Raw genomic sequence first — 223,484 nt, forward strand, 5'->3', positions numbered from 1 at the left:
CGAAGCTCACCTCGACCAATCCTTCGCGGCCCGGCGAAGTTGTCGGGCACACCAGCAAGGCGGGTGTCGACCATGCCGAGCAGGCGATCCAGGCTGCCTGGACTGCCTTCGAGGGGTGGAAGCGCTGGACCCAGGAAGACCGCTCGCGGCTGTGCCTGAAGGCCGCGCAGATCATGCGTGGGCGCAAACAAGAGCTGGAAGCGTGGCTGGTCCAGGAGATCGGCAAGAACTATGTCGAGGCCAGCGCCGAAGTTGCCGAGATGATCGATTTCACCGAGTACTATGCCCGGCAGGCCCTGCGTTTTGTCGATGGTGTGGGCCACCTCAACGCCTATTCCGGGGAAGAAAACAAGAGCTTCTACATCCCGCTGGGCGTCGGCGTCACCATCGCACCGTGGAACTTCCCCATGGCGCTGATGACCGGGATGCTGATGGGCGCCATCGTGGTCGGTAATACCGTGGTCTGCAAGCCGGCCGAAGACACCATCGTGTCGCTGTCCAAGGTCTTCGAGATCTTCGAGGAAGCCGGCTTCCCGCCGGGCGTCATCAACTACCTGCCCGGCATCGGCAGCGAGATCGGCGCCTACCTGGTCGACCATCCCAAGACCCGCTTCATCAACTTCACCGGCAGCCTGAAGACCGGCATCGCGATCCACGAGTCGGCGGCCAGGCTGCGCGACGGGCAGAAGTGGATCAAGCGCGTGTTCCTGGAACTCGGCGGCAAGGATGCCATCCTGGTGGACGAGACCGCGGACCTGGACGCGGCCGCCCTGGGCGTGATCCAGAGCGCGTTCGGCTACTCCGGCCAGAAGTGCTCGGCATGCTCGCGCCTGATCGTGGTCGATTCGGTTTACGACGCGCTGGTGGAGAAGGTCGTTGCCCGTGCCAAGGAGCTGCGTGTGGGCGCTGCCGACACCAACCCGGACCTGGGGCCGGTGTGCAATGCGGCACAAGCCGACAAGGTTGCCGAGTACATCGAGATCGGCAAGGGGGAAGGCAAGTTGCTGACCGGCGGCAAGCGGCTGGAGGGGGACGGTTACTTCTTCGCGCCGACGATCTTCGGCGATGTCGCGCAGGATGCCCGCATCTTCCAGGAGGAAGTCTTCGGGCCGTTCGTGGCGGTGACCCGCGTGGCGAACTTCGAAGAGGGCTTGAAGGCGGTCAATAACACCGTCTACGGCCTGACCGGCGCGCTCTATTCGCGCGACCGGAGCCGGATCGAACAGGCTCGCCGCGAATTCCATGTCGGGAACCTGTACTTCAACCGCAAGTGCACCGGCGCGCTGGCGGGTGTGCAGCCGTTCGGCGGCTTCAATCTGAGCGGTACGGACACGAAGACGGGAGGTCCTGACTACTTGCTGCAGTTTCTGCAGATGAAGGCGGTGGCAGAGCGGTTCTGAAACCCCGCGACACGGCAGCGAAAGGTGCGTCCATGGGCGCACCTTTTTTGTTTGTGGCTGCAAGGATCGTCCGGGGTTCGCACCGATACCGCGCCATCCCCGCACAGTGGTTGTGCCGTGCGATCCATGATTGTGCGTATTAGGTGAATACCCCTAAGCGGAAACCCCTTGCCTATGCGGCTCTGCTGCAGATCGTTATGCAAAAAGCCGCAAATCGTGCTCTGCCTGGATGCAAGCGGCGGCGCGCGATAGCCAGCAGAATTTCGCTCAACCAAGGTCGTTGTCGAACCACGGCATTGGCACACCGGAACTGGCGATCTGCCGCGAAGCAGGCGCCTGGGCAGGATCCACGCAATGCGCACACCGTTGCCTGCGATCCGCAAGTGAACGTACCAAGTGAGGGACGAGATGAGCAAGAAGCTGCTGTCGGTTAGCGTTTGCGCGGCCGGACTGATGTTGGGGGTGAGCCATTCGGCCTGGGCCGATTTGCTGATTGGTGTTGCCGGGCCGATGACTGGCCCGTATGCGTCGGGTGGGGAGCAGATGCGCACCGGCGCCGAGCAGGCAATTGCAGATATCAATGCCAGGGGGGGCGTGCTGGGACAGAAGCTGAAGCTGGTGGTTGGCGACGACGTTTGCGACCCGAAACAGGCGGTGTCCGTTGCCAACACGCTGGTCAACAAGGGCGTGGTGTTCGTGGACGGTCACTATTGTTCGAGCTCGACCATTCCCGCATCGGAGGTCTACCACGATGCCGGCATTCCGATGGCGACCATCTCGACCAGCCCGAAGGTCACCGAGCGCGGCCTGGCCAACATCGTGCGCGTGACCGGCCGGGATGACCAGCAGGGCAATGTTGCCGCGTCCTATCTCGCCAGGAACTTCAACGGCAGGAAGATCGCGGTGGTCGATGACAAGAGTGCCTATGGCAAGGGCCTGGCGGACGAGGTGGCGAAGTCCCTCGCCGACCAGAAGGCCAAGGTATCGCTGCGCGAGTCGATCACCGCAGGCGAGAAGGACTACAACGTGCTGGTGAGCAAGCTGAAGGCTGCCGGCATCGAAGTGCTGGCCTATGGTGGGTACTACACCGAACTTGGCCTGATCCTGCGCCAGGCGGCGCAAGCCGGGCTCAAGCTCGCCGTCATGGGCGGCGACACGCTGACCAACACGGAACTGCTGTCTGCCGCGGGCCCCGCGGCGAACGGCGTGATGTTCACCTTTGGTCCGGATCCGCGCAAGAATGCCGAAGCCAAGGACGTGGTGGAGCGCTTCCGCAAGGCGAAGATCGAGCCCGATGGCTACACGCTGTATTCGTACGCGACGATCCAGGTATTCGCGCAGGCGGCCGAGCGGGCACGCAGCGTGAAGCCAGAGGCCGTCCAGAAGGCGCTGCGCAACGGCACCTACTCGACGGTGGTCGGGCCCATCAGCTTCGACAGCAAGGGTGACCTCACCAGGCCCGGCTACGTGGTCTACCGGTGGAGCGGGAACCAATACGGCTACGCAAACTGACGCAGTGGTGGCAGTGCCTCGCACGGCGCGGCACTGCCACTGAGCATGGGTATTGCAGCGCGCGGTTGTGCGCTGCACGGGTTGCGATAGCGGTTGTTGGAGCCTTTCATGTATCTCGCATTACAGCAGTTCATCAATGGTGCGACCCTGGGTGCCGTCTATGGTCTCATCGCCATCGGCTATACCATGGTGTACGGCATCATCGGCATGATCAACTTTGCGCACGGCGAAGTGTTCATGATCAGCGCCTTCATCGCCATTTCAGGATTCACCCTCATGACTGCGCTTGGCGTGACTTCGGTACCGCTCACGCTGGTCGTGGTGCTGTTCCTTACCATCCTGTTCACGTCCGCCTATGGCTGGGCGGTAGAGCGGGTAGCGTACCGCCCGCTGCGTGGCGCGTCACGCCTCGCGCCGCTGATCTCGGCGATCGGCGTTTCGATCTTCCTGCAGAACTTCGTCCAGCTAAGCCAGGGCGCACGCGTCAAGGCGCTGGCGCCGGTGATTACCGGCGGCATCGAAGTGGCGGGCAACGGCGAATCCGCGGTCTACCTGTCCTACGTGCAGATCCTGATCGTGGCGACGACGTTCCTGCTGATGGGCGGTTTCACATGGCTGATCACGCGCACCGCCTTTGGCCGGCAACAGCGGGCCTGTGAGCAGGACCGGACCATGACCGGCTTCCTCGGCATCAACGTCGCCCGCACGATCTCGCTGACGTTCATGCTGGGCGCGGGGTTGGCGGCCATCTCAGGGACCATGGTGACGCTGTACTACGGCGTTGTCGATTTCAGCATTGGCTTCCTGGTCGGTGTGAAGGCGTTTACCGCGGCGGTCCTCGGTGGCATCGGATCGCTCCCGGGGGCAATGCTGGGCGGGCTCCTGATCGGCCTGATCGAGTCGTTCTGGGGGAGCTATTTTTCGGCGGAGTACAAGGACGTTGCCACCTTTGCCATCCTGATCCTGGTGCTGGTGGTGCGGCCTTGCGGACTGCTCGGCCGGCCGGAGGTGGAGAAAGTCTGATGAGCACACTTCATGTTTTCGGATTCCGCGGCATGCGCGCGCGGCTGGGGGATGCGGTACGCGTGGCCCTGATCGGCATCGTGCTGGGTATCCCGCTGATCGGCATCACCACGGTGGACGCGGGTGGCAAGCTGCAACTCCAGACCCGCTGGGACGCGCTGGCCATTGCCGTGGGCGTGGTGTTCGCCGCGCGCGTGCTGCAAATGCTGGCCATCGACCGCCTGCGCTTGCGCAAGGCCATGAAGACGCCTGCATTGCCGCGCCTTCGCGAACCACCGGCGTTCACCAGGGCGCTTGGCTGGATCTCGCTCGGGATCGCCGTGGCGTTGCCGATCGTCTTCTCGGGCAACCGGTATCTGGTCGACATTGCGACCACGGTACTGATCTATGTGATGCTGGGCTGGGGGCTCAATGTCGTGGTGGGCCTCGCCGGCCTGCTCGATCTTGGCTACGTGGCGTTCTACGCCATTGGCGCCTACAGCTATGCGCTGCTGTCGATCGGCTTCGGGCTCTCGTTCTGGGCGTGCCTGCCGCTGGCCGGGCTGTTCGCCGCGATCTTCGGGATCCTGCTGGGCTACCCCACGCTGCGGCTGCGCGGCGACTACCTGGCGATCGTGACGCTGGGCTTCGGCGAGATCATCCGGCTGGTGCTGCTCAACTGGACCGATCTCACCGGGGGCCCCAACGGCATATCTTCCATTCCGAGGCCGACCTTCTTCGGCTTGCCGTTCAGCAGGTCGGCGGATACGCCGACCTTCTCCAGCGTGTTCGGGCTTGAGTATTCCAACGATCATCGTGTGATCTTCCTGTACTACCTGATCTTTGCGCTGGCCCTGCTGAGCAACGTGCTGGTCCTTCGCCTGCGCCGCCTGCCGGTGGGCCGGGCCTGGGAGGCGATGCGGGAAGACGAAATTGCCTGCAAGGCGCTGGGCATCAACGTCACCAATGTCAAGCTGTCGGCGTTCGCGCTGGGCGCGATGCTGGGCGGGTTCGCCGGCGTCTTCTTCGCCGCGCGCCAGGGCTTCATTTCGCCGGAAAGCTTCACCTTCAGCGAAAGCGCAACCGTGCTCGCCATCGTCGTCCTGGGTGGCATGGGCAGCCAGCTGGGCGTTGTGCTGGCCGCGCTGGTTCTGGTGCTCCTGCCGGAGCTTGGTCGCGACTTTGCCGAATATCGGATGCTGTTGTTCGGGGCGGCCATGGTCCTGATCATGGTCTGGCGGCCCGGCGGCCTGATGTCCGTCAGGGAGCCGACGCTGACGCTCAAGCAATACCTGCGCAAGCGGGCAGGCACGGACCGTGCCATTCCGGTAAGCGGTGCACCTGTCGTGGAGAACGGCCGATGAGAAGAACACTAGTCACTGTAGACAGACTGGAGATGCGCTTTGGTGGCATCAAGGCCATCGAAGGCTTGTCGCTGACGGTCGGGGAGGGCCAGATCACCTCGGTGATCGGCCCGAATGGCGCCGGCAAGACGACACTGTTCAATTGCCTGACCGGTTTCTACAAGCCCACTGCCGGCTCAATCCGGATGATGCATCCCCGGCACGGAGACCTGCACCTGGAATGCATGCCGAGCCACGACGTGACGCGCAAGGCGGGCGTGGTGCGCACTTTCCAGAACATCCGCCTGTTTCCGAAGATGACGGTGATGGAGAACCTGGTGGTGGCCCAGCACAACGCACTGCAGAAGGCGTCCCGCTTCAGCCTGGCGGGGCTGTTCAGGCTGCCGGGATACCGTCGCGCGCAGGAAGAAGCGATGGAGAAGGCCTACCGCAGCCTTCAGGCGCTGAAGCTGGAGGACTGCGCGGATACGGCCGCGGGCGGACTGCCCTATGGCCTGCAGCGCAAGGTGGAAATTGCGCGCGCCATGTGCGTCGACCCGGTGCTGCTTTGTCTCGATGAACCAGCGGCGGGCCTGAACCCGCGCGAGTCGGCGGAGCTCAATGCGCTGCTGACGCGCCTGGCGCGCGAGACTGGCCTGAGCATCCTGCTGATCGAGCACGATATGAGCGTGGTCATGAACGTGTCCGACCATATCCACGTGCTGTCCTTTGGCAAGAAGATTGCTGAAGGCTCGCCGGAGCAGGTTCAGAACGATCCCGATGTGGTGGCCGCGTATCTGGGTGAACCGGAAAGCGACGCGGAGATGCTGACCGAGACGGAGGCCGCGGCATGATTCTGCAGATTGAAGATGTACATGCCCACTACGGGCACGTCCACGCGCTGAGGGGCGTATCGCTCTCTGTCCGCGAGGGCGAGACGGTAACGCTGATCGGTGCCAACGGCGCGGGAAAATCCACGCTGATGACCAGTATCCTGGGCGCACCGCGGGTTTCCCGCGGCCGCATACTGTTCCAGGGCGCTTCGCTCCAGGGCCTCGGTGTGCATGAGATTTCCCGGCGCGGCATTGCGATCTCCCCGGAGGGGAGGCGCGTCTTCCCTCGCATGACCGTGACCGAGAACCTGCTGATGGGCGCGACGTTCGCCGATCCCGCGACTCGCGGTACCGATATGCAGCGCATGTTCGACATGTTCCCGATCCTGTCACAGCGCAGCCAGCAGCTCGCCGGTACCCTGTCGGGCGGCGAGCAACAGATGCTGGCGATCGCGCGCGCACTGATGAGCCATCCCCGGCTGCTGCTGATGGACGAGCCCTCACTGGGTCTTGCGCCGATCTATATCCGGAAGGTCTTCGAGATCATCGAGATGCTCAACCGGGACCATGGCATGACGATCCTGTTGGTCGAACAGAACGCCAACCAGGCACTGCGCGTGGCACACCGCGCCTATGTGCTTCAGCAGGGCAGCATCGTCATGAGCGGTACCGGGCGCGAACTGCTGCAGAGCCCGGAAGTCCGGGCGGCATACCTCGAAGGCGGAAAGTCCCACAACGATCCCGCTGTGGCGGCCGTTGCCTGATCCACCGATTCAACTCTCCTTTTTTCCACCATGAACCAGCGAACTGCCACGGTCGTCATCATCGGCGGCGCCATCATCGGAAGCTTTACCGCCTTCTTCCTGCGCAAGGAGGGCTTTGCGGGACCCATCAAGGTGATCGAGCGCGATCCCACTTATCAGTATTGTTCGACCGCACTGTCGGCTTCGTCCATCCGCACGCAGTTCGGTTGTCCCTTCAACATCGGCATGAGCCTCTTCGGCGCCGGCATGTTCCGCGACATCAGGCAGTGGTTTGGCGATGATGCGGACATTGGCTTCGACGAGCGCGGCTACCTGCTGCTCGGCACAAAGGAGGGCGCCGATGCCATGCAGGCGACGGCGCTATCGCAGATCGAAGCCGGCGCAACCATCGATATCATGACGCCCGCACAGGCAAAGGCTCGCTATCCGTGGCTCAATGTTGACGATATCGGCATCGCGACATATGGCGCCGCCAGCGAAGGTTGGTTCGATGCCTGGGCGCTGCTCCAGCTCGTGCGGCGCGAAGCAAAGAAGCTTGGCGTTGAGTATGTCACGGCGGAAGCCAACGGCATCGAATCGCGCAATGGCAGAGTCACAGGCGTCAGGCTTGCCGATGACAGTGTCATCCCTTGCGACTGGTGTGTGAATGCTGCCGGCCCTGCAGGCGGGAAAGTGGCGAGCTGGCTGGATATCGCCCTGCCGGTCGAGCCGCGCAAGCGTACCGTTTTCCATATCAAGGCACCGGTTCCAACCGAGGGGTTCCCCATGCTGTTCGACAACTCCGGCATATGGGTCCGTCCTGAGGGAGATGGTTTCATTGCCGGCATTGCTCCGGAAGCGCACAGGGATCCTCATGCTGAGGGCGACTTCGAACCGGATCACTACTTGTTCGAGGACATCGTGTGGCCGTACCTGGCGCACCGCGTCCCGGCGATGGAGAGCACGCGGTTACTGCGCGCCTGGGCAGGCCATTACGAGATGAATCTGCTGGACCACAATGGGGTGGTCGGCGCGCATGACGAGATCGGGAACTTCCTGCTGGCGACGGGCTTTTCCGGTCACGGGGTCATGCACGCGCCGGCCACGGGCCGGGCGGTGGCGGAGTGGATCGTCCACGGGCAGTATCGGACCATCGATGTGTCGCCGCTGGGATACCAACGCATTCGCAAGCAGGAGCCGCTGCTGGAGTCGGTGGTGTACTGAGTCGTGACTTGCTGAATCGGCCCTTGAGGTGGATGCCCTCAAGGGCCACTTTCTTTTGCGTCGTGGCTGGTGCGGTTTGCGATCGTGAAAACCATCGGGCCCGGCAACGCTGGAGCGTTTGCCGGGCCCGATGGAGCAGGTAAGGCTGGACGGCGCTAGGCCTTGCTTGCCCGGATCTCCAGCGTCACGCCGGCGCCTTTGTCCGCCGTGTCGAAGTAGGTGAAACCACTGCGGTTTGGCAAGCGCCCACGCAACATGATCGCCAGCCCCAGTGCGGTGGCCTCCGCTTCCGCCTGGTCGCAGTCCGGTACGGTGAAGCCGAGATGGAACACGCCTTCGCCACGCGTGTCCAGGAATTCCCGCTGTGGCGTACTTCCGGCCGGTGGCGCGCACAACTGAAGCTGGACGTTGCCGAGGTTCGCGTAGCGGTAGTGCAGCCTGACGAAGGCATCGGCATCGGGCACGTCGAGCTCGCCCCGGAATGCCTCGAGCGAGGGAAACGGGTGCCAGGGGCCCACGCCGATGGACTCGTAGCAGGCGACGGACTTCTCCATGTCGCGTACCACGACGCAGACATGATGCAGGGTCTGGAACAGATCGGTCTTCATCATGACGGTATTCAAGTCTCCGCTGGTCGTTCAGTTGCTCTCTTGCTGGGCGTACGCCTGCGCCGAGTCATCGAAGCTCTGGCCGGCGCGCGGATTCCATTGCACGCCGGAGCGCGCCACCACGCCGGGCTTCAGGCGCTGGGTTTCGTCGTAGTCGCTCCAGGGATGGAAGAACAGCGGCTCGGTGTCGTCGAGAGACTTCAGTCGGGCGGCGTAGGCTTCCAGGTAGGCGTCACGGTCTTCATCCGTGACCCGTGCCGGCATCCAGGCCGCGAAGGGCGGCAACACCGTGAATCCGGTGTAGCCGAGGATGCCGTTGTGGATGGGCCAAAGCACGTGATGCAGGTCGCCATCGATGCCATTCGGCTCGTACAGCGTCGAGGCCGTTCCCGTGGTGAGGCAGATCATGGCGCGTTTGCCCTTGAAGTGCCCTGACTCGTACTTGCGGCCGGTGGAATATGCGAAACCGCGGCTGAACACACGGTCGACCCAGCCCTTCAGCATGGCCGGCATCGAGAACCACCAGACCGGGAAATGAAACAGCACCAGTTCTGCCGCCTTGACCTTCTCCTGCTCGGCGTGCACGTCGGCGCTGTGGGTGCGGTGGGCATACGCATGTTCCTGCTCGCGCGACAGGTCCAGGTAGTCCGCGTCGGCGCGCGCTTGCGGGAAGTCCGCTTCGCCAAGCGTGGGCGACCAGCCCATCTGGTACAGGTCGCTGACGGTGACCTGGTGGCCCAGCTCCGTCAGCGTCTGCACGGCGGTGTTCTTCAGCGCGGCGCTGAACGAGTTCGGTTCGGGGTGTGCGAAAACAATCAGAACGTTCATATCGGTGTCGTCCAAGGAGTGCTCGATGCTGGCGGATTCTCCGCGCAAAGGCCATCCCTGTCTTGCACGCATCAGGGCCGGAACGTGCGGATTTTGGCATAGGCATCGAGGCCTGCATGGCGGCAGATAGATCAGATATCGGAATAGTTAATCATTCAATTAAATCACTTTCGCGACGTTCTTCCTTGTTCCATGATTCGCTCAGAGCGGCCGATGGCCGACGATGAACCTGGCGGCGCGAAGGCGCTGCCAACTGGAGCGAGAAGACGATGTCGGCAAACTGGCCACGCGAGATTTTCCAAGAGTTGAAGGCGGCGAACGTCCGCCAGGTCTGCTACGTCCCGGACGCCGGGCACAGCGAACTGATCCGGCTGTGCGAAGCCGATCCCGAGATCAGCACGGTGTCGCTGACCACGGAGGAAGAAGGCGTGGCCATGGTCGGCGGCGCCTGGCTGGGCGGCGAGCGCGCCGTGCTGCTGATGCAGTCCAGCGGCGTGGGCAACTGCATCAACATGCTGTCGCTGCAGCACGAATGCCGCATGCCGTTCTTCGCCATCGTGACGATGCGCGGCGAGTGGGGCGAGTTCAATCCCTGGCAGGTGGCGATGGGCAAGTCCACGCAGGAGGCCCTGGAGTCGGCCGGTACATACGTGTACCGCGCCGACGAAGCCGAGGAGGTGGCGAAGACGGTGGGCGCGACGGCCCGCTTTGCCTACCAGACCGGCCGGCTGGCGGCGGTGCTGATCGCCCAGCGTGTGATCGGTGCCAAGAACTTCAACAAGTGAGACTGAGATGAGTGAAGCGCAAAAGGCTGTTCTGAATCGCCGCACGACGATTGCCCGGATCTTGAAGCACCGGGGCGATGCCCTGGTGGTGACGAGCCTGGGCAATCCCACCTACGACGTGGCCTCGACCGGCGACTGCGCCGGCAACTTCTACCTGTGGGGCGCGATGGGTGGCTCGGTGATGGTGGGCCTGGGCATCGCGCGGGCGCAACCGAAGCGTCGCGTAGTGGTGGTTACCGGCGACGGCGAGATGATGATGGGGATCGGCTCGCTGGCCACGGCCGCGGTGGACAAGCCGCAGAACCTGGCGGTGATCGTGATCGACAACGAGCACTATGCGGAGACCGGGATGCAGCCGGCGCACGCCGGGCGCGGTGTCGACATCGCGGGTGTGGCCAGAGCGGTGGGCTTTGACAACGCGCGCACGGTGCGCACGGAGCAGGAACTGGCGGTGCTGGCCGAGGAACTGTTCAGCACCGAAGGCCTGCTGCTGGCCACGGTGAAGGTGACCACCGAGCCGGTGCCCACCGTGCTGCCCCCGCGCGACGGCCCGTTCCTGCGCAGCCGCTTCCGCGAAGCGCTGCTCGGCAGCGACGCCCACAAGTAAGCCCACTCGATCCCCCTTCCTGCAAGGGGAAAGCGACAGGACCGACATGAAAGCTTACAACCATTACATCGGTGGCGAGTGGGTGAAGCCCACTGGCAACGCCTACATCGACAGCAAGAACCCGTTCGACGGTCAGCCTTGGGTGCAGATCGCGCGGGGCACGGCGGAGGATGCGAACGCGGCCGTCGACGCCGCCCACGCTGCGTTCCGCAATCCCGCCTGGGCGGGCCTGACGCCGACGCAGCGAGGCAAGCTGCTGGCCCGGGTGGCCGACCTGATCGAGCGCGACGCGCAGCACCTGGCCGAACTCGAGACCCGCGACAACGGCAAGCTGTTCGCGGAGATGCACGCCCAGACCCGCTACATCCCGGAGTGGTTCCGCTACTTCGGCGGGCTCGCCGACAAGATCCAGGGCGCGGTGATCCCGCTGGACAAGAAGGGCTACTTCAACTTCACCCGGCGCGAGCCGCTGGGCGTCATTATCGCCATCACGCCGTGGAACTCGCCGCTGCTGTTGCTGACGTGGAAGCTCGCACCGCTGCTCGCCGCCGGCAATACGGTGGTGATCAAGCCTTCGGAGCACACCTCGGTGTCGACGCTGGAGTTGGCGAGGCTGTTCGACGAAGCGGGCTTTCCGCCGGGCGTGGTCAACGTGGTCACCGGCTTCGGGGCGGAAGTCGGCCAGCGCCTGGTGACCCATCCCAAGGTCAGCAAGATCGCGTTCACCGGTTCGGACGCGAACGGAAAGCTGATCTACCAGACCGCGGCGGCCAGCCTGAAGAAGGTATCGCTGGAACTTGGCGGCAAGAGCCCGAACATTGTGTTCGAGGACGCCGACTTCGACCAGGCCATCAACGGCGTGCTGTCCGGGATCTTCGCCGCCAGCGGACAGACCTGCATCGCCGGCTCGCGCCTGCTGGTGCAGCGCTCGATCTACAAGCGCTTCCTCGCGCGCCTGGTGGAGCGCGCGGCCACCGCCCGGCTCGGTAATCCGATGCAGCCGGATACCCAGGTCGGTCCGGTAACGACGGAAGTGCAACTGGCCAAAGTGCTTGACTACATCGAGATCGGCAAGGCCGAAGGCGCGGTGCCGCTGTGCGGCGGCAAGCGCGCAAGGGGCAGCGGCATCGACGACGGCTGGTTTGTCGAACCGACCATCTTTGCCGATGTCGACAACGGCATGCGGATCGCGCAGGAAGAGATCTTCGGCCCGGTACTGTCGGCGATTCCGTTCGACACGCAGGATGACGCCATCCGCATCGCGAACGACAGCATCTACGGCCTCGGTGCCGGCGTCTGGACCCAGAACATCCAGCGCGCGTTCGCGCTGTCGGAAGCGATCGAGTCCGGCATGGTCTGGGTCAATACCTATCGCGCGGTCAGCTTCATGTCGCCGTTCGGCGGCTACAAGCAGAGCGGTATCGGCCGGGAAAGCGGCATCGAGGCCATCGACGAATACCTGCAGACCAAGAGCGTATGGATTGCCGCCGGCGCGACGGTGGACAACCCGTTCATCATCCGCTGACGCAGGAAATGGCCGGGCGCGGTGCGTGGTGCTCCGCGTCCCGCTTCATCAGTAAGCTGCCGGGTCTTGCACAGAAAAATATCCCTCGACACCGGTCGAGGGAACCCAAAGTCGCCAGGAGACAGCAGGCGAATGTCCTAGCTGGTAGCGTCCCGAAGGATCGCGCCGATGCGCGGCGCTGCTTCCAGTTGCCAGACTTCCCTGAAGAAGGCATGAATCTCTTCGACGCTGGCGGAGGCAGAGAAGTCGGCCAGGCGCGCGAACTTGTCCTGGATCTCCTCCCTCGACAACGTGTTGCCCGGATCGCCCTTGGGCTCGTCGACACGCCCGGAGAAAGACTTGCCGTCTTCCGTGGTCACGCTGACCTTGCCGATCCAGCGGCGGGGGTAGGCACTATCCACTTCCTCATCGAGTTGCATGGAGACCTTGTCGCGGAACGCGACCACCGCGGCGTCCTGGAAGTGCGACTCGAAGTCACGGACGCTGGCACTGCCGCGTTCGGCAACCAGCCCGAGTACCGTGCCCATCGAGAACTTCGCCTGATGCACGGTGACCGGGTTCACCACGGGTCCCAGCACATCGATCGCGCCCTGGTGGACGTGGGTCACCACCTCGCGGATATTGGCCGGCTGAATCCGGTTGTCTGCCAGCACCCGCGCCAGCGCATCCGCAGCGGGGTGCGTGTGACGGCACGAGGCATGGTATTTGAAGGACGTCTCGGCCACGGTCCAGCGTGAGCCGAGGCCGTCGACCAGCTTCGCGTCATCGGCATCGGTGGACATGCCGGCAGCCATGCCGCGCGGCCCTTCCAGGATACGCTTTGCGCCCTGGAAGCCGTTCTTGGCAAGGAAGGCGGACATCATGCCGTCGGCGGCTGCCTTGGCCGTATGAAGTTGCTTGGAATCGGCGGCGTCGGCGAGGAATTCCCACAGGCCCGCTGCCTGCGTACCGGCCGAGCCGAAGGCGTCCAGCATCTGCGCCGGCGTCAGTCCCAGCAGGCGCCCGGCCGCCGCGGCGGCTGCCAGTGTGCCGGCGGTGCCGGTGGTATGGAATACGCGATAGTGCGAGCGCCCGAGGAACTCGCCGACGCGGATCCCGACTTCGTAGCCCACGATGGCGGCCGTGATGAAGTCCTTGCCGCTGGCGCCCGCTTCCTGTGCGACCGCAAGCACCGCGGGAAAGACCACGGCCGCCGGATGGAAGACCGAGCCGTTGTGCACGTCATCCTGCTCGGCGTAGTGGGAGCTGGCGCCATTGATGAAGGCGGCAAAGTAGGGCGTGGTGCGCTCGCGCGAGATCAGGACCTCGCAGGGACCCGATGCCGGCGCCATCCGTCGCGCAAAGGCGGCCAGCGCTTCGACCGGCCTGCCGCCTTTGCCTGCCAGCGCGGAGCCGACCCAGTCGGCGTACAGGTTCTTGGCGCGCTCGACGACTTCAGCCGGGATGTCTTCATACCGCAGCGTTGCTGCAAAACGCGCCAGCACGGCGCTATGTGTTTCACTCATCTGTCTTCCTCTTCCTCTTGCTCGATGTGGGGCGGATATGCCACCGGCTTCAGACCAGCACCACCTCGCCGTGGACGGTCTCCGCCGCGGCCAGTCTGGTGCAGATCGCAATTGCCTCGGCCGCTTCGCCGACCTGCTCCAGGCTGGGCGACGATGGGGCAATGCGCAGCGTGCGGTCATCCGGGTCGATCCCGCCAGGAAAGGGCGCGCCGGCATCGGTAAGGATCACGCCGGCGTTGCGGCAAAGATCGACAACCCGGCGTGCGGTGCCGGGTACAACATCCAGCGTGATGAAGTAGCCGCCGGCGGGCTCGGTCCACGACACCTGAGCGAGCCCGCCCAGGTGCTGCCTGAAGGTCTCGATCACGCGCGCGAAGCGCGGCGCGAGGATCGCGCGATGCCGGCGCATCAAGGCCTTCAGCCCTGCCTCGTCCCGGAGAAAGCGCACATGGCGGAGCTGGTTGAGCTTGTCCGGCCCGACGCTGCGGAACGCGGCATGCTTGAGATACCACGCGAGGTTCTGGCTCGAGCTGCCCAGCAGGGCGAGGCCCGCGCCGGCAAAGGTGATCTTGGAGGTCGAGGCAAAGACCAGCGCACGGTTGGCATGGCCATGCGTCACGCAGAGTTCCGCGAGGTTGGCAATCTCCGTTTCGTGGTCGCCCAAGTGGTGCAGCGCGTAGGCGTTGTCCCAGAAGATTCGGAAATCCGGCGCGGCCGTCGGCATCGCAGCCAGCGCCCGGACCACCGCGTCGGCGTACACCGTGCCGGTCGGGTTGCTGTACTTCGGCACGCACCAGATGCCGCGGATCGACCGGTCCTGCGTCACCAGCGTACGCACGACTTCCATATCGGGGCCGTCGTCGCGCAGCGGCACCGGGATCATCCGGATGCCAAAGGCCTCGCACAGCTTGAAATGCCGGTCATAGCCCGGCACGGGGCACAGGAAGGCGATGCCTCCCGCCACGTTCTGCCACGGGCCGTCACCGTCGGGCACGCCATTGCGGCACGCATACGCCAGGCAGTCATGCATCAGCGCCAGGCTGGAGTTGCCTTCCACCACGGTGTTCTCCGGCGGCACGCCCAGTACGCCGGCGAACAGCCGGCGCGCTTCCGGGATGCCCTGCTGCCCCATGTAGTTGCGGCAATCCGTACCCTCCTCGGTGCGGAAGTCGCCGGGGCCGGGCAGTGCCAGCAGTGCTTCTGACAGCGCAAGCTGTTCGGCGGATGGCACGCCCCGTGCCAGGTTGAGCTTCAGCTGTCTGTCGCGCAGTGCGCGGTATTCAAGCAGGCAGGTTTCAAGGCCAGGCACGCTGTTCGCCGCCTTCAACTCTTCATCAATCTTGCGTGGCCAGTTCGCTGGCATCGTCTTCTCGCTCCGGGCGGCAGCGCTTTCCCGCGGCCAGGTTCATCCTCGGCCATCGGCCGCTCTGAACCCATCATGGGCGCTCGAATGGCTTCGCGAAAGCGATTTATTTGGATGGATTTACATTCCCATGTGAGATGGTTTTCGTGCGCAGGGAGGCCACCCGCCAAGGCAGGCGGCATGCGGCTTTCCGGGGCGCGGGAACTAGCCTAGCGATGCAGGCGCGCGCATCCGGGAGAAGTCGCAGCACTCGCGCGCCAGCTCCGCCACCGCGAGGCCAAGGGCGGCCTGTTCGGGATAGATGGCGCAATAGCGAACGGCAGGGGCGGGCGGGTCGGTCTCTACGATCTGCAGGCGGCCCTGCGCGACTTCGTTGGTGAAGAACTCGCGTGGCAGGCAACTGACGCCGATGCCGGCTTCGATCAGGCCGGCCAGCGTGATGATGCTGCGGCTGCCGCCGAGCCGGGTCGGCTCGACGCCAACCTGCTCGAACAGCCGCGCGCACAGCGCGGTGATGATCGAGGTCCGGTCCTGTTCGATGACCGGCAAGCTCGCGAGCTGCTGCAGCGGAATCACTTCTCCGCGATTGAACGTTCCGGGCGGGCTGAACCAGGCGAATTCGACCAGCTCAAGATTGACCCTGGCTGCCGAGCGCGTGACAAAGGCTTCGGGCAGGATGGCCACGTCGAGCTGCCCATCGATGATCTTGTCGCGCAGCACCGCGGAGTGGTCGATATGCGGTTGCAGGGTCAGTTGTGGATAGACTGCCCTGACCTTGCGCACCAGCGCAGGAAACCACGACATGGCGACCAGCTCCGTGACCCCGACGTGCACGACGCGCGGGATATTGCGTGTCGATGCCTGGATCTCCTCGAGGTGCGCAACGCTTTCCAGCAGGTCGGCGCAGAGCAGCATCATCTCGTGGCCCCTGGGAGTGAGCGTGGCCTTGCGCCCGGCCTGTTCGAACAACGGCGAGGCGGACAGCCGCTCCACCTCCTGCAAGCGCTTGGTGGCGGCGGACTGGGTCACGTGCAGCTTGTCGGCGGCGCGTTGCACCGTGCCGAGCCTTGCTACCCAGTAGAACGCCTCGATCTGCTTAATCGTCAGCATCGCGCAAGGCTCCGTGCATGGCGGCATCCATGCTTTGCTCGTAAGGCCGCTCGAAGTCACAGGTCTGTTGAGCCAGCGCGGCGATGGTGCGATGGAAGGGCGTGGCCGAGTCGGCGCGCAGTAACGCCACATAGCGGATGGGCGGCAGGCCGGGGGTGGCGTGGACTTCCCGAAGCAAGCCCTTGTTCACCAGCCCGCGCGACACGACCACCGGCAGGTAGACCACGCCGAGCCCGGACACCGCAATACCGCCCAGCGCGGCAATGCTGTTGCTCAGCAACGTGTTCCTCGGTGTCAGGCCGTTCCTGGCAAACCAGTTTCGCATCAGCACGCCGGCGCCGGATTGGGGCCCCTGCATCAGCAGCGGATACTTGCCGAGCTCTGCCACTTTCATGCGGGTATGGGGCAGGCCGAGGGTCGGGCTGCAGAACCAGGCGTTCCTGACTTCCGCCAGCCGGGTGCGTAACAGTCCGGTCAGGTCGAATGCGTTCGGCACGACGATCAGGTCAAGCTGGCCGGTACGCAGGTGGTCATGCAGCGGGACACTGTGCTCGACCTCCAGTTCGACCACGACCTGGGGGAACTGCGAGCGGATCGCATCCACGAACGAGGGCAGCCAGGTGAGTGCGGTCAGCTCGGTAACGCCGAGCCGCAACTTGCGTACCAGTGCATCCTTGCGCACGAACTGGTCGAGCAGGACGTTGCGTTTCTTCAGCACGTCACGCGCACGGGCAAGGACCTCGGCCCCCTCCAGCGTCAGCCTGGCCGTGCGACCCGAACGGTCGAACAGCGGGTAGCCGAAACTGGTCTCAAACTCCTTGATATGCCGGGACACCGCCGACTGGGCGATGTCCAGCTTCTCGGCGGCGGCGTCGAACGACCCCATCTCGCTAATGGCGACGAATGCCTCCAACTGCTTGAATGTGCTCACCTGCCGCTCCGCGTCATGCTGATCGTCTCATCAGTTTATGGAATGGGACCGGAGCTGATTCTATCTCAAATAGTCGGCGCTTCAGGGCGCAAGCTGGCGGATGAACAGTTCGGCCAACAGCCGCGCTGACGTGCCAAGCGGCATGGCGCGCAGCCGGATGATGCCGGCCTGCATGGGCGGCGGCAACGGAGACAAGGACGTGAATGCCTGCATGCCGGTGCCGTACATCGGATCCGCAAGCAGCCGCGTCGGACAGAAGCCGATCGCGTCCGTGCGTCGCATCAGCTCCGTCATCAGCGTTGGCGACGTGCATCGCGTGATGTGGCGTGGCACGGGCAGGGCGCTGGCGCGCAACCACTCGAGCAGGGTTTCGCTCTGGCTGCCGGGCGAGAGGTTGAGGGTCCAGGGTGCATCCTGCAGGTCGTGCCAGCGAGTCGCGCCGGCGAGCGGGTGACCGGCTCTTCCTGCGGGGACGGCACTGACCTCCAGCAGCGGCTCGAACATGAGCTCATGCGGCAGGTCAGCCGGATTGGCGATCGCGATCGCAAAGTCGAGGCGGCCTTCGGTCAGTCCGGGAATCAGCTCGGCAAGGAAGCCCTCGCTCAATGACAGGCGTGCGTCGGGCTGCCGGGTGTTGAAGGCCTGCCAGACGCGCGGCAGCACATCCATTGCCAGCAGCGGCGTGACGGCGGCTGCAACGAGCGCGCCGGCACCGCCCTGCAAGGTGCGTATCTCATCCCGGGCCTTCTCCAGCGAAGCCAGGGCAAGCCGCGCATTGGTCAGCAGCACCCGTCCGGCAGCGGTGAACTCGACGCCCTTGTAGCTCCGTACCAGCAGTTCAGTCCCGACATCTTCCTCGAGTTCGCGCAACGCCTTGGTCAGCGCACTCTGGCTGAGATGCAGCTGGCGTGCGGCGGCGCGGATCGTGCCGCTTTCGGCAACCTGGATAAAGGCTCTGAGTTGATGCTGGCGCATGGGGCGGGGTGTCGTTTGGTCAGGGTATCTGGTGAACACCAGAGGTGTTCACCTCGGAAAATATATCGCTAATTGGCTTTCAGCCTGGCGCCATATGATGGTTCGTATCCCGAACCGTGTGGAATCCCCGACGATGCAAGACACAGCCCGCAGCATTCCCGACCTTGAAGGCATGACGGCCTGGCGCCGTGGCTTCCATAGCCATCCGGAACTCGGTTTCGAGGAATTCCAGACCAGTGCCTTCGTCGCCGGCAAGCTCGCCGAGTGGGGCTATGACGTCACAACCGGCATTGCCGGCACCGGCCTGGTGGGACGTCTGCGCTTTGGCGCAGGCGGCAGGCAGCTGGGGTTGCGTGCGGAAATGGACGCGCTGCCGATCCAGGAGGCAACGGGGCTGCCCTGGGCCAGCCGGATCCCCGGCAAGATGCATGGCTGTGGCCACGACGGCCATACGGCCATGCTGCTGGGCGCGGCACAGGCATTGGCGGCCTTGCACCAGCGCGGGGTGGGCTGGGCGGGCACCCTGAACCTCATCTTCCAGCCGGCCGAGGAGCTGGGAGGTGCCGGCGGCGCCCGGCGCATGATGAATGAGCAGCTCTTCGAGCGCTTTCCTTGCGACGCTGTCTTTGCCATGCATAACTATCCGGGCCGTCCGGTCGGGCACTTCTACGTACGGGAAGGCGCGTTCATGGCCTCGTCCGACCGCGCCGTCATTACCTTCCACGGTGTCGGCGGCCATGGCGCGATGCCGCATCTTGCCGTCGATCCGACGGTCGCCGCGTCGGCCACGGTGATGGCGCTGCAGAGTATCGTGGCTCGCAATGTGGATCCGCAGGCTGCGGCGGTGATCACCGTCGGGCGCCTGCAGGCTGGCACGGCCTACAACATCATCCCGGAATCCGCCGAACTGGAGCTGAGTATCCGCACGCTCCTGCCAGAGGTGCGCGACCTGCTTGAGCAGCGCATCCGCGAGGTTGTTGAAGGCCAGGCCCGGAGCTTCGGCCTGAACCACTCGATTACCTATGAGCGCGGTTATCCGGTGCTGGTCAACGCCGCCGCAGAAACACAGCTCGCCGCGCGCGTGGCCCGCAAGCTTTACGGGGCGGACCGCGTCAACGACGACGCCACGCCGCTTTGCGCCAGCGAGGACTTTGCCTACATGCTGGCCGAGCGCCCCGGCTGCTACCTGATGATCGGCAATGGCGACAACGGGCATGCCGGAGGCGTACCGACCGGCCCGTGCAGCGTGCACAACCCCTCGTTCGATTTCAACGACCGCTGCCTGGATACGGGCGCGGCATTCTGGGTGGCGCTGGCCACCGAGTTCTTCAACCCCACTGCCTGACTGACATGAACCTGATCCGCAAGCTCCTGGCCAGTTGCACACTTGCCGCAGCCGCCATCGCGCCCGCGATGGCGGGCGCGGCCGACGCGTATCCAGCCAAGCCCGTCATCCTGATGGTCCCGTATCCTGCGGGTGGCCTTTCCGATTCGATTGCGCGCAGCCTGAACACCCGTTTGTCCAAGGCCCTGGGTCAGCCGGTCCTGGTGGATAATCTCGGCGGCGTCAGCGGTGCGATTGCGGCGCAGAAGGTGCTGAATGCCCCGGCAGACGGGTACATGATCTTTCTCGGCTCACCGAACGAGGTCATCCTGTCGCCGCTGTCCAATGCAGCGGTCAAGCTGCGCACCGAGGATTTCCAGCTACTCACGCCGGTCACAGTCAACCAGCTCGTAATGATTGCGCGGCCCGACCTGCCGGTGCGCACCGTTGACGAACTCATCGCCCTCGCCAGGGCCAACCCTGCAAAGCCCCTGACCTACGGCAGCGTTGGTCCGGGTTCCATGTATCACCTGGTCACCGAAGACATGGCGAAAAAGACGCGTATCGGCGTGAGCCATATTCCGTACAAGGGCATGGCACCCCTGATGCAGGATCTGGCCGGCAAGAATGTCGACTTCGCCATCCTGCCCTATGCCACGAGCTTTCGCGGCCTCGCGGATCAAGGCCGGCTGAAGCTCGTCGGCTGGGCCGGGAACCGTCGCAGCAAAGTGGATCCGGCCATTCCCGCATTTGGCGAAGGCACGCTGCTCAAGGATTTCGACCAGGCTACCTGGAGCGGCATCATGGTCCGGCAAGGCACGCCTGCAGCGGTGGTCGCCCGCTTGCACCAGGCACTGGTCGAAACCCTGCAGGATCCCCAGGTGGTCCGTGGCCTGGAAGCCACTGGCGCGGAGGTCGCCAGGGTGAGCTCGGTGGAGGAGGCGCAGCGCTTCCTGCAAGCCGAGACCACCAAGTTCCGCACGATGGCCAAGCGCATTGACCTTCAGCCTCGGTAGTCGAACCAGCCCTGCGCGGGCGGCTTGAGCGACGAGCACGGCCTGAAGTTCGGGACGGATCGGTGTGGCAGGCTTGGCATCGATCTATAGCATGATGTTGCGGGTGTCGCCTCCCGGAAATGGTGGAATCAAGGTTTACCTCTCCGAAAGCATTGTGTGTCGTCGTGAATATATGTCATGATCTTGACGTATATGGTGGCCGGGCTTAAGATGCATTGGCACTGGGCGGCATGGGCGATCACGAGTCCGGGAGATCCCCCGCGAGATTGACGGTTCCAGTGCCATGCAGCGAATCCGGATTCACGACACCTTGGCCGACCTCGGAAGACAGGAGCTCACCGTGCACTTCACCAACATCGATTTGACGCTCCTGGACGGAGTGGCCACGATCACGCTGAACCGGCCCGACAAGCTGAACAGCCTCAATGAAGAAATCATGGTGGAACTCAGCCGCGCACTGGCGGCTGTCGAGGGAAATGCCGAAGTTCGGGTCCTGGTCCTGACCGGAGCCGGGCGCGCCTTCTGCGCAGGCCAGGACCTGGCCGATCCGGCCATGCAGGTGGTCGATGGCAAGCTGCCTGACATCGGCGCACTGGTGGAGCGGCACTTCAAGCCGATGGTGATGCGCCTGCAGAATCTCCAGGTGCCGACCATTGCGGCGGTGAATGGCCTCGCGGCCGGCGGCGGCGCATCGCTGGCACTGGCATGCGACCTGGTCGTGGCGGCGAAATCGGCCTATTTCCTGCAGGCGTTTTCCCGGATCGGGCTGACGCCGGATACCGGCAGCACCTGGTTCTTGGTGCACAAGGTGGGGATGCAGCGGGCGCTCGGTCTCGCTTACCTGGCTGACAAGCTGCCCGCCGAAAAAGCAGCGGAGTGGGGTTTGATCTGGCAGGTGTTCGACGACGCGCAATTCGAGGCGGAGGCAGATCGCCTCGCAGCCCAGGTGGCCGCCATGCCGACCAAGGCCCTGGTGCGAACGCGCCAGCTGATGCACGCTGCCCGCGGCCATACCCTGGAGCAGCAGCTTTCGATGGAAGCCACCTTCATTCGGGAAATGGGCTGGAGTGAGGACTACCAGGAAGGCGTAAAGGCCTTTGCTGAGAAACGCCCCGCCAAATTCACGGGCTGCTAGGCTGACCCGCTTTCCACTTCCTTGTCAGGCCGTCGCGTTGCCTTGCCTGCCGTGCTCAGTCATGCGCAGGCGTGACCGCCTGCTCGAGATCGTCGCCCGAAGCCTCTTCGTCAAGGCTCACACTCGCCATCCCTGCATTGAGCTGGTTCAGGAAGTGAACGAGTGACACCTTGTCATCGAAGCGGAAGCTCGTGAGCGCCTGGCGATAGAACTCATAAATCTTCGGCTGAAGGCCGTTCCAGAATTCCCGCCCTTTCGGCGTCAGCACGACCTTCTTTGCGCGCCTGTCGACTGTGTCCGCAACGCGCAGGACGTGGTCGTCGCGCTCCAGCCGCTTCAGGACGCCGTCCAGGCTCTGCCGACTCACGACCAGGTACTCCGCAAGATCGGAGAACGACATGCCGTCCGCCACTTGCGAGCGCGACAGCGCGCCCAGGACGGACCACTGGACCGTGGTGATGCCGAGCGTCTTGATCGTCTGCCTGTCCAGCGTATTGCCCGCCTGGAACAAGCGAAAGAACAGCCGGTTGTGGACTGACGAGACGGACTGGTCGTACGAGGGATCGAAGTTTGTCATGGATTGGCTCGAGGCCGGCGCGGGGTCCTGCGCTGCGCCGTAACGCCGTCTATTTTAAGGCGCCGCGAGGCGCGCACCTATTTTGATGCCGGCCCGGCGGTCTCGCCGGGGCCGGGCCAGTGCGCTTTGGCCTCGGCGGGCAGTACGTCCGGGCGCCAGGCTGCCAGGTCAAGGCGGGTGGCAGCACCGCCTGTACGTGCTTGTTAGGCAACAATGGTTCGCAAAGTATGACATGTAAGTGATATGAAGTGCGTCGCGGCAGTGCCTTGTACCTCAATATAGATCAGGATTTCCCCCAGATCGATCTTAAAAATACATCAAGATCTTGACGTATATTCCGGGCGTGCCTAGTATGTGTTCAACCCTCTCAAAACACATAGAGACACCCCATGCAGACGCTCGACAAGATCCTTACCCCGCTGGCCGTCGGCTCGACTGTGCTGGCCAACCGCATGGTCATGGGGGCGATGCATACGCGGCTTGAGACGCTGGATCGCCCCCATGAACGACTTGCAGCGTTCTACGCGGCCAGGGCTGCGGGCGAAATCGGCCTGATCCTCAGCGGCGGCTTCTCCCCGAACCCGGAAGGCGTGATGGAAGAAGGCGGGCCCATGTTCAACAGCCCGGAGCAGCTCGATGAGCACCGGGCGGTGACGCAGGCAGTGCATCAGGCCGGCGGCAAGATCATCCTGCAGATCCTTCACGCCGGCCGCTATGCCAAGGTGCCGACTTGTGTTGCCCCGTCGCCGGGCAAGGCGCGGATCAACACCTATCCGCCCCACGCGCTGAGCACCGAAGAGGTGTGGCGCACCATCGCAGACTTCGTCAACACCGCGGCCCTTGCCGTCGAGGCGGGTTACGACGGGGTGGAGATCATGGGATCGGAGGGCTACCTGATCAATGAATTCACCGCGGCCCTGACCAACCAGCGCAGCGACGAATTCGGCGGCAGCTTCGAAGGGCGTATCCGCTTTCCGCTCGAGGTGGTGCGCGCCGTCCGCGAACGCCTCGGGCAGGCCCCGATGCTGATCTATCGCATCTCCTCGATTGACCTGGTCGAAGGCGGAATGACCGGCGCGGAGATTGCGTCGTTCGCCAGGCAAGTCGAAGCAGCGGGCGCCGACATGATCAATACCGGCGTCGGCTGGCACGAATCGGCCGTGCCGACGATCGGGGCCACCGTGCCGCGTGCGGCATGGCGCGAGGCCATCCGCAATGTCAAGCAATCGGTCGGTATTCCGGTGATGGCTTCCAACCGTATCAATACGCCGGAGGTTGCCGAGGAACTGATCGCTTCCGGGGTGGCGGACCTGGTCTCCATGGCGCGCCCGCTGCTGGCGGATCCGGACTTCGCCAAAAAGGCGCGCCTCGGCATCAGCGATGAGATCAACACCTGCATCGCCTGCAACCAGGCCTGCCTTGACCGCATCTTCACCGAGCGCACCGCAACCTGCCTGGTCAACCCGCGCGCCGGTCGCGAGATCGAGTTCCCGATCGGGCTGGCGTTGAAGCGCAAGCGGATCGCGGTGGTCGGCGGCGGTCCCGCCGGGATGGCCTTTGCGATCAACGCCACGGAGCGTGGGCATGACGTCACGCTGTTCGAAGCCGACAAGCAACTGGGTGGCCAGCTGAACCTGGCCAAGTCGGTGCCGGGCAAGGCGGAATTCCACGAAATGCTGCGGTACTTCCGGGTCCGGCTGGAAAAGCTGGGCGTCACGCTGCGCCTGGGCCAGCCGGCTACCGCGGACGAGCTGAGCGGGGGCGCATTCGACGAGATCGTGCTGGCGACCGGCGTGAGGCCGCGCGTACCGGACTTCGCTGGTGTCGACCATCCGAAAGCCGTGTCCTATATCGATGTCCTTTCCGGCAAGGTCGAGGTCGGCCAGCGGGTCGCGATCATCGGGGCGGGGGGCATCGGCTTCGATGTCGCCGAGTTCCTGCTGGGAGATGCCGAGGAGTCGCTCGATGCGCAAGCGTTCTTCCGCGCCTGGGGCGTGGACGCATCGAACGCGAACTCCGGCGGACTCGCGCCCGCGGCGGACCATCCCGCACCGCGGCGCAGCGTCCACATGTTCCAGCGCAAGGCGGAGCCGCTCGGCAAGCGCCTCGGCAAGTCGACGGGCTGGATTCTCAAGGCGAAGCTGCGCAAGGCCAATATCGCGATGACCGCCGGTGCCACGTACGACGCCATCAACGATGAAGGGTTGCACTACACGGTCGATGGCAGGGCGCATGTGCTGCCGGTGGACCACGTGGTGCTGTGCGCGGGCCAGAGCTCCAATCGCGATCTCTACGACCAGCTCATGGCCCGGGGCGCAGCGCCAAGGCTGATCGGTGGCGCCGATGTCGCCAGCGAGCTGGATGCCCTGCGGGCCATCGACCAGGCCACCCGACTTGCCGTCACAGTTTGAGTAAAAGCAGCAGCCGGAGACACTAATGCTGACGAAATACGATCAAGGCCTGCATAAACGCCAGGCGAACTTCGTACCCCTGACACCGCTGCATTTCCTGCGCCGCGCGGCGGATGTCTTCCCCGACCGGGATGCGGTCATTTACCAGGATCGGCGCTATACATGGCGCCAGTACGCGGACCGGTGCTACCAGCTGGCCCGGGCGCTGATCACGGCCGGCGTGGAGCGGGGCGATACGGTCTCCGTCATTGCCCCGAACGTTCCCGAGATGCTGGAGGCCCACTTTGGCGTGCCGCTTTCGGGCGCCGTGCTGAACAGCATCAATATCCGCCTTGACGCGCCCGCCATCGCGTTCATCCTGCAGCATTCGGAAACGCGCATCCTGCTGGCCGATACCCAGTTCGCCGCGACCGTGCGCGAGGCGGTGGCGCAGACCGGCATGCCGATCCAGGTGATCGACATCCGCGATCCGGCCTCCGGTGCGGAGGACACTGTCGGCGCCCTCGACTACGAGGCCTTCCTGGCATCGGCTGCTGACGTCGAGTTGCGCTACCCGGAAGACGAATGGGATGCCATCGCGCTGAACTACACCTCCGGCACTACCGGCAGCCCCAAGGGCGTGGTCTACCACCATCGCGGTGCCTACCTGAACGCCCTGGGTCAATCGATCAACGCGGGCCTCGCCGGCGCCGACCCGGTCTACCTGTGGACGCTGCCGCTGTTCCACTGCAACGGATGGTGCTTTGCCTGGGCCATGGCGGCCATGGGCGGCACCCACATCTGCCTGCGCAAGGTGGTGGCAAAGGATATCTACGACGCCATCGCCACGCATGGCGTGACGCATCTGTGCTGCGCGCCGACCGTGCTCGATTTCCTGATCGACGGCAAGCCTGAAGGCTGGTCGAAGCCGTCGCGGCCAATCCGGATCGTCTGTGCCGGGGCCTCGCCGCCGACGGCGGTGCTGCGCAGGATCTCGGCCCTCGGCTTTGCGCTGCTGCACGTGTACGGCATGACGGAAATGCACGGCGTCAACACCCTTTGCCAGCCGCAGCGGGAATGGGAAGGCGAAGGCGAGGACGGCTACTTTTCCCACCTGTCGCGCCAGGGCGTACGCAGCGTGGTGATGGAAGAGATGACGGTGGTCGATGCCGCCTTCAACCCGATCCCGCGCGACGGCAAGGCCATTGGCGAAGTGATGTTCCGCGGCAACCTGGCCATGAAGGGATACCTGAAGAATCCCGAGGCTACCGAGGATGCGTTCGCCGACGGCTGGTACCACACCGGTGACCTGGCCGTGGTCCACAGCGACGGCTATATCGAAATCAAGGATCGCGCCAAGGACATCATCATTTCTGGCGGCGAGAACATTTCCTCCCTTGAGGTCGAGGAGGTTCTCTATACCCATCCGGCAGTGCAGAACGCGGCGGTCGTGGCCGTGCCCGATGCGAAGTGGGGCGAGGTGCCGTGCGCGATGCTGGAACTCAAGCCCGAATACGCCGGCACGCTCAACGCGGAAGACGTCATCCAGTACTGCCGCCAGCGGCTGCCCGGATTCAAGACGCCCCGGCACGTTGTATTCGAGCCGTTGCCGCGTACGGCAACGGGCAAGCTCCAGAAGTTTGCGCTGCGCAAGATGGCCGCGGAAATCTTGTCGAATCGAATTCAGTAGGAATGGAAACAGGAGATAACAGTATGCGAGGTCTGAACGAAAAGCTCGTCGTGATCACCGGCGCTGCCGGTGGCATCGGCAAGGCATTGTGCAAGCGCTTCTGCGACGAAGGCGCGCATGTGGTCGCGGTGGATGTCAATGCGGGCGCGCTGGAAAATCTGAGCGCCGAACTGAAGGAACACAGCAGGCAGCTCACGCAGCTGCAGCTCGACATTACCGATCATGCGGCCGTGACCGCGGCGATCGGCAAGGTCGCTGAGAAACACGGCGGCATCGATGCGCTGGTCAACAACGCGGGCTGGGACGTCGCCATGCAGTTCCTGGAGACCACCCCGGAATTCTGGCAGAAGGTGATCGGCATCAACCTGCTGGGGCCGCTGAACCTGCACCACGCTGTGCTGCCGTGGATGGTCAAGCGCAAGCAGGGGAAGATCGTCAATATCTCGTCGGATGCGGGCCGGGTCGGCTCGTCGGGCGAGTCGGTGTATTCGGCGTGCAAGGGCGGCGTCATCGCTTTCAGCAAGACCATCGCCCGCGAATGCGCGCGCAACAACATCAACGTCAACGTGGTGTGCCCTGGCCCGACCGATACGGCGCTGCTGCAGTCCTTCCTCGGCGAGGGCGAGTTCGGCCAGAAGATCTATGAAGGGCTGAAGCGCGCGATCCCGCTCAAGCGCCTGGGCCAGCCCGAGGACATTCCCGGCATCGTGGCATTCCTCGCCAGTGACGACGCCAACTTCATTACCGGCCAGGTTATCAGCGTCTCTGGCGGCCTGACCATGCACGGTTGAGAACCATGAACGAATATACCGACATCCTCTATGAAGTGCGCGAAGGTGTGGCGCGCATCACCATCAACCGTCCGCAGAAGTACAACGCCTTCCGTGGCCGCACCTGTGACGAGCTGATTCACGCGCTGAATGCGGCCTCGTGGGACAAGTCGGTCGGCGTGGTCGTGCTGACCGGTACCGGCGAGAAGGCATTCTGCACTGGCGGCGACCAGTCCGCGCACGACGGTGGCTACGACGGCCGCGGCGTGATCGGCCTGCCGGTCGAGGAGCTGCAGGGCATCATCCGGGAATGTCCCAAGCCCGTGATCGCGCGCGTCAATGGCTATGCCATCGGCGGCGGCAATGTGCTGGTGACCTGCTGCGACCTGGCGATCGCTTCCGAAACCGCGCAGTTCGGCCAGGTCGGCCCCAAGGTTGGCTCGGTCGATCCCGGCTTCGGTACGGCCTTGCTGGCTCGCGTCGTCGGCGAGAAGCGTGCCCGCGAGATCTGGTTCCTGTGCCGGCGCTACACCGCCGCCGAGGCGCTGGCCATGGGTTTGATCAACGCCGTGGTACCCGCCGACCAGCTCGACGCCGAGGTGGACAAGTGGTGCCAGGAAATCCTCGCCATGAGCCCGACCGCCCTGGCGATCGCCAAGCGCTCCTTCAATGCCGATACGGACTCGATCCGCGGTATTGGCGGGCTGGGCATGCAGGCCCTGGCGCTTTACTACGGCACGGCTGAGTCGCAGGAGGGCGTCCATGCCTTCCTGGAGAAGCGCAAGCCGCGTTTCCGTGACGTCTACCAGGGGAAGGTTGCCGGCGACAGTGGGGAGAACAAGTCATGACGATCGGCCTGCACTATATCGACGAAGTGGCGGTGCTGACACTCGACCGGCCGGCGGCGCTCAATGCGCTGAACTCCGGCATGATCCAGACACTGTCGAAGTGCATTGATGCCATCACCGATTCCGACGTCCGGGCGGTACTGGTGGTCGGCGGCGGCGACCGGGCATTCTGTGCCGGTGCCGACATCGGTGAGCTGTGCGGCAGGACGGCATCGCAACATGGTGACGGCGCTGCGCTGGGACAGGGCACGTTCTCCAGGCTGGCTGCCCTGCGGGTACCGACGGTTGCGGTGATCCGCGGCGCGGCGCTGGGCGGCGGCCTGGAGCTGGCCATGTCCTGCAGCCACCGGGTGGCAGTCGCCGGCGCCAGGCTGGGTTTGCCGGAGATCAAGCTCGGCCTGATCCCCGGCTATGGCGGGACCCAGCGCCTGCCGCGCCTGGTCGGAACCGACAAGGCGATGGAACTGATCCTCTCCGGTCGCCTTGTCTCTGCCGACGAGGCGCGGGAGATCGGCCTGGTCGACAAGCTGGTCGAGGATGGCGATGCCGTGAGCATTGGCCTGGCATTCCTCGCCTCGCTTGCGGAAGGGCGGCCCGCCGCGGTCCACCTCGCCCGCGAGGCGGTCCGGCGTGCGGCAACGCTGGACCTTGAGGCCGGCCTGCGGGCGGAAGCCGAACTCTTTGTCCTGGCCACACAGACAGGCGACGCCGGCGAAGGCATCAACGCCTTCCTGGAAAAGCGGGCCCCACGCTTCACCGGCCGCTGAAATGCAGTTGCCGGAGGGCGGCATCTACGCCCGCCCCCGGCGTCCCCCTGCGCATATCGGGTATTGCCCTGCCACAGGGCGCGAATCAGACGGCGCTCCTCAGCCGCACGCCTGATTCAGGGACACCCGAGCTCCTCCAATCCCGGACGCGTTTGCCCGACGAACTGAACCGGCCAGGCGTGTCCCCCCATACGCGAGACCCCAATGACATACGTAGCACCGCTCAAGGACCTCCTCTTCAACATCGAGCACCTGGCTGGCCTGGACGAACTCGCCCGGCTGGATGGCTTCGAGGACGCCGGCATCGAGACGGCAGCCGCCGTGCTGGAAGCGTGCGCCCGTTTCAACGAGGCGGTGATCGCGCCCCTCAACGCCAGCGGCGACCGCGAGCCTGCGACCCTGGTCGATGGGGGTGTGAAGACGAGCCCCGGCTTGCGGCAGGCCTTCCGCCAGTACGCGGAAGCCGGATGGCTGGGCGTCCAGCATCCTCCGCAATACGGCGGGCAAGGTTTGCCGAAGGTGATCGGGGCAGCGTGTTCGGAGATGGTGAACTCCGCCAACCTGAGCTTCGCGCTGTGCGCACTGCTCAGCGACGGCGCCATTGCCGCGCTGGCCGCAGCTGGCTCGGAGGCGATGCGCCAGACGTACCTGCACAAGCTGGTCTCGGGACAGTGGACGGGCACCATGAACCTGACCGAGCCGCAGGCGGGCAGTGACCTGTCGCTGGTGCGCACGCGCGCCGAGCGCCAGGAGAATGGGACCTACAAGCTGTTCGGCACCAAGATCTTCATCACCTACGGCGACCATGACCTGACCGAGAACATCGTGCACCTGATGCTTGCCCGGGTCGCAGGCGCGCCCGAGGGCATCAAGGGCATCAGCATGTTCATAGTGCCGAAGGTCCTGGTCCAGGCGGACGGGAGCCTGGGCGAACGCAATGACGTGCATGCCACCAGTCTCGAGCACAAGCTTGGCATCAAGGCGAGTCCGACGGCGGTGATGCAGTACGGGGACCATGGCGGCGCAACCGGCTACCTGATTGGCGAGGAGAACCGCGGCCTGGAGTACATGTTCCAGATGATGAACTCGGCACGCTTTGCCGTCGGCGTGCAGGGCGTCGCCATTGCCGAGCGCGCGTACCAGCAGGCCGTGGCGTATGCGAGCGAGCGCGTGCAGGGCCGTCCGGTGGATGGATCGGCCGCGGGCAGTGTCGCCATCATCCGGCACCCGGACGTCCGCCGGATGCTGATGGAAATGCGCGCCCGCATCGAGGGCTGCCGGGCGATGCTGCTGGTCGCGGCTGCCGCCGACGACCAGGCCTGCCGCCACCCTGACGCCGGGGTCAGGCAGGCCCAGCATGCGTTCTACGAGTTCCTGCTGCCGCTGATCAAGGGCTACTGCACGGAAATGGGCGTGCAGGTCACGTCGCTGAATATCCAGGTCCATGGTGGCATGGGCTTCATCGAGGAAACCGGCGCCGCGCAGTACTACCGCGACGCCCGCATCCTCCCGATCTATGAAGGCACCACCGCCATCCAGGCAAACGACCTGGTGGGTCGCAAGACGATCCGCGATGGCGGTGCGATGGCGCGGGCGATCGCCGCGCAGATCGAGCAGACCGAGGCGCAACTCGCGCAGCGGGATGGCGCGGCCGCGGCCTCGGTCAGGGCCGGCCTGGCACATGCGCGGGAGGCCTTCCTCGATGTCGTCGGGTATGTCGTGCGCGAGGGGGCACAAGCCCCCAATGCGGTCTATGCCGGAAGCGTTCCTTACCTGACCCTGGCGGGTGAACTGGTGGCTGGGTGGCTGTTGGCACGTGCGTTGCTTGTTGCCGACGAGTATGCGGCGCGTGGTGAAGCGAAGGCATTCATGGAGGCGAAGGTGGCCACCGCGCGTTTCTTCGCGGAGCACATCCTCGCGCAGGCCGGCGCACACCGCCATCGCATCCTGCATGGGGCCGACAGCGTGCTGGCTATCCCGCCGGAACTGTTCTGACAACCCACAGGCGAGGCGCTGCAATACAAGGAGTGGACGGTGGCAGGCGCAAGGCAATCGATACGGTCAACGCAGTCCGAGATGTGTATTGCAGAGATGCTCCACCACATCCGGGCCGCGGTGCGTGCCATCCAGTCGGAAGCCAGGCAGCAAAGGCCGGACGATGGCAACGCAGTGACGCGGCGGCTTAGCCGCCTGCTGGCGCTGGCTATCCAGCAGGAATCCCCACTCGATATCGCGGTGATCCTCGGCAGTGCCGCGGAGCTTCGGTATTTTCCGGATGACGTGGCGTTCGAGCGCTGCACGCGGACGGTCCAGTGCCTTGGAAGCAAGGCAATGCGCGCCGTGGTCTGGGCGGTACGCCATCGGTGTGCCCGCGCTGGCGGCGCCGAACACCGGCGCTTTGTCGTTGAGTCCTGAGCCGCTGTCGCGGCCTTCGAGAGCACCAGGACTGTAGTTTCCGAGGACATGTGCGTGGGCACGAATGTCCTCGTCAAGCCGGCGAAGACACAGAAATCCCCGATTTCTGCCGGTTTTCAGGGGTTCCAGGGCTGGCATCGTTGTTGCAGAGAAAGAAGAAGGCTGCCCTGTCCGCAGCGGCAGCCCACGACGATAACGTACGACTGGAGACATTCAATGAAGACTACGGTGCTGCGCACATGCGCGCTGGCTTGCCTGGCAACGCTCTGCCATCCGGCGCTGGCGGAGGAGCCCTTCCGGATCGGCGCCCTCGTAGATATGACGGGCGTGTACTCAGGTATTGGCGGGCCGGGCGGGGTCGCCGCGGTCAAGATGGCGGTCCAGGATTTCGGCGGCAAGGTTCTCGGCAGGCCCATCGAGGTCCTGAGCGCGGACTACCAGAACAAGGTCGATGTGTCCGCGACCCGGGCGCGGGAGTGGTATGACCGCAATAACGTCGAGATGATCATCGAGTCCACCGACTCGGCTTCGGCGCTGGCGCTGCAGAAGCTCGGCGCAAGCAAGAAGAAGATCACCATCTTCGCGGGTTCCGCCACGACCGAACTCACGGGCAAGCAGTGCTCGCCTTATGGTGTGCACTACGTCTACAACACCTATGCTTTGGCCAACGGCACGGCGCGGGCGATCGTCGAGGAAGGCAAGAAGGACTGGTTCTTCGTGACCGCTGACTATGCCTTCGGCCATTCGCTGGAAGCCAGTGCCGTCGCGGTGGTCGAGCAATCCGGCGGCAAGGTGAGCGGGAAGGTCCGACACCCGCTCTCGGCATCGGATTTTGCTTCGTTCCTGCTGCAGGCGCAGTCGTCCAAGGCGCAGGTCATCGCACTGGCCAATGCCGGGCGCGATACCCAGAACGCGGTGCGCCAGGCCGCGGAGTTCGGCCTGGGAACAGGAAAGCAGGTGGTTGCGCCCCTGCTGATTTTCGATAGCGACCTGAAGGGTATGGGCCTGAAGGCGTCGCAGGGCCTCCAGTTCACCACGGCCTTCTACTGGGACTACAACGACGAGACCCGGGCTTTCGGGAAGAAATTCTTTGCCCAGACCAAGTCGATGCCGACCATGGTCCAGGCCGGCATGTACTCCGCCGTTATCCACTACCTCAAGGCCGTGCAGACCGTCGGCAGCGCGGACCCCGACAAGGTCATGGCGAAGATGCGCGAGACGCCGGTCAACGACTTCTTTGCCAAGGGCGGCCGTATCCAGGCCAACGGGCAGATGGTCCACGACATGTACCTCGCCGAAGCCAAGGGACCGGCGGAGTCGAAGGGCGAGTGGGACCTGATGAAGATCCGCAAAGTGATTCCGAAGGACAAGGCGTTTGAACCGCTGGCACAGAGCGCCTGCCCGCTGAAGGGCTGACGCGCCGCGTCTGTCCCTGATCCCCGCTTGAAGGGAATCCCGGTGGCCAAGGCCACCGGAGGCCCTGTTTTGTCCTTCATCCGAGCGCTTCCACTTCCCATGTCAGATCTCATCCTGCAGACAACGCAACTGTCGAAGGCCTTCAGGGGCTTTACGGCGGTCAGCGATGTCAACCTGCAAGTACGCCGCGGGTCGATCCATGCATTGATCGGGCCCAACGGCGCGGGCAAGACCACTTGCTTCAACCTGCTCACCAAGTTCCTGGAGCCGACCACCGGCACCATCCTATTCAACGGCATCGACATCACCCGCGAGAAGCCCGCGCAGATCGCGCGCCGCGGCGTGATCCGTTCCTTCCAGATCTCGGCGGTGTTCCCGCACCTGACGGTGATGGAGAACGTGCGCATCGGCCTGCAGCGCCAGCTTGGCACCGCGTACCAGTTCTGGCGCAGCGAGCGCTCGCTGAACGTGCTCAACGACCGCGCCATGGAACTGCTCGAGCAGGTCGGGCTGACCGAGTTCGCGCAAACCGTCACGGTGAACCTGCCGTACGGCCGCAAGCGCGCGCTCGAGATCGCCACGACGCTGGCGATGGAGCCCGAGCTGATGCTGCTGGACGAACCCACGCAGGGCATGGGCCATGAGGACGTGGACCGCGTCACGCAGCTGATCAGGAAGGTCTCGGCGGGCCGCACCATCCTGATGGTGGAGCACAACATGAGCGTGGTGTCGTCGATCGCGGACAAGATCACGGTGCTGCAGCGCGGCGCGATCCTGGCCGAGGGCCCTTACGCTGAAGTGTCGAAGGACCCGCGCGTGATGGAGGCCTACATGGGTACCGTCGACGCGGAACTGCAAGGCGCGCACTGAGGGGCACGACATGACGACATCGAATACACCTGCCCTCGAAATCAAGGGCCTGGAGGCCTGGTACGGCGAATCGCACATCCTGCACGGCGTGGACCTGACGGTGAACCGCGGTGAAGTGGTCACGCTGCTGGGCCGCAACGGCGCCGGTCGCACCACCACGCTGCGCGCGATCATGGGCCTGACGGGTGCGCGCAAGGGCTCGATCAAGGTCAATGGCCATGAAACCATCAGCCTGCCCACGCACAAGATCGCGCACTACGGCATTGGCTATTGCCCCGAAGAGCGCGCCATCTTCTCCAGCCTCTCATGCGAAGAAAACCTGATGCTGCCGCCCGTGCTCAAGGGCGCCGACACCAGCAAGGGCATGAGCGAGGCGGATATCTACGAGATGTTCCCGAACCTGAAGGAGCGCCGCCAGAGCCAGGGCACGCGTCTTTCCGGCGGCGAGCAGCAGATGCTGGCGGTCGGGCGCATCCTGCGCACGGGTGCCAACCTGCTGCTGCTCGATGAAATCTCGGAAGGGTTGGCACCGGTGATCGTGCAGGCGCTCGCGCGCATGATCCTGATGCTCAAGCAGAAGGGGTACACGGTGGTGATGGTGGAGCAGAACTTCCGCTTCGCCGCGCCGCTGGCCGACCGCTTCTACGTGATGGAGCATGGCAGCATCGTCGAGCGCTTCGCGGCCAGTGAGCTGCAGGCCAAGATGCCGGTGCTGCACGAACTACTTGGAGTGTGAGGCTGACGATGCCCATTGAAATCTTCGGAATACCGCTGCCGGCATTGCTCTCGCAGGTCCTGCTCGGACTGGTCAACGGCGCGTTCTACGCCATGCTCAGTCTCGGCCTGGCCGTGATCTTCGGACTGCTGAACGTCATCAACTTCGCCCATGGCGCCTTGTTCATGCTGGGCGCGGTGCTGGCGTGGATGGGCACGACCTACCTGGGACTGTCCTACTGGGCGATGCTGGTGCTTGCCCCACTTGCCGTTGGCATCCTGGGCGTGGTGCTGGAGCGTCTGCTACTGCGGCGCATCTACAAGCTGGACCATATCTATGGCTTGCTACTGACGCTCGGTGTGACGCTGGTGGTGGAAGGTGTATTGCGCTCGGCCTACGGGGTCTCCGGCCTGCCGTACTCGACGCCGGAAGCGCTCTCCGGCGGGACAAACCTGGGCTTCATGATCCTGCCCAACTACCGCGCCTGGGTCGTCGGTGCATCGCTGTCGGTGTGCCTGGGTTCCTGGTTCCTGATCGAGAAGACCAGGCTCGGCTCCGTGCTCCGCGCGGGAACCGAGAACCCGAAGATCGTGGAGGCGTTCGGCGTCAATGTGCCGCTGCTGATTACGGCGATCTATGGCTTCGGGGTGGCGCTGGCCGGCCTCGCCGGTGTGCTCGCCGCGCCGGTCACGCAGGTTTCCCCGCTGATGGGGCAGAACCTGATCATCCTAGTGTTTGCCGTGGTGGTGATCGGCGGCATGGGTTCGATCCTTGGCGCGGTGCTGACCGGGCTCGGCCTGGGTGTCGTCGAGGGCCTGACCAGGGTGTTCTACCCGGAAGCCTCCTCGACCGTGGTGTTTCTCGTGATGGTCATCGTCTTGCTGTTTCGGCCTGCAGGACTGTTTGGTAAGGAAAAATGATGAGCGGATACTTCTCCACCTCCCGTCTTGCCATGCCGGCCGGATCCGCACCGGGCTCCGCCACGCGCGTGTCCAGATACCTTGGCATCCTGCTGCTGGCCATGCTGGTGCTGGCGCCCCAGGCGGGCGTCTACCCGGTGTTCGTGATGAAGATCCTTTGCTTCGCACTGTTCGCCGCGGCCTTCAACCTGCTGCTCGGCTTTACCGGCCTGTTGTCGTTCGGGCATGCCGCGTTCTTTGGCGGGGCTGGCTATGCAACCGGTTACGCGATGAAGACCTGGGGCGTTTCCGCGGAAGTCGGCCTGCTGGCGGGCGTCGCGACTGCCACGGTAGTTGGCTTGCTGATGGGCTCGCTCGCCATTCGCCGGCAAGGCATCTACTTCTCGATGATTACGCTCGCGCTGGCGCAGATGTTCTTCTTCGTGTGCCTGCAGACGCCGGCCACCGGCGGCGAGGACGGGATGCAGGGCATCCCGAGGGGCAGCCTCTTCGGCGTACTGCCGCTGTCCTCCGACATGACGTTCTACTACGTTGTCGTAGCGATCTTCGTGGCTGCCTTTGCGTTGATCGTGCGCGTCGTCCATTCGCCGTTCGGGCAACTGCTCAAGGCGATCAAGGAGAGCGAGGCGCGTGCGGTGTCGTTGGGCTTTGACGCCAACCGTTTCAAGCTGCTGGCCTTTGTTCTGTCGGCGGCGCTGGCTGGCCTGGCGGGGTCGATAAAGGCGTTGGTGCTTGGCTTTGAGACGCTGACGGATGTCCACTGGACTATGTCGGGGACGGTGATCCTGATGACGCTGGTGGGGGGCATGGGTACGCTGACTGGGCCGGTGATTGGCGCGCTGGTCATTGTCGTGCTGGAGAACAAGCTCGGCGATATCGGCGTCGGGCTGGCAAGCCTGACGGGGGTGGAATGGTTCGCGACGCTGGGCGAGTCGGTGACGCTGGTGACCGGGGTGATCTTTATCCTGTGCGTGCTTGCGTTCCGCCGCGGGATCATGGGGGAAGTGCAGGCGTGGATGCGTCGTGCGCCAAGACAGGGCTAGGATTGCGCGATCGGCTGGTCGTTGCTCGACGGCTCGCGCGGCTGGTGACATGTCGTCGTTGTTTGAACCGCTTGGTTCCGCCCTCCTGGGCGGGTCACTTTTGTCCGAGCGACAAAAGTAACCAAAAGCGCGTCGCCTGCGGCTGGCCTTCATCAAGGGGGCGGCGTTGGTGGTTCGGGGCGGTGGTGATTTCCGTTTCTATGTGGTCAGCCGTTCGAGCCTGCTACGCCAGGTGAGTGAGTGACAGTGCCTTGCGAAGGCCCACTTTTGAACGATCCCCATGCAGGGCGTAGGCCGCCTGCTGACTGGGGCATCGCGTCAACGCCTACGGCTGCGCTGCGCGCGGCGCATCAGCTGGGGCGAGGCGGCGGCGCCGGGAAGTGCGTCGCTGCGCTCGCACAGCGCCGACGCACGGGCGCGTGCTCAAGAACAATCGCTGGAGTAATAGGCACAGGACCGATGCTGCCGACGCCAAGGCCATCTGGACCGCGGCGCAGCTGCCCGGCATGCCTGTCGTTGCCCCCAAGAACGAGTCGCAGCAGTGCGTGCTCAGCCTGCACGCACTGCGCCAGTTGCGCGTGAAGATGCGCACCATGCTGGTCAACCAGTTGCGGGGCACGCTGTTTGAATTCGGCGTCCACTTCCCGCGCGGACTGCGCACCGGCCTGCATGAAATCGTCGAGCACATGGCCGACATCGAGCAGAGCGTGCCGCCCATGCTGTTCGAGTTCGTGCACGAACAATTGCAAAGCATCGAACGGCTCGATCAGGAGATTGCCCGCCTCGACCAGCGTATCAACGCCTGGGGCCGGCAGAACCAGGCTTGCCAGACCATCCTCGCTATCCCGGGCATCGGCATGCACACCGCCACGGCCAATGTTGCCACCATTGGCGATGTCCACACCTTCAAGTCCGGCCGGCAACTGGCGGCCTATCTTGGCTTGGTGCCCAAACAAACCGGCACCGGCGGCAAGGTCTGGCTGGGCGCATGACCGGGCTTATGACCGCGACTACGTCTCGGTCAGGCCTGCCTGATGGCAGGCCGGGCTGCAGAGGAGGAAGGCAGGACCCGCCCGCAGGTTGCGACGGTGAGATGAGCATCATGGCAAGACAGGTCGGACCGCGAGAGCGTAAGCCCAACGAGTCACAGGTGCCTCAAAGCACGACCAAAAGATAGGGACGCTGCCGGCGGATATCCATGAAGGCCCGCAGGCTCGCCTGCACCGCAAGGCCGGATATAAGTCTGCAACCAGTCCTGCTCGAGCCAGAATGGTCGTCATACCTTGCAAACCGGGGCGCGTTCATATAAGTGACCCGCCCAGGAGGGCGGAACCAAGCGGTTCAAACAACGACAACATGTCACCAGCAGCGACAGTTGAAAGGCCCGCGGTACATGACGCCGCTTGAGATCAATCGATTGTGAGAACGTACTTGCCAGCGACCTGCCCCGATGCCAGTTTGGTCAGCGCTTCCCCAGCACGGCCCAGCGGCAGCACGCCGGCAATCGGCGGCCGGATAGCCCCTTGCTCATACAGGCTGAAGAGCTTTTCCTGCACCGCCTGGACCTTCCCGGGTTGCCGCTCCCGATAGTCGCTCCACTGCAGCCCGCCTACGCTGATGTTCTTGACCAGCAGGTAGTTGGCCTTGATCTCCGGGATGCGGCCGGCGGCAAAGCCGATGACCACCGCACGACCGCACCATGCCATCGCGCGCAAGGCCGCATCGAACACGTCGCCGCCAAGCGTGTCGAGCAGAACATCCGCACCGTGCCCGCCCGTTGCGGCGCGCACCTGGTCGCGCAGGGCATCCCGCAGGTTCGGCGCCGCCAGGTCGATGACAGCGTCCGCGCCCATCGCCATGACGGCCTTCGCATGTTCGGCGCCGCTGACGCCGGTGAGCGCGGTACCACCAAGTCCCTTCACGATCTGCAGCGCCGCAGAGCCGACGCCACCGGCAGCGCCGGTCACCAGTACCGTTTCACCTTCCTGGTATCCCCCTCGTTCGACAAGAGCGAAGTATGCAGTCTGGTAGACGAGCCCCATCGCCGCGGCATCTTCGAACGACATGCTGTCCGGGATCCGGAAACAAGCGTTCTCGCTGGCACTGACGAGTTCCGCGTACGCACCGTATTCGAGTTGCGCCACCACGCGATCGCCGGGACGCAGCTTCCTGACATCGCTGCCGACCGCGCGCACGACTCCTGCTGCATCCTTGCCCGGTGCAAAAGGGCGCTCGGGCAGTATCTGGTACTTGCCGCGCACCACCAGCAGGTCGGGATAGTTGACCGCGGCGGCGCGGACTTCAATCAGGACACCATCGGCAGGGAGCACCGGATCCGGCAACTCGCCAATGGACAGATGCTCGGGTTCATTGAACTCCTGGATAACGATAGCTTTCATATTTATGGTTCTAGAAGATGGTTGTCGGCGCCGAGGGCGGGCGAGGCCTGCTCGGGGCTAACGTTGCGGAACGCCGCGTCCAACGGAACGGGCAACGCGGACAATGTGGTGCCGGCTGCGGTCCTCACTGTCCGGTCAAACAGATGCCGTGCAGCGAAATGCGGGTCCGCCGCCGCCTCCTCCAGGCTGACCATGCGGCTGGTGCAAACGTCCTGTCCCGCGAAGCGGTCCATCCAGTAGTCAGCTGTATGCTTTGCCACGGCGGCGGCGACAGCCTCGGTCGCCTCTGCCGGCGCGAGCCGATCGAGTGCCGCGGCGTCCAGTCCGATCAGCGTGGTGAAGTTGCCCCAGAACTTTTCTTCGATCGGTGCCGCGGCGAGGAAAGCGCCATCGGCGGTCCGGTAGACCTGATACCGCGGCGAGCCCCCAGTCACAAGGTCCGAGGCGGGGCGGGGCCACTGGCCCCGGGCACCGGCGCCGAGTCCCCAGTACTGGAACGCAAACAGGTTGTCGGCCATGGCGATGTCCAGATGGATGCCTTTGCCGGTCTGCTCGCGTTGGCGCAGGGCCAGCAGGATATTGATCATGGCCGGATACGCGCCGCCGGCAATGTCGGCGATCAGCGCCGGCGGCAGCCCCGGCTTGCCGTCAGCGCCGGCGGTCAGCGACAGCATGCCGGCAGCGGCGACGTAATTCAGGTCATGCGCGGCCTCGTTCGCCCTCGGGCCGTGCTGGCCAAAGCCCGTGATCGAGCAGTACACCAGCCGCGGATTGATCTTCGCGACATCCGCATAGCCAAGCCCCAGCCGGTCCATCACACCGGGCCGAAACTGCTCAAGCAGCACGTCGGCTTCCTGGATCAGCGGCACAAGGCTGTCGATCGCAGCCGGCGATTTCAGATCGATGGCGACGGACTTCTTGCCGCGATTGAGGAGCACGAAGTTGGTACTGTCCGCGTCCGCCTTGGGCTCGTACGATCGCATTTCGTCGCCGCGGCCGGGTCGCTCGAACTTGATGACCTCGGCCCCGGCCTCGGCCAGCAGCAGGGAACACAGCGGCCCGGGCAGCAGGGTGCTGAAGTCCAGCACCTTCACCCCAGTCAATGGTTGGGTCATGGCGTCCCTGCCTTGGCGCGTTCGGCGGCTACGCGGGCCCGGCGAGCGGGTGCATAGGGTTCCTGGCCCAGCGCCTCGTAGAGCGCCTGGGTAACAGCGTAGTGCTGCGCCAGCCCGGTGCGCTCGAGCAGCGAGATCGGGCCTTCCGGATAGCCGAGGCCCAGGCACAGGGTCTTGTCCAGGTCCGCGGCGCTGGCCAGTTTTTCGTCCAGACGCCGCAGTGCCGCGTTGAAGTAGGGCCTGATCAGCCGGTCGACGATGCGGCCGGGAAAGTCATTGCAGACCGCCACCACCAGGCCACTGGCCTGGAATGCCGCCTTGGCAGCCTCGATCGCCGCTGGATCCGTGCCCGGTTGCCGCACCAGTTCAACCAGCGGGCTGGGATCGGCATTGCCCAGCCGGAAGCGGGCGAAGCCAACGACATTCGACCCTTCCAGGCCGCGGCTTTCGCCGGTGTGGAAACCCAGACACTCGGTATCGAGCTCAATGGCCACGAAGGTGCGGGCCTCATGGCCGGTGCCGCAGGCATAGGCTGCGCCGGCGCTGGCGCCGAGGTAGACCAGGCCCTCGCCGTCCGCAGTGGATTGTTCCAGGAAGGCGTGCGGGGCAGGGAAGGAGCGGCTCTCGCCGGCTCGAACGATCTCGTATCGCATATCAGGCTCCGAACATCTTGGTATCGCCGTAGACGTGAAAACCTCTGCCGGTCTTCTTGCCAAGGCGGTTGGCGGCGATCATGCGCCGTACCAGCGGCGGGCAGGCGGCGCGCGGCTCATGGGTCAGGCCATGCATGGCCTCGCACAGCAGCTTCTGGGTATCCATGCCGACCAGGTCGAGCAACTCGAGCGGGCCCATCGGATAGCCGAGCGCGGTCTTGATCGCCAGGTCGATATCGGCGGGCTCGGCCACGCCTTGCTCAACCAGCCTGATGGCGTCGTTGTTGAACGGGATCAGGAAGTAGTTGAGGATGAAGCCCGGTGTGTCCTGCGTGGTCACAGGCTTCTGTCCCATGGCTTCGGCAAAGGTCCAGGCACGCCGGAAGGTTTCGTCGGATGTCGCCAGCCCCGGCGACATCTCGATCAGCTTCATCAGTTGCGCCGGCAGGCAGAAGTGCATGCCGACGAAGCGGTCCGGCCGGCCTGAGCCGCCGGCGATCTCGGTGATGGAGATCGTGGAGGTGTTCGACGCAAAGATGGTGCGCTCCGGGCAGACCTGGTCGAGCGCCTGGAACAACTGGTGCTTGACCGCGAGATCCTCGAACACGGCCTCGATGACGATGTCGCACGCCGCAAGGCTGGCCAAGTCGGTGGTGCCTTGCCACCGGTCCAGCGCGGCGGCGGCAGCGCCCGGCGGCAGCTTGCCGCGTTCCTCCGATTTCTTCAGGAATGCCTCGGTCTGGCCTCTGGCGCGGTCAAGCGCCTCTTGCCTGGCATCGAACACGATGGTCCGGAATCCGGCGCGGGCCGCCACGATGGCGATCCCGGCCCCCATGGTGCCGGCGCCGGCCACGCCGACGGTTTGGATAGTTGTCACCGTTGTCTCCTACTTCTTCAAGAAACTGCGTCCGATCAGCTGGCGGTGCACCTGGTTCGTGCCCTCCCAGATCTGCGTGATCTTGGCGTCGCGCATCAGCCGTTCGACGCGATAGTCGTTGCAGTAGCCGTAGCCACCCAGAAGCTGCACGGCATCCGTCGTGATCCGCATGGCGGCATCCGATGCGCGCTGCTTCAGCATCGAGGCCTCCACGCCGAAGTCTTTCTCGCCGGCGTCGACCATCTCGCCGACGCGCCATAGCCACGATTCGCACAGCGCCAGTTCCGAGGCGAGGTCGGCCAGCATGAACTGGATGCCCTGGAATTCCAGGATCCGCTTGCCCGATTGCCGGCGCTCGTTGATATACGCAACGGCATCCTCGAAGGCCGCGCGGGCGATGCCCAGCGCATGCGCAGCGACGCTGGGCCGCGAGCGGTTCAGCGAGCCGAACAGGATGCGCAGGCCATCCCCGGGATTGCCGATCAGGTTGGCGCGCGGCACGCGGCAGCCATCGAATGCCAGGCTGGCGGTGCTGGAGGCGCGTGTGCCCATCTTGTGCTCCGTGCCCAGCACGCGCAGCCCCTCGGTGCCTTTCTCCATGATCAGCACCGAAATGGCTGCCTTCGGATCGCTGATCTCCGACCACTTGCCGAACAGCAGGTACTGGTCGGCGACGTCGCCGTTGGTGATAAAGGTCTTGCCACCGTCGATGACGATGTCGTCGCCGTCAGGGGTAAAGCTGGTGCGCATGCCGGTCGCGTCGGAGCCGGCCGACGGCTCGGTGATCGCCAGTGAAGCGAGACCGCCCTCTGCAATCCGTGGCAGCAGACGGGCCTTCTGTTCCTCGCTGCCGTATTCGATCAGCGGCTTGATGGCATGGAAGTTTGTCGCCCAGACGATGCCGGTCGAGGCGCACGCTTTGGAGATCTCCCGCACGCAAGCGAGGTAGCAGAGATAGGAGAGTTGAGCGCCACCGTAGGCGTCGGGGATGAACATCGCGTTCAGCCCCAGCGCATTGATCGCCTGCACGTTCTCCCAAGGGAAGGCGCCAGTGCGGTCATACTCGGCCGCGCGCGGTGCGATCTGCGTTTCACAGAGATGCCTGACGCTGTCGAGGATCATCCGCTCTTCATCGGAGAGGGGCAGGCGGGCGTCCAGTCGTTCCAGAATGTTCATGCGTGCATCCTTGATCAAAGGGCCATGCCCTGGCCACCGTCGACATAGAGCGTCTCGCCGGTCAGGAAACGTCCGGGCAACTGGAACAGCATGGCGACAAGCCGGCCAATGTCGGCGGCTTGCCCCGGTCCGCCGGCCGGAATGCGTTTCTTCAGGAACGCTTGCAGCGCCTCCCCGTTCAGCTCCTCCCGGTTCAGGTCCGTCTCGATATACCCGGGCGCGATATTGAGGACGCGGATGCCGTTGCGGGCCCATTCCACGGCGAGGCAGCGCGAGATCGCACCCACGGCGGCCTTGGATGCGCAGTAGGCGGCGTTGCCCTTGACGCCCAGCTTGTCGTAGAACGATCCGATATTGACGATCAGCGACGAACCGCTCTCGCACAGGTAGGGGTAGGCGGCCTGGCTGGCGAGCAGCACCGAGGTGGCATTGGTCGTCATCACCCGCTCGAAGTCTGCAATCGGAAAGGTTGCGGACGCGCCTTGCAGATGGATGCCCGCGTTGTTGACCAGGCCCACCACCGGCTTGCCGAACATTGCCGGCACCGCGGCGAACGCAGCCTGGACCGAGTCCGGGTCAGTGATATCGCAGCGCCTGGCGCGCACCCTGCTTTGCGCTGCTTCGTCCAGCCCTTGCAGATCGGGAAGCTCGCCGGAGCGGGACAGGCATGCCACGTGCAAGCCGGCGCTGGCAAGCTCGATTGAGATGGATGCACCGATACCGCGGCTGCCGCCCGTCACGATGACCGTACCGTTGATCTCAGGCATCTTTGAACTCCGGCGTGCGTTTTTGGAGGAATGCGCGCATGCCTTCCGCCGCATCGGCGGTCTGGTAGGCAAGGGTGGACAGGTCGGCTTCGATGTCTAGGCCTTCGTCCAGCGTGGTTGCCATGCCGCGTGCGACGGCCTCGCGGGCAAACAGCGATGCGCACCGGCTGTAGCCGACGAAATCGGCCATGAAGGCTTTGCCGAGTTCCACCGGTTCGCCTTCCGGCACGACCCGGTTGACCAGGCCCCAACGCTCGGCCTCGATGGCATCCACCGTCCGACCCGACATCACCAGTTCGGTGGCGCGCGCCTCGCCCACCAGGCGCGGCAGCCGCTGGGTGCCGCCGTAGCCGGGAATCAGGCCAAGCTTGATCTCCGGCAGGCCCATGCGCGCCTTGACGGTGGCGATGCGGAAGGTACAGGCCATGGCCAGTTCGAGGCCGCCGCCGAAGGCGTAGCCGTGCAGCACCGCCACGGACGGGATCCGCAGCGCGGCCAGCTTGGCGAAGGTGCGCTGGCCCAGATGGGCGCCGAGCCGCTGCGCCATCAGGTCCCTGTCCATCAGCTCCTTGATGTCGGCGCCGGCACAGAAGGCCTTGGGGCCGGCGCCGGTGACGATCAGCGCGCGCGCATCGGATGCGGCCACCTGGTCAAGGGTGTATGACAGGGCCTCGATCATCGTGAACTGCAATGCGTTCAGTGCGTCGGGCCGGTTCAGGGTCAGGACCGCATACGGGCCGGAATACTTGATGTCAATTGCCATGTTTATGCTCCCGCGACGGCCCGTGCCCGATACCGGACCGCCGTCGGCTTCAGTTGTCCGCGCAGGGTCATCTCGACCAGTTCGCGTTTGAGGATCTTCCCGCTGGCAGTCAGCGGGAAGCTGTCGAGTCCGAGGAAGTACTCGGGCATGTCGTACTTGGACAAGCCGCAGCCCGCGAGGTGTTCCAGCATGTCGCTCGCCGGCAGCTCCTGCCCGGCGCGCACGATGACCGCCAGGCAGACCTTCTCGCCCAGTCGCTCGTCCTGCACCGGGTAGGCCGCGGCGCGTTCCACCTTGGGATGGCGCATGGCGAGTTCCTCGATCCGTGCCGGGTGGATGTTGTGTCCGCCCCGGATGATCAGGTCCTTCTTGCGCCCGACGATCACCACGCAGCCGTTCTCATCGACGATGCCGAGGTCCCCACTCATAAACCAGCCATGGATGTTGAACGAGGTCTCGGTAGCGACCTGGTTGCTGAAGTACCCGAGCATCAAAAGGCCGCCGCGCCCGCCGATCTCGCCGACTTCGCCGACTTCGGCTTCTTCGTCGATGTTGTCCTGCTTCCAGAGCTTCACCTCGTAGCCCCGGCACGCGCGACCGCAGGTGGACACGATGGTGTCCTGCGTGTCGGTCGGAACGGTGTAGTTGTGCGACCCGTTCTCGGTCATGCCATACACGTTCTGCGGCGTCACGCCCAGGCTGACGAACTTCTGCGCGACTTCGCGGGGAATGGCCGCACCGGCCATGTAGAAGGTGCGGACCTCGCCCAGCGACGTCATGTTGCGGTCGCGTAGCGCCTGCAGGATGTCCATCGCATGGGTGGGTACGCCCATCACGTAGGTCGCGCCCGTTTCAAGGATCCAGTCGAGCGCGTGCTTGCCGGCGCGCAGGTTGGTCATCACCATCTCCAGCCCGGCCACCAGCATCTGCTCCATGGCGACCGTCGCAATGTGGTGGCTCATGGGGCTGAGTGTCAGCAGCGTGGTATCGGCCGTGTGGCCCCAGTCTTCGACCAGCGCACGGCCATTCGCCAGCAGCGTGTTGTCGCTGTGCATGACGCCCTTGGGCAGGCCGGTTGTGCCCGATGTGAAGGCGAGATAGACGATCTTGTCCGGATTCAGGTCCGGGGTGGAAAGGGCAGAGGGGGGCTGCCTGTCCGGGAACGGCAGGGCGCCCTCCGGCAGTGCGGCATCGCCGGCAGCCGGATTGGGCAGCGCAAGCACGCAGGCCAGCGTCGGGATATCCGCCACCCTGGCGAAGATGGAGTTGCGATCGGCGTCGGCGCCATAGCCCGGCATCGCGAACAGCGCGCGGCACTGGATGCGGTTCAGCAGCGTGCAGATCTCGTCGACAGTGTAGTTCTGGTGCAGCGACGGGCAGCAGACGTAGCCATTGCGCGAGCACGCCAGGAAAATGATGGTCGCATGCACGACGTTGGGCAGCCAGATGCCGACGCGGTCGCCGGGCTTCAGGCCCTGGCGATGGAGCGCTTCGGCGACGCTGTCGACCCAGTCGACCACTTCCCGCCAGGTCAGCCTGACATCGGCATCGCGCAATGCGCAGGAGGTGGGACGCTCGCGCGCATGGCGCCGGGCCAGCGTGTACAGCGTCTCCTGCTGCCAGATGCCCGATAAATAGTAGTCCCTCGCATTCTGCGGGTTGTGAAGGGTCAGGATGTTCTGCATGATGGTCACCCGTACTTCAATGTCCGAACTTCGAGGGGTCGGGCTTGCGGCGCTCGGCGAAGGCGGCTGCCAGCTCGTCGTGCTCGTTCGATTCGAGGTAGCCGCGCAACAGCAGGTCGTGCGCCATCCGGGACAGGCCGCTCACGCCGCCGTGGCGCGCATTGAAGGCGCTCTTCAGCGAGGCCAGCGCAAACGCGCCGCGCTCGGCGACCTCCAGGGCATACTCCCGGGTCGCCGCGCGCAACTGGTCATCGGGGACGACACGGTTGATCAAGCCGATCTCGACCGCCTCCTGAGCGGTGATCTTCGGGTTGCGGTACCAGATGTCCTTGGCGCGCTTCTTTCCGACCAGGTCCTCCAGGTACCACGTGCCGTAGCCAGCGTCGAAGCTGCCGACCATCGGGCCCACCTGGCGGAAGATCGCGGACGCCTTCGCGATGGTCAGATCGCAGACGACCTGCAGCACATTGCCCCCGCCGACCGCAAAGCCATTGACCGACGCAATGACGGGCTTTTGCAATCGGTCGATGCTCTCGTACATCTCAAGCGTCGGCAGCACCCCGGCATAGAGCGTGGTGTCCTGCATGCCGTCCTTGCGGCCACCGGTGCAGAAGAACTTGTCGCCGGCACCGGTGATCACGATCACGCGCGTACGGGTTTCACGGCGGATCGCGTTGATGCAATCGCGAATCTCGTGGCACATGGTCTCCGTGAACATGTTGCCGTCATCCGGCCGGTTCAGCGTGATCGTGCCGATGGGGCCGTCTTCTTCGTAGAGGATTTCCGAGTAGCTCATTTTGTCTCCTGGTTAGACGATTTCTGAGTCGATGAGGCCTGCGATACACGTCGCGGACATGGCAAGACGTTCCGCGAGAATGCGTTCGGTGTCCTGCCCGAGGGCGGGGGGAGGGGTGCGGTAGACGGCGCTGGCGCCGTCGAAGCCGATGCCGAGGCCAACCTGCGGGACACGCCCCGCGGCACCCTGGCCGGCAAAGAACATGCCGGCGTCGCGCAACGGCGCGTCGTCGACCAGTTGGTCGATGCTGTTGATCGGGCCGGCCGGGATCCGGTGCCTGGCGAACAGCGCCAGCCAGTGTTCGCGCGGCTGGGTAGCCAGGAGCTCGGCAATGGCGGCGACGATCGTGTCTCGTGCCTGGCGACGCTTCGCATTGGTTTCAAAACCGGCCTGCTTGCCGTAGGCGGGGTGTTCAACCGCGTCCCAGAAGCGCTGCCAGATGGCGTCGTTGCCCAGGCCGAGCGTGATGGGGAAGTCGGCGGTCTCGAACACCTGGTAGATGGCAATGACCGAGTCGGTGCCGCCCGAGCGCATCGGCGGCTCACCGGACCCGAGGTACGGGACGATGCGCGGTGCCATGAAGCGCGTGGCGGTGGCAACCATCGATACATCGACCTGCTTGCCGGCACCGGTGCGTTGCCGCTCGAACAGTGCGGCGAGCGTGGCCATGGCAATATCCTGGCCCGCCAGCAGGTCGGCCGCGGGGGTGCCGACCTTCTGTGCGGGCCGGCCTGCCTCACCGGTCAGATGCATCACGCCGGAGTAGCCTTCGGCGATCAGGTCATAGCAGGGCAGGTCGGCACGCTCGCCCTGCAGGCCGAAGCCGGTCACGGACACATGGATCAGCGCCGGGTGAATCGCCTTGAGCGTGGCGTAGTCCAGCCCGAGCTTTTCCTGCACCCGCTGCGTCGTATTCAGGACGACGACATCGGCCTGGCGCACCAGTTGATGGGCGATGCCGCGACCCTCGGCCCGGGTCAGGTCGACCGTCATGCTCTGCTTGTTGCGGTTCATGCTCAGGAACCACAGCGACTCGCCATCCAGGAACGGCGGGCCCCAGCTGCGCGTATCGTCGCCGCCGGCGCGCTTTTCGATCTTGATGACTTCCGCGCCAAGATCGGCGAGCAGCAAGGTGCCATAGGGGCCAGCGACTGAGGTGGTGAAGTCCAGCACGCGTACGCCTTCGAGGCATCGCATTCCAGGACCCTGGGGCATCAGCGGGAGTGTATTCAGGGCGTCCATTTCGGGTCGGTTGAACAAGGTCGCACCGATAACCGCAAAGGGCGTGCCAGTGTCTTGGCATGCGCTTTGCAGTGATCCCTTGCGAGTTCCCGAGACCCAATTCCCGCTTGGCCTGGAAGCCGCCATGGGCCAGCATCGTTGCGGCAGACAGCCGTGGCAGGACTTAGAATTGGACTGTATTCGTGCTGTACTCGAGCGTAGTCGGAAAGGCACTTGTGTCGTCGGCGAAGACACTTGGCTTCCGGCAAGGCTCACCTTGTGGTGGAGACATGAAACGAGAATCGGAAGGCATCCTCGTCCTGGACAACGAGGGCAAGACGACATTTGCAAGCGGACTGGGCCGCGACACGCTGGTCTCCGGTTCGCTCAGCCGCATGTGGCAGAACCGTGCCCGCGTTCCCGTCAAGCGGCTTTCCGCCATGACGGAACTGGAACGCCCGCTGACGGTAGCGGCCATTCCTACGCGCGATGCCGTCTGCTTCCTGATCTTTGCCGTGCAGGAAGCCGACGAACTGACGGAATTCCTGGCCAGCGTGGATTCGGCCGAGGACATCCTCAGGCACTTTGTGACCGACCCCTACAAGGCCATGGTGGTGGTCGATACCGCGGGCAAGATCACCTACATGAGCCCCGTCCATGAGCGCTTCTTCCGGCTCAAGCATGGCGAGGCAATCGGCCGTCCGGTGACCGAGGTCATCGAGAACACCAAGCTCCAGGAGGTAGTGAAGACTGGCAAGGCGCAGGTCGCACAGCTGCAGGAGATGAATGGCGTCACGCGCGTCGTATCCCGCCTGCCGATCTTCGACAGCAACAAGCGGCTGGTGGCCGCCATCGGGCAGGTGATGTTCAAAGGGCCGGAGGCGATGCGGGAGCTGACCGGCGAGCTGGCGCGCGTCAAGCAGGAGCTGGACTTCTACAAGCGCGAGCTCTCAGGCATCCGCAATCGCAGTTACGGACTGGACCAGATTGTCGGCAGCAGCGATGCGGTACGCCGGCTCAAGGAGGACATCCTGCGGGTCGCGCCGCTCGACGTGCCGGTCCTGTTGGCCGGCGAGAGCGGCACGGGCAAGGAGATGGTCGCCCATGCCATCCATATGCTGAGCCCCCGCAGTGACAAACCGCTGATCCTCGTCAATGCGGCGGCGATGCCCCCGAATCTCGTGGAAAGCGAGTTGTTCGGCTATGAGCCCGGGGCGTTTACGGGGGCGGACCGGAAGGGGCGGAAGGGCAAGTTCGAGGCCGCAGATACCGGCACCATGTTTCTGGATGAAATCGGCGACATGCCGATCGACATGCAGGTGAAGCTGCTGCGCGTGCTGCAGGACGGGCAGTTCGAGCGCATCGGCGGCGAACGGGCCCGGCATTCCGATTTCCGGCTGATTTCAGCCAGCAATCGTGACTTCAAGTCCATGATCGCCAGCTCGACGTTCCGGCTGGACCTGTTCTACCGGATCAGTGCGGTCACCTTGCGCCTGCCCGCGCTGCGCGATCGCCTTGAGGACATCCCGGAACTTGCTGACACCTTCCTTGAGGCATTTGCGTCGCGCCACGGTGCCCCCAAGAAGGCCATTTCCGAGTCGGCCATCCGCTACCTGCAGTCTTGCGCCTGGCCGGGCAATATCCGGCAGTTGCAGCACGCGATCGAGCGTGCGGCGATCTTCTGCGATGGTCCTGCGTTGTCCATTGCCGACTTCGGCAGCCTCGAAGGTGCCGACCAGCCGCCGGGCAGGCGCCCGGCAGGCACCGAAAGCCTGGCCGGAAAGGGCAAGGCGGATATCCGCGAGGCCAAGGAACGGGTGGAGTGCGAGCTGATCCTCGAGGCCATGCGGCGCACGGGTGGCAACAAGAAGCGCGTGGCGGAAGAGCTCGGTATCTCCCGCTCTTATCTCTACAAGCGGTTGAGCATGATGGAGGAGGCTCGCGATGACGAGCCGGCCTCCCGCTGACAGTCCATCGCGCTATAGCATCGGAGACGTACGGTTCAGCACAGCCTTGAGGGCAAAGCTGGACCGTATGTGCTCGACGCCCTTGATGCGCGTCAGCGTCCGGGTCAGGAAGTTCTGATACGAGCCCATATCCGGTACCACCACGCGCAGGATGAAGTCCGCATCGCCGGTCATGGTGAAGCAGCTCATGACTTCCGGGGCGACAACAATTTCCTTCTCGAAGCGGGCGATCGCGGCCTCTGACTGGTTCTCCAGTGTGACGGATACGAACACATTGAGTTCCCCGATCAGCTTGCCTTCGTCCAGCCGCGCCACGTAGCCGCGGATATACCCCTGTTCCTCGAGCCTGTGGACGCGCTTGAGCGTAGGGGTCAGCGACAGCCCGATCCGTTCCGACAGTTCCCGCCAGCTCAGCCGCCCGTCGCGCGCCAGTTCCCGCAGGATCTGCAGGTCGGGTTTGTCGAGATTGTGGACATAGTTCATTTGCTCTGTGCGCTCATCTTGCGATAGTTCAAACGTACTACAAAACGACTCAAATGTAATTCACTTTGGTGCAGATCGCTCCGGGCCGAAACCTAAACTAACTCATCCATTTTCAAGATGAAATCCCCCCGGAGACACGCGTGGTTAATCAAGCGACGTTGCCCAGCGCATCGGGTTCGGCGGCAGCCGAGCAACGAACATTCCTGACCGGCATACAGGCACTTGTTCGCCTGCCGATGATACAGCGCGAGCTCGACCGTGCGCGCGGCCTCAGCACCGCCGGCCTGGTATCGGGCTACCGGGGGTCGCCGCTCGGCGCGTACGACCAGCAACTGTGGAAGGCATCGAAGCAACTCGCTGCCCATGATGTGGTGTTCCAGCCGGGCCTCAACGAAGACCTCGCCGCTACCGCCCTATGGGGTGCACAGATGCACCGCGCCTTCGGGGAAACGAAGGCCGACGGCGTCTTTGGCATCTGGTACGGGAAAGGCCCGGGCGTAGACCGCACGGGCGACGTCTTCCGCTGCGCCAACATGCTTGGCACGTCGAAACTGGGCGGCGTGCTCGCCGTTTCCGGCGACGACCACGCCGCGCAGTCGTCCACGTTTCCGCACCAGACCGACGGCATCTTTCATTCGGCATCGATTCCCGTGCTGCAGCCGGGCAATGTGCGCGAGGTCATCGAACTCGGCCTGGCCGGCATCGCGATGTCGCGCTTCTCCGGGCTATGGGTGTCGCTGAAGACGATCGCGGAGGTGGTTGAAACTGCTGCCACCGTCGACCTGGGTAGCTGGCCGGCCTTCGTCGAACCTGCCGACTTTGTCGCGCCCGCGCACGGACTTAACTGGGATCCGAGTGTGGCATGGCCGGGCCAGCGCGCGGAACTCGAGCGCCGCCTGATCGAAGAACGCCTTCCCGCCGCGCGCGCATGGGCACGGGCGAACCGGCTCGACCGGGTCGTGGTCGAGGCGCCCGCCAGGCGGCTTGGGATCATCACCGTCGGCAAGGCGCACCAGGACCTGATGCAGGCGTGCCGCGACCTTGGCCTGGCCGATGCCGACCTGCGCGCCATGGGTGTCTCCGTCTACAAGGTGGCGATGAGCTGGCCGCTGGAAACCGAGGGCGCGTGCGCGTTCGCGTCGGGGCATCGGGAAGTGCTCGTGGTGGAAGAGAAGCGCGCCAACGTCGAGGCCCAGCTCAAGCAGGCGCTGTTCCACCGGCCTGCATCGGAACGCCCCGTCGTCACCGGCAAGACCGACCAGGATGGCGCGGCGCTGCTGCCGGAAATTTCGGAGCTGAGTGCCCACCTGGTTGCCGGCGTACTGGTGCGCCGGGTGCTGGCCAACGGCATCGACGCACCCTGGATGCAGGATCGCCTTGCCGTCCTCGACGCCGCCGCGAAGAAGCCTTCCGCCGCCGTCATCCCCATCCGCCAGCCGTACTTCTGCTCGGGCTGCCCGCACAACACCTCGACGCGCACACCTGACGGCTCGATCAGCAGCGGCGGGATCGGCTGCCACGTGATGGCGATCTCCCAGCCGGAACTGAAGACCAGGGTGATGAGCCACATGGGTGGCGAGGGCGCGCAGTGGGTCGGCGCGGCTCCGTTCTCCCGGACGGCGCACGTGTTCCAGAACCTCGGCGACGGCACTTACCAGCACTCCGGCCTGCTTGCCATCCGTGCCGCCATCGCCGCGAAGACCAACATCACCTACAAGATCCTGTACAACGACGCGGTCGCGATGACCGGCGGGCAGCCGGCGGAGGGCGTGAACGATCCCGCCCGCATCACGCGGCAACTGCACGCGGAGGGCGTGGGACGGATTGCGCTGGTCACCGACGATCCCGCGCGCTGGCAGGGCAATAAGCCGCTGGCGCCAGGGGTGGAGGTCTTCCATCGCGACCAGCTCGATACGGTGCAGCGCCAGTTCAGGGAGATCGCCGGCGTCACGGCGATCGTCTATGAGCAGACCTGCGCGGCCGAGAAGCGGCGGCGCCGCAAGCGCAAGGAGATGCCGGATCCGGACCAGCGCCTGTTTATCAATCACCAGGTCTGCGAGGGTTGCGGCGATTGCTCGGTGCAGTCGAACTGCATCGCCATCGAGCCGCTCGAGACCGCGCTCGGGCGCAAGCGCACCATCAACCAGAGCGCCTGCAACAAGGACTTCTCCTGCGTCAAAGGCTTCTGCCCGAGCTTCGTCGAAGTGGAAGGTGTCGCGCTGCGCAAGCCGGACAAGCGACGGCTGGCCGCCATGGAGGCGGAGCTGGTTGCGCAACTCCCCGCACCGGCACTCCCCGCGCTGGACGAGCCGTTCAATATCTACATCACCGGCATCGGCGGCACCGGCGTCCTGACGATGGGCGCCTTGCTCGGTGCGGCGGCAAGCTGCGATGACCTGTCGGCTACGGTGCTCGACTTCACCGGCATGGCGCAGAAGAACGGTGCCGTTGTCAGCCAGGTGCGTATCGCCATGGCCGACTTCCAGATTCCGGCGTCGCGCATCGGCGAAGGGAAGGCCGACCTGTTGCTGGGCGCCGACCTGGTGGTGTCAGCGGCGGTCGACTCGCTGACCCGGCTGGCACCGGGCCGCACTGCCGCCGTCCTCAACCTTGCCGAAACGCCCACGCCGGATGTGATCCGCAACCGGGACGCCGCATTGCCGGTCAGGCCTGATGCATGACCGGGTCCGCAGCCGGTGCCACGGCGCATCGTTCCATGCCATGGATGCAGGCGCGCTGGCGCAGCGCATCTTCGGCGATACGTTGCCGACGCATACCATGATGCTCGGTTATGCGTGGCAGCAGGGGCTGGTCCCGTTGAGCCGCGAAGCGATCGAGCAAGCAATCGAGCGCAATGGCGCGGCCGTCGAGATGAACAAGTCGGCGTTCAACTGGGGACGTATCGCCGTAGCCAGGCCAGAGGCACTGGATGCCATTGGGCAGCAGCCGCTTGCATCGAACCCGGAAGTGGACTCGCTGGACGCGCTGATCGATCTGCATCGACGCCAGCTCATCGCATACCAGGGCAACGACTATGCAAAGAAGTATCTCGACCTGATTGCCCTGGTGAGGGCTGCCGAGACCCAGGCGAAGCCCGGTAGCGAGGCATTCACGACGGCCGTGGCCCGCAGCGCCTACAAGCTGATGGCCTACAAGGACGAGTATGAGGTGGCCCGCCTGTACACCGCGCCGGCATTCCGGGAATCGTTGCAACACCAGTTCTCGCAGGCGGACAAGGTATCGATCTGGCTGGCACCGCCGCTTCTTTCCCGTACCGATCCGAAGACCGGCCGGCCGCAGAAGCGCAAGTTCGGGCCGTGGATCTTCCCTGTGCTCAAGGCGGTTTCCTGTCTTCGCGGGCTGCGGGGAACGCCGCTGGATGTCTTCGGCTACACCACCGAGCGACGCGCGGAGCGACGCCTCATCGCGGAATATTTCCACGATATCCGCAAGGTTTGCTCGCGCCTCACGCCCCAGAACCTCCATCAGGCGGTCGAGTTTGCGGCAATGCCGATAGAGATTCGCGGCTTCGGTCCGGTGAAGGCGCAGGCCATGGAGGCCCATGCCGCGCGGCGTCCAGCGGTGCTGGCGGGGCTGATGGACCGGCCCGGCAGTGAAAGTGGCAAGCAACAACTCAGCAGCGTCAACGCTGCATGACTCAGGCGGCCAAGGAAACAAGGAAAACCACGAAATGAAAAGCAACGACATCCAATTCTCGCGCCGGGCGCAGGCACTGACGAGTTCCGTCATCCGCGAAGTCCTGAAGCTGACGGAGAAGCCGGAAATCATCTCCTTCGCCGGTGGCCTGCCGTCCGCGCAGACCTTCCCTGTGGCGGCGCTCCGGGCCGCCTGCGAGCGCCTGTTTGCCGACGCTCCGGCAGCGGCGTTGCAGTATGCGCCGACCGAGGGGTTGCAGCCGCTGCGCCAGTGGGTGGCAGAGAAGCACGGCGTGGATGTTGCCAATGTGCTGATCACCACGGGCTCGCAGCAGGCATTAGACCTGCTGGCGAAGGTCTTCATCGACCCGGGCAGCAAGGTGCTGGTGGAAGCGCCGACCTACCTTGGCGCCTTGCAGGCGTTCTCGCTTTCCGAGCCGGCCTACACCGAGGTGCCGACCGACGACCAGGGCCTGCAGCCAGAGGCGCTGAGCGAAGCGCTCGTGGCCGGCGCTAGGTTCCTGTACACGATCCCGAACTTCCAGAATCCAACGGGGCGACGGCTGCCGCTCGAGCGCCGCAAGGAACTGGTGGCGCGAGCGCAGGAGTTCGGTGTCCTGCTGGTCGAGGACAACCCCTATGGCGAGTTGCGCTACAGCGGTTCGCCGCTGCCGTCGCTGCATTCGCTGAACCCGGAAGGCGTGATCTACATGGGGTCGTTCTCCAAGGTCCTGGCGCCGGGCCTGCGCCTGGGCTACATGCTGGCGCCGCCGGCGATCCACGCAAAGCTGGTGCAGGCAAAGCAGGCTTCCGACCTGCACACGCCCAGCTTCACGCAGCGCGTGGCCTATGAAGTCCTGAAGACCGGCATGCTCGACAGCCATATCGCCTCGGTCTGCGATCTCTATGGCAAACACTGCGCGGCTATGCTCGATGCGCTGTCGCGACACATGCCCGAGGGGGTGCGGTGGAGCCGGCCGGAAGGGGGGATGTTTATCTGGGTCGAATTGCCGGCGGCCATCGACACCATGGCCTTGCTTGAGGATGCGGTAGCCAGGAACGTGGCCTTCGTTCCTGGCGCGCCGTTCTATGCCATCACGCCGCGCAACAACACCCTGCGGCTCGCCTTCGTCACGGTACCGCCGCAGAAGATCGAGGAGGGCATCGCCAGGCTCGGCGAGCTGGTTGCGAGCCATCTCCGGGCGCTGCAGCCGGCCGACCCGGTCGCGGAAGTCCAGTGAGGAGAAGCCATGCGTAAAGGCTACTGGATCGCCTTGGTCGACGTCACCGATGTCGAGGGTTACAAGGGGTATATCGCGGCCAATAAGGCCGTGTTCGAGAAATTCGGCGGGCGCTTTATCATCCGCAACGGCGAGAAGGAAGTCGTGGAGGGATCGCTTCGTTCGCGCGTGGTGGTGATCGAGTTCAGGGACTACCAGACGGCCCTGACATGCTATCGGTCGCCCGAATATCGAGCAGCGATGGCGCTGCGCGAGCCTTATTCGCAAGGAGACATCGTCGTGATCGAAGGATATGAGGGGCTGCCCGCATGAGCAAGACAAAGGCAATCAGGATCCGCGAGACCGGCGGACCGGAGGTCATGGAGTGGGTAGACGTTGACCTTGGCGAGCCACGCGCAGGCGAGGTCCAGGTCAGGCATCACGCCGTGGGGGTCAACTTCATCGACGTGTATTTCCGTACGGGCTTGTATCCGATGCCACTTCCCGGCGGCATCGGCATGGAGGCGTCGGGCGTGGTCACTGCCGTCGGCGACGGCGTGACCAGCTTCCGGGTTGGCGATCGGGTGGCCTATGCGGGCAGCGTGCCGGGCTCGTACGCGCTGGAACGCGGGGTTCCGGAGGGCGAGCTGATCCATATCCCGGACGGCGTGGGCTTCGAAGAGGCTGCCGCGGTGACGCTGCAGGGCCTGACGACGCAATACCTGCTGCGCAGGGCATATCGCGTGAAGGCCGGCGACACGATCCTGATCCATGCCGCCGCGGGAGGGGTGGGTTTGCTGGCCTGCCAGTGGGCCAGGGCGCTGGGCGCGCGGGTCATCGGCACGGTCAGCACCGATGAGAAGGCGGAACTGGCCCGCGCAAATGGATGCGACTTTCCCATCGTCTATTCCCGCGAAGACTTCGCCAGCCGAGTGCGTGAGATCACCGGCGGGGAAGGGGTGCCGGTGGTCTATGACTCCATCGGCAAGGACACCTATGTCGGATCGCTCGACTGCCTGGCCCCGCTCGGCACGTTCGTCAGCCTCGGGAACTCGTCCGGGCCGTTGCCGCCGATTGAGGCATTCGAGTTCACCAAACGAGGTTCGCTCTTCTTCACGCGGCCGCAGTTGTTCCACTATGCGGCCCGCCGAACCGATCTCGACGAGATGGCCGACGACCTGTTCTCCATGATGCAAAGCGGAACGGTGAAGGCGAACATCGGCAATCGCTACGCACTCGACGATGCCGCACAGGCTCACATCGCCCTCGAGGGCAGGAAGACTACCGGATCCAGCGTATTGATTCCGTAGACACAAGCACCAACCAAACGAAAACAGCCAGGAGCAATAGATGCCCAAGGGATATTGGATCGGTCAGGTAGAGATTACCGACCCGGAGAAGTTCGCGGCGTATAGCGAAGCCAATCAGATCGCCTATCGGAAGTATGGGGGCCGGTATCTGATCAGGGGTGGCAATGCCGACGTGGTCGAAGGCAGTTTCCGGTCGCGCCTGGTGGTGATCGAGTTCGAGAACTATGAAACCGCGCTCGCCTGCTACCGGTCACCGGAGTATCAGATCGCAGCCAGCCTGCGCAAGGCCGGATCGACCGGGGATGTCGTGGTGGTCGAAGGCTACGCTGGCGTGCAACCCGAGGACGTGAGCCTGTAAGCGTGAACGGTGGCGCACCTTGCGATGCGCCACCATGCTCAGATACGCGCGTCCGCGGCCGCCGGCGCCGGGATCGAACTGACCGCCGTATCGGCACGCTGCCCGGATGCAGACAACCGATGGTTGATGCAGGCCAGTGCCAGGGCGCCCACGATGCCCGCCGCACCGATCACCAGGAAGTTCTGTTCCAGCGGCAGCTTGAGCGAGACGATCAGCCCGATCAGCACCGGTGCCACGATGGCACCCAGGCGCCCGATACCCGAAGCCATGCCGACACCCGTGGAGCGGATCGACATGGGATAGAACTGTCCGCTGTAGGCATACGCCACGATCTGCGCGCCGGTGGTGCAAGCGCCGACAGCGCCGATAAGCAGGTAGAGCACGTCAGTCGAGGTCTTGAACGTCATCAGGTACAGGAAGAAGGCGCCAAGTGCGTACATGCTTACCAGCACCCACTTGATGTGGAAACGGTCGGCAAGCCAGCCGCCACCAATCGCACCGACCACTGCCCCCAGGTTCAGCGCAATGACAAAGCTCAGCGCGGAGCCAAGGCTGTACCCCGACATCGCCATCAGCTTGGTCAGCCACGTGCTGAGCGCGTAGACCATGAACAAGCCGGTAAAGAAGGCGATCCAGAACATGATCGTACTGACACCGCGGCCCTCCTGGAACAACCGCGCCACCGGTGCGCCGGCGGCGCGGTCCTGGCGCGGTACCTGGAAGGTGGCGCCAGAATCGAGCCTCAGTTGCGGATCGATGCGGCGCACGACTTCACGCAGGTCGCGCTCGTTCTGGCGCGACACCAGGAACGACAGCGACTCCGGCATCGTCTTCAGGATGAAGGGGATCAGGAGCACCGGCACACCCGCGGCAAAGAAGACGACCTGCCAGCCGAATCCGGCAATGAACTGCTTGCCGATCACGGCGGCCAGGATGCCGCCGATCGCATAGCCGGAGAACATCACGGTCGTCATGAAGCTGCGGATCCGGCGCGGCGAATACTCGGTCATCTGCGCAACGATGTTCGGCATGACGCCGCCGATCCCGAGGCCTGCGATAAAGCGCATCACGCTGAACGTGACCGGGTCGCTGGTGAGGCCCGCTGCCGCGGTGAACACGCTGAACAGGAACACGCACAGCGAAATGGTCCAGCGGCGTCCGATCTTGTCGGACAGGGCGCCCAGGAAGATGGCGCCGAACATCATGCCAAACAGCGCTGAACTTGCCATGAAGCCGGCCGTCGAGGCAGTGACGCCCATTTCCTTCATGATCGACGGCAGCGCGGCGCCCGCCACGGCAATGTCGTAGCCGTCAATGATGATCACCAGCAGGCACCAGGCCAGGACCCGCGCGTGGAATTTGTTGAAGCTGGCTTCGTCGGCCAGTTTATGTACATCTATGTGCTGCATATGGGTCTCCTCCATCAGTTACGCTCTCGGAATCGTTCGTGACTTCCCGGTGTGGCACCGTCCGGGCAACGACGCCCATGCCGATGGAGCGAAATATGGTGGATGGAGGGATATGCGTCAATATCATGATGCATAAATCTGGGCATACTACGGGTAATTCCCGTGTTTGTGCTTTGTAGACAAAACAACTACATCAATATGACGATATGAGTGGGGCCTCTAAGGGCTGGTTCTGTGACGTTGCCGGCACTGTCAAGCAGGACACCCGGCGCCTTGCAGTCGAAGCAAAGCCCCTACAATTGGCCCCCGAGATCCCTATCGCCGCGATTCGTTGCCAGCCATCTCCCTTTCCCCGTTCGACAGCCTGCTCGGCGACATCGCCGACTGCCGCGCGTGCACCTTGCCACACGAGCCGCGCCCAGTCGTGCGCGCCGCTGTCGGCGCACGCCTGCTGATCGTTGGCCAGGCGCCCGGGCGGCGCGTACACGAAACGGGGATTCCATGGAACGACCCCTCCGGCGATCAATTGCGCACCTGGCTGCAACTGACGCCTGAGCAGTTCTACGACGACAGTCGGGTGGCGATCGTGCCGATGGGGTTCTGTTATCCGGGCAAGGGCAGCCACGGCGACCTGCCGCCGCGGCGCGAATGCGCGCCCCTGTGGCATGCGCGGCTGCTTGAATTCATGCCCGATATCCGCCTGACGCTGCTGATCGGTCGCCACGCCCAGGCGTACTACCTGAAAGGCAGGAGCAAGCCGACGCTCGCGGACACCGTTGCGGCATATGCCGACTATCTGCCGCAGTGGATGCCGCTGCCGCACCCGAGCCCGCGCAACCGCTTCTGGCTGCGCCAGAACCCATGGTTCGAAGCGGACGTGGTGCCGGTGCTGCGACAGCAGGTGGCGATGGCGCTGGCGGATTGACTCGGGCAGCGCCATCAGCATCCGGATCCGGATTGTTCAATCCACTAAACAGTAAATCGAGTCAACGTCGATTGTTGCCGGCCTGACCCGCTCCTACACTCGAATCCTCAACATTCCACACGAGGAGCACGAGATGAGCGCAGCGCACAGCTATGACGATCAAGGCGATGTCACCCACTACATTGGCGGACAACGAACCACGGGCGAAGCCACTCGCCGCCAGGAAGTCTTCAACCCGGCCACGGGCGTGGTAGCGCGCCATGTGGTCCTCGGCACCCGCGGTGATGTCGAGTCCGCCGTCGCCGCCGCGGCCAAGGCGTTCCCCGCCTGGGCGCAAACGCCGCCGATTCGTCGCGCACGGATCATGCAACGCTTCCTGCAACTGATGAATGCGCGCCGCGATGAACTGGCCGCGATCATTACGGCCGAGCACGGCAAGGTGTTCTCGGATGCGCAGGGTGAGGTGGCACGAGGCATCGACGTGATCGAGTTTGCCTGTGGCATCCCGCAGTTGCTGAAGGGCGATTACACGGACCAGGTCAGCACGGGCATCGATAACTGGACGCTGCGCCAGCCGCTGGGCGTGGCGATTGGCATTACGCCGTTCAATTTCCCCTGCATGGTGCCGTGCTGGATGTTCCCTGTCGCGATTGCCGCGGGCAACACCTTTGTGCTGAAGCCGAGCGAACGCGATCCGAGCGCAAGCCTGCTGATGGCCGAGCTGCTCGCTGAAGCCGGGCTGCCCGCCGGCGTCTTCAATGTCGTGCAAGGCGACAAGGACGTGGTCGAGGCACTGATCGATCATCCGGAGGTGAAGGCGGTCAGCTTTGTCGGCTCCACGCCGATTGCGCAATCGATCAGCGAGCGCGCCAGCCGTGCCGGCAAGCGGGTGCAGGCGCTCGGCGGCGCCAAGAACCACCTGGTGGTGATGCCTGATGCCGATATCGACAAGGCGGTGGATGCGCTGATCGGTGCCGCGTACGGCTCCGCGGGCGAGCGTTGCATGGCGGTGTCGGTCGCGGTGCTGGTGGGCGATACCGCCGAGCGGCTGATTCCCGTGCTGACGGAGCGTGCCCGCAACCTTAAGATCGGCAACGGCGTGCGCCCGGAGGTGGAGATGGGCCCCGTTGTCACCCGTGCGGCGCTGGAGCGTATCGAAGGCTATATCGGCCTCGGCGTGGAAGAGGGCGCTTCGCTGCTGCTGGACGGCCGTGGCTTGCGTGTCGACGGGCACGAGGCGGGCTTCTTCACCGGGGCAACGCTGTTCGATCACGTCAAGCCGCATATGCGGATCTACCAGGAAGAGATCTTCGGTCCGGTGCTGGGTTGTGTCCGCGTCAAGGACTTTGCCGAAGCCGTGGCACTGATCAACGCGCACGAGTATGCCAACGGCGTGTCCTGCTACACCAGCGACGGCGGCATTGCCCGCGCCTTCTCGCGGCAGATCGAAGTCGGCATGGTCGGCATCAACGTGCCCATCCCCGTTCCCATGGCCTGGCATGGCTTCGGTGGCTGGAAGCGCAGCCTGTTCGGCGACATGCATGTCTACGGGGAAGAGGGCGTGCGCTTCTATACCCGCCAGAAGTCGGTCATGCAGCGCTGGCCGGACAGCATTGCCAAGGGCGCGGAGTTCGCGATGCCCACTGCCAATTAAGGGAGGCGATGCATCGCCAGCGGCATCACCGGCGGTGATGGATGGCATCACCAGATATCGTTGTACATGAGGTCTGGCGCGACATAACTTAGTGGGGACCCCCGCCCTCCGTGGGGGCAACCCCGGGGCACATGCGAACCCATGGCCCGCCACAAGACAGCACTCGACCGACATAGGCGAGGCGCATAAGGAGGAGACATGCCTGACACGATTGCTTATTCCAGCATTCGCACCCACGCAATCTTTGCAGAGCTGGTCACGCGCCGGAAGCGGCTGGTGGTCCTGCTATCGCTGCTGACCATCGTTCCCTACTACCTCTTCGTCATGGTTGCCGCCGTGCGCCCGGAGATGCTGGCCAGGCCGGTTTCCGCGCAGAGCAGCATCACCGTAGGCTGGCCAGTCGGCATCGCGATGATCGTCGGCGGCTGGCTCCTGACCGGCCTGTATGTGCGGCGCGCCAACGGTGAGTTCGATCGCCTCAACAAGCAACTGCTGGTGGAGACGACGAAATGAGGGCCAATGCGAAGTCAGCCGTGGCCGCCGCCACGTTGCCATGGGCGGCCGCTGCCGAGGCCGCGCCAGGCGCGCTGCAGGCCGTGCAGACGCAGCCGACCAACAGCGTTGCCATTGTGATGTTCCTGGTGTTCGTTGTCGCGACCCTGGGCATTACCTATTGGGCCGCGGAGAAAACCAGGTCCTTGAACGACTTCTACAACTGCGGCGATGGCATTACGGGATTCCAGAATGGCCTTGCCCTGGCCGGCGACTATATGTCGGCGGCCGCGCTGCTCGGTGTCACGAGCACGATCTTTGCCAAAGGCTACGACGGCTTTATCTACTCGATCAGCTTCTTTATCGCGTGGCCGTTGCTGCTGTTCCTGTTCGCGGAGAAGATTCGCAATCTCGGCAAGGTGACCGTCGCCGATATTGCCTCCTATCGGCTGGACCAGGAGAAGATCCGGACCTTCATGTCCTTCGGCTCGCTGACCATCGTCTGTTTCTACCTGGTCGTGCAGATGGTCGGCGCCGGGCAGCTGATCCAGCTCCTGTTCGGTCTCGACTACAACTACGCCGTGATCGGCGTCGGGCTGCTGATGATGATCTATGTCACCTTCGGCGGCATGGTGGCGACCACGTGGGTGCAGATCATCAAGGCGGTGCTGCTGCTGGCGGGCGGCACCTTGCTCGCCATCCTGGCGCTCTGGAAGTTCAATTTTTCGTTCGAGTCATTGCTGGCCGAGGCCGTGGCGAGCCACAAGGATGGCGTGAAGATCCTTGCGCCGGGCACGCTGGTATCGGACCCGCTCTCCATGCTGTCGCTGTCGGTGGGCCTGGTGTTCGGTACGGCGGGGCTGCCCCATATCCTGATGCGGTTCTTTACGGTGCCGGATGCCCAGGAGGCGAGGAAGTCGGTGTTTGTCGCAACCGGTTTCATCGGGTTCTTCTACCTGGTGGTGGCGGTGCTTGGCCTTTCGGCAATCGTGATCGTCGGGCGGGATCCCGCGTTCTACGAAGGTGGAATCCTGGGAGGAAAGCTGATCGGCGGCAGCAACATGCCAGTCATGCACCTGGCCAAGGCGCTCGGTGGCGACCTGCTGCTGGGCTTCCTCTCGGCGGTAGCCTTCGCGACCATCCTCGCGGTGGTTGCCGGCCTCACGATGGCGGGCACGTCGGCGGTTTCGCACGACCTGTACGCCAAGGTGATCAAGAAGAACCGGGCCAGCCCGGCGGCCGAGATGCGTGTCTCGCGCGTGGCCTCGGTATCGATCGGCATGGTCGCGGTTGCCCTCGGCATCCTGTTCAAGGACCAGAACATCGCGTTCCTGGTGGCGTTGGCCTTCGGCGTCGCGGCATCGGTCAATTTCCCGATCCTGGTGCTGTCGATCTATTGGAAGGGCCTGACGACACGCGGCGCGCTGATGGGCGGCATCGCAGGACTGGTCTGCGCGGTCGGGCTCGTGGTGCTCTCCCCCGCGGTCTGGGTCAAGATCCTGGGCTTGCGGCACGCGGTCTTTCCGTACGACTATCCGGCGCTGGTTTCGATGAACGTGGCACTGCTGGTCACCTGGCTGGGATCGGTCACTGACCGCAGCGCGCGGGCAGAGTGGGAACGCAGCGCCTACGAAGACCAGTTTGTCCGCGCGCACACCGGCATTGGCGCGTCCGGTGCGGTGAGTCACTAATCGGGAGTAGGAAATGCAGATGAGGGATACCGGGCTGCGGTTCTCGCCCATCACGATCGTATTGCATTGGCTGATCGCGGCGACGGTGGCGGTCATGGTCTGGCTCGGCTTGTCGGCGGGCCAGTTGGAGGCCGGAGCCGGCAAGGCCGAGCTGATCCGGATGCACAGCACGCTGGGGACACTGCTGTTCGCGGTGGCCAGCTACCGCTTATGGGCGCGGCTCACTTCCTGGCATCCGCTTCCGGTCGGCTCGCCCAATCCCATCGAGGTGATGATCAGCCGGTCGGTTGCCGTGGCGCTCGCGCTCGCGCCGGTGCTGTTGCCGCTGGATGGCTGGCTGGCGATGTCGGCCGCTGGCGATGTGGTGCGGCTGCCAGGCGGGATTGCGCTACCCGCCCTGATGGCGCCGAATGCCGACGTTGAGTATGTGGCGAAGCTGCTCCACAAGATCGGAGCCTATGCGTTCCTGGCAGGGCTGGCGCTGCATATCTTCGGTGCCATGAAGAATCACTTCGTTCTCAGGAACGACACGCTGAAACGTATGCTTGGCAAGCAAGTGGAGCTCTGACGATGACGCATGACAATGTATCGGCCCGCGGCATGGGCCTAGCACACGCGCTGTGCGGTATCGAGTATCCGGTGTTCCAGGCCGGCATGGCGGGAATATCCGGGCCCGCGTTGGCCGCTGCCGTATCGAATGCTGGCGGACTGGGGCATCTGGGCGGGCTCCGCCTGCCGCCCTTGGCGCTACGCAAGTGGATCCGGGAGACCAGGGCGCTGACGGACAAGCCGTTTGGCGTGAATATCGTCCCGTCCTTTGGCGGCCCGGAGGTATTCGAGGCGCAGTTCCGCGTCATCCTTGAAGAAAAGCCGCGAGTCGTCTCGCTCTTCTATGGCGATTTCGCGGAGATGATTCCCCGCGCAAAAGCGGCCGGCATTACGGTGATCGTGCAGGTCGGCTCGGTGGCGCTCGCCAGGCAGGCAATCGCCTGGGGCGCGGACATCCTGGTGGCCCAGGGGGCGGAAGGCGGTGGGCATCTCAACCAGGGAACCATTGGCGTGTTGTCGTTGGTGCCCGCCTTTGTCGAGATCGCCGAGGGGCGCCCGGTACTGGCCGCGGGCGGGATTGTCAACCGTGCCGATGTCAGGGCCGTGCTGGAGGTGGGGGCTGCGGGCGTATGGGTCGGGACTGCCTTCGTCGCGGCGACGGAGTCGCTCGCCCATGACCTCTACAAGCAAAAGATCGTCGAGGCCACCATCGACGATACCGAGTATCGCACCGGCTATTCGTTCGGGTGGCCGTTCGGCACGCCGCACCGGGTGATTCCGAACCGGAAGAAATGGAACCCGGTCAAGTACGTCGGCGGCGGCGCCCGGGTGATCGACAAGCCAGAGATGGCGGAGAAGTTGTCGCTGTATGCAGGGCAGGGCGTCGGGAAGATCCACAGCGTCGTTCCGGCCCGGGAGCGTGTTGCGGAGCTGGTTGCGGGATTCTCTTCGTGGCAGGCCGGGGAAGCTGCAGGTACGCTTCAGGCATTGCCCGTGGCTGCCTGAGCTGGCGGCACGCTCAACGGCTGACCCTGGCGATCGTCAGGGTCAGCGGCAAGACTACCGCGGGCTAGCCGTCTGTTCATGCGCGACGCTCACAATGGCGCGCAGCGCCGACGTCTCGAAGCCGTCTTTGCAGCGAATAAATACCGTGGCGACGTTGGCGAACGCATCGGGCAGGCGGTGGCAAGCAATCAGGTCGCGCGATTCGTGACGCTCGACCACCGCCTTCGGCAGGATCGTGATGCCCATGCCCGCGGCGGTGCAGGACAAGATGCCGTCCAGCGTGCCAAGCTCAAGGATCTGTCCCGGAATCAATCCGGTCTGATAGAGCCATTGCTCCAGTGTGGAACGATAAAAGCAGCCGGAGCGAAACACGAGCACGGTCTGCTGCGTCATCGCCTTGGTGAGTTCGGCCAGGGTGCGGTACTTGTTGCTGCTGACCAGGACCAGCTCCTCGTTGAGGATGGCCACCTGATGCAGCGCGGGATTCTGATGGAATCCGCCGACAAAGGCGCCGTCCAGGCGATGCGTCTCTACCGCCTTGATCAGTTCCGCCGTGGTGCCTGTGGTCAGCGACAGTTGCACGCGAGGATATTTCTCGCGGTAGGTGGCCAGCACCCGCGGAAGGCGGACGGCGGCGGTGGTTTCCATCGAACCGAGCCGCAAGGTGCCGGTCGGTGTGGTGTCGTCAAGCAATGCGTTGCGGCTTTCCTCGGTCAGCTGGAGGATCCGCTGGGCATAGCCAAGAAAGGTCTGTCCTGCGGAAGTGAGGGTGATACCGCCCTTGTGCCGGATGAAGAGCGGCTGCTGCAGTTCGGTCTCCAGCTCCTTGACCCGCATGGTGATGTTCGACTGCACGCAGTGCACGACTTCAGCGGCCGCGGTAAAGCTGCCGTATTCCGCGGCGGCACAGAACATCTTCAGTTGGCGCAACTCCATGTTCTTAATCCTTTAATCAGTGTGATCCACACCGGAGATTCGGATGGTTGAAGCTGTAGCAGATGTCGTCGTCGATGCCCTCTTTGCGGGCGGCATCGGGATTCTCGGGGAGGAGGGGCATCGCAGCGGCATCTTCAAGCGGCGGGTCGAAGGCGATGTGCAGGTCTTTACAGAGGGCATCGCCGGTGACGAACAAGCCGATCGGCGCGTCCATGGCGGGCCGGAAAAAGCGGTGCATCATTTTGCGGCGGAGAACTATGCAAGCCTGGCTTCATACTTTCCGCAGATTGCCGATGCATTGGTGCCAGGAAGCCTGGGCGAGAATATTTCGACGTCCGGCCTTACCGAACGCAACGTCCATATCGGCGATATTTATCGGGTTGGCGGTGTGACGCTGCAAGTGTCGCAACCGCGCAGCCCTTGCTGGAAAATCAATCATCGCTTCTCGACCGAGGGCATATCGCTCGTGGTTGCCCGGGAACGTATTACCGGCTGGTATTACCGCGTGATCAAGGTGGGAACGATCCGGCCAGGCGATCGGTTGGAACTGGTCGGTAGAACATCGGAGCGGTTCTCCATCGACGAGTTCTGGAACGTGCAGTCGGCGCATTCGCCGCGGATCGAGGACATGCTGGATCTGGCTGCGGTCGGCGGGCTCGCGCACGACTGGAAGGTGCGGTTGACGGAGCGGGTGCGCTGGATTCGCGAGCGCCGCCAGGCACAGTAAGGCGCGAGAGGCTGGGGGACATGTCCCCCAGGCATCTGTTTTCACGTCAGGCCAGTTCTTTCCCCAGCGTCGCCATCCGCTCAAGCGCCTCCTTCATTTCCGCCTTGAGCTGCGCAACCAGCTCCCCGGCCGGAACTGAGCGGGCCAACAGCGCTGCCTGGCCCGCCCACTGCGCCGCGTATTCCACGCTGCCCTGGGCCTTGGCGGTGGCGTGAAGCGCCTTGCCTGCATCGTAGGCGATCGGATAGTCGGGGGCCGGAGGCGCGCCGGCGGCAACGCCGAGTTCCGTGAGCCGGTTCTTGAAGCCCCTGGCCGCGCGGCCAGAGACGGCGCGAGTGAGCGTGGTCGGGCGCGGGGTGGGTGCGGTCAGGGCCGCGCGATAGGCTGCGTCGGCGGAGGACTCGGGGCAGGCGACGAATGCCGTGCCAAGCTGCGCGGCGTCCGCACCGAGCGCCAGCACCGCGGCAATGCCGGCGCCGTCCATGATGCCGCCCGAGGCAATCACGGGAAGCTGCGTGTTTCGCACGAGGACGCGCACCAGTGCCAGCGTCCCGAGGCCCTCGTCATATCCGCTCGTGTCGAAGACGCCGCGGTGCCCACCCGCTTCGATCCCCTGCGCGACGATGGCGTCGACGCCCGCGGCTTCGGCCTGGCGGGCCTCTTGCAGCGACGTGGCGCTGGCCAGCAGGACAATGCCGGCGGCGCGCAGCGCGTCGATCTTCTGCTGGGCGGGCAGGCCGAAGTGGAAACTCACCACCGCCGGCTTCTCTTCCAGCAGCATGCGGAACATCGCATCGTCGGCGACAAAGCTCTTGTAGATCTCCCGCAGGCTTGTGGGCGCGGTGCCGCCATGCTCGGCGAAGTGCGTGGCGAGGTAGTCCAGCCAGGCCTTCTCGCGCGCGATATCGGCCTTGGCCGGGGCATGGCAGAACAGGTTGACGTTGAACGGTTTGCCGGTCAGGGCGCGCGTCTCGCGAATCGCCTTGCGTGCGGTTTCCGCGTCCATCGCGCCCACGCCGAGCGAGCCCAGGCCGCCGGCCTCGGAGACGGCGGCCGCCATGGCCGGTGTGCTGACGCCGGCCATCGGCGCCTGGATGATGGGCGTGGAAATGCCGAGCAGCGAGAGCAGGCTGCGGGGCTTGTCGGAGGGCGTTGCGGTGTTCATGGCAGTGCTTCCTGTTTGAACGGTTTGAAGTACCAACGTTGTTCCTGAATCTGGCGGAAGGCGGCGATCACGCCACCTCAGAGCATCCGCGTTCCTGTACGCTGCATGGTCGGCCAGCTAGTCATGGCGCAACTCCCGCAGGAAGGCTTCATATGCTGACGTCGTGAAACCCGAGCGCCTGACCAGGAAGGTGTGGACTGGGCGCACCGGCACGGTCTGGAGTTCGGTCACATCCCGGTGCAGGGCCAGCAGCGAGCGCGGCAGGATCGCCACGGCCGATCCCGCCGACACGTAGGCCAGGATGGCGTGATAAGAGGGCATTTCCACGACGGAAAGCTGGCGGCGGATATCGTCGCCGGCTTGCTGCAGCCAGTCCTCGGCACATTGCCGGTAGGTGCAGCCGCGCGCGAAGGCCGCGAGAAACCGCAGGTTCACGTCTTGCGGCCGGCGCACCTTCGGGTGGCTGGCGGGCAGCACCAGGACCAGTTCCTCGGTCTGCAGGAAGATGCCGTGGAGTCCCTCGCCGAGTTCGGCGATATCGAGGTTGCGCGGCGCCGCCGAGCCTGGGTGGGCCACGACCGCGCAATCGAGCGCGTGGCTGAGCACGCCGTCGACCAGGGCCTGCGTCGTGCCCGTTGAAACTTTCAGTTCGACCTCCGGCCACGCCGCATGGAAACGCCCGAGCGGCTTTGGCAGCATCGTCGCCGCGGAGCTCTCCATCGACCCGACGCGCAGGACGCCGGTCGGTGCATTGGCGCGCATCGACTGGCGTGCCTCTTCCGCCAGGGCCAGCAGTTGCTCCGCATAGCCGAGCAGCCGGTGTCCCTCCGGCGTCAGGGTCATCTTCTTGCTGTCGCGTTCGAACAGGGTGACGCCAAGGCTCTCTTCGAGCTGCTTCACACGGGTCGTGACGTTCGACTGCACGCGTTCAAGCGCCCGGGCGGCCCGGGTAATGCTCTGTTCGCGTGCTACGGTCCGGAAGATCTCAAGTTCGGCTAGATCCACGCTAGGTACGACACTAAGTGTCGTTCTCGTTATGGGAATGATGTTAAGATAAGTATTATTTTTTGAGAACGAAAAGTCAAGGCTCCGCGGCGCCGCGCGCGGGAGCGCTGGCATCCGGCCGGCAGCGCCCCGCTAGGCGCTGACCGAAAAACCGTCCTTCATCGTCTGCTTCAGGTAGTCGACAAAACTGCGCACGGCCCGCGGCACAAACGGGCTGTAAGGCCGGATCGCAAAGATAAAATCGCCAAATGCGCCGGCGGCCCGCCATCCTGGCAAGACCCTGACCAGCTTGCCGCTCGCCAGGTCGGCCTGCGCAGTGAAGTCGGGGACCAGGGCGATGCCCAGGCCGTTCAGCGCGGCGTCCCGCAACGCCTCGCTGTTGTTCGCCGCGAAGCTGCCGTGAATGCCGACGCTCTGCCGGCTGGCGGCGCCACGGGTGGGCACGAAGCTCCAGCTCGGCTGCTCGCCGCGGCGGAAGTAGTGCAGGCAATTGTGCTCCGCCAGGTCGGCGGGTGACTGGGGATTGCCGGCCCTGCGCAGGTAGGCGCGCGACGCTACCAGCACGGCCTGCGTGCGGCACAGGGTCCAGGCAATATGCGTATCCGGCGCGGTCGAGGCGTGCCGCACGGCGAGGTCGAAGCCTTCCCGGGCCAGCGAAGCAAAACTGTCGGAGAGTTCGATCTCGATCCGCACCTGCGGGTGCGCATCGAGGAAGGCCGGCAGGCGCGGCACCAGCTGTTGCCGGCCCAGCGCCACCGGAGCCGTCACGCGCACCAGGCCGCGCGGGTGGCCGATGGCATCGGTCACATCGCTGAAGCCTTGCTCGATGGTTTCAAACGAGGCCCGCGTGGCGTCGACCAGCTTCTGGCCGGCCTCCGTCAGGCGCACGCTCCGGGTGGTGCGCTGCACCAGCGCAACGCCGGCGGCACGCTCGAGCTCCGAGATGCGCAGGCTCATGGCCCCTTTGCTGATGCCGAGCTGGACCGCGGCCGCGGTGAAACTGCCAGCCTCGCTCAGCTTGATCAGGCTGTGCAGCTGGGGCCAGAGGGTGTCGAGTTTTTCGTAGCGCATCGTTCATTGTTCAGTCGGGTGAACGATGGCGTCAAGCAGCACCGCTTAGTCTTGCGGGGCCTGTGCGTGGAACAGCCTGCAGCGCGTTCCACGCCAGGCTTGCTTACTGCCTTGCTACCGCCTCCGGCGGCGTCCCCCAGCCGCCACCAAGGCTGCGCACCAGCGACACGGTCGCGGCTGCCCGCAACCCGGCGACCTGGTTGGCCTCGCGTTGCGCCTGCAGCACCGTGCGGTCCGCGTCGATCACGGTCAGGTAGTCGACGGCACCTGCGTCATAGCGGCTGCGCGAGATGCGTTGCGCACGTTTCGCGCTGGCCAGTGCGCTGTCGAGCGCAGTGCCTTGCTGGCTCAGCCAGCGCACATCGGCCAGGCTGTCCTCGACCTCGCGGAAGGCCACCAGCACGCTCTGGCGGTAACGCGCGACGCTTTCCTCGTGCGCGGCGCGCGCGCCCGCCAGGTTGGCGCGGTTGCGGCCGCCGTCGAACAGGGTCTGGGCGATGGTGGAACCGACCAGCGGTCCGAGCAGCCAGGTGCGCGACGACCACTTGAACAGGTTCGAGAGATCCGCCGACTCGAAGCCGAACAGCCCGGTCAGCGTAATGCGCGGGAAGAACGCGGCCTTGGCCACGCCGATGGTGGCATTGGCCGCGGCCATCTGGCGCTCGGCCGCGGCGATGTCGGGACGGCGCTCGAGCAGTTCCGACGGCAGGCCCGCCGGAATCGCCACGGGCTCGGTATCGAGCGGGCGCGCGGCCAGCGCGAACTGCGCGGGGGCCACGCCCGTCAGCACGGCCAGCGCATGTTCCTGGTTGGCGCGGCGGCGCTCGATGCCGGCCAGGTCGGCGCGAGCGTTGCCGAGTTCGGCTTCAGCGCGGGCCGGGTCCAGGTCGGTGGTTTCGCCGGCGTCGTACCGCTTCTTCAGCAGCGACAGCGCATCCTCGCGCAGCCGGATGGTCGCCTTGAGCAGTTCGCGCTCGCTGTCGAGCGTGCGCAGCGCGAAGTACGCCTGCGCGGTGTCGGCCTGCAGCGCCAGCTGCACGGAGCGATACAGGTCCTCGGCAGCTTCGCCTTCGGCGCGTGCCGCGTTGACGCTGCTTGCCACGCGGCCGAACAGGTCAAGCTCATAGGCGGCAAATGCGCGCGCCTTGAGCACGGTCTGCGGGCGCACGGGCGTGCCATCGGGCAGGCCGCGCGATGCCGCCGACGGCTGCGAGCGCGTCGGATCGAGGCCAAGGCTCAGCTGCGGGTACAGGTCCGCTTCCGTCGCGCCGGTGAAGGCCCGCGCCTGCTTCAGCCGTGCCGCGGCGGCGGCCAGGTCCTGGTTGTAGGTGCCGGCGGCTTCGATCAGGCGGTCAAGATCGGCTTCGCCGAAAGCCTTCCACCATTCCCCGCGCTGCTGGCCTTCGGCCGGCGTGGCGGTCTTCCATTGCGCGCCTTCCGCGGCGGCGGCCTCGGCTTCCTTGAACGCCGGGGCCGTGGCGGTCTCGGGCACCTTGTAGGTCGGGGCCAGCGAGCAGCCGGCCAGCACCAGTACGGCGGCCAGGGTTGCCAGCTTCGGCAGGTATTGCTTCATTACGTTGTCCATGTTGTCCACCCTTACTCCGCAGACGCCACGGCTTGCCCGGCCAACGCTTCCTGGACGCGCGCCTGGCGGCGCTGGCCGCGCGTGGCCAGCAGCCGCAGCGCCACGTAGAACACCGGTGTCAGGAACAGCCCGAAGAAGGTCACGCCGAGCATGCCGGCGAACACGGCCACGCCCATTGCATGGCGCATCTCGGAGCCGGCACCGCTCGAGACCACCAGCGGCACCACACCCATGATGAAGGCGAACGAGGTCATCAGGATCGGGCGCAGGCGCAGGCGGCTGGCTTCGATCGCGGCCTGCACGATGGTGCGGCCGTGTTGCTCCAGTTCACGGGCGAACTCGACGATCAGGATCGCGTTCTTTGCCGACAACCCGACCAGCACGATGAAACCGATCTGCGTGAAGATATTGTTGTCGCCACGCGTGAGCCACACCCCGCTAATGGCAGCCAGCAAGCTCATCGGCACGATCAGGATTACCGCCAGCGGCAGCGTCAGGCTCTCGTACTGCGCGGCGAGCACCAGGAACACCAGCAACACGCACAGCGGGAAGATCCACACGCCCGCGTTGCCAGCCAGGATGTCCTGGTAGGTCAGCTCGGTCCATTCGAAGCCGATGCCCTTGGGCAGCGTCTCGGCGGCGATCCGCTCGGCGGCCGCCTGCGCCTGGCCCGACGAAAAGCCGGGCGCCGGACCGCCGTTGATGTCGGCCGCGGTGAAGGCGTTGTAGCGGATCACGCTGTCCGGGCCAAAGCTCTGCTTCACCCTGACCAGCGATGACAGCGGCACCATGTCGCCATTCGCGCTGCGGGTCTTCAGCTGCAGGATGTCCTCGGCGTGCTGGCGGAACTGGGCGTCCGCCTGCACCCGTACCTGGTAGGTCCGGCCGAACTTGTTGAAGTCGTTGACATAGGCCGAGCCCAGGTAGGTCTGCAGCGTGTCGAACACATCGGTCACGGGCACGCCAAGCTGCTTGGCCTTGGTCCGGTCGAGCTGCACGTCGAGCTGCGGCACGTTGATCTGGTAGTTGCTGAAGACACCGGCCAGCTCGGGCGTGGCACGCGCCTTGGCCAGGTATGCCTTGGTCGCATCGAAGAGCGCGTCATAGCCGAGTGCGGCGCGATCCTCGATGATCATCTTGAAGCCGCCGATGGTACCGAGGCCCTGCACGGGCGGCGGAGGAAACACGCCGATATACGCATCCTGGATCGACGCAAACTGCTTGTTCAGGCTGGCCGCGATCGCCTTGCCGGACAGTTCCTTGCTCTTGCGCTCGTCGAACGGCTTGAGCGAGACGAACAGGATGCCCGCGTTCGGGCTGTTGGTGAAGCCGTTGATCGACAGGCCCGGGAAAGCCACCGCCGATTCCACGCCCGGATGCTTGAGTGCGGTCTCCGACATGCGGCGGATCACGTCCTCGGTGCGGTCCAGCGTGGCGCCATCCGGCAGCCTGGCAAAGCTGACCAGGTACTGCTTGTCCTGCGCCGGCACGAAGCCCTTGGGCACCAGCTGGAACACGCCCCAGGTCAGCGCCAGCATCACCGCGTAGACGCCGAACACCGAACCCTTGCGACGGATCACCCCCTTCACGCCGCGGCCATAGCTTTCGGCACTGCGGCCGAAGAAGTGGTTGAAGCGCTTGAAGAAGCCGCCAAACACACGGTCCATCCAGCGCGACAGCCAGTCCTTGGGCGCGTCGTGGCTGCGTAGCAGCAGTGCCGCCAGCGCCGGCGACAGCGTCAGCGAGTTGAACGCCGAGATAATGGTCGAGATCGAGATCGTCAGCGCGAACTGCTTGTAGAACTGGCCGGTCAGGCCGGTCATGAAGGCCAGCGGCACGAACACGGCGATCAGCGTCAGCGCGATGGCGATGATGGGGCCGCTGACCTCGCGCATGGCCTTGTAGGTGGCTTCCTTCGGTGTCAGCCCCTCCTCGATATTGCGCTCGACGTTCTCGACCACCACGATCGCGTCATCGACCACGATCCCGATCGCCAGCACCAGCCCGAACAGCGACAGCGCATTGATCGAGAAGCCGAACGCATGCATCAGGCCAAAGGTGCCGACGATCGACACCGGCACCGCTAGCAGCGGAATGATCGACGCGCGCCAGGTCTGCAGAAACAGGATCACCACCAGCACCACCAGCGCGATGGCCTCGAACAGCGTATGCACCACCGCATCGATGCTGTGCTGGACGAACTGGGTGGGGTCGTACGCGATGCGGTAGTCGAGGCCCTCCGGGAAGTTCTGCTTCAGCTCCTCCATCGTCTTGCGCACGTCCGCCGAGATCTGCAGCGCGTTCGAGCCCGGTGACTGGAAGATCGGCAGGCCCACCGCGGACTGGTTGTCGAGCAGGGAGCGCAGCGCGTACTCCGACGCACCGAGCTCGATGCGCGCGATGTCCTTGAGGTAGGTCACCGCACCGTCCGCCGAGGTCTTGACGATGATGTCGCCGAACTCCTCCACGGTCTGCAGGCGGCCCTGCGCGTTCACCGACAGCTGCAGGTCGGTGCCGGGCAGCGACGGCGATTGCCCGATCACCCCGGCCGCTACCTGCACGTTCTGCTCGCGGATGGCCTTGACCACGTCCGAAGCGGCCAGGTGCCGCTCGGCGAGCTTTTCCGGGTTCAGCCACACCCGCATCGAGTAGTCGCCGGAGCCGAACAGCTTGACCAGGCCCACGCCCTGGATCCGGGCCAGGCGGTCCTTAACGTTGATCACCGCGTAGTTGCGCAGGTACGTCATGTCGTAGCGGTCGTTGGGCGAGACCAGGTGGACGACCATGGTCAGGTCCGGGGAGCTCTTGACCGTGGTGATGCCCAGGCGGCGCACGTCTTCAGGCAGGCGCGGCTCGGCCTGCGCGACGCGGTTCTGCACCAGCTGCTGGGCCTTGTCCGGATCGGTGCCAAGCTTGAAGGTCACCGTCAGCGTCAGGTTGCCGTCGCTGTTGGCCTGCGAGGACATGTAGAGCATGTCCTCGACGCCGTTGATCTGCTCTTCCAGCGGCGTGGCGACGGTTTCGGCGATCACCTTGGGGTTGGCGCCGGGGAACTGCGCGCGCACCACCACCGAGGGCGGGACCACTTCCGGGTACTCCGAGATCGGCAATTTGAACACCGAGATGGCGCCGATCAGGAAGATCAGCACCGACAGCACGCCCGCGAAGATCGGGCGATCGATAAAGAATTTCGAGAGATTCATCTTGGCCTCGGCGGAAGCGGTGCCCCTGGCGGTCCGCCGGAGCGAACGCCATCTGCTGAATAGTGGGGAAGATTGTCTGGGGGGCTGGCTGGGCTCAGCTCACGCTGGGCTTGTCGGCTTGCGGTTGCGCAGCCTGCCTGCGATCCGGCGCAACGCCGCGCGGTTCCAGCTCGCGGCGATAAGCCATCGCCACGCTCTTCGGCACCACCGTATCGCCTGGTCTTACACGCTGCAGGCCATTGACGACGATGGTCTCGCCCGACGCCAGGCCCTTGCGGATCACGCGCAGGCCTTCATGCGTCGGCCCCAGCTCCACTTCGCGATACGCGAGCTTGTTGGCCTTGTCGGCGACCAGCACGAACTTCTTGCCCTGGTCGGTACCGATCGCGCGATCGTTGACCAGCACGGCCGGACGGGGCGCGCCGCCACCGAGCCTGACCTTGCCGTACAGGCCCGGCAACAGGCGGCCGTCTTCGTTGTCGAAGACCGCGCGCACGCGGATCGTGCCGCTGCGCGGATCGAGGCGGTTGTCCACCGACTGGATCTTGCCCTGGTGCGGATGGCCGTCCTCGTCGGCCAGGCCCAGGTACACCGGCAGCCCGTCCTTGCCGCCGGCGGCGCCCGGCGCGGTGTAGCGCAGGTAGCTCTGCTCGTCGACTTCGAAGGCCGCATACACCGGCGAGACCGACACCAACGTGGTCAGCGGCGGCGCCGCGGCGCCCGCGGCCACCAGGTTGCCCACGGTGATCTCCGCACGCGATACCTTGCCCGCGACCGGCGCCACGATACGGGTGTAGCCCAGGTTCAGCCGTGCAGCTTCCAGCGCCGCTTGCGCGCCGCGCACGTCGGCCGAAGTCTCGCTGGCGGCGTTGATGCGTTCGTCGAATTCACGGCGCGAGATCGCGTTGTCGTCGAGCAGGCGCTGCGCGCGCACCTTCTCGCTCTGGGCATGCGAGGCCCGTACCTGTGCCGCCGCAAGGGCGGCTTCCGCGCGCGCCACTTCCGCCGCATACGGCCGCGGGTCGATCGTGAACAGGGGATCGCCCTTCTTCACGATCGCGCCGTCGCGGAAATGCACCGCTTCGATCGTGCCAGAGACGCGCGGCCGGATTTCCACACGCTCGACGGCTTCGAGCCGGCCGGAGAATTCATCCCATTCGGTGATGGTCTGCCCGACCGCGGCTGCCACTTCCACGGCGGGGGCGGGCGGTGGCGTGCTGGCCTGGGCTTGCGCGCCCTGGCCGGGGCGCAGCAGCGAGGTGGCGACGCCCACGCCGGTAATTGCCACGATGGCAACGGCGATCAGCGCACGTCGAGGTTTGGGATTCATCCTGCTGTACTCCATGTTGCGTTTGGCTGCGTCGGCGAGCGGTCCGGGCATTGGCTGGGAAGGGGGAAGGGACCGGCGCTTTGTTTCTCGTGGTTACAGGATATACGTATGAAAATCATAGTGTCAAGGTAAGCTTTTGGAATGAACCTGCTAAAACACGGAAATTTAAGCGGTCAGATTCACTTTGAAGGCAATCGCCAGTGATTATATTTTTGCTATGAATTTGATAGCGAATAGGCCGTACAAGGAGGAAATGGCGGCGAATCAGCCGCTTGCACGGCTTCAGAGGCAGGGAGCGGCACCCGCGAAGCGCGGCGCGCGCCGCACTTGTTCCCCCATGTATCAATTCATGTTCGCCTCGGCGGGTTTATCGGCCTGGCACCGCTTTCTATAGTTCGATCCACGGCACACGGCGGCACTGAGCGCCGCGAGCCAGTGAACCGAATCCCCGCAAACCGGAACATTGCGCCAACCAGGAGTCATCATGTCCGTCGAATCGAAACTGGCTGCACGTGGGCTGAAGCTGCCGCCGCCGCCGCAACCGCTGGGCAGCTATACGGCCGTCAGCCGTGCCGGCGACCTGTTGTTTATCTCGGGGCAGTTGCCGCTACAGGACGGCAAGGTGGTCTGGCGGGGGCAGGTCGGCAAGGACCTGACGGTCGAGCAGGGCAAGCAGGCGGCGCAGCTGGCGGCGCTCAACGTCCTGGCGCAGATCGATGCCCACCTGGGCGGGTTTGAGCGCCTCGACCACATCGTGCGGGTCGAGGGCCATATCAGCAGTGCGCCGGGCTCTTTCGACCAGCCCGCGGTGCTGGACGGGGCGTCGGACCTGTTTGCCGACGTGCTCGGCGACAAGGCCGGGCATGCGCGCGCCGCGTACGCGCCGGCGCAGCAGCCAGGCAATGCGGCGGTGATCCTGGTGGTGATCGCACAGGTCAGGGACTGAGCGCGGTCCTCCGGCCCATCAGCGGCACGCGCGCCTACTCGGCGAATTTCTCCACCAGGAAATCGACAAAGGCGCGCACGCGCCGCGAGACGTGGCGCGCGTGCGGATAGAGCAGGACAAAGGGCCGGGTATTGCCGCCGAACTGCTGCAGCACCTCCACCAGCGAGCCCTCGCGCAGGTCCTGTTCCACGACGAAGCGGTAGGTCTGGAACAGGCCGGCGCCGGCCCGTGCCAGTGTCGCGCCGCCGAGCGCGTCTTCCGACGTGGCATAGGAGCCGGTCGTCGCGATCTCGATTTCTTCGCCCTCCAGCCGGAAGGTCCACGGCAGCCGGCGGCCGCTGCTCGGGCGCTCGAACTGGATGCACTCGTGCGCATGCAGTGCTTCCAGCGTCTGCGGCGTGCCGTGCCGGCGCAGGTAGGCCGGCGTCGCCACCACCACCATCTCCGCGTCTTCCAGCTTGCGCGCAATCAGCGTCGAATCGTCCGGCGCGCGGCCGCGCACCGACAGGTCGTAGGTGTCATCGGCGAAGTCGACGTTGCGGTTGCTGATATGCACGTCGATCTCGACCTCGGGATAGCGCTCGCGGAACGCGGGCAGCACCGGCAGCACCCGGTAGTGCGCATAGGGCGTCGGCAGGCTGATGCGCAGGCGCCCGGCGGGCGTGGCGTGCTGGCCGCTGATCTGCCGTTCGGCGTCGACCAGCTGCGCCAGCGCGGTGCGGCTTTGCTCGTAATAGGACCTGCCTTCATCGGTCAGCCGGATCTGCCGCGTGGTGCGCACGAACAAGCGCACGCCCAGGCGTTCTTCCAGCCGCGAGACGCTGCGGCTGACGGCGGCCGGCGTCACGCCTGCCGCAACCGCTGCCGCCGTAAAACTGCTGAGTTCCGCCGCCAGGCAGAACAGTTCAATGCTGCCCAACTGCAGGTCGTCGAATTGGCGCTTCATGGTCTGTGACACCGTGTCATGACGGTTGCCGGCTGGCTGCGGTCCATCGCGGATGCACAAGGCCGGCACCTTGATTTGCTGACATTCTAGGACGTCTCTGCCTTTGCCGTGCGCGCCTGGCTTGCGCGCCATCGGCCGCCCGCTCGCGCCGAAGCTTGTTACACGGTGTATGGCCACATGTTCCACCCGCACGGTTTATCCGCGCCGGCCGGCCCCCTACATTGCTTCCAAGCGCTGCTTCGGCGCGAGAACCGATAGGCAACATGATCCAACTCATCAAACGTCTGCTCGTCAACGGCTTCGGCCAGGCGAGCGCTGCAAAGGAAATTGAAATGAAAGCGAAAGTCCTGGTGCTGTACTACTCGACGTACGGCCATACCGAACACCTTGCCAACGCCATCGGTGAGGGTGCCCGCAGTGCCGGCGCCGAAGTCAGCGTCAAGCGCGTCCCCGAACTGATGCCGCCGGAAGTCGCCCGCGACGCCGGCGCCAAGCTGGAGCAGGCCGCGCCGGTCGCGCGGCCGGAAGAACTGGCGGACTATGACGCCATCATCATCGGCACGCCGACGCGCTTCGGACGGGTATCGGCACAGGTGGCCAACTTCCTCGACCAGACCGGTGCGCTGTGGGCGGGCGGCAAGCTGGTCGGCAAGGTCGGCGGCGCCTTCGTCTCCACGGCGAGCCAGCACGGCGGCGCGGAAACGACGCTGTTTTCGATCCTGACCAGCCTGATGCACCACGGCATGATCACGGTGGGCCTGCCGTACTCGTTCAGCGGCCTGACGCGCATGGACGAGGTCACTGGTGGCGCGCCGTATGGCGCCACCACGCTGGCCGGTGCCGACGGTTCGCGGCAGCCGAGCGAGAACGAACTCGCCGGAGCGCGCTTCCAGGGCCGGCACATTGCCGAGATCGCCACCACGCTGCTGCGCGGGCGCAACCAGTAAGCGAATCCGGGAGCGGCCTGGCGCCGCTCCGTCATCGCAAACGGAGAACAAACCATGTCGGCATCCACGGCGCAGGAACCGGTTGGCAATGCGCACCAGCAGGTCCTGCAACAACTCCAGGTGTATCTCGATGCGATCTACGACGGCGACGCCGCCGCGCTCAGGTCCACCTTCCATCCGGATGCGCAACTGTTTGCCGAGGTCCGCGGCGAGATCGTGCACAAACCGGTGAACGCCTATCTGCAAGGCGTGGCGTCGCGCAGGAGCCCGGCTTCGCAGAACGAGCCCTACGGCATGTCGGTGCTCTCGGTCGAAGTGATCGGCAGGGTGGCGTCAGCCAAGGTGCGGGTGCGGGTGGGCGACTTCAACTACTACAACTTCCTGTCGCTGCTGAACACCGGCGGACAGTGGGTCATCGTCAACAAGCTCTATACGCACGTGGGGCATTGAGTGCCTCCCCGGCAGTCTCTCCCTGGCTACGTGCAATTGTCGCGATACACCTGCTGCAGTTGCTTGCGCGTCTTGTCGCGTTCGATCTTGGGAATGGTGCGGCCCTGCGCGTTCTGCGTGCCTGGGCCGGAATGGTACGAACGCCTTTTGGATGTGGCGTTGTACTGCTCCTTCAGTTCCTCGCACTTCACGCGTGCGGCCTCTTCGGGATCCTGGGTGACGGCCGCCGGGGCGCGATAGGGATTGGTCCCGCCCTGAACGGCATCCGATATGGCGCTCGCGGCACCCTCGGTCGATGCGCGCTGCGCCAGCGCAGCCGAGGTACAGCCCAGCACCAGCAGGCCGGTTGCCAGGCATCTCTTGGATATCGGCATCGTTCTCTCCCCGGGGACGGATAACGGGCGCGCCCACCCGACAACCATCATATGTGCCCATCACGGGATTGTCAGAAACTAATGGCTCCGCCTGTCGGCGCGCGAAGCCGGCGCAGGACGCATGGCACCATGAGGAAGGGTGTTGCAACGCAACATGGAAGGGCTTTACGGCGTGCTCGGCCCGGCGTCGCAAGCGCAAGCCGATTCATTTTTTCTTTATCCCGACGCATATTTATCGAAGCGCCACCTCCTATAGTCGATGCATAACCCCTTGCCCCGAAGGGCAGAACCCGAACCATGCAGCCCCAGAACCTGACCCCCGCCGCGCAGCGCGAAGTCAACAAGGCACCCGGATGGTTGCGCTGGCTCCCGGGACTGCTGGTGTTGAAGAACTATCAGCCGGCCTGGCTGCCGAAAGACCTCGCCGCCGGGCTGGTGCTCACGACCATGCTGGTGCCGGTCGGCATCGCCTACGCCGAAGCCTCCGGCGTGCCCGGTGTCTACGGGCTCTACGCCACCATGATCCCGCTGCTGGTGTATGCCATGCTTGGCCCGAGCCGGATCCTCGTGCTGGGCCCGGATTCGGCCCTGGCGGCGCCGATCCTGGCGGTGGTGTTGCAGGTCTCCGGTGGCGATCCGGGGCGCGCCATCATGGTGGCCAGCATGATGGCGATCGTGTCGGGCGTGGTCTGCATCGTGATGGGACTGATGCGCCTGGGCTTCATTACCGAACTGCTGTCCAAGCCGATCCGCTATGGCTATATGAACGGGATCGCGCTCACCGTGCTGGTCAGCCAGCTGCCGAAGCTGTTCGCCATCAAGCTGGAAGAAGGCGGTCCGCTGCGGGACATGCTCAACCTGGGCAGCGCGATCCTGGCCGGGCAAACCAACTGGTACAGCTTCGCGGTTGGCGCCGGCAGCCTGGTGCTGATCCTGTTCCTGAAGCGCTTCGAGCGCGTGCCCGGCATCCTGATTGCCGTGGTCCTGGCCACGCTGGCCGTCAGCCTGTTCAACCTGGACCAGGCCGGCGTGAAAGTGCTGGGCAAGACCCCGCAAGGCCTGCCGGGCTTTGTCGTGCCCTGGGTGAGCGGTGCGGACTTGGTGGCGATCCTGCTGGGCGGCATTGCCGTCGCGCTGATCTCGTTCGCGGATACCAGCGTGCTGTCGCGCACCTTTGCCGCCCGCACCAACACCCGCGTCGACCCGAACCAGGAAATGGTCGGCCTGGGCGCCGCCAACCTGGCCGCGGGATTCTTCCAGGGCTTTCCGATCAGCAGCAGCGCGTCCCGTACGCCGGTGGCCGAAGCCGCGGGCGCGAAGACCCAGCTCACCGGTGTCGTGGGCGCACTGGCCGTGGCGCTGCTGCTGATGTTCGCGCCCAACCTGCTGCAGTACCTGCCAAACAGCGCACTGGCCGCGGTGGTGATCGCGGCGGCCATAGGCCTGTTCGAGTTCGCGGACCTGAAGCGCATCTACCGCATCCAGCAGTGGGAGTTCTGGCTGTCGATGGTCTGCTTCGCCGCGGTCGCCGTGTTCGGGGCGATCCCGGGGATCATCCTGGCCGTGGTCCTTGCAGTGATCGAATTCCTGTGGGACGGCTGGCGGCCACACTATGCCGTGCTCGGCCGCGTCGAGGGCCTGCGGGGATACCACGACACCAAGCGCTACCCTGATGCCGAGCGCATCGACGGGCTGCTGCTGTTCCGCTGGGATGCGCCGCTGTTTTTCGCCAATGCCGAGCTGTTCCAGGAGCGCCTGATCGAAGCGATCGACGAATCGCCGACACCCGTGCGCAGGGTCGTGGTGGCAGCCGAGCCGGTGACCAGTGTCGACGTCACCTCGGCCGACATGCTGCGCGAACTGAGCCACACCCTGCGCGAGCGCGGCATCGCCCTGCATTTTGCCGAGATGAAGGACCCGGTGCGCGACAAGCTCAAGCGCTTCGAGCTGATGGAAGCGATTGGCGACAAGAACTTCCACCCCACGGTGGGCAGTGCGGTGGATGACTATCTCGGCGAACCAGCCTGAAGCCGCGCGGGGGCGCGGCCCAGGCTGGTTGCGCCGCGCGCCGGCTACTCCAGCCGGAACCCGGTCTGCTTGATGGCGAGCGCCCATCTCTTCTGCTCTGCCGCCATGAAGCTCGCAAACTGGTCCGGAGAGCTCTGGCCGGCCGGCTCATAGCCCTTGCTGAGCAGCTGCTGGCGCACGCCCGGCGCATTCAGGGCCTTGTCGATCTCCTTGCCCAGCAGCGCAACGATCTCCTTGGGCGTGCCGGCAGGCGCCACCAGGCCATACCATTCGCTGGCCTCGATGCCGGGGAAGCCGGCTTCCGCCATGGTCGGCACGTCGGGGAACAACGGCAGCCGCTGCTTGCTGGCCACGGCGATGCCCTTGAGCTGCCCGCCCTTGACGAACGGCATCACCGCCGGCACGCCATGGAACATCATCTGGATATGGCCGCCCACCATGTCGGTCAGCGCCTGCGGTCCGCCCTTGTACGGCGCGTGCACGATGTTGACATGGGCGGTTTCCTTGAACACCTCGCTGATCACGTTCTGCTGGGTGCCCGGGCCGACCGATGCATAGCTGAGCTTGCCGGGCTCCGCCTTGGCACGCGCCACCAGCTCCTTGACCGAGCCGCCCACGGACGGGTTGACCACCAGCATGTACGGCGAGCTTGCCATCAGTCCCAGCGGCGCGAAGTCCTTGCCCATGTCGAAGGGCAGGTTCTTGTGCAGGCTGGCATTGATCGCCATCGGCGCGCTGGCGACCAGCAGCGTGTAGCCATCCGGCGCCGCCTTGGCGCCCATGCCGGCGCCGATATTGCCGGTCGCCCCGGGCCGGTTGTCGACCACCACTTGCTGGCCGAGGCTGGCCGTCATCTTCTCGGCCACCGTGCGGGTGACCGCATCGACGCCGCCGCCCGCCGGCCAGGGCACGATGATGCGGATGGGCCGGTTGGGGTATCCGCCTTGTGCCAGCGCGCTGGTGGCGCAGGCAGCCAGTGCGATCGCGCCCAGGGTACGGCCAAAACGGTTCAGTACGGATTTCATCTCTTGTCTCCTCGCTGTCTTTGACGGGCCCCGGTGAAGGTGACGGGGCCTTCGTTGGTTCAGTCTCTGGTTTATGCCGCTTCAGTGGCTTTGATTTTTCCCGGCTGCGCGCCCCCTTGCTGCCATTGCCCCATCAGCCGCTCCCACCGCGTGCGCGTGGCCGCCAGGTTGCGCGCCTTGACATGGCCGTAGCCGCGGATCTCCTGCGGCAGTCGGGCAATCTCCAGCGCCAGGTCGAGGTTGTGCGCGGAAAGTGCCGGCAGCAAGGCTTCCACGCTGCGCCGGAATTCACCGATCAGGGCTCGCTCCTCCTTGCGCTCCAGGGTGTAGCCGAAAGGATCGAATGCCGTGCCGCGCAGGCCCTTGAGCCGGGCCAGTACGCCGAACGCGGTGCGCATCCACGGGCCATAGGTGCCCTTTACCGGTTCGCCGGCCTGGTTCTTCCTCGCAAACAGGGGAGGGGCCAGGTGGTGCACCAGCCGGACCTTGCCTTCGAACATCGATGCGATCTGCTGGCGGAATGCGGCGCCGGTATGCAGGCGAGCCACCTCATATTCGTCTTTATAGGCCATCAGCTTGAACAGCGAGCGGGCCACGGCTTCAGTCAGGCGGGTGCCGCCGATGACCGATTCCGCCGCCTTCACGCGGCCCACGAACGACTCGTATTGCGCCGCATAGGCCCGGTTCTGGTAGCCGGCCAGGAATTCGGCGTGCTTCTTCATGAGTTCCTCGACCGGCACCTTGCGCACGAACTGGATCACCTGCGAGCCGGCCGGCTGCGCGGGAATCTTCGACATATCGTGGGCGCACAGCCGGCCCCATTCGAAGGCCGCCTTGTTGCTGTCGACCTGCACGCCGTTGAGCTCGATGGCGCGCATCAGGGCCGCGTGCGACAGCGGTACCTTGCCTTTCTGCCACGCATAGCCGAGCAGCAGCAGGTTGGCGTAGATCGACTGGCCGAGCAGCTGCTTCGCCACCTCTTCGGCGTCGAAGCTGGCGAGCTGGCCCTTGCCGACGGACTGCACGATCCTGCCCACGGCCTCGCCGACCTGGGGATCCCAGTCCGGATTGCGGACAAAGGCGGCGGTCGGGGTGAGATGGCTGTTCAGCACCACATAGGTCCGCGCCGGCGACATCGCGGCCAGCGAGGTCTTGCTGGCCGCGACCACGGTATCGCAGGCGATCACCAGGTCGGCCATGGCCATGTCGACGCGGCTCGCGTGCAGGGCGTCCGGGCTGGCGGCGATCTGGATGTGGCTCCAGGTGGCGCCGCCCATCTGCGCCATGCCGGTCGCGTCCTGGGTGATCACGCCCTTGCCTTCGAGGTGGGCGGCCATGCCCAGCACGCCGCCGATGGTGACGATGCCGGTGCCGCCGATCCCCGCCACCACGATGCGCTGCGGCTTGCCGGCGTCCGGCAGCGTGGGCATCGGGATGACCGGAGGCGTGGCGCGGCCGCTCGCGGTGGTGGCGGGCTTCTTCAGTTGGCCGCCTTCGACCGTGACAAAGCTCGGGCAGAAGCCCTTGGTGCAGGAGAAGTCCTTGTTGCAGGTATCCTGGTTGACCTTGCGCTTGCGCCCGAAGTCGGTTTCCACCGGCTGCACGGCCAGGCAATTGCTTTGCACGGAGCAGTCGCCGCAGCCTTCGCACACCAGCTCGTTGATGACCACGCGCTTCGCCGGATCGACCATGGTGCCGCGCTTGCGCTCGCGGCGCTTCTTGGTGGCGCAGGCCTGGTCGTAGACGATCACGGTCACGCCGGGCACCTCGCGCAGCTCGCGCTGCACGGTATCGAGCTCATCGCGGTGGCGCACGGTGACGCCGGCGGCGAGGTTGTCGACACCCTTGTACTTGCCCGGCTCGTCCGTGACAACGACGATCTGCCGGGCGCCTTCGGCGGCCAGTTCGCGCGTCATCGCCGGTACGTCGAGCTGGCCGTCCACCGGCTGGCCGCCGGTCATGGCCACGGCGCTGTTGAACAGGATCTTGTAGGTCAGGTTCACGCCGGCATGGATCGACTGGCGCACCGCCAGCAGGCCGGAGTGGTTGTAGGTGCCGTCGCCCAGGTTGGCGAACATGTGAGTGCGCTTGCTGAACGGTGCCTGGCCCATCCAGTGCACGCCTTCGCCGCCCATCTGCGACCAGGAAGTGGTCGAGCGGTCCATCCACACCACCATGCCGTGGCAGCCGATGCCGGCCGTCGCGACCGAGCCTTCCGGCACGCGGGTGCTGGTGTTGTGCGGGCAGCCCGGGCAGAACCACGGCAGGCGGTCGGTGGCGCGCGCATCGCCCTGGCCGGTGGTGCGTTCCTTTGTTTCGATTTCCTGCAGGCGCAGGTCCATGCGCGCGGCCACGTCGGCCGGCACGCCCAGCGCCTTGAGCCGCTGCGCGATGGCCTTGGCCACCAGCGCCGGGGACAGGTCAGCCTTGGCGCGCAGCAGCCAGTCCTCGGCCGGCTTGCGGTGGCTCCATTCGCCGCCGGCGCCGTCGGTGTGGTGGAACTTGCCGAAGACGGCCGGGCGCGCAGCGGGCGGATAGTGGTACAGCTCGTCCTTGAGTTGCTGCTCGATCACGGGACGCTTCTCCTCGACCACCAGGATTTCACGCAGCCCACGCGCAAAGTCGCGCACGCTGTCAGGCTCCAGCGGCCATACCACGCTGACCTTGTGCAGCCGGATGCCGAGCGCGCGGCAGGTGGCGTCATCCAGCCCAAGGTCGAGCAGGGCCTGGCGCGTGTCGCTGTAGGCCTTGCCGCTGGCGATGATGCCGAGGCGGTCGCCGGATCCCTCGATCACGTTGCGGTTCAGGCGGTTGGCGCGCACATAGGCGAGCGCGGCCGGCCACTTGAACTCCATCATGCGCGCCTCGGCCGCGAGCGGATCGTCGGGCCAGCGGATATGCAGGCCGCCGTCGGGCAGGGCGAAGTCTTCCGGCAGCAGGATGCGCACGCGATCCGAGTCGGTGGTCACCGAGGCGCCCGATTCCACCACCTCCTGCACGGTCTTCATGCCGGCCCACAGCCCGCTGAAACGGCTCATGGCCAGGGCATGCACGCCCAGGTCGAGGATGTCCTGCACATTGGACGGAAAGAACACCGGCAGCCCGCACGCCATGAAGGTGTGGTCGCTCTGGTGGGCCAGCGTGCTGCTCTTGGAGACGTGGTCGTCGCCGGCGAGCGCGATCACGCCACCCAGCGGCGAGGTGCCGGCGAGGTTGGCATGCTTGAGCGCATCGCCGCTGCGGTCGACGCCGGGGCCCTTGCCATACCAGATGCCGAACACGCCGTCGTAGCGCTTGCTGGCGGCATCGAACTCCAGTTGCTGCGAGCCCCAGACCGCCGTGACGCCGAGTTCTTCGTTGACGCCGGGTTTGAAGACCACGTGGTTGTCGGCAAGATGCTTCTTTGCCTGCCACAACGCCTGGTCATAGGTGCCGAGGGGCGATCCGCGGTAGCCAGAAATAAAGGCGGCAGTGTTGTGGCCGGCCGCGGCGTCGCGCTTGCGCTGCAACAGCGGCAGGCGTACCAGCGCCTGCACGCCGCTCATGTAGGCACGGCCGGCATCCAGCGCGTACTTGTCGTCGATCGACACGGCTTGCATGGCCTGCCGGGCTGCGTCGGGGAGTATTGGAGCATTCATAAGGGCGGTTTCAGGCAAACAGGGTTGAGCGGGGGCTGCCGGCGTGCGTTGGCACCCGGATCTCTGGCAATACTGGTGACGGAAGCGGCGCTAGCCGGGGAGGGGGATGCCGAGGGTCCGGCCGAGCGTGCTCAGTTCCCGCACGACCGCGTCGGGCAGGACGATGCCTTGCTCGCGGCCTTCGCGTTCGAGCGCTTCGCCACGGTGTCCGGGCAGCCGGGCGTCGGCGCCGCCGGCGGCAAGATAATTGCCGGTCCACTGCGCCATGTAGTCGGCGAACAGGTCCTTGCCGGCAAAGGCGTCCGGCTTGACCACCCAGACAAAACCGCCCTGGCGGCCTACCGCGCCGGCGCCTGAGACGGTGTTGCGCGCGGGAGAAAGCGCGTCCGCGGTGGCGGCCATGGCGCCGGCCAGGCACTCCACCATCATGGCGATGCCGATGCCCTTGTGCCCGCCGGTGGGCAGCAGCGAGCCTTCCAGCGCGCGTTGCGCATCGGTGGTCGGGTGGCCGTCGGCGTCGAGCGCCCAGCCCGCGGGAATCGGCTTGCCTTCACGGGCGGCCAGCAGGATATGGCCGCGTGCGGCAACGCTGCAGGCCACATCGAAAACGATCGGCGCCGCGCCCGGCAACGGGCAGCCGAAGGCGATGGGGTTGTGCCCGATCGCGGCGCGGGCAAAGCCTTCCATGCCCAGCATGGGCGGCGTGCGCTGTCCGACCATGCAGAAGGCACCGGCCTCGGCAGCCAGCAGCGCCGGGATGCCCAGCGCGCCGAGATGGCCGCACGATTGCACGGCAACCAGCACGGACGCGCACGATTGCAGCGCCTCCAGCCCCAGTTGCACGGCGCGCGGGCCCGCGATCTGGCCCATGGCGCCGTCGGCGTCCAGCACGATCCCGCCCGGGAAGGCCTTGTGCGACATCTCGGGGCGCGGGTTGAAATCGCCCGCACGCAGGCGTTCGACGTAGGAGGGGACCCGCGTCAGGCCATGCGTCTTGTAGCCGCGCAGTTCGCTGCGCACCAGCGCGGCGGCGGCTTCCGTCGCGTGGTCGGGCGCCACGCCGCACGACTCGAAGACAGCGGCGGTCCAGCGCGCAAGGCTGTCGGTGTTCCAGCGGATACTCATGTGGACTTCTCCCGCACGATCATCAGGCGCTCCGCGAACGGGGCGGCATAGACCGACTGGTAGTAGAGCGGCTGGTCGCGCAGCGTGTAGCCACGCAACTCCATGATGAATGCCGGCGCCTCCGGGTCGAGCCCAAGTTCCTGCGCGGCCACGGCCGGGGCCGGGCCGAAGCGGATCCACTGGTCCACGCGCAGCGTCGGCAGCGACAGGCGCTGGCCGATCAGCTCGCGCAGGTTCTTCTCCAGGGCATCGCGGTCCAGCCCGCCGAGTTGCGCGAAATCTTCCTCGCGCAGCCAGAACTCGCTGTAGAGGTCGAAGTGGCCGCCGACGCTGATCACGCGCTCGATGCGCACGTAGCCGTCACCGGCGAGGAACTCCGACCACGGTCCCTTGCGCTTGATCCGCTTCACCGAGCGCGCGTGGACGTAGGACGGCAGTTCGTTGCCCTGTTCATCGCGGAAGCGCAGGTAACGGACATCCGCCGGCGCCACGCGCGTCCCGGAGACAAAGGTGCCCCGTCCCTGTTCGCGCGTGATCAGTCCAGAGTGCGTGAGCCGCGCCAATGCCTTCTGGATCGTGCCGACGCTGACCCCATGGAAGCTGGCGAGCTCGCCCTCGGAGGGCAGGCGATCGCCCTCGCGCAGTGCGCCGGATTCGATGGAGCGGATGATCGCGTCGGAGACGCTGCTAAGTTTGGTCATGGTTGTTCAGAGGCTCAGTGCGAATCGACTGACCGCGGTCTCCCGGATATCGAGCACCTCGCTGGTCAGCCGCGTGCCGGATGCGATGTCCATCGCATAGCCATACAGCTGCTCGCCGAGGTCGGCGATCTTGTCCCCGTTCTGCAGGACTCCGCTGACGTCGAAGTCAATGTTGTCGGCCATGGTGCGCAGGGTATTGACGTTGCCGCACACCTTGACGGTCGGTGCCACCATGCTGCCGATCGGATTGCCCACTCCCGTGCCGAAGAAGGTGAGCTGGCATCCGCCGGCAGCTAGCGCAGTCAGATTTTCCACTGCCGCGGCCGGCGCGTCCATGAAATGCAGCCCCTTCTTCTGCGGTGCCTCGCCATAGCGCAGCACGCCCACCAGCGGGCTGGTGCCGGCCTTGGCCATGGCACCCAGCGCCTTTTCCTCGACCGTGGTCAGGCCGCCGCGCTTGTTGTCCGGCGAAGGCTGGTCCTCGCGCATGTCGACACCGCGCGAGATCGCCAGGTTTTCCATGTTGCGCACCGCCGTGACAAAGGCCTCGCGCACCCGGCCATCGGCCGCGCGCTCGGCGAACAGGTGCTCGGCGCCGATGAACTCCGAGGTCTCGGAGATGATCACGGTGCCGCCCCCGGCGACCACCATGTCCGCCATGCGGCCGATCACCGGGTTGCAGCTCAGCCCGGAGGTGGTATCGGAACCGCCGCACTCGACGCCGATCACCAGCGACGACACCGGGCACGGCACGCGGCGCGCTTTCGACGCGGCCAGCGACAGCCGGGTGGCCTTGCGCGTACCTTCGGCAATGCACGCGACCGTGCCGTCGGGCTGCAGGTGCACGCATTCGACCGGCTTGCCGGTGGTGCGGATGCGGCGCGCGACCTCTTCCGTCGACGATTCTTCCAGGCCCACCAGCAGCACCGCGGCGATATTGGGATTGCGGCCCAGGCCCGCCAGCGACTCGAACGCGAAATCCAGGTCGGCGCCGAACTGTCCGCGCACGAACAGCGTCGTGACCGGGATGCAACCGCCCACGGTGCGGGCAATGGTGCGGGTGACCGGATTGCAGTTGTCCATCACGGACACCACCGCGACCCAGTTGCGCACGCCGACTGCGCCGTTCTCGCGCGGGTATCCGAGGAAGGTTGTTGTCATCTGCATTACCCCTTTTGCAGGTCGCCGCGGGCACGCGCCGACTCGATGTTGTGAACGTGCATGTGTTCGCCGGCGCGCACCGCGCGGCTGGCGCGGCCGATCACCTGGCCGTACTTCAGGATGGTTTCTCCCTCTACCGTGTCGGCGATGCAGATCTTGTGGCCGAACGGCACGTCTTGCAGCAGCACCAGCTTGCCTTGTCGCTCGCCTTCCAGCGCGCAGGCTTCGCCGGCCTGGCCGGCATCCAGCAGGGTGGCCACATTGTCGGCCGGGTTGAGTACGATGGCTCGGGGCATTGATCAACTCCTGTATATGTGTTGAGATCAAATGTAGGGAGTCGACCGGCATGTAGTCAAGGTTAAATAGGGGGACTCAGCGAAAACCACTACTCCTACAGTAAAAGTCCTATATAGAAGTTTGTTGACTTCGGCCCAGCCGCTGTCTATTGTCATGACAACGGCGATGTTGTCAGCGCCGGAGCCATCGACGCAGTGAACCTAGGAGAGGGCGGACATGAACGTCATGTCACACAAGGAGAAGATCGCGAAGCTGCAGGCCCTGCGCGCACGGCTGGATCCGCTGCAGGATTTCGGCCTGTGGTTCTGGGCAGGCATGACTGCCGGCACCCATGCCGTCAATGCAGCACTGCACCAGGCGGGCATCACGCTGGACGACGACCGCTTTCCAACGCAGCCCGGCGTCTACCTGGTGCCGCAGCCCGATGGCAGTCTTAAGCCGGCGTTCCGGCCCCTGGGCGACGTACTGCATGTCGGCCGCCCCAAAGTGGAGGGGCCGGTGCCTGCCGATATCGCCGAGATGATGGAAGCGATGGAGCACATCGAGCACTATCGCGATCCTTGCCTGCGCGAGGGGCTGGCGCCCACCGCCGAGATTGCCGAGGGTTGTGACGCCGCGCTGCGCCGCTGCCTGGACTTGCTGGAAGCGCGCCTGGAGGGAGCCCGCCATGGACATTGAGCAGCACATGGCGATGGCGCGCAGCATCGAGGCATCGCTGCAGAAGTGCGCCAGCGCCGACTACGAGATGACCATCGAAGGCGCGATGCTGGCGGGCACGCACTGGCTGAATGCCTTGCTGCACAAGCTGGGCGCGACGCCGCCGCAGGCGGATGTGTTCCACACCTACCTGCTGACGGTCAATGAATTCCGGCGGCTGGCGGTGGCGGCGGAGAAGCCGCTGCATGCCCTGGCCGCCATCGAGGACACGCGGGCGCCGTTCGTACGCGGCAACTACCCAGGTGGCGAAGCTGCCGCCGAACGGGCGCTGGAGCTGTTGTCGCTGATCCGCGCGACGGCGCTGGGCGGCGCGTAGTACAGGTATTCGCAGCAGACACAGCAAGAGATACGTCGAGAGACAGGAAAAGGAGACAGCAGTGAAGGCAGTCCGTGTAGTGCCGGGCCCCGAGGGCGGCAAGGTCGAAGTGCAGGATATCCCCGTGCCGGTGGCGGCAGCGGGGCAGGTAATGGTGAGGGTGCGCGCTGCGGGCCTTAACCGTGGCGAGATCAACCAGGCGAGGGAGCTGCGCTCGGGCAACACGATCACGACCGGCGTCGAGTTTGCCGGCGAGATCGCGGAAGTCGGCGAAGGCGTCAGCTGCTGGCGCAAGGGCGACCGCGTGATGGGCCATGGCCGCGGCTGCCAGGCGGAGTATGTGGTGGCCGACCCGATGGCGCTGATCCCGGTGCCGGACGGCCTGTCGTGGATCGATGCCGCGGCGTTCCCCAACGTCTTTATCACCGCGCATGACGCACTGGTCACCAACGGCCGGCTGGTGGCGGGCGAGTCGGTGCTGGTCAACGGCGCCTCGGGCGGCGTGGCGATGGCGGCGATCCAGATCGCCTCGCTGATGGGCGCCCGGCCCGTGATCGCGTCATCGCGCTCGGCGGCCAAGCTGGACAAGATCAGCCAGTTTGGCGTGGATGTCGGCATCGACGCCTCGCAGGACGACCAGGTCGAAGCGGTCTTGCAGGCCACCGACAACAAGGGCGTCGACATCATCATCGATACCGTCGGCGGCCCGGTGTTCGAGGCCAATATGAAAAGCCTGGCGGTCAAGGGCCGCCTGGTGAACATCGCGCGGCTGGGCTCGGCGACCGCCCAGATCGACCTGACGCAGCTCTGGCTCAAACGCCTGCAGCTGATCGGCGTGACCTTCCGCACCCGCACGGAACAGGAGCGGCTGGAATGCATCCAGGCCTGCGCGCGCGACCTGCTGCCCTTTTTGCGCGCGGGCCGCGTGCGCCTGCCGATCGATCGGACCTTTGCCATGACGGACATCGACGCCGCGCATGCGTACATGAAGCAAGACCAGCACGTCGGCAAGATCGTGTTGCTGGTCGACTGATTACACAGAGAAGCGACAGACAAGAGGAGACATGATGACGATCCAGATCAAGCCGCTGACCGGCTCCGTGGCTGCAGCCGTGACCGGTGTCGACCTGAACCAGCCGCTCGACGACGCCAGCTTCGAGATCCTGCACCGGGCGTTCCTGGAGCATGGCGTGCTGGTGTTCCGCGGCCAGCATCTGCAGCCGGCCGCGCAGGTCGCGTTCGCCCGGCGCTGGGGCAAGCCGGTGCAGGGCAACCCCCTGCTCAAGGGCCTGACCGAGTTCCCGGAACTGGCCCAGGTCACCAAGATTCCGAAGGAGACCGCCTCGACCGAGGCCTGGCATTCCGACTCGATCTATACCGAGGTGCCGCCCAAGATCTCGATCCTGTCGGCGGTCACCATCCCCATCGGCGGCGACACCATGTGGTGCAGCCAGTACGTCTCGTACGACCGCCTGTCGCCGGCGATGCAGCGCATGATCGAAGGGCTGCGGGCCCGCTTCTCGGGCGCGCGGCTGGCCAGGATGACCGGTTCGGACAAGGTGCCGACCGCGGTGCACCCGATCGTGCGCACGCACCCGGAGACCGGGCGCAAGGCGCTCTATGTCGGCCACCCCGACACCGCGCAGTGCATCGAAGGCATGACCGAAGCGGAGAGCCGCCCGCTGCTCGACTTCCTGTATGAGCACTCGGTGACGCCGGACAACGTCTACCGGCATATGTGGCAGGAGGGCGATGTGGTGATGTGGGACAACCGCTGCACCATGCACTACGCCGTGCACGACTATGGCAATGCCGACCGCGTGCTGAACCGGGTCACGCTGGAAGGGGAAGTGCCCCGCTGAGCTGTACCGCCAAAACCGGCGCCGCGCCTTGCCCGTTGATCCGGCATGCGGCGCCCGGCACACAGGTTGCCCGTCCACCCCCGACGCACGGAATGCACGGGAACAAAGGAGATTGAAATGCTGATAGGGATCCCGACTGAGACGCGGGCGGGGGAGGCGCGCGTTGCCGCAACGCCGGAGACCGTGAAGAAATACGTGGCACAGGGCCACCAGGTCGTATTGCAGGCTGGCGCGGGCGTTCGTGCCAGCCAGACAGACAACGCCTATGAGGCCGCTGGCGCGCGCATCGGCACCGCTGCCGAGGCGCTGGGCGCGCAACTGGTGCTGAAGGTGCGCGCGCCGGACGAAGCCGAGCTGGCGCAGATGAAGCCGGGCGCCGTGCTGGTCGGCATGCTCAATCCCTTCGATGCCGAGAACAACGCGCGCATGTCCGCCGCGAACATCACCGCCTTTGCGCTGGAAGCCGCACCCCGCACCACGCGCGCGCAGAGCATGGACGTGCTGTCGTCGCAGGCCAACATTGCCGGCTACAAGGCCGTGCTGGTGGCCGCGCATCACTACCAGCGCTTCATGCCGATGCTGATGACCGCCGCGGGCACCGTCAAGGCGGCGCGCGTGCTGATCCTCGGCGCCGGCGTGGCTGGCCTGCAGGCCATCGCCACCGCCAAGCGGCTGGGCGCGGTCATCGAAGCCTCCGACGTGCGCCCCGCAGTCAAGGAACAGATCGAATCGCTCGGCGGCAAGTTCCTCGACGTCCCATTCCTCACCGACGAAGAGCGCGAGATCGCGCAGGGCGTGGGCGGCTATGCGCGCCCGATGCCGCCGGACTGGATGAAGCGCCAGGCCGAACTGGTGCACCAGCGCGCGATCCAGGCCGACATCGTCATCACCACCGCACTGATCCCCGGCCGCAAGGCGCCGGTGCTGCTGCAGGAAGCGACCGTGCAACAGATGAAGCCGGGTTCGGTGGTGGTCGACCTGGCCGCCGCGCAAGGCGGCAACTGCCCGCTGACGGTGGCCGACGAAGTGGTCGAACGCCACGGCGTCGTGCTGATCGGGCACACCAACCTGGCCAGCATGGTCGCGGCGGACGCCTCGGCGTTGTACGCGCGCAATGTGCTGGACTTCCTCAAGCTGCTGATCGACAAGGACAGCAAGCTTGTGATCAACACCGACGACGACATCGTCGCGGCCTGCCTGATGACGCGGCGCGAAGAACTGGCGTTGGCCAGCTGAACGGGCAATCAAGGAGATATCGATGGAAATGGTTAGCCACACGGTGATCAACCTGATCATCTTTGTACTGGCGATCTACGTGGGCTACCACGTGGTCTGGACGGTCACCCCCGCGCTGCACACGCCGTTGATGGCGGTGACCAATGCGATCTCGGCCATCATCATCGTCGGTGCCATGCTGGCCGCCGGCCTGACCGAGGGCTATGTTGGCCGCGCAATGGGCACGCTGGCGGTGGCGCTGGCGGCCGTGAATGTGTTCGGCGGCTTCCTGGTCACGCAGCGCATGCTGGAGATGTTCAGGAAGAAGGCACCCAAGGCGCAGGCTGAAGCCAAGGGGCAGCCCGGCGGAAAACTGGCGGAGGTAGCGCAATGAATGGCCTGTCGATGAATATGGTGACGCTGTCCTACCTGGGCGCGTCTGTGTGCTTTATCCAGGCCCTCAAGGGGCTTTCACACCCGACCACGGCGCGGCGCGGCAATACCTTCGGCATGGCCGGGATGCTGGTGGCGGCGCTCACCACGGTGGCGCTGATCTTCAAGCTCAAGAGCGAGTTGTTGTCCGGCGGGGCGGACCCGTCCGCGCCGGGCACCGGCGTGGCGCTGATCCTGGCGGCGCTGGTCGTGGGCGGCGGCATCGGCGCCTATGTGGCGAAGAAAGTGCAGATGACCAAGATGCCCGAACTGGTCGCGGCGATGCACTCGCTGATCGGCCTGGCCGCGGTGTTTATTTCGGTGGCGGCAGTGGCGGAGCCCGCTGCCTTCGGCATCACGGCTGCCGGATCGCACGACATTCCGCTGGGCAACCGCATCGAGCTCTTCATCGGCTGCTTTGTCGGTGCCATCACCTTCTCGGGTTCAGTGATCGCCTTCGGCAAGCTGGCAGGGCGCTACAAGTTCCGCCTGTTCCAGGGCGCACCGGTGGTGTTTGCGGGCCAGCACTGGCTGAACCTGCTGCTGGCGGTGGCGATGGTGGGCTTCGGCATCGCGTTCTTCCTGACGCAGACATGGATGCCGTTCCTGATCATGCTGGCGCTCGCCTTCGTGCTGGGCGTGCTGATCATCATCCCGATCGGCGGCGCCGACATGCCGGTGGTGGTGTCGATGCTGAACTCGTACTCGGGCTGGGCGGCGGCGGGCATCGGCTTCTCGCTGAACAACCCGATGCTGATCATCGCGGGTTCGCTGGTGGGTTCCTCCGGTGCGATCCTGTCGTACATCATGTGCCGGGCGATGAACCGCTCGTTCTTCAACGTGATCCTGGGCGGCTTCGGCAGCGACGCCGCAGCCGCGAGCGGGCCGGCAGGGCAGGCCCAGCGCAACGTGAAATCGGGCTCGGCCGATGACGCCGCCTTCCTGATGGGCAATGCGGAGACGGTGATCATCGTGCCGGGCTACGGCCTGGCGGTCGCGCGCGCCCAACACGCGCTCAAGGAGCTGACCGAAGCGCTCACGGAAAAAGGCGTGATCGTGAAATACGCGATCCACCCGGTGGCGGGCCGCATGCCCGGCCATATGAACGTGCTGCTGGCCGAGGCCGAGGTGCCGTACGACCAGGTCTTCGAGATGGAAGACATCAACAGCGAGTTCGGCCAGGCCGACGTGGTGTTGGTGCTGGGCGCCAACGACGTGGTCAACCCGGCGGCCAAGAACGACCCCAAGTCGCCGATCGCCGGCATGCCGATCCTAGAGGCGTACAAGGCCAAGACCATCATCGTCAACAAGCGCTCCATGGCGGCCGGCTATGCCGGCCTGGACAACGAGCTGTTCTACATGGACAAGACCATGATGGTGTTCGGCGACGCCAAGAAGGTGGTCGAGGACATGCTCAAGGCCGCCTGAGCCCACTGCAGAGGAGACAAGCAATGAACCAGCAAGAACGCAACCTCGGCCTGTTTGCCGACCTGGAGGGCAAGGTGGCGCTGGTGACCGGCGCCTTTGGCGGCCTGGGCCTGCATTTTGCGCAGACGCTGGCGCGCGCCGGCTGCAAGGTGGCACTGGCGGGCCGGCGCGTGGCCGAAGGCGAGGCCGTGCTGGCGGACGTGCGCAGCCAGGGCGGGCAAGGCTGCGTCGTTGCGCTTGACGTGAGGGATCCGGCATCGGTCGGTGCGGCGTTCGAGGCGGCGCGCCAACAGCTCGGCCCGGTCCAGGTGGTCGTCAACAGCGCCGGCATCGCCACCACCGGGCCGGCCCTGGAGGTGGAGGAGGCTGCCTGGCAGGGCGTGATCGACACCAACCTGAACGGCGCCTGGCGCGTGGCGCAATGCGCGGCGCGGATGATGCGCGAAGCCGGCAGCGGCGGCAGCATCGTCAATATCGCGTCGATCCTCGGCCTGCGCGTGGCGCAGCAGGTCCCGGCCTACACCGCGGCGAAGGCGGGCCTGATCCACCTGACGCGCTCGCTGGCACTGGAATGGGCGCGCCACGGGATCCGCGTCAACGCGCTGGCGCCGGGCTATTTCGAGACCGACATCAACCGCAGCTTCTTCGACACCGACAGCGGCCGGGCCATGATCGGGCGCATTCCGCAGCGCCGGCTCGGCCAGCCCCGCCAGCTCGACGGCGCGCTGCTGCTGCTGGCCTCGGATGCTTCCGACTACATGACCGGTACGGTGCTGCCCGTGGACGGCGGCCACGCGGTCAGCTCGCTCTGAGCCCACCCGCAATCGAGGAGAGCGATCCGATGCAACAAGCCCTTGCAGTCCCCGCCGCCACTGGCGGTTCGGGTTTCGACAGCGCCGCCCTGGCAGCGCTGCTGCACGCAGAAGGCCTGATCGACCGGCCTGAACTGACCCTGGAGCGCCTTGCCGGCGGCCAGTCCAATCCGACCTACCGGCTGGCCTGCGGCGCGCAGCAGTACGTGCTGCGCACCAAGCCGCCGGGGCAGTTGCTGTCGTCCGCCCATGCCATCGACCGCGAGTACCGCGTGATGCACGCGCTGCGCGACAGCGACGTGCCGGTGCCCCGGGTCTGCCTCTACAGCGAAGACACCTCGATCCTTGGCACACCCTTCTACCTGATGGCGTTCCTGCAGGGCCGCGTGATCTATGACCAGGCCCTGCCGGGCCAGTCCCCGCGACAGCGCGCCGCGATCTACCGCGAGATGAACCGCGTAATCGGCGCCTTGCACCGGGTGGACTACCGCGCCGCAGGCCTGGCGGACTATGGCAGGAGCGGCGGCTATGTGGCGCGCCAGGTCGCCCGCTGGGCCGGCCAGTGCCGCGACACCGGCATGGACGACAACAAGGCGCTGGCGGCGCTGGCAGAGTGGCTGCCGCAGCACGTCCCCGACGCGGAGCAGACCAGCGTGGTGCATGGCGACTACCGCATGGACAACCTCGTCTTCCATCCCACTGAGCCCCGCGTCATCGGCGTGCTCGACTGGGAGCTGTCCACGCTCGGCCACCCGCTCGCGGACCTGGCCTACCACTGCATGAGCTGGCATATTCCGGCCGACCTGTGGCGCGGCATCGGCGGGCTCGACCTGCAGGCGCTGGGCATCCCCGATGAGGCGACCTACCTGCGCTGGTACGGCGAGACCAATGGCACGCACGCGCTCGAACACTGGGACTTCTATCTCGCCTACAACTTTTTCCGGCTGGCGGCGATCATGCACGGCATCGGGCAGCGTGCCAGGAGCGGCAACGCCGCCGCGGCGGATGCCGTGGAGACCGGCAGGAAGGCGGTGCCGCTCGCCGAGCTGGGGTGGCAATTCGCCATGCGCTACCGCGCGGCAGGGCGCTAGCGTCGACGTACGGTCCGGTGCCGGCCGGATCGAAGCCTCCGCGGGTGACGGAATCTGCCCTGGGTTCCTTATCGGGAATCAAAGTTTGCCTTCCGATCCGGCCTAGCTTAAAGATAGGAAGGGGAGATGGCCCGCGGATTCATGGCGGCATCGGAACCGGTTACCCCACGCTGTCTGGCATCCCGAGCCTTCAGGAGACGTCAATGAGTGTGCTGATGCTAACGAATATCGACACGGCGACCACCGACGAGGAAATCCAGGAATTCATCGGTCGCTACGGCTTCCCGGCCTTCGATGAAATCGAACGCCTGCCGGGAGACGGCACCCGCCCGGCGGTGTCGCTGCATTTCAATGCGGTCGAGGATGCCGCGCTGCGGCTCCTGCAGCCGCGCATCAACCACCTGTTCTGGAAGCAGCGCAAGGTGGACGCGATGGTGCTGAACGAACGCTTCGAATAGACCGCGGCCGCGGCCGCGGCTGGCGGGCATGTGGGTCCGGTGCTGCCGCGCTTGCCCGATTCCGGGCAGGCAGTGCCGGAGGAGCCGAGATGAACAGGCGATACAGGGTCTTGCGGGCGCTTGCATGCCTTGCCGCATGCTTGGCCGGCGCCATGGCGGCAGGGCCGGCCGTTGCCTACTTCGACCACTACCTTGGCGGCACCATCGTCGGCACGCTCACGCCGGAGCAGGTCACTGCGTTGACCGACGTCTTTCGCAGGACGCTGGAGCAGGGCGCCGACGGGACCCGGGTGGCGTTCAGGCTGCCGCCTGACACGCGCGAGCGGCAGGTTGAAGGTTCCTTCACGCCATTGCATTCCCGGCACGACCGCGGCGACCGGTGCCGGCAACTGCGCAGTGAATTCCGTCGGGCCGGCGAAACCGAAGCCTGGACCGGGTGGTACTGCAAGGAGAAGAGCGGGGAATGGAAGTCGCGCAAGCTGCGGCTGTAGACGGGCACGAACCCTTCGGGCCGGGCGCTACGCAGGAACCGGCCAAGGCGATCTGGGATAAGCATCATCGTTTCAGACGCCGTAGGAGTCCCATCTCTTCCGGCAGCGAGGATATCAGGAAACGCAATGCCGCTGCCCGCGCCCCAGGCGCTCCAGCCCTTCGGTATCGACCAGCGTGACGTGCTTGCCGCGCACCGCGATCAGGCCCTCCTGCTGCAGCCGCGAGAAGGTGCGGCTGACGGTTTCCAGCGTCAGGCCGAGATAGCTGCCGATATCTTCCCGCGTCATGCGCAGATGGAAATCGCTGCCGGCCTGGCCGCGCGCGTTCAGGCGTGCCCGCACATCCAGCAGGAAGCTGGCGACGCGCTGTTCCGCGCCATGGCTGCCGAGCAGCATCAGCCGCGTCGATTCGCGCACGATCTCTGCGCTCAGCAGGCGGTGGATCTCCTGCTGCAACGACTGGACCTCGCGGCAGAGCGCTTCGAGCTGGCTGAAGGCGATATAGCCCGCCACGCAGTCTTCCAGCGCCGTCGCATCGCAGTGATGACTTTGCGTGCTGATCCCGCCCAGGCCGAGGATGTCGCCCTGGAGGAAATAGCCATTGACGTGCTCATGGCCGTCCGCATCGGAGACCACGGTCTTGACGGTGCCCGAGCGCAGCTTGTAGATGCTCTCGAAGCGGTCGCCGGCGCGGAACAGGGCCTCGCCTTTGCGGACCAGGCGCCAGCAAGTCATGACGGATTGAAGCGTGCCCAGGTCGACCTCGGCCGGGGCGTCCTGGCTCCATCGGCGCAGGGCTGCCGTTGTGGGCCAGCAGGCGCTTTCTGTTGCTGCCGCTATCGCACTGTCGCTGGCCGCGTGCGCGCCGTCCCATGTCATGTCGGCGTATGGTGCTTCAATACCTCGTCTGGACTGATGGGCGTCTAGCATTGCATACCCCCTGTGGGTCGGATGCCGCCTCGGCGCTATCCCATCCCGGGTGGATGGAAGGCCGTGTACGGGTTGCCTCACGGTACGTATTCAATACCTAAATGAGGACAAAGAACAGCGAGCGTGGCGGACATGGATATCCGAAGTCACTCAAGGCCCTGCTCGCCAGACCCCCCATCCGAGGGGGGGCGCTACCCCAGAGGGCCGTGGCCTGAGCCGCCGGGGCCGATACCCGTCAACCTTGCCCCGGATCAATTTCCTGCGGACGGACTCGCCTAGATTGAATGAGGCCAGCCGGTGCGGCTTCGTGCACAGCCAGGGCGCCGCGCCGGGCCGGGACGTCGTCCCGGGCCAGCTTTCCATTCCAGAGGAGCACAGCATGAAGAAAACAGCATTGATGGGCATGGCCATCCTGGGCCTGGCGCTGCAGACCGCGGTGGCACAACCCGAAACCACGGTCGACGTCCAGCGCTCGCAGGGCCAGGCGACGGCGACCGGCACCGCGACCGTAAAGGCCACTGTGGTCGCCATCGACCGTGGCACCCGGACCGTGACGCTGAAAACGACAAAGGGCAAAACCACCCAGCTGATTGTGGGGGAAGAGGCGCGCAATTTCGATCAGCTTGCCGTCGGCGACGTCGTGACCGCGCAGTATCGGGAGGCCGTCTCGCTCAGCCTGACCAAGGCGTCGGGGCCGCTCACGGCGACGGAGCGGGCCACGGAAGAACGCGCGGCGCCCGGTGCCAAGCCTGGCGGGGTGGTCGGCAGGGAGGTCACGGTGACGGCCGACGTGGTGGCGGTGAACGCTGCCAGCAAGACCGTGACGCTCAAGGGCCCGAAGGGCAACCAGATCGATCTGCTGGTAGAGGATCCCGGACAACTGAAGTCGGTGAAGAAGGGCGATCGGGTACAGGTGGTGTACACCGAGGCCATGGCGATTTCGGTGGAGCCTGCCAAGAAGAAGTGAATGCTGGCAGCCCGGGGGCTCACGCGCCCGGGATTGCCAGCCGGGGACCGCGGCTAGTATCGCTCTTCCACATACCGATATTGATAGTCCGGCTCCCGGTATCCGCCCGCCTTCTGCCTGGCCGGCAGCTTGACTGGCTTGCGCTCGATCTCCTTGTACGGGACCTGTGCCAGCAGGTGCGTGATGATGTTCAGGCGCGCCCGGCGCTTGTCATTGGAATTGGCCACATGCCACGGGGCATAGTCGGTATCGGAGGCGGCAAACATGGCGTCGCGCGCGCGTGAATAGTCGTACCAGCGGCTGTACGAGCGCAAGTCCATGTCGGTGAGCTTCCATACCTTGCGGCCGTCCTGGATGCGTCCCTGCAGGCGGCGGGTCTGCTCTTCCGGGCTGACCTCGAGCCAGTACTTGATCAGGATGATGCCGGAATGCACGATGGCGCGTTCGACCAGGGGCACGGCCCGGAGAAACTCCTCGGCCTGCGTTTCGGTACAGAATCCCATCACGCGCTCGACGCCGGCGCGGTTGTACCAGCTCCGGTCGAAGATGACGATCTCTCCCGCGGCGGGCAGGTGCGGCAGGTAGCGCTGCACGTACATCTGGCTCTTTTCGCGATCGGTCGGCGCGGGCAGGGCGACCACGCGGAAGACGCGCGGACTGACGCGCTCCGTGATGGCCTTGATGGTGCCGCCCTTGCCGGCACCGTCGCGGCCTTCAAACACCACGCAGACCTTGGTGCCGCTTGCCTGCACCCATTGCTGCAGCTTGACAAGCTCGACATGCAGCGGGAAGAGTTCCTTCTGGTACGCCTTCTCTGACATGCGCTCGCGCGGCTGCTGGTCCGGCTCTTCCTCGCGGCTGCCAGCCGCGCCCGGCTCGCGCGGCTCGGTGTCGGTCCGGTCCTTGTCCTGGCGCTTCCCTTTTCCCTTGGCCATGATGCTCCTCCACCGCCGTCCCGTTGCCGCGGGGTCCGGTCAGATTTCCAGCTTCGTGATCTTGGTGCCTTCCAGCGACAGGTTGGCCATCAAGCCGGCGTTGGTGACGACAAAGCCCACGATGGGCGCGCGTACGGTGTTGGTGTCCAGGTCGCCGCCCGCGCCGATCTTGGCCACGGCAATCGAACCGTCGACGCCGGCGGTCCAGCCCTTGCTGGCCTGGAATTTCTGCAGCGCGTCCGGCGTCATGAACATCAGGATCACAGCCTTGGACTGGGCCCCGGCCTGCAGGCCGAACGAAGCCGACGTCGTCCTGTAGTAGGCGACCGACTGGCCGCCGACACGCAGCGCGCCTTCGCCGTATTCGCCGCCGACGACAAAGCCGGCGGCCAGGATGCGCGGGAACACCAGGATGCCTTGCGCCTTCTGCGCCAGCTCGTTGGCGCCGCGCGCGGAGGAAAAGAGCCGGCTCATCGCACCATCGACACCGGCATCGATCTCGCGGCGCTTGGCGGCGGCATCGGTGCTGCTGCCTGTGCCGGTGGTGGTGCAGCCGGTAGCCAGGGCGGCAATCGACGCGGAGGAAATCAGGAGAAAGTCACGGCGCTTCATGGCAGCCTCGCAGGTTATTTGAGGATCAGGGGCGTACTGCAGGTGCCGCGGAGGAAAGCGCGCAGCCGATTATTCCTGTGCTGGCTTCTGGCATGGTCGACGTCCCGCTTTCAATGCCCCGCCATGCAGCATCCGCCGTTGTGCGCGCGCACGCGGGTCGCTTTTACGATAGAAACCATGCGGGGTTGAATCCTGACGCCGATCAATTTTTTTATCGAAATCGCCGCCGCCGTGCTTGCAAGGCATTGATTTGAAATCTGTTGTATTCCCGGGATTGTCGTACTACCTTCGTAGCGCGTATGGAGCAAAATCCGCTCCGGATATTGGCTGGCATGGCACGCAGCAGGAAGACATCCTCCCGCTTGACGCGCTGGCACAGCCCGCCGTGGATGGCGACGTCACCGGCTGCGAGGAGGGAACATGGCCTTTCTGGTCAGGCGGCTGCTTCAGTGCGGCTGGGCATGGCTGTTTGTCACGCTGATGGCGGGAGCGGGCGGTGCCGCGGCACAAGACGTACAGAATCCGCCACCCACCTTCAAGCCGGAGGAGCTCGAGGCGCTGGTCGCGCCGATCGCGCTTTATCCCGATTCCGTGCTGTCGCAGGTGCTGATGGCCTCCACCTATCCGCTGGAGATCGTGCACGCGGCGCGCTGGGTCAAGGCCAATCCCAAGGTCAAGGGCGACGCCGCGGTCAAGGCCGTGGCCGACCAGCCGTGGGATGTCAGCGTGAAGTCGCTGGTGGCCTTCCCGCAGGTGCTCGAACCGATGAATGACAAGCTCGACTGGACGCAGAAGCTCGGCGACGCCTTCCTGGCCCAGGAGAAGGATGTTCTGGCGGCGGTGCAGCGGCTGCGCAACAAGGCGCAGCAATCGGGCAACCTCAAGACCACCGAACAGCAGAACGTCATCGTCGAGCCCGCGACCAGTGCGGCGCCGGGCGTGCAGACCGTGGTGCGCATCGAGCCAGCCGATCCGCAGGTCATCTACGTGCCGGCCTACAACCCCACCGTGGTCTACGGTTCCTGGGGCTATCCGTCCTATCCGCCGTACTACTGGCCGCCGTATCCCGCCTACTATCCGGGCGCCGCGCTGGCCACGGGCTTTGCCTGGGGCGTCGGGCTGGCCGCCGCCGGGGCGATCTTCGGCAACTGCAACTGGGGTGGCGGCGACGTGAATATCAATGTCAACCGGGCCACCAATATCGACCGCAACTTTGACCGTACCAAGGTACAGTCCGGCGGGCGCTGGCAGCACGACTCCAGCCACCGGCAGGGCGTGGCCTACCGCGACAATGCCACCCGCGAGAAATTCTCCCGCGACGTGCCGGGCGCGGACCGGCGCAATGAGTTCCGGGGCCGCGAGGGTGGCGCCGGCGTGTCCGACCGCGCGGCGCGTGACCGGGCAGGCGGGCAGGACCGGCCGGGTGCCGGGGATCGGGCCGGAGACCGGGCGGGTGACCGGGCGGGTGACCGCGCCGGAGACCGGGCCGGTGATCGGGGCGGCGAACGGGGCGGGGTCTCTGACCGGGCCGGAGTCTCCGATCGAGGCGGCGTATCTGACCGGGCCGGCGTGTCGGATCGCGCAGGGGCTGCCGATCGGTCACGGGGCGGCGGCGAACGGGCCTCCACCGTAGCCGACCGCGGCGGCGGCGGACGGGACAACGCATTCCAGGGCGTGGGCGGCGGCGCGTCACAGCGCGACTTCGATCGCGGACGCTCCAGCATGCAGTCGGCCGGAGGCCGCGCAGGCGGCGGCTACAGCGGCGGCGGCGGTGGACGTGGCGGCGGCGGATTCAGCGGTGGCGGCGGTCGTGGCGGCGGCGGCGGACGCGGTGGCAGGCGCTAGCGGACCAGGGAGCCTCGATCATGACGTCACCACTAAGCCTTGCCCGATACCTGCCTGGCCGCCTGGCCTGCGCGCTGGCGCTTGCGCTCGCGCTGACCGTTGCCGGCATGCACGCCGCGCACGCGCAGAAGCCCTTCAAAACCCCCGAGGCCGCCATGAACGCCTTTGGCGAGGCCGTCGCCACCAGCGACGACGATGCCATGAAGGTGCTGCTTGGCGCGAAGTTCCACGACCTGATCCCGCCAGTCGGCGCCGACATCCGGTACCGCTTTCTCGAGGCCTGGCGGATTTCGCATGCGGTCCAGCCAGAGGGCGACAGCCGCGCCCGCATCGCCGTAGGTAATGACGGCTGGACCCTGCCAGTCCCGCTGGTGAAGACAGCGAAGGGCTGGCAGTTCGATACGCGTGCCGGGGTCGACGAGATGCGCATACGCCGCATCGGCCGCAATGAACTCGCGGTGATCCAGACCATGCTCGCGGTCTACGACGCCCAGCGCGAATACGCCCGGACCGACCATGACGGCGACGGCTTGCTGGCCTACGCGGGCAAGCTTGCGAGTTCGCCGGGCAAGCAGGACGGGCTGTACTGGCCGACGTCGGACGGCGCACCGCACAGCCCGCTCGGGGCCGCCTTCCTGACGGCCGGCAAGCGCAATCCGGGGCAGGGCGGCTATTACGGCTATCACTACAAGCTGCTGACGGCCCAGGGCCCCAACGCACCCGGCGGCGCGTACAACTATGTCGTCAATGGCAAGCTGTTCGGCGGCTTTGCCGTGCTGGCCTGGCCGGTACGCTACGGCGACACCGGCGTGAAGAGCTTCATGGTCAGCCACGACGGCCAGGTCTATGAACGCGACCTGGGACCCGACAGCGCCGGCAAGGCCGCGGCGACCAAGACCTTCGATCCCGGGCCGGGCTGGACCAAGGTGACACCGTGACGCACGTGCTCCGGATCCTGGCGGGCGTTGCCATGCTCGGCGCGGTGCCGGTGCTGACGGCATGCTACCCCTACCCTTACTACCCGGCGGAAGTGGTCCCGACCACCTACCCGGGGCAGCAGCCCAGCCGCTACGACCGCGCCTTTGCCGCGGCTGCCGGCGCCATGCGCGACCAGGGCGTGTCGATCAGCACGGAGGATTCCTCGTCCGGCACGGTGGCCGGCACCCGCAACAACCGGATGGTGACGGCCAGCGTGCGCCGGCAGGCGGACGGCACGGTGCGGGTGCAGTTCGACGGCAGCGACCCGGCGGATCCCGGCCTGCTCGAGCGCATCTCGCGCAGCTACGACGCGCGCATGGGCCGCTGAGGCGCGTTGCTCGATCGCCAGGCGCGCCAGATCGGACGGGCATGACGCGCAAGAGGCTGCCGGCCCTCGGCATCGTTCCAATGACGGAACGCTGAAGCGCAATTCCGCTGACTACAGCGCGCGACGCCCCACACCTATCATCGCTCCATGGATCAGTGCCATCCGTCTCCCGGCCGCATGGTGCGGCCGGGGTCCGGTCCGGCATTTACGGAGATCGACATGAAGCGCATCCTGGGTGTCTACAGCGCACCCCGTTCGCACTGGGTCGGAGACGGCTTTCCGGTGCGCTCGATGTTCTCGTACATGAGCCACGGCAAGCAGCTCAGCCCGTTCCTGCTGCTGGACTATGCCGGGCCGGCGGACTTTACGCCGACGCAGCGCCCGCGCGGCGTGGGGCAGCATCCGCACCGCGGCTTCGAGACCGTGACTATCGTCTACAAGGGCGAGGTCGCGCATCGCGATTCGACCGGGCAGGGCGGGGTGATCGGCCCCGGCGACGTGCAGTGGATGACGGCAGGTGCCGGCATCCTGCATGAGGAATTCCATTCGCCGGCCTTCACGCAAAGCGGCGGGGCGCTGGAGATGGTGCAGCTGTGGGTCAACCTGCCGGCCAGCGACAAGATGACCGCGCCGGGCTACCAGTCCATCCTGGACCGCGATATCCCGGCGGTGCCGTTGCCCGGCGATGCGGGTTCCGTGCGCGTGATTGCCGGCGAGTACGGTGGCAAGGCCGGGCCGGCGCGCACTTTTACGCCGATGCATGTGTGGGACATGCGGCTCAACCAGGGCGGCACCGCCGCGCTGCAATTGCCGCAGGGCTGGCATACCGCGCTGGTGGTGCTGCGCGGCAAGGTCACGGTCAATGCCGAGGCCACGGTGCGCGACGCGGAAATGGTGGTGCTGGACGGCGCCGGCGAAGATGTGAGTATCGAGGCCGGCGCCGATGCGGTGGTGTTGCTGCTGAGCGGCCAGCCGATCGACGAACCGGTCGTCGGTCATGGACCGTTCGTGATGAATACCGAGGCGGAGATTGCACAGGCCTTCGAGGACTTCAGCAGCGGGCGCTTTGGCAGCATGGCCAGGTAGTGCCTCCGCGGCTGGCAAGCCATCGGTGTTCTGAGTCACCAGGGCGCTCTCCTCTCCCGCCCGCGGGAGAGGGAGCAAACCGGCGGCAATCGGAGGTTCAGAAGATCTGCCGGATCCCCACGATCGCGCCCACCATGTTCTTCTGCCCGGCCATCGTCGGGTACCGGAAGGCAAAGGCGGTTGCCGCGCTGTCGAAGCTCAGGCCGCCGTTGTGGGCGTAACCCAGCGACAGGTACACGTCGGTGCGCTTGCTGAAGTTGTAGTCGGCAATAAAGCTGACCTGCTGCATATTCGCCGGATTGGTTTCCGGAGCGGTGGCAGTGGCGCGCGTGCCCTTGACGTCGGCGTAGTAGTAGGCGAGCGACAGGCCCAGCGCCGGCGTGGCCTGGTAGTTGACGCCGGCCCACCAGTAGTCGTCGCGCAGCAGGGTGTTGCCGTTGGCGAACTCGCCCTTGTTGTAGCGATAGCCGAGGGTGAACTTGAACGGGCCGGTGTTGTACAGGGCGGCAGCGCCGAGCTTGGTCATGGTGCCGGGCTGGCCGGTCACCGCCGCGGGACGCCACACGTCCGCACCGATCGACGCGCCGAAGCCGCTGCCGTTCAGGTACATCAGCGAGCCGCCATAGGCGATGTTGTCGCTGAAATGCCCCGGCACCTCGCCGGCGCCGCCGTTGGCCAGCAGCACGGCGGCGTTCTGCACGGCCACGCCGGCACCGAACGAGAAGTGGGCCACGGCCTGCAGCGGCCCGAACTGGCCGGTGTACTTGACCATGTTGTCTTCGCGGTAGTTCAGGCCCATCCACCAGATGCCCGGCTCATAGGTGGCGGCAAAGCGCATCGGGGCGAAGTTGGCCATGCCGTCGAAGAACGAGGTGTATTGCCTGCCGAAGGTCAGCTTGCCGATCCCCTTGTTCTGCAGGCCGACATAGGACTGGCGATTGAACAGCGGCGCGCTCATCAGGTTGCCGCTGTCCCACTGGAAGCCGCTTTCCAGCACGAACAGGGCCTGGTTGCCGGCGCCGAGGTCTTCCACGCCGCGCAGGCCCCAGCGCGATGCGGACAGGCCGCCTACCTGCGGCATGCCAAAGCGGCTGCCCCCCTGGGTTGGCGTCGTGGCCGATGCCGCTACCCGGTTGACGTATTCGATCGATCCGTCGATGACCCCGTACAGCGTCACACTGGATTGTGCATGGGCGGTGCCTGCCGCTGCCCCAAGCACGGCCAGGGTGATAAGCGATTTCTTCATGCTAAGTCGTCTCCTGTCTGTATTTATGAATTCGGCACGCGAAGGTGCCACCATCTGGGCGCCGCGCGTGGTGTGTGCGTGGCGGCCGTGGCTGAGTGCCGGCGGCATGCAGTGGCCGGCGGCCCCGGGTGCTGTGACCGGGTCGAATTCATTAGACCTGTGTGCGTGATATCGGGCCCCCTCCTAAAAGGAGTGGATTGGGGGATGGGTGTTGCAGCGACGCACAATTGATGGCAGGTGGTGACTACCTATTGATTTGAATCAACAAAGGCGGCGCTGGTGTGTGGGGTTTTGGATGTTCTGCGGCTGCGGTTTGCGTCTGGTAGCTGCTCGACAGCCCTCGCCGCTGATGACATGTTGCAGCTGTTGAACCGCTTGGTTCCGCCCTCCTGGGCGGGTCACTTATATGAACGCGCCCCCGGTTTGCAAGGTAAGACGACCATCTGGCTCGAGCAGGACTGGTTGCAGACTTATATCCGGCCTTGCGGTGCAGGCGAGCCTGCGGGCCCTCATGGATATCCGCCGGGAGCGTCCCTATCTTTTGTTCGTGCTTTGAAGCACCTGTGACTCGTTGGGCTTACGCCCCCGCGGTCCAACCTGTCTTGCCATGATGCTCATCTAACCGTCGCAACCTGGTGGACGGGTCCTGCCTTCTTCCTCTGCCAGCCCGCCTGCCATCAGGCAGGCCTGACCGAGACGTAGTCGCGGTCATAAGCCCGGTCATGCGCCAGGAGGGCCCAGACCGTGCGTGCCATCTTGTTGGCCATGGCGACAGCCACGACGTTAGCGGGCCGGCGCTGCGCGAGCGTCAGCACCCAGCCGGGCTGGTTCTTTCGGCGCAGATGGCACAGCACGACCCGGGCGCCGTGGATGAGCAAGGTGCGCAGGTAGGGATCGCCGCGTTTGCTGATGCCGCCGAGCCAGACCTTGCCGCCGGTGCCGGTCTGCTTGGGCACCAGGCCAAGGTAGGCCGCCAGTTGCCGCCCGGACTTGAAGGTGTGGACATCGCCAATGGTGGCAACCATGGCCGTGGCGGTGTGCATGCCGATGCCTGGGATGGCGAGAATGGTCTGGCAAGCCCGGTTTTGCCGGCCCCAGGCGTTGATACGCTGGTCGAGGCGGGCAATCTCCTGATCGAGCCGCTCGATGCTTTGCAATTGTTCGTGCACGAACTCGAACAGCATGGGCGGCACGCTCTGCTCGATGTCGGCCATGTGCTCCACGATTTCATGCAGGCCGGTGCGCAGTCCGCGCGGGAAGTGGACGCCGAATTCGAACAGCGTGCCGCGCAACTGGTTGACCAGCATGGTGCGCATCTTCACGCGCAGCTGGCGCATGGCGTGCAGGCTGAGCATGCACTGCTGCGACTCGTTCTTGGGGGCAACGACAGGCATGCCGGGTAGCTGCGCCGCGGTCCAGATGGCCTTGGCGTCGGCAGCATCGGTCCTGTTGGTCTGCACAAACGGACGCACGTAGTTGGCGTGCAGCAGCACCGGCTCGTGGCCGAGGCTGCGCAGCTGGCGCGCCCACCAGTGAGCGCTGCCGCAGGCTTCGAGCGCGACTCGTCCGGGCTGCCGCTTGGCGAGGAACTCGATCAGGCTCTGCCGGCTGAAGCGACGATTGAAACACTTGCCGTCGGACTCGACCCAATAGAGTTGGAACACAGTCTTTGCAATGTCCAGGCCGTAGGTCGTAGTATTCATTTCGGGTCCCTCCATCCTGTGTGGATTGTGAGAACTTCCACTCTGGCACATTGATGCCGTTTCGCGATGGGGGCCCCCCCCTCCTGTGATGCATCCCCCATGGTTGCCGAGTGGCCGCGCCGTTGAGGACCGGGGCGCGTTCATTCCATCTTTTGTCCGAGCGACAAAACCAAAAGCGCGTCGCCTGGTACGGTTCACCCACATAGGTAACAGAGCAGTTCAGGCACATAGGTAACAGTTTTCTACCCTGCAAGGGCGACTGCCAACGGGAGACGCCCATGCCCTGGAGTGAGCTCAAACCTATGGACCAACGCCTCCTATTCATTGCCGAGCACCTGCGCCGCACGGACAGTGTCAGCGCGCTGTGCGAACGCTACGGCATCAGCCGCAAGACCGGCTACAAGTGGATCGAGCGATACGCCAACGAAGGCATCGACGGGCTGGCCGAACACAGCCGGAGCCGTCATATGCAGCAGCGGATCGCCTATCCGATCCGCCAGGCGATCCTGGAACTGCGCGGGCGAGGTGGCATGGAGCTCGGGCCGAAGAAGATCCAGCAGCACCTGGCAGAGCGGTTTGGCGAGGCAGAGGTGCCCTCGCGCACGACCATCTACAAGATCCTGAAGGCAGCGGGCAAGATCGATCCGCGGCGCAAGCGTCGGCGGGTGGCGCGGTATGGCACGCCGCTGCGCTCGGCGCGCGAGCCGAACGCGCTGTGGAGTGCGGACTTCAAGGGGCAGTTCCTGACCGCGGACCAGTGCTGGTGCTATCCGCTCACGATCATGGACCACGCCAGCCGTTATCTGCTGGGGTGCAAGGGCCTGGGTGGGCCGAAGCTCGGCGCCGACCAAGTCGGTGTTCGAGCGGCTGTTCCGCTGCTATGGGCTGCCGGACCGGCTGCGCGTAAGCGCCTCACGAAGACCGTTCTGGCGCACTGATTGAGGTCTTGGGTAATTTGGTGCCCACCAAATTATTGCGGACACCAAAGTGGACAAGACGTTGAGTGGGCGCCGTGCTGGCGGCGTGTACAAGCGGCCGAACTTCCCGGCCGAGTTCAAACGGCGGCTGGTCGAACAATCATTTGAGCCAGGCGCGTCGGTGGCGCTGGTCGCGCGCAGCAACGATATCAACGCGAACCTGCTGTTCAAGTGGCGGCGGCATTATCTGGACGGAGCTTACGGGTTGCCGACGTCGGCTGAGGGCGTAGCGACGAAACAGGAGACAACGGTGCCGGCACTGTTGCCGGTGAGCATCGTCGCCGAGGCGGCCGCGCATACGCCGGCGGCGCCGCTCAGTGCAGCACAGCCGTCCGAGAATGTCTGCGAGATTGAATTCGACCGTGCGCGCTTGCGGATTCGCGGCGAGGTGGCGCCGGATATGCTGCGCCTGCTGATTCGCGAGCTGTCCCGATGATTGGCTTGCCGGCGGGCACGCGCATCTGGATGGCAGCGGGAGCGACCGACATGCGCTGCGGCTTCCATGGCCTGGCCGCGAAGGTGCAGACCGCGCTGCAGGAAAACCCGCTGGGTGGCCACGTGTTTATCTTCCGGGGCCGCCGAGGGGACCTGGTCAAGATTCTCTGGGCCACCAGTGACGGACTTTGGCTGCTCGCCAAGCGGCTCGAGCGCGGCCGTTTCGTCTGGCCTCAGGCCGACAGCGGCAAGATCCACCTGACACACGCGCAACTGTCGATGCTGCTCGAGGGGATCGACTGGCGGCAACCGCGCCGCACGGCCGAGCCGCTGTCGATGTTGTAAACGCTGTTGTAAACGGCGCGGCACCTGCGTAAACTGCGCGGCATGCCGGATGCCAACGACCTTCCTGACGACATCGATGCCCTCAAAGCCATGTTGCTCGAGGCCCAGGCGTCGCTGTCGCGAATGCGGCAGGATCTGGTCGAGCGCGATCTGGAAATCGAACAACTCAAGGCGCAGATCGAGAAGCTCAAGCGCATGCAGTTCGGTCGCAGATCTGAGCAACTGGACCGGGAGATTGCACGCCTGGAGACCCGGCTGGAGGACCTGACTGGCAGCCGCGGTGCGGCAGAGGTTCGCGAAGCGCCGGCAAGCGGCGAGAGCAAGGCGCCCAGCCATCAGCGCGCTTCGCGCGAAGCCCTGCCGGACCACCTGCCGCACGAGGAACAGGTGCTTGAGCCCGAGGCGAGTTGCCCCGAGTGCGGCGGCCAGATGCAACCGCTGGGCGAGGACGTGTCCGAACAGCTTGGCCGTATCGCGGCGGCGTTCAAGGTCATTCGCACCGTCCGGCGCAAGAAGATCTGCGCCTGCTGCCGGCACATCGCGCAGCCGGCGGCACCGAGCTTGCCGATCGAGCGCGGCATTGCCCACCCGAGCTTGCTCGCCGACATCCTCGTGGCCAAATATGCCGACCATCAACCGCTGTACCGACAGTCGGCCATCGCCGCACGCGAGAACGTCACGCTGGACCCGGCCAGCATGGGCCGATGGGTCGGCATGTGCGAGGCATTGCTCGATCCGCTGGTGCAGGCCTTGCGCCGCTACGTGATAGCCGGTACCAAGCTGCACGCCGACGACACGCCGATTCCCGTGCTTGCGCCTGGCAACAAGAAGACGCGAACTGGCCGGCTGTGGGTCTATGTGCGCGACGATACCCGGGCAGGCTCGGCAGAACCGCCTGCGGTATGGTTCGCATATTCGCCCAACCGCAGGGGGGAGCATCCTCAGCGCCATCTGAGCGGATTTGGCGGCATTCTGCAGGCGGACGCATACGCCGGCTTCAACGAGTTGTTTGCAGACGGCTCGGTTCGCGAAGCGGCATGCCATGCGCAGTATCCCGAGTACGGTTTTATGCTGAGCATCGATCGGTCGACGCTTTGTACGTGGACTTCGGATGCTCCCGCGTCACCACATAAATCTTATCGCTCACAGCGAACTCAGAAACGCGAGAAGGTCGGGTTTCGGTTTCCATGATCTCGCACGAGCAGGCTCGATCCCAGCATGCCGCCAGAACGTTTCCAGGGCATCGCGCTTCATCTGAAGGTTTGTCTCGATGTAGCGTCCGGTTGTCGCAATGCTTGCATGACCAAGATAGTCGCGAATCACCGGCAAGGCGTTACCCGATTGCAGCAATCCGACAGCACAACTGTGCCTCAGTACATGTGGCGTGACCCGCTTATGAGCGAGCGCCGGCAGTTGCTGAGCCGCGGCTTGCACGTGCCGGCGCAGAATGTAGGCAATCCCGTCACGACTTAGCGCCTCTCCATGGCGATTGAGAAAAACATGAGGCTGTGTGTCCGGATGGTTGATCGTTCCTAGCCGGCGAAGCGCATCGGCAGTCTCACGCCACAACGGCAGGAGTCGATCCTTTCGACCTTTACCGTGGAGCCGGACCTGCCGTGGAGAGGCTAGTTGCAGGTCGTTCCAACAAAGACCAGCCGCTTCACTGACACGCGCGCCGGTATTGTAGAGAAACAGAAGTAATGCGTAGTCGCGATGCCCACGAATCGTCTTTGTGTTGGGCGTTGCGAGAATCGCACGGACCTCGTCAGCTTCCAGATAGGTCGCCGGCTGATGTCGTGCCTTCTTTGCCGGAATTGCGAGCGCTCCGGCATACTGTTGCGAGTGGACGATGTCTGTGCGCAGCAGGTGCTTGAAGAAGCTTCGAATAGCGGTACGTCGACAGTTGCGCGTTGCCACCGAGTTTGAACGGTCCGTCTCGAGATGAAGTAGGAAACGGGAAACCGTTGCAGCATTCATGTCACCAAGATCAATAGCCGAAACGCTGCACCCCTTGTTCGTCGCGACGAACTCAAAGAAAAGCTTCAAGGCGTCGCGATAGGCGCGCACCGTATGGATGCTAGCACCGCGCGCGCGTTGCAGGTAATCGGCAAAGAACGACTCAACCCGAATGAACAAGGCTGCGGACGGTGCATTCTTCATTCTGGAGTATGCGCATGGCGCAGATGATTCTCGAGCTGTCTGCTGGCGAGATCCAGCAGTTGTGGGGTCGCCTTCAGGTAGACCTCTGTACCGAGCACGTCCTGGTGACCCAGATAGGCCGATAGCCAGGGTAGCTTTGCGTGGACATCCATTCCGGCAGATGCCCATGCCGTGAGCCGATGCACCGCGAAGGCATGGCGGAATTCGTACGGTCTCGGTCCGATCCTGCCGGCAGGTGGTTTGATCGCCAATTGCCGAAGCAACCGCCGAATTGCCTCGGATGCGGACTTCACCGTAAGTGGTGTGCCATCCAGACGAATGAACAACGCTTGCGGATCCTGGGCGCGACAATTCCGAAGGAGTTGTCGACGTGCCTCCAGGTATTGATGCAGTTCCTTGGCCAGATCCGGTCGAAATGCCACGATGCGGGATCGCCCTTTACTGTGCGACACCAGGAACGTGTTGCGGCGGAGATCTACGTCCTCCATTTGCAGGTGGACCGCTTCTCCCAGTCGCAGGCCAGTGCAGTAAAGCACCAGCATCAATGCGCGAAACATTGGCCCCCAGATCCAGCGACCGCGATGGCTGCTCGCTGCATGCAGGAGCCGAAGCACTTCTGATCTTGCCCCCGAAGAGTGGAGTTCTTAGCCCCACCCCTTTCAAGGTGATTAGACGACACGTCCAGCCTTGATGACACGGGCGGTAGAAACATGCCGCCGTGCTACGCATCCGGCCACATAGCCTTTCTTCTTCGGCGCTTTCGGTCCCCGCGTATGTTTGCGCATCGCGCGGGGATCAACGTGCGTCGCCATCTTGATCAACTCGCGACCGAGCTGAGCTGGGGTGAGGAGGTCATAGGCCTGCCACACCTCGGGCGGCACCGCGATCATCATGCCGGCATAAGTTGCCCGGATTTCGCTGGCGAGGTAATACGGTGAGAGCTCGATGTCGCTGGTATCCAGCTCATGCCGGATTCTCACCGCAGTCGCAATCACGCTCAGTACGTTATACGCGAGCGCCGCCACGCCGAAGGCCAGCAGCGCCGCGCGCGGTTGGCTCAACGAACGAATCTCACTGTTGAGCACCGATTCCAGCCGCTGAAACAGATTCTCGATGCTCCAGCGTCGCCGGTATAGCCGGGCGACTGCCTCGGCCGTCAGATGGGCGGCCGGGACATTGGTCAGCAGGCGGATGACGGTGTCACCATCCTCGGTGGCGCCATCCAGATGCAGCTCGATGCGCCGCAGCACCAGCGGCGCGTTCGATTCATCTGGGATGCTGACCGCTTGCTCGTACACGATGCCGGTTTCGACCCGGCCCATTTCGCGTAACGGCTCCAGCTCGCTGGGGCTCGGATTGCGGCCGTGCTCCCGCACGATGAAGGCGCTGCCGCGACGCTGCCACCCGGCAAGAATCGCCCGGGTGCTGAAGTTGCGATCGGCGATCCACAGTTCGGCCGGCTGGGCCGATGCGAGCAGGGTTTCCATGATGGCCCGCTCCTGGGCATGCGCATCTTCACAGGGCACCAGATCGACGATCATCGCCGTGTCCGGGTCATAGACCACCAATGACTGCCCTGGCAAGGCCGCACCCCGAAACCCCCGCAATGGTTTCAGGCGCTTTTCGCTCGCCGGCAAATGGCTGCCATCCACGATGCGCAGGCGATAGCCATTCACCGATGGCGGCTGCTTGCGCAACATCGGTTGCACGACCGGCCCCAATCGCTGCGCACTGCCTTGCACCAGGGCACGAACCAGCCCCGGCTCGGTCCGGCTGAGCTTGTCGTACAGCGCGGTGATGGAAACCGGCAGCGCCGGACTGGCCTTGGCTGCCGCATGCACCGACGGGCGCAGCCCCACGGCGACCAGCGACATGATTTCCACCGTCGTCGAGAACAATAACTCCCGCGTGTACTGCGTTTCACGCTCTTGCTCGAACAACTCGTCGATCCAGGCCGGATCAAGGGCGCGTTGCAACCCCAGGCGCGCCATCACGCTGATCGGGCTGTGTTCGATAAAGCGTTCCACCACTGCGTCCAGTACCACGCCATTGACTCCGGTTTCTGTTCGAGAACACGGAGGGTGCCCCAATTTTCGTCACCTTGAAAGGGGTGGTTCTTAGCCCTATGTTCAAATACGAGCAAGGAGCTAAGAGATGTCAGGCAAGCAAACGCGAGCGAAATACACGCAGGAATACAAGTTGGAGGCGGTTCGCCAAGTGAGGGCTGGCCAATCGATTGCGGTCACGGCCAAGGTTCTCGGCATTCCCAAGGGTAGCCTTGGGGCTTGGATGCGTCAGAGTGAAAAGGGAGAACTGGCGGCAGGGACGACTGGCAAGCCGGTGACCGTCACGCCTGAGCAGATGGAGCTGGCTCGGCTGCGGGCGGAGAATGCGCGCCTGAGAATGGAGCGCGATATCGCAAAAAAAGCCGCGGCATACTTTGCGCAGGACGTGTTGCAAGGTATGCCTGGATTTACCAAGTGAGAAAGCACTGGCCAGTGAGTATCTCGTGCGAGGTGCTAGGCGTGAGCGCCAGCGGGTATTTCGCTTGGCGCCAACGGCAATCAACCAACCCCGGCTCCGGTGAACGCCAGAGTGACGAGGCCGTGCTGGCCCACCTGCGCGCCATCCATGCCGAGGTCAAGCAGGAATACGGTTGGCCGCGCATGCATAAGGAGCTGCTCGCGCGCGGTGTCAGGGTGGGCAAGGAGCGGGTGCGTCGCCTGATGCAGCGGCATGGCCTACGCGCGCGCACCAAGCGTAAGTTTGTTGTCACCACTGACAGCAAACACAACTTGCCGGTGGCCGCCGACCTGGTGCAGCGCAGGTTCACCCCTGAGGCCCCGAATCAGCTCTGGAGTGGAGACATCACCTATATCGCCACCGATGAGGGGTGGTTGTACCTGGCCGCCGTCATTGACTTGTTCAGCCGCCAGGTGGTGGGCTGGAGCATGGCGCCACACATGCAGACCAGCCTGGTCCAGGACGCCTTGCGGATGGCCTGGTTCCGGCGCCGCCCGGGTCAGGGGATGATCTTCCACAGTGACCGTGGCAGCCAGTATTGCAGCCACGAGTTCCAGCGCACCATGCGCGACTGGGGCATGCGCTCGTCCATGAGCCGAAAGGGGAATTGCTGGGATAACGCGCCGACCGAGAGCTTCTGGGGACGGCTCAAGACTGCAAGTTTGCACGGAAGAAAGTTCGCCACCCGGCGGGAGGCCATGGACGCGGTGCTCGACTGGATAGCCTTCTATAATCACCGGCGGCTGCATTCTACGCTGGGTTACCTCAGCCCCATGCAGTACGAGCAACGCTGGCACGCGGCACAGCGTAAAAAGGCCGCATAACTCGGGAGCTAAGAGCTACACCAAACAGGGGCAACATCAGCTCACAGTTGACCGCTGCAGCGTAAATCGTCTCGTGCTTGCCGTCAGGCCCCGTGTCTTGTTGGTCAAGCGCACGACGGATCCATGCGCTTCGCTGCAATCTCAGAAAACCCAGCGGGGCCGGTAGTTCGCTGAGCATCTGTGCTGGGAGAGCATGCCTCAATTCCAGTAGCGTCCAGTACGGGCTGGCTTCGCCGGGCATGCAGCCCCTTTGCGGTACACCCGGCGTTGGCAGTCGCAGGGAAGCTACCGCATGCAGTGCCGCGTCAACCGCGCGTACCCTGCGGCGCAACCAACGTACAGCGGCAGGCAAACTCACGTCGTCCCGTCGTAGAGCATCGGCAGCCGCCTCCATGCTGTGCATACGCGGCAAGCTTGCGACTGCAGCGTCGATCGAGGCAAGCAGCCCAGGCAGCCTTGCGGCGAGAAAGTCAGGCAGGAGACTGAAAGTTCGGTGTCCCTGAGGACAGTACCACCTAGCAATGCGCATCCCTGATGGTGCCGCGCGCCGATAGGTGCCATGGCGAGCAAACGAGCAACCGCCAGAGGGATGCAACGGACAACGGTCCAGACGTGCGATCAGCCATTCGCGATTCGCGACGTAGCTCTCGGCACTTGATTCCGTTCGCAGTGGGATCTGCATGTTCACCGCCCAGACGCCGTACACGCATAGCGTCCAGACAGATAATATGCCGAGTCGCTTGGCCCTTCAAACTCGTCCGTTGGCGCCCGAACGGCGCTCACCCCACATAAAACCGTACTCGGGATACTGCGCCGTATCTGGAGCTCCAGATACTGCGCATGCGCGACGCAAGTTCTACGACATTCACGTGCGCACGCCGTCCGAAACGACTGCCGAGGCACTGCGTTGTATCGGTGAGCTTTACGCCATCGAGGCCGGCATCCGCGGCAAACCGCCGGCTGAGCGGCTGCGGGTGCGCCAGGAGAAAGCCCGCCCTCTGCTTGAGCGCTACGGCGCCTGGCTCAGGGCGAAACTGCAGACGTTGTCGGCAAAATCCGAGACGGCCAAGGCGATCCAATACACGCTCAACCAGTGGGATGCGCTGACGTTGTACTGCGACGACGGGATCGCCGAGATTGACAACAACATCGCCGAGAACGCGCTGCGCTGTGTCGCCCTGGGCCGCAAGAACTTCTTGTTTGCCGGTTCCAACAGCGGCGGCGAACGGGCGGCGGCCATGTATTCGCTGGTCGCCTCGTGCAAGCTCAATGGCATCGACCCGCGCGCCTACCTGTGCCATGTGCTGACCGGCATTGCCGATCACCCGATCAACCGCGTTGAAGAATTGCTGCCCTGGCGTGCCCACGCACACCTGCGGAACCTGCCCACCGCGCCGCCAGGCGCCTGACCAACTGCTGCCGTCTGAATGACCCCGCTTCACGGCTCACGGCGTGGAAGCGCCCCCACTCGCCTGCACAAAACACTCCGTTACCCGGTAACGTGGCTGGGCGCCCGGCGAGCGAAGAAGTACGTGTCCCAATCAGGCGAGTCCGGATCGAGTCTGCGGACAATCGCGTCGTCAGCCCGCACGATCAACCGCTCCAGCATCTCTCGCTTCGTTACCGAGTAACGGCGCGCCAGGCGAGCAAGGGCAAAGTCCGCCTCCGTGGTCACCCACATGCTCAACCGACGCTCTCCGTTACCATCGTTGCCTGTCGTCACGCGCCTTGCTCGGTAGGCGGCTTGCCGCTGTGCCGTCGTTTGTGCCATCTCGCTTCTCCTTTGCGACCGTTACCCAGTAACGACCTCGCTGTGCGTTACTGGGTAACGGAACATCCTCAAAGCAGACAGCATCTCGTGATCTATGGGACAGGGGCAAGAACGGTCTTCGTGAGGCGCTTACGGCTGCGCACCGACAACGGCGTGCCGTTCGCGTCGACAGGCTGGGGGAGTCATATCAGCAGGGTGGAATCGCGACCGCGCCCCATGGAAACCAAAGCCGCCCCGCCGACCAGAAGCGCCCCCTTGATAGCCAGCCGCTCAGGCGACGCGCTTTTTGGTTACTTTGTCGCTCGGATAAAAGTGACCCGCCCAGGAGGGCGGAACCAAGCGGTTCAACAGCTGCAACATGTCACCAGCAGCGAGTGCCGTCGAGCAACTACCAGATACAAACCGCAGGCAAAAAGCGCGGGAGCCCTCACCTTCAGAGCCCCGGCGAGCGCTTCACCAGTGCCTACTGCACGTTACCAGCAACCGCAATCACCTGCCCGGTAATGTAGTTCGAATCCGGCGAGCAGAACAGATAAACACCGCCCGCAGCTTCTTCCGGCGTGCCCCCGCGGCCGAGCGGGTTACGCTGGGCATGCGACTTGACCATCTCCGGATTCAGCCCCACACGGATCTCGCGGCCTTCGATATTCACCGTAGCACCAGCCTTGGCATCGGCCGACGTCATGCGAGTGTGGATCAGCCCGAACGCCACCGCGTTCACATTGACGTTGAAACGACCCCACTCACGCGCCATCGCACGCGTCATGCCGATGACACCCGCCTTGGCCCCCGAGTAATTGATCTGCCCAGCATTGCCGTTCAGCCCCGAGGTCGACGAGATATTGACGATCTTGCGATACACCTCGCGGCCGGCTTCCTTGTCCGCCGCAGCCAGTGCCTTGATATGCGGGTAGGCGGCACGCAGGATGCGGAACGGCGCGGTCATGTGGCAGTCCAGGATTGCGTACCACTGCTCGTCGCTCATTTTCTGCACCACGTCGTCCCAGGTAAAGCCGGCGTTGTTGACGATGATGTCGATACCCTTGAACGTGTTCATCGCCGTGCCGATAAAGCGGTCGGCAAAGTCCGGCGCGGCCACGTTGCCGACGCAGGCCACGGCTTCCACGCCCATTGCCTTCAGCTCTTCCACGGTCTGCTGGGCGGGTTCGGCGTCCAGGTCATTGATGACCAGGCGTGCGCCTTCGCGCGCCAGGCGCATGGCGATCGCGTTGCCAATGCCGCGTCCCGAACCGGTGACCAGTGCCACCTTGCCGTCAAGTGCTCCCATGTCTTTACTCCTGAATGAGGTTGGGATTACAGGGCGACGACCGCGTCGCCCAGGATCTTGGTTTCGCCATACTGGTTGGCGGTCTGGATTTCCAGCTTGACGCACTTCTCGCCGTTGACTTCCAGCTTTTCGACGACGCGGCCGCTGCAGGTGATGCGATGGCCAAGGTGGGTGATGCCGACGAAGCGCACGCCGAACTGGCGCAGCTGGCGCTGGTCGACCCACTGCGTCAGCAGCCGGCCGAGATAGGCCATCGACAGCATGCCGTGCGCGAACACGTCGGGCATGCCGGCCTTGCGCGCATAGTCGGTGTCGATATGGATGGCGTTGTGATCGTTCGATGCACCGGCGAACAGCGCCAGCGTGGTGCGATTGATTGGTTCCAGCGCCAGCGGCGGCAGGGTGTCGCCGACCTTGACCTGGTCGAAGCTCAGTTTGCTCATGCGGATTCTCCGGTTCAGCCGTTGCGTTGGACCAGCACGCTGCGCAGGTCCGCCACGTGCTCGCCATCCTGGTTGGTCACGCGCGTTTCGCGCACCACGAACTCCAGCGCGCCGCCTTTCTTGTCGTAGATGTCGGCGATGGTGGTCTTGAAGTGCAGCGTGTCGCCGGCATAGGCCATGCGGTGGTAGGTGAAGGACTGCTCGCCGTGCAGGATGCGTTCCTGCCGGATGCCGAGTTCCTGGCGCCATGCGCTGGACGGTTGCGTCAGCTCCAGCGAGAAGAGGAAGGTCGGCGGCAGCGGCAGGCCGGGGTGGCCGGCGTCGTGCGCGGTGGCCTCGTCGATGTAGACCGGATCGGTCTGGCCGGTGGCCTTGGCGAAGAAGCGCAGCTGGCTGGCGGGCGCGGAGGTGCGGAAATCCGCGATCACCTTGCCGATATGTTTCTTGTCGATCATGAATGGACTCCTCTGATTGCGCGTGCTCAGGCGTGCTTCTGGTAAAGCGTGACGACGCAGGCGCCACCCAGGCCCAGGTTGTGCGTCAGCGCAAGCTTCGCGCCTTCTACCTGGCGCTTGTCGGCCTTGCCGCGCAGCTGCTGGACCATCTCGTAGCACTGCGCCAGGCCGGTCGCGCCCAGCGGGTGCCCCTTGGACAGCAGGCCGCCCGACGGGTTGACCACCCACTTGCCGCCATAGGTGTTGTCGCCGTCGTTGACCAGCTTCTCGGCGCCGCCTTCGGGGCACAGGCCCAGACCTTCGTAGGTCAGCAGCTCGTTCTGCGCGAAGCAGTCATGCAGCTCGAGCACGTCGATGTCCTGCGGGCCGATGCCAGCCTGCTCGTACACCTGCTGCGAGCCCTCGCGCGTCATGTCGAAGCCGACCACGCGGATCATGTCGCGGGCATCGTAGGTGGTGGGGCGGTCGGTGGTCAGTGACTGGCCGGCGATCAGCACGTCGGTCTTGAGGCCCTTCTTGCGGGCGAATTCCTCGGACACCACGATGGCGGCCGCGGCACCGCAGGTCGGCGGGCAGGCCATCAGGCGGGTCAGCACGCCTTCCCACAGCATCGGCGCCGCCAGCACATCCTCGGTGGTCATCACGTTGCGGAACACGGCCAGCGGATTGTTGGCGGCGTGGCGGCTGGCCTTGGCGCGGATCCTGGCGAAGGTCTCGAGTTTGGTGCCGTACTTGTCCATGTGGGCCTTGCCGGCGCCGGAGAACTGGCGGATGGCGTTGGGCAGGTCCTTGCGGTCGACCAGTTCGTCCACCAGGTTGATGGCGCGTTCCAGGGCCGGGGCGCGATCATCCCAGCGCGACTTCAGCGCGCCCGGCTGCATGAACTCGAAGCCGACGGCCAGCGCGCATTCGACGGCGCCGCTCTGCACCGCCTGGCGGGCCAGGAACAGCGCCGACGAGCCGGTCGCGCAGTTGTTGTTGACGTTGATGACCGGGATGCCGGTCATGCCGACCTGGTACAGCGCCTTCTGGCCGCAGGTTGAGTCGCCGTAGACGTAGCCGGCATAGGCCTGCTGCACGTCGTCGTAGCTGAGGCCGGCGTCTTCCAGCGCCTGGCGCACGGCGTTGGCGCCCATTACGTCATAGGTGTCGCTGGTACCCGGCTTCTTGAACGGGATCATGCCGGCACCGGCAACGAAAACCTTGCGAGTCATGTGAGTTCTCCTTTGATTCTGTGTGGGATGGGCGGCCGGGCCGCGCTTACAGCTTGCGCGAGATCAGGTCGCGCATGACCTCGCTGGTGCCGCCGTAGATGCGCGTGACGCGCGAATCGGCGAAGGCGCGGGCGACCGGGTACTCCAGCATGTAGCCGTAGCCGCCATGCAGCTGCACCATCTGGTCCAGTGCCTGGCCGAGCGCCTCGGTGGCATAGAGCTTGGCCACGGCAGCTTCTTCCAGCGTCAGGCGGCGGCGGATGTGCTCGCCCAGGTAGTGGTCGACCAGCAGGCGCACGGCGATGGCCTGTGCCTTGATGTCGGCCAGCTTGAACTTGGTGTTCTGGAAGTCCCAGACAGTCTGGTTGAACGCCTTGCGCTCCTTGACGTAGGCCAGCGTCTGCTCCAGGCAGACCTCCAGCTTGGCGGCGGCGCTGATGGCGATGGACAGGCGTTCCTGCGGCAGTTCGCCCATCAGGTAGGCAAAGCCCTTGCCTTCCTCGCCCAGGCGGTTGCTCACCGGCACGCGCACGTTGTCGAAGAACAGCTCGGCGGTGTCCTGCGCGTGCTGGCCGACCTTGTCCAGCTTGCGGCCGCGGCGGAAGCCTTCGCGCTCGGCTTCCACCACGATCAGGCTGACGCCGCGCGAGCCTGCGCTCGGGTCGGTCTTGCAGACCATGATGATCAGGTCGGCGTTCAGGCCATTGCTGATGAAGGTCTTGCTGCCGTTGATGACGTACTCGTCGCCCTCGCGCACGGCAGTGGTGCGGATCGCCTTGAGGTCGCTGCCGGTGCCGGGTTCGGTCATGCCGATGGCAAGGATGGCCTCGCCCGAGCAGACCTTGGGCAGCCAGCGCTGCTTCTGCTCTTCATTGCCCAGCCGGTTGAGGTACGGGGCGATGATGTCGGAGTGCACGCCAAAGCCCAGGCCGCTGACGCCGACGCGCGCCTGTTCTTCGTTGAAGATGGCCGAGTGGCCGAAATCGCCGCCGCCGCCGCCGTATTCGGTCGGCAGCGTCACGCAGAGGAGGCCCTCGCGGCCGGCCTTGAGCCAGGTCTCGCGGTCGACCTTGCCCGCCTTGTCCCACTCGGCCTGCTTCGGCAGGCATTCTTTCTCCAGGAAGCGGCGCACCGTGGTGCGGAACATCTCGTGATCGTCGCGGTAGATGGTACGGTTGATTTGCATGGAAAGCTCCGGGATAGATTTGATATGGGAGGCCGTGTTCAGGCAGCGCAGGCGATGTGCGGACCGGGTTCGGGCTGGAAAATCTCTTCGACGAGATGCGCCCGGCGCGCGCGCGTGGCGGCCTGGTTCACATAGCCCTTGTCGGCGATCTCGTTGGCGTCGATGGAAGGCGGCTCGGCCATCAGCAGCACGCGCCGGACATGCAGGCTGGCGCCGGCGTTGCCCTTGCCCCCGGCGGTCTGCAGCCGTGCGCGAATGGCACTGACCACCACCGGGTGACGAACCAGCGCTTCTGCGTCGAGCCCGGCCAGTTCCGGCGCGAGTGCGCGGCAGGCAGCCAGGTTGGGCCAGGCCAGCGCGGCCAGGTAGTCGTGGTCGTGGCCGCAGATCACGGCGTCGGTGATCAGCGACGCGCATTGCTCCACCAGGCCCAGGCGCACGGCGCCAACGCGCACCCAGGTGCCGTTGGTGAGCTTGAAGTCTTCCGCTACGCGGCCGGCAAACAGCAGTCCGCACGCGGGGTCGGCGGGATCGGCCAGGCGTACGGCGTCGCCGATGCAGAAGAATCCTTCCTCGTCAAACGCAGCAGCGGTCAGGTCCGGGCGCTTGATGTAGCCGCTGAACACGAACGGCCCGCGAATGCGGATTTCATAGCGGCCGTCGCCGCCGTCCAGCGGCACCAGCTTGACCTCGGCGCCCGGCATCGGCACGCCCACGTTGCCGGCTTCATCCGCGGGCCAGGTGCAGTACACGCCCATGCCGCTGGTCTCGGTGCTGGCCAGGCCGGAGCAGAACGCGATGCACTCGCCCACCGTGTCTTCGGCGGCGCGCTGGATACGATCCCATACGTCGCGCGGCAGGCTTGCGCCGCCATAGGAGAAATTGACCGTCTTGCCGAACAGGCCGCGGGCCAGTGCCGCGTCGCGCTCGGCTTCCGCGGCCAGCATGGCCCATGCCGAAGGCACGTTGGTGTAAATGGTCGGCGAGACTTCACGCAGGTTGCGCACCGTGCGCTCGATCTGTCCGGGCAGCGGCCGGCCGTCGTCGATATAGTGCGAGCTGCCCAATGCCACCGCTCGGCTGATGCTGAGCACGCCGCCCAGGCCGTGGTGCCACGGCAGCCAGCACAGGAAGGTCGGATTGCGGTCGATGAGGGCCTGGTAGATGTCGAAGAAGTACGTGGCGACCGCGGCGAGGTTGCTGAAGGACAGCGCTACGCCCTTGGGCACGCCCGTGGAGCCCGAGGTGAACAGCACGCGGCCGGTCTGTTCGGGTCGAATGGCGGCGTGCGCGGCTTGTACCGCGGCGCGGCGGGCGGGCGTCAGCTCAGTCGCCGCGAGCGCGCTCCAACCGATCTGGCCTGCGCGAGCGCCATTGACGGCAATGACCGGCACGCCAGCGGATTCGATGGTTGCAAGGGCGCGCTCGAACGGTGCCGCCGTCTGCACGAAGAGCGCTCCCGGCGGGACCAGTTCAACCACGCTCTTCAGGCGCTCGAAGTCGCGGCTGACCAGGGAGTAGGCAGGGGAAACCGGCGCAGTCGGAATGCCGACATATTCGGCGGCGAGCACGACCACGGCCTGCTCGATCGAGTTGCCGGACAGCAGCATCAGCGGGCGGGTCTGGTTCAGGCCCAATTCCAGCAGCGCAGCGCCGACGACCTGTACCTGCTGCCAGAGGCCGGCCCAGGTGACTGAGCGCCACTCGCCCCGCGCGTCGCGTTCGCAAAAGGCGGGAACGTTGCCACGGCGTTCTGCCCACATCGGCAGGAATTCCGCGAGACTTTTTTGCGCGAGCACGGAGGGTTGCCTGGCGTTGCGCATCAGCACCGTGCCGTCCGCGCGCCGTTCTACGACCGTGCCGCGCTCCGGAAATACGGTCGGGCGATAGGCTCGCGGCCGCTTGGCCGGTGCAGCCGATGTGTCAGCCGGGCTTTGCCTGGCCGTGGATGGGTTCATTGCGATGTCTCCTCAGTCCTGGGCACGTCGTGCGCGCCGCGCTCTGCTGACTGCACCGTCCGGCGTACCAGCAATGACGTACGCAGCGGTGCTTTGGTATGGCGCTAAGGTACTGGGGAGCGGGGGTGCGCGAACACCACCCATCTCAGGTGGCGTGGGCGGGGAAGCGCGAGGGGTTGGCTGGAAGGAGGGGGCGGGGAACGGGGGCGGCGGTCCGTGGCCCGCCGGCTGTGGGAATGCTCAGCGGCCTTCGCCGAGTTCCCGGTCACGCATGCGCGCGACGGCTTCGTCGCGGCTGGTGACGTCGAGCTTGCGGAAGATGTTGCGCAGGTGCCACTTCACCGTTTCCGGCGACAGGCCGAGCGTGCGTGCGATCTTCTTGTTGGGCAGGGCCTGGCCGAGCAGGCGGACCACATCGATCTCCCGGTCGCTGAGCTCTTCCAGTTCGCTGTCCGTGGTGCCGCGCATGTCGGCTGCACCGGCCGCGCTGGTTGCAACGGCAGGGGCGGCAGTCTGCAGGCGTTCAACATAGAAGGTCAGTACCGGATCGAGCGTTCCGGTGCTTGCCAGTGTGGCGATCAGGTCCAGCGCGTCCGGATACGCATCGACGATGCCGCGCAGCAGGCCGAGCCGGTGCCCGAGCCGCAGGGCGGCCAGCAGATGCGTGTTTGTCGCCTCCGGGTCGCCCTGGCGTGAAACGGCCACGGCCGCGAGGATGTGCAGCTGCGCTACCTGGCGCAGCCAGCTGCGCGCTTCGCAGTAGGCAATCAGCGGCCCGATGCGCTGCGAGGCGCCGTCCGGATCGTCATGGGCAAGGGTGACCAGGATGTGCGAGCGCTCCGCGGCAAGGTGGATCGCATCGAGCGAGCCCCGGGGCGCATCGCGGTGCCGGGCAGCAATTGCATCCAGCCGGGCGAGGACCGAAGCGGCGGATTCCATGTCGCCGCAATGCAGGTGCAGCCGGATCTGGTAGGCAAGGCTTTGCGCCAGCAGCCGGTCCAGCCGCAGGTGCGAGCCGTACTCCTCCAGCCGCTCCAGTTGTGCGAAGGCGTCCAGCCGGTGGCCGCTGAGCCAGTGCACGGCAGCCAGCACGGTGTGCACGCGCAGCACGGTGTCCGGGATCGAGACCCGCTCCAGCACGTCCACGCGATCCTCCAGCAGCCGGCGTGCGCCTTCGAGGTCGTTCTGTTCATACAGGACTTCGCCGAGCAGCGCCGCCGCGAAATACTCCGGCTCCGCCCGCGTTTCGCCGATCTGCTCGGTTTCGCGCAGGATATCGCGGGCAATGCGCTCGGCCTGGATGAGCTTGCCTTCCAGTGCAAAACTGAAGCCCACCATGCAACGGCCGTTGAGGCTGCCGCTCGGGGTGCCAAGCAGCGGCGCGCCTTCGAACAGCAGCGGCTGCGCCTCGGTCTGTACACGGCGGGCGCGGTCGTACTCGCCCAGGTGCATATACAGCCAGGAGAGCAGGTTGTTGCGCGAGCCGACAAAGAGCGATTCGGTGTTCTCCGGCATCTGCTCGAGCTGCGGCAGAAGGCGCTTTGCGCCCTCGGTGTCGTCGCGCAGCACCATCAGCGTGCATTGCAGCAGGCACAGCCGGTAGCGGGCGGACTCGTCGCCGGGCGGAATCTCGGCAGCCAGCCGTTTGGCGTTTTCCAGTGCGGCATCCAGGTCGCGTTCGTAGATCTGCATGCGCAGCGCCAGCAGCTGCAACTCGATGCGGCTCTGCACCTGCTCTGCGGGCAGCAGCCGGAGCAGCCCAAGGGCCTTGCGTACCTGGCCCCGGGCGAGCAGCGTGCCCGAGAAGCGCTCGACCAGATCGGCCGCCGTGCCGGTATCTCCGGCGAGTACCGCGTGCCGGACGGCCTCCTCCAGCATGCGATGGTCACGGAACCAGTGCCATGCCGCCTCGTGCACGGCCCGCTGCTGCGCCTCGCTGCGCGTGCGGAACCGCTCGGCCAGCGTTTCGCGCAGCAGCGGATGCAGGCGGTACCACGACTCCCGTTCCGGGCCATCGGCCGGGGCGATGAAGAGGTTCTCGCTTTCAAGCCGCGTGAGCAGCCCCATGACGTTGCTCTCGCTCTGCGCCGGTTCGCTCAGGGCCACGCACAGGGAGGCGCTGAAGCGTTCGCATGCCGCGGCACGCACCAGCAGTTCGGCTTCGTCCGGCGCCAGGCGGGACAGCACTTCGCGCTCGAAATACTCGGCGAATGCGCCAGCATTCTGCACATTGGCTCGCACGATGCCGCTGGCAAAGGAACTGCCGGTCGCGCTCTGCTTCTTGCGTCTCCAGTGGGTGGCGAACAGCTGCAGGCCGGCCACCCAGCCATCGGTGAGTTCGTGCAGCAGGCGCGCGTCGCGGGCGGAGATATCGCCCAGTTGCGCGTTCAGGAACTGCTGGGACTCGGCCAGCGTGAAGCGCAGGTCGCGCTGGTCCAGTTCGAGCAGCATGCCCTGGTCGCGCTGTCGGCCAAGCGAGAGCGGTACCGCACCCCGTGACACCAGCACCACGTGGAAATTGGCCGGGGCGTAGTCGATCAGCCACTGCAGCGTGTCGTAGATGCGGGGGTTGGTCAGGTGGTGCAGGTCATCGAGCGCCAGCACCAGTTCGCGCGGATAGGCGGCGATGCCACGAACCAGCGAAATGATGGTGCGCTCGACGCCTTCGTCATCGACGCCGCTGCCTGCCAGCAGCATGGCCTCGCGGGTCATGGCCGGGCTGACTTCCGACAGGCAGCCCAGCAGCCGGTCGAGCCAGCGCGACAGTTCGTTGTCGCCGGCCTCCGCGGTCAGCCAGGCCATGTCGAAGCCGAGCGCAAGCAGGTCCAGCCGCCAGGCCATCAGCGTTGCGGTCTTGCCGCAGCCGGCTGGCCCTTGCAGGACAAAGCAGCGCCGGCGGCGCGCCTCGGTCAGCTGCGCCAGCAGCCGCTCTCTTGCGACCACGCGTACCGCGCCGCGCGGCGGCCCCTGCCGGGCAGGCGCGGCCGGCGCCGTGCCGGCGCGGGCGGCCGCATCCGGATGGTCAGGCATCGGGCGGGAGCCGGAAGAAGACGGTATTTGCGGCATAGGAGGGTAACGCGCGCCAGGCTGGCTGGCGCTTTACTGAGGGGCGGAACGCATCTGTCGCGATTGTACTGGTATAGGACACAGGGGCGCTGCGTCGTACGAGGCACTCGCCGCCACGAGCCGCTTCGCGATGAATACCCCGGGGCGGGTGCGCGCCCACCCGTAACAGGGGGGAAGGCGGCAAATGGGGCAAACGTCTCGATGCTGTCGCTTATATTCGCCGTGCGTGCCGCCTGGCAGCACCCGCCTATGACGCGGGTGCCGTGACAAACGCTCCCGCCGGCGCCGCGGCCCGCGCGTCCCCTCACTACTAGCGCACTGCTGAACGCCGATGGAACGCCGTATCCCCCCTCTAGCAACCAGGCTCGTGCCACCGCGCACCGGCCCCAGGTCGGTCCCCCGCGAAGCACTGGTCCAACGCCTGCATCATGGCCGGCATGGCAAGCTGGTTCTGCTGACAGCCGCTGCCGGCTATGGCAAGACCACGGCGCTGGCGCAATGGCGCCAGCGGCTGGCAGCCGATGGCGCGCGCGTGGCGTGGCTCTCGCTTGGCCCGGACGATGACGTGCTGGAGGGATTTTGCGCGGCCCTGCTGGCATGCCTGCATCGCGCCGGCATTGTCCTGCGCCAGCCGGGACTCGCCCACCCTGACAGCGCCTGCGATACACCAGCGGTGGCAGCGGCCGTGATCAGTGCCCTGGCGGGCGTGCCGGGCGAGCTCTACCTGATGCTCGATGAATTCGACCATGTGCGTGAACCGGCCACCGTCGACTTCATGCAGGCGCTGCTTGCGGCCCGGCTGCCCGGCCTGCATGTCGTAGCGGCTTCCCGCCGCGAATGCAAGCTGGCGCTTGGCCGGCTGCGCGCCATGGGAGAGCTGGCCGAATTTTCCTGCACCGATCTCGCGTTCAGCCTGCCGGAGACGCGGGCTTTCCTGCGCCACCGGACTGAAGGACGGATTGCGCAAGGCGAGGGCAAGGGCCGGGCGGCCGACGCCGACCTGGCGGTCCGGCTGCACGATGCCACGGCTGGCTGGCCGACCGGCCTGGGGCTGGCGGCGGCCTTGCCAACGACCACGCCGGAGACGCCCGCCTCGGGAGCCGGATGGCCCGCCGCCTATTGCGCCGCGCTGCATGCCTACTGGAGCGAGGAGGTCACCGCCGGACTGCCGCCGGAACTGCTGACGTTCCTGCAACGGCTGTCAGTCCTGGATCGGTTCAACGCAGATCTTGCCGCCGCGGTGACCGGCAGCAACGACGCTGCCGGGCTGCTCGCCGACATTCGCGCCCGTGGGCTCTTTCTCCGGCGTGTCGCCACGCCGGGCACCGCGCCCGACGGCGTGCCCGATGACTGGTACCGGCTGCATCCGCTCTTTGCCGCACACCTGCGCCACCTGCTGGTGAGCGCAAACGGGGATTTGGAGGTCTTGCACTGGCGCGCCGCCGCTTGGCTGCGCGAGCAGAGCGGCCGCGACTACCTCTCCGATGCGATCGGGCATGCGCTGAAGAGCGGGGATTTCGAGGCAGTGCGCTCGCTGATGGAATCGCTGGCTTCCGATTTGCCGGGCATCAGCCAGCTGCGCAGCTTCATGCGCTGGGTCGATGCCATCGATGCAGACCGGCTCGCCATGCATCCGTCGCTGCTGGAGGCCGCGGCATGGAGTTGCACGGTCTCGGCCAGGCCGAAGAAGGCCGAGGACTGGATCCGGCGCTGGCAGAGCGCCAATGCCGACGTACAGGCGCAGGGCAGCGTTCCGGTCACCCTGATGCGCGCGATCATTGCGCTCCACGAGGACGACCCCGATCGGGCCATGGCGCTGCTGGCAACGCTGAGCGATGCGCCGCTGGGGCGCCCTGTGCTCGAAACGATTCGCTCCGGGCTGGCGTTGCGCTGCGGCACCATGCTCGGCGAACATCCGCGCGCGCTGCCACGCTATCGCGCGCTGGTGCCGACCGCGCGCCAGGGCAGCACCGAGTTCGAACTGATGGGCGCCGGCGCAGTCGCGATGGCCGCGTGGCTGGAGGGCGATGCACTGGAGGCGCTCCGCCTGGGCGCGGCGCCGCTTGCCGCTTCAGAGCAGCAGTTCGGCCGCTATGCAGTGGGTACCAGCCGTTGCGCCGTGCCCGTCGCCGCCGCCCTGTACGAGCTGGACCGGGCCGACGACGCGCGCGAGGTGCTCGCTGGCAGGCTCGACGCGCTGCGATTCTCCACCCCCGATGTGCTGATCGAGGCAGCGGTCTGCCACGCCCGCCTGCAGTGCCTGGCTGACGCTCCGCACGATGCGCTGGTCGGGCTGGTTGAAACGGAGGTGCTGTTCCACCGTCGTGGCCTGCCGCGCGGCGTGGCGCGCATGTTGGCCGAGCAACTCCGGCTGGCGCTGCTGGGCAAGGACCTGCGGCATGCCGAGCGCCTGCAACGCGCCCTTGACGAACTGGCCGCGCAGTATTCCGGCAACTCGCCACGCGACCAGCGTATTGCCGCCACGGCCGCCATGACGCGTGCCCGGCTGGCCCTGATACAGGCGGCGCCGGAACGCGCGCTGGCCGCGCTGGATGGCCTGCGTGCGTTGCCGGCGGCATCGGTGCGGGAAAGCCTGATGGTCACTGCGGATCTGCTGCAGGCGCATGCGCTGGATGACCTCGGCCGCACCAATGAAGCCACGACGTTCCTGACCTCGGCGGTGGCCGCCGGCCAGCGGCTGGGCCTGGTACGCACGCTTGCGGACGAAGGCGGGCGGGTGCAGGAACTGCTGGGCCGGCTGGCGCGCAGTACGAATGCGGACCCGTCCTGCTTTGCGCGGCCACGCAGCGGCAATGTCCCCGCGGCGGGGCGCGGGTCGCCGGCTCCGATGAGTCCGGCAAAGCCGCTGCCGCCGTCGGACACCGGCATGGGCAAGGCGCTGACCCGGCGCGAGCGGGAGATCCTCGCCTTGCTGGAGCAGTCGATGTCGAACAAGCACATCGCACTGGTGCTCAACCTGAGCGTGGATACCGTGAAATGGAATCTGCGCCAGATCTTCGGCAAGCTTGGCGTGTCGCGGCGCTATGAGGCCATCCTGGTCGCGCGCAGCGCCGCGCAGCGTATGGAAGTCGACACCGGCACCAGCTGACGGCGCGAGCCGTCCGCCGGCGCCGGTGCCCGCCATCATTCGGCGGTTGCGCCGCTGGCCTTGATCAGTCGGGCCATCACCGGCTCCGAGGTCTCGAAATCACGCTTGAATTCCACCCCGGTATTGCCAACCGGCTCCAGAGCCAGTGCCTCCATGCGCGCCTGCATGGCCGGCGACTGGATCGAGGCACGCGCTTCCGCTTCGATGCGGGAAAGGATCGCCGTGGGCGTTCCGGAACGCCCTACCAGGCCAACCCAGGCGGGCGGTCGCATTTCCTGTTCCTTCATGCCGGCTTCGGTCATGGTGGGCACATCGGGCAGCTCCTTGATGCGCTTTTCGCCCATCACCGCCAGCGCGCGCAGGCGGCCGCTCTTGATATGCGGCCCGAGCGTGGTGACTGAGCCGATCGCCCATGAAATGTTGCCGGCCAGCATGTCCTGCGCCATCGGCGCCTCGCCCTTGTAGGCAACGTGCACCATTTCCAGGCCCTTGGTCTGGTTCAGGTGCGCGCCGACCAGATGCGGAAAGCTGCCCACGCCGTAAGAGCCATAGCTGACCTTGCCCTTATTCCTGGCCGCCCATGCCATGAACTCCGATACGTTGCTGGCGGGCACTTCGCGGTTCACGGCGAGGACGATCTTGCCGACGCAGATCTCGGTGATGAACGCCATGTCGCGGCGCACGTTGTAGGGCACGCTGGCGTAAAGGTACGGCGTGTTGATGAGGGGCGACGAATGTGTCACCAGCAGCGTGTAGCCGTCAGCGGGAGCACGGGTGAGCGTCTGCACCGCAACCACGCCGGCGCCGCCGGGTTTGTTGTCGACGATGATGGGCTGGCCCAGGCGCTTGCCCATGTCTTCGGCCAGCGCGCGCGCAATGGTATCCGTAGCGCCGCCGGGCGGCCCGGGTACGACGAAGGTGATGGGGCGCGACGGATAGCTCTGTGCGCCAGCTACGGCGGCCCAGGCTAGCAGTGCCGTGGCAATCAGGGGCTTGCAACGCATTTCGTGTTTACCTCGCAGGTGTATGTCGTGAATCGAGAGCGTCGGATGGACATCTCATGACAAACCTTAGCGGAGGCACTGCCCGCCGAAACCAGCCATATCGGATGGGCGGGATTCCCCTATCGGGGGCAACCCGATGGCCGCCTGCAATGCTGCTATGACGCCAGGCTCACAGGCTGCATCGGCGGCTCCGCCACCCGCTGCGTCGAGAATACGCCCATCGTCTGCAGGACCATCCGGGTGCCCACCATCAGGCGGCAGGTGCCGTTGGTGATGCGCTTGCCGTGCTTGACGAAGGTCACGTGGGCTTCAAGCCAGTCGCCAGGCTGCACGGCCGAGAGATAGTCCACGCTCAGGTGGGCCGTTCGCGGCACCAGTCCGGGCAGGTCGCGGCGCATGACAATGCCGTAGGCGCTGTCGGCCAGTGCGGCCAGGAAGCCGCCGTGCGCAATGTCCTGATTGTTGAGATGCTGGTCGGTCACGCGCACGGCGACGACCGGCAGGGTCTCGTGCACGTAGAAGGGGCCGCAGAGCTGTAGAAAGCCGCGGTCCCGGATGAGTGGCCGGTATCCCGGCGGCACCGGGGTCGAAGCGTCAGGCGGCAGGTCCGGCAGGCGTTCGCCGGCGCAGGTTGGCGTTGAATGCATGGCAGTGTAGAAAAAATGGCTCCGGCTCGGAGGCCGGAGCGAAGCAACTTGTCAGGGCAGCCCGACAAGGTGGAGACCTGGTTGCTGTCGCCGCCGCGCGCAGAACACGGGCCGGCGACGCGCAGCAGATACGGTGTGGGCCAGGCGGCGCGCGCGGGCCTCAGGCTTCCGGCCGGAAGCCGAGGCCAAGGGCTTGCAGCCGCGCCACATCGGCGTCGTCGAAGCCCCAGTCGCGCAGCGCCGCGGCGCCATGCTGGCCGCGTTGCGGCGCCGGGCGGACCACTTCGGATGGCGTGCCGAGGAAGCGCGGAGCAGGCCCCGGCTGGACCACGCCGGCCACCTCGATGAAGCTGCCGCGCGCGCGGTGTTGCGGATGATCGGGCGCTTCGCTGAAGCCGAGCACCGGCGCCACGCAGGCGTCGCTGCCTTCGAACACGGCACACCATTCGTCGCGGGTCCTGGTCAGGAAGACCTCATTGAAGTGCTGGCGCAGCACCGGCCAGCCGCTACGGTCGTATTGCTCCGGCAGCTCCTTGCCGGCAAGGCCGAGCTTGTCGAGCAGTTCGGCGTAGAAGCGGCCTTCGACCGGGCCGATCGACATGTACTTGCCGTCGCGGGTGCGGTAGTTGTCGTACCAGGGCGCGCCGCCATCAAGAATGTTGGCCTGGCGCTCCTCGCGCCAGTTGCCGGAGGCCAGCAGGCCCCAGATCACGGCGCCGAGCTGGGCGGCGCCTTCGATCATGGCCGCATCCACCACCTGGCCCTTGCCGCCGCGATGCACGTTCAGCAGCGCAGCAACCACGCCCAGCGCCAGCAGCATGCCGCCGCCGCCGTAGTCGCCCACCAGGTTCAGGGGCGGCACCGGCGCCTCGCCGGCGCGGCCGATGCCGGACAGCACCCCGGAGAGCGCGACATAGTTCAGGTCATGTCCGGCGCGGTCCGCGAGCGGGCCGGTCTGGCCCCAGCCGGTCATGCGGCCGTAAACCAGCCTCGGATTGCTCGCCAGCGCGACATCGGGGCCAAGGCCCAGGCGTTCCATGGTGCCGGGGCGGAAGCCTTCGATCACCACGTCCGCACGCGCCATCAGCTCCAGCGCCGCGCGCTGGCCGTCCGGGTCCTTCAGGTCCAGCGTCACCGAGCGCCGGCCGCGGCCGGTCACGTCGATGCGTTTTCCGGTGGCGGACTTCGGCCCGAGATCGGTCGGCGCCAGGGGGCGGTCGATACGCAGCACGTCGGCGCCCATGTCGGCCAGCAGCATGGCGCCGAAAGGACCGGGCCCGATCGCTTCGAACTCCACCACGCGGATTCCGCTTAGTACTCCCATTCGTTGACTCCTTCGCGTGGCGCGGTCGTCGGCCCGCGCCTTGTTGGTGTTGCGCGCGTTGTGCGCGTGGCCGCTCCCCGGGGGCAGTGCCCGCGCGGCAGAAAGCCGGTTTCGGCACACCAGCCTCGGAGCCAGGGTGCCGGCGGAAAGCGATGGGCGGCTCCCACCGAGTGCCGCTCATCCCTGGCTGCAAGTAGACCAAATTCCGGTCAAGCCGGAACCCACCCTTATCAGGTAGTCCGCGGGAAAGCCTGTCCAATGCGCAAACACGCACTCCTATAATCGGCTCACAGCGCCCGGCCCGACACAGGCCAGGCAATCAGCCAGCAAGCGCGCCCCGTTGCGCGCCAATTTGCCCGCCTGGCCCATCGCCAAAGCAGTTCGGAGTACGAAGTGAGCAATCTGCAGCGCGCGAGCGCATCGCCAACTCGAGGAAACCCGCCTGCTCGTCTGTTGCCGGTCCTGAGCGAGCTCCGGCAGGAGGTCCGTGCGCTGAGCCGCCGCGCCCATCGCATGGCGCTGGCGCATGCATCGGACAGCAACGAGGCCTACTACAGCCATCTTTCGCGGCTGTTCGAGCGCTGGATCGAAGACGGCGCCGCGCGTGTACAGGTCATCTGCTTTGCCTCGGCGGCCGAGTTCGGCCTGCCGTTGCACCGGCACGCGGAACGCTGTCGCGCATCAGCCATGTGCGATGGCTCCGATGCGGTGCGCGCGCTTTACTGGGCCGCATTGCATCGCACCCGCAGCCGTGTCGGATCGACGGCGCAGATGATGGATATGGATGCCACGGTTGCGGCCACGCAGGCGCAGCCCGACAGTGCAGGCGGGCTGCGCAAGCCTGGCAACGATCCCGCGGCAGCGCCGCAGCCGCTTTGCCGGCGCTGCGAACGCCTGTGCCTGGATGCGCGTTGCGCAAACGGCCATGGCTTGCTCCGCCCGCTGGGCGACATGCACTGGCGCAGCCTGGCCAGCGGCGTGCAGTGCCAGACGCGCGAGCACCAGTGCGAGACGTGCAAGACCCACTGGACCCAGCATCGCAGCGCCGCCGACCCCTTTACCGGCTGGACGATCAGCCGCCGCACCGCGGAGCGGAAGGCGCAGACGGAAGCGGGCGCGCTCCTGGCCTGACGGATTGCCCCCGGCATTGCCCGGCCGGCAAAGGCTGGCAAAGGCGGCACTGCTTGCGTCTTCCTCTCCGGTTACTGGCGGGTGTTCGCGATCGCCTTCGGCCGGATCGCGTCAGCCGTGCCCTGGATGAACGCCTTGATCTTCTCGACATCCTCCGCGCTCAGCTTGCCGGTGAAGTCCGGCATGCCGCGTGCCATCGCGGGGCCCTTGAAGACGAAGTTCTGCAGGTGCTCGCCTCATTCCAGCTTGACGTTGCATTCCTTCACAACCTGGGCCCACACCGGTGCGTCCCGCGACATCATCGCCGCCAGTTCATCCGGCTTGCTCCCCACCGGCAGCATGCCGATTTCGGCCAAGCGCCTGCCGACATCCGCCCCGCGGACCTGCGCCGCAATCACCTCCGACAGCCGCTGTACCACCGGAGCCGGCGTGGCGGCGGGTACGAACATCGCCATGAATCCGTTGGGCTCGAAGCCGGCATAGCCCAGCTCGCTCAGCGTCGGCAGTTGCGGCAGGGGCTTGAAACGCTTCGTGCCGGTGAGCGCCAGGAAGCGGATGCGCGGGCTGTTCAGCTGTGCATTGGCGGTGGACTGGTCGACAAAGGCCGCATCGATCTGGCCGGCGAGCAGGTCCGCGAACATCGGTGCGGCGCCTTTGTACGGAACGTGGATCAGGTCTATCCCCGCGCGCTTCTTGAGGAGTTCGGCATGCAAGTGCGCCGACGTACCGTTGCCGTAGGACCCGATCGTCAGCTTGCCGGGGCTTGCTTTGGCCAGCTTGACGAACTCGGCCACCGAGGTGGCGGGCACGCGGGAGGAAACCGCCAGCAGATCCGAGCCGACCGCCAGCAGTGCCACCGGCGCGAAGTCCTTCCTGAAGTTGACCGGCATCGAGGGCATCAGCGCCGGCAGCTGGATCATCGACGTAAAGCCGAGATACAGCGTGTGGCCGTCACGGGGTGCCGCCAGCACCGATTGCGCGGCGATGATTCCCGATGCCCCTGGCTTGTTCTCCACCACGACCGGTTGCCCGAGCGGCTTGGCAATGCCCGCGGCGAGCGCGCGGGCGAGGAGGTCGGTGCCGCCGCCGGGCGGACCGGGCACGACGATGCGCAAGGGCTTGTCGGGAAAATCAGTCTTCGCCTGCGCGGCCGACGGTGCGGAGGCAAACAGCATGCTGCAGCCGGCAAGCGCCAGGCAGGCATGCTTCAGGCATGAGCGAGGGAAATTAAGCATGGAGGCCTCCTGATGCCGTTATGACTTGAGGTTGGGCAGCGGTGCACCTTGCAGTTCCTGCTCCTGCAACTCGCGCCAGGCAATCTTGCCGGTCGCCGAGCGCGGCAGGCGTTCAACGATCTCCACGATGCGAGGCGCCTTGTAGGTCGCCATGCTTGCCCGGCACCAGGCCAGGATGTCGTCCACCCCGACATCGCGCGCCTCAGGCCTCAGCACCACAACGGCCTTGACCGTTTCGCCCCGATGCGGATCGCGCGCCGCGATCACGCACGCCTCCAGGATGGCCGGATGGGTATGCAGCATGGCTTCCACCTCCGCCGGCCAGACCTTGTAGCCGGAGGCATTGACCATGCGCTTGAGACGGTCGCGCATCACGAAGTAGCCGTCCGCGTCCACGCTGGCCAGGTCGCCGGTGCGGAAGAAGCGCTTGTCGTCGATGACGATAAAGCTCTCTTCGTTGGCTTCCGGCTTGTTCCAGTAGCCCATCATCACCTGCGCGCCGTGAACCACGATCTCGCCGACTTCGCCCGCCGGCACTTCGGCCAGCGTGACGGGATCGATGATGCGCGCGTCCACGCCGTAGGTGCGCACGCCGAGGTGTCCGGAGCGAGGCTGTTCCAGCGGATTGGCGATGATGAACGAGGCGGTTTCGGTCAGCCCGTAGCCTTCCACGAACTGGAGCCCGTAGCGCTCTTTCATCAGCCTGGTGGTGTTTTCAGGCACTGCGGCGCCACCGCCCACCACGCAGGCCAGGCTGCTCAGGTCGAACGACTCGATGCCGGGTTGGGCGAAGAACTCCACCAGCATCGGCGGCGGGGCGGCCCAGAACGTCACCCGGTGGCGCGCAATCAGCTCGGCCGCGGTGCGGCGGTCCCAGCGCGGCAGCAGCACGATGGTGCCGCCCATGTAGACCGGGCAGTTGATGCCGTTCTGCAGGCCGAGCAGGTGGAACATCGGTGCGACCGCAAGGAAGGTCGACTCGGCATGCGAGCGCCGCCATAGCTGCGAACCGGCAACGGAGGCCATCACCGTGCGATGGGTATGCATGCACGCCTTGGGCGCGCCGGTGGTGCCAGACGTGTAGGGCAGCATGCAAAGGTCATCCGGGCGGCTGCGGTGAAGCGCAGGCGTGAATGCCTGGGCCACCGCGTGCAGCCAGTGAACGGCCCCGGTGGGCAACGGTACATCGTCGGACCGCTTGAGCGCCCAGTCGGGGATCGCGAGGCCCTCGTCGTCGCCGGACAGCGCATCTCCATAGTGATGCACGATGATGTGCCGCAACGGTGTGGAACCGACCAGCGGTGCCAGCTGGCCCACCAGTTCACCGGCGGAAAACGCGGCGACGGCGCCGCTGTCGGTGACGATGTGGCGCAACTCGTCCTCGAGCAGCATGGCGTTGGCCGGCACCACCACCGCATCCGCACGCAGGATGGCAAAGTAGGCGGCAATGAACTGCGGGCTGTTCTGGCTGAACAGCACCACGCGGTCGCCGGGCTGCACGCCGCAAGCCTGCTGCAGGTAGCCCGCCAGGCGCTCCACCTCATCCAGTAGCGCTGCATAGGTGATGGCGTTGCCGTAAAACTGGATCGCGACCTTTTCCGGGAACCGGCGCGCAGAGATCTCCAGGTTCTCGAAAAGGGTCGTCTGTGGCACATGGAAGCGGGCCGGCACGGTGCCCAGCACGACGGTCTTGTCCACCGCCAGCGGGCCGGTGGGATAGGTGATGACGTTGCCGTCCTGAGAGGCGCGCGTTGTCATGATTGTTTCCTCCGATGCGATCATTGGCGTGCTACGACGCCGTCGAGCGTGAAGGTCGGCACCGGCGGCCCGCCGTCGGTGGGCGAAAATCTCACCTGGACCTTCTGGCCGATGCGCACGGTATCGAGGTCGCAATCGACGATATGGGTCATCATCGACACGCCCTCGTCGAGCTTCACATAGGCAATGCAGAACGGATTCGGGCCGGCGCGGCGCGTCACGCTGAACGAATAGATGGTGCCGCGCCCGCTGGCCTCTTTCCACGTGGTGTTGCCCATGCAGAACGGGCAGAGCACGCGCGGATACCAGTGAGGCTTGCCGCACGACTCGCAGACCTTCACCAGCAGACGGCCCTCGCGGGCGGCTTGCCAGAATGTGGCGTTGTCCGGCTGCTCGTCCGGGGCCTTGTACAAGGTGGGGATGTGAGGGGTCGTCATGTCATTGCTCCCGTTCCAGGATCAGGGTGGCACTGCCGTGGCGCGAGCCGAGATAGCCGCCGGTGCCTTGCGCAAGGGCGAGGTCGCAGTTCTTGACCTGTACGGCGGGATGCGCTTCGCCGCGCAACTGGCGTACCGCCTCGATGACCTTGGTGATGCCGCCGCGGTTGGCCGGATGGTTGTTGCACAGGCCGCCGCCATCGGTATTGAACGGCAGCTTGCCGACGCCGGAGATCAGGTTGCCGTCCGCCACGAACCTGCCGCCTTCGCCCTTTTTGCAGAAGCCGAGGTCTTCAAGCTGCATCAGCACGGTGATGGTGAAGCTGTCGTAGATCGAGGCGTACTTGACGTCGGCCGGCGTGACGCCGGCTTCGGCGAAGGCCGCCGCCCCGGAGAACCTTGCGCCCGACCACGTCAGGTCAACCTCGCCGCCGAGCTGGCCCTTGATGTACTCGCCGGCGCCGAGGATCTTCACCTTCGGGCGCCTGAGCGTAGCCGCGATCTCGGGGCGCGCGACGATCAGCGCGCCGCCGCCGTCCGAGACCACGCAGCAGTCGAGCTTGTGCAGGGGATCGGAGATCATCGGCGAGTCCAGCACGTCCTGCACCGTCACCACATCGCGCAGCATGGCATTCGGATTGTGCTGGGCATGATGCGAGGCGGCCACCTTGATCCACGCCAGCTGCTCGGCGGTGGTGCCGTACTCGTGCATATGGCGCATGGCCGCCATCGCGTACAGGTTGACGGTCACGGGACTGAAGGGGCTTTCGAACGGCGCGTCGGGCAGGTTGGCGCCCCAGTTGCGCGCCTGCGTGCCGCTGGAGCCTTCGGAGCGCGGACGGCCCGCCAGCGTGATCAGGGCGACATTGCACTTGCCGGCCGCAATGGCCTGCGCCGCGTGCGAGACGTGGACGAGGTAGGCGGAGCCGCCGGTATCGGTGGAGTCGACATGGCGCACCTTGAGGCCGAGATAGTCGACCATGTTGACCGCACCGAGCCCGGGCGCGTCGCCGGCGCAGAAATAGCCATCCACGTGGGCCAGCGTGAGGCCGGCGTCGTCGAGCGCGCCTTTGGCGCATTCGGCGTGCAGTTGCGCCACGGTCTTGTCCGGTGCCTTGCGGGTCGGGTGCTCGTAGGCGCCGACGATATAGGCCTTGCCATTGATACTCATGTTTTATTTCCCAGGTACATCAAATGGAGCCATGGATGACGTGCAGAAGGGGGCGGCCAGCATCTGGGTGAGGTCGACCACGCGCAGGCCGGCGAGTGCGCCGCCGGATGGAAGGGAAGACTGCATGCTTGACTCCATGGACGGCGGGCTCAGGCGCAAGCGCCCGCCATGAATGCGTGGATGCCCGGATACATCGCGGCGGCGGGCATGGCCTCGATCTGGTCGACAAAAGCCCCGGCGCCTCGCGATGCCGGCTCCCCCGACTGGTATGTGCGTACATAATAATGGGCTGTACGGGGGTGGGCACAAGCCGAATCTGTCGACCCACCCATACAGGGTGGGCAGGAATTCTCGCAAACCAACGCGGCTGCCGCAGTTGACATACCGTTTCCTGCTGTTCACTATGTGCGGACATAAAACCCGACAGGGTGACCGTGGCGTTCCAGCTCAAGCGCAGCCGCGTGCAGATGTAAGGCGGCGCCGGCAGCGCTATCTGCCCGCTTTCTTCTCAGAGGCCCGGCGCGCCCATGCGGTCGCGTGGATCCGGGCCGGCGCCCTCGCCACCATGCGTCTGCGCCAGCAACGTGGCCAGTTCAGCCGCGGCGGGCTTCGGTGTCCAGGACTCGCGCGTGGCGCAGCAGACCGGCGTCGCCGGCAGCCGCAAGCCGTCCAGCTTGCGGAAGCGCTCGCGGAAATGAGGGGTGTCGGCAACGGTGCCATCCACCACGCCGACCGCGTCGGTGCTTTCCACGACCTTGCATGCCAGCGCGAAATTCTCGATCTTGTGGAACCAGCCAGCCTCGTCGACGCCGTAGGAGTCGGATAGCAGCGCGAGTGTCGAGCCTTGCCATATTTCCGACGGCAGGATGATCGGATAGCCTTGCAGCCGGGGTGCGGGCGCGCTGCCGGTCGTGAGTGCCGGATGGCCGATGCGCACGAACGCGCAGGGATGGATCGTCATGATGCGCTGGCACCGGAATTGCGCCTTGCCTTCGAACGCGCTCGCCAGGCCAACCGCGATATCCACGTCGCCATGCTCGAGCATGCGCAATCCCTGCTCGCTGGTGCCGCTGGTGACGTCGAGCCGGATCGACGGATGCTGGCTGAGCAGCGTGCCCAGCGGTTGCGCCAGCAGCCACTCGAGCCGTCCGGGGAACACGCCGACGCGCAGGATGCCGGCGTAGGGATCGGAAAGCCGCGACGGCCCCAGCAATTCGGCCGCATCGGTCAGCAGCCGCAGGGCCCGTTCGAGGAAGACGCGGCCCTCGTCGGTCGGGACCACACCGCGGGACGTGCGGTGGAAGATCGGGTAGCCGAGCTGGCGCTCGAGATCTGCAACGCTCTTGGTGACCGCTGATTGCGTCACGCCAACGGCTTCGGCCGCTTTCGAGAACGAGCCGAACCTGCCCACGGCAACCGCCTGCCTGAGTCGGGCATCCATTTCCGTTACCTGTGCGCGTTGGTCTGGCCAGCAGCGTAGAGAGGCGGTACCGGCGTGTCAAGGCGCACGCCGGCACCGCTGTGCCCCTTGACGCCGGGCCGTGGCCGGCGCTCAGTTCACCGCGCGCGACCTGCCTTGCCAGTGCGGTGCGCGCAAGTCGCGCTTGAGGATCTTGCCGGCGCCCGACAGCGGCAGCGCCTGCCGGAACTCGACCGTCTTCGGGCATTTGTACGCGGCAATATGAGGGCGGCAGTGCTCGCGGATCTCGTCCTCGCTGGCCTGCATGCCGGGCTTGAGCACCACCACGGCATGCACGGCCTCGCCCCATTTATCGTGCGGCACGCCGATCACCGCGCTCATGGCCACGGCAGGGTGGCGTCCGACCACGTTCTCCACTTCGGCCGAATAGACGTTCTCGCCGCCGCTGACGATCATGTCCTTGATCCGGTCGACGATGAAGATATAGCCCTGCTCGTTCATGTAGGCGCCGTCGCCGGTGTGGAGCCAGCCGTCCTGCAGGGTCCTGGCGGTGTCTTCGGGGCGGTTCCAGTAGCCCGGCGTGACGCCGGCGCTGCGCACCAGGATCTCGCCCACGGTGCCGCGCGGCACCTCGTTGCCGTCGGGGTCGACGATCTTCACCTCGATGCCGATCCCGGCGCAGCCGGCCGACAGGTGCAGCCCTTGCGCCCGTGCCGCCGCGCCGTGGTTCTTGGGCGGGTTGGTGGTGACGATCATCGATTCCGTCATGCCGTAGGAGTGGGCAAACTCCACGCCGGGCAGCTTTTCCATGGCCTGCTCGAGCACGGCCGCGCTGATCGCCGAGGCGCCGTAGCCCAGCCGCCGCACGCTGCCGAGGTCGCGCGCCGCGAACTCAGGGTGGCTGATCAGCATCTGGATCATGGTCGGCACCAGTGCCAGTTCGGTGATGCGCTCGCGCTCGATGGTCTCAAGCAGTTCGCGCGGCTCGAAGGCCGGCACGATCACGTGGACCTCGCCCGCGAGGAACTGGTTCAGCACGCGCGACATCGACGCGATATGGAAGAACGGGTTGATATGCAGGATCCGGCCGCCGCGCACCGGCGGGGTATCGGCCATGCGCTGCAGGCAGCCGCACCACAGCGTGCCGTGGGTCTGCATCACGCCCTTCGGGAAGCCAGTGGTGCCGCCGGTGTACATGATGATGGCAAGGTCGTCGCCACCGCGTTGCGCATCGGCGACTGGCGCGGATTCCGCGACCAGGCGCTCGAACGACAGCATGCCCGCGGGTGCCTCGCCGTCGCCGGCGTGGATCAGCACGGGCGCGCGTTTTGCCGCGGCGCGGATGCCTTCGGCCATCGGCAGGAACTGGTCGTCGACGACCAGGATGCCGGTGTCACAGTCATCCATCGAATAGACCACTTCCGGGACGCTCCAGCGCACATTGACCGGGTTGAGCACGCCGCCGCCCCACCACGCCGCCATCGCATATTCGAGGTAGCGGTCCGAGTTCAGTGCGAGGATGCCGACGCGGTCGCCCGGCTGCATGCCGAGTTGCTGCAGCGCGCCTGCCAGGCGCGCCACGCGGTCGCAGAACTCGCGGTAGGTGCGGTGCCGGCCGCGGAAGATGGTGACGACTTGGTCGGGCTGTTGCTGCAGGGAGCGGTGCAGGGCTCTGGTCAGGTACAACGTTGTCTCCGGTTCTTGTCGGTTGTGCAGGCAGGCGGATGGAGCGCCTGTGCGCAGGTATGGTCCCGCGTATTGCGTCTTTTGTATTCGGGAATGCCGAAGCCTGGGTTCGGCAGGGGCAGCACCGGTCAAGGGGCAGCGGTCCGGCACCGATGCTCGCACCTGCGCGGCCTGCCTGTCCAATTCAACTTTTTCCGTGTCATTCCTGGAATTCATGGCCGGTGACCGGTCCAGCCCCAATGCCTGCAGCGACCGCTACAATCCGCGATGGGACATTTCTGAACAAAAGGATCGATGCGCGTCGGTGACGCTGTACGGCCGCATCGACACCGATGTCGAGTACCAGAAGGGCCCGGGTGGTGCGGCCACGCAGCTGACCGACAACGCTTCGCGCTGGAGCAGGGCTTCTCCGTCGACAGCGGTGCGCCCACCAACCCGCAGTTCCGCAACGCCTTCGTCGGACTGGCCGGCGGCTTCGGCGCGATCGCGCTGGGGTGGCTGGACTCGGCCACGATCGTGGGTTCGCCGATCTATTCTCAGGTTACGCAGAACGTGGACTTCGGCATCCACGATGCCGGGGCGACCGCGATCGGCACCAAGGTGCTGAATTCGCGCAATCGGGTCTCGAACGCGGTCGGCTATATGACGCCGGAGTTCAGCGGCTTTTCGGCGCGGGCGCGCGTGAACCTCGCGGGGCCGGACCCGGCTACGCCCAACGTGAATTCACCGGTCAAGGCGGAAGACGATTTCCGCCAGTACGACGTCGGGCTGAACTACGCCGCGGGCAATTTCGCCGCGGGCCTGGGCTATTCGCGCGATGCCAAGACCGGCGGGCTGGTGGCCAACGACTTTCGCGACAAGGTGCAGGCAGCGGCCTCCTACAACTTCACCGTAGTCAATGTCTACGGCATCTACGGCCGCGACCGCTACGTCGCCACGGCTGCGAGCAGGACCGACGTGCCGTACTGGCTGGTCGGCTTCACCGTGCCGTACGGCCCGCACAGCCTGACCGTCAACTACATGGAACGCGCGGTGCAGCGCGACCCGCAGGGCCGGCTCAAGAAGGTGCAGGCCGGCTATGCCTACAGCCTGAGCAAGCGCACCATGCCCTACGTGTTCTTCGACCGCGAGGACCCGAACTCGAACAAGCCCGGTGACACCGTGACCACGGTCGGCATCGGCATCCAGCACAAGTTCTGATGATGGCGCTTCCCTATACGCTGACCGAACCGGCCGGCGCGGCGCCGGCGTATATCCGCGGCGAGCGGGCGCAGCAGCGATGAAGGCTGCGCTCAGACCACCTTGCCTGGGTTCATCAGCCCCAGCGGATCCAGCGCCCCCTTGATCGCGCGCATCATGCGCAGCTCGACCTCGCTCTTGTAGTGGCGGATCTCCTCGCGCTTGAGCTGGCCCAGGCCATGCTCGGCCGAGATCGAGCCGTTGTGCGAGCGCACGCTGTCGTGGACGATGCGGTTGACCTGCTCCTGGTTGGCCAGGAAGGCGTCATGGTCGACGCCTTCCGGCGGCGACACGTTGTAGTGCAGGTTGCCGTCGCCGAGGTGGCCGAAGGTGACCATGCGCGCGCCGGGGAAGGCGTTCTGCAGCAGCGCGTCGGTGGTCTCGATAAAGTCCGCCACGCGCGACACCGGCACGGCGATATCGTGCTTGATGTTCTTGCCGTCTTCCACCTGCGCCAGCGGGATATGCTCGCGCAGGTTCCAGAAATCGCGCGACTGCTGCACGGATTCAGCGACCACGGCGTCGGCGACCACGCCGGCCTCGAAGGCGGCCGTCATCAGCGTCTCGAAGGTGCCGCGCGCGTGAGCTTCGCTTTCGCTGTCGGACAGCTCCAGCAGCACCAGCTGTGGGTGGATGTCGGCGAACGGGTAGCGCAGTTGCGGGAAGTGCCGCGTCACTAGCGTCATGCTGAGCGCCGACATCAGCTCGAAGCCGGTCAGCATCGCGCCCGCGTGCGACTGCGCGATCGCCAGCAGCGCCAGCGCGGCGCGCGGGCTCTGCACTGCGGCCAGCGCGGTGACCGAGGCGCGCGGCAGCGGGAACAGCTTCATCACCGCCGCGGTAATGATGCCCAGCGTGCCTTCAGCGCCGATGAAGAGATCGCGCAGGTCGTAGCCGGTGTTGTCCTTGCGCAGCCCGCGCAGGCCGTGCCAGATCTCGCCCGACGGTGTCACCACTTCCAGCCCCAGGCACAGCTCGCGCGTATTGCCGTAACGCAGCACCGCCGTGCCGCCGGCGTTGGTCGACAGGTTGCCGCCGATGGTGCAGCTGCCTTCGGCCGCCAGGCTCAGCGGGAACAGCCGGCCATGCTCGCGCGCCACATCCTGCAGGTGCTGCAGCACCACGCCGGCCTCGACGGTGATGGTGTTGTTGAGCGGGTCGACCTGGCGGATGCGGTTCAGCCGCTGCAGCGAGATCACCACCGACTCCTGCCCGGCCGCCGGTGTGGCACCGCCGCACAGGCCGGTATTGCCGCCTTGCGGCACCACCGCGATCTTGTGCGCATGGCAGGCATGGACGGCTTCCGCAACTTCCTCGGTGGTGCCGGGGCGCAGCACCGCCAGCGCCTCGCCGGTATAGCGCTTGCGCCAGTCGGTCAGGTACGGCGCCTTGTCGGCGGCGTCGGTCAGCACGTGCTGGGAACCCAGCGCGGCGCGGCACAGGGCGAGGAAGGAGTCTTGGGTCGCGGTCATGGCTTCGGGTTCGGGTATCAGGGCTTGCGCGCGGCGGCCTTGGTGGCCGCGCGGGCGCGGCGCTTGTACGGCCGCAGGTACAGGATGGTGCTGACGAAGAACACCAGCGTCAGCGCTACCTCCACCCATGCCAGCGTGGAGGAGGGCGCGCGGTCGCTGGTGGCGCGCACGATGCCTTCGGTGAAGAACAGCAGGATCAGCATCGACGACCACTGCATGGTGTAGCGGTTGCGCGAGAGCACGCCGCGCAGCGGCAGCAGCAGCGGCAGGAACTTGATGATCAGCCACGAGCCGCCGGGGCGCAGCGGCGCGAGGAACCATTCCCAGGCGATGCACAGCAGCATCAGCGCAATCAGGCTGCCCACGCTGAGACGGTACAGCCAGGGGCTGTGCAGGGCCTGGTCGCTGTCGGTGGCCGGGCTGTCGGTGGCCGCAGTCATGCGCCGGCTCCGTCCAGGCGCAGCGCGACGCGCGCCAGGCGCCGGCCCATGGCGAGCGCCAGCGCCGATTCGTCTTCCGTCACCGGGCCGCGGTTGTCGGCATGGGCATGGTGGCTGGGGCCGTAGGGCGTGCCGCCCGAGGCGGTGGTCATCAGGCCCTTCTCGGAATAGGGCAGGCCCATGATCAGCATGCCGTGGTGCAGCAGCGGCAGCATCATCGACAGCAGCGTGGTCTCCTGGCCGCCGTGCAGGCTGCCGGTGGCCGTGAACACGCAGGCGGGCTTGCCCGTCAGTGCGCCCGACAGCCACTGCGCCACGGTGCCGTCGAGGAAGTACTTCATCGGCGCGGCCATGTTGCCAAAGCGGGTGGGGCTGCCCAGCGCCAGGCCGGCGCATTCCTCCAGGTCGCGCAGCTCGGCATAGGGGGGGCCGTCTGCCGGGATGTCGGGCGCGGTGGCCTCGCACACGGTGGAGACGGGCGGCACCGTGCGCAGCCGGGCCTGGGCGCCGGGGACGCTGTCGATGCCGGTGGCGATCAGTTCGGCAAGTTTGCGGGTGCTGCCGTGGCGGCTGTAGTACAGGACGAGGATGTCGGTCATGGAGCGGGATGGCCGGCGGTGGAGGCGTGGCGCCGGAAAGGCATCGGGATGGCGGTCGGATATGTGTCCGAGGTGCCGGAAACAATGCGCGTATTATAGATGCGCCCCCGCGTACGCTTGCCTGCCCGCCCGTCCAGCCGGGGTATATTCCCATTTGACCGATACATCCGACAAGGAGATTGCTGCCGCATGATTGGACCCCGCGTTGCCCGCCTGCGCAGGGAATGGAACCTGCAGAAGGTGCGCGCCCTGGCGCGCTATGCACTGCGCCGCGCCGGTGAAGACCGGCTGCCACAGGTGTCGGCGAGCCTGACGTTTACCACCGTGCTGGCCGTGGTGCCGGTGCTGACGGTGGCCTTTGCGCTGCTGGCCGCGTTCCCCGTTTTCCGCGATTTCCGCAACGCCATCGAGGCGTTCCTGTTCCAGAACCTGATCCCCGGCAACGTCAGCGAATCGATCCAGCGCTACATCGGCATGTTCGCCAAGAGCGCGCGCGGGCTGACCGCGATGGGCCTGGCCGGCCTGATGGTCACGTCGGTGCTGACCATGCTGACGGTGGAAGATGCGCTCAACGCGATCTGGCGTGTCAAGCAGCGCCGCCCGCTGGCGCAGCGGGTGCTGGTGTTCTGGGCGGTGCTGACCTTCGGACCGGTGCTGATCGGCGCGAGCCTGTCGATCAGCTCTTACCTGATCTCGATCTCGGCCGGCTATGTCGGCACCATGCCGCTCGGCGTCGGGCTGCTGGTCAGTGCTACGCCGGTGGTGCTGTCGGCGCTGGCCTTCGCCTTCCTGTACACGGCGGTGCCCAATGCCTACGTGGAGTGGCGCGACGCCATCGTGGCCGGCGTGGTGGCAGCGATCGCGTTCGAGTTCGCCAAGCGCGGCTTCGGCTACTTCATCACGCATATCCCGGCCTACACCGCGGTCTACGGCACCTTTGCGGCCCTGCCGATCTTCCTGCTGTGGATCTACCTGAGCTGGCTGGTGACGCTGCTGGGGGCCACCATCGCGGCCAACCTGCCGGTGATCCGGCAGGGCTACTGGCGGCGCCGCACCTTTGCCGGCAGCGAGTTCTTCGACGCGCTGGGCGTGCTGCTGCTGCTCTACCGCGCCCGCGACGAGGTGCCGCGCAGCATCGGCGAATTGGACCTGAGCCGCAAGCTGCGGGTCGAAGCCGACTACCTGGCGGGGCTGCTGGGCAAGCTCAAGGCCATGCACCTGGTCGGGCGGCTGCAGCAGGAGCGCGGGCAGGCCCACTGGGCACTGCTATGCGATCCCGCGCAGGTGACGCTGCGCATGCTGCACGACCGGCTGGTGATGAACCTGCCGCGGCTCCCGCGCACGGCGCTGGCGCAGCACCTGCGCGGGGCCGAGGGGCTCAAGTCGATCCTGGACAATCCGCAGCTCGACCAGTCGCTGGAGGCTGTGTTTGGCCAGCCACCGGCCGACGGGCCCGGGCGTGGAACGGAAGAGACCGGCGCCGCGCCGCAGCGGCGTACGCTGGAGGTGGTGCCGCCTGGGTGGCACGGGCAGGTCTGACGCCCGGCCGCCGGCGCGGCCCTTCAGAACGCGATCTTGCCGCGCCAGATATCGGCATACATCACCCAGTCGCCCATCAGGCTGTAGAGCGGATGGCGGAAGGTGGCCGGCCGGTTCTTCTCGAAGCCGAAGTGGCCGACCCAGGCAAAGGCGTAGCCCGCCACCGCCGCCCCCAGCAGCCACCAGGCATTGCCGGTGACCACCAGCGCCACCAGGCACAGCAGCGCCACCGTCGAGCCGACGAAATGCAGCCGCCGGCAGGTGCGGTTCTGGTGCTCGCCCAGGTAGTAGGGATAGAAGGCCGCGAAGTTCTCGAACTCGCGCGCGCGGGCGTGGGCCATGGCTGTCTCCGGCGGGTCTTGTTTTGTGCAGTGTAGACCTTCTGCCGGTGTGCGGGAGGATGGCTGCCGGCGGGGCCGGCCAGCCATCCGGGCTGCATCAGCCCGCGGCGACCACCTTGCGCGCGAAGGCCGCCAGCGCGTCCAGCACCTCGTCGGGCCGCTCGCCCATCATCGCGTGGCCGCACGGCACCGACACCAGGCCGGCCTTCGCCATCTTGCCAGCCAGCGCCTGCGCCGCCTTGGGCGAGGTCATCATGTCCTTGCTGCCGGTGATGAACAGCGCCGGGCAGGCCACCGCGGCCGCTGCCTCTTCGCCATGGGCGTAGGCATTACACGCCGAGAAATCGTTGTGGAACACATGCGCCTGCGGGTTGTTGCGCGCCACGCGCTCCATCAGCCGCTGGCTGCCGCCTTGCATCCACGCGCCCGGGCCGGGCGAGGAGGGCTTGTTGGCCAGGCTCGAATGCGACCAGGTGTTGACCATTGCAATGGCTTCGTCCTCGCGGTTGAGCGAGGCGTCGAGCAGTGCATCCGAAACCTTCATCGGGTAGGCGGTGGCCAGCAGGCCAATGCCGCGCACCGCCAGCGGATGGCGCGCCGCGCATTCCAGCGCGATCAGCGAGCCCATGCTGTGGCCGAACACGAAGGCCGGCGCCTTGACGCCGGCGGCGGCGACCAGCGCCATGACCCAGTCGGCCATGGCCTCGACCGTGGCCAGCGGCGCGCCCTTGCTGCGGTTATGCCCGGGCAGGTCCACCGCCAGCACCGAGAAGCCGTGGTTGGCGAACCAGCGCGTCTGCAGCGCCCACACGCTGTGGTCGTTCTGCGCGCCGTGCACGAACACGGCGCAGGGCAGGGCGGGATCGAACGGTTTGCCGCCGGTATAGGCGTAGGCCGGCTGGCCTGCAACGTTGAGTTCCATCAGGCTTGCCCCCCCTTGCCGCTCATTGCTTTCTCCGCCGCCTTCAGGCCGCGCTTGAGATCGTCGACCAGGTCGTCCGGGTCTTCCAGGCCGATCGACAGCCGGATCGTGCCCTCGGTGATGCCGGCGGACTGCAGTGCCGCCGCATCCATGCGGAAGTGCGTGGTCGAAGCCGGGTGGATCACCAGGGAGCGCGCGTCGCCCACGTTGGCCAGGTGCGAGAACAGCGACATGTTCTCGATAAAGCGCTGGCCGGCGACGCGGTTGCCCTTGAGGTTGAAGCTGAACACCGCGCCGCAGCCGCGCGGCAGCAGACGCTTGGCCAGTTCGTAGTCGGGGTGCGATTCCAGCTCGGGATAGGACACCGACTCCACCATCGGATGCGATGCCAGGAACTGCACCACCTTGCGGGTGTTGTCGACATGGCGGCTCATGCGCAGCGGCAGGGTCTCCACGCCCTGCAGCAGCTGCCACGCGGCCATCGGGTTCATGCAGGCGCCGAAGTCGCGCAGGCCCTCGCGGCGCGCGCGCAGCAGGAAGGGCGCCACCGTGCTTTCCTCGGTGAACACCATGTTGTGGAAGCCCTCATACGGCTCGGACAGCTCCGGAAAGCGGCCCGAGGCCTCGAAGTCGAAGGTGCCGCCTTCCACCAGCACGCCGCCGATGGTGGTGCCGTGGCCGCCCAGGAACTTGGTGGCCGAGTGGTAGAGCAGGCCCGCGCCGAGATCGAACGGGCGCAGCAGGTAGGGCGTGGTGAAGGTGGAATCGACCAGCAGCGGGATGCCGTTGTCCTGGCCGAGCTGCGCCAGCGTGGGGATATCCAGCACGTCCAGCCCCGGGTTGCCCAGCGTCTCGCCGAACAGCAGCCGGGTATTGGGGCGGATCGCGGCGCGCCAGGCGTCGATGTCGCGCGCCTTGACGAAGGTGGTCTCGATGCCGAAGCGGCGCAGCGTGTAGTGCAGCAGGTTGTGCGAGCCGCCGTACAGCGCCGACGACGCCACTACGTGCGAGCCGGCACCCATCAGCGTGGCCACCGCCAGGTGCAGCGCGGCCTGGCCGGAAGCGGTGGCGATCGCGCCGGCGCCGTTCTCCAGCGCGGCGATGCGCTCTTCGAGCACGGCCACGGTCGGGTTGGAGATGCGCGAGTAGACGTGGCCCGCGCGCTCCATATTGAACAGCGACGCCGCATGCTCGCTGTCGCGGAACACGAAGGAGGTGGTCAGGTGGATCGGGGTGGCGCGGGCCCCGGTGGCGGGGTCGGGCGCGGCGCCGGCGTGCAGGGCCAGCGTGTCGAATCGGGTTCCGGACATGATCGGTCGGCCTTGAGTTGTCTCCGGCCAGCATCGTAGCATCGTGCGCCCGCCCACGGTGGCGCGCCGCCCGCAAACCGGCCTCCTGCTTTACTTTGCCGGCTGGTTTGGGCTAGGATCGGCCAGACGGGGGACTCGCGGGCATCTCTGCCCGCACACCCATGGACAGATAACGAAGTGACCGGCATCGCCCCTCGTCGTCGGAGCGATGCCCTAAGCGAATAATTCAGTACCGGCAGCGGAGACCAACATGAAAGTCAGCGACATCCTCCAGATCAAGGGCAATACGCTCTTCACCGTGACGCCTGACACCTCCTTGCTGGTCGCCGTCCACACCATGGCCGAGCACGATATCGGCTCGCTGGTGGTGATGGAATATGGCGACCTGGTCGGCATGCTGACCTTCCGCGAGATCATCGAGACGCTGGCCAAGAACAATGGCAGCGTCGGCACCAGCAGCATCCGCAAGGTGATGGACGATGCGCCGGTGACCTGCACCATGGAGACGGACGTCAACGAGGTGCGCCGCATGATGCTGGCGCGTCACACCCGCTATATGCCGGTGCTCGACAACCGCACGCTGATGGGCGTGATCTCCTTTTACGACGTCGCCAAGGCCGTGGTCGAGGACCAGAGCTTCGAGAACAAGATGCTTAAGGCGTATATCCGCGACTGGCCGGAAGAGCGCGCCGAGTAATGCCACGGCGCCGTCCGGTGCGCCGGACGGTCCAGGCTGAAGCTTCCTTCGAAATTTCTTTCGACTGACGCCGCGCGGCCGCGCGGCGGTGGCATGATGGCGGCCGGACCCCGGCCCCGGCACACTGCCGGAATTTCCATTTCCGCCCCGGCCTCCGGACCGGACGGCCCCCATCCATGAGCCAACACAGCCAGTTCCGATTGCTCGGCGCGCGCCGCTTCGCCCCGTTCTTCTGGACCCAGTTCCTCGGGGCGATGAACGACAACGTCTTCAAGGTCGCCTTTACCTCGCTGGTGACCTACCACACGGCGCTGTTCGAGGGCGTGGACGCACGCAGCGCCGCGTTCCTGATCTCGGCCATCTTTATCGCGCCGTTCGTGCTGTTTTCCGCCACCAGCGGGCAGATCGCCGACAAGCTGGAAAAATCGCGCCTGATCCGGCTGGTCAAGTCGCTGGAAATCGCCATCATGGTGCTGGGCCTGGCCGGCTTTGCCTGGCACAGCGCGCCGCTGCTGTATGCGGGCACCTTCCTGATGGGGCTGCATTCCACGCTGTTCGGGCCGGTCAAGTTCGCCTACCTGCCGCAGCACCTGGACGAGCGCGAACTGGTCGGCGGCAACGGGCTGGTGGAGATGGGCACCTTTGTCGCGATCCTGCTGGGCACGCTGGTTGGCGGCGAGCTGGCCGGGCTGCAGCAGGGCGGCGCGATCGTGGGGCCGATGTACGTCGGCGCGGTATGCGTGGCGATCGCGGTGGCGGGGCGGGCGGTGTCGGGCCGGATCCCGGTCTCGCCGGCGCCGCAACCCGACCTGCGCATCAACTGGAACCCGTTCTCGGAGACCTGGCGCAACCTGATGCTGGCGCGCGGCAACCGCACCGTGTTCCTGAGCCTGCTGGGCATCTCGTGGCTGTGGTTCCTCGGCGCCACCTTCCTGACCTCGTTCTTCAGCTACGCCAAGGATGTGCTGGGCGGCGACCAGAACGTGGTGACGCTGCTGCTGGCGGTGTTCTCGCTGGGCATCGGCACCGGCTCGCTGCTGTGCGAGCGGCTGTCGGGGCGCCATGTCGAGGTCGGGCTGGTGCCGTTCGGCTCGATCGGCATGACGGTGTTCGCGGTGGACCTGTACTTTGCCAGCCAGGGGCAGGCGCCCGCCGCGCTCAGCGGCATCGGCGGCTTCCTGGCCGAGCCGAGCCACTGGCGCGTGCTGGCCGACCTGTTCCTGCTGGCCATGTTCGGCGGCTTCTACAGCGTGCCGCTGTATGCGCTGATCCAGAGTCGCAGCGCGCCCACGCACCGCGCGCGCATCATCGCGGCCAACAATATCCTGAACAGCTTCTTCATGATCGCGGCGTCGCTGCTGGGCGTGGCGATGGCGCTGGCCGGCTACAGCATTCCGCACCTGTTCCTGGTGGTGGGGCTGCTCAATGCGGTGGTGGCGGTCTATATCTACTCGCTGGTGCCGGAGTTCCTGCTGCGCTTTATCGCCTGGATCCTGGTCCATACCGTCTATCGCCTGCGCCGCATCAATGCCGAACGGATCCCCGCGGACGGGCCGGCCGTGCTGGTCTGCAACCATGTCAGCTTTGCCGACGCGGTGGTGCTGATGGCGTGCAGCCCACGGCCGGTGCGCTTCGTGATGGATTACCGCATTTTCAAGGTGCCTTTGCTGTCGTGGTTCTTCCGGCAGGCCAAGGCGATCCCGATCGCGCCCGCGCATGAAGACCCGGAGATGCTCAAGCGCGCCTATGACAGCGTGGCCGAAGCGCTGCAGGACGGCGACCTGGTCTGCATCTTCCCGGAAGGGAAGATCACCGCCACCGGCGAGATCAACCCGTTCAAGCAAGGCGTGCAGCAGATCATCCGTCGCACCCCGGTGCCGGTGGTGCCGATGGCGCTGCGCGGGCTCTGGGGCAGCTACTTCTCGCGCAAGGGCGCGCCGGCGATGTCGCGGCCGTTCCGGCGCGGCATCCTGAACCGGCTGGAGCTGGTGGTGGGCGAGCCGGTGTCGCCGGAGGCGGCCACGCCCGAAGGGCTGCAGCAGATGGTGCAGACGCTGCGCGGCGAATGGCGCTAGTTGATGGAATGCGGAATCTGAGCCCTCGATGATCACCCTCTATACCTTTGGCCCCGCCTTCGGGCTGCCCGACGCCAGCCCCTTCGTCACCAAGGCCGAGATGCTGCTCAAGCTCGCCGGCCTGCCGTACCAGGCCCGACGCGGCAGCCTGCGCCACGCGCCCAAGGGCAAGCTGCCCTATCTGGACGACATGGGCCGGATCGTGGCGGATTCCACGCTGATCCGCTGGCATATCGAGAAGACCTACCGCATCGACTTCGATGCCGGCCTGAGCCCGGCCGAGCGCGGCATCGCCTGGGCCGCCGAGAAATTGATGGAAGACCACCTGTACTGGGCGGTGGCGCGCGTGCGCTGGCTCGACCAGCACAATTTCGACAAGGGCCCGGCGCTGTTCTTCCGCAGCGTGCCGGCGCCGGTGCGCGGGCTGGCCGAGCGGCTGGTGCGCTACAAGGTGCGTAAGACGCTGTGGGGGCAGGGCCTGGGCCGGCACAGCGAGGAAGAACTGGTCGCGCTGGCCAGCAAGGGCGTGACCTCAATCGCCGACATCCTGGGCGACAAGCGCTACCTGATGGGCGACAAGCCGTGCGGGGCAGACGCCACGCTGTTCGCCTTCGCCGCCAGCCTGCTGTGCCCCGTATTCGACACCCCGATCCGCACCGCGGCCGAGGGGCATGCCAACCTGGTGGCCTATATGGACCGGATGCGGGCGGAGTTCTACCCCGACTTCGCGCCGGAAACCGCGGCGGCCTGAGCCCGCCGGGCCGCCCGAGGGTGGGCATTGGCCTTACAATGGAGGCCGTCCCCAATTCCTGTGCGGTTTCCATCATGTCCGGCAACACCCTTGGCCTGCTCTTCACTGTCACCACCTTCGGCGAATCGCATGGGCCCGCCATCGGCGCGGTGGTGGACGGCTGCCCACCGGGCATGGCGCTGACCGAGGCCGATATCCAGGGCGACCTGGACCGCCGCAAGCCCGGCACCTCGCGCCATGTCACGCAACGCCAGGAAGCCGACCAGGTCGAGATTCTGTCGGGCGTGTTCGAGGGCAAGACCACCGGCACCCCGATCTGCCTGCTGATCCGCAATACCGACCAGCGCAGCAAGGACTACGGCAATATCGTCGAGACCTTCCGCCCGGGCCACGCCGACTACACCTACTGGCAGAAGTACGGCATCCGCGACCACCGCGGCGGTGGCCGTTCGTCGGCGCGCCTGACCGCGCCGGTGGTGGCCGCGGCGGCGGTGGCCAAGAAGTGGCTGCGCGAAAAATACGGCACCGAGATCCGGGGCTACATGTCGCAGCTCGGCGAGATCGCGGTACCGTTCAAGGACTGGTCGCACGTGCCGGAGAACCCGTTCTTCGCGCCCAACGCTGACATCATCCCCGAGCTGGAAACCTATATGGACGCGCTGCGCCGCGACGGCGATTCGGTCGGTGCGCGCATCGAGGTGGTGGCCAGCAATGTGCCGGTCGGCCTGGGCGAGCCGCTGTTCGACAGGCTCGACGCCGACATCGCGCACGCGATGATGGGCATCAACGCGGTCAAGGGCGTGGAGATCGGCGCCGGCTTCGACAGCGTGGCCCAGCGCGGCAGCGTGCATGGCGACGAGCTGACCGCGGACGGTTTCCGCACCAACAATTCCGGCGGCGTGCTGGGGGGCATCTCGACTGGCCAGGACGTCACCGTGTCGCTGGCGATCAAGCCGACTTCCTCGATCCGCACCCCGCGCGAGTCGATCGACAAGGCCGGCAATGCCGCCACGGTCGAGACCTTCGGCCGCCACGATCCCTGCGTGGGCATCCGCGCCACGCCGATCGCCGAGGCCATGCTGGCGCTGGTGCTGATGGACCACGCGCTGCGCCACCGCGCCCAGTGCGGCGACGTAAAGGTCGATACGCCGCAGATTCCGGCGCAGGCCGGTCAGTCGCGCTGACTTGACGGCGCCATCCGCGGGCGGCGGCGCCTCCGGCGCCGGCCGCCCTGACTACGCCCGCTTCGGGCTCTTCTACCTTGGCTACTACGGCTACGTCGGCGTTATCTCGCCGTACGTGAGCCTGTATTTCGCCGGACGCGGCTTCGATCCGGTGCAGATCGGCGTGCTGATGGCGAGCTTCCAGGTCAGCCGCATCGTCGGGCCCTACCTGTGGGGCTGGCTGTCCGACGTGATGCACACGCGCGTGCGCATCCTGCGCGTCAGCGCGTTCACCTCATTGCTGGCCTTCCTGATGCTGCCCGGCGTCGGCAGCTACGGCGGCATGATGGCGATGATGCTGACGCTGAGCCTGCTGACCAGCGCGATGTCGCCGCTGGGCGATGCGCTGACCATTTCCACGCTGCGCCGCTACGGCGCCTTCGACCACAGCTACGGCCGCATCCGCATGTTCGGCTCGGCCGGCTTTATCGGTGCGGTGCTGGCGGGCGGGGCGCTGTTCGAAGCGGTGGGAATGCGCGCCTTCCCGTGGGTGGCAAGCGCCTTGCTGGCGATCCTGGCCGGCGTGGTGCTGACCATGCGCGATGCCACGGACGATGGGCCGCGCGTACCGGCGCCGCCCGCGTTGCCGCTGCTGCGCCGTCCCGACGTGGCGTGGTTCCTGGCGTCAGCCTTCCTGATGATGTTCGCGCACGCCGCGCTCTACGTGTTTTACTCGCTGTGGCTGGAGAAGCTCGGCTACAGCAAGTTCGCCATCGGCGTGATGTGGACCATCGGCGTGGTCGCCGAGATCGTGTTCTTCTACTACCAGGGCCTGCTGTTCGCGCGCTATGCGCTGCGCACCATCCTGGCGGGTACCTTCGTGCTGGCGGCGCTGCGTTTCGGGCTGACCGGCTACTTTGCGCAGTTCGCGTGGCTGATGGCGCTGGTGCAGGTGCTGCACGCCGCCACTTTCGCCGCGCACCACAGCGCCAGCCTGAAGCGGCTGCAGGCGTGGTTTTCCGGGCCGTTGCAGGGGCGCGGCCAGGCGCTGTACACGGGCATTTCCTACGGCGTCGGCGGCACGCTGGGCGGGCTGGCGATGGGCTGGACCTGGAACGCGCTGGCGCCGGAGCATACCTTCGGCCTTGCCGCTATCGCCGCGGCAGCCGGCGCGTTCTGCGCCGCGATGAGCTTTCGCGGCGAAGGCATAGGCACCGGCGCGGTTCAGGGCAGCGCCGCGCAGACCCGCTCGGCGATCGCCAGCGATGAGGTCAGCCCCGGCGACTCGATGCCGAACAGGTGAACCAGCCCCCGCACGCCATGCACCGCCGGGCCATCGATACGGAAGTCCGCCGCCACTTCATGCGGGCCGCTGATCTTGGGGCGGATCCCGGCGTAGCCCGGCTGCAGCGCGCCATCGGCCAGCCCCGGCCAGTAGCGGCGTACCTCGTCATAGAATCCATCCGCATCGGCCGGGTCCACGCTGTATTCGATCTCGTTGATCCAGCGCACGTTGGGGCCGAAGCGCGCCTGGCCGCCCATGTCGAGCGTCAGGTGCACGCCCAGCCCGGCCGCCTCGGGCACCGGGTAGATCAGCCGTGAGAAGGGCGCGCGGCCAGCCAGCGTGAAATAGCAGCCCTTGGCGTAGTACTGCGGCGGGATGTGCGCCTCCGGCATGCCGTGGAGGCGGCGCGCAAGTTCCGGCGCGGTCAGGCCGGCCGAGTTCACCACGGTCTGCGCCAGCAGCGTGGTGGCGCTGCCATCCTCGCTGCCGACCTCCAGTCGGATGCCTTCCGGCGTCACCGCACCGCCCAGCACTGGTGACTGCACCGCCAGCATCGCGCCGGCGTTCTCGGCATCGCCCAGCAGTGCGGTCATCAGGCCATGGCTGTCGATGATGCCGGTCGACGGCGACAGCAGCGCGGCGTGGCATTGCAGTTGCGGCTCCAGCGCCTGCGCTTCGGCCTGGCTGAGCAGGCGCAGGTCATCGACGCCATTGGCCGCAGCCTTGGCACGGATGCCTTCCAGCGTGGCGACCTGCGCTTCGCTGGTGGCGACGATCAGCTTGCCACAGCGCTGGTGCGCGACATGGTGCGTGGCGCAGTAGTCATACAGCATGGCCTTGCCGCGCACGCACAGCTGCGCCTTCAGCGAGCCCGCGGGGTAGTAGATGCCCGCGTGGATCACTTCGCTGTTGCGCGCGCTGGTGATGGTGCCGAAGGCGTTCTCGGCCTCCAGGATGATCACTTCGCGGCCCTGCAACGCGAGCGCGCGCGCCACCGCCAGTCCCACCACGCCGGCGCCGATGACGACGCAATCCACCTTTTCCATGCTCGTTCCTTTGAGTGTTGCTGTGTTCGGGGTTCAGCCCGGCAGGCCCAGGCGGGCGGCCGCGGCGGACAGGTGCTGTTGCGCGGCCTCGCGCGCCGCTGCCGCGTTGCCGGCGGCAATCGCTTCGGCCAGCGCGGCATGTTCGCTGTCGGCGGCGCGCGGGGCGCCGGTGCTGGCAACCAGTCGCGCGGTGTTTTCCCACGCGCGCTGGCGCGCGGCCAGCATCTGCTGGCTGACGAAATCGGTCAGGCCGGTGAAGCAGGGGTTGTGCGCGGCCTCGGCGACCGCATGGTGGAAGGCCATGTCGGCCGCGGCGGCGCTGGCCATGTCGCCCTGGCCGTCGGCCTGCGCCCGCATCGCCGCCAGCGCGGTGCGGATGGCATCGACATCGGCCTCGGTGCGCCGCTGCGCCGCCATTTCGGCACAGGCGGTTTCCACCACACGGCGCAGTTCGAACAGCTGCGCCAACGTCGGGCCGCCATCCGGTGCGCTGGCCACGCGCCAGGCCTGGCCGCCCGGCGTCTCGGACACATAGGCGCCCGAGCCCTTGCGCGTCACCAGCACGCCGTCGGCCTTCAACTGCGCGATGGCCTCGCGCACGATCGGCCGGCTGACGCCGAAGGTGTCGGCCAGCCTGGCTTCGGCAGGCAGGCGCGCGCCGGCGACATGACGGCCGGCGAGGATGTCGTCGTGCAGGGACTGGGCGATGCGGCTGGCCAGCGAGGCCGGGCGGGGCAGGTTTGTCATGGGGGTAATGTGTCAGGCTGTCAGACAGCTTTGTGCGATTCTGGTCCCGAACTTGCCGGACGTCAAGCCTCGCGTAAGGAGCGAATGCTACACATACGGTTCTCCACCATCGGTAAGCGCTTAATTTCCACGCGACCGCGCCGATAGTGACCGAATACAGGTGGCGGATACTGCCCGGCAGCTCCGCCGTGGGTTTGCCATTGCCACGGGGATGACCCACCGGGCCCCTCTGCAAACAGCCATGATCCAGCTCACTCCCAACGATCTTCCTGTCGGACACCCGCTGCCCTGGTCGCTGCTCGACGGCGACGGCAACCTGGTGCTCGGCAGCGGCAGCGTCATTCCCGACGCGCGCGACCTGGCGCTGGTGTTCCGGCACGGCGTGGTCTGCCGCGAGGACGACGGCGACGGCTCCGACGACTCCCTGCGTCCCACGACCGGGCCGCTCGGCCTGCAGGTCGGCACGCTGCTGCATATCAAGCATGAAGGCGAGACCGCGCGCGCGGCGGCCAGCCGCCTGATCGGCTTTATCGACCAAGGGCTGTTCGTGACCTGGCCCCAGCTCGGCGGCCGCGACCTGCCGCTGCAGGCGGGCGACAACGTGCTGCTGCGCGGCTTCTCCGGGCAGGCCATCCACAGCTTCACCTCGACCATTACAGCGGTCTGCCGCAGCCCGTTCCGCTACCTGGTGCTGTCGGCGCCGGCGCGGCAGCATGCGACGCCGGTGCGCAAGGCCGCACGCGTGCCCACACGCCTGGCGGCCTACCTGACCGAGCCGGAGGACGAGGACGCTGTCGAGTCGGGCACGGCGCGGCTGGCGCTGCTGTCCGACCTCAGCACCGGCGGCGCGCTGGTGCATACCACCGCGCCGTCGCCCGCGCCGGGCAGCCGCGTGCGGCTGCGCTTCCAGATGCGGACCGCGTCATTCGACAGCGAAGTGACCGTCGATGGCTGGGTGCGCGTGGCGCCGGAGGGGCCCGGCGAAGACGCCGATTTCCCGGCCTTTGGCGTAGCCTTCGACGTGCTCGCCGAACGCGAGATGACACTGCTGCAGTGCTATATCTACGAGCAGTTGCTGTCGAACACGCGCATGCCTTTGTAGCCGCGTCCCTGTAGCGGGCGTTTGGAGGAATTCCGCTAATGTTTTGATTGTCTTCACGCGGTGCGCCGTCTTTACTGCTTTCAACAAAAAAAGACCCACCACCGAGGAGACAAGATGAAGCACAGCGGACACCGCGGCCCCGGCCACGCGTGCGGGCGCAGCACGCCCGCGGCACGCAAGGAGAAGGCCGGCACGATCGCAGGGACCATGGCGGCGCTGGCTGCCGCGGCTGCGATGACCTGGTCGGCCCCGGCCACGGCCGAGAGCGCGGATTACGCCAGGACACGCTACCCGATCGTGCTGGTCCACGGCCTCACCGGCGCGGCCAAGATGGCCGGCGTGCTCGACTACTGGTACGGCATCCCTGAAGTACTGCGCGCCCACGGCGCACGCGTCTATGTGGCGACCGTACCGTCTTTCAACAGCGACGAAGAGCGCGCACTGGCGCTGCAGGCCTATGTGCGCGCGGTCAAGCTGGAGACCGGCGCCGACAAGGTCAACCTGATCGGCCACAGCCAGGGCGGCCCGACGTCGCGCACGCTGGCAGCGATGTCGCCGCAGGATATCGCTTCGGTGACCACCATCGGCAGCCCCCACCGGGGCAGCGAAGTCGCCGATACCGTGCTGGACCTGATCAGCGGTGTCAACAGCATCCCGATCGCGGGGCCGGTGCTGGTAGGCCTTATCCAGGGGGTGTTCGATGCGGTCGGCTGGTTCAACGGCATCAGCAACGGGCAGGCGCTGGACCAGAATGCGCTGGCTTCGCTGACGATCCTGACCACGAAAGGTGCAGCCGAGCAGAATGCGCGCCTGGATGCCACGCTGGTGCCGGGCACGAAGTCGGCACTCGGGCCGGACTGCAACACGTCCGGCGCTGTGTCCGAACAGCGGCAGGCGCGCGATGCCGCGGGCAACCTTGTTACCCATACACAGGCTGCATATTCGTGGACGGGGCAGGGCGGTCCGTTCAGCCTGCTGCGCTCCAACCTGCTGGATCCGACCACGGTGATGATGTCGACGCTGGCGGGGATCATGGATCTGAAGGGCGCCGGCCCCAATGACGGGCTGGTCTCGGTCTGCAGCAGCAAGTGGGGCCGGGTGCTGGCCACCGGCTATTACTGGAACCACCTCGACGAGGTGAACCAGATGGCCGGCCTGTACCAGGACGTCGACCCGCGCACGGTGATCCTCAGCCACGCCAACCGGCTGCGCAATGACCAGCTCTGAACGCGCGCCGTGGCTCTGGCTGGCGTTGCTGCCGGCGGGCGTCGCGGCGGCTGCGGTGCACTGGATGACGATGCCGTCCGGTCCGGTTGCCGTGCCACGGCGCACGGCAACCGTCGCTACTGCCAATCCGTCGGAAACGTCAGCTGACAGCGGGTCCGGGGGCGGTGTCTCTGCCTTGCCATCGCTGGCCGGCGTTGATGTGCCCGCCGGACCCGAAATCGATGCACGCGGCAATCTGCGGTTGACGCGTGCATTGCGCACGTACTTCGACTACTTCCTCAGCGCCCTCCATGATGCCGGCGGTGCCGGGGCGCTCGACCAACTGGTGTACGACGATATCCGCCGCCGGGTGCCGCAGCCGGCAGCGGGGCAGGCGTTGCAGCTCTGGCAGCGCTATGTGGCCTATCTTGCCGAGATACAACCACAGGCGGCGAACAAGCCGCTGGCGGATGCAGGCGAGGGCACGCTGAATGCCACGCAGGTCGGGCAACTGCGGGCGCTGCAGGCCATGCGCACCGCGGCACGGCAGCGGCTGCTGCCAGAGGTGGCGACGATCTGGTTTGGCGACGAGCAGGCCTACGACGAGGCCATGCTGGCAAGCTTGGAAATCTCGGCGCAGCCGGGGCTCGACGAGGCGGAGCGGCAACGGCGCCTGGCTGCGCTCGACGCTGCGCTGCCCGAACCGTTGCGCGCGACGCGCGAAGCCAGTGCCCGCCCGCAGGGGATCAGCGACATCATCGCCGGCATGCAGGCAGCGGGCCGGAGCGCGCAGGATATTGGCGCGGCCCTGGCGCAGGTCTACGGGCCGGAAGTTGCGCAGCGCTACCAGCAGCAGGCACAGGCCGAGCAGGCGTGGCAACAACGCTACGATGACTACGCGGCTCGCCGCGCGCAGATCGAATCGTTTCCGGGTTTGTCGGAGCAGGATCGCCGGCAGCAGCTGGAGGCGTTGCGGCGCCAGGCCTTCAGCAATCCCAGCGAGGCACTGCAGGCGGAGGTGATCGACAAGGCGATGGCCGCGCGCAGGCAAACGCGGTAACGACGCGCGATCCCCAAAAAAAAGGCACCGGAAACCCGGTGCCGTTCCACGCGGCTATCGCTGGCGCGCCGCGCTTACATCCCCACGTAGTTCGGCCCGCCACCACCTTCCGGCGTCACCCACACGATATTCTGCGTCGGATCCTTGATATCGCAGGTCTTGCAGTGCACGCAGTTCTGCGCATTGATCTGCAGCCGTTCCTTGCCCGAGGTTTCGTCCTGCACGAACTCATACACACCTGCCGGGCAGTAGCGCGACTCGGGGCCGGCGTACTTGTCCCAGTTGATGTTCACCGGCACGCTGGCGTCCTTCAGCGTCAGGTGGGCAGGCTGGTTTTCCTCGTGGTTGGTGTTGCTGATAAACACCGAGCTCAGGCGATCGAAGGTCAGCTTGCCGTCCGGCTTGGGGTAGGCGATCTTCTCGCACTCGGCTGCCGGCTTCAGGTAGACATGGTCCGGCTTCACGCGGTGGATGGTCCACGGCGGGTTGCGGATGCCGAGCTTCGGCAGCAGCCATTGCTCGATACCGGTCATCAGCGTGGCGGTGGTGCGGCCTTTCTTGAACCACTGCTTGAAGTTCTTGGCCTGCAGCAGTTCCTTGTGCAGCCAGCTCTGCTCGAACGCGGCCGGGTAGGCGGTCAGCTCGTCGTGCTGGCGGCCGCCCTGCAGTGCGTCATAGGCGGCCTCGGCGGCCAGCATGCCGGTCTTGATCGCGGCGTGGCTGCCCTTGATGCGCGAGGCGTTCAGGTAGCCGGCGTCGCAGCCGACCAGGGCACCGCCCGGGAACACGGTCTTGGGCAGCGACAGCAGGCCGCCGGCGGTGATCGCACGGGCGCCGTAGCTCAGGCGCTTGCCGCCTTCGAAGTACTGGCGGATTTCCGGATGCGTCTTGAAGCGCTGGAATTCCTCGAACGGCGACAGCCACGGGTTGGTGTAGTCCAGGCCGACCACAAAGCCGACCGCGACCTTGTTGTCTTCCATGTGGTACAGGAACGAGCCGCCGTAGGTGGCGGGGTCGAGCGGCCAGCCGGCGGTGTGCACCACCAGGCCGGGCTTGTGCTTGGCGGGATCGATTTCCCACAGTTCCTTCAGGCCGATGCCGTAGCTCTGCGGATCCTTGCCGGCGTCGAGCTTGAATTTCTCGATCAGCTGCTTGCCCAGGTGGCCGCGCGCGCCTTCGGCGAAGATCGTGTACTTGGCATGCAGCTCCATGCCGAGCTGGAAGTTCTCGGTGGGCTCGCCTTCCTTGTTGATGCCCATGTTGCCGGTGGCCACGCCCTTGACCGAACCGTCTTCGTTGAAGAGCACCTCGGCGGCCGGGAAGCCCGGGAAGATCTCCACGCCCAGCGCCTCGGCCTGCTGACCCAGCCAGCGCACGAAGTTGGACAGGCTGATGATGTAGTTGCCTTCGTTGTGGAAGCACTCCGGCAGCAGCGCCGGCGGCGTGCCCTTGGAACCGGTCTCGTTCAGGAACAGGAACTTGTCTTCGGTCACGGCCTGGTTCAGCGGTGCGCCCAGTTCCTTCCAGTTCGGGATCAGTTCGTTGAGGGCGCGCGGATCCATGATGGCGCCCGACAGGATGTGGGCGCCGGGCTCGGAGCCCTTTTCCAGCACGCACACGTTGACGTCGGCGCCTTTCTCCTGCGCGAGTTGCTTCAGGCGGATGGCCGTGGCCAGGCCGGCGGGGCCGCCGCCGACGATGACCACGTCGTATTCCATGGCTTCACGCGGTCCGAACTGCTCCAGGAGCTGTTGCTGATCCATTGTCTCTAACCCTCTATTTCTTCGCAGCTTGCTTGCAATTGTGGGAAATGCGGTGATCGTTCTGCACAGAACTCGTGCCGGCCGGCGCAGACTGCGCGGGGAGGGGGAGTTGGCAGCGTTTTGATGCCCGAAGGCGCCGGATTCGCTGGTTTTCCCTCTTTCCCTTTGCTGGCCAAGTTCTTAGAATCTCCGGCATTGTCCGGGACTCGCCACCCACAGGCAAGGATTTTTTTGGAACGGTCGTTCTTTTTTTTGGTATGCTGCCTTCTGCCCCTGGTTAGGCTGGAGGGGCTCCCGCACAAGAGGTCACTATGGGTTTGTCGATCAATCTGGAAGGCAAGGTAGCGCTGGTCACCGGCGCCTCGAGCGGGCTCGGCTCGCGTTTTGCCACCGTGCTGGCCGCCGCGGGCGCCAAGGTGGTGCTGGCGTCGCGCCGCACCGAGCGGCTCAAGGAACTGCGCGCGGCCATCGAGGCCGAGGGCGGCAGCGCCCACGTGGTACGCCTGGACGTCACCGACCCGGACAGCATCCGCGCCGCTGTTGCGCATGCGGAAACAGAAGCGGGCTCCATCGATATCCTGGTCAACAATTCGGGCGTGTCGACCACGCAGAAGCTGACCGACGTCACCGCCGACGACTTCGATTTCGTCTTCGATACCAATACCCGCGGCGCCTTCTTCGTCGCCCAGGAAGTGGCCAAGCGCATGATCGCGCGCGCCAAGGGCGCCGAGAAGAACGGCAGCCCGCTGCCGCAGGCGCGCATCGTCAATGTCGCGTCGGTGGCGGGGCTGAAGGTGCTTTCGCAGATCGGCGTGTATTGCATGAGCAAGGCGGCCGTGGTGCACATGACCAAGGCCATGGCGCTGGAATGGGCGCGCCATGGCATCAATACCAACGCGATCTGCCCGGGTTATATCGATACCGAGATCAACCACCACCACTGGGACTCGGACGCCGGACAGAAGCTGATCCAGATGCTGCCGCGCAAGCGGCTGGGCCGCCCGGAGGACCTGGACGGCCTGTTGCTGCTGCTGGCGTCCGACCAGTCGCAGTTCATCAACGGCGCCGTCATCACCGCCGACGACGGCATGGTCTGACGGCCTGACGGGCGTAATGCCTGTTGACGGGGCGTCACCACCCTCCTGCACCCTGGCTGCGCGCCACAAGCGCGCGGGGGTGCCCGGCTGCTTGCCCAGGGCATATCCGGTCCCCTTGGGCGTTCCTCGCCGTGCGGCCGCATCGTCGCCAACCAGCGTCACCGCTCAGAAAATTCGTGTGCGTAGCACGCCAGTCTTGGCATAATCCGCCATGTCTGCAGATTAAGTCTTTACATACAAGCAAAAAAACGCCGCAGCGGCCGCCAGGCCCGAGCGGCCCGGACCGGAGGCCGGGGAGATGGAGCAACAAGACGAGGCACGGCGCAACGCCGTGCCGCAACACGTCGTCGATTCCGCGGTGGTCCCGCAGGCTGTCGACGAAGCGCAGGATGCTGAATTCCGGGTTTCGCCCCACATCGAGGACTGGATTGGCGTGATCGTGATGGTGCTGCTGGTCGGCATCACCTTCGCCAACGTGGTGGTCCGCTATTTCACCGACGAGTCGTTTGCCTGGACCGAGGAGTTCTCGGTCTTCCTGATGATCGTGCTGGCCCTCGTTGCCGGCAGCGCCGCGGTCGCGCGCGACCGCAATATCCGCATCGAATTCTTCTTTGAGCGCGGCAGCGCGGCCCGGCAACGCCGTATGGCGATCCTGTCGGCGCTGGGCGTGGCCGTGATGTTTATCGCGCTGGCGGTGCTGGGTGCGCGCATCACCTGGGATGAATATACCTTCGGCGAAACTTCACCCGGCATCGGCGTGCCCAGCTGGTGGTATTCGATCTGGCTGCCGGTGCTGTCTGCCGGCATCGCGCTGCGCGCGCTGGGGCTGGTGGTGCGTAACGTGCGCGCGCTCAAGGCACTGCATGAAGGCAAGGCCACCACCATGGGGAAGGCGCAATGACGTTGGTCGCCATCACCCTGTTCGTGGTCTTTATCGGCCTGATGCTGCTGGGCGTGCCCATCGGCGTTTCACTGGGCCTGGGCGGCCTGGTCGCGATCGGCCTGTCCAATCTCGATACCCAGATGTTCGGCCTGCTGGCCGTGCCGCAGAATTTTTATGCGGGCCTGGCCAAGTACCCGCTGCTGGCGATCCCGATGTTCGTGCTGGTCGGGTCGATCTTCGACCGCTCCGGCGTGGCGCAGCGGCTGGTGACCTTTGCCATCGCCGTAGTCGGGCGCGGCCCGGGCATGCTGCCGCTGGTGGCGATCCTGGTGGCGATGTTCCTCGGCGGCATCTCCGGCTCCGGCCCGGCCAACGCGGCCGCGGTGGGCGGCGTGATGATCGCGGCGATGTCGCGCGCCGGTTATCCGGGCTCGTACAGCGCAGCGGTGGTTGGCGCAGCGGCTGCGACCGACATCCTGATCCCGCCGTCGGTGGCCCTCATCATCTACAGCGTGCTGGTGCCCGGTGCATCGGTGCCGGCCTTGTTCGCCGCGGGCATGATCCCCGGCATCCTGGCCGGCGTGGCGCTGATTGTTCCGGCCGTGTGGCTGGCGCGCAAGCACAAGATGGGCGCGATCGAGGCGGCGCTGCCGCGCCCGCCGTTCTGGAAGAGCCTGCGCGAGGCCGCGTGGGGGCTGGTGGCGCCGTTCCTGATTCTGGGCGGCATGCGCGCCGGCTGGTTCACTCCGACCGAAGCCGCCGTGGTGGCGGTGGTCTACGGCCTGTTCGTCGGCATGGTGGTGTACCGAAGCATCGGCATGCGCGACCTGTTCACCATCTTCCAGGAGGCGGCCGAGACCTCGGCGGTGATCCTGCTGGTGGTGGCGCTGGCCGGCATCTTTGCCTATGCACTGTCGACGCTGGGCGTGATCGACCCGCTGGCGCACGCCATCGCCAATTCCGGGCTGGGCGAGTACGGCGTGCTGGCGCTGATCGTGCTGCTGTTGATGACGGTCGGCATGTTCCTGGACGGCATCTCGATCTTCCTGATTTTCGTGCCGCTGCTGCTGCCCATTGTCAATGCCTTCCACTGGAACCCGGTATGGTTCGGCGTGGTGCTGACGCTGAAGGTGGCGCTGGGCCAGTTCACGCCGCCGCTGGCCGTGAACCTGATGGTGTCGTGCCGGATTGCCCGCGTGCGCATGGAAGAGACCGTGCCGTGGGTAATCTGGATGCTGCTGGCGATGTTTGTCGCCATGCTGATGGTGCTGGCCTATCCGCCTCTGGCAACCTGGCTGCCGGAATACCTCGGCTATTGATGTACCGCATTCACCAACAAGAATTGACGATTCCCGAGAGGAGATGAAATGAAACGTCGTGCCCTGATGCTCGCAACGGCCGCCGCCATTGCCGCTTCCGCCTTCGCCCCCGCCGGCGCGATGGCCCAGACCTACAAGTCCGAGTACAAGATGTCGCTGGTGCTCGGCCCGGCCTTCCCGTGGGGCAAGGGCGGCGAGATCTGGGCCGACCTGGTGAAACAGCGCACCAATGGCCGCATCAATATCAAGCTGTACCCGGGCACCTCGCTGGTGGCCGGCGACCAGACCCGCGAATTCTCGGCGATCCGCCAGGGCGTGATCGACATGGCCATCGGCTCGACCATCAACTGGTCGCCGCAGGTCCGCGAACTGAACCTGTTCTCGCTGCCGTTCCTGATGCCCGACTACAAGGCGCTGGACGCGCTGACGCAGGGCGAAGTCGGCAAGTCGATCTTCGCCACGCTGGAGAAGGCCGGCGTGGTGCCGCTGGCCTGGGGCGAGAACGGCTTCCGCGAAGTGTCGAACTCCAAGCGCGAGGTCCGCAAGCCGGAAGACCTCAAGGGCCTGAAGTTGCGCGTGGTGGGCTCGCCGCTGTATATCGAGACCTTCAACGCGCTGGGCGCCAATCCGACCCAGATGAGCTGGGCCGACGCGCAGCCGGCGATGGCCTCGGGCGCGGTGGACGGCCAGGAGAATCCACAGTCGGTGTTCGCCGCCGCCAAGCTGTACACCGTTGGCCAGAAGTTCGTCACGACCTGGGGCTACGTGGCTGACCCGCTGATCTTCGTGGTCAACAAGCAGATCTGGGAGAGCTGGACCCCGGCCGACCGCGAGATCGTCAAGCAGGCCGCCATCGATGCCGGCAAGCAGGAAATCGCGCTGGCCCGCAAGGGCCTGGCCGAGACAGGCGCGCCGGCATGGAAGGACATGGAGGCGCACGGCGTCAAGGTCACACACCTGACGCCGGCCGAGCACGACGCTTTCCGCAAGGCGACCGCGAAGGTCTACGACAAGTGGAAAAAGCAGATTGGCACCGAACTGGTGACCAAGGCTGAAGGCGCGATCGCCAAGCGCTGAGCCAAGGCGTAACGGAGCTGGCCTGCCGGCATCGGCCGGCCAGTCCGCACGGAGGCTGTGAATGAAACACGTCTACACGGTTGTGATGCCCATCCGCTGGGGCGACATGGATGCCATGGGCCATGTCAACAACACCGTCTATTTCCAGTACCTGGAGCAGGCGCGCATCGAGTGGTTTGCAACGCTCGGTCGTGGCGGAAAGGATCCGCAGGGGCAGGGCCCGGTCATCATCAATGCCCACATGACGTTCCTGCGCCAGCTGCGGTATCCGGGCGATATCGAGTGCCGTGTCTATGCCGGGCAGCTCGGTCGCACCAGCTTCGAGACTCGCATGGAGATCCGTCGCACCGACCTGCCAGACGTGATCTGGGCCGAGGGCGGCGCCAAGGTGGTGTGGTGTGATTACGCGCTGGAGAAGTCGGTGCCGGTGCCGCCGGAGATTCGCGAGATCATCGAGGGCTGACGCCCGCAGAGGGGTTCAGTGATGGACCAGCCGCTGCACCAGGTCGACCGACGTACTCGCCCCATACTTCTTCATCAACCGCGCCCGGTAGATATCCACCGTGCGCGGGCTGATCGCCAGCAGCTTGCCGATCTGCTTGCTGGTCTTCCCCTCCACCAGCTGCGCCGCGATCTCGCGTTCGCGCGCGGTCAGCTCGGCCGTGACCTGGCGCTTCTGCGACAGATCCTCGAAGGTCCAGATCCCCGCGCCCAGCGGTTGCGCACGATCCAGCGCGCGGCCGGTGACGTGGCACCAGAACAGCTCGCCGCCGGCGCGCTTCATGATGCGCTCGTCCGAGTACATGCCGCGCTTGTTCATGATCGGCACGATACGCGCGCCGGTGCGTTCGAATTCGTCGGCGGTGGGGTAGAGCACCTGGAACGACTGGCCCAGCAGCGCCTCGCGCGTGGTGCCGAAGATGCGGCAGACCTCCTCGTTGCAGTCTTCAATCACGCGCTCGCGTGACAGCACCAGGCCCACGGGGGCGAGCTGGAAGGCGGTCTGGTAGTCGATAGCGGGCATCTGCTTATGTATTTTTACGTAATGGCGTAGCCGGCGGCGCTTGCGTATGCTGTCGGTCGGACGACAGTCAGCGCCCGCCGCCGATTGTACCGTTACAATTTCCCTGCGTCGCCCGCCGCACACCCTGCGGCAGGAGGAACGACAGCGGATCCCCGAGGAACTACCGAGGAAGGAGCGAACATGAACAAGGTCTACGCCAGCGCCGCAGAAGCGCTTGCAGGCGTCGTCCGCGACGGCCAGACAATCGCCGTTGGCGGTTTCGGCCTGTGCGGCATCCCCGAGGCGCTGATTGCCGCGCTGCGCGACAGCGGCGTCAAGCAACTCACCTGCATCTCCAACAACGCCGGCGTCGACGGCTTCGGCCTTGGCCAGTTGCTGGCCACACGGCAGATCAAGAAGATGATCTCGTCCTACGTGGGCGAGAACAAGGAGTTCGAGCGCCAGTACCTGGCGGGCGAACTCGAGCTCGAATTCACCCCGCAGGGCACGCTGGCCGAGAAGCTGCGCGCCGGCGGCTCGGGCATTCCGGCCTTTTTCACCAAGACCGGTGTCGGCACCATCGTCGCCGAAGGCAAGGAAATCCGCGAATTCGATGGCGAGAAGTACGTGATGGAGCGTTCGCTGACGGCTGACGTGTCGCTGGTCAAGGCATACAAGGCCGACAAGGCCGGCAACCTGGTGTTCCGCCGCACCGCGCGCAACTTCAACCCGATGTGCGCCATGGCGGGCAAGGTCACCATCGCCGAGGTCGAGCATATCGTCGAGACCGGTGAGCTGGACCCGGACGAGATCCACCTGGCCGGCATCTTCGTGAAGCGCCTGGTGCTGAACACCAATCCCGAGAAACGCATCGAGCAGCGCACCGTGCGCGCGGCCAGCTAAGGAGACGCATCATGGCATGGACACGTGACGAAATGGCCGCGCGCGCCGCGACCGAACTGCAGGACGGTTTCTACGTCAACCTGGGCATTGGCCTGCCGACGCTGGTGGCCAACTGGGTGCCGCAAGGCATGGAAGTGTGGCTGCAGTCGGAAAATGGCCTGCTGGGCATCGGCCCGTTCCCGACCGAGGAAGAAGTCGACGCCGACATGATCAATGCCGGCAAGCAGACCGTGACGACGCTGCCGGGCTCGTCGATCTTCTCGTCGGCGGACTCCTTCGCGATGATTCGCGGCGGCCACATCGACCTGGCCATCCTGGGTGCGATGCAGGTCAGCGAGAAGGGCGACCTGGCCAACTGGATGATCCCGGGCAAGATGGTCAAGGGCATGGGCGGCGCGATGGACCTGGTGGCCGGCGTCGGCCGCGTGGTGGTGCTCATGGAGCACACCGCCAAGAAGAAGGACGGCACCGAGGACATCAAGATCCTGAAGCAGTGCAACCTGCCGCTGACCGGCGTGGGCGTGGTCAACCGCATCATCACCGACCTGGGTGTGATCGATGTCACCGACGAAGGCCTGAAGCTGGTGGAAACCGCCCCGGGCGTCAGCCGGGAGGAAATCCAAGCCAAGACGGGCGCGCCGCTACTCTGAGCGGCGACCGACTGTAGCTTGACCAGACCCCTGTGGCGCGATGCGTCGCAGGGGTTTTTTCTTTGGGGGTCGGATCTCGGCACCTGCCCGCCCGGACTATGCCGGACGGGTGGGGATGCTAGCTCTTCCGGCGAATACCCGGGCGCCGCCGCGCGCCCTATGCTGGCCGCTTTCCGGCAGGGCACTGCCCGGCCATGGATAAATCCTCACGGAAGGTGCGCGATGCCGGCTTCCCCGAACCGATCCCTGCCACTGGTGTACGCCTGCTCCGGCTGCTCCAGCGTGGCGCAACTGGCCAATGCCTGCGCGGTGCGGCTCGACCGCAGCGGGCGTGCGGAAATGTCTTGCATCAGCGGCGTGGGCGGCGGCGTGCCTGCGCTGACGCGCGTGGCGCAATCCGGCCGGCCGATCCTGGCGCTGGACGGCTGTCCGCTGGCGTGCGTACAGGCCTGCCTGGCGGGCGTGGGCGTGGCGCCGGACCAGCACCTGGTGCTGAACCGGCTGGGCGCGGTCAAGCGCCAGCACGGCGAATGCACCGAGGGCGAAACCGAGGCGGTGTGGCGGGAGGTGGAAGCGGCGCTGGCGAGCCTTGCCAGCGCGCATTGATGACCGGATGCACCGACGGCGCATCCGGCAAGGCAATCCGTCAGGCCGCCGGCTTGTTGTAGCTGGCAAACACCGAGGCCGCGCCGTCGGCCTTGACCAGCAGCACGTCGAACGGGTCCTTGCGCGGGCCCTGTTCCATGCCCGGCGAGCCGACCGGCATGCCCGGCACCGCCAGCCCGACCGCCTTGGGTTTGGCCGCAAGCAGCTTGCGGATATCCGCCGCCGGCACGTGTCCCTCGATCGCGTAGCCGCCGATATACCCGGTATGGCACGAGCCAAAACGCTCCGGCATGCCGAAGCGCTTGCGGTAGACGCCGGTATCCTCGACGTCATGCACGGTCACGGTGAAGCCATTGGCGCGCAGGTGCTTGACCCAGTCTTCGCAGCAGCCGCACAGCGGGCTCTTGTAGACGTCGATGGCCAGAGGCTTTGCCTGGGCGAATGCATCGGCCACAGGCCCCAGCACGCCCACAGCGAGCGTGCCGAGCGCCAGCGCACCGAGGGTGCCGAGGAAGCGTCGTCGTTGCATCCGCCGCTCCTTACTGCGCCACCCAGCCGCCGTCCATGTTCCAGATCGCACCGCGCACCTGGCGCGCCGCTTCGGACGACAGGAACACCGCCAGCGCGCCCAGTTCGTCGGGCGTGACAAACTGGCCCGAAGGCTGCTTCTCCAGCACCAGCTCGCGCTTGGCCTGCTCCACCGGGATGCCTTCCTTCTGCGCACGCGCTTCCACCTGCTTCTGCACCAGCGGGGTCAGCACCCAGCCCGGGCAGATCGCGTTGGCGGTCACGCCGGTCTGCGCGGTTTCCAGCGCGGTGACCTTGGTAAACCCGACGATGCCGTGCTTGGCCGCCACGTAGGCCGACTTGTTCGCCGAGGCCACCAGCCCGTGCGTGGAAGCGACGTTGATGATGCGGCCCCAGTTCTTCTGCTTCATGCCGGGCAGCACCAGGCGGGTGGTGTGGAAGGCCGAGGTCAGGTTGATGGCGATGATCGCGTCCCAGCGCTCGGGCGGGAAGTCCTCGATGCTGGCCACATGCTGGATGCCGGCGTTATTGACCAGGATGTCGGCGCCGCCGAAGTCGGACTCGGCGTAGCGCATCATGTCCTCGATCTCGGCCGCCTTGCTCATGTCCGCGGCGTGGTAGCCGACCCGGATGCCCTGGCCGGCCTGCGCGATCTCGTTCTTTGCGGCGTCCGCGTCACCAAAGCCGTTGACGATGATGTTGGCGCCCTGAGCCGCCAGCGCCTTCGCGATGCCGAGCCCGATGCCGCTGGTCGAACCAGTCACCAGTGCGGTCTTGCCGTTGAGCATGTAAGCCTCCGTCGAGAGAGAATGGGATGCCACGGTAGGGATGCCACAGTGAGGGCGGACCGCGCCGTGGCGGTGCGCGGCAGCGTGTGCGGTGGTGCAGACACTGTGCTGTGGCATTGTACCCGCTGCGGCGTACAATCCAGCTTTGCTCAACCTCCGGCGGCGCCGCTTTTTTTGCGGCCAGCGGTCGGGTTCGTCAGGGAGTCCAGATGTCTGCCAGTCCGCGCCTCGGTTTTGTCCAGTGCATCAGCCCGGCGGGCCTGCACCGCATGGCCTACCACGAGTGGGGCGACCCCGCCAACCCGCGCGTGCTGATGTGCGTACACGGGCTGACGCGCACCGGCCGCGACTTCGATACCGTCGCCAGCGCGCTGTGCGGCGACTACCGCGTGGTCTGCCCCGATGTGGCGGGCCGCGGGCGCTCGGAATGGCTGGCCAATCCCAACAGCTACGTGGTGCCACAGTACGTGTCCGACATGGTCACGCTGATTGCGCGGCTCAACGTGGAGCAGGTGGACTGGTTCGGCACCTCGATGGGCGGCCTGATCGGCATGGGGCTGGCCGGGCTGCCGAAGTCGCCGGTGCGCAAGCTGCTGCTCAACGACGTGGGCCCGAAGCTGGCGCCCTCGGCGGTGGAGCGGATCGGCGCCTACCTGGGCCTGCCGGTGCGCTTCAAGACCTTCGAGGAAGGGCTGGCGTACCTGCAGACCATCAGCGCCTCATTCGGCCGCCACACGCCCGATCAATGGCGCGAGCTGAACGCCGCCATCCTGAAGCCGGTGCAGGGTACTGAAGGCCTGGAATGGGGCTTGCATTACGATCCGCAGCTTGCCACGCCGTTCCGCCAGTCCACGCCGGAGCTTATTGCCCTGGGTGAAACTGCACTGTGGCGCAGCTTCGAGGCCATCGAAGGGCCGGTGCTGGTGGTGCGCGGCGCGCAGTCCGACCTGCTGCTGCGGGAGACCGTGGCCGAGATGGTGGCGCGCGGCAAGCATGTGAGTTCGGTGGAAGTGCCCGACGTGGGCCACGCCCCGACCTTTGTCGATCCGGCGCAGATTGCCATCGCCCGCCAGTTTTTTGTCGGGGGCGCGTGAGCGTATCGCGCAGCGGACCTGTTTTTTTTATCCCTCAACGCATTGTCGTGCATTGTCATGAGTAACCAAGAACTGAAGCGCGCCCACGTGGGCAAGCGATTGTCCGAATACGCGGTCTATAACGGCGTGGTCTACCTGGCCGGGCAGGTGCCCGAGGTCGATCCCAAGGCCGATATCCGCGGCCAGACGCGCGAGGTGCTCGGCCATATCGACCGCCTGCTGGCCGAGGCCGGCAGCGACAAGACCCGCATCCTGTCGTGCCAGATCTTCCTCACCAACGTCGACCTGATCGGCGAGATGAACGAGGTCTGGGACGCCTGGGTCCCGCAAGGCAACACGCCCCCGCGCGCCACGGTGGAAGCCCGCCTGGCCAATCCCGACTACCTGATCGAAGTGGTGGTGACCGCTGCGCTCAACTGATGCAGGCGTAGTGACATGGTGACGTCCACCGACCTGACCGCGCGGGTCGCGGGCATCCCGGATGCCGAGCTGGTCGAACGCGCGCTGGCTTATGTGCGTGAGCATGGCGCTGAGGTTGCGCTGCCCACCGGCGAGACCGTGCTGTCGCATGCGCAGGGCATGCTGCGCATCCTCGATGGCCTGCGCGTCGACGATGCCGCACGCGCCGCCGCCTGCCTGTTCGCGCTGGTGGCCTTCGTGCCCGACACCGAGGCCGATCTCGCGCCGCGCTTCGGCGATGAGGTTGCGCGGCTGGTTAATGGCGTGCGCCAGCTGCTGCGCATCGGCGCCATTGCCGGCAGCAGCCGCGCGGATGCCGAGCCGGCCACGCCGTCCAAGAACGAGGTGCAGGCACGCCACGAGCAAGTCGAGGCGCTGCGCAAGATGCTGCTGGCGTTCGCGCAGGACATCCGCGTGGTGCTGGTGCGCCTGGCTTCGCGGCTGCAGACGCTGCGCTGGCTCGCCGAGACCAAGCAGGCGCCGCAGCCGGGCGTGGCGCGCGAGACGCTCGACATCTACGCGCCGCTGGCCAACCGCCTCGGTATCTGGCAGATGAAGTGGGAGCTGGAGGACCTGGCGTTCCGCTTCGAGCAGCCCGATACCTACAAGCGCATCGCGAAGCTGCTGGACGAGAAGCGTATCGAGCGCGAGGGCTATATCGCCAGCGCCATCGCGCGGCTGCAGTCCGAGCTCGCCACCGCCGGCATCCGGGCCGAGGTGAGCGGGCGCCCCAAGCATATCTACAGCATCTGGAAGAAGATGCGCGGCAAGGAGCTGGATTTTGCCGACCTGTACGATGTGCGCGCCTTCCGCGTGATCGTCGACGATATCAAGGACTGCTACACGGTGCTGGGTATCGTCCACCATATCTGGCAGCCGATCCCGCGCGAGTTCGACGACTACATCTCGCGGCCTAAGGCCAACGGCTACAAGTCGCTGCACACGGTGGTGATCGGCGACGACGGCCGCGCCTTCGAGGTGCAGATCCGCACGCAGGAGATGCACCACTTTGCCGAATACGGCGTGGCGGCGCACTGGCGCTACAAGGAGGCGGGCAGCCGCGGCTATGCCGGACAGTTCTCCGCCAGCGAGCGCTATGACGAGAAGATCGCCTGGCTGCGCCAGCTGCTGGCCTGGAAGGACGACGCCGACCACAGCGTGGCGCACGACGAGTGGGAGCAGATCAAGCACGCCGCGATCGACGATCACATCTACGTGCTGACGCCGCAGGCGCGCGTGGTGGCGCTGCCGCAGGGCGCGACGCCGCTGGACTTTGCCTACTACCTGCACAGCGACCTGGGCCACCGTTGCCGTGGCGCGCGCGTGGACGGCACCATGGTGCCGCTGAACACGACGCTGAAGAACGGTCAGACCGTGGAGATCATCGCGGTCAAGCAAGGCGGGCCGTCGCGCGACTGGCTCAATGCCGAGCTCGGCTACCTGGCCAGCAGTCGCGCGCGTGCCAAGGTGCGGGCGTGGTTCAACGCGCTCGATTCGCAGGAGACCATCGCGCAGGGCCGCGCGCTGATCGACAAGACGCTGCAGCGCGAAGGCAAGACCGCGGTCAAGCTGGAAGACCTGGCGACGCGGCTGGGCTTCAAGACGCCGGACGATCTGTTCGCGGCGGTGGCCAAGGACGAGTTCAGCCTGCGCCACGTCGAGCACGCGCTGCGCCACCCGGAAGGGGAAGTGCAGGCGCCGCTGAGCGAGGAAGACGCGGTCACCAAGAAGAGCCGCGCGACCAGCGTGGCGCGCGGCGCCAAGAGCGGCGTGCTGGTGGTGGGCGTGGATTCGCTGATGACGCAGATGTCGCGCTGCTGCAAGCCGGCGCCGCCGGACGATATTGTGGGCTTTGTCACGCGCGGGCGCGGCGTGTCGATCCATCGGCGCAACTGCCATACCTTCCAGCAACTGTCGGCGCGTGCGCCGGAGCGGGTGATCCAGACCGAGTGGGGCAAGAAGAGCCACGCGGCGGTGTATCCGGTCGATATCCAGGTCGAGGCGATCGACCGGCAGGGGCTGCTGCGCGATATCTCGGAAGTGCTGTCGCGCGAGAAGATCAACGTCACCGGCGTGAAGACGCTCTCCAGCAAGGGCGTGGCGCGCATGCAGTTCACCGCCGAAGTGTCCGAGGCTACGCAACTGCAGCGCGCGCTGCAGTTGATCGAGGACGTGCAGGGGGTGTTGCAGGCGAAAAGAAAGTGATGCTATACTTGCGGCTTCGCTAGGCTCGTAGCTCAGCTGGTTAGAGCACCACCTTGACATGGTGGGGGTCGTTGGTTCGAGTCCAATCGAGCCTACCAACGAATTGCAGTAAAGCAGTAAGAAAAGAAGTGCGGCAAGTCCGATTCAACCCCATACGGAACGGAAGGGCATCATGGTTATGACACCGCGAACTACTACCGCTGGCAAGCGACAGTAGTCGAGGTGCGCCTTCGGCCCGGTTGGATCGGGTTTGACAAAGAGAAACGCGGCCTTGGCCGCGTTTTTTTTCGTCTGTCGCCTGCCAGCTCCCTGATAAGCTGCCGGCTTTCGCGTCAAGCGAGGCAAGGCCGCAAAGAACAATCGCCGGATCGTGCGCAAACAGATAAGCACGCGGGCCGGTGCCACAAGATGCAGTTTGATCCGCTCGGGCGAAGCGCAAGTCGCCGCCGGCGGAATCCTGGAGAGTCGAAATGATCGCAATCACGCTGCCGGATGGGTCCCGCCGCGAGTTTCCCGGCCCGGTGACGGTTGCCGAAGTGGCGCAGAGCATCGGCTCCGGCCTGGCCAAGGCCGCGCTGGCTGGCAAGGTGGATGGCACGCTGGTCGACGCGAGCTACCAGATCGACCGCGACGTTGAGCTGGCCATCGTCACGGACAAGGACGCCGACGGCGTCGATGTGATCCGCCACTCCACGGCGCACTTGCTGGCCTACGCCGTCAAGGAGCTGTATCCCGAAGCTCAGGTGACGATCGGGCCGGTGATCGAAAACGGCTTCTACTACGACTTCGCCTACAAGCGTCCCTTCACGCCCGAAGACCTGGCCGCCATCGAAAAGAAGATGACGGAGCTCGCCCGCAAGGACGAGAAGGTCGTGCGCGAAGTGTGGAACCGCGACGAAGCCGTGGCGCTGTTCGAGTCGATGGGCGAGAAGTACAAGGCCGAGATCATCGCCTCGATCCCGGCTGACCAGGAAATCGGCCTGTACCGCGAAGGCAATTTCGTCGACCTGTGCCGCGGTCCGCACGTGCCGTCCACGGGCAAGCTGAAGGTCTTCAAGCTGATGAAGGTGGCCGGCGCCTACTGGCGCGGCGACTCCAACAACGAGATGCTCCAGCGCATCTACGGCACGGCCTGGGCCAGGAAGGAAGACCAGGAAGCCTACCTGCACATGCTGGAAGAGGCCGAGAAGCGCGACCACCGCAAGCTGGGCAAGTCGCTCGACCTGTTCCACCTGCAGGAAGAGGCGCCCGGCATGGTGTTTTGGCACCCGAAGGGTTGGCAGGTGTGGCAGGCTGTCGAGCAGTACATGCGCGTCCGCCTGGGCGACGCCGGCTACCAGGAGGTGCGCACGCCGCAGGTGATGGACCGTTCGCTCTGGGAAAAGTCCGGCCACTGGCAGAACTACAAAGAGAACATGTTCGTCACGGAGTCGGAGAAGCACGACTACGCGATCAAGCCGATGAATTGTCCGGGCCACGTGCAGATTTTCAACCACGGCCTGCGTTCGTACCGCGACCTGCCGCTGCGCCTGGCCGAGTTCGGCGCCTGCCATCGCAACGAGCCCTCGGGCGCGCTGCACGGCCTGATGCGCGTGCGCGGCTTTGTGCAGGACGATGCGCATATCTTCTGCACGGAAGAGCAGATCGTGGCCGAGGCCAAGGCCTTCAACGAACTGGCGTTCGGAGTCTACGACGACTTCGGCTTCAAGGACGTGGCGGTCAAGCTGTCGCTGCGCCCCGCGCAGCGTGCCGGCTCGGACGAGGTCTGGGATCACGCCGAAGAGGGCCTGCGCCTGGCGTTGCGCGCCTGCGGCGTGGACTGGGAAGAGCTGCCGGGCGAGGGTGCTTTCTACGGCCCCAAGGTCGAGTACCACATCAAGGACGCGATCGGCCGCTCGTGGCAGTGCGGCACGCTGCAGCTTGACCTGGTGCTGCCTGAACGCCTTGGTGCCGAATACGTCTCTGAGGACAATTCGCGCAAGCGCCCGGTGATGCTGCATCGCGCGATTCTGGGTTCGTTCGAGCGCTTCCTGGGCATCCTGCTGGAAAACCATGCCGGTGCGCTGCCGGCGTGGCTTGCCCCGGAACAGGTTGTGGTCATGAATATCGCGGATTCGCAGGCGGAATATGCTGAAAACGTCGTGCAATCGCTGCAAAAACAAGGGTTTAGGGCCAAGGCGGATTTGCGTAACGAGAAAATTACGTATAAAATCCGCGAGCATTCGCTTCAGAAGGTTCCCTACCTGCTAGTGGTGGGCGACAAGGAGCGGGATGCCAGTCAAGTGGCCGTGCGTGCCCGTGGCAACGTGGATCTGGGTGTGATGCCCGTCTCCGCGTTTGTTGAGCGTCTGCAACACGACGTCGCCAGCAAAGCCTGATGGGTGGTGAGCACGGCTTGTTTTTTTGTCTTCTTGAGGTAACGCAACATCGCTACGGACAAAGGTCATCGCATCAACCGGGAAATCAGCGCGCCTGAGCTGCGCCTGGTAGGGGTTGATAACGAGCAGCTCGGCATCGTCAAGTTCATGGACGCGCTTCGGCTGGCTGAGGATAAGGACTTGGACCTGGTGGAGATCGCGCCGAACGCGGTTCCTCCCGTCGCCCGGATCATGGATTACGGGAAGTTCAAGTACGAGGAAGCCAAGCGTGCCCACGAGGCCAAGCTGAAGCAGAAAATCATCCAGGTCAAGGAAGTCAAGTTCCGCCCCGGTACGGATGATGGCGACTACAACGTCAAGCTGCGCAACCTGAAGCGCTTCCTGGAAGACGGCGACAAGACCAAGATCACGCTGCGGTTCCGTGGTCGCGAGATGGCGCACCAGGAAATCGGCGCACGCATGCTCGAACGCCTGAAGGCGGACCTGGAAGAAATCGGCCAGGTCGAGCAGATGCCGAAGATGGAAGGGCGCCAGATGGTGATGGTGCTCGCCCCCAAGAAGAAGAAGTAATTCCTGCGCGATGCAGCGGCCGGGATGCCAGGCATCCCGGCGTTGCTTCGTGCGGAAGTGGCGCGCGGCCTGCAAGGGTCGTCGTGCAACAACAAGTGGATGCGGGTCTTGCAAGCGTCGGCGTGAGCCGTCCACCTGCATGCATGTCATATGAGCTGGAGTTTTTCATGCCGAAGATGAAGACGAAGAAAAGCGCCTCCAAGCGCTTTACTGCCCGTCCGAACGGTTCGTTCAAGCGTGGCCAGGCCTTCAAGCGTCACATCCTGACCAAGAAGACCACCAAGAACAAGCGTCAACTGCGCGGTACTCAGGACGTCCATGAGACGAACCTGAAGTCGGTGCGCGCGATGATGCCTTACGCATAACCCCTGACGATAACGAAAGGAGAATTACATGCCTCGAGTAAAGCGTGGGGTCACTGCACGGGCCCGTCACAAGAAAGTCATCGACGCTGCCAAGGGTTACCGCGGCCGTCGCAATAATGTCTACCGCATCGCCAAGCAGGCGGTCATGCGTGCTGGCCAGTACGCGTACCGCGATCGCCGCAACAAGAAGCGCGTGTTCCGCGCTCTGTGGATTGCGCGTATCAATGCCGCGACGCGTGAGCATGGCATGACCTACAGCGTGTTCATGAACGGTCTGAAGAAGGCCTCGATTGAACTGGACCGCAAGGTGCTGTCGGACATGGCTATTCACGACAAGCCTGCCTTTGCCGCCATCGTCAACCAGGTGAAAGCCACCGTTGCCTGATGCCGGCTGCGGTAGCGCGTAAGCGCTGCCGGGCAAGCACCGACCGCAAGGTCGACCGCCGACCGCAAGGTCTGCTGAAACGGGGCTCCTCACCGAGCCCCGTTTTTATTTGCGGTTCCGGATACCGTTTTGCGCCAGGCGTCGAGACGGCATCCGAAAACGCATACCGCACGTAGTGCCAACCCACGTCGGGCCGGCCATTGTCTTTTGTCATTGGTCCGACCGACGCCAGAACACGCCACGACCGCCGCCATGTCTCAGGATCTGGATCAAATTGTCGCCGACGCCCAGGCCGCCTTCGCTGCTGCCAACGACAACGCCACGCTGGAAAACGAAAAGGCCCGCTTCCTGGGCAAGACCGGCGCGCTGACCGAGCTGCTCAAGGGCCTCGGCAAGCTCGACCCGGAAACCCGCAAGACGGAAGGCGCACGAATCAACCAGGTCAAGCAGCAGGTGGAAGCCGCGCTGCAGGCGCGCCGCCAGGCGCTGGCCGACGCGCTGATGAATGCGCGCCTGGCTGCCGAGGCCATCGACGTCACGCTGCCGGGCCGCGCGGCCAGCCGTGGCAGCCTGCATCCGGTGATGCGCACCTGGGAGCGCGTGGAGCAGATCTTCGGCTCGATCGGCTTCGATGTGGCCGACGGCCCCGAGATTGAAACCGACTGGATGAACTTCACCGCGCTGAACAACCCGGACAACCACCCGGCGCGTTCGATGCAGGACACCTTCTATATCGACGGCCGCGACAGCGAGGACAAGTTGCTGCTGCTGCGTACGCACACCAGCCCGATGCAGGTGCGCTACGCCAAGATGCACGTCGAAAAGTACGCCGGCAAGCCGATGCCGCCGATCAAGGTGATCTGCCCGGGCCGTACCTATCGCGTCGACAGCGACGCCACCCACTCGCCGATGTTCAACCAGGTCGAAGGCCTGTGGATCGGTGAAGACATCAGCTTTGCCGACCTGAAGGGCGTGTACGCCGACTTCCTGCGCAAGTTCTTCGAGCGCGACGATATCCAGGTGCGCTTCCGACCGTCGTACTTCCCGTTCACCGAGCCGTCGGCGGAGATCGACATGGCCTTCGAGGATGGGAAAAATGCGGGGAAATGGCTGGAGATTTCCGGTTCGGGCCAGGTGCATCCGAATGTGCTGCGCAACATGGGCCTCGATCCCGAGCGCTATATCGGTTTCGCGTTCGGCTCCGGCCTGGAGCGCCTGACCATGCTGCGCTATGGCATCAACGACCTGCGCCTGTTCTTCGAGGGCGACGTGCGCTTCCTGCGCCAGTTCGCCTGACGCGCCGCCGCCGTCCCCTCGTCAACGACTACACAGAATACTTACCGGATCAGAAGCGCCATGCAATTCTCGGAATCCTGGCTTCGCACCTTCGCCAACCCTGAAAAGATCTCCACCGACGCGCTGTCGCACACGCTGACCATGGCCGGCCTGGAAGTGGAAGAGGTGGGCTCGGTCGCGCCGCCGTTCGACAAAGTGGTGGTCGCGCGCGTGCTGTCGACCGAGCGCCATCCCAACGCCGACCGCCTCAATGTGTGCCAGGTCGATGCCGGCAGCGGCGAGACCCTGCAGATCGTCTGCGGCGCGCCCAACGTCAAGCCGGGCATCCTGGTGCCGTGCGCACTGGTGGGCGCGGTGCTGCCCCCGTCCGAGGACGGGGGCCAGCCGTTCGAGATCAAGGTCGGCAAGCTGCGCGGCGTGGACAGCTACGGCATGCTGTGCTCGGCACGCGAACTGAAGCTGTCGGAAGAACACGGCGGCCTGTTGGTGCTGCCGGAGGACGCGCCGGTCGGCCAGAACATCCGCGAATACCTCGACCTGGATGATCAGGTCTTTGTCATCAAGCTGACGCCGAACAAGGCCGACTGCCTGTCGATCCACGGCGTGGCGCGCGAAGTGTCGGCACTGACCGGCGCCGCGCTGAAACTGCCTGAAATGAAGCCGGTGGCGGTGACGATCCAAGACAAGCTGCCGGTCAAGGTGTCGGCGCCTGACCTGTGCGGCCGCTTCTCGGGCCGCGTGATCCGCGGCGTGAACGCGCGCGCCGCCACGCCGGCATGGATGGTGCAGCGGCTGGAGCGCTCGGGCCAGCGCAGCATCTCGGCGCTGGTGGACATCTCCAACTACGTGATGCTGGAGCTGGGCCGTCCGTCTCACGTGTTCGACCTGCACAAGATCCACGGCGGCCTGGACGTGCGCTGGGGCCGCAAGGGCGAGCAGATCAAGCTGCTCAACGGCAACACCATCGAGGTCGACGAGCAGGTCGGCGTGATTGCAGATGACAAGGAGATCGAGAGCCTGGCCGGCATCATGGGCGGCGACAGCACCGCCGTGACGCTGGACACCACCGACATCTACCTCGAGGCTGCATTCTGGTGGCCGTCGGCGATCCAGGGCCGCGCGCGCCGCTACAACTTCTCGACCGATGCCGCGCACCGCTTCGAGCGCGGCGTGGACTATGCCACCACGGTCGAGCATATCGAACGCATCACCGCGCTGATCCTCGAGATCTGCGGCGGCCAGGCCGGCCCGGTGGACGATCACGTGGTCAACCTGCCGGTGCGCAAGCCGGTAAGCCTGCGCGTCGCGCGCGCCGAGCGCGTGCTCGGCATCGAGCTGTCGCCGGCTGCCATCGCCGATGTGTTCCAGCGCCTGCAGCTGCCGTTCACGCGGTCGCAGGGCGCCGAGGGCGAGGTGTTCGAGGTCACGCCGCCGAGCTACCGCTTCGACATCGAGATCGAGGAAGACCTGATCGAGGAGGTCGCGCGCATCTATGGCTTCGAGCGTATTCCGGCGCGTCCGCCGGTGGCCGAGAGCGAGATGCGCCCGACCAACGAGGCCCGCTGCTCCACCCACGTGGTGCGCCACGCCGTGGCCGCGCGCGACTACCAGGAAGTCATCAACTTCGCCTTCGTCGAAGAGAAGTGGGAGCGCGACTTCGCCGCCAACGACAACCCGATCCGTCTGCTCAATCCTATCGCCAGCCAGCTGGCCGTGATGCGTTCGACGCTGATCGGCGGCCTGGTCGACAAGGTGCGTTACAACCTGAACCGCAAGGCCGCGCGCGTGCGCCTGTTCGAGGTGGGCCGCGTGTTCCATCGTGACCAGGAGGTGAAGGACGGTGGCCTGACGGTTGCCGGCTACCACCAGCCGATGATGGCCGCCGGCATCGCCTATGGCCCGGCGTTCGAGGAGCAATGGGGCATCCCCACGCGCAACGTCGATTTCTTCGACGTAAAGGGCGATGTCGAGGCGCTGTTCCATCCGCGCGTGCCGCGCTTCGAGCCGGTGTCGCACCCCGCGCTGCACCCGGGCCGCGCCGCGCGCGTGCTGCTCGACGGCAAACCGGTTGGCATGGTTGGCGAGCTGCATCCGCGCTGGCTGCAGGAGTACGAGCTGGCGCACGCGCCGGTGCTGTTCGAGCTGCAGCTCGACGCGCTGCGCGAAGCCGGCCTGCCGGTGTACACCGAAATCTCCAAGTTCCCGGCCGCGGTGCGCGACCTGGCCGTGGTGGTGAAGCAATCGGTACGTGTGCAGGACATGCTCGACACCATGCGCGCAGCACTGGAAAAGCAGGGCTACGGCCGCTACTGCCAGGGCCTCGTGCTGTTCGACGAGTTCCGTCCCAAGGGCGCTTCCACCGCCATCGGCGCGGACGAGAAAAGCCTTGCGTTCCGGGTGACCTTGCAAGATACTGGGTCGACCCTCCAGGACGAAACTGTCGACAGCGCAGTGCGCTGCATGGTCGACGCGCTGGCCGAGGCCTTCCAGGCCCGGCTGCGCGGCTGAACCGACAGCCACACGATAAACAGGGCGCCCGGGCCAGCCCCGGGCGGATCGCCAGACAGACACTTGAGCGATCGACATGAATGATCGAGACGCGAATTCCATGACCGCTGCAGCACTGGGTGAGATGAGCGACCGGCAGGCTTCCTCCCTTGACGACGCGACGCCGGACAACCGCGCGACCGAGGTTCCCACGCTGACCAAGGCCGAGCTCGCCGAGATGCTGTTCGACCAGGTCGGTCTGAACAAGCGCGAATCGAAGGACATGGTCGAAGCCTTCTTCGACGTCATCCGTGAAGCGCTGGAGCAGGGCGACAGCGTCAAGCTGTCCGGCTTCGGCAACTTCCAGCTGCGCGACAAGCCGCAGCGGCCCGGCCGCAACCCCAAGACCGGCGAAGTCATCCCCATCACCGCGCGCCGCGTGGTGACCTTCCACGCCAGCCAGAAGCTCAAGGGCCTGGTGGAAGAGCGCGCGGGCATCGCAGGCTGACCCGTCACCCAAACGGCGGATTGCTTCCACAGGCTGGCATCGGTATTCTTCTGGGCGCGCAGCTCCTGCGCGCCAACCTCATGGCCGGCATGGCCTGACGCTCGTCTACACACTTCATGTCGGACAAATCCAGCGAACGCATCGCGTTGCCGCCGATCCCGGCCAAGCGCTACTTCACTATCGGTGAGGTGAGCGAGCTTTGCGCCGTCAAGCCGCACGTGCTGCGCTATTGGGAGCAGGAGTTCACGCAGCTCAAGCCCGTCAAGCGCCGCGGCAACCGCCGCTACTATCAGCACCATGAAGTTCTGCTGATCCGCCGCATCCGCGAATTGCTGTATGAGCAGGGCTTCACCATCAACGGTGCGCGCAACCGGCTCGACGAAGGGCGCCATCACAGCGCCACTGCGGTAGTGCCGGAAGCAACGGAAGGCAGCGAAGAAAGCGCGGCGGCCCTGTCGGTCGACATCGCCGGTCTGCGCAATGAACTGGTCGAAGTGCAGCACCTGCTCGCGCAACTGCGCGAGATTGCGAAGCACGGATAATTTGACGTCAGGTGCTAGTCATACGGGAAATGCTTCTGATATAATCTTTTTCTTTCGGGGCGTAGCGCAGCCTGGTAGCGTACCTGCATGGGGTGCAGGTGGTCGGAGGTTCAAATCCTCTCGCCCCGACCAGTATTGAAACCCGCACAGTCATTGGCTGTGCGGGTTTTCTTTCGTCTGGGGCGACTTCAGTCAGACAAGGGGATATTAGAAGGATTCTAATATCGCACTCCTGAGTAGCAGGAAGGTTGGACATGAGCCGCCCCGATGAACTCACCTTTAGACGGAGTTGGCAATGGCACTCACGGTTGGTAAGGAATTGGGGCGCGGCGGTTTTGGCAGGGTCTTTGAGGTAACGAACACTGACACCAGTGAGCGCGCGGCGATGAAGGTACTTCAGCCGTCGAACGACGCTATTGACGTACTCGGGATGGAACAGCTGAGGGCGAGATTCGCTCGTGAGATCCGGTATCAGTCGGCAGTACAGCACCCCAATGTCGTTCGGATTGTGCAGGCGGATATGAACGCCAACCCGCCGTATTTCATCATGCCACTAGCTGATCACACGCTGGAGCATGAGCTTAAGGCTGATCCGACCTTGGGCGGCGCCCCTGGACGGGTGCTTTTCGATATCTTGGCTGGCCTCGAGGCGATTCACCAAGCTGGGTACGTCCACCGGGATCTGAAGCCGTCCAATGTGCTTCGATTCACAGGTACAGCCGGATACTCCTATGCGGTCTCCGACTTCGGCTTGATGTCGTCACCCAATGGTGCATCGACCACTCTGACTCCCTCTGACGCTGGTGGCGGTACTCAGTACTATGCCGCTCCGGAACTCGTCACCAATCTGAAGCGTGCGACACCCGCCGCCGACATCTATTCCTTCGGGGCAATTCTTCACGATATCTTTGTTCGTACGCCCAGGACACCGTACAGTACCCTTCAAGCACCTGGTGCCATTGGCGCAGTGATTGAGAAGTGTACCCGCAGGTCTCCGAGGGTACGGTATCCGTCCGTGGTAGAGTTGCGTGAAGACTTGTTCCATGCGCTGGATGGCTACGTTGCAAACTTTTCCTCCAATGAGGAGGGCGACGTGGTGGCTATGCTGGGTGCTTCGGCGATGCTTACGGAAGAGCAGTGGGATCGCGTTCTTCTTTTGTTGGAGACGTTCGAAGACGAGGGTAAATCGATATTTAATATCGTCAAAGCACTCAATGTAGCGCACTTCAATAATCTGGCGAGTGTGTCTAAAGATATGTTCGTCGCTGTTGCAACCGATTTTGCAGCGTTTGTGGTTCGTACTGGCTTTGATTTCGACTACTGTGACGTTTTGGCAAGTCAGCTTGAGGCGATTTTCGAACTCGGTCCGATTTCTCTGAAGGCGCTCGCGCTTGTTGCATTGCTAGAACTCGGCGCTAGCCATAACCGCTGGTTTGTGGAGCGAAAATTTATGCATCTAGCATCCGCCACATTGGACGAGCAGGTTGCGCGCCGTTTTCTGGTTGAGGCTGATGTACGAGGGGTCGATGTTCCGTCGCGCGTTCGGCACGTTGAATATTCGATTAACGCTAGTCGCGCGTCCCTCTCGCCGATTATTCAGGCGGCTATCGCGTAATCTGTGAAATTCTTAGACGCCAAATTCTCGATCAAGGGTCAGCACGATGTCAATCAGGACTCGTTGTTGACCCCAATCGCCGTCAGCGAGGCGATGGTTCTATTCGGTATTGCTGATGGCGTTGGGGGTTCTGATCGAGGTGAGGTTGCGTCATCAGCAGTGCTGGCAGCAGCCCGTGCGAAGTTTGAGGGCGATCCGTCTTGTTCTGTGGCTGCGCTCTTTGAGGCGGCCAAAGAGCAAGTTGATGAGCTATATGCCAACGAGCCGGGACTAGGAAGCCTGAGCACCACCTTAACCCTGTGTTCTTTGAATTTGGCTGATAAAACCGTTCGATGCGGGCATGTTGGAGATTGTCGCCTTTATCACCTTTCCGGCGAAGGATTGATTACACGCACGCGCGACCAAACTGAGGCTCAAAGGCTTGTGGACGAGGGGATACTGCGACCTCAGCAAGTGCGACGTTATGCAAGAAGGAATGTGCTGACTTCATCAATAAGCTCGAGTCGTGACTATGAACTCTACACAGTCGATTTTCCTGTTTCCGGTGGCGATCGACTGATTCTGTGCTCTGATGGACTTCATACCATCGTGAAAAAGCGTGAGTTGGTAGCAGAGTCATTATCGAGTGACAATTTAAAGAAGTTGGCATATAGCATCGAGAATCTCGCACTTCAGCGCGTTCCTAGCGATGACTGCACTGCGCTATTTGTTGAGGTTGCGGATTCCGAGTGATTTAACTACGCATTCGTAGCCGCATGCTGTCATGCGGCCGGCAGACGTAGGTGTACCGTGGCAGTCGGCACCTCCCGCTGCTTGATATAGCCTTCCGTTGTAGTTCTGTCCGAATGTGCGCCAGCGATCTGAAGTGCATCGATGTCGTAGCCAAGCTTCTTCGCATCGGTCAAAGATTTCGCCCGAATATCTTTTACAGTGTAGGGGGACTCGGCCAAGCCGGCCCGATCCTTTGCATCCCGCCAAGCATCCCGGCACGCTGCGTCCGTCTTCGGCTTCCCGCGCTTGTCCCGCACGACATAGTCCCCACCGATGGGTTCTAGTTTCTTCGCCCGGCGCAATACCTCATCGATTTCAGGGGTGATAGGCCAGTCCACTGCCTCCCCGCTACTCTCCTCTGTCTTTGTTGGCACGAAGTGGATCACGCCGGCCGTGTGGTCGACTTGCGTCCATTTCAGTAGGCGGATGTCCGTAGAACGCTGGCAGGTCAGGTAGCATAGGTCGACGAACACCTGCATCATTGGTCCCGTTGGAGTCTTCTTGCCATCGTAGGCTACTGCAAGCTTCTCGCGGATAGCCAGAAAGTGGGAGTGCGGTATGTAGACTTTGCGCGCCTTCGGCTTCTTGACCTCCACTTCACGGCAGGGGTTGACCGTGACATGGCGGCGCAGCACCGCCCATGAGAAAAACTTGGAAAGCCAACTCTTCATTGCACGCTGTGTCGGCAGTTTGCCCGTCCAGTTGCCTTCCAGGAAGTCGGCCACAGCCCCGGCATCCACCTGCTGGATGTCGAAAGCCTTGAAGGCCTTCCGGGCATCCTCGCCACGCCGCTTCCATTCGTCGCGAAACGAGTCAGCGTACTTGGTCGCTTCCTTCTCCATGTAAATGGCAACCAGGCGCGACATGCTGCCCTCGGCGGCGTCGAGGGCGATCTTTCGTTTCTCCTCGATCAGGCGCTCCAGCATGCGCGTCTCGCCATCGCCGACTCGGCACAGGCGGACCCAACGATTGGCATGTACCCAGTAAAAGCTGCCGCTCTTCTTGTAGACGCGGCTGGGCAGCCCGTCTGGCCTTGTCCGTCGACGTGCGTTCATGCGGCCTTCCGGAGGGGGACAAGGGTGGGGCGCTGGTTGGCTTCAGATGTCGTCAGCACGCCGGCGCGCTTCGCCTGCAGGCCTTCGAAGGCGTACCAGGTCATGATGATCCGGCCGTCCGCGCGCTGCACGGGCGTGATCCCGAAGTGACGCTGGAACCATGCCGCCTGAAGGCTGCGGCGCTTGAGGCCGGTCACGTCCTGCAGATCCTGCTCGCTCATGAGTCTGTTGTCCATTTGCCGCTCCCAGTGTTGCCGGGTTGTTGTGATGATGCTTTCTGGTTTTTGCTGCATTTACAGGTGATGCCTTGTAAATCGGAATCACAGGTCTTGGTCTTTGAACGGTTCCGGGCGGGTCTTCGCCGCGATGTAGAGCGGATGCTTCGGGCTGCCAGCGCACCATATCGACCTTGATGCCGAGCGCAGCCGGTAGATAGTCCAGGGCGTAATCGTAGGTCGCCTGATGCTCGTTGCCTGTGTCGGCAAAGACAAAGCGGCAGGCTTCCCGGCCGTGCTCCTCGAGCGCCAGGATGGCGGTTGCCGTGCTGTCCTTGCCGCCGGACATAGAGACGACGTGGACGATGCTCATGCCCAACTCCGGCCGGAGCAGTTGGCCACTGGCTCTATATCAAGCAGGAAGTGGTCGTGAATCATGCTGGAGGGCTTCCGTTTCTTGTTGGGTTTGTCAGAACCAAGCCGCTGCAGGGTCGCGGCGGATCAGCTTGCCGGCCTTCTCGGCATACTTCAGGCGATCGCGGGCATTGCGCTTGTCCAGGTATTCCGGCCGGGTTGCCTTGAGGAGGCGCCAGCGCTTGCGGGCCCGCTCGGCGCCCGTCATCGCGCGCTGGCGCTCTGCGTCCTTGCCTTGGCCGAGTGCCCACAGCCGCGGCGCCGGCCCGGTGCCGGTCTTGGGGCCATGGCCGCCAACATGCAGGCAGGCGGGGTAGTGGGCGGCGATCTCTTGGGCGATGTACCGGCGGCTGATGCCTGACTTCTCGGCCAACTGCTTGTCCGAGAGCATTTGGCCGCCCGAGAGCAGGCGCTGGATCGTCCGCCAGGTTATGGAGTTGTCTGGCGTCGGGCCACAGCCGCGCTTGCCCAGGTCGAGATCCAGCGCCTTGGCGACGATGGACTGGTGCGAGCGTCCGGGCAGCATGTGCATCCATTGCCGGATCGGCATGCCGTTCAACCACTCCCGCTTGAGGGTCACGAGTTCAGCGTCAGACCACCGCTTTTGCCCAGCGCGCGATTTCATATCAGCCTCGTTGCGAAGAAAAGAGCGGCGCGTCCCAGGGTGGTCAACGCACCGCAAGGGGGTCAGTCAGGACGGCGCAGGGCGGCATCGCGGCCTTTCGGCGCGCCGATCCACCACTTGGCAGGCTTCCCCGCCGGGCCGTACTCGAAAGGGGTGAAGATCTGGCCGAGTTGCCCCATATCCCTCATGAAGCCCCAGGGTTTGACGTCCCTGGCCGGCACAATGAAGAGCGTCCAAACCTCGGAAGGCGTGCAGACGTCGAACACATCGGTGCTCTCGTTTTCGGGGATCAGAACCACCCGGTGGAAGGTGTCGCCGGTCAGGAAGTTGAACCAGCGCACTGGGCGCAGGCCGCTGTACCGTCGGGTCGCCTCGTAATACCAGCCAAGCAGCACCAGCGACAGCGCCCAGCGCCAGGGGTGATCATGCAGCCCGCGATCGGGGTCAGACCCGACGAAGCGATGCAGGTAGATGCGGATCCCGAAGAAGGCGCAGACGAAGTAGCGCTCCAGGTAGGGGCGGCCGGCCTCGCAGATGATCTTGCAGGGGCGGGTGGCCGAGTAGGCGAGCAGGAGGCGGCGGATCATGCGGCCTCCTGCTCTGCCGGTGCCTTCGCCGCGTCGTACTGGCGGATCGCCCAAGCGATGGCGTAGCAGCACCAGGTGAAGTGAAAGGTGTAGTCGGTAAAGTCGTGCTCCCACAGGTCTTCGAAGGCGTACGTGCGGTGCCGGTGGTGATATCCGTGCCGGTGCTGACTGATCGGATTGGCCGACCAGGAGAAGTCCTGGGCGTGCTGGTAGGCCGCATGCTCGCCGTCATCGAGGTAGCACAGCACCTCGTCGTCGACGGCTTCCCACAGCTCGCGGCGCTGCTCCTTGTCGAGCACGTCGTGGTGCTCGCGGACCCAGCGCAGCCGGTACTCGTTGATGACCTGCCGGAACTTCTCGGGACTGAACTCGGTGGCACCCCCGCTGCGGCGGTTGTCGTCCACGGCCTGCAGTTTCTCGGACCAGTAGCCGCGGTTGATGTACAGCTTGCTCGGATCTTTCCTGTAGAGCCGGTCGGTGCGAAAGAACGAGAACATGTCCGTCAGGCGCGAGAACACGTAGCAGCCCATATCACCTGAGTAGACCAGATAGCCCGGGTAGGTGATCAAGTCGAAGTGCATGCTCGAGGAGTCGGGCCTGCGGAATCGGATGTGGCGGTACACGCCGTCTTCGTGGAGCACAGTCATCTGGTGCTCGGCGACGTCGCGCTCGAAGCGTTCTTGGGTGCAGGTCATGCGAAGTGCCTCCCGTGGAGTTCGTCGAGCTTGTCGACCTGGGCGCCGGTGAGCTGTGTCACCTGGCCGGCCTGAGCCTGTGCCGCCAGCTTGCGAACAAAGTCCTGCTCCCACTCGCTAAGGTCGCGGGTGCCAAGCAGGCCTGCCAGGCGCTTGATCATGGTGGTGGTGCTGACCAGCTTCATTGCGAGTCCCTCCCCCTCGGTGAGGCGCTTGATAAATCGGTAGTTGGCGTAGGCGCCAAGCGCAGCGATTGCGAAAGCAGACGCAGCCAAGCTGCTAGCAACGATCAGGGAGCTCATTTCGGCTCCTCTGGGTGACCGAGACAGCCGGTGATGGAGGCGGCGAACTGCTCGCGCACGATCACCAGGCGGGCCAGCGCATCTTGGGCGGCCGCCGAATAGAAGTTCTCGCACTGCAGGACACCATCGATAGCGGTGACGACCTCTTGCGCGGAGGGCAGGCCGGGCGGAACGGGCGCCTTACCTACGCGGCTTGCCGCTTCGGCAAGAGCCTTGTTGTTTGCTGCGGTCTGAGCGCGGTAGCCGGGCATGCTCATGACCGGACCTTGCGCTCGAGCGGCGTCAGGATGACAACCAGACAACGAAGCCCCGGATGCGCGAGGCGGTTGTGTACGTAGTAGTCGGAGGGGCTGGCACTCTGAAGGCTGAAGCCACTGCGCAGCATCCACTCGAGCGCAGCCACTCGCTGGCTTCCGGTCAACAAAATCGAGTCCCCATGCGCGTGGATGCAATCGGGTTCGATCTCCACGCCGGCGTAGTGCGCGGTGGCCAAAATCTCTCCCAGCGCATCTATGTCTGAGGCTTGATCGCCGATCTTTGCGCGGTCGGCTGCGGCCTTGGCGTCGAAGGCTTCGAGAATACGTTCGGAGAGCTTCATGCTGCTTTCACCTGGACGTTGCGCGCCCCGCACAGCAGGCCGCGGTTGATGGCGGCGTCAAGGGCATCCCACCAGCTGGCGAACGGGCCGGTATAGACGCACTGACGGTTGATGAAGATGCGAAACATCACGACTGCCTCCAAATAGCTGTGGAGGGCGTGTCAGGGTTCAGCCAGGCGTAGAGGCCAGACAGGCCGATGACGCCGAGGGAGATACCGAACCAGAAGAGGAGGGCGCGCAAGATCTTCACAGGACACTCCCAGCCCATTCGCGTTGCTGCTGCTGATGCTTCTTCAGCGCGGCTTTGTAGCTGGCCTTGGCTTCCTTCTTGGTCTTGCACCATTCGCCCTCGACATCACGCCGGTCCCGCCAGCCGTCGTAACAGGTCCGGTACATGCGGTACTGATAGCCCCACCGATCGCCGCCCGTCCATTCCTGCCAGATGCAGTCGTAACGGGTCCGGCTTTCGAATTTCGGCACGCGTCCGCCCATCAGGAACGCGGCAAACGAGTCGTAGCATTCGCTGACCTCGCGGTATTCCTCATAGCGCGTCGGCTTCTTCGGCTCGGGCAAGGACGTGATCGCCAGCACGCGGCCCGCTTCGGTCGTGTAGAAGACAATCGAGTCGCCCGGCAGGAACCCGGGACGATGCCCGCGGATCATCAGGCCGGCCGCCTCCAGTTGCACCAGGTCTTTCATGTCGTGGTGGCCAGCGCTGGCGACGAAGTGGTTGCGGTGCGGCTCGCGGTGACGCTCGCTGATGCCCAGCGTGTGTTGCAGCAGCCCGATCTGGGTCGCGGTCGGCGCGTTCATGCCACACCTCCAGCGCGCTTGATGACAGCCTCGCGCTCATGGGCGCGGGTAATGCCCTCGCCGTCGACGCCGTCGCGCGCATTGCGCTCGGCGAGCACTGCCTTCTGGCTGACGGACAGAATCCCGAGGGTGTTCCGGATGATCCGGTGGGCGGCCTGCAGCTCGCGCAGCAGCTCGGTGTTGCAGTTGGCCTGGATGGCCTGGCGGACGGCGGCTTGATCGGCGTTCATGCCACACCTCGCGCCATCAGGACGTCTTGCTGAACCTGACGGCTGACGGCCAGCAGGGAGGCCTCACGGGTTGCGCAGATCACGGGCTGCTCCGCGGCGTCCGCCAAGACGAACTTGACGTTGGCGCCGACCAGGACCTGCCCGATCGCGTCGAGCATGTCGGTCAGCAGGGAGCCGACGCGGGCCGCGTAGGCGGCGTCGGACTCGCCGGCGCGCCGGCGGGCGTTCCGCACGGTGAAGAGCTTGCTGAGGTGGCTGATGGCGTCGTCGCCTTCGCAGAAGGCTTCGACATTGCCGAGGGCGATCTGCGCGGCGATGTCTGCCCGGGCCTGTTGGTGGTTCATGGCCGGCCTCCTCAGTGCACGGAAATGTCCGTGCAGCCATCGATCTCGGCGCGCACGGCGAAGGTGATGGCGTCGGTCAGCTTGTCGAAGCGCGTGACGCAGCGGCAGCCGAGCAGCGTATAGACGACGGCGTAGGCGGGCAGGGTGGTGGCCATGGCCGGCTCCTTACTGAGCCACCGCCAGAGCGGCGGTCAGGGTGCGGGCGATTGAGGCCATGGTCGGCAGAACGGCGCAAACCACGGCGCCGACCACCAGGATGGTGGTGATGCAGGTGAAGAGAAGGGTGCTGGTTCGCATTGCTGACTCCCGTGGCAGGTAGCACTTTGTTCGTGCCGTGAGTCAACAATAGCAAACTGCTATTAGTCGTGCAATAGCAAAATGCGATCTGAAATGTGCGAAAGCGCACGAGCCATGGAAGTGCGTGGCTGTTCACTGCTGAAACATACTTTTGTCTGATATGGCGGAGAGGGAATGCGCGCTAATCTGCCTGGACAACAAGAAACAGGAGAAAGCCCATGCAAGCCATTCTTCGCTTCATGACCAGCTACGGTGCTGCCGTCATCTGTGCAATCTCCGGCTTGGTGCTGGTCTGCATCACCACTGCGGTTGGAGTGGTGGCCCTGACCTACGGCGAGGACCTGTCGGCCGACTGCGTCGGAATTGTGGCCTTTGTAGTGGCCGCCTTTCTGCTGTACATGACGGATCGCAACGTCCGCGCCGAGATTCTCGATATCCGTCGCCAGGCATAATGGAAATGACAGGCGACTATGCCTGTGCCGGGCAGAGCTGCTCGCCCGGCCCCGTAGCGCCTTGCGACTCTAGTGCAAACAAAAAGCCCGCCAATCGGCGGGCTTATGGATTCGGGCGCGACCTCGTCTGCTAGAAGCCGATCTTCTTCAATAAAGTGGCGTCGTACGCGGCGGACTTCGTATACCCCACTTGGGGGGGTAGTGCGGAAGTACAACATGGCAATTCGCCGCGTTAGGGTCTGCCCTTAGAGGCGTTCGATCGCTTGCTGTTCCGCCAGGGTTCGGAGCAGCCCTGACGCGCCGGCGGCTTCCAACGGGTTTGTCTTGAATGCGCCGGTCATGGCGAACTCGTACCCGCGGTGTATTGTTCTCGCCGCAAACATGAAGCCACAGAGTTCCCCCGCTGTGGCTTTGCGCAGCAATTCCTGGGCGACCTCGACAGCCTCCCTATCCACCACCAGATTTGTGACGTTTGCCTGCACGATTGACCCCACCTTCGAGCGTGCTCTTCAGCCTTTGTCTTTGTTCTGAGACATTCTCGGCATAAGTGCGTGAGGCAACGGTATCACGTTCCATGGCGTTTTCGGCGAGTGCTGAATTAACCTTTTCTGAATCCAGATCTGCGAGAGCCTTAATTTGGGCGATTGCTACTCGCCTGGTGCCCTCCGACAGCGACTTGAGCAGCTCAATGGCTTCCTGAAGCTCTCCCAATGAGTCGCCTTGCTCGTGGTCGATGCTCCCGTGGGGGAGGCCCAGAGCGTCCTCAATACGGCGAGCCGTGCGACTGCCCATTCCACGCCCGTCAGCCTGATTCTTGATCTGGCTGAGATAGGCGGGCGCAACACCCACTCGCTCAGCGAATGAGGTGATGGTTTGGTCGCCGATCAAGCGTAGGAGGTTGAGACGTCGGATCTCGCTGATATCCATACGGGGCATTACATAGCAATTTGCTACGTACGGGAACACGCAAAATGCTTTTGACTTGCCACTAGCATTTTGCTATCGTAAATCCATCGGTGACCACAGTTCAGTGAGCGCGGGATGGATGCAAAGACTTTCCTGAAGCAGTTTGGCTCGGAGGAGGCCGCCCGCGTGAGCGAAGTGGCGGGGACCAACTACGCCTATTTCAGCCAGATAGCCCATGGGCACCGCCGCCCATCGGTAAAGCTCGCCCAACGACTTGTGCTGGCCTCGGAAGGAAAGCTCGACTTCGTATCGCTCCTGCAGTCCAAGGACCACAAAACAACCGCGGCTGAATCCGCCGCAGCACCTGCGTAAAGACTGAAGCGACCACCGACACGAGTGGTCGCGGGCGGGACTGCCAAGAATGGTAGCGCGCCTGGGTTTGACAAGAGCCTGCGAAATCGATCAGCGGGCAACGGGTTTGGTCCACCAACGGGGATTTCGGGATGACAGACCGGGACGACGGCATGGCGCGCAGCGGACGTAGCAACCTCTTCGGAAAGATGGCGGCCGAGATTCCCAAGGTGAAGGTGCCTTGGGAAACCCGCGAGGCTTTGGAGGCCAGGGCTTGCGAAGTGGGCATGTCGCTCTCCGAGTTCGTTCGCGAGTTGCTGATGATCAGCGCTCACGGCGAGGAAGTTATGAAGAGCATATACGCCGAGCGCATCGGCGTCGTGGCGAGAAAGGGGTGAGAACGGGGTGTGAATGGGGTGTCAAGTCACCCCGATACACACCCCGGCATTTCACGCCAGGCAAAGGGACGGAGAGACAGTGATTCACGAACTTACACCCCGGGAACACGTGCGCGACGCCGGAGCCGAGGCTTTCCGGCGCGGCAGGCACGCGGACGATAACCCGCATGTCCCCGGCACTGACGCGCACCTTGAATGGCTCTCCGGCTACAAGGGCGAGCAATACGGCCAGGCCAGCGCGCCGGTCTCACGCAAGAGCCGCCGCGGCTGAGGTTGCAGACATGGCCCGCATTCGCACCATCAAGCCGGATTTCTGGACCGACGAGAAGATCGTGGAGTTGCCTTTCGAGGCGCGCCTTTTCTTCATCGGCACCTGGAACTTTGCCGACGACAACGGCAACCTGCAGCGCTCAGCCCGCAAGCTGAAGATGCAGATCTTCCCGGCTGATTCGATCGATTGCGAGCCTGTCATTGGGCGGCTGCTGTCCCTTGGCCTGCTCAGTGAGTACTCAGTGAATGGGGACACCTTTCTCCACATCGAGGGCTTCGAGCGACATCAAGTCATCAACCGGAAGTCCAAATCCGCCATTCCGGTTCCTGCTCAACTCACTGAAAACAAGGCGTCTGAGGCTGGCGATTCACTGAATGCTGGTGACGCTAGCCACCCCGACTCCGTGAATGGTGGGGGTACAGGCGCGGACGATTCAGGGAGGTCTCACGGAGGACTCACGGAGGACTCAGTGAGTGATCACGGAGCGATCACGGAGGGCTCACTGACGGAAGGGAAGGGAAGGGAAGGGAATAGGAAGGGAAAGGATAGTGGTAGTTCAATCGTCAGTGGTTCGCGCGCGACGGGGGGTGTGACGATTCCCAACCCGCCGACGAGCGAAGGCCATTGGGCATCGCACTTCCGCGAACGTCACGGCGTCGAGATCGACGTCTGCAGCATCCACGACCGCAAGAAGGCCTGGCCGATCTTTGCCGGCTGGGTCAATGCCGGCCTGACGCTGGATCGCGTCGACGCCGCCGTAACCCAGGCGCGCAAGGAATCCAAGGAACCGATCGCATTCCTGCCGGCGTACGTCGACCGCGTGCTCGCGTCGCAGGCACCCAGCAGCACCACAGGCGACGCCAGAGCGCAGGAGCGCGCCGACGTCCACGCCACCCTCACCGGGAGGAGATCGAGCCATGAACGCACCCCAGAGACCTTCGATGTTGACGCCCGCGTCGTCGGCTGACTGGCCGGCCGGCGCCATCCCTGAGTCCTGGGTGGACAGCCTGTTCGCGCGCATGTCGGGCATGTACGGCTCCAAGTTCGCTGACCTGTGGCGTGGCACGGATCTCCCGTCGGTCCGCCGTCTCTGGGGGAAGGAACTGGCGTCCCTGTCGCGCGATGAGCTGCGCCGCGGCAGCGACGCGCTCCTCGGTCGCCCATTTCCGCCCACGCTGCCCGAGTTCGTGTCGCTCTGCCGGCCCGGCATCAACGTCGACGCCGCCCTCTACGAGGCTGCCCAGCAGTTGCGCTTGCGCGCCGAGGGCAAGGACGAGTGGACCAACCCGGCGATCTACTGGGCAGCCATGAAGGTCGGCGAGTTCGACATGCTGAATCTATCGCATGGCGCCTTGCTTAAGCGGTTCGGCGCCGCGCTGGACACCGTGCTACGACAGGACCAGATCCCTGACGTGCCGGAGCGGCTGGTCGCCTTGCCGGCGCCAGGTCGCGGCCGCGCCAGTCCGGAGCGGGTCGAGGCGGCGATGCGCGAGGTGCGAGCAACGGCCAAGGAGCCCGGGAACAAGCGCTGGGCCGAACGGATTGTGGCGCGCGTCAAGGCCGGCGAGAAGATCGCCCTTGGCGTGCTGAGGATGGCCCAGACAGCGCTTGGCCTGCGGTCTGGCTCTTGATTTGCAGAGGAGGGAGTGGAGATGAAAGTCATTCGCAACCTGATCGCACGCGTGCTGCGCCAGTCGGTCATGCCCGCAACACCTGCCGCCGTGGCCAGGCCGGCGCCTTCGCGCATGGCGCGCGCCTGGGCGGTTGCCTCGGTACCGCGCCGTGCCCGGCCGGCCGCCGCTGCGCCGGTGGCAGACGAGGGCGTATCACCCATGCATGCCGCGATGCTCCTGTCCCTGCTCAGCAGCGAGGGCGATGCGGCGGACGCCGGCTCGTTCGGTTCGTGCTGGGATGTCCCGGCCAGCGTCGAGTGAGGCAGCCATGACCATGACCGTGAGAGAGCAGGTATGCGCGGCATTGCTCAGGGGCGAGAGCGTCAGCGCGACGGAATTTGCGAAGGCAGCCGGCTGCACCGGTGGGGCGGTGGCTGACGTCCTTGGCCGGCTGCAGGCGCTGTCGCTCGTCAAGGCCAAGACGATCAAGCGAGGCAAGTTCTACCTGAAGATCTGGACGGCGACCGACCTGCCAGCCCTGGCCGCATACCGGCCGCTCAGGCCAGGCCAGCACGTCCGCACGGGCACCGACATCACGCCGCTGATGGAGGCCTGGGGCATGCCACTCAAGGCGCCCAAGCTCCAGCTGCCGGTCTACAAGCACGTCTGCTACGACGAACCGGAGGAAGCAACAGCATGAAAACCACGAGGCAGTACCTGATCGAGGCCCTGCGGCGCGGTGAAGCCGTGGTTGCCTCGCAAATTGCTAATGCGGCGGGGGTGTCCAGGCAGGCCGTGCACCTGGAGCTGGCCAAGCTCGAGCGGGCGGGCGCCGTGGTGCGTCGACGCGGTGTGCGGGGCGAGTGGACGCTTGCAAGCCTGGAAGCACTGCCGCCCGTCGCCGAGCGCACGGTGGTCGAGAAGCCGCCGCGGGAGACCGGTGGTGCAGCGGCCGAGCTGCTCGCCTTCTTCGGCATCCGCCTGGCGCACATCCAGCTGCCGGCACGCCGCCATCTCCGCTCCGATCGGGTGCCGGCATGAGGGTGCTCTCGTTCCTTGGCGCCATGGCGGCCATGTTCGCCCCCTCGCCGCTCGCAGCCGCCCGCACGCCGCAACCCCAGACCCGCAAGCCGGGCCGACTCACCCAGGCAGACCGTGACGCCATTGCCGCCGCTGAGGCAAAGCGTGAGCGGAAGGCCAAGAAGCTGCGGAGGTCAGCATGAAAACTCGTTGCAAAGTGGGAGATCTCGCCTTCATCGTGCGCGACGCCTTCCCCGAGAACGTTGGCCGGGTGGTGCGTGTCATTGCGCCGCCCCTCTGGCTCGACGACGGCCCAGCCTGGCATTGCAAGGTCGAAGGCGCGCCGCTTCGCGTGCAGGAGCTGGACCGGCCGTGGGAATTCTCCTTCGACACCAAGGGCGACTGCTACGACGCCGACCTGCGCCCGATCAGCGGCGTGCCGGTGCATGACGAGCAGCTGGACGAGGTGACGGCATGAACTGCAAACCTGGCGATCTGGCGATTGTCGTGCGGGCTGAGGGTGCGCCTGCTGCGGTGGGGAAGGTCGTTGAGGTGCTCCGCTCTGCGCCGAACGTTAATGGTCTTCCGGCGTGGGTTGTCCAGTTTCAAGGAGTTGGCATCGTTCGCAACAAGAAGTCCGGCGCTCTGACGCTTGGCGTTGATGCGGATTGCCCCGACGCATGGCTGCGCCCAATCAGTGGCGTCCCTCTCCACGACGAAGAGCGAGACGAGGTGACCGTATGAGCTCCACCGCCGCCATCGAGCTGTTGAAGGACAACGCGGTCAAGGTCAATGACGTTGCGCTGATCAATGCCGCGTGCAAGGTCGAGGACCGAACTTGCCTGGCGCTGTCTTGCGTGGAAGCAGCCGAGGACCTGGTCACGATTGGCGAAATGAAGCCCGCGACGGCCCTCCGCGCTCAGAACTTGCTGAAGGCTGCCGCATGCCTGCTTCGCATGAACATTGGTGGCGAAGACACGGCTTTTGCTACCGGTAACGATTTCCACAAACCATGACATGGGTGACGGCATGACCGAGCAGAACAAGCAAGACGAGGCCGTGGCGCGCACGCCTGCCGCAACCTGGCGATCCAACGGGGAACCGGACCCGCACGGCGACTACTACGACCGAGAGCGCGCGGCGCTGGCGCTGGGCAACCTGACCGACGACGAGTTGGCGAACGGCGCGTTCCTGAACTACGACACCCGGCCTGACTTCGCGGCTGTCGCGGCCGGCAAGGCATTCATGCCGATCGTATGGATGACGGCCGTGAAAGACCGCATCCGCTGGCTGTCGCGCGCGCTGGTCAAGGCCCAAGCCGCCAGCGCCGCCCTGGCGCAGGAACCGCAAGGCGAGGCGGTGCCTATCGGGTACATCAACCCTGAGGATCTCGCGAAGCCCATAACTGCGGTGGCGTTGCGCAGGGCGCGGAATAGCATGTGCGGCATATCCATGCCGGTCTACGCTGCCCCGCCGCAAGCCGCTCCCGTGGCGCAGGGGCTGATCGTGCCGCTATGGATGATCCACATCGAAGGGCCCGACGATGTTGTCGCAGCACCGACGAAGAAGGAAGCCGAGCGCATCGCTGCCGCAGTCAACGAATTCCACTCCACCTACGCTGCAAAGCGGCGCGCCGAAATCGCCGCTGCTGGCGGGAACCCAGATCACTTCCCGACAACGAGGGCGGTCGTCCTGCCGTTTGACGGCACCGTCGAGGACCACGCCGCTTCGCTCGCTGCGGACTGGGACGGCTATGTCGAATACGTAGAAGCCCGCGCCATCCTCGCCCAAGGCGCCCCGAGGGCCGACGAAAAATGCCGGACGTGCGGGCACGCTTCGCACCCGGGGACATCGTGCGTGAACGTTGCCCCGAGCTCCAGCGTGCAACAGGCGGAGCCGGTGGCGTCCGATAGGGCAATGCTGGAAGCGGTGTCCAAGGATTTGGAAATCAGCAGTTGGGAATGCCCGCGCTGCGGCCACGGGGAAGACTGCAGGACGATGGATGCAGCCATGATGCTGCGCGACTATCTCGCCGCCCCTGCGCCTGCCGCGCTGACGGATCGCAGGTGCCAGCAATGCAATGCGCCGCGTAAAGGCGATGAATGCCACAAGTGCGGAGCGCCGACCGTCGAGCCGTGCGCGGGCTGGGAAGAGCCGGCACTGCCGCCAATCGATCGCATCCGCGAGCTGGCCCGAGAAGTCGGCTACGCGATCGGCGTGCACGGGACGCTGGAGCGCGACCTTGATCTGATCGCCGCGCCGTGGTCGGAAGAGGCGGCCACGCTGAGCTATCGGGAAGTCATGCAGCACATTGCCGATGGCTTGGGCGCGCGACTGGTCGAGGTGGAAGGCAAGCCGCTGGGCCGCCGCGCCTGCACGATTCAGATGGATGGCTGGTACAAGCCCATCGACCTGTCGGTCTGCCCAATGATCGCCGCATCGCCTGCCGACCAGGTGGGGAAGCCCGATGCGTTCGCCGTATTCCGCACCGGATTCAAGACCTCCCGTGTCTGCGGCCCGGATTCTCTGTACGAGATCAACATCAAATATCGCAGCATTGAAGACCTGCATGCGGCAGAGGACGAACTGCGCGCCGCCATGAGCGCCAGCAAGGAGGGTGCATGAGCGGATTGGGGATCTTTTTCGCCGTCAAGCCTGAAGGCGGCGATATGTCGGAAACCATCGCCACGATGGACAAGATCACGCGGGACTGGGAGATGCGTGCGGCTCGCGGCGAATGTGAGTGGATCTGCGCCGACTGCTGCATGGGTTTCCCGCAGGGCATGCCGGACGAATGCTGTTACGGTCATAAAAGCTGCACAGACATCATCAAGCGAGACAAGGCTGATGCCGCCATGAGCGCCACGCCACCTGAAGGGGGCGCATGACCGGCCCATCGATCCACCTTCGGGTTTGCGACTGCCTGAACGATTGCGGCGATGACGATGGCATCCGGCGGCTCGAAGCGCGAAAGTGCGAGGCGGCCATTGCTGGTGAGGCCGCCAGCCGTGCCAAGGCCTGGCAAGCCTTCGAGACTTGGTTTCGCACGCCTACCTGGCCGACCGATGTCGCGCCGTGCCAGTGGATGGACGAAACGAGCGCCCGGTGTGGATGGTTTGCTGCGCGCCGGCGGGGTGCGGCATGACGACAATGATTGCTTTCACCATCCTCGGCGAATGTGCCAGCAAGGCCAACAGCCGCAAGATCGTCACGATCCGGCACCGGCCAGCCAGCATCAAGTCGGAGAAGGCTCGGAAGTTCGAGCGCGATGCTCTGCGCCAAATTCCGCCAGCCGCGCGCCAGATGCTGGAGGGACCCGTGCGGGTGACTCTGCACCTGTTCTACGCCAGCGAGCGGCCCGACCTGGACGAATCCGTGCTGCTGGACGTGATGCAGGCCCGGTACTCGGGGAAGGGCGACAAGCGGGTGCTGGTCCAGCGCGGCGTCTACGTCAATGACCGGCAAGTCCGGGAGAAGCATGTATTCCATTCCATCGACCGCGCCAATCCGCGCGCCGAGATCGTCGTGGAGCCGCTGCACGCGCAGCAGAGCGGCTTGTTCGTCGGGGAGGCTGCATGAGCAAAAAGGCGCCGACCAAGGCGGAACTTGCCTACATGGGCCGGATTAAGAAGATGGCGTGCATCTGCTGCACGCTGCTGGACCGGCGGCAAGAATCCGCCACTGACGCGCACCACATCCGCACGGGTCAGGGTGGCGCGCAGCGGGCCGGAAATCACCTGGTCATTCCCCTTTGCCACTTGGATTGCCACCAGGGCAAGAACGGGGTGCATGGAGACAAGACATACCTGCGGATCCTGAAGATGACGGAGCTGGATCTGCTCGACGCGACGCTGGCGCAGCTCAACGGAGGCTGATGCTGGCTGGCATTGACGGTTTTGCAACGGGGAACAAAGTGAAAGCACCGGGGAATCTTTCGCTCTGCCACGCCGCTTCTGGGGGCGCGTGCACGCGCGCCACAACCTGTGTCTCCTCCCACGATGTGGGCTTTGCCTGTCCGAGGCGACTCGGCAGGCTTTTTCTTTTCGAGGTGATGACGATGTACGTATGGATTCTGGTTTCTGTGGTCATCGGCATCATGGTCTGTGTCTGGCTCGACGTGCGGCCTATGCCGCGGGTGGGCTGACGATGGCCGACAAGCTCAGCATGAGTGGCAATGCAGCCGCTGTGATACGTGACATCGACCGGCTAATGAATCGCGACCTGCCGTTCGCCAGCGTCGTCGCCCTCACGCAGACTGGACGCAAGATCCGCGACGCTGAGCGTACCGAGATCCAGCGTGCCTTTGACAGGCCCACCCGATACACCATCAACAGCGTGTACCTGACGCCCGCCACGCCGGCCAAGCCTGAGGCGGTAGTGGGCCTCAAAGCGGATACCAGCAAGGGCACGCCTGCTGTGAAGTACCTAGCGCCCGAGGTCTCAGGCGGAGGGCGGGGCTGGAAGCGCTTCGAGAAGGCGCTGCAGCGCATTGGCGCCATGCTGCCCGACGAGTACGCGATCCCAGCGGCCGGCGCGAAGCTGGACGCCTACGGCAACATGAGCCGCGCCCAGATCATCCAGATCCTGAGCTACCTCCGTGCCTTCGGCGAGCAGGGGTATCGCGCCAACGCCACAGGCAAGAGCCGCGCGCGGCGTGAGCGAGTCGGCCGCAGTGCGAATGGCTTCAAGACCATCAACGGCGTGGCCTACTTCGTGGCCCGGCGTGGGCATCGTATCGGCGCGCGCAGCTGGATGCACGGGCGCATGCAGACCCTGCCGTCTGGTGTCTATGCCAAGCGTGGCATTCACGGCAGCGACATCGTGCCGGTGCTCGTGTTCGTGCGTGCGCCAGCCTATCAGCCTCGCTTCCGCTTCTTTGAGGTGGCCGACAAGATCGCCCGCACCGAGTTCGAGGGCGAGCTGACGCGTGCCCTGGCCAAGTACTCGAGGGCCTTTCGATGACTGCTATCGGTCCGGCCTCGGCCAGCGCCAGCGCCTTGGGCGTCGCCGCCCGGCGCCTGTCCGGCTGCTGCACAGGTCTGGTGCACACCGTAAAAAGTGACGAAAGGTACTCCCGAGAGGCGCCCTGTAAGGGTAATTCGAGCCTCGCGCGCTCTCTAGTCACGACGCGGCTCTAGGGGGGTTATGTGATAAATCTCGACGCGAAGATGAGGCAAGCAGAGTTCGCTGGCCTGGTCGGCATCAGCCAGCCAGCGGTCAGTAGCCTCGTTGCGCGCGGGATCCTGATAGCTGGCATGACCGGTCGACAGATGCTGCTCGCCTATTGCAGCCACCTCCGCGAGACTGCCGCCGGTCGCGCTTCGGAAGAGGAGGGTCTGGACCTGGTCGCCGAGCGTGCGCGCCTTGCGAAAGAGCAGGCTGACCGCATTGCCTTGCAGAACGAGGTCACTCGGCGCGAGCTGGCGCCGGTTCATCTGATCGAACAGGTTCTGTCGCAGGCTGGCGCGCGCGTGTCCGGGATCCTTGAGGCAATACCGGGCATGCTCAAGCGCCGGCTGCCGAGTCTGTCCGCCGACGATGTTGAGTTGATCACCCGGGAGGTGGCGAAGGCGCGCAATATTGCCGCCGCCGTGACGCTGGATGACCTGGGCATCGAAGCGCCCGACGAAGAGGAGCCTGCCTGATGCTGGCGCCTCAATATCGCCCCATCATTGCGCACCACCTCGGCCGGGGCCTGGCAGGGTTCGGCACGCCAGAGCCGATGACGCTCGAGGAATGGGCGGCCGCGCACTTCTACCTGTCGGCCGAATCCTCCTATGTCGAGCAGGCCTGGAGTGCGTGGCCCTTCCAACGTGCGATCCTCGCCTGCATCAGCAATGACGCCATTCGGGAAGTTGACCTGCAGAAGTCGGCGCGCGTGGGGTACACGAAGATGATCCTCGCCGCGGTGGGCTACTTCGCCCATCACCGGCGCCGGAACCAAGCGCTCTGGCAGCCGGCCGACGACGACCGCGACGAGTTCGTCAAGACCGAGCTGGAGCCGATGCTGCGCGATGTGGCGGTGATGCGGGAAATCTTCCCGGCCTTCCTCGCTAGGCACAAAGACAACACGCTGCAGGCCAAGAAGTTTCTCGGCTCCATGCTCCACCTGCGCGGTGGTAAGGCGGCAAAGAACTACCGCCGGATCTCGGTGGACGTGGCGTATCTCGACGAGCTCGACGCATTCGACAGCGATGTCGAGAAAGAGGGGGACCCCGTCACGCTGGCAGCCAAGCGTACCGAGGGCGCTACCTTCCCGAAGCTGGTGTGCGGCTCTACCCCCAAGCTAAAGGGACTGTCGCTGATAGAGCGCCGGGTGGAGCTTGCCGAGAAACGGTTCCGTTACCACATCGCCTGCCCGGAATGCGACACCTTCCACCCGATCACCTGGGGCGGGAAGGAAGAAGCGCACGGTTTCAAGTGGACGAACGATGACCCGGAGACTGTGCGCCACCTGTGCCCGCACTGCGGCGCGCTGATCCAGCAGGCCGACTATTTGCGCGTGTGGGAACAGGGCCGGTACCAGTCGGATGACGGCACCACCATCAGCCACGATGGTGTGTTTCGCAATGCGAAGGGCAAGGTGGTGCGACCACCGCGCCACGTCGCCTTTGTCGGGGTGTGGACCGCCTATAGCCCAGCTGTGGCCTGGGCCGATATCGTGCGCGAGTTCCTGGCGGCGAACGAGAAGGCCCAGACAGGCGACATGTCGAAGCTCAAGGCTTTCGTCAACACCACCCGCGGCGAGGCCTGGGAGCAGGAGGTCGAGCGCACCGACGTCGACGAGATCAAGCAGCGTGCCGAACCCTATGCACTACGGTGGGTGCCGCTCGGAGGTCTGCTGTTGCTGGCGGGGGTGGATACTCAGGACAACCGGCTGGAGGTGGTGGTCTGGGCCTATGGCCGTGGCTGCGAAAAATGGGTGGTCGACCACCAGGTGTTCTTCGGGAACCCGGCGCAAGACAAGGTGTGGGATGACCTGACCGAATACCTGTTTGACACCCCATTCACCCACGAGTCTGGCGCCACCCTGTATATAGAAGGCGCTGCCATCGACTCCCGCGGTCACAATACGCATGCGGTCTATGCCTACGCAGCCAAATATGCCCGCCGCAAGGTGTTTGCCGTTGCCGGTCGTCCTGGCCGGGAGAAGCACATCAAGGACGGCGTAGCCAAAGTGGATATCGACTGGCGCGGCCGCGTGAAGCGCAACGGCGTGCAGCTCTGGCACGTGGGCACGAACCACGCTAAGGATCTGATCTACAACCGCCTCCACATTCCCCGGCCGGGCCCGGGCTACATGCACTTCTCGCATGAGCTGTCAGACGAATTTTTCCGCCAGATGGCCGGCGAACAGCGCACCACGAAAATGACGGCCAGGGGCGAAGAGTCCAAATGGTCGGCCACCCGGAAGCGGGTCGAGGCCTGGGATTGCACGGTCTATGCCGTCTGGTTGGAGACTCACCTCGACCTGGCTCGCAAGGCGGCGAAGTACTGGGATCAGTTGGAGCAACGCCTAAGGTCCCAGCCCGCCGGCTCGTCGGCGCGAGCTGCGACGCCTTCGGTAGCGGCCGCGCCGGCAGCACCTCGACCACCCGCCAGAAGAACTTCCATTGCCTCGGACGACTGGAGCAGCCGCCTATGAGCGACACCCCGAAGAACGACAACACCTCGCAGTCCGACACCGCCATCGATCTGACCGGCGCGCTGACCACCATCGTGCTCAAGGAAATCACGCCCATCGAAAGGCTCGCCAAGCCATTCGTCGAGGCGCTGGAGCGCGGTCTGCGCCAGCTTCTGGGCGGACAGGAGGTCTATATCCCGGCGCCAGACCGGCGGGAACGGGATGAGGCCATCCGCGCCGCCTTCAATGGCCGGAATCGCGATGAGGTTTGCCGGCAATTCGGGATCAGCAAAACCACCTTCTACGAGGTGATCAACCGGACCTAGTCCCACACGAGTGCAGATATTCCGCTTTTTCCCCTAAAAACCGGACTCACTTTCCCATAGATTGGACGCCATGACGACCGCCACTGACATGCTCGCGAAGTACTTGGCCGCCGAGCAGGCCATTCTCGAAGGCAAGGAAGCCCGCTTGGGCGACCGTGTGCTGCGCATGGAGGACCTATCCGAAATTCGGAAGGGGCGGCAGGAATGGGAGGCTCGCGTGGCCAACGAGCAGGCGCAGGCCGCCGGCGTGCCAGGTTCCGGCGGCATCCGTTTTCTCAATGCCAGACTGGACCGCTGACCATGAACCTGATCGACCAGATTGTTGCGTTCTTCGATCCAACGGCCGGGCGCCGCCGCCTATTTGACCGCGCGGCTCTCCAAGCGGTCTACGAAGCGGCGCAGCCCAGTCGGCTGAGGAAGTTTCATCGCAATCAGGCATCGCCGGACCAACTGGTCCGGCAAGGTGCGATCTGGCTGCGCGCGCAGGCACGTCACCTCGAGCGGAACCACGATATTTCGCGTGGAATGCTGCGCACGCTGGTGAATAACGTTGTCGGTCCGGGCGGAATCGGGGTCGAGCCGCAGCCGCGACGGCCCGATGGCACGATCCACGAGAAGTATGCCGCTGACTTGCGCGCAGCTTGGCGAGACTGGCAGAAGCTGCCGGAAGTCACGCAGGAGCACCACTGGGCCAAGGTCCAGCGGTTGGTTGCCAAGACCTGGTTTCGAGATGGCGAGGCATTCTCTCAGTTGCTGCGCGGCACCGTGCCGTTCCTCCAGCACGGCAGCAAGGTACCGTTCTCGCTTGAGCTCTTCGAGCCCGATATGGTTCCAATGGACTATGAGGACCCGGCCGCCAATATCCGGCAGGGCATCCAGCGCAATGCCTGGGGCCGCCGTACTGGTTACTACGTCTACAAGAGCTTCCCGGGAGACAACGCCTTCCTCGCGCGCGGCTCGGACGTCAAGCGAATCCCCGCAGAGAACATGCTGCAAGTGGCGGCCATTGACCGCATTGGCCAGCTCCGCGGCGTTTCCGAGTTCGCTAGCGTGATCACCAGAATTGAGGACATCAAGGACTATGAGGAGAGCGAGCGGGTGGCTGCCAAGCTTGCCGCTCGGCTGACCGCCTATATCAAGAAGCTTTCGCCGGATGGGTTCAACCCGGACAGCATCCAGCGGGATGAGCAGGGCAACCCTATTCCGCGCGAAATCGCTTTCGATCCCGGGACCATCATCGACGGCCTGCAGGTGGGCGAGGAAATCGGCTTGGTCGACACCAAGCGGCCGAATCCAAATGTCCTCACCTTCCGGCAGGGCCAGCTTCGCGCGGCATCAGCCGGCATCGGCGCCAGCTACTCGAGCATTAGCCGGGACTATGACGGCACCTATTCGTCTCAGCGGCAGGAGCTGGTGGAGCAGTGGGTCAACTATGCTGTGCTGACCGACGAGTTCACTGGCATGTTCGTTCAGCCAGTATGGGAGGCTTTCGTCGCGATCGCCGACCTGTCCGGAGTTGTGCCGCGGCCGAAGGATGTGGCGCCAGATCTGGCTGACGATGCAATGTTCGTCGGCCAGGCCATGCCATGGATCGACCCAATGAAGGAAGCGCTCGCCTGGCAGCTGCTGGTGCAATGCGGCTTCGCATCCGAGGTCGAGGTCATGCGCAAGCGCGGCGTCAATCCGTACGACGTACTGGAAAACATCACGAAGTTCAGGAAGGAAGCTGCCGACAAGGGGCTGGTGCTGGCCTCAGATTTCGCCAACACGAAGGAAGGTTCGGCGGCCTTGGCCGATGCTCCGCCAGAGCCCGCTCAACCAGGTCGCACGCGTTCCCGCGCCGGCGTGTCGGCTTCCTGACGCGCTGCTTCATGTCGTCGGTGAAAATATTCCGGTTTTACCCCTAAAAACCGGAATCTCTTTTTGCCACACTTGCTGCATACCAATGCACAGGTCACGGCAATGAGCAAGTCTTCCCAGAAGTGGTACAGCATTCGCGCCCGGGCAGTGTCGGCAGCCGCCGCGGCGGCCGTCGCGGCCGGCGGCACTGCTGCCACCTCCGCCGAGATCTTCATCTACGGCGATATCGGGGAATCCTGGTGGGGTGAGTCCGTGACGGCTGCCGGCTTCGTCAAGGAAGTGGCGGCCCTTGATGTTGATGAGCTCGTTGTCCGCATCAACAGCTTCGGCGGGTCAGTCACCGATGGGATCGCCATCTACAACGCCATCAAGCGCCACCGGGCTGCGGTGACCGTCAGCATCGACGGCACTGCCATGAGCATCGCCAGCCTGATTGCCATGGCCGGCGATACCGTCGAGATGGCCGAGAACTCGGTCCTGATGATCCACGCTCCATGGGTTTATGCCGGTGGCAATGCGGTGGAACTGCGCGAAGTGGCCGATTACCTCGACACCTGGGCGCAGGCGATGTCGAACAGCTACGCCGCCAAGACCGGTCGACCGGTGGAGGAGATGCTGGCGCTGTTGACCGATGGCGTCGACCACTACTACACGGCCGAGCAGGCGCTGGCCGAGAAGTTCATCGATTCGGTCACCACGGCGATGCCGATTGCCGCGTCCCACGACCTTTCTCGCTACCGCGCCATCCCGGCGGCGGCAGCCGCTTTCAACTTGAAGGAGAAGCACATGCCTCATCCGAACCCGGCGGCCGCTGCATCGGCCGATCCCGCGGCCCAGGCCGCTCAGGCTGCTCAGGCCGAAGCCGTTGCGCGCGGCGTGCAAGCCGAGGCCCAGCGCCGCACCGATATCCGCGCGGCCTTTGCCAGCTTCGGCGCCCGCGAAGGCGTCGCCGATCTGATGGCTGCCTGCGAGGCCGACACCCAATGCAGCGTGCAGGGCGCGCGGGAAAAGCTGCTGGCCCACCTCGGCAAGGAAGGCACGCCGGTCGCCGGCAACATCGTCACTGTCGAGGATGAGCAGGACAAGTTCCGGGCGGCCGCGACCGAGGCAATCCTGGCCCGAGCCGCCGCCCGGGATGACAAGGGGGCGCCGGTGCGCGTCAACGCAGCCAATCCGCTACGTGGCTACAAACTTCTCGATCTGGCGCGCGCATGCCTCGTCCGGGCTGGCATCAAGGTCGACGGTATGGACCAGATGAAGATCGTTGCGGCTGCCTTCACGCAGTCGACCAGCGACTTCCCGGTCCTGCTGGAAAACACCATGCACAAGACGCTCCAGCAGGCCTACGCGCTCGCTCCGGATACCTGGAGCCGCTTCTGCTCGATCGGCAGCGTGTCGGACTTCCGCGCACATCCGCGCTACCGTGTCGGCAGCCTCGGCAACCTTGACGTACTGAACGAACTCGGCGAGTTCAAGAACAAGACCATCCCGGATGGCGAGAAGGCCTCCATCACGGCCGGCACCCGCGGGAACATCATCAACCTGAGCCGCCAGATGATCATCAATGATGATCTGGGCGCATTCATCGGTCTTGCCAGCATGCTTGGCCGCGCCGCGAAGCGCACCATCGAGGCGGCCGTGTATGCCCGTCTGGCTGAAAACTCCGGCGCTGGCCCGACTCTGGAAGACGGTCTGGCACTGTTCCATGCCAACCACGGAAACATCGCTGGCACCGCGGCGGCGCCGGCAGTGGCCTCCTTCGAGGCCGGCCGCGTGCAGATGGCGCAGCAGAAGGATGTCGGCGGCAACGACTATCTCGACCTGCGCCCCGCGATCTGGCTGGGCCCGATTGGCATCGGCGGTACCGCGCGCGTGACCAACGACGCGCAGTACGACCCGGACACCGCCAACAAGCTGCAGAAGCCGAACCTGGTGCGCGGCCTGGTGCGCGACATCGTCGATACCCCGCGCCTGGCTGGCACGGCCTGGTACTTCTTCGCCGATCCGGCGGAAGCTCCGGCGATGGAGGTTGCCTTCCTGGACGGCGCGCAGGATCCGTATCTGGAGCTGCAGAACGGCTTCGACGTGGACGGCGCCCGCTACAAGGTCCGCATCGATTTCGGCGTGGCGGGTATCGACTACCGCGGCGCGCACAAGAACGCTGGCGCGTAACCGGCCGATTCCACCCACTGACTTCGAAAGGATCGGATCATGAAGAACTTCATTCAGTACGGCGAGTCCCTGGCGCTGGCCCCCGCCGCCGATGTGGCGGCCGGTACCGGATACCTATTCGGTGCTGGCCTGTTCGGTGTCGCAGTCAACGACGCCAAGAACGGTGTGGCGAACGAGTTCCGCACCGAGGGTGTGGTCGAGATTGCCAAGACCTCGGCCTTGGCCATCAGCGTGGGTGACCGCGTGTTCTGGGATGCGACCAACAAGGTGGTCAACAAGACCACCACCGCGCAGCAATGTGTGGGTGTGGCGGTCGAAGCTGCGGCGAACCCGAGCGCGACCGTCAAGATCAAGCTCGGCGCCTACCTGCCGGTGGCAACCTGACGAGCTGATAAGAAATGGTCGCGCCGCATTCCTTCGACCAGCGCGTCTCCCGGGCGGTGCTTCGCCGCCTGGCGAATGCGCGCCTGCGCTCAGGCGACGACGTCTTCGACGCCGTGGTCGAGCGCTTGCCGCGCACTGCAGGGGAGTACGGCGACCGCACCGAGATTGGCACCCGCATCACCGTGCTGCGCTCGGACATCGCGACTCTGGCGCGTGGCGCGACCATCGTCTATGACAGTGCCAGCTATACCCCCGAGGAACTCGGTGCACTCGCTGGGGTGACGTACACCGTCGACGAGCGCGACGAGGATGACACTTTTGTTGCCGCTTACTGGGTGACCAAGGCATGAGCAAGGCGCTTGAAATCCTCCAGGCCATCAAAGAGCGGCTCGCGACGATTCGTGTGGCAGGCGGCTATCAGACGGACATCGGCGCGCGGGTCTATCTCGGCCGGGAGTTCGGCAACGATGAGCAGGATCCAGTTCCGCTGGCCTCGTTGCATGACGGCTCGGGTGAGAACAAGAGCGATATGCGGCCGCATGCCGGAACCAATACCTGGGCGCGCTCATTCGTGATCGAGGCCTTTGATGTGTGCGACCCGGATAACCCGCTCGTGAAAGCCCATGCGCTCATCGCCGACATCAAGCGTGCCGTGTTCAAGGATGGCGGGCTGGATGGACTGGTCATGAACCTGCGCATCGTAGGGGATCGCGCGATGCCGCGTGGCGCCGGCTCTAAGACTGTGTGCGCTCAGGTGCTGGGCGCTGTTGAATATCTGGAAAAACCCACGGCCCCGTAACGGCCACAACTGGAGAGCATGATGGACTATTTTTCGGGGCAGGGAAAACTGTTCTTCGGCCAGCGCGACACCGCAGGCAATCCGAAGGCAATGCGCTGGGTTGGCGACGCCGCTGACGTCTCGTTCTCGGCCGAGCCCGATGTGCTGGAGGCCAAGGAGAACTACTCCGGCAACCGCCAGACCGTCGTGCGTATCACGCGCGAACTCAAGATGAGCTTCAAGGCCTCGCTGCGGCAGATCAGCACCGAGAACATCCAGCTGCTCACGCAAGGCGATGCGGTGGCTCAGACCTCCGGATCGGTCACCAACGAGATCATCTCGCCGACCACTGGCACCCTCGCGGTCGGCAATGTCTTCATCCTGGCTGCTCAGGATCTGTCGGCCGTCACCATCAAGGACAGCTCCGGAACGCCGAAGACCCTCGTGGCCGGCACGAACTACGATCTGGACGCGAAATCTGGTCAGATCGAGATTCTGGACGCGACGACCGGCGGCCCGTACACGCTGCCTCTGAAGGCCGACTACACGAAGGCCGCTCTGAGTCGCGTGAAGATGTACACGGCCGCTAACGTCGAATACTGGGTGCGCTTCGTTGGGCTCAACACCGCAGTGTCTGGCTTTCCGAAGGTGGTGCTCGATATCTACCGCACCCGCCTGGATCCGGCCAAGGACTTCTCGATGATCAGCGACGACCTCAACACGTTTGAGCTGGCCGGGTCGTGCTTGAGCGACCAAACCAAGACCGCGGCCAGCGACTACGGCCAGTTCGGGCGCCTGGTCCAGCTGACGTAATCCATGAGCACCCCCGCACCCGTTGCCGAACTGACGCAACTCGCCGGCGGCCCCTCGATCGAGAGGGGCTTCGGCGAGCGCCAGGTTCGGATTACCCCCCTCAAGGTGAAGGAATTCGGCCCCATGCTCTCCGCTCTGGAGCCCGTCTTCGCCGAGATCGGCGTGCTGCCGGATGCAATGGTGGCTGGCGACATCGTGCACCTGTTCACGCGGCATGCGGAGGCTTTGCTGACTGTCATCTGCATTGGTGCGCGCGTGGAGCGGGACTGGCTGGACGAGCAGGAGCTGGACGTGCCGGTCAATCTGTTCGCGGACGTGCTCAGTGTGAACCGAGATTTTTTCGAGCAACGTCTGAAGCCAGTAGCCAGCCAGCTTCAGGCGATGTTCCCGGGTGGTTCGACATCGCCCAACAGCTCGTCGGGGCCGGCCACAGTCTGAGCGAAGTGCTGGGCTACACCATGGCCCAGCTGAGGGGCTTCTCGGATGCAATAGCCCGGCAAGGGCAGGAGCGTAGTCGGGAGCAACTCCTGATCGCACGTGGCGGCCAGGCCGACGAGAAGGGCTGGAAACAACTCTGGAAGGCATTCAGCGTACCACTTAGACGCCCATGACCGAACGTGAAATCAGCTACCGGATCAATCTCGCGAACGAGCGGGCTCTTGCCGCTCTGCGCGACTTTGCTTCGGCACTGAAGAAGACCGACGAGTCGGGCAAGAATCTCTCCGGCGTTCAGTCTGGCCTGCAGGGCGTGCAGACGACCGCCCGCACAACGGCTGGAGAACTGGCGAAGGTCGGCGACGAGGTTCGATCAATCGGTCAGAGCGTGGCAGGCCTGAAGAGCATCGGCACTGTTGCTGCCGGAATCTTCATCATCGGTCAGGCGTTGCAGGCCGTGAAAGCCGCTTTGACTGGCCTGCCAGAAGCGGGCATCAAGTTCTCTGCCAGCATGGAGACGGCCGAGCTCGGCATGGCCGGCATCCTCTCCTCGATGATCACGATCGACGGCAAGGCTGTCAGCCTGAACCAGGCTCTGGGCATCTCGCGCAAGATCATCGCCGACCTGAACAACGACGCACTGGCCACCGCCGCCAACAGCGAGGAACTCGTTCGCGCTTTCCAAGCGATCCTTGGCCCGGCGCTGGCCGCCAAGCTGACGCTCGAGCAGGTGCGGCAGTTGACCGTGACCGGTGTCAACGCGGTCAAGTCCCTCGGCTTGAACTCGAACCAGGTGATTCAGGAACTGCGGGATCTGGTGCAGGGTGGCATCACGCCGTCGGGCTCGACCCTGGCCACGGCGCTGGGCATCAAGGACGAGGACATCAAGCGCGCCAAGGCTTCGAGCGAAGGCCTGTTCAAGTTCCTGATGGACCGGCTGCAGGGCTTCGAGGCCGCGTCCGCGCGCTTCGGTGACACTTTCGATGGCCGGCTCTCCAGCCTGAAGGAGGGGGCGACGCGGGCGGCGGCCGAGGGCTTCAAGCCGTTGTTCGAAGCCATCAAGGAAGGGCTGGGCGAAGCTGCTGACGCCTTCGTGACGATCGAGCGTGAGGGTGACAAGGTCAAGTCGATCCAGCTCAATCCGCAGACCGTGCAGACGATGCGTGGCTTTGCGGAGGGTCTTGTCGACCTCGGGCAGGGCCTGCGCCGGGTGGCTGGCTTCCTGCTCGAGCATCGCGAAGCCGTGGTTGCGCTCGGGCAGGCGTACGCGGCGCTCAAGGTATTCCAGGTGGTGCGCGGGGTGCTGGAGGGCGTTGCCGGCGCCATCACCGCCGCGACCAGTGCGACCCTCGGCGGTGATGCCGCGACTCGCGCGGCTACCGCCGCCACGCTGGCGGATCTGCGGGCGAAGGTGGCGCATGCTGACGCCATTCGGATCCACACCGGCTTGTTGCTTGCCGAGGCCGAGGCCACGGTGGTGGCGGCCGCCGGCATCCAGCGGCTGGCGCTGGCTGAGACGGTACTGGTGCCTGCTCAGCAGCGTGCCGCGGCAGCAGCGTCGGCGCACGCAGCGGCCCAGGCAGCCCTTGCGACTGCCATGGGGCCGGCCGGTGCCGCCGGCGTGCTTTCGCGCGTCGCCGGCCTGCTGGGCGGTCCCATCGGGATCGTCGCGTTGCTGATCACCGGCGTGGCCGCTTGGGCGTCGTTCGGTAGCGCGGCGAAGGACTCGCTCAATGGCATCGACGTGTCCGTGCAGACCACCCGCGACAAGATTGCCCGCATGAAACGGGAACTGAAGTTCGGCGCAGGTGACATCGGCGAGAACAAGGCTGGGCAGGATGCGCTGCGCAACAGGATCGCGTTGCTCGAAGGCGCGGCGCAGCAGCCGGGGCCGAGCGGCATGCGTCCGTTCATCCTAAGCAACGGCGAAAAGCTCTCCCGTGGCTCGCGCGATCGCGAGCTGAACCAGGCACGGCAGCAGTTGGCGGCCCTCGAGGAGCTTGGGCAGCTGCAACAGCAGGCTGTCGACAAGCAGGCCAAGGAGCAAGAGGCTGCCGTCGGCAAGATCGGCCTGAAGAACAGCGGCGCGCTGCAGGACTTCACGGACCTGGTCAAGAAGCACCGCAGCACGTCCCAGAAGGCGGCCGATGACATCAAGGAGATCAACTCCGCTTTCGCCAAGGCTGTGTCGGAGACGCCTGAGCTCCAGAAGGACAACCCGAAGTTCGATCCGAAGCGCCTGGCCGAGGTCACCAAGGCACGCAACGACGCCATTTCCGAGGCGCGCCGGCAGGGTGCTGGCGGCTCGGGGCTCGGCACACAGAATGCCGCGGCCAAGGCCGATTTTGAACAGCTGAAGGCAACGCTCGATCAGGAGCTGACGCTCAAGAAGGACGCACTGGCGTTTGACCAGGCGGAGAACGAGCGCGCCTACAAAGACAGCCTGGTAGGTGTCCAAGCCTACTATAACCAGCGCCTGAAGATCGTCACCGACGGCATTGATGCCGAAGAGTCTCGCAACCGGAAGCTGATCGAGAAGCTGCAGGCCGAGCAGGGGAGCTTGGGCGGCCAGAACCCAAAGAACCCGAACGAGCGGGTGCAGATTGCTACCCAGAACAAGAAGCTGGAGACCGAAATCCAGCAGCTGAACACCCGCAACCTCAAGCTGGAGCAAGATCGCACCCAGGCAATTAGCGAATCCAATACCGAGCGGGATCGGGCTAAGCGCCTGCTGGAGACGCAGGCCACGGGCATTCAGACCGAGGTTGATGCCGCGACCGGCACCCTCACTCGCGAGCAGATCGAGAAGAACGTGCGGGCCCGCAACCGGGACCTGCTCGAGATGTCAAATGCCAACCCAGAACTGCTGTCGCCGGCCGTGGTCGAGCAAAAGATTCGCCTTGAGGTCGACCAGGCTGACTTCCAGCGCATCAAGGGGCAGATTGATGAGATCTTGGGTCGGCTGCAACGGTCTAGCCAACTGCTGCAGGGCCAGGGTTTCGAGGGGGATTCATTGGAGAGGGCGTTCCGCCCGATCAGAGACCAGGCGTTGCCGGATCTTGAGCGGCTACAGAAAGAACTCGATACGCTCGCTGCATCGTCGCCATCGATACAGATTAAGTCCAATGCGGAGCAGGTCAAGGCGGAGATAGAAGGGCTGAAGAAGGCATCCACCGATGTCCAGCAGGTAGCGAAGACTTCATTCGTTACTGGCTTCGGTACGATGTTCCAGGACGTGGTTACTGGCGCAAAGAGCGCGTCGCAGGCTGTAAATGAATTCGCAAAAAGCGTTGTCAATTCTTTGTTGAATGCAATCGGGAAGAAGCTTGGCGAGAAGCTGTTCGATTCGCTGTTCGGGAACATGGGTGGCACCATAGACACGGTGCTTTCCTTTGTCGGAATTGGAGGGGGAGGTGCTGTGAAAAAAGCCGAAGGCGGCTACATCCGCGGCCCAGGCACCACCACCAGCGACAGTATCCCGGCTCTGCTTTCCGATCAGGAGTACGTCGTGCGGGCGTCGGCCGTGCGCGATGTCGGTGTGGGCTTTCTCAATTGGGTGAACCGCGGCGGCGCGGCGGTGCGCTCGGCTGCCTCGCAGTTCCGAGGCTCCGTTCACCCGGCGTCCTTCGCTCGATCGAGCGCAGTGGCGCGCTTCGCAGGCGGCGGCCTGGTTTCCGCGCCGCCGGCATCCGGCGCGCCACACCTTCAGCCAGCACCCACCAGCTTCCAACTGCAGATCCCGGACAGCGCGCTTCATTGGACGCTTCAGGACTGGTTGGGAGGCGAACTCGCTCGGATGGCGGCGACACGATGAGCTTGCGCATGCTATCCAACCCTCTGCGCGCAGACGCGACCGCCATCGTGGTGTTCGAAGGGCCGCCCAACGTGGCTGTCACCTGGACTGTTGCCAGCGGGGCTGGTGTCGTGACGCCGTTTGCCCCCCAGACGGATGCTAGCGGGCGAGCGTGGGCGAAGTATGACCCGGCTGGGATCGCTGGGGCGGCCGTGATCGAGGTGCAGCATGGCACTTGAGCTTCTCGCCGGCCCCTTCGATATCAAGGACGCGAGCGGAGCGATCCTTACTGGCCTGCCCACTTATGGCAACTCGTTCTATGACGACGATGTCGGCTTTTACGCTGGCGCCCTGCATGTCGTGCAGCTGGATGGGCGGGCATATCGACGCGCATCTCAGGAGAATTCCAGCAACTTCACTTTGGATCTGCAGAACCCGGGCGAGTATCTGATCCATGAGTCGCTGACGGAGAGCCGCCTCTACAAATTCAACAAGCGCTGCGGAACCATTGGGGAGATCGTCGTCGACAGCGCGGTCACGAATTATGTTGCCGGAACTCAGGTGCGGACACCAGACCGGTATCTGAACGTGTCCGGCACGAACGTGCGATACAAGCCGCTGACGCTCGTCGGTGGCTGGACCTACGAGGCCAGCCTGACCGGAGATGTTTCCGGTCCAATGACCGTTTCGCGCACTCGCGATGCCAACGTCCTCGCCATAGCGTTCGGCAATGGAACTGTCCTCTTCTACGACTGGGTCCAGAAGCAGCAGGTTTCCGGTGCCGCCTACGTTGGCGCAAACGCCGGCGTCTGGTACAGCCCGCGGCACGACATCTACGTGGCGCTTGCCAGTGACAAGCTGAAGGTCTTCGCCAGCACGCCGCGCCCTGCCACGCTTTCGAACCCGGTTGCGGTCACGCCGCTGGTCAAGGGACGGGCAAGCGTGCTCAAGGCGAGAGCGCTTGGATCGAACAGCGAGCCTTGTCCGGGTGAGCTGGTCGACTGGTCGCTGACGGGGCCTGGGAGCCTGGCCATTGACCAAAGCATGACCGACGGCGACGGGTGGGCGTGGAACACGTATGTGGCGCCGATGGCTGCTGGCGGCTCGCCGGTTATCGGCGCGGAGCTGAGGTTCTAATGTTCCGCCAGATATTCCAGTCCAGCCCAGTCCAGTATCGGCTGCCAGCCGAGTGGGACGGCATCCCGAACGGCGGAGGGCTGCAGGCGCTGTACAACGGCTATCTGGTGACGCCGCCGCGAATCTATGCCGAGGAGATCAACAGGGTCGATGGTCTGTTCGTTGCGCAGGAGAAGACCCCGACGGCCGACGCGGTGATCTACGTTGTCGGCTGGACCAATCGTATCTACTGGCCAGGATGGGAGCGGCTCTGGTGGAAGTTCAATGCCGTCACCGGGGAATTCATGGGGCGCGGCCCGACGCCGACGACGTACTACGACTTTGACGTCTTCCAGGCGCGCGATGGATCGCTGTGGCAAATTTCAGTCCTCGGCTCATTCTTCGAGGTTGATCCCATCAATTTCGCCGAGATTGCCGGCACCCGGCGCGAGCCTAGCGAATTCGGCGCCATATTCGTCAGTATTCCGATGATTGACCGGCCGCAAAACCTCGCCGTGCTCGTCACAAACAATGAGTCCGGGTTGAGGCAGATCGGGGTCTACAACCTGACCACCGGTGCGCTCATCCGGCGAATCAGTGTTTCGGGTTCCCCTGTAGACATCCTGCCGGAAGATGAGCGGCGCTGCTATGTGTTCACCTCAGAAGGGCTGCTGAACCTGGTGGACTACACCACGGGGGAGGTGCTGCACACTTTGCGCTCACCCGCGCCCACGTCCGGGGATGTCAATTTTGCGTGGGATCGCGTCTATCGGCGCCTGCTGGCGTTCCAGACCGTCCCGAACGCAGCAGATGGGGCTTGCCTGTCGACGATCCGAGGATGGTACCCGGTTCCGCTGGCGGTGCACCTGACCGCGCCAATACCGCTCCAGGCACCGCGCAAAGGGCGCGATGTGCCCGTGCTTGTGCGCACGGTCGGCGATGTGGGGGAGCCAGTGGCTGGGGTATCCGTTCAGGTTGCCGCCACCGGCGATGGCTCGATCGCGCAGTATCCGGCTGGCTCAGATGTGCACGGGGACGTCATCGCGAAGGTCCGCTGCAGCGCTCCCGGCACTGTCAATGCGACTGCAACTGCAACTGTGGAGGACGGGCTTTGACCACCTTGACCAGCTCGGCCACCTTCTCTGTGGGGGACGCGTCGACAGCGACGGAGCAACTGGCAATTGTCATTCTGCCGGCCGTTGCAGCGGCCTCCGGGAAGGGCAGGTTGATCCATCCGACGCTGGGGACATACGACTATGCGCGGGCGCCGGATCAGTGGACCAACATGGACGCCGACGCGATCATTGCGCCGACATGGGCCAGCACTCGTACGCTTGGCGGCGCGGCGAACACGCTCTGGCAGGGCAAGCTGCGCGACGTCGAGGTGCTGGAGCGCTGGAACGCCGATGGCGGCCTCTCGATGACGGTAGACCAGCTGCGCATGCTGGTCTCGCACTGGACGAATCCACCGGATCCCGCGGTCGCCCGTGTCAAGTGGTACCCGAGCTATGTGAACGGCAACGGTTACGAGGTGGCCATGGTCTCGCTGGCTTCCGGCGGCGGGGAGGGGATCACGCTGAACCATGTCATCTTCAATGAGGCGGGCTACGTGAATTTCGACGTCGAGCTCCGCCTCCGAATCTTGGGGAAGCTGTAATGGACGCGCGCTGGTACCCAGTCGACAAGGATGCGCTCCGCACGGTGGCGCTGATCCTGCACCCATCGGCGTCCATTCGTGACGTTCGGGTCGGTGTCGCCACTGATGCGTTCGACCTGTCGGACTACGTGTCTGAAACGCTGCGGCAGTCTCCACGCGAGCTGTCCGCTTCGCTCGCCTGGCACACGGAACTCTACGGTGCGACCCAGCCGAAGGCCGGCCAGGTGATCGAGGTGCAGCTGAACGGCCAGATCCTATGGCTGGGCATCATCGAATCGGTGAACGACTATCGTTTGGAGCGAGGAACCCGCCGCCTGACATTGACCGCCCGCAGCCCGGACGCGACGCCGGCTTGGCGCAGCGTTCGCCGGGTGACCGACTTCTTCCCGGTGGCGACGCCCCTGACAGAGATTGCGCGCCAAATTGGGCGCGCGCTCGGGTTGAACGATGACGAGATCAGCCTGCCGCAGTCTCCGGTGACGACGATGCACAGCAACACGCAGTTGGCCGACCTCACCGCCTGGGACATGCTCGAGCAGATCCTGCTTCCGCTGGGGCTTGCTCCGCGGTTCGATGGCCTTGGCCGGCTGGCGACCCAGTCCCGTGAGCTCGGCCGGGCGGCGGACATCGTCCTCGACGAAACCCGCATCATCTCGGTCAATGGTGGCCGGTCGGTGCCGGCGCTCTCCAGCGTCCGGCTGAAATGGCTGGATCCGCAGTTGACCAAGGTGGCTCAACAGGATGCCAAGCTGGCTGACGCGACTATCACGGCGGGCTTCTTTCAGTTGCACCAGCGCAAGAGCATCACCTTCTCCGACGACGCGACGCAGCGCGCGGAAAACACGCGTCTGGTCATCAAGCAGTCCGCCAACGGCGGCCTGTTGCCCGTCTGTGACGAGGAGTACAAGCAGCTCACCACGACGAGCGGCGAAATCTTGCTGACTACGGTGGCTTGGGCGCCAACGCTGGTGGGCTTGATCCTCGCCATGAAGGTCTATAGCGCCCTCCCGGACATCGCGCCGCCTTTTGGCGGGCCGACGGCGCCGGTCGGCAAGGTTGTCCACGGCGCGGCCGAGTTGGTGGTGCTGCTGATCATGGCGTCCATCGGTACCGGTATCTACGAGGTCTGGGGTACCCCATATGACTTCGTGCATGGCCGGAACACCACGGAGGCGAAGAACGGGGCCGCCTCGATCTGGACAGAGAACATCGAGGACATCGAGAACGACCTGATTGTGAACGAGGCCCACGCGCAGGCAGTCGCTGTCCGCGAGCTGGCTTTCCGGGCGCGCAGTGCCACGTCGTGGGGCGCTTCGATTGTCGATGACCCACGAATCGAGCCCGGCGACATCCTGCAGCTTCCTGACGGTACCCGTTTCTTCGTGACCGACTACACCCGCAACCTGGCGCGTAACGCGCCAGCGGTGCTCGATCTACAGGGGTTTGTCGCATGAGCATTCTGACCAATCTCGTTTCGGCGCAGATTCGAGACGCCAAGGCCGAGCTGGACGGCAAGATCCTGACCCGGCCGATGCTGCTGGTGACCGACGGCCTGAACACCATCTACGCGGTCGACGTCGATATCGGCGAGAAGGATCCGCTGCGCAACGTTCCGATCGCACGCGGCAATGACGAGCTGCTTTATGCCGACACCGGCAACGCCTGCCGGTTGCGTCGTACGGCCACTGGCCAGTATGAGGTGTTCGGCTTCTCAAAGGAGCTGCCCGGCACCTACACGCTTGTCACGGTGAACCTGGAGGACCTTTCGGTCGGATCCATTACCGATCTCACGATCGAAGGGCGGCCGCTGACCTATGGTGAGCTGGCCGCATACGGCGGATATGGCGCAGTGCCCTATGGCTCCTCGGCGATCTTCCGGGGCGGCGTTCTTCAGGAGATTCGCTAAGTGAGCATCGAACTCGCATCCCTATCCACCGGCGATACCGCCTATATCGCCAAGCACAACAGCAACTACAGCATCATCAAGGGCGCCATCGATGCGCTCCAGGCTGCTACTCAAGGCGGAGCTTCAAGTGCAGCGACTGCGGTCACTGCATTCGAGGGAATGTTTGGCACCGTGGCCTTAATTGGCTATGGGAGCTATGCGACATCGACAAGTGGGTCAAACCTCACGCTGCAACCCGGCTACACCTGGCGCAACTCCTTCTCGAAGGTCTTGCAGATGGTGAGTGCCGCAACGCTGAGCTTCTCTGGCAAATCAGCGGCAACTTATTACATCGAGGTAGATGCCGGCGGTCAGCCGAACGTGGTGACCACCTCGGTGGAGCCGATCTACTCGGTTGCATGGACCGGATCGGCCTTCGGCACAATCACGCGGCTGGCTGCCGTATTTCCGACCGCTCTCGACTTCCATACTGCACTGAACTCGACCGCGATGGGCGCGACCTATCAGTCCCTCGATGCGCTCCTCGAGGCGATCGCGGCCGCGGCGCTCGCCGGCGCGAAGCCGTATGTGCCTGAGATCAAGAGCGTTACCTACGCCGGGACGATCACCGCCGACTTCTCGGATGCTGACGTCATCCGCATCACGCTGGGCGGGAATCCTACGATCACGCTCGCTGGTGCCGCCGACGGGCAAAAGTGTGTGCTCGAACTCAAGCAGGACGCGACCGGCGGGCGCACCGTGACGTGGAGCGCGAACGTGCGCTACGGCACGGACCTACCGTCCATCACGCTCTCCACGGCCGGCGGCGCGCTCGACCGGATCGGCTTGATCTACAACACTGCCGCGGCGAAGTATGACGTCGTGGCAATTTCTCGCGGCTTCTGATATGGCGCTCACTACCTTTGGCAACCAGACATCGGGCGGCACTGGCGTCCAGATGCCTCCCGGCAACAACAAGGCCGTCTGCCGGTTTCAAGACAGCAACGCAACCTCAGTGGCCTGGCTGGGCATCCTCGAGAGTGGGGCGGCCAACGTGCCCTACCAGTCGGGGGTGTAAGGCATGGGCGCCAAGATCAACTTCGGCCAGCAGGTTACAGGGGGCTTGCTGGCCCAGCTCCCCCCGGCCAATAACAAGGCCGTCTGCCGCTACCAGAACACCACCGGCCAGACCGTGATGGTCGACAAGGTCTGGGTCAACTGGGGCTCGGCCATGGCCAGCAACCACTTCAAGGCGGTGATCTACAGCGATGTCGGAGCCGTCCCCAGTGCGCTGTTGCGCAGCTCGCCGGAGAGCACCGGGCACACCACCGGATGGCATCTGTTCACGATCTCGCCGGCTTTGGAGGTGGCAGCCGGGGCGTATGTGTGGGCCGGTGTCATTGCCGATGCCACCGACCTGACCGGACTGTGCTTCGCTGCCGGGGCGATCTATTACAACTCGGACACCTACTCCGATGGCCCCAGTGCCACCTTTGGCACCCCGACTATTGCCTCCGGCTACACCTACCCCATCGTGCTGGAAGGCGATGACGGACAGCTGCGCTTTGGGCGTTCCTCGGTGGATGCGGGTTCGGGCACCTACCAGACCGACCGGGAGCACGGGGAGAAGTTCGTGCTGGGGGGGGCGGACACGGTCTTGGTGGAATCGATTTCGACCTATATCAAGACCACCTCGGCCACCGTGAAGTGCAAGGCGGCCATCTTTGCCGACAATGCTGGTACACCGGGAACTAAGGTCGCCCAGACGGTCGAGATCACTGGCACCACCGCCAACTCATGGGTAACGCTGGCCTTCTCCAGTCCGGTGTCCGTGGCTCCTGGCACTTACTGGCTTTGCTTCATTGCCAGTGAGAACCTGTCCACGCCGACTGTCCCGTTCAACACCAACCTGATGGCGGATGGTCTGGAGACAGAAGCTTCAGCTTGGACCAGCCCATCTACGCTCCGGGATGTCATTGGGGGGCAAGGCATTGACATTTATGCCACCTATACAGCGGTCGCGCCTGGGGAAACGCCGATCGCCGGTAGTGCGCCTGCAAGCTTGTCCGGTATCGCAAATCTGGCGCTAGGTACTCAGCTCACTGGCGAGGCTCCAGCTTCGATTGAAGGCATTGCAGACCTCGATGCCGGTACACCTTTAGCAGCAGTCGGGCGTATCGATGCCACGCCGCGCGCCCGTTTGGCAGGGGCAGGAGTCACCCCGGGCGTCGGCAACTTTTTCCTGCTTTTCTGAGGATTGACACATGAGCCTTTCCAACTATACCGAAGCCGCAATTCTCAACCACTTGCTGCGCGCCACCAGCTGGACCAAGCCGATCGCGCTCTATGTCGCGCTCTTCACAGGGGATCCAGGCGAAGCGGGGAGCATGGCGCAGGAGGTGACCGGCGGCAGCTACGCCCGCGTTGCCCGCGGCCCGGGGGATGCCTCGTGGGCGCTGCCAGTCAGCGGGGACAAGACTTTTACCAATGCCGCAGCGGTCACGTTCCCAGCGCCGACAGCGGCATGGGGCACCGTCACGCACTTCGGTATCTGTGACGCCTCGACCGGCGGCAACGTGCTTGCCTCTGGCGCACTCGACACCGCGACCGTTATCGGCAGCGGTGCACCGGCTCCGAGCTTTGCTGCGGGCGACCTTCGCATCGTCTTTTCGGGGCACCTCTCCGACGCGCTCATTTCGGCGATCGGCACGCACATGCTGCGCACGGGCAGCTGGACGGCGCCCTCGGCAATCTACGCGGGGTTGCTCACCAGTGTGGCCGGGGCCGGCGCAGGTGCGGAGATCTCGGCTGGTGACTATGCCCGCAAGGCAGTTGGCCCCAGCACGGGAGCCTGGGCGGCGCCTCACGCGGACAACGGCTGCAGCAACGCGGCCCAACTCCTTTGGCCGAGCCCTGCTGTCAACTGGATCGATGCCGAGAAGGTCGTGCTCTTCGACGCTTTGACTGCAGGCAATGCTCTGCTGACGATCCCGCTCGCTGCGAACCGCTTGCTCCCGGCCGGTGCGCTGCCACCGAACTTCCCGCCGGGAGCGCTGCAGGTCGTCGCCACCTAATTTCAGTGACGTACCGCCTATTGGCGGCTTTAGACGGGGATCAACACCATGAACG

The 223,484-nt window shown here is 65.3% G+C and carries 223 protein-coding genes, 2 tRNA genes and 6 pseudogenes (2 of these 231 only partly in view); 141 read left to right on the forward strand and 90 right to left on the reverse strand.

The window, feature by feature from the left end:
* The 7 genes from pruA to AC10V3_RS05915 form a co-directional block, all read left to right on the forward strand.
* Positions 1-1,400, forward strand: partial view of an L-glutamate gamma-semialdehyde dehydrogenase gene (pruA, locus tag AC10V3_RS05885; protein WP_490923265.1) — the 3' portion only. 151 nt of this gene lie to the left of the window's left edge; 1,400 of the gene's 1,551 nt are visible here — the last part of the coding sequence; its start codon lies beyond the left edge, outside the window; its stop codon occupies positions 1,398-1,400.
* 408 nt (positions 1,401-1,808) lie between these two features.
* Positions 1,809-2,912: a branched-chain amino acid ABC transporter substrate-binding protein gene (locus AC10V3_RS05890; protein WP_490923266.1), complete on the forward strand. Its 1,104-nt coding sequence runs from the start codon at positions 1,809-1,811 to the stop codon at positions 2,910-2,912.
* Positions 2,913-3,008: 96 nt separating this feature from the next.
* The gene (locus AC10V3_RS05895) at positions 3,009-3,935 is read left to right on the forward strand and encodes a branched-chain amino acid ABC transporter permease (RefSeq protein ID WP_490923267.1); all 927 of its coding nucleotides are present in this window, start codon (positions 3,009-3,011) and stop codon (positions 3,933-3,935) included.
* Positions 3,935-5,278, forward strand: coding sequence for a high-affinity branched-chain amino acid ABC transporter permease LivM (gene livM, locus AC10V3_RS05900; protein WP_490923269.1), 1,344 nt, complete (start codon positions 3,935-3,937; stop codon positions 5,276-5,278). Before AC10V3_RS05895 ends, livM begins: the two co-directional genes overlap by 1 nt.
* Positions 5,275-6,111: an ABC transporter ATP-binding protein gene (locus AC10V3_RS05905; protein ID WP_490923270.1), complete on the forward strand. Its 837-nt coding sequence runs from the start codon at positions 5,275-5,277 to the stop codon at positions 6,109-6,111. Before livM ends, AC10V3_RS05905 begins: the two co-directional genes overlap by 4 nt.
* Entirely contained in the window at positions 6,111-6,854 is a 744-nt protein-coding gene (locus AC10V3_RS05910; protein WP_349609637.1) for an ABC transporter ATP-binding protein, read from the forward strand. Before AC10V3_RS05905 ends, AC10V3_RS05910 begins: the two co-directional genes overlap by 1 nt.
* Positions 6,855-6,884: 30 nt before the next feature.
* Positions 6,885-8,057 (forward strand): NAD(P)/FAD-dependent oxidoreductase, encoded by a 1,173-nt coding sequence (locus AC10V3_RS05915; RefSeq protein ID WP_022534256.1) that lies wholly within the window; start codon positions 6,885-6,887, stop codon positions 8,055-8,057.
* 155 nt (positions 8,058-8,212) lie between these two features.
* On the opposite strand, the gene AC10V3_RS05920 is transcribed toward AC10V3_RS05915, so the two are convergent.
* Positions 8,213-8,668 (reverse strand): VOC family protein, encoded by a 456-nt coding sequence (locus AC10V3_RS05920; RefSeq protein ID WP_041680983.1) that lies wholly within the window; start codon positions 8,666-8,668, stop codon positions 8,213-8,215.
* A gap of 27 nt (positions 8,669-8,695) precedes the next feature.
* On the reverse strand, positions 8,696-9,493 hold the full coding sequence (locus tag AC10V3_RS05925) for an NAD(P)H-dependent oxidoreductase (RefSeq protein WP_349609376.1): 798 nt from the start codon (positions 9,491-9,493) through the stop codon (positions 8,696-8,698).
* Positions 9,494-9,762: 269 nt separating this feature from the next.
* Between AC10V3_RS05925 and AC10V3_RS05930 the strand changes: the two genes are divergently transcribed.
* Genes AC10V3_RS05930 through AC10V3_RS05940 form a run of 3 tightly spaced genes read left to right on the forward strand, consistent with a single transcriptional unit; the run spans position 9,763 to position 12,410 of the window.
* On the forward strand, positions 9,763-10,278 hold the full coding sequence (locus AC10V3_RS05930; protein ID WP_022534259.1) for a thiamine pyrophosphate-binding protein: 516 nt from the start codon (positions 9,763-9,765) through the stop codon (positions 10,276-10,278).
* A 7-nt stretch (positions 10,279-10,285) separates the two neighbouring features.
* Positions 10,286-10,885 (forward strand): thiamine pyrophosphate-dependent enzyme, encoded by a 600-nt coding sequence (locus AC10V3_RS05935; RefSeq protein ID WP_022534260.1) that lies wholly within the window; start codon positions 10,286-10,288, stop codon positions 10,883-10,885.
* A gap of 46 nt (positions 10,886-10,931) precedes the next feature.
* Complete coding sequence (locus tag AC10V3_RS05940; protein ID WP_022534261.1) at positions 10,932-12,410, forward strand: aldehyde dehydrogenase; 1,479 nt, start codon at positions 10,932-10,934, stop codon at positions 12,408-12,410.
* A 137-nt stretch (positions 12,411-12,547) separates the two neighbouring features.
* Here AC10V3_RS05940 and AC10V3_RS05945 read toward each other — a convergent pair whose 3' ends face one another.
* From AC10V3_RS05945 to AC10V3_RS05965, 5 genes are all read right to left on the reverse strand, one after another.
* Positions 12,548-13,915 carry an MmgE/PrpD family protein gene (locus AC10V3_RS05945; protein ID WP_022534262.1) on the reverse strand — a complete coding sequence of 456 codons (1,368 nt, stop codon included), beginning with the start codon at positions 13,913-13,915 and terminating at the stop codon, positions 12,548-12,550.
* Positions 13,916-13,964: 49 nt separating this feature from the next.
* Complete coding sequence (locus tag AC10V3_RS05950; RefSeq protein ID WP_349609373.1) at positions 13,965-15,224, reverse strand: aspartate aminotransferase type Ic; 1,260 nt, start codon at positions 15,222-15,224, stop codon at positions 13,965-13,967.
* Between the two features lie 258 nt (positions 15,225-15,482).
* Complete coding sequence (locus AC10V3_RS05955; RefSeq protein WP_022534264.1) at positions 15,483-16,388, reverse strand: LysR family transcriptional regulator; 906 nt, start codon at positions 16,386-16,388, stop codon at positions 15,483-15,485.
* Positions 16,375-17,319: a LysR family transcriptional regulator gene (locus AC10V3_RS05960; protein ID WP_022534265.1), complete on the reverse strand. Its 945-nt coding sequence runs from the start codon at positions 17,317-17,319 to the stop codon at positions 16,375-16,377. The genes AC10V3_RS05955 and AC10V3_RS05960 overlap by 14 nt, the downstream gene beginning before the upstream one ends.
* Positions 17,320-17,400: 81 nt before the next feature.
* Complete coding sequence (locus AC10V3_RS05965; protein WP_022534266.1) at positions 17,401-18,294, reverse strand: LysR substrate-binding domain-containing protein; 894 nt, start codon at positions 18,292-18,294, stop codon at positions 17,401-17,403.
* A 133-nt stretch (positions 18,295-18,427) separates the two neighbouring features.
* On the opposite strand from AC10V3_RS05965, the gene AC10V3_RS05970 reads away from it, so the two are divergent.
* From AC10V3_RS05970 to AC10V3_RS05980, 3 genes are all read left to right on the forward strand, one after another.
* Positions 18,428-19,639, forward strand: coding sequence for a M20 aminoacylase family protein (locus AC10V3_RS05970; RefSeq protein ID WP_022534267.1), 1,212 nt, complete (start codon positions 18,428-18,430; stop codon positions 19,637-19,639).
* A 5-nt stretch (positions 19,640-19,644) separates the two neighbouring features.
* Entirely contained in the window at positions 19,645-20,634 is a 990-nt protein-coding gene (locus AC10V3_RS05975) for a tripartite tricarboxylate transporter substrate binding protein (RefSeq protein WP_022534268.1), read from the forward strand.
* Between the two features lie 340 nt (positions 20,635-20,974).
* Complete coding sequence (locus AC10V3_RS05980; protein ID WP_041680984.1) at positions 20,975-21,769, forward strand: enoyl-CoA hydratase-related protein; 795 nt, start codon at positions 20,975-20,977, stop codon at positions 21,767-21,769.
* A 55-nt stretch (positions 21,770-21,824) separates the two neighbouring features.
* Here AC10V3_RS05980 and AC10V3_RS05985 read toward each other — a convergent pair whose 3' ends face one another.
* Positions 21,825-22,346 (reverse strand): MarR family winged helix-turn-helix transcriptional regulator, encoded by a 522-nt coding sequence (locus tag AC10V3_RS05985; protein WP_022534270.1) that lies wholly within the window; start codon positions 22,344-22,346, stop codon positions 21,825-21,827.
* Between the two features lie 389 nt (positions 22,347-22,735).
* On the opposite strand from AC10V3_RS05985, the gene AC10V3_RS05990 reads away from it, so the two are divergent.
* The 13 genes and pseudogenes from AC10V3_RS05990 to AC10V3_RS06050 all read left to right on the forward strand — a co-directional run.
* Positions 22,736-24,757 carry an oxidoreductase gene (locus AC10V3_RS05990; protein ID WP_022534271.1) on the forward strand — a complete coding sequence of 674 codons (2,022 nt, stop codon included), beginning with the start codon at positions 22,736-22,738 and terminating at the stop codon, positions 24,755-24,757.
* Positions 24,758-24,782: 25 nt separating this feature from the next.
* Positions 24,783-26,426: an AMP-binding protein gene (locus tag AC10V3_RS05995; RefSeq protein ID WP_349609366.1), complete on the forward strand. Its 1,644-nt coding sequence runs from the start codon at positions 24,783-24,785 to the stop codon at positions 26,424-26,426.
* 23 nt (positions 26,427-26,449) lie between these two features.
* Complete coding sequence (locus AC10V3_RS06000) at positions 26,450-27,217, forward strand: glucose 1-dehydrogenase (RefSeq protein WP_041680985.1); 768 nt, start codon at positions 26,450-26,452, stop codon at positions 27,215-27,217.
* Positions 27,218-27,222: 5 nt separating this feature from the next.
* Entirely contained in the window at positions 27,223-28,044 is an 822-nt protein-coding gene (badI, locus tag AC10V3_RS06005) for a 2-ketocyclohexanecarboxyl-CoA hydrolase (RefSeq protein WP_490923274.1), read from the forward strand.
* Complete coding sequence (locus tag AC10V3_RS06010; protein WP_490923275.1) at positions 28,041-28,811, forward strand: enoyl-CoA hydratase/isomerase family protein; 771 nt, start codon at positions 28,041-28,043, stop codon at positions 28,809-28,811. Before badI ends, AC10V3_RS06010 begins: the two co-directional genes overlap by 4 nt.
* 204 nt (positions 28,812-29,015) lie before the next feature.
* Positions 29,016-30,806, forward strand: a complete 1,791-nt coding sequence (locus tag AC10V3_RS06015) for an acyl-CoA dehydrogenase (RefSeq protein WP_490923276.1) — start codon at positions 29,016-29,018, stop codon at positions 30,804-30,806.
* A gap of 81 nt (positions 30,807-30,887) precedes the next feature.
* Positions 30,888-31,226 carry a hypothetical protein gene (locus AC10V3_RS06020; protein WP_051369689.1) on the forward strand — a complete coding sequence of 113 codons (339 nt, stop codon included), beginning with the start codon at positions 30,888-30,890 and terminating at the stop codon, positions 31,224-31,226.
* A gap of 216 nt (positions 31,227-31,442) precedes the next feature.
* On the forward strand, positions 31,443-32,642 hold the full coding sequence (locus AC10V3_RS06025; protein ID WP_022534278.1) for an ABC transporter substrate-binding protein: 1,200 nt from the start codon (positions 31,443-31,445) through the stop codon (positions 32,640-32,642).
* 99 nt (positions 32,643-32,741) lie between these two features.
* A complete protein-coding gene (locus AC10V3_RS06030) occupies positions 32,742-33,512 on the forward strand; it encodes an ABC transporter ATP-binding protein (protein WP_349609356.1) in 771 nt (256 codons plus the stop codon).
* Between the two features lie 10 nt (positions 33,513-33,522).
* The gene (locus AC10V3_RS06035; protein ID WP_022534280.1) at positions 33,523-34,248 is read left to right on the forward strand and encodes an ABC transporter ATP-binding protein; all 726 of its coding nucleotides are present in this window, start codon (positions 33,523-33,525) and stop codon (positions 34,246-34,248) included.
* A gap of 14 nt (positions 34,249-34,262) precedes the next feature.
* A complete protein-coding gene (locus AC10V3_RS06040; protein WP_041681304.1) occupies positions 34,263-35,147 on the forward strand; it encodes a branched-chain amino acid ABC transporter permease in 885 nt (294 codons plus the stop codon).
* Positions 35,148-35,179: 32 nt separating this feature from the next.
* Positions 35,180-36,190 carry a branched-chain amino acid ABC transporter permease gene (locus tag AC10V3_RS06045; RefSeq protein WP_490923663.1) on the forward strand — a complete coding sequence of 337 codons (1,011 nt, stop codon included), beginning with the start codon at positions 35,180-35,182 and terminating at the stop codon, positions 36,188-36,190.
* Positions 36,191-36,570: 380 nt separating this feature from the next.
* A pseudogene (locus AC10V3_RS06050) lies at positions 36,571-37,176 on the forward strand (IS110 family RNA-guided transposase); the annotation flags it as partial.
* A 423-nt stretch (positions 37,177-37,599) separates the two neighbouring features.
* On the opposite strand, the gene AC10V3_RS06055 reads toward AC10V3_RS06050, so the two are convergent.
* The 10 genes from AC10V3_RS06055 to AC10V3_RS06100 are packed head-to-tail and all read right to left on the reverse strand — an operon-like array spanning position 37,600 to position 47,618.
* Positions 37,600-38,589, reverse strand: a complete 990-nt coding sequence (locus AC10V3_RS06055; protein WP_022534284.1) for an NADPH:quinone oxidoreductase family protein — start codon at positions 38,587-38,589, stop codon at positions 37,600-37,602.
* 2 nt (positions 38,590-38,591) lie between these two features.
* A complete protein-coding gene (locus AC10V3_RS06060; protein WP_022534285.1) occupies positions 38,592-39,704 on the reverse strand; it encodes a CaiB/BaiF CoA transferase family protein in 1,113 nt (370 codons plus the stop codon).
* Entirely contained in the window at positions 39,701-40,357 is a 657-nt protein-coding gene (locus AC10V3_RS06065; RefSeq protein ID WP_022534286.1) for a 3-hydroxyacyl-CoA dehydrogenase family protein, read from the reverse strand. Before AC10V3_RS06065 ends, AC10V3_RS06060 begins: the two co-directional genes overlap by 4 nt.
* 1 nt (position 40,358) lies before the next feature.
* Positions 40,359-41,234 carry a 3-hydroxyacyl-CoA dehydrogenase family protein gene (locus AC10V3_RS06070; RefSeq protein ID WP_022534287.1) on the reverse strand — a complete coding sequence of 292 codons (876 nt, stop codon included), beginning with the start codon at positions 41,232-41,234 and terminating at the stop codon, positions 40,359-40,361.
* Positions 41,235-41,243: 9 nt separating this feature from the next.
* Positions 41,244-42,410, reverse strand: a complete 1,167-nt coding sequence (locus AC10V3_RS06075; protein ID WP_022534288.1) for an acyl-CoA dehydrogenase family protein — start codon at positions 42,408-42,410, stop codon at positions 41,244-41,246.
* A gap of 14 nt (positions 42,411-42,424) precedes the next feature.
* On the reverse strand, positions 42,425-43,177 hold the full coding sequence (locus AC10V3_RS06080) for an SDR family NAD(P)-dependent oxidoreductase (protein WP_022534289.1): 753 nt from the start codon (positions 43,175-43,177) through the stop codon (positions 42,425-42,427).
* Positions 43,170-43,940, reverse strand: coding sequence for an enoyl-CoA hydratase/isomerase family protein (locus AC10V3_RS06085; RefSeq protein WP_022534290.1), 771 nt, complete (start codon positions 43,938-43,940; stop codon positions 43,170-43,172). The genes AC10V3_RS06080 and AC10V3_RS06085 overlap by 8 nt, the downstream gene beginning before the upstream one ends.
* Positions 43,941-43,942: 2 nt before the next feature.
* Entirely contained in the window at positions 43,943-45,625 is a 1,683-nt protein-coding gene (locus AC10V3_RS06090) for a class I adenylate-forming enzyme family protein (RefSeq protein ID WP_041681306.1), read from the reverse strand.
* 16 nt (positions 45,626-45,641) lie between these two features.
* Entirely contained in the window at positions 45,642-46,421 is a 780-nt protein-coding gene (locus AC10V3_RS06095) for an enoyl-CoA hydratase-related protein (RefSeq protein WP_022534292.1), read from the reverse strand.
* 12 nt (positions 46,422-46,433) lie between these two features.
* Positions 46,434-47,618, reverse strand: coding sequence for a CaiB/BaiF CoA transferase family protein (locus AC10V3_RS06100; protein WP_454751772.1), 1,185 nt, complete (start codon positions 47,616-47,618; stop codon positions 46,434-46,436).
* Positions 47,619-47,932: 314 nt separating this feature from the next.
* Here AC10V3_RS06100 and AC10V3_RS06105 point away from each other — a divergent pair, with 314 nt between their 5' ends.
* A complete protein-coding gene (locus AC10V3_RS06105; protein WP_022534294.1) occupies positions 47,933-49,609 on the forward strand; it encodes a sigma-54 interaction domain-containing protein in 1,677 nt (558 codons plus the stop codon).
* Between the two features lie 12 nt (positions 49,610-49,621).
* Here the strand turns inward: AC10V3_RS06105 and AC10V3_RS06110 are convergent, their stop codons facing one another.
* Complete coding sequence (locus AC10V3_RS06110; RefSeq protein ID WP_022534295.1) at positions 49,622-50,092, reverse strand: Lrp/AsnC family transcriptional regulator; 471 nt, start codon at positions 50,090-50,092, stop codon at positions 49,622-49,624.
* Positions 50,093-50,232: 140 nt separating this feature from the next.
* On the opposite strand from AC10V3_RS06110, the gene AC10V3_RS06115 reads away from it, so the two are divergent.
* The 6 genes from AC10V3_RS06115 to AC10V3_RS06140 all read left to right on the forward strand — a co-directional run bounded on the left by AC10V3_RS06115 (position 50,233) and on the right by AC10V3_RS06140 (position 56,636).
* On the forward strand, positions 50,233-52,773 hold the full coding sequence (locus tag AC10V3_RS06115) for an indolepyruvate ferredoxin oxidoreductase family protein (protein ID WP_490923280.1): 2,541 nt from the start codon (positions 50,233-50,235) through the stop codon (positions 52,771-52,773).
* Between the two features lie 136 nt (positions 52,774-52,909).
* Entirely contained in the window at positions 52,910-53,749 is an 840-nt protein-coding gene (locus AC10V3_RS06120) for a DUF6537 domain-containing protein (protein ID WP_490923281.1), read from the forward strand.
* A gap of 34 nt (positions 53,750-53,783) precedes the next feature.
* On the forward strand, positions 53,784-54,989 hold the full coding sequence (locus tag AC10V3_RS06125) for an aminotransferase-like domain-containing protein (protein WP_022534297.1): 1,206 nt from the start codon (positions 53,784-53,786) through the stop codon (positions 54,987-54,989).
* Positions 54,990-54,998: 9 nt separating this feature from the next.
* Positions 54,999-55,301, forward strand: a complete 303-nt coding sequence (locus AC10V3_RS06130) for a DUF1330 domain-containing protein (protein WP_022534298.1) — start codon at positions 54,999-55,001, stop codon at positions 55,299-55,301.
* Positions 55,298-56,278: a quinone oxidoreductase family protein gene (locus AC10V3_RS06135; protein WP_490923283.1), complete on the forward strand. Its 981-nt coding sequence runs from the start codon at positions 55,298-55,300 to the stop codon at positions 56,276-56,278. The genes AC10V3_RS06130 and AC10V3_RS06135 overlap by 4 nt, the downstream gene beginning before the upstream one ends.
* Before the next feature lie 40 nt (positions 56,279-56,318).
* Positions 56,319-56,636, forward strand: coding sequence for a DUF1330 domain-containing protein (locus AC10V3_RS06140; protein WP_022534300.1), 318 nt, complete (start codon positions 56,319-56,321; stop codon positions 56,634-56,636).
* A 38-nt stretch (positions 56,637-56,674) separates the two neighbouring features.
* On the opposite strand, the gene AC10V3_RS06145 is transcribed toward AC10V3_RS06140, so the two are convergent.
* Complete coding sequence (locus AC10V3_RS06145) at positions 56,675-58,045, reverse strand: MFS transporter (protein ID WP_041680987.1); 1,371 nt, start codon at positions 58,043-58,045, stop codon at positions 56,675-56,677.
* Between the two features lie 331 nt (positions 58,046-58,376).
* Here AC10V3_RS06145 and AC10V3_RS06150 point away from each other — a divergent pair, with 331 nt between their 5' ends.
* The 6 genes from AC10V3_RS06150 (at position 58,377) to AC10V3_RS06175 (ending at position 64,361) form a co-directional block, all read left to right on the forward strand.
* Complete coding sequence (locus AC10V3_RS06150) at positions 58,377-58,970, forward strand: uracil-DNA glycosylase family protein (RefSeq protein WP_022534302.1); 594 nt, start codon at positions 58,377-58,379, stop codon at positions 58,968-58,970.
* A 133-nt stretch (positions 58,971-59,103) separates the two neighbouring features.
* Entirely contained in the window at positions 59,104-60,624 is a 1,521-nt protein-coding gene (locus AC10V3_RS06155) for a CoA-acylating methylmalonate-semialdehyde dehydrogenase (protein WP_022534303.1), read from the forward strand.
* Between the two features lie 198 nt (positions 60,625-60,822).
* Complete coding sequence (locus AC10V3_RS06160; protein WP_022534304.1) at positions 60,823-61,137, forward strand: DUF485 domain-containing protein; 315 nt, start codon at positions 60,823-60,825, stop codon at positions 61,135-61,137.
* Positions 61,134-62,807 carry a cation/acetate symporter ActP gene (gene actP / locus AC10V3_RS06165; RefSeq protein WP_490923285.1) on the forward strand — a complete coding sequence of 558 codons (1,674 nt, stop codon included), beginning with the start codon at positions 61,134-61,136 and terminating at the stop codon, positions 62,805-62,807. The genes AC10V3_RS06160 and actP overlap by 4 nt, the downstream gene beginning before the upstream one ends.
* Before the next feature lie 19 nt (positions 62,808-62,826).
* Positions 62,827-63,375: a cytochrome b gene (locus tag AC10V3_RS06170; protein ID WP_349609340.1), complete on the forward strand. Its 549-nt coding sequence runs from the start codon at positions 62,827-62,829 to the stop codon at positions 63,373-63,375.
* A gap of 2 nt (positions 63,376-63,377) precedes the next feature.
* Positions 63,378-64,361, forward strand: a complete 984-nt coding sequence (locus AC10V3_RS06175; RefSeq protein ID WP_022534307.1) for an NAD(P)H-dependent flavin oxidoreductase — start codon at positions 63,378-63,380, stop codon at positions 64,359-64,361.
* Positions 64,362-64,415: 54 nt separating this feature from the next.
* Here AC10V3_RS06175 and AC10V3_RS06180 read toward each other — a convergent pair whose 3' ends face one another.
* A complete protein-coding gene (locus AC10V3_RS06180; RefSeq protein WP_022534308.1) occupies positions 64,416-65,297 on the reverse strand; it encodes a LysR family transcriptional regulator in 882 nt (293 codons plus the stop codon).
* 43 nt (positions 65,298-65,340) lie between these two features.
* Here AC10V3_RS06180 and AC10V3_RS06185 point away from each other — a divergent pair, with 43 nt between their 5' ends.
* Entirely contained in the window at positions 65,341-66,024 is a 684-nt protein-coding gene (locus AC10V3_RS06185; protein ID WP_022534309.1) for an MOSC domain-containing protein, read from the forward strand.
* 46 nt (positions 66,025-66,070) lie between these two features.
* On the opposite strand, the gene AC10V3_RS06190 is transcribed toward AC10V3_RS06185, so the two are convergent.
* The 6 genes from AC10V3_RS06190 to AC10V3_RS06215 form a co-directional block, all read right to left on the reverse strand.
* Positions 66,071-67,189, reverse strand: a complete 1,119-nt coding sequence (locus AC10V3_RS06190) for an NAD(P)H-dependent flavin oxidoreductase (RefSeq protein ID WP_022534310.1) — start codon at positions 67,187-67,189, stop codon at positions 66,071-66,073.
* Between the two features lie 117 nt (positions 67,190-67,306).
* Positions 67,307-68,194, reverse strand: a complete 888-nt coding sequence (locus AC10V3_RS06195; protein WP_022534311.1) for a LysR substrate-binding domain-containing protein — start codon at positions 68,192-68,194, stop codon at positions 67,307-67,309.
* A 132-nt stretch (positions 68,195-68,326) separates the two neighbouring features.
* Positions 68,327-69,265, reverse strand: coding sequence for a LysR family transcriptional regulator (locus tag AC10V3_RS06200; RefSeq protein ID WP_022534312.1), 939 nt, complete (start codon positions 69,263-69,265; stop codon positions 68,327-68,329).
* Between the two features lie 103 nt (positions 69,266-69,368).
* On the reverse strand, positions 69,369-70,838 hold the full coding sequence (locus tag AC10V3_RS06205) for an efflux transporter outer membrane subunit (protein ID WP_490923289.1): 1,470 nt from the start codon (positions 70,836-70,838) through the stop codon (positions 69,369-69,371).
* Between the two features lie 23 nt (positions 70,839-70,861).
* Positions 70,862-74,053: an efflux RND transporter permease subunit gene (locus AC10V3_RS06210; RefSeq protein WP_022534314.1), complete on the reverse strand. Its 3,192-nt coding sequence runs from the start codon at positions 74,051-74,053 to the stop codon at positions 70,862-70,864.
* Between the two features lie 94 nt (positions 74,054-74,147).
* Positions 74,148-75,383, reverse strand: coding sequence for an efflux RND transporter periplasmic adaptor subunit (locus tag AC10V3_RS06215; RefSeq protein WP_022534315.1), 1,236 nt, complete (start codon positions 75,381-75,383; stop codon positions 74,148-74,150).
* 484 nt (positions 75,384-75,867) lie between these two features.
* On the opposite strand from AC10V3_RS06215, the gene AC10V3_RS06220 reads away from it, so the two are divergent.
* Positions 75,868-76,329: a RidA family protein gene (locus AC10V3_RS06220; protein ID WP_022534316.1), complete on the forward strand. Its 462-nt coding sequence runs from the start codon at positions 75,868-75,870 to the stop codon at positions 76,327-76,329.
* A gap of 34 nt (positions 76,330-76,363) precedes the next feature.
* On the opposite strand, the gene AC10V3_RS06225 is transcribed toward AC10V3_RS06220, so the two are convergent.
* Complete coding sequence (locus AC10V3_RS06225) at positions 76,364-77,275, reverse strand: LysR family transcriptional regulator (protein WP_041681310.1); 912 nt, start codon at positions 77,273-77,275, stop codon at positions 76,364-76,366.
* A 332-nt stretch (positions 77,276-77,607) separates the two neighbouring features.
* On the opposite strand from AC10V3_RS06225, the gene wrbA (AC10V3_RS06230) reads away from it, so the two are divergent.
* Together wrbA (AC10V3_RS06230) and AC10V3_RS06235 are read left to right on the forward strand one after the other, a co-directional pair.
* Entirely contained in the window at positions 77,608-78,222 is a 615-nt protein-coding gene (gene wrbA, locus AC10V3_RS06230) for an NAD(P)H:quinone oxidoreductase (RefSeq protein ID WP_022534318.1), read from the forward strand.
* A 54-nt stretch (positions 78,223-78,276) separates the two neighbouring features.
* On the forward strand, positions 78,277-78,672 hold the full coding sequence (locus AC10V3_RS06235) for a nuclear transport factor 2 family protein (protein ID WP_022534319.1): 396 nt from the start codon (positions 78,277-78,279) through the stop codon (positions 78,670-78,672).
* Positions 78,673-78,698: 26 nt separating this feature from the next.
* On the opposite strand, the gene AC10V3_RS06240 is transcribed toward AC10V3_RS06235, so the two are convergent.
* A complete protein-coding gene (locus tag AC10V3_RS06240; RefSeq protein WP_022534320.1) occupies positions 78,699-79,046 on the reverse strand; it encodes a hypothetical protein in 348 nt (115 codons plus the stop codon).
* Positions 79,047-79,343: 297 nt separating this feature from the next.
* On the opposite strand from AC10V3_RS06240, the gene AC10V3_RS06245 reads away from it, so the two are divergent.
* Positions 79,344-81,074, forward strand: coding sequence for a SulP family inorganic anion transporter (locus AC10V3_RS06245; RefSeq protein ID WP_022534321.1), 1,731 nt, complete (start codon positions 79,344-79,346; stop codon positions 81,072-81,074).
* Between the two features lie 44 nt (positions 81,075-81,118).
* Here the strand turns inward: AC10V3_RS06245 and AC10V3_RS06250 are convergent, their stop codons facing one another.
* The 6 genes from AC10V3_RS06250 to AC10V3_RS06275 all read right to left on the reverse strand — a co-directional run bounded on the left by AC10V3_RS06250 (position 81,119) and on the right by AC10V3_RS06275 (position 89,020).
* Positions 81,119-82,099 carry a tripartite tricarboxylate transporter substrate binding protein gene (locus AC10V3_RS06250; RefSeq protein ID WP_022534322.1) on the reverse strand — a complete coding sequence of 327 codons (981 nt, stop codon included), beginning with the start codon at positions 82,097-82,099 and terminating at the stop codon, positions 81,119-81,121.
* Between the two features lie 71 nt (positions 82,100-82,170).
* Positions 82,171-85,737 carry an indolepyruvate ferredoxin oxidoreductase family protein gene (locus AC10V3_RS06255; protein WP_022534323.1) on the reverse strand — a complete coding sequence of 1,189 codons (3,567 nt, stop codon included), beginning with the start codon at positions 85,735-85,737 and terminating at the stop codon, positions 82,171-82,173.
* A gap of 90 nt (positions 85,738-85,827) precedes the next feature.
* The gene (locus AC10V3_RS06260; RefSeq protein WP_022534324.1) at positions 85,828-86,862 is read right to left on the reverse strand and encodes an Ldh family oxidoreductase; all 1,035 of its coding nucleotides are present in this window, start codon (positions 86,860-86,862) and stop codon (positions 85,828-85,830) included.
* Positions 86,859-87,563: a GntR family transcriptional regulator gene (locus tag AC10V3_RS06265; RefSeq protein ID WP_022534325.1), complete on the reverse strand. Its 705-nt coding sequence runs from the start codon at positions 87,561-87,563 to the stop codon at positions 86,859-86,861. Before AC10V3_RS06265 ends, AC10V3_RS06260 begins: the two co-directional genes overlap by 4 nt.
* Before the next feature lie 6 nt (positions 87,564-87,569).
* Complete coding sequence (locus tag AC10V3_RS06270; protein ID WP_349609326.1) at positions 87,570-88,724, reverse strand: UxaA family hydrolase; 1,155 nt, start codon at positions 88,722-88,724, stop codon at positions 87,570-87,572.
* Positions 88,725-88,729: 5 nt separating this feature from the next.
* Positions 88,730-89,020 carry a UxaA family hydrolase gene (locus AC10V3_RS06275; protein WP_022534327.1) on the reverse strand — a complete coding sequence of 97 codons (291 nt, stop codon included), beginning with the start codon at positions 89,018-89,020 and terminating at the stop codon, positions 88,730-88,732.
* Positions 89,021-89,237: 217 nt separating this feature from the next.
* On the opposite strand from AC10V3_RS06275, the gene AC10V3_RS06280 reads away from it, so the two are divergent.
* The 11 genes from AC10V3_RS06280 (at position 89,238) to AC10V3_RS06330 (ending at position 97,843) form a co-directional block, all read left to right on the forward strand.
* Positions 89,238-89,699, forward strand: a complete 462-nt coding sequence (locus AC10V3_RS06280; protein WP_022534328.1) for a hypothetical protein — start codon at positions 89,238-89,240, stop codon at positions 89,697-89,699.
* A complete protein-coding gene (locus AC10V3_RS06285; protein ID WP_349609324.1) occupies positions 89,689-90,054 on the forward strand; it encodes a hypothetical protein in 366 nt (121 codons plus the stop codon). Before AC10V3_RS06280 ends, AC10V3_RS06285 begins: the two co-directional genes overlap by 11 nt.
* Positions 90,055-90,115: 61 nt before the next feature.
* Positions 90,116-91,087: a zinc-binding dehydrogenase gene (locus tag AC10V3_RS06290; RefSeq protein ID WP_490923293.1), complete on the forward strand. Its 972-nt coding sequence runs from the start codon at positions 90,116-90,118 to the stop codon at positions 91,085-91,087.
* A gap of 34 nt (positions 91,088-91,121) precedes the next feature.
* Positions 91,122-91,916 carry a TauD/TfdA dioxygenase family protein gene (locus tag AC10V3_RS06295; RefSeq protein WP_041681312.1) on the forward strand — a complete coding sequence of 265 codons (795 nt, stop codon included), beginning with the start codon at positions 91,122-91,124 and terminating at the stop codon, positions 91,914-91,916.
* A gap of 117 nt (positions 91,917-92,033) precedes the next feature.
* Complete coding sequence (locus AC10V3_RS06300) at positions 92,034-93,152, forward strand: Re/Si-specific NAD(P)(+) transhydrogenase subunit alpha (protein ID WP_349609320.1); 1,119 nt, start codon at positions 92,034-92,036, stop codon at positions 93,150-93,152.
* Between the two features lie 22 nt (positions 93,153-93,174).
* Complete coding sequence (locus AC10V3_RS06305; protein ID WP_022534333.1) at positions 93,175-93,525, forward strand: NAD(P) transhydrogenase subunit alpha part 2; 351 nt, start codon at positions 93,175-93,177, stop codon at positions 93,523-93,525.
* Entirely contained in the window at positions 93,522-94,991 is a 1,470-nt protein-coding gene (locus tag AC10V3_RS06310) for an NAD(P)(+) transhydrogenase (Re/Si-specific) subunit beta (protein WP_022534334.1), read from the forward strand. The genes AC10V3_RS06305 and AC10V3_RS06310 overlap by 4 nt, the downstream gene beginning before the upstream one ends.
* 23 nt (positions 94,992-95,014) lie before the next feature.
* A complete protein-coding gene (locus AC10V3_RS06315; RefSeq protein WP_022534335.1) occupies positions 95,015-95,803 on the forward strand; it encodes an SDR family NAD(P)-dependent oxidoreductase in 789 nt (262 codons plus the stop codon).
* A 29-nt stretch (positions 95,804-95,832) separates the two neighbouring features.
* Positions 95,833-96,894, forward strand: a complete 1,062-nt coding sequence (locus tag AC10V3_RS06320; RefSeq protein ID WP_022534336.1) for a phosphotransferase family protein — start codon at positions 95,833-95,835, stop codon at positions 96,892-96,894.
* Between the two features lie 203 nt (positions 96,895-97,097).
* Positions 97,098-97,352 carry a hypothetical protein gene (locus AC10V3_RS06325; protein WP_022534337.1) on the forward strand — a complete coding sequence of 85 codons (255 nt, stop codon included), beginning with the start codon at positions 97,098-97,100 and terminating at the stop codon, positions 97,350-97,352.
* Between the two features lie 152 nt (positions 97,353-97,504).
* Positions 97,505-97,843, forward strand: a complete 339-nt coding sequence (locus tag AC10V3_RS06330; RefSeq protein ID WP_349609314.1) for a hypothetical protein — start codon at positions 97,505-97,507, stop codon at positions 97,841-97,843.
* Between the two features lie 114 nt (positions 97,844-97,957).
* Here the strand turns inward: AC10V3_RS06330 and AC10V3_RS06335 are convergent, their stop codons facing one another.
* Positions 97,958-98,722 carry a helix-turn-helix domain-containing protein gene (locus AC10V3_RS06335; RefSeq protein WP_374063650.1) on the reverse strand — a complete coding sequence of 255 codons (765 nt, stop codon included), beginning with the start codon at positions 98,720-98,722 and terminating at the stop codon, positions 97,958-97,960.
* 430 nt (positions 98,723-99,152) lie between these two features.
* On the opposite strand from AC10V3_RS06335, the gene AC10V3_RS06340 reads away from it, so the two are divergent.
* Positions 99,153-99,740: a hypothetical protein gene (locus AC10V3_RS06340; protein WP_022534340.1), complete on the forward strand. Its 588-nt coding sequence runs from the start codon at positions 99,153-99,155 to the stop codon at positions 99,738-99,740.
* A gap of 53 nt (positions 99,741-99,793) precedes the next feature.
* Here the strand turns inward: AC10V3_RS06340 and ppk2 are convergent, their stop codons facing one another.
* Positions 99,794-100,675, reverse strand: a complete 882-nt coding sequence (gene ppk2, locus AC10V3_RS06345; protein ID WP_022534341.1) for a polyphosphate kinase 2 — start codon at positions 100,673-100,675, stop codon at positions 99,794-99,796.
* 39 nt (positions 100,676-100,714) lie between these two features.
* The gene (locus tag AC10V3_RS06350; protein ID WP_022534342.1) at positions 100,715-101,287 is read right to left on the reverse strand and encodes a BPSL1445 family SYLF domain-containing lipoprotein; all 573 of its coding nucleotides are present in this window, start codon (positions 101,285-101,287) and stop codon (positions 100,715-100,717) included.
* A 420-nt stretch (positions 101,288-101,707) separates the two neighbouring features.
* Between AC10V3_RS06350 and AC10V3_RS06355 the strand changes: the two genes are divergently transcribed.
* The 4 genes from AC10V3_RS06355 to AC10V3_RS06370 all read left to right on the forward strand — a co-directional run bounded on the left by AC10V3_RS06355 (position 101,708) and on the right by AC10V3_RS06370 (position 105,524).
* Entirely contained in the window at positions 101,708-103,132 is a 1,425-nt protein-coding gene (locus AC10V3_RS06355; RefSeq protein WP_490923296.1) for a DUF3300 domain-containing protein, read from the forward strand.
* Between the two features lie 20 nt (positions 103,133-103,152).
* Complete coding sequence (locus tag AC10V3_RS06360) at positions 103,153-104,070, forward strand: DUF2950 domain-containing protein (RefSeq protein WP_022534344.1); 918 nt, start codon at positions 103,153-103,155, stop codon at positions 104,068-104,070.
* 32 nt (positions 104,071-104,102) lie between these two features.
* Positions 104,103-104,438, forward strand: coding sequence for a hypothetical protein (locus AC10V3_RS06365; protein WP_374063669.1), 336 nt, complete (start codon positions 104,103-104,105; stop codon positions 104,436-104,438).
* A 219-nt stretch (positions 104,439-104,657) separates the two neighbouring features.
* Positions 104,658-105,524, forward strand: coding sequence for a pirin family protein (locus AC10V3_RS06370; RefSeq protein ID WP_022534346.1), 867 nt, complete (start codon positions 104,658-104,660; stop codon positions 105,522-105,524).
* A 97-nt stretch (positions 105,525-105,621) separates the two neighbouring features.
* On the opposite strand, the gene AC10V3_RS06375 is transcribed toward AC10V3_RS06370, so the two are convergent.
* Together AC10V3_RS06375 and AC10V3_RS06380 are read right to left on the reverse strand one after the other, a co-directional pair.
* Positions 105,622-106,770, reverse strand: a complete 1,149-nt coding sequence (locus AC10V3_RS06375; RefSeq protein ID WP_022534347.1) for a porin — start codon at positions 106,768-106,770, stop codon at positions 105,622-105,624.
* A 677-nt stretch (positions 106,771-107,447) separates the two neighbouring features.
* Positions 107,448-108,473 carry an IS110 family RNA-guided transposase gene (locus tag AC10V3_RS06380; protein WP_490923299.1) on the reverse strand — a complete coding sequence of 342 codons (1,026 nt, stop codon included), beginning with the start codon at positions 108,471-108,473 and terminating at the stop codon, positions 107,448-107,450.
* Positions 108,474-108,775: 302 nt separating this feature from the next.
* Here AC10V3_RS06380 and AC10V3_RS06385 point away from each other — a divergent pair, with 302 nt between their 5' ends.
* From AC10V3_RS06385 to tnpC (AC10V3_RS06400), 4 genes and pseudogenes are all read left to right on the forward strand, one after another.
* Positions 108,776-109,411: a helix-turn-helix domain-containing protein gene (locus AC10V3_RS06385; RefSeq protein ID WP_490923300.1), complete on the forward strand. Its 636-nt coding sequence runs from the start codon at positions 108,776-108,778 to the stop codon at positions 109,409-109,411.
* 127 nt (positions 109,412-109,538) lie between these two features.
* Positions 109,539-109,886, forward strand: a pseudogene (gene tnpA / locus AC10V3_RS06390) (IS66-like element accessory protein TnpA); the annotation flags it as partial.
* The gene (gene tnpB / locus AC10V3_RS06395; RefSeq protein ID WP_022536743.1) at positions 109,883-110,230 is read left to right on the forward strand and encodes an IS66 family insertion sequence element accessory protein TnpB; all 348 of its coding nucleotides are present in this window, start codon (positions 109,883-109,885) and stop codon (positions 110,228-110,230) included. The pseudogene tnpA and the gene tnpB, both read left to right, overlap by 4 nt.
* A gap of 42 nt (positions 110,231-110,272) precedes the next feature.
* Positions 110,273-111,277: pseudogene (gene tnpC / locus AC10V3_RS06400) on the forward strand (IS66 family transposase); the annotation flags it as partial.
* 96 nt (positions 111,278-111,373) lie between these two features.
* On the opposite strand, the gene AC10V3_RS06405 reads toward tnpC (AC10V3_RS06400), so the two are convergent.
* The 3 genes from AC10V3_RS06405 to AC10V3_RS06415 form a co-directional block, all read right to left on the reverse strand.
* Positions 111,374-112,390 carry a tyrosine-type recombinase/integrase gene (locus AC10V3_RS06405; protein WP_490923301.1) on the reverse strand — a complete coding sequence of 339 codons (1,017 nt, stop codon included), beginning with the start codon at positions 112,388-112,390 and terminating at the stop codon, positions 111,374-111,376.
* A complete protein-coding gene (locus AC10V3_RS06410) occupies positions 112,387-112,947 on the reverse strand; it encodes a tyrosine-type recombinase/integrase (RefSeq protein WP_490923303.1) in 561 nt (186 codons plus the stop codon). The genes AC10V3_RS06405 and AC10V3_RS06410 overlap by 4 nt, the downstream gene beginning before the upstream one ends.
* Positions 112,948-113,058: 111 nt before the next feature.
* Positions 113,059-114,381, reverse strand: a complete 1,323-nt coding sequence (locus AC10V3_RS06415; protein WP_374063686.1) for an IS4 family transposase — start codon at positions 114,379-114,381, stop codon at positions 113,059-113,061.
* Between the two features lie 163 nt (positions 114,382-114,544).
* Between AC10V3_RS06415 and AC10V3_RS06420 the strand changes: the two genes are divergently transcribed.
* Both AC10V3_RS06420 and tnpC (AC10V3_RS06425) read left to right on the forward strand, forming a co-directional pair.
* A protein-coding gene (locus AC10V3_RS06420) for an IS3 family transposase (RefSeq protein WP_490923304.1) occupies positions 114,545-115,737 on the forward strand; the annotation gives its coding sequence in 2 pieces (ribosomal slippage) (positions 114,545-114,809 and positions 114,809-115,737; 1,194 coding nt in all).
* A 728-nt stretch (positions 115,738-116,465) separates the two neighbouring features.
* On the forward strand, positions 116,466-117,146 hold the full coding sequence (gene tnpC / locus AC10V3_RS06425) for an IS66 family transposase (protein ID WP_490923665.1): 681 nt from the start codon (positions 116,466-116,468) through the stop codon (positions 117,144-117,146).
* An 80-nt stretch (positions 117,147-117,226) separates the two neighbouring features.
* On the opposite strand, the gene AC10V3_RS06430 is transcribed toward tnpC (AC10V3_RS06425), so the two are convergent.
* From AC10V3_RS06430 to AC10V3_RS06465, 8 genes are all read right to left on the reverse strand, one after another.
* Positions 117,227-117,508, reverse strand: a complete 282-nt coding sequence (locus tag AC10V3_RS06430; RefSeq protein ID WP_022536745.1) for a hypothetical protein — start codon at positions 117,506-117,508, stop codon at positions 117,227-117,229.
* 463 nt (positions 117,509-117,971) lie between these two features.
* On the reverse strand, positions 117,972-118,796 hold the full coding sequence (locus AC10V3_RS06435) for an SDR family NAD(P)-dependent oxidoreductase (protein ID WP_022534349.1): 825 nt from the start codon (positions 118,794-118,796) through the stop codon (positions 117,972-117,974).
* 26 nt (positions 118,797-118,822) lie between these two features.
* Entirely contained in the window at positions 118,823-119,239 is a 417-nt protein-coding gene (locus AC10V3_RS06440) for a MaoC family dehydratase (RefSeq protein ID WP_022534350.1), read from the reverse strand.
* A 14-nt stretch (positions 119,240-119,253) separates the two neighbouring features.
* The gene (locus AC10V3_RS06445; protein WP_022534351.1) at positions 119,254-119,694 is read right to left on the reverse strand and encodes a MaoC family dehydratase N-terminal domain-containing protein; all 441 of its coding nucleotides are present in this window, start codon (positions 119,692-119,694) and stop codon (positions 119,254-119,256) included.
* Between the two features lie 26 nt (positions 119,695-119,720).
* Positions 119,721-120,908 (reverse strand): lipid-transfer protein, encoded by a 1,188-nt coding sequence (locus AC10V3_RS06450; protein WP_022534352.1) that lies wholly within the window; start codon positions 120,906-120,908, stop codon positions 119,721-119,723.
* A gap of 46 nt (positions 120,909-120,954) precedes the next feature.
* On the reverse strand, positions 120,955-122,094 hold the full coding sequence (locus AC10V3_RS06455; protein ID WP_022534353.1) for an acyl-CoA dehydrogenase family protein: 1,140 nt from the start codon (positions 122,092-122,094) through the stop codon (positions 120,955-120,957).
* Positions 122,095-122,132: 38 nt separating this feature from the next.
* Positions 122,133-124,052 (reverse strand): feruloyl-CoA synthase, encoded by a 1,920-nt coding sequence (locus tag AC10V3_RS06460; RefSeq protein ID WP_490923306.1) that lies wholly within the window; start codon positions 124,050-124,052, stop codon positions 122,133-122,135.
* Between the two features lie 240 nt (positions 124,053-124,292).
* Entirely contained in the window at positions 124,293-127,082 is a 2,790-nt protein-coding gene (locus AC10V3_RS06465) for a winged helix-turn-helix domain-containing protein (RefSeq protein WP_022534355.1), read from the reverse strand.
* A 403-nt stretch (positions 127,083-127,485) separates the two neighbouring features.
* On the opposite strand from AC10V3_RS06465, the gene AC10V3_RS06470 reads away from it, so the two are divergent.
* Positions 127,486-130,227: a winged helix-turn-helix domain-containing protein gene (locus tag AC10V3_RS06470; RefSeq protein WP_490923308.1), complete on the forward strand. Its 2,742-nt coding sequence runs from the start codon at positions 127,486-127,488 to the stop codon at positions 130,225-130,227.
* Positions 130,228-130,262: 35 nt separating this feature from the next.
* On the opposite strand, the gene AC10V3_RS06475 is transcribed toward AC10V3_RS06470, so the two are convergent.
* The 3 genes from AC10V3_RS06475 to AC10V3_RS06485 all read right to left on the reverse strand — a co-directional run bounded on the left by AC10V3_RS06475 (position 130,263) and on the right by AC10V3_RS06485 (position 133,202).
* A complete protein-coding gene (locus tag AC10V3_RS06475) occupies positions 130,263-131,231 on the reverse strand; it encodes a Bug family tripartite tricarboxylate transporter substrate binding protein (RefSeq protein ID WP_022534357.1) in 969 nt (322 codons plus the stop codon).
* Between the two features lie 155 nt (positions 131,232-131,386).
* Positions 131,387-131,878, reverse strand: coding sequence for a PaaI family thioesterase (locus AC10V3_RS06480; RefSeq protein WP_490923311.1), 492 nt, complete (start codon positions 131,876-131,878; stop codon positions 131,387-131,389).
* 160 nt (positions 131,879-132,038) lie between these two features.
* Entirely contained in the window at positions 132,039-133,202 is a 1,164-nt protein-coding gene (locus AC10V3_RS06485) for a CaiB/BaiF CoA transferase family protein (RefSeq protein WP_022534359.1), read from the reverse strand.
* 393 nt (positions 133,203-133,595) lie between these two features.
* Here AC10V3_RS06485 and AC10V3_RS06490 point away from each other — a divergent pair, with 393 nt between their 5' ends.
* Positions 133,596-134,333 (forward strand): hypothetical protein, encoded by a 738-nt coding sequence (locus AC10V3_RS06490; protein ID WP_051369694.1) that lies wholly within the window; start codon positions 133,596-133,598, stop codon positions 134,331-134,333.
* Between the two features lie 71 nt (positions 134,334-134,404).
* Here the strand turns inward: AC10V3_RS06490 and AC10V3_RS06495 are convergent.
* The 8 genes and pseudogenes from AC10V3_RS06495 to AC10V3_RS06530 form a co-directional block, all read right to left on the reverse strand.
* Positions 134,405-134,566, reverse strand: a pseudogene (locus AC10V3_RS06495) (c-type cytochrome); the annotation flags it as partial.
* Between the two features lie 3 nt (positions 134,567-134,569).
* Complete coding sequence (locus AC10V3_RS06500; RefSeq protein ID WP_490923313.1) at positions 134,570-135,568, reverse strand: Bug family tripartite tricarboxylate transporter substrate binding protein; 999 nt, start codon at positions 135,566-135,568, stop codon at positions 134,570-134,572.
* 18 nt (positions 135,569-135,586) lie between these two features.
* Positions 135,587-137,326, reverse strand: a complete 1,740-nt coding sequence (locus tag AC10V3_RS06505) for a long-chain fatty acid--CoA ligase (protein ID WP_022534363.1) — start codon at positions 137,324-137,326, stop codon at positions 135,587-135,589.
* Positions 137,327-137,346: 20 nt separating this feature from the next.
* Positions 137,347-137,763 (reverse strand): Zn-ribbon domain-containing OB-fold protein, encoded by a 417-nt coding sequence (locus AC10V3_RS06510; protein WP_022534364.1) that lies wholly within the window; start codon positions 137,761-137,763, stop codon positions 137,347-137,349.
* Between the two features lies 1 nt (position 137,764).
* Positions 137,765-138,934 (reverse strand): thiolase family protein, encoded by a 1,170-nt coding sequence (locus tag AC10V3_RS06515; protein ID WP_022534365.1) that lies wholly within the window; start codon positions 138,932-138,934, stop codon positions 137,765-137,767.
* Positions 138,935-138,937: 3 nt separating this feature from the next.
* Positions 138,938-139,060 carry a hypothetical protein gene (locus AC10V3_RS06520; protein ID WP_349609300.1) on the reverse strand — a complete coding sequence of 41 codons (123 nt, stop codon included), beginning with the start codon at positions 139,058-139,060 and terminating at the stop codon, positions 138,938-138,940.
* A gap of 382 nt (positions 139,061-139,442) precedes the next feature.
* Positions 139,443-140,375, reverse strand: coding sequence for a LysR family transcriptional regulator (locus AC10V3_RS06525; RefSeq protein WP_022534367.1), 933 nt, complete (start codon positions 140,373-140,375; stop codon positions 139,443-139,445).
* Positions 140,376-140,486: 111 nt separating this feature from the next.
* Positions 140,487-142,040 (reverse strand): acyl-CoA synthetase, encoded by a 1,554-nt coding sequence (locus AC10V3_RS06530; protein ID WP_349609298.1) that lies wholly within the window; start codon positions 142,038-142,040, stop codon positions 140,487-140,489.
* A gap of 298 nt (positions 142,041-142,338) precedes the next feature.
* On the opposite strand from AC10V3_RS06530, the pseudogene AC10V3_RS06535 reads away from it, so the two are divergent.
* A pseudogene (locus AC10V3_RS06535) lies at positions 142,339-143,240 on the forward strand (porin); the annotation flags it as partial.
* A 92-nt stretch (positions 143,241-143,332) separates the two neighbouring features.
* On the opposite strand, the gene AC10V3_RS06540 reads toward AC10V3_RS06535, so the two are convergent.
* Genes AC10V3_RS06540 through wrbA (AC10V3_RS06550) form a run of 3 tightly spaced genes read right to left on the reverse strand, consistent with a single transcriptional unit; the run spans position 143,333 to position 145,790 of the window.
* The gene (locus AC10V3_RS06540) at positions 143,333-144,751 is read right to left on the reverse strand and encodes an FAD-binding oxidoreductase (protein WP_022534370.1); all 1,419 of its coding nucleotides are present in this window, start codon (positions 144,749-144,751) and stop codon (positions 143,333-143,335) included.
* Positions 144,752-144,768: 17 nt separating this feature from the next.
* Positions 144,769-145,191, reverse strand: coding sequence for a DUF2069 domain-containing protein (locus tag AC10V3_RS06545; protein ID WP_490923318.1), 423 nt, complete (start codon positions 145,189-145,191; stop codon positions 144,769-144,771).
* Positions 145,188-145,790: an NAD(P)H:quinone oxidoreductase gene (gene wrbA / locus AC10V3_RS06550; protein WP_022534372.1), complete on the reverse strand. Its 603-nt coding sequence runs from the start codon at positions 145,788-145,790 to the stop codon at positions 145,188-145,190. Before wrbA (AC10V3_RS06550) ends, AC10V3_RS06545 begins: the two co-directional genes overlap by 4 nt.
* 189 nt (positions 145,791-145,979) lie before the next feature.
* Here wrbA (AC10V3_RS06550) and AC10V3_RS06555 point away from each other — a divergent pair, with 189 nt between their 5' ends.
* A complete protein-coding gene (locus AC10V3_RS06555; RefSeq protein ID WP_022534373.1) occupies positions 145,980-147,329 on the forward strand; it encodes a YihY family inner membrane protein in 1,350 nt (449 codons plus the stop codon).
* Positions 147,330-147,352: 23 nt separating this feature from the next.
* Here the strand turns inward: AC10V3_RS06555 and AC10V3_RS06560 are convergent, their stop codons facing one another.
* The 3 genes from AC10V3_RS06560 to AC10V3_RS06570 all read right to left on the reverse strand — a co-directional run bounded on the left by AC10V3_RS06560 (position 147,353) and on the right by AC10V3_RS06570 (position 149,902).
* Complete coding sequence (locus AC10V3_RS06560; RefSeq protein ID WP_022534374.1) at positions 147,353-147,670, reverse strand: Mpo1-like protein; 318 nt, start codon at positions 147,668-147,670, stop codon at positions 147,353-147,355.
* A 97-nt stretch (positions 147,671-147,767) separates the two neighbouring features.
* Positions 147,768-148,592, reverse strand: a complete 825-nt coding sequence (locus AC10V3_RS06565; RefSeq protein WP_022534375.1) for an alpha/beta fold hydrolase — start codon at positions 148,590-148,592, stop codon at positions 147,768-147,770.
* The gene (locus tag AC10V3_RS06570; protein WP_349609293.1) at positions 148,592-149,902 is read right to left on the reverse strand and encodes an O-acetylhomoserine aminocarboxypropyltransferase; all 1,311 of its coding nucleotides are present in this window, start codon (positions 149,900-149,902) and stop codon (positions 148,592-148,594) included. Before AC10V3_RS06570 ends, AC10V3_RS06565 begins: the two co-directional genes overlap by 1 nt.
* Before the next feature lie 250 nt (positions 149,903-150,152).
* On the opposite strand from AC10V3_RS06570, the gene AC10V3_RS06575 reads away from it, so the two are divergent.
* The 5 genes from AC10V3_RS06575 to AC10V3_RS06595 all read left to right on the forward strand — a co-directional run bounded on the left by AC10V3_RS06575 (position 150,153) and on the right by AC10V3_RS06595 (position 155,891).
* Positions 150,153-150,599: a CBS domain-containing protein gene (locus AC10V3_RS06575; RefSeq protein WP_022534377.1), complete on the forward strand. Its 447-nt coding sequence runs from the start codon at positions 150,153-150,155 to the stop codon at positions 150,597-150,599.
* Between the two features lie 176 nt (positions 150,600-150,775).
* Positions 150,776-152,674: an MFS transporter gene (locus AC10V3_RS06580; protein ID WP_022534378.1), complete on the forward strand. Its 1,899-nt coding sequence runs from the start codon at positions 150,776-150,778 to the stop codon at positions 152,672-152,674.
* 28 nt (positions 152,675-152,702) lie between these two features.
* Positions 152,703-153,425, forward strand: coding sequence for a glutathione S-transferase C-terminal domain-containing protein (locus AC10V3_RS06585; RefSeq protein WP_490923319.1), 723 nt, complete (start codon positions 152,703-152,705; stop codon positions 153,423-153,425).
* Positions 153,426-153,499: 74 nt separating this feature from the next.
* Positions 153,500-154,609 (forward strand): chorismate synthase, encoded by a 1,110-nt coding sequence (gene aroC, locus AC10V3_RS06590; protein ID WP_022534380.1) that lies wholly within the window; start codon positions 153,500-153,502, stop codon positions 154,607-154,609.
* A 1-nt stretch (position 154,610) separates the two neighbouring features.
* Positions 154,611-155,891, forward strand: coding sequence for an MFS transporter (locus AC10V3_RS06595; RefSeq protein ID WP_022534381.1), 1,281 nt, complete (start codon positions 154,611-154,613; stop codon positions 155,889-155,891).
* Here AC10V3_RS06595 and AC10V3_RS06600 read toward each other — a convergent pair.
* Together AC10V3_RS06600 and AC10V3_RS06605 are read right to left on the reverse strand one after the other, a co-directional pair.
* Positions 155,813-156,919, reverse strand: a complete 1,107-nt coding sequence (locus tag AC10V3_RS06600) for an NAD(P)/FAD-dependent oxidoreductase (RefSeq protein WP_349609288.1) — start codon at positions 156,917-156,919, stop codon at positions 155,813-155,815. The two genes, AC10V3_RS06595 and AC10V3_RS06600, sit on opposite strands and share 79 nt — an antisense overlap.
* Before the next feature lie 33 nt (positions 156,920-156,952).
* Entirely contained in the window at positions 156,953-157,666 is a 714-nt protein-coding gene (locus tag AC10V3_RS06605; protein WP_022534383.1) for a FadR/GntR family transcriptional regulator, read from the reverse strand.
* Between the two features lie 241 nt (positions 157,667-157,907).
* Here AC10V3_RS06605 and AC10V3_RS06610 point away from each other — a divergent pair, with 241 nt between their 5' ends.
* The 3 genes from AC10V3_RS06610 to AC10V3_RS06620 all read left to right on the forward strand — a co-directional run bounded on the left by AC10V3_RS06610 (position 157,908) and on the right by AC10V3_RS06620 (position 161,034).
* A complete protein-coding gene (locus AC10V3_RS06610; RefSeq protein ID WP_022534384.1) occupies positions 157,908-158,768 on the forward strand; it encodes a flagellar brake protein in 861 nt (286 codons plus the stop codon).
* Positions 158,769-158,882: 114 nt separating this feature from the next.
* Entirely contained in the window at positions 158,883-159,995 is a 1,113-nt protein-coding gene (locus AC10V3_RS06615; protein ID WP_022534385.1) for an esterase/lipase family protein, read from the forward strand.
* Complete coding sequence (locus tag AC10V3_RS06620; protein WP_349609285.1) at positions 159,982-161,034, forward strand: lipase secretion chaperone; 1,053 nt, start codon at positions 159,982-159,984, stop codon at positions 161,032-161,034. The genes AC10V3_RS06615 and AC10V3_RS06620 overlap by 14 nt, the downstream gene beginning before the upstream one ends.
* Before the next feature lie 74 nt (positions 161,035-161,108).
* Here AC10V3_RS06620 and AC10V3_RS06625 read toward each other — a convergent pair whose 3' ends face one another.
* A complete protein-coding gene (locus tag AC10V3_RS06625) occupies positions 161,109-162,797 on the reverse strand; it encodes an electron transfer flavoprotein-ubiquinone oxidoreductase (protein WP_022534387.1) in 1,689 nt (562 codons plus the stop codon).
* A gap of 311 nt (positions 162,798-163,108) precedes the next feature.
* Here AC10V3_RS06625 and AC10V3_RS06630 point away from each other — a divergent pair, with 311 nt between their 5' ends.
* The 5 genes from AC10V3_RS06630 (at position 163,109) to AC10V3_RS06650 (ending at position 167,636) form a co-directional block, all read left to right on the forward strand.
* Complete coding sequence (locus tag AC10V3_RS06630; protein WP_022534388.1) at positions 163,109-163,894, forward strand: SDR family oxidoreductase; 786 nt, start codon at positions 163,109-163,111, stop codon at positions 163,892-163,894.
* Between the two features lie 298 nt (positions 163,895-164,192).
* Positions 164,193-164,795: a TRAP transporter small permease gene (locus tag AC10V3_RS06635; protein WP_022534389.1), complete on the forward strand. Its 603-nt coding sequence runs from the start codon at positions 164,193-164,195 to the stop codon at positions 164,793-164,795.
* Positions 164,792-166,096, forward strand: a complete 1,305-nt coding sequence (locus AC10V3_RS06640) for a TRAP transporter large permease (RefSeq protein ID WP_022534390.1) — start codon at positions 164,792-164,794, stop codon at positions 166,094-166,096. Before AC10V3_RS06635 ends, AC10V3_RS06640 begins: the two co-directional genes overlap by 4 nt.
* 48 nt (positions 166,097-166,144) lie before the next feature.
* A complete protein-coding gene (locus tag AC10V3_RS06645) occupies positions 166,145-167,173 on the forward strand; it encodes a DctP family TRAP transporter solute-binding subunit (RefSeq protein WP_022534391.1) in 1,029 nt (342 codons plus the stop codon).
* Between the two features lie 61 nt (positions 167,174-167,234).
* Entirely contained in the window at positions 167,235-167,636 is a 402-nt protein-coding gene (locus AC10V3_RS06650) for an acyl-CoA thioesterase (protein WP_022534392.1), read from the forward strand.
* A gap of 15 nt (positions 167,637-167,651) precedes the next feature.
* On the opposite strand, the gene AC10V3_RS06655 is transcribed toward AC10V3_RS06650, so the two are convergent.
* On the reverse strand, positions 167,652-168,197 hold the full coding sequence (locus AC10V3_RS06655; RefSeq protein ID WP_022534393.1) for a PAS and helix-turn-helix domain-containing protein: 546 nt from the start codon (positions 168,195-168,197) through the stop codon (positions 167,652-167,654).
* Positions 168,198-168,377: 180 nt separating this feature from the next.
* On the opposite strand from AC10V3_RS06655, the gene AC10V3_RS06660 reads away from it, so the two are divergent.
* The 3 genes from AC10V3_RS06660 to AC10V3_RS06670 all read left to right on the forward strand — a co-directional run bounded on the left by AC10V3_RS06660 (position 168,378) and on the right by AC10V3_RS06670 (position 170,335).
* On the forward strand, positions 168,378-169,079 hold the full coding sequence (locus tag AC10V3_RS06660) for a CoA transferase subunit A (protein WP_022534394.1): 702 nt from the start codon (positions 168,378-168,380) through the stop codon (positions 169,077-169,079).
* An 11-nt stretch (positions 169,080-169,090) separates the two neighbouring features.
* Positions 169,091-169,729, forward strand: coding sequence for a CoA transferase subunit B (locus AC10V3_RS06665; RefSeq protein ID WP_022534395.1), 639 nt, complete (start codon positions 169,091-169,093; stop codon positions 169,727-169,729).
* A 222-nt stretch (positions 169,730-169,951) separates the two neighbouring features.
* The gene (locus AC10V3_RS06670) at positions 169,952-170,335 is read left to right on the forward strand and encodes a putative zinc-binding protein (RefSeq protein WP_041680990.1); all 384 of its coding nucleotides are present in this window, start codon (positions 169,952-169,954) and stop codon (positions 170,333-170,335) included.
* 40 nt (positions 170,336-170,375) lie between these two features.
* Here AC10V3_RS06670 and AC10V3_RS06675 read toward each other — a convergent pair whose 3' ends face one another.
* Both AC10V3_RS06675 and AC10V3_RS06680 read right to left on the reverse strand, forming a co-directional pair.
* Positions 170,376-170,864 (reverse strand): DUF411 domain-containing protein, encoded by a 489-nt coding sequence (locus tag AC10V3_RS06675; protein WP_022534397.1) that lies wholly within the window; start codon positions 170,862-170,864, stop codon positions 170,376-170,378.
* 10 nt (positions 170,865-170,874) lie between these two features.
* Entirely contained in the window at positions 170,875-171,651 is a 777-nt protein-coding gene (locus AC10V3_RS06680) for a 3-hydroxybutyrate dehydrogenase (protein WP_022534398.1), read from the reverse strand.
* Positions 171,652-171,860: 209 nt separating this feature from the next.
* Here AC10V3_RS06680 and AC10V3_RS06685 point away from each other — a divergent pair, with 209 nt between their 5' ends.
* The 15 genes from AC10V3_RS06685 to AC10V3_RS06755 all read left to right on the forward strand — a co-directional run bounded on the left by AC10V3_RS06685 (position 171,861) and on the right by AC10V3_RS06755 (position 186,287).
* Positions 171,861-172,745, forward strand: a complete 885-nt coding sequence (locus AC10V3_RS06685) for an alpha/beta fold hydrolase (RefSeq protein ID WP_022534399.1) — start codon at positions 171,861-171,863, stop codon at positions 172,743-172,745.
* A gap of 57 nt (positions 172,746-172,802) precedes the next feature.
* The gene (locus tag AC10V3_RS06690) at positions 172,803-173,165 is read left to right on the forward strand and encodes a RidA family protein (protein ID WP_022534400.1); all 363 of its coding nucleotides are present in this window, start codon (positions 172,803-172,805) and stop codon (positions 173,163-173,165) included.
* 15 nt (positions 173,166-173,180) lie between these two features.
* Positions 173,181-175,409 (forward strand): RelA/SpoT family protein, encoded by a 2,229-nt coding sequence (locus tag AC10V3_RS06695; RefSeq protein WP_022534401.1) that lies wholly within the window; start codon positions 173,181-173,183, stop codon positions 175,407-175,409.
* 21 nt (positions 175,410-175,430) lie between these two features.
* A tRNA-Val gene (locus AC10V3_RS06700) sits at positions 175,431-175,507 on the forward strand.
* 372 nt (positions 175,508-175,879) lie between these two features.
* The gene (gene thrS, locus AC10V3_RS06705; protein WP_022534402.1) at positions 175,880-177,787 is read left to right on the forward strand and encodes a threonine--tRNA ligase; all 1,908 of its coding nucleotides are present in this window, start codon (positions 175,880-175,882) and stop codon (positions 177,785-177,787) included.
* 48 nt (positions 177,788-177,835) lie between these two features.
* Entirely contained in the window at positions 177,836-178,357 is a 522-nt protein-coding gene (infC, locus tag AC10V3_RS06710) for a translation initiation factor IF-3 (RefSeq protein WP_078195944.1), read from the forward strand.
* Between the two features lie 167 nt (positions 178,358-178,524).
* Complete coding sequence (gene rpmI, locus AC10V3_RS06715) at positions 178,525-178,722, forward strand: 50S ribosomal protein L35 (RefSeq protein WP_006575466.1); 198 nt, start codon at positions 178,525-178,527, stop codon at positions 178,720-178,722.
* Between the two features lie 28 nt (positions 178,723-178,750).
* Positions 178,751-179,107: a 50S ribosomal protein L20 gene (gene rplT / locus AC10V3_RS06720; RefSeq protein ID WP_008650487.1), complete on the forward strand. Its 357-nt coding sequence runs from the start codon at positions 178,751-178,753 to the stop codon at positions 179,105-179,107.
* A 252-nt stretch (positions 179,108-179,359) separates the two neighbouring features.
* Positions 179,360-180,403, forward strand: coding sequence for a phenylalanine--tRNA ligase subunit alpha (gene pheS, locus AC10V3_RS06725; RefSeq protein WP_022534403.1), 1,044 nt, complete (start codon positions 179,360-179,362; stop codon positions 180,401-180,403).
* Positions 180,404-180,463: 60 nt separating this feature from the next.
* Complete coding sequence (gene pheT, locus AC10V3_RS06730) at positions 180,464-182,911, forward strand: phenylalanine--tRNA ligase subunit beta (protein ID WP_022534404.1); 2,448 nt, start codon at positions 180,464-180,466, stop codon at positions 182,909-182,911.
* A 76-nt stretch (positions 182,912-182,987) separates the two neighbouring features.
* Entirely contained in the window at positions 182,988-183,398 is a 411-nt protein-coding gene (locus tag AC10V3_RS06735; protein ID WP_022534405.1) for an integration host factor subunit alpha, read from the forward strand.
* A 116-nt stretch (positions 183,399-183,514) separates the two neighbouring features.
* Positions 183,515-183,940 carry a MerR family transcriptional regulator gene (locus AC10V3_RS06740; RefSeq protein WP_022534406.1) on the forward strand — a complete coding sequence of 142 codons (426 nt, stop codon included), beginning with the start codon at positions 183,515-183,517 and terminating at the stop codon, positions 183,938-183,940.
* Positions 183,941-183,995: 55 nt separating this feature from the next.
* Positions 183,996-184,072 (forward strand) — tRNA-Pro (locus AC10V3_RS06745).
* A gap of 163 nt (positions 184,073-184,235) precedes the next feature.
* On the forward strand, positions 184,236-185,555 hold the full coding sequence (locus tag AC10V3_RS06750; protein WP_490923329.1) for a serine/threonine-protein kinase: 1,320 nt from the start codon (positions 184,236-184,238) through the stop codon (positions 185,553-185,555).
* 3 nt (positions 185,556-185,558) lie between these two features.
* Complete coding sequence (locus AC10V3_RS06755) at positions 185,559-186,287, forward strand: PP2C family protein-serine/threonine phosphatase (RefSeq protein ID WP_490923331.1); 729 nt, start codon at positions 185,559-185,561, stop codon at positions 186,285-186,287.
* 29 nt (positions 186,288-186,316) lie between these two features.
* Here the strand turns inward: AC10V3_RS06755 and AC10V3_RS06760 are convergent, their stop codons facing one another.
* The 15 genes and pseudogenes from AC10V3_RS06760 to AC10V3_RS06830 form a co-directional block, all read right to left on the reverse strand.
* Positions 186,317-187,381 carry a tyrosine-type recombinase/integrase gene (locus tag AC10V3_RS06760; RefSeq protein ID WP_490923332.1) on the reverse strand — a complete coding sequence of 355 codons (1,065 nt, stop codon included), beginning with the start codon at positions 187,379-187,381 and terminating at the stop codon, positions 186,317-186,319.
* Positions 187,378-187,602 (reverse strand): DUF4224 domain-containing protein, encoded by a 225-nt coding sequence (locus tag AC10V3_RS06765; protein ID WP_490923334.1) that lies wholly within the window; start codon positions 187,600-187,602, stop codon positions 187,378-187,380. Before AC10V3_RS06765 ends, AC10V3_RS06760 begins: the two co-directional genes overlap by 4 nt.
* Before the next feature lie 157 nt (positions 187,603-187,759).
* A pseudogene (locus tag AC10V3_RS06770) lies at positions 187,760-187,969 on the reverse strand (phosphoadenosine phosphosulfate reductase domain-containing protein); the annotation flags it as partial.
* Between the two features lie 96 nt (positions 187,970-188,065).
* Entirely contained in the window at positions 188,066-188,635 is a 570-nt protein-coding gene (locus tag AC10V3_RS06775; RefSeq protein WP_490923335.1) for a hypothetical protein, read from the reverse strand.
* A 62-nt stretch (positions 188,636-188,697) separates the two neighbouring features.
* Positions 188,698-189,222 (reverse strand): hypothetical protein, encoded by a 525-nt coding sequence (locus tag AC10V3_RS06780; protein WP_490923337.1) that lies wholly within the window; start codon positions 189,220-189,222, stop codon positions 188,698-188,700.
* On the reverse strand, positions 189,219-189,917 hold the full coding sequence (locus AC10V3_RS06785) for a hypothetical protein (RefSeq protein WP_490923338.1): 699 nt from the start codon (positions 189,915-189,917) through the stop codon (positions 189,219-189,221). The genes AC10V3_RS06780 and AC10V3_RS06785 overlap by 4 nt, the downstream gene beginning before the upstream one ends.
* Positions 189,914-190,219 (reverse strand): hypothetical protein, encoded by a 306-nt coding sequence (locus AC10V3_RS06790; protein ID WP_490923339.1) that lies wholly within the window; start codon positions 190,217-190,219, stop codon positions 189,914-189,916. The genes AC10V3_RS06785 and AC10V3_RS06790 overlap by 4 nt, the downstream gene beginning before the upstream one ends.
* The gene (locus tag AC10V3_RS06795; protein WP_490923341.1) at positions 190,216-190,476 is read right to left on the reverse strand and encodes a hypothetical protein; all 261 of its coding nucleotides are present in this window, start codon (positions 190,474-190,476) and stop codon (positions 190,216-190,218) included. Before AC10V3_RS06795 ends, AC10V3_RS06790 begins: the two co-directional genes overlap by 4 nt.
* Complete coding sequence (locus AC10V3_RS06800; RefSeq protein ID WP_490923342.1) at positions 190,473-190,817, reverse strand: hypothetical protein; 345 nt, start codon at positions 190,815-190,817, stop codon at positions 190,473-190,475. Before AC10V3_RS06800 ends, AC10V3_RS06795 begins: the two co-directional genes overlap by 4 nt.
* Entirely contained in the window at positions 190,814-190,948 is a 135-nt protein-coding gene (locus AC10V3_RS06805) for a hypothetical protein (protein WP_490923344.1), read from the reverse strand. The genes AC10V3_RS06800 and AC10V3_RS06805 overlap by 4 nt, the downstream gene beginning before the upstream one ends.
* A gap of 115 nt (positions 190,949-191,063) precedes the next feature.
* Entirely contained in the window at positions 191,064-191,630 is a 567-nt protein-coding gene (locus AC10V3_RS06810) for a hypothetical protein (RefSeq protein WP_490923345.1), read from the reverse strand.
* Positions 191,627-191,860 carry a hypothetical protein gene (locus tag AC10V3_RS06815; RefSeq protein WP_490923347.1) on the reverse strand — a complete coding sequence of 78 codons (234 nt, stop codon included), beginning with the start codon at positions 191,858-191,860 and terminating at the stop codon, positions 191,627-191,629. The genes AC10V3_RS06810 and AC10V3_RS06815 overlap by 4 nt, the downstream gene beginning before the upstream one ends.
* On the reverse strand, positions 191,857-192,204 hold the full coding sequence (locus AC10V3_RS06820; RefSeq protein WP_490923349.1) for a hypothetical protein: 348 nt from the start codon (positions 192,202-192,204) through the stop codon (positions 191,857-191,859). Before AC10V3_RS06820 ends, AC10V3_RS06815 begins: the two co-directional genes overlap by 4 nt.
* An 11-nt stretch (positions 192,205-192,215) precedes the next feature.
* Positions 192,216-192,359: a hypothetical protein gene (locus AC10V3_RS06825; protein ID WP_454752184.1), complete on the reverse strand. Its 144-nt coding sequence runs from the start codon at positions 192,357-192,359 to the stop codon at positions 192,216-192,218.
* A gap of 10 nt (positions 192,360-192,369) precedes the next feature.
* Positions 192,370-192,501, reverse strand: a complete 132-nt coding sequence (locus AC10V3_RS06830; RefSeq protein WP_490923350.1) for a hypothetical protein — start codon at positions 192,499-192,501, stop codon at positions 192,370-192,372.
* Positions 192,502-192,719: 218 nt separating this feature from the next.
* Here AC10V3_RS06830 and AC10V3_RS06835 point away from each other — a divergent pair, with 218 nt between their 5' ends.
* Complete coding sequence (locus tag AC10V3_RS06835) at positions 192,720-192,953, forward strand: hypothetical protein (protein ID WP_349609091.1); 234 nt, start codon at positions 192,720-192,722, stop codon at positions 192,951-192,953.
* Positions 192,954-193,400: 447 nt separating this feature from the next.
* On the opposite strand, the gene AC10V3_RS06840 is transcribed toward AC10V3_RS06835, so the two are convergent.
* The gene (locus AC10V3_RS06840; protein WP_349609093.1) at positions 193,401-193,880 is read right to left on the reverse strand and encodes a hypothetical protein; all 480 of its coding nucleotides are present in this window, start codon (positions 193,878-193,880) and stop codon (positions 193,401-193,403) included.
* Between the two features lie 114 nt (positions 193,881-193,994).
* Here AC10V3_RS06840 and AC10V3_RS06845 point away from each other — a divergent pair, with 114 nt between their 5' ends.
* From AC10V3_RS06845 to AC10V3_RS07035, 39 genes are all read left to right on the forward strand, one after another.
* Positions 193,995-194,231 carry a transcriptional regulator gene (locus tag AC10V3_RS06845; RefSeq protein ID WP_349609095.1) on the forward strand — a complete coding sequence of 79 codons (237 nt, stop codon included), beginning with the start codon at positions 193,995-193,997 and terminating at the stop codon, positions 194,229-194,231.
* A 131-nt stretch (positions 194,232-194,362) separates the two neighbouring features.
* On the forward strand, positions 194,363-194,608 hold the full coding sequence (locus tag AC10V3_RS06850) for a hypothetical protein (RefSeq protein ID WP_078196964.1): 246 nt from the start codon (positions 194,363-194,365) through the stop codon (positions 194,606-194,608).
* 79 nt (positions 194,609-194,687) lie between these two features.
* Positions 194,688-194,879 (forward strand): hypothetical protein, encoded by a 192-nt coding sequence (locus AC10V3_RS06855; RefSeq protein ID WP_349609097.1) that lies wholly within the window; start codon positions 194,688-194,690, stop codon positions 194,877-194,879.
* 10 nt (positions 194,880-194,889) lie between these two features.
* Positions 194,890-195,846, forward strand: a complete 957-nt coding sequence (locus AC10V3_RS06860) for a hypothetical protein (RefSeq protein WP_349609099.1) — start codon at positions 194,890-194,892, stop codon at positions 195,844-195,846.
* On the forward strand, positions 195,797-196,510 hold the full coding sequence (locus AC10V3_RS06865) for a hypothetical protein (protein ID WP_349609101.1): 714 nt from the start codon (positions 195,797-195,799) through the stop codon (positions 196,508-196,510). Before AC10V3_RS06860 ends, AC10V3_RS06865 begins: the two co-directional genes overlap by 50 nt.
* Before the next feature lie 21 nt (positions 196,511-196,531).
* Positions 196,532-196,813, forward strand: coding sequence for a hypothetical protein (locus AC10V3_RS06870; RefSeq protein ID WP_349609103.1), 282 nt, complete (start codon positions 196,532-196,534; stop codon positions 196,811-196,813).
* A 7-nt stretch (positions 196,814-196,820) separates the two neighbouring features.
* On the forward strand, positions 196,821-197,192 hold the full coding sequence (locus tag AC10V3_RS06875; RefSeq protein ID WP_490923353.1) for a hypothetical protein: 372 nt from the start codon (positions 196,821-196,823) through the stop codon (positions 197,190-197,192).
* A complete protein-coding gene (locus AC10V3_RS06880; RefSeq protein ID WP_490923354.1) occupies positions 197,189-197,533 on the forward strand; it encodes a hypothetical protein in 345 nt (114 codons plus the stop codon). Before AC10V3_RS06875 ends, AC10V3_RS06880 begins: the two co-directional genes overlap by 4 nt.
* A 178-nt stretch (positions 197,534-197,711) precedes the next feature.
* Positions 197,712-197,990 carry a hypothetical protein gene (locus tag AC10V3_RS06885; protein WP_123957892.1) on the forward strand — a complete coding sequence of 93 codons (279 nt, stop codon included), beginning with the start codon at positions 197,712-197,714 and terminating at the stop codon, positions 197,988-197,990.
* On the forward strand, positions 197,987-198,256 hold the full coding sequence (locus AC10V3_RS06890) for a hypothetical protein (protein WP_349609110.1): 270 nt from the start codon (positions 197,987-197,989) through the stop codon (positions 198,254-198,256). Before AC10V3_RS06885 ends, AC10V3_RS06890 begins: the two co-directional genes overlap by 4 nt.
* On the forward strand, positions 198,253-198,528 hold the full coding sequence (locus AC10V3_RS06895) for a hypothetical protein (RefSeq protein WP_490923356.1): 276 nt from the start codon (positions 198,253-198,255) through the stop codon (positions 198,526-198,528). The genes AC10V3_RS06890 and AC10V3_RS06895 overlap by 4 nt, the downstream gene beginning before the upstream one ends.
* A 13-nt stretch (positions 198,529-198,541) precedes the next feature.
* Complete coding sequence (locus AC10V3_RS06900; RefSeq protein WP_490923358.1) at positions 198,542-200,137, forward strand: hypothetical protein; 1,596 nt, start codon at positions 198,542-198,544, stop codon at positions 200,135-200,137.
* Positions 200,134-200,400: a hypothetical protein gene (locus AC10V3_RS06905; protein WP_490923359.1), complete on the forward strand. Its 267-nt coding sequence runs from the start codon at positions 200,134-200,136 to the stop codon at positions 200,398-200,400. The genes AC10V3_RS06900 and AC10V3_RS06905 overlap by 4 nt, the downstream gene beginning before the upstream one ends.
* 253 nt (positions 200,401-200,653) lie before the next feature.
* The gene (locus tag AC10V3_RS06910) at positions 200,654-201,091 is read left to right on the forward strand and encodes a RusA family crossover junction endodeoxyribonuclease (RefSeq protein ID WP_490923361.1); all 438 of its coding nucleotides are present in this window, start codon (positions 200,654-200,656) and stop codon (positions 201,089-201,091) included.
* Complete coding sequence (locus AC10V3_RS06915; protein ID WP_078196955.1) at positions 201,088-201,387, forward strand: hypothetical protein; 300 nt, start codon at positions 201,088-201,090, stop codon at positions 201,385-201,387. Before AC10V3_RS06910 ends, AC10V3_RS06915 begins: the two co-directional genes overlap by 4 nt.
* Positions 201,387-201,656 (forward strand): hypothetical protein, encoded by a 270-nt coding sequence (locus AC10V3_RS06920; RefSeq protein ID WP_490923363.1) that lies wholly within the window; start codon positions 201,387-201,389, stop codon positions 201,654-201,656. Before AC10V3_RS06915 ends, AC10V3_RS06920 begins: the two co-directional genes overlap by 1 nt.
* A gap of 20 nt (positions 201,657-201,676) precedes the next feature.
* Complete coding sequence (locus tag AC10V3_RS06925) at positions 201,677-202,474, forward strand: hypothetical protein (protein ID WP_490923364.1); 798 nt, start codon at positions 201,677-201,679, stop codon at positions 202,472-202,474.
* A gap of 293 nt (positions 202,475-202,767) precedes the next feature.
* Positions 202,768-203,157 (forward strand): terminase small subunit, encoded by a 390-nt coding sequence (locus tag AC10V3_RS06930; protein WP_490923366.1) that lies wholly within the window; start codon positions 202,768-202,770, stop codon positions 203,155-203,157.
* Positions 203,157-205,157, forward strand: a complete 2,001-nt coding sequence (locus AC10V3_RS06935) for a phage terminase large subunit family protein (protein WP_490923368.1) — start codon at positions 203,157-203,159, stop codon at positions 205,155-205,157. The genes AC10V3_RS06930 and AC10V3_RS06935 overlap by 1 nt, the downstream gene beginning before the upstream one ends.
* Positions 205,154-205,462, forward strand: coding sequence for a Mor transcription activator family protein (locus AC10V3_RS06940; RefSeq protein ID WP_454752163.1), 309 nt, complete (start codon positions 205,154-205,156; stop codon positions 205,460-205,462). Before AC10V3_RS06935 ends, AC10V3_RS06940 begins: the two co-directional genes overlap by 4 nt.
* Positions 205,463-205,532: 70 nt before the next feature.
* Complete coding sequence (locus AC10V3_RS06945) at positions 205,533-205,760, forward strand: DUF6148 family protein (RefSeq protein WP_042886362.1); 228 nt, start codon at positions 205,533-205,535, stop codon at positions 205,758-205,760.
* Positions 205,761-205,762: 2 nt separating this feature from the next.
* Positions 205,763-207,322: a phage portal protein gene (locus AC10V3_RS06950; protein ID WP_490923370.1), complete on the forward strand. Its 1,560-nt coding sequence runs from the start codon at positions 205,763-205,765 to the stop codon at positions 207,320-207,322.
* A 102-nt stretch (positions 207,323-207,424) separates the two neighbouring features.
* Entirely contained in the window at positions 207,425-209,494 is a 2,070-nt protein-coding gene (locus AC10V3_RS06955; RefSeq protein ID WP_490923372.1) for a ClpP-like prohead protease/major capsid protein fusion protein, read from the forward strand.
* Between the two features lie 39 nt (positions 209,495-209,533).
* Positions 209,534-209,878: a DUF2190 family protein gene (locus AC10V3_RS06960; protein ID WP_490923374.1), complete on the forward strand. Its 345-nt coding sequence runs from the start codon at positions 209,534-209,536 to the stop codon at positions 209,876-209,878.
* Positions 209,879-209,892: 14 nt separating this feature from the next.
* Positions 209,893-210,228 (forward strand): hypothetical protein, encoded by a 336-nt coding sequence (locus AC10V3_RS06965; protein WP_490923375.1) that lies wholly within the window; start codon positions 209,893-209,895, stop codon positions 210,226-210,228.
* On the forward strand, positions 210,225-210,677 hold the full coding sequence (locus AC10V3_RS06970) for a hypothetical protein (protein WP_490923377.1): 453 nt from the start codon (positions 210,225-210,227) through the stop codon (positions 210,675-210,677). The genes AC10V3_RS06965 and AC10V3_RS06970 overlap by 4 nt, the downstream gene beginning before the upstream one ends.
* An 18-nt stretch (positions 210,678-210,695) precedes the next feature.
* A complete protein-coding gene (locus AC10V3_RS06975; protein WP_490923378.1) occupies positions 210,696-211,469 on the forward strand; it encodes a phage tail tube protein in 774 nt (257 codons plus the stop codon).
* A 3-nt stretch (positions 211,470-211,472) separates the two neighbouring features.
* Complete coding sequence (locus tag AC10V3_RS06980; RefSeq protein ID WP_490923380.1) at positions 211,473-211,907, forward strand: hypothetical protein; 435 nt, start codon at positions 211,473-211,475, stop codon at positions 211,905-211,907.
* Between the two features lie 169 nt (positions 211,908-212,076).
* Positions 212,077-215,718: a hypothetical protein gene (locus AC10V3_RS06985; RefSeq protein WP_490923382.1), complete on the forward strand. Its 3,642-nt coding sequence runs from the start codon at positions 212,077-212,079 to the stop codon at positions 215,716-215,718.
* A gap of 8 nt (positions 215,719-215,726) precedes the next feature.
* Positions 215,727-215,936 carry a hypothetical protein gene (locus tag AC10V3_RS06990; protein WP_490923384.1) on the forward strand — a complete coding sequence of 70 codons (210 nt, stop codon included), beginning with the start codon at positions 215,727-215,729 and terminating at the stop codon, positions 215,934-215,936.
* Complete coding sequence (locus AC10V3_RS06995) at positions 215,926-216,834, forward strand: hypothetical protein (protein ID WP_490923386.1); 909 nt, start codon at positions 215,926-215,928, stop codon at positions 216,832-216,834. The genes AC10V3_RS06990 and AC10V3_RS06995 overlap by 11 nt, the downstream gene beginning before the upstream one ends.
* The gene (locus AC10V3_RS07000) at positions 216,834-217,928 is read left to right on the forward strand and encodes a YncE family protein (RefSeq protein WP_490923388.1); all 1,095 of its coding nucleotides are present in this window, start codon (positions 216,834-216,836) and stop codon (positions 217,926-217,928) included. The genes AC10V3_RS06995 and AC10V3_RS07000 overlap by 1 nt, the downstream gene beginning before the upstream one ends.
* Positions 217,925-218,470 (forward strand): hypothetical protein, encoded by a 546-nt coding sequence (locus AC10V3_RS07005; protein WP_490923390.1) that lies wholly within the window; start codon positions 217,925-217,927, stop codon positions 218,468-218,470. Before AC10V3_RS07000 ends, AC10V3_RS07005 begins: the two co-directional genes overlap by 4 nt.
* The gene (locus AC10V3_RS07010; RefSeq protein WP_490923392.1) at positions 218,470-219,924 is read left to right on the forward strand and encodes a hypothetical protein; all 1,455 of its coding nucleotides are present in this window, start codon (positions 218,470-218,472) and stop codon (positions 219,922-219,924) included. The genes AC10V3_RS07005 and AC10V3_RS07010 overlap by 1 nt, the downstream gene beginning before the upstream one ends.
* The gene (locus AC10V3_RS07015) at positions 219,921-220,376 is read left to right on the forward strand and encodes a hypothetical protein (protein ID WP_490923393.1); all 456 of its coding nucleotides are present in this window, start codon (positions 219,921-219,923) and stop codon (positions 220,374-220,376) included. Before AC10V3_RS07010 ends, AC10V3_RS07015 begins: the two co-directional genes overlap by 4 nt.
* Positions 220,377-221,261 (forward strand): hypothetical protein, encoded by an 885-nt coding sequence (locus AC10V3_RS07020; RefSeq protein WP_490923395.1) that lies wholly within the window; start codon positions 220,377-220,379, stop codon positions 221,259-221,261.
* Between the two features lie 175 nt (positions 221,262-221,436).
* Complete coding sequence (locus AC10V3_RS07025) at positions 221,437-222,609, forward strand: hypothetical protein (protein ID WP_349609162.1); 1,173 nt, start codon at positions 221,437-221,439, stop codon at positions 222,607-222,609.
* A 10-nt stretch (positions 222,610-222,619) separates the two neighbouring features.
* Positions 222,620-223,429 (forward strand): phage tail fiber protein, encoded by an 810-nt coding sequence (locus AC10V3_RS07030; protein ID WP_490923396.1) that lies wholly within the window; start codon positions 222,620-222,622, stop codon positions 223,427-223,429.
* A gap of 48 nt (positions 223,430-223,477) precedes the next feature.
* Positions 223,478-223,484, forward strand: the 5' end (the start) of a protein-coding gene (locus AC10V3_RS07035; protein WP_490923398.1) for a hypothetical protein. It continues 248 nt past the right edge of the window; only the first 7 of its 255 coding nucleotides appear in the window; its start codon is at positions 223,478-223,480; its stop codon lies beyond the right edge, outside the window.

Source organism: Cupriavidus sp. PB-02 (genome assembly GCF_058252315.1).

Coding starts and splice junctions, on each gene's coding strand:
- AC10V3_RS06415 (WP_374063686.1), bottom strand. CDS start 114,381: ATGGCGCGCCTGGGGTTGCAACGCGCCCTTGATCCGGCCTGGATCGAC.
- AC10V3_RS05965 (WP_022534266.1), bottom strand. CDS start 18,294: ATGCGCCAGCATCAACTCAGAGCCTTTATCCAGGTTGCCGAAAGCGGC.
- AC10V3_RS06815 (WP_490923347.1), bottom strand. CDS start 191,860: ATGAACGCCGATCAAGCCGCCGTCCGCCAGGCCATCCAGGCCAACTGC.
- AC10V3_RS06055 (WP_022534284.1), bottom strand. CDS start 38,589: ATGAAAGCTATCGTTATCCAGGAGTTCAATGAACCCGAGCATCTGTCC.
- AC10V3_RS06255 (WP_022534323.1), bottom strand. CDS start 85,737: ATGAATGCTCCAATACTCCCCGACGCAGCCCGGCAGGCCATGCAAGCC.
- AC10V3_RS06360 (WP_022534344.1), top strand. CDS start 103,153: ATGACGTCACCACTAAGCCTTGCCCGATACCTGCCTGGCCGCCTGGCC.
- AC10V3_RS06905 (WP_490923359.1), top strand. CDS start 200,134: ATGAGCGGATTGGGGATCTTTTTCGCCGTCAAGCCTGAAGGCGGCGAT.
- AC10V3_RS06915 (WP_078196955.1), top strand. CDS start 201,088: ATGAGCAAAAAGGCGCCGACCAAGGCGGAACTTGCCTACATGGGCCGG.
- AC10V3_RS06060 (WP_022534285.1), bottom strand. CDS start 39,704: ATGACCCAACCATTGACTGGGGTGAAGGTGCTGGACTTCAGCACCCTG.
- AC10V3_RS06465 (WP_022534355.1), bottom strand. CDS start 127,082: ATGCCTGACCATCCGGATGCGGCCGCCCGCGCCGGCACGGCGCCGGCC.
- AC10V3_RS06925 (WP_490923364.1), top strand. CDS start 201,677: ATGAGTGGCAATGCAGCCGCTGTGATACGTGACATCGACCGGCTAATG.
- AC10V3_RS06660 (WP_022534394.1), top strand. CDS start 168,378: ATGAACAAGGTCTACGCCAGCGCCGCAGAAGCGCTTGCAGGCGTCGTC.
- AC10V3_RS06860 (WP_349609099.1), top strand. CDS start 194,890: ATGGCCCGCATTCGCACCATCAAGCCGGATTTCTGGACCGACGAGAAG.
- pheS (WP_022534403.1), top strand. CDS start 179,360: ATGTCTCAGGATCTGGATCAAATTGTCGCCGACGCCCAGGCCGCCTTC.
- AC10V3_RS05925 (WP_349609376.1), bottom strand. CDS start 9,493: ATGAACGTTCTGATTGTTTTCGCACACCCCGAACCGAACTCGTTCAGC.
- AC10V3_RS06665 (WP_022534395.1), top strand. CDS start 169,091: ATGGCATGGACACGTGACGAAATGGCCGCGCGCGCCGCGACCGAACTG.
- AC10V3_RS06880 (WP_490923354.1), top strand. CDS start 197,189: ATGAAAACCACGAGGCAGTACCTGATCGAGGCCCTGCGGCGCGGTGAA.
- AC10V3_RS06950 (WP_490923370.1), top strand. CDS start 205,763: ATGAACCTGATCGACCAGATTGTTGCGTTCTTCGATCCAACGGCCGGG.
- AC10V3_RS06175 (WP_022534307.1), top strand. CDS start 63,378: ATGACGCATGACAATGTATCGGCCCGCGGCATGGGCCTAGCACACGCG.
- AC10V3_RS06620 (WP_349609285.1), top strand. CDS start 159,982: ATGACCAGCTCTGAACGCGCGCCGTGGCTCTGGCTGGCGTTGCTGCCG.
- AC10V3_RS06650 (WP_022534392.1), top strand. CDS start 167,235: ATGAAACACGTCTACACGGTTGTGATGCCCATCCGCTGGGGCGACATG.
- AC10V3_RS07025 (WP_349609162.1), top strand. CDS start 221,437: ATGGGCGCCAAGATCAACTTCGGCCAGCAGGTTACAGGGGGCTTGCTG.
- AC10V3_RS06460 (WP_490923306.1), bottom strand. CDS start 124,052: ATGAACCCATCCACGGCCAGGCAAAGCCCGGCTGACACATCGGCTGCA.
- rplT (WP_008650487.1), top strand. CDS start 178,751: ATGCCTCGAGTAAAGCGTGGGGTCACTGCACGGGCCCGTCACAAGAAA.
- AC10V3_RS06335 (WP_374063650.1), bottom strand. CDS start 98,722: ATGACATGGGACGGCGCGCACGCGGCCAGCGACAGTGCGATAGCGGCA.
- AC10V3_RS06940 (WP_454752163.1), top strand. CDS start 205,154: ATGAGCGACACCCCGAAGAACGACAACACCTCGCAGTCCGACACCGCC.
- AC10V3_RS06315 (WP_022534335.1), top strand. CDS start 95,015: ATGAACCAGCAAGAACGCAACCTCGGCCTGTTTGCCGACCTGGAGGGC.
- AC10V3_RS06130 (WP_022534298.1), top strand. CDS start 54,999: ATGCGTAAAGGCTACTGGATCGCCTTGGTCGACGTCACCGATGTCGAG.
- AC10V3_RS06310 (WP_022534334.1), top strand. CDS start 93,522: ATGAATGGCCTGTCGATGAATATGGTGACGCTGTCCTACCTGGGCGCG.
- AC10V3_RS06245 (WP_022534321.1), top strand. CDS start 79,344: ATGCAGCCCCAGAACCTGACCCCCGCCGCGCAGCGCGAAGTCAACAAG.
- AC10V3_RS06450 (WP_022534352.1), bottom strand. CDS start 120,908: ATGACTCGCAAGGTTTTCGTTGCCGGTGCCGGCATGATCCCGTTCAAG.
- AC10V3_RS05940 (WP_022534261.1), top strand. CDS start 10,932: ATGAAAGCTTACAACCATTACATCGGTGGCGAGTGGGTGAAGCCCACT.
- AC10V3_RS07000 (WP_490923388.1), top strand. CDS start 216,834: ATGTTCCGCCAGATATTCCAGTCCAGCCCAGTCCAGTATCGGCTGCCA.
- badI (WP_490923274.1), top strand. CDS start 27,223: ATGAACGAATATACCGACATCCTCTATGAAGTGCGCGAAGGTGTGGCG.
- AC10V3_RS06525 (WP_022534367.1), bottom strand. CDS start 140,375: ATGGATGCCCGACTCAGGCAGGCGGTTGCCGTGGGCAGGTTCGGCTCG.
- AC10V3_RS06870 (WP_349609103.1), top strand. CDS start 196,532: ATGAAAGTCATTCGCAACCTGATCGCACGCGTGCTGCGCCAGTCGGTC.
- AC10V3_RS05945 (WP_022534262.1), bottom strand. CDS start 13,915: ATGAGTGAAACACATAGCGCCGTGCTGGCGCGTTTTGCAGCAACGCTG.
- AC10V3_RS06435 (WP_022534349.1), bottom strand. CDS start 118,796: ATGGGAGCACTTGACGGCAAGGTGGCACTGGTCACCGGTTCGGGACGC.
- AC10V3_RS06975 (WP_490923378.1), top strand. CDS start 210,696: ATGATGGACTATTTTTCGGGGCAGGGAAAACTGTTCTTCGGCCAGCGC.
- wrbA (WP_022534318.1), top strand. CDS start 77,608: ATGAAAGCGAAAGTCCTGGTGCTGTACTACTCGACGTACGGCCATACC.
- AC10V3_RS05990 (WP_022534271.1), top strand. CDS start 22,736: ATGCAGACGCTCGACAAGATCCTTACCCCGCTGGCCGTCGGCTCGACT.
- AC10V3_RS06440 (WP_022534350.1), bottom strand. CDS start 119,239: ATGAGCAAACTGAGCTTCGACCAGGTCAAGGTCGGCGACACCCTGCCG.
- aroC (WP_022534380.1), top strand. CDS start 153,500: ATGTCCGGCAACACCCTTGGCCTGCTCTTCACTGTCACCACCTTCGGC.
- AC10V3_RS06145 (WP_041680987.1), bottom strand. CDS start 58,045: ATGCAGCACATAGATGTACATAAACTGGCCGACGAAGCCAGCTTCAAC.
- rpmI (WP_006575466.1), top strand. CDS start 178,525: ATGCCGAAGATGAAGACGAAGAAAAGCGCCTCCAAGCGCTTTACTGCC.
- AC10V3_RS06810 (WP_490923345.1), bottom strand. CDS start 191,630: ATGAACGCGCCGACCGCGACCCAGATCGGGCTGCTGCAACACACGCTG.
- AC10V3_RS06605 (WP_022534383.1), bottom strand. CDS start 157,666: ATGACAAACCTGCCCCGCCCGGCCTCGCTGGCCAGCCGCATCGCCCAG.
- AC10V3_RS06405 (WP_490923301.1), bottom strand. CDS start 112,390: ATGAAGAATGCACCGTCCGCAGCCTTGTTCATTCGGGTTGAGTCGTTC.
- AC10V3_RS06750 (WP_490923329.1), top strand. CDS start 184,236: ATGGCACTCACGGTTGGTAAGGAATTGGGGCGCGGCGGTTTTGGCAGG.
- AC10V3_RS05935 (WP_022534260.1), top strand. CDS start 10,286: ATGAGTGAAGCGCAAAAGGCTGTTCTGAATCGCCGCACGACGATTGCC.
- AC10V3_RS06625 (WP_022534387.1), bottom strand. CDS start 162,797: ATGGATCAGCAACAGCTCCTGGAGCAGTTCGGACCGCGTGAAGCCATG.
- AC10V3_RS06355 (WP_490923296.1), top strand. CDS start 101,708: ATGGCCTTTCTGGTCAGGCGGCTGCTTCAGTGCGGCTGGGCATGGCTG.
- AC10V3_RS06735 (WP_022534405.1), top strand. CDS start 182,988: ATGAATGATCGAGACGCGAATTCCATGACCGCTGCAGCACTGGGTGAG.
- AC10V3_RS05955 (WP_022534264.1), bottom strand. CDS start 16,388: ATGCTGACGATTAAGCAGATCGAGGCGTTCTACTGGGTAGCAAGGCTC.
- AC10V3_RS06190 (WP_022534310.1), bottom strand. CDS start 67,189: ATGAACACCGCAACGCCCTCCGACAAGCCCCGCAGCCTGCTCTCGCTG.
- AC10V3_RS06185 (WP_022534309.1), top strand. CDS start 65,341: ATGGTTGAAGCTGTAGCAGATGTCGTCGTCGATGCCCTCTTTGCGGGC.
- AC10V3_RS06105 (WP_022534294.1), top strand. CDS start 47,933: ATGAAACGAGAATCGGAAGGCATCCTCGTCCTGGACAACGAGGGCAAG.
- AC10V3_RS06640 (WP_022534390.1), top strand. CDS start 164,792: ATGACGTTGGTCGCCATCACCCTGTTCGTGGTCTTTATCGGCCTGATG.
- AC10V3_RS06100 (WP_454751772.1), bottom strand. CDS start 47,618: ATGCGATGCCTCGAAGGCGTACGCGTGCTGGACTTCACCACCTCAGTC.
- AC10V3_RS06280 (WP_022534328.1), top strand. CDS start 89,238: ATGAACGTCATGTCACACAAGGAGAAGATCGCGAAGCTGCAGGCCCTG.
- AC10V3_RS06480 (WP_490923311.1), bottom strand. CDS start 131,878: ATGCATTCAACGCCAACCTGCGCCGGCGAACGCCTGCCGGACCTGCCG.
- AC10V3_RS06645 (WP_022534391.1), top strand. CDS start 166,145: ATGAAACGTCGTGCCCTGATGCTCGCAACGGCCGCCGCCATTGCCGCT.
- AC10V3_RS06520 (WP_349609300.1), bottom strand. CDS start 139,060: ATGCAGTCTTCCCTTCCATCCGGCGGCGCACTCGCCGGCCTGCGCGTG.
- AC10V3_RS06505 (WP_022534363.1), bottom strand. CDS start 137,326: ATGACAACGCGCGCCTCTCAGGACGGCAACGTCATCACCTATCCCACC.
- AC10V3_RS06430 (WP_022536745.1), bottom strand. CDS start 117,508: ATGGCACAAACGACGGCACAGCGGCAAGCCGCCTACCGAGCAAGGCGC.
- AC10V3_RS06485 (WP_022534359.1), bottom strand. CDS start 133,202: ATGGGAGTACTAAGCGGAATCCGCGTGGTGGAGTTCGAAGCGATCGGG.
- AC10V3_RS06035 (WP_022534280.1), top strand. CDS start 33,523: ATGACGACATCGAATACACCTGCCCTCGAAATCAAGGGCCTGGAGGCC.
- AC10V3_RS05985 (WP_022534270.1), bottom strand. CDS start 22,346: ATGACAAACTTCGATCCCTCGTACGACCAGTCCGTCTCGTCAGTCCAC.
- AC10V3_RS05890 (WP_490923266.1), top strand. CDS start 1,809: ATGAGCAAGAAGCTGCTGTCGGTTAGCGTTTGCGCGGCCGGACTGATG.
- AC10V3_RS06895 (WP_490923356.1), top strand. CDS start 198,253: ATGAGCTCCACCGCCGCCATCGAGCTGTTGAAGGACAACGCGGTCAAG.
- AC10V3_RS06675 (WP_022534397.1), bottom strand. CDS start 170,864: ATGCAACGACGACGCTTCCTCGGCACCCTCGGTGCGCTGGCGCTCGGC.
- AC10V3_RS06210 (WP_022534314.1), bottom strand. CDS start 74,053: ATGAATCTCTCGAAATTCTTTATCGATCGCCCGATCTTCGCGGGCGTG.
- AC10V3_RS06600 (WP_349609288.1), bottom strand. CDS start 156,919: ATGGAAAAGGTGGATTGCGTCGTCATCGGCGCCGGCGTGGTGGGACTG.
- AC10V3_RS06065 (WP_022534286.1), bottom strand. CDS start 40,357: ATGCGATACGAGATCGTTCGAGCCGGCGAGAGCCGCTCCTTCCCTGCC.
- AC10V3_RS05930 (WP_022534259.1), top strand. CDS start 9,763: ATGTCGGCAAACTGGCCACGCGAGATTTTCCAAGAGTTGAAGGCGGCG.
- AC10V3_RS05995 (WP_349609366.1), top strand. CDS start 24,783: ATGCTGACGAAATACGATCAAGGCCTGCATAAACGCCAGGCGAACTTC.
- AC10V3_RS07015 (WP_490923393.1), top strand. CDS start 219,921: ATGAGCATTCTGACCAATCTCGTTTCGGCGCAGATTCGAGACGCCAAG.
- AC10V3_RS06090 (WP_041681306.1), bottom strand. CDS start 45,625: ATGCAGAACATCCTGACCCTTCACAACCCGCAGAATGCGAGGGACTAC.
- AC10V3_RS06560 (WP_022534374.1), bottom strand. CDS start 147,670: ATGGCCCACGCCCGCGCGCGCGAGTTCGAGAACTTCGCGGCCTTCTAT.
- AC10V3_RS07010 (WP_490923392.1), top strand. CDS start 218,470: ATGGACGCGCGCTGGTACCCAGTCGACAAGGATGCGCTCCGCACGGTG.
- AC10V3_RS06305 (WP_022534333.1), top strand. CDS start 93,175: ATGGAAATGGTTAGCCACACGGTGATCAACCTGATCATCTTTGTACTG.
- AC10V3_RS06930 (WP_490923366.1), top strand. CDS start 202,768: ATGACCGGTCGACAGATGCTGCTCGCCTATTGCAGCCACCTCCGCGAG.
- AC10V3_RS06080 (WP_022534289.1), bottom strand. CDS start 43,177: ATGCCTGAGATCAACGGTACGGTCATCGTGACGGGCGGCAGCCGCGGT.
- AC10V3_RS06320 (WP_022534336.1), top strand. CDS start 95,833: ATGCAACAAGCCCTTGCAGTCCCCGCCGCCACTGGCGGTTCGGGTTTC.
- AC10V3_RS06990 (WP_490923384.1), top strand. CDS start 215,727: ATGCTATCCAACCCTCTGCGCGCAGACGCGACCGCCATCGTGGTGTTC.
- AC10V3_RS06865 (WP_349609101.1), top strand. CDS start 195,797: ATGAACGCACCCCAGAGACCTTCGATGTTGACGCCCGCGTCGTCGGCT.
- AC10V3_RS06945 (WP_042886362.1), top strand. CDS start 205,533: ATGACGACCGCCACTGACATGCTCGCGAAGTACTTGGCCGCCGAGCAG.
- AC10V3_RS06045 (WP_490923663.1), top strand. CDS start 35,180: ATGCCGGCCGGATCCGCACCGGGCTCCGCCACGCGCGTGTCCAGATAC.
- AC10V3_RS06455 (WP_022534353.1), bottom strand. CDS start 122,094: ATGCAAATCAACCGTACCATCTACCGCGACGATCACGAGATGTTCCGC.
- AC10V3_RS07030 (WP_490923396.1), top strand. CDS start 222,620: ATGAGCCTTTCCAACTATACCGAAGCCGCAATTCTCAACCACTTGCTG.
- AC10V3_RS06475 (WP_022534357.1), bottom strand. CDS start 131,231: ATGCGTTGCAAGCCCCTGATTGCCACGGCACTGCTAGCCTGGGCCGCC.
- AC10V3_RS06260 (WP_022534324.1), bottom strand. CDS start 86,862: ATGAGTATCCGCTGGAACACCGACAGCCTTGCGCGCTGGACCGCCGCT.
- AC10V3_RS06085 (WP_022534290.1), bottom strand. CDS start 43,940: ATGGCAATTGACATCAAGTATTCCGGCCCGTATGCGGTCCTGACCCTG.
- AC10V3_RS06135 (WP_490923283.1), top strand. CDS start 55,298: ATGAGCAAGACAAAGGCAATCAGGATCCGCGAGACCGGCGGACCGGAG.
- AC10V3_RS06270 (WP_349609326.1), bottom strand. CDS start 88,724: ATGACAACAACCTTCCTCGGATACCCGCGCGAGAACGGCGCAGTCGGC.
- AC10V3_RS06835 (WP_349609091.1), top strand. CDS start 192,720: ATGCAAGCCATTCTTCGCTTCATGACCAGCTACGGTGCTGCCGTCATC.
- AC10V3_RS06110 (WP_022534295.1), bottom strand. CDS start 50,092: ATGAACTATGTCCACAATCTCGACAAACCCGACCTGCAGATCCTGCGG.
- AC10V3_RS06840 (WP_349609093.1), bottom strand. CDS start 193,880: ATGGATATCAGCGAGATCCGACGTCTCAACCTCCTACGCTTGATCGGC.
- AC10V3_RS06205 (WP_490923289.1), bottom strand. CDS start 70,838: ATGAAGCAATACCTGCCGAAGCTGGCAACCCTGGCCGCCGTACTGGTG.
- AC10V3_RS06445 (WP_022534351.1), bottom strand. CDS start 119,694: ATGATCGACAAGAAACATATCGGCAAGGTGATCGCGGATTTCCGCACC.
- AC10V3_RS06540 (WP_022534370.1), bottom strand. CDS start 144,751: ATGACCGCGACCCAAGACTCCTTCCTCGCCCTGTGCCGCGCCGCGCTG.
- AC10V3_RS06095 (WP_022534292.1), bottom strand. CDS start 46,421: ATGAGCTACTCGGAAATCCTCTACGAAGAAGACGGCCCCATCGGCACG.
- AC10V3_RS06385 (WP_490923300.1), top strand. CDS start 108,776: ATGGACCAACGCCTCCTATTCATTGCCGAGCACCTGCGCCGCACGGAC.
- AC10V3_RS06125 (WP_022534297.1), top strand. CDS start 53,784: ATGAAAAGCAACGACATCCAATTCTCGCGCCGGGCGCAGGCACTGACG.
- pheT (WP_022534404.1), top strand. CDS start 180,464: ATGCAATTCTCGGAATCCTGGCTTCGCACCTTCGCCAACCCTGAAAAG.
- AC10V3_RS06285 (WP_349609324.1), top strand. CDS start 89,689: ATGGACATTGAGCAGCACATGGCGATGGCGCGCAGCATCGAGGCATCG.
- AC10V3_RS06780 (WP_490923337.1), bottom strand. CDS start 189,222: ATGATCCGCCGCCTCCTGCTCGCCTACTCGGCCACCCGCCCCTGCAAG.
- AC10V3_RS06935 (WP_490923368.1), top strand. CDS start 203,157: ATGCTGGCGCCTCAATATCGCCCCATCATTGCGCACCACCTCGGCCGG.
- AC10V3_RS06910 (WP_490923361.1), top strand. CDS start 200,654: ATGACGACAATGATTGCTTTCACCATCCTCGGCGAATGTGCCAGCAAG.
- AC10V3_RS05970 (WP_022534267.1), top strand. CDS start 18,428: ATGCAAGACACAGCCCGCAGCATTCCCGACCTTGAAGGCATGACGGCC.
- AC10V3_RS06630 (WP_022534388.1), top strand. CDS start 163,109: ATGGGTTTGTCGATCAATCTGGAAGGCAAGGTAGCGCTGGTCACCGGC.
- AC10V3_RS06845 (WP_349609095.1), top strand. CDS start 193,995: ATGGATGCAAAGACTTTCCTGAAGCAGTTTGGCTCGGAGGAGGCCGCC.
- livM (WP_490923269.1), top strand. CDS start 3,935: ATGAGCACACTTCATGTTTTCGGATTCCGCGGCATGCGCGCGCGGCTG.
- AC10V3_RS06955 (WP_490923372.1), top strand. CDS start 207,425: ATGAGCAAGTCTTCCCAGAAGTGGTACAGCATTCGCGCCCGGGCAGTG.
- AC10V3_RS06970 (WP_490923377.1), top strand. CDS start 210,225: ATGAGCAAGGCGCTTGAAATCCTCCAGGCCATCAAAGAGCGGCTCGCG.
- AC10V3_RS06670 (WP_041680990.1), top strand. CDS start 169,952: ATGCCGGCTTCCCCGAACCGATCCCTGCCACTGGTGTACGCCTGCTCC.
- AC10V3_RS06000 (WP_041680985.1), top strand. CDS start 26,450: ATGCGAGGTCTGAACGAAAAGCTCGTCGTGATCACCGGCGCTGCCGGT.
- AC10V3_RS06215 (WP_022534315.1), bottom strand. CDS start 75,383: ATGAATCCCAAACCTCGACGTGCGCTGATCGCCGTTGCCATCGTGGCA.
- AC10V3_RS05905 (WP_490923270.1), top strand. CDS start 5,275: ATGAGAAGAACACTAGTCACTGTAGACAGACTGGAGATGCGCTTTGGT.
- AC10V3_RS06565 (WP_022534375.1), bottom strand. CDS start 148,592: ATGGAACTCAACGTTGCAGGCCAGCCGGCCTACGCCTATACCGGCGGC.
- AC10V3_RS06960 (WP_490923374.1), top strand. CDS start 209,534: ATGAAGAACTTCATTCAGTACGGCGAGTCCCTGGCGCTGGCCCCCGCC.
- AC10V3_RS06635 (WP_022534389.1), top strand. CDS start 164,193: ATGGAGCAACAAGACGAGGCACGGCGCAACGCCGTGCCGCAACACGTC.
- AC10V3_RS06585 (WP_490923319.1), top strand. CDS start 152,703: ATGATCACCCTCTATACCTTTGGCCCCGCCTTCGGGCTGCCCGACGCC.
- AC10V3_RS06140 (WP_022534300.1), top strand. CDS start 56,319: ATGCCCAAGGGATATTGGATCGGTCAGGTAGAGATTACCGACCCGGAG.
- AC10V3_RS06615 (WP_022534385.1), top strand. CDS start 158,883: ATGAAGCACAGCGGACACCGCGGCCCCGGCCACGCGTGCGGGCGCAGC.
- AC10V3_RS06685 (WP_022534399.1), top strand. CDS start 171,861: ATGTCTGCCAGTCCGCGCCTCGGTTTTGTCCAGTGCATCAGCCCGGCG.
- AC10V3_RS06850 (WP_078196964.1), top strand. CDS start 194,363: ATGACAGACCGGGACGACGGCATGGCGCGCAGCGGACGTAGCAACCTC.
- AC10V3_RS06250 (WP_022534322.1), bottom strand. CDS start 82,099: ATGAAATCCGTACTGAACCGTTTTGGCCGTACCCTGGGCGCGATCGCA.
- AC10V3_RS06240 (WP_022534320.1), bottom strand. CDS start 79,046: ATGCCGATATCCAAGAGATGCCTGGCAACCGGCCTGCTGGTGCTGGGC.
- AC10V3_RS06555 (WP_022534373.1), top strand. CDS start 145,980: ATGATTGGACCCCGCGTTGCCCGCCTGCGCAGGGAATGGAACCTGCAG.
- AC10V3_RS06235 (WP_022534319.1), top strand. CDS start 78,277: ATGTCGGCATCCACGGCGCAGGAACCGGTTGGCAATGCGCACCAGCAG.
- AC10V3_RS06790 (WP_490923339.1), bottom strand. CDS start 190,219: ATGAGCTCCCTGATCGTTGCTAGCAGCTTGGCTGCGTCTGCTTTCGCA.
- tnpC (WP_490923665.1), top strand. CDS start 116,466: ATGCCGAGTCGCTTGGCCCTTCAAACTCGTCCGTTGGCGCCCGAACGG.
- AC10V3_RS06160 (WP_022534304.1), top strand. CDS start 60,823: ATGCCTGACACGATTGCTTATTCCAGCATTCGCACCCACGCAATCTTT.
- AC10V3_RS06890 (WP_349609110.1), top strand. CDS start 197,987: ATGAACTGCAAACCTGGCGATCTGGCGATTGTCGTGCGGGCTGAGGGT.
- AC10V3_RS06075 (WP_022534288.1), bottom strand. CDS start 42,410: ATGAACATTCTGGAACGACTGGACGCCCGCCTGCCCCTCTCCGATGAA.
- AC10V3_RS06820 (WP_490923349.1), bottom strand. CDS start 192,204: ATGAACCACCAACAGGCCCGGGCAGACATCGCCGCGCAGATCGCCCTC.
- AC10V3_RS06610 (WP_022534384.1), top strand. CDS start 157,908: ATGATCCAGCTCACTCCCAACGATCTTCCTGTCGGACACCCGCTGCCC.
- AC10V3_RS06350 (WP_022534342.1), bottom strand. CDS start 101,287: ATGAAGCGCCGTGACTTTCTCCTGATTTCCTCCGCGTCGATTGCCGCC.
- AC10V3_RS06980 (WP_490923380.1), top strand. CDS start 211,473: ATGAGCACCCCCGCACCCGTTGCCGAACTGACGCAACTCGCCGGCGGC.
- AC10V3_RS06680 (WP_022534398.1), bottom strand. CDS start 171,651: ATGCTCAACGGCAAGACCGCACTGGTGACTGGTTCGACCAGCGGCATC.
- AC10V3_RS06010 (WP_490923275.1), top strand. CDS start 28,041: ATGACGATCGGCCTGCACTATATCGACGAAGTGGCGGTGCTGACACTC.
- AC10V3_RS06225 (WP_041681310.1), bottom strand. CDS start 77,275: ATGAAGCGCCAATTCGACGACCTGCAGTTGGGCAGCATTGAACTGTTC.
- AC10V3_RS06965 (WP_490923375.1), top strand. CDS start 209,893: ATGGTCGCGCCGCATTCCTTCGACCAGCGCGTCTCCCGGGCGGTGCTT.
- AC10V3_RS06510 (WP_022534364.1), bottom strand. CDS start 137,763: ATGACGACCCCTCACATCCCCACCTTGTACAAGGCCCCGGACGAGCAG.
- AC10V3_RS06180 (WP_022534308.1), bottom strand. CDS start 65,297: ATGGAGTTGCGCCAACTGAAGATGTTCTGTGCCGCCGCGGAATACGGC.
- AC10V3_RS06825 (WP_454752184.1), bottom strand. CDS start 192,359: ATGGCCACCACCCTGCCCGCCTACGCCGTCGTCTATACGCTGCTCGGC.
- wrbA (WP_022534372.1), bottom strand. CDS start 145,790: ATGACCGACATCCTCGTCCTGTACTACAGCCGCCACGGCAGCACCCGC.
- AC10V3_RS06020 (WP_051369689.1), top strand. CDS start 30,888: ATGTGTATTGCAGAGATGCTCCACCACATCCGGGCCGCGGTGCGTGCC.
- AC10V3_RS06030 (WP_349609356.1), top strand. CDS start 32,742: ATGTCAGATCTCATCCTGCAGACAACGCAACTGTCGAAGGCCTTCAGG.
- AC10V3_RS06830 (WP_490923350.1), bottom strand. CDS start 192,501: ATGCGAACCAGCACCCTTCTCTTCACCTGCATCACCACCATCCTGGTG.
- AC10V3_RS06985 (WP_490923382.1), top strand. CDS start 212,077: ATGACCGAACGTGAAATCAGCTACCGGATCAATCTCGCGAACGAGCGG.
- AC10V3_RS06800 (WP_490923342.1), bottom strand. CDS start 190,817: ATGAAGCTCTCCGAACGTATTCTCGAAGCCTTCGACGCCAAGGCCGCA.
- AC10V3_RS06220 (WP_022534316.1), top strand. CDS start 75,868: ATGTCCGTCGAATCGAAACTGGCTGCACGTGGGCTGAAGCTGCCGCCG.
- AC10V3_RS06775 (WP_490923335.1), bottom strand. CDS start 188,635: ATGAAATCGCGCGCTGGGCAAAAGCGGTGGTCTGACGCTGAACTCGTG.
- AC10V3_RS06515 (WP_022534365.1), bottom strand. CDS start 138,934: ATGAGTATCAATGGCAAGGCCTATATCGTCGGCGCCTACGAGCACCCG.
- AC10V3_RS06695 (WP_022534401.1), top strand. CDS start 173,181: ATGGTGACGTCCACCGACCTGACCGCGCGGGTCGCGGGCATCCCGGAT.
- AC10V3_RS06300 (WP_349609320.1), top strand. CDS start 92,034: ATGCTGATAGGGATCCCGACTGAGACGCGGGCGGGGGAGGCGCGCGTT.
- ppk2 (WP_022534341.1), bottom strand. CDS start 100,675: ATGGCCAAGGGAAAAGGGAAGCGCCAGGACAAGGACCGGACCGACACC.
- AC10V3_RS06760 (WP_490923332.1), bottom strand. CDS start 187,381: ATGAACGCACGTCGACGGACAAGGCCAGACGGGCTGCCCAGCCGCGTC.
- AC10V3_RS06920 (WP_490923363.1), top strand. CDS start 201,387: ATGCTGGCTGGCATTGACGGTTTTGCAACGGGGAACAAAGTGAAAGCA.
- AC10V3_RS06370 (WP_022534346.1), top strand. CDS start 104,658: ATGAAGCGCATCCTGGGTGTCTACAGCGCACCCCGTTCGCACTGGGTC.
- actP (WP_490923285.1), top strand. CDS start 61,134: ATGAGGGCCAATGCGAAGTCAGCCGTGGCCGCCGCCACGTTGCCATGG.
- tnpB (WP_022536743.1), top strand. CDS start 109,883: ATGATTGGCTTGCCGGCGGGCACGCGCATCTGGATGGCAGCGGGAGCG.
- AC10V3_RS06740 (WP_022534406.1), top strand. CDS start 183,515: ATGTCGGACAAATCCAGCGAACGCATCGCGTTGCCGCCGATCCCGGCC.
- AC10V3_RS06500 (WP_490923313.1), bottom strand. CDS start 135,568: ATGCTTAATTTCCCTCGCTCATGCCTGAAGCATGCCTGCCTGGCGCTT.
- AC10V3_RS06170 (WP_349609340.1), top strand. CDS start 62,827: ATGAGGGATACCGGGCTGCGGTTCTCGCCCATCACGATCGTATTGCAT.
- AC10V3_RS06995 (WP_490923386.1), top strand. CDS start 215,926: ATGGCACTTGAGCTTCTCGCCGGCCCCTTCGATATCAAGGACGCGAGC.
- AC10V3_RS06580 (WP_022534378.1), top strand. CDS start 150,776: ATGAGCCAACACAGCCAGTTCCGATTGCTCGGCGCGCGCCGCTTCGCC.
- AC10V3_RS06575 (WP_022534377.1), top strand. CDS start 150,153: ATGAAAGTCAGCGACATCCTCCAGATCAAGGGCAATACGCTCTTCACC.
- AC10V3_RS06025 (WP_022534278.1), top strand. CDS start 31,443: ATGAAGACTACGGTGCTGCGCACATGCGCGCTGGCTTGCCTGGCAACG.
- AC10V3_RS06265 (WP_022534325.1), bottom strand. CDS start 87,563: ATGACCAAACTTAGCAGCGTCTCCGACGCGATCATCCGCTCCATCGAA.
- AC10V3_RS06340 (WP_022534340.1), top strand. CDS start 99,153: ATGAAGAAAACAGCATTGATGGGCATGGCCATCCTGGGCCTGGCGCTG.
- AC10V3_RS06200 (WP_022534312.1), bottom strand. CDS start 69,265: ATGCGCTACGAAAAACTCGACACCCTCTGGCCCCAGCTGCACAGCCTG.
- AC10V3_RS06885 (WP_123957892.1), top strand. CDS start 197,712: ATGAAAACTCGTTGCAAAGTGGGAGATCTCGCCTTCATCGTGCGCGAC.
- AC10V3_RS06900 (WP_490923358.1), top strand. CDS start 198,542: ATGACCGAGCAGAACAAGCAAGACGAGGCCGTGGCGCGCACGCCTGCC.
- AC10V3_RS05920 (WP_041680983.1), bottom strand. CDS start 8,668: ATGATGAAGACCGATCTGTTCCAGACCCTGCATCATGTCTGCGTCGTG.
- AC10V3_RS05915 (WP_022534256.1), top strand. CDS start 6,885: ATGAACCAGCGAACTGCCACGGTCGTCATCATCGGCGGCGCCATCATC.
- AC10V3_RS05975 (WP_022534268.1), top strand. CDS start 19,645: ATGAACCTGATCCGCAAGCTCCTGGCCAGTTGCACACTTGCCGCAGCC.
- AC10V3_RS06690 (WP_022534400.1), top strand. CDS start 172,803: ATGAGTAACCAAGAACTGAAGCGCGCCCACGTGGGCAAGCGATTGTCC.
- AC10V3_RS06155 (WP_022534303.1), top strand. CDS start 59,104: ATGAGCGCAGCGCACAGCTATGACGATCAAGGCGATGTCACCCACTAC.
- AC10V3_RS06875 (WP_490923353.1), top strand. CDS start 196,821: ATGACCATGACCGTGAGAGAGCAGGTATGCGCGGCATTGCTCAGGGGC.
- AC10V3_RS06545 (WP_490923318.1), bottom strand. CDS start 145,191: ATGACTGCGGCCACCGACAGCCCGGCCACCGACAGCGACCAGGCCCTG.
- AC10V3_RS06375 (WP_022534347.1), bottom strand. CDS start 106,770: ATGAAGAAATCGCTTATCACCCTGGCCGTGCTTGGGGCAGCGGCAGGC.
- AC10V3_RS06765 (WP_490923334.1), bottom strand. CDS start 187,602: ATGAGCGAGCAGGATCTGCAGGACGTGACCGGCCTCAAGCGCCGCAGC.
- AC10V3_RS06295 (WP_041681312.1), top strand. CDS start 91,122: ATGACGATCCAGATCAAGCCGCTGACCGGCTCCGTGGCTGCAGCCGTG.
- AC10V3_RS06365 (WP_374063669.1), top strand. CDS start 104,103: ATGCTCGGCGCGGTGCCGGTGCTGACGGCATGCTACCCCTACCCTTAC.
- AC10V3_RS06785 (WP_490923338.1), bottom strand. CDS start 189,917: ATGACCTGCACCCAAGAACGCTTCGAGCGCGACGTCGCCGAGCACCAG.
- AC10V3_RS06330 (WP_349609314.1), top strand. CDS start 97,505: ATGGCGGCAGGGCCGGCCGTTGCCTACTTCGACCACTACCTTGGCGGC.
- AC10V3_RS06325 (WP_022534337.1), top strand. CDS start 97,098: ATGAGTGTGCTGATGCTAACGAATATCGACACGGCGACCACCGACGAG.
- AC10V3_RS06015 (WP_490923276.1), top strand. CDS start 29,016: ATGACATACGTAGCACCGCTCAAGGACCTCCTCTTCAACATCGAGCAC.
- thrS (WP_022534402.1), top strand. CDS start 175,880: ATGATCGCAATCACGCTGCCGGATGGGTCCCGCCGCGAGTTTCCCGGC.
- AC10V3_RS06410 (WP_490923303.1), bottom strand. CDS start 112,947: ATGTTTCGCGCATTGATGCTGGTGCTTTACTGCACTGGCCTGCGACTG.
- AC10V3_RS06570 (WP_349609293.1), bottom strand. CDS start 149,902: ATGTCCGGAACCCGATTCGACACGCTGGCCCTGCACGCCGGCGCCGCG.
- AC10V3_RS06275 (WP_022534327.1), bottom strand. CDS start 89,020: ATGCCCCGAGCCATCGTACTCAACCCGGCCGACAATGTGGCCACCCTG.
- AC10V3_RS06795 (WP_490923341.1), bottom strand. CDS start 190,476: ATGAGCATGCCCGGCTACCGCGCTCAGACCGCAGCAAACAACAAGGCT.
- AC10V3_RS06655 (WP_022534393.1), bottom strand. CDS start 168,197: ATGCCCGCTATCGACTACCAGACCGCCTTCCAGCTCGCCCCCGTGGGC.
- AC10V3_RS06380 (WP_490923299.1), bottom strand. CDS start 108,473: ATGAATACTACGACCTACGGCCTGGACATTGCAAAGACTGTGTTCCAA.